We start from the raw sequence: 226,341 nt of genomic DNA, 5'->3' as shown, positions 1-226,341 counted from the left end.
TGGCGGCCCGGGCCGCGCTCGATATTGGCCAGCCAGCCGGAGGTGGACATCAGGTCGAGCAGGTCGATGATGTTGAGCGGCGTCGGCACCCAGAAGGCGGTGTGATGCAGGCGCGGGCCACGGCCGTTGGTGAAGGCGATGTCGTGGACACCGCCCTTGCGGTGCGTCCAGGCTGCCCAGAGACGCCCGGTTTTCTCGTCCTCGGTGTATTCCGTCACGCGGAAGCCGATCTCGTTGTAGAAGGCCACCGCCTCGTCCACGTTAGGCGAGAAGCAGTTGAAGTGATCGATGCGCAGCGGCTTCACGCCCTTGTAGAGGGCGTATTTCTGATGGATCGGCGGCAGGCGGTCCATCTTCGAATAGAATTCGAGCGGAATGCCCTGCGGATCGCGTGTGCGGAAAGTCCGCGACTGGTAGGGGCGCTCGATCCATTCGACCGGCAGGTCCCGCTGCTTGAAGAAGTGTGCCGCCTTGTCGAGGTCCTCCTCGCTGTAGACCTTGAAGCCGAGGTCACGCGCCTCTGCCCTGTCCGCCTTCTTCAGGATGATGCAGTGATGGCCGCGTTCTTCCATCGCGCGCAGATAGATCGTGTCGGCCGTCTCGTCGGTGACCTGAAGGCCGAGCACGTCGACGTAGAACGCGCGCGACTTGGCAAGATCGGTGACGGCGAGTTCGACATGGCTCAGGCGAACGATGTTGAAGGGCGGATGAAGGTTCGGTTTGGGCAATGGCATGGGTGTCTCCTCCACGAGCGTTGGCGCGCTTGTCGCGCGCTCAGGCGCCGAGCCTCTGAATGGCATGCGCCGAGCTGACGAATGCCACGTTTTTGGTTTCCATGTAGAAATCGAACGACCAGTCGCCGCCGTCGCGGCCGATGCCGGAGTTCTTGACGCCGCCGAACGGGGCCGGCAGGTGGCGCACATTCTCCGAATTCACCCAGATCATCCCCGCTTCGAGATGATCGGTGAAGCGGAAGGCGCGCGTGACGTCCGATGTCCAGAGATAGCCGGCAAGGCCGTAGCGTACATCATTGGCGAGCGCGAGCGCCTCTGCCTCGTCCTTGAAGGGGATGGCGGTCAGCACAGGGCCGAAGATCTCCTCCTGCGCGATGCGCATGCCGTTGTTCGCGCCGGTGAAGAGCGTGGGCGAAACGTAGCAGCCGCCGCCCGGACCGTCGAACTTCGTGCCGCCGGCGGCAAGGGTGGCGCCTTCCTGCTGGCCGATGCCGATATATTCGAGAACCTTCTTCTCATGTACCGGATGGATGAGCGGGCCGACGACCGTTTCGGGATCGAGCGGATGACCGATCTTGATGCGCTTGGCTCTCTCGGCGACCTTCGCGGTGAAGCTGTCGTAGATGCTTTCCTCGACGAGCAGTCGCGACGAGGAGGTGCAGCGCTCGCCATTGAGCGAGTAGATCATGAACACAGCCGCATCTGCCGCCCGCTCCAGATCGGCGTCGGCGAAGACGATGACCGGGTTCTTGCCGCCCAGTTCGAAATGAACGCGTTTCAGCGTCTCGGCACCCTGCTTCATGATCATCGAGCCCGTGCGGCTTTCGCCGACGAAGCCGATGGCCTTGATCGCGGGGTGCTCAGTCAAGGCCTTGCCCGCGTCCTCGCCAAAACCGTTGACGAGGTTCCACACGCCCTTGGGCAACCCAGCCTCCTCGGCGATTTCGATGAGCAGCCGGGCCGTGAGCGGCGAAAACTCGGCAGGCTTGTGGACGACCGTGCAGCCGGCCGCGAGCGCCGGGGCGATCTTCCACGTGGACAGCATGAAGGGCGTGTTCCACGGCGTGATGATGCCGACCGGGCCAATGGGCACGCGCGTGGTCATGTTGATCTGGTTGCCGCCGCGCAGCGTCTTGCCGTCACGCGCCTCGGGGGCGCGGTCGGCGAAGAAGCGGAAGTTCTCGGCGCCGCGCAGGGCGGCCTTGGACATGAATTTCAGCGACTGGCCGGTGTCCATGCACTCGACGAACGCGATTTCCTCGGCGCGCGCGACGATGGCGTCGGCGATCTTGTGCAGCAGCTTCTTGCGCGCGTCGCCGGGCATCGCCGCCCAGGCCGGGAAGGCTTCCTTGGCCGCCTTTGCGGCGAGATCGACGTCGGCGGCGCGGCCAAGCGCGACCTTGGCGATCGGCTTCAGGTCGATGGGCGATATCGTCTCGAATCTCTCGCCGCTGACCGCCGGGACCGATTCACCGTTGATGTGGTTGAGCACGTCATGCTCGCGGAAGCGGGCGAGGAAGTCTTCCGCCTTGGCGATGTTCTCATCGAGTTTGGACATTTCATTCTCCGATGGTGGCGCGTCGCCGTCGCGGGCCGCGCTGGAACGTGGGGGCGAAATGGAAGGATCTATCTCTCGGCGTTGCGGAGCCGGGGATGGATGGCGTTCTTCTTCCAGCTCAGCTGCGGGTCGATCTCGCGGATCTCAAGAGTGAGAGCGAAATGCGGCGTGGCGAACAGGTCCGCAAGCTCGCGCGTGACCGTGGCAAAGATCGCCTCTCCCGTCCGCTTCTTCTCGTCGTCGGAGCGGCCGACGCCAATGCGAAACGACATGTCGATGAAACCGTTTTCCGGCAAAAGGTCTGCAACCGCATAATGCTCGCTGCGGATCGTGCGCACGCGCACCGCACCGAGCTCGAACAGCCCGGTTTCCATGATGGTTTCGTGGACGGAACGGCAGAGACGCTCGAAGTCGACGTGCGCATCGAGATTGGCCGAGTACTCGATCGTGAAGTGCGGCATTTCTTGCCCGATCCCCTTCGCTTTATTATTTAACATGTTAAAAATAATCGACCCGCTGTCAAGCAGGATTTCAGCCTGGATCCCCGATGCGCCGGCAATTGCGGAAAGGTGAGAAATGCCGCATAGAGCACATATGAGCCGCCAGAAATCCTCAGCAGACCACGGGCAGGACGCCCTTCTTCCCCACAACACGCGCCGCTCGCTGCCGATTGCCCTCCTGAGGGCCCGCGAAGCGGTGATGGGGCATTTCCGGCCCATGCTGGCGCAGCACGAGATCACCGAGCAGCAATGGCGGGTGATCCGCATTCTCGCCGAATCCGGGCAGGTCGATGCCACCGAAATGGCCGACAAGGCATTCATCCTTGCGCCCAGCCTGACGCGCATCATCCGCTCGCTCGAGGAGCGCGGCCTGATCAGCAAGCACAAGGACGCCGAGGACGGCCGCAGGGTGTTGCTCGAAATCGCGCCCGCAGGCATGAAGGTGATCGCAGAGGTCGGCCCCGAGAGCCGTGCCATCTATGCGAGCCTCGAGGCGAAGTACGGCAAGGAGCGGGTCGAGAAGCTTCTCGACATGCTGGACGATCTCGCCACGCTCGGCGTCTGATTGGGCCCGTCCCACCGCCTGCCTCATTGCGGAAGCTCTTCGGCCAGCCGCAGCGCCTCGTCGGCGTAACGCGCGAGCCGCGCCGCCGCATTCGGAAACTCCGGCCTTGCGGCCAGCCAGCCGATATAGGTGACGCTTCTGAGCGTGAGAAACAGCGGCAGGGTCGCAAGCGCTGCGTCGCTCAAGGCACGCCTGCTGCGATACCCTGCAATCAGAGCGCTCTCCAGTTGCCTGTAGTGCGGTTCGATGCGGTTCTTGAGCAGGGCCGTGGCAATGTCGAACATGCGAAAGCCGAAGCCCGCATCGTCGAAGTCGATGAAGCCGACAGCGTTTCCGTCGATCAGCACATTCTCGCGCACGAGATCGGCGTGGATCAGGCCGTAGTCGAGGTTTTCGGCAGGAATTTTAGCGAGCAGGTCCTGAAGACGCGCCCGGAGATAGGTGAGGGCGGAGCGGTGATCGGCGGAAAGCCCGGCGCAATCCCAGAAGCGCCCCCAGAGCGGACTTTCTCCAAGAAGCCCGTTGGCGTCCCAGGCGGCGCGGGAGAAACCGTCGGGAAGGCGCCAGCCGTCGGTGAGATTGTGCATCTCGGCCATGGCCGCGCCGATCGCGAAGAAGATCGCGATCTGGACTTCCAACTCATGGGCAAGCGGCGTGCCGCTCTGCCCGAGAGGCGTGCCGTGCATCCAGGTCACGATGTCGGCGTGCTGCGCGTCGAACGCGTTGGCCGCAGGTAGGTGGACGAGCACCCGGTCGTCGGCTGTCGCCACTGACGAGGGCACCGTCAGCCCGCCGTCGCGCAGCGCCGTCATCCAGCGCAGTTCGGAAGCCAGCGCGCCTTCGTCATGATAGCCGGGGCGATGGATCCGCAGCGCCGCTGGCTCGCCATTTGCGAGCGCGATGCGGAACACTGCATTCTCGCGATATTTCAGCAGCTCGGGCCGCTGGCCGGCAAGGCCCCAATGCGTCAGGGCCTCGCAAGCGCGCGCGCTGAGCGCATCGACCAGTTCCTGCTGGAGATGTTCCGCCATCGTCGACTACAGGGCCGTAAGAACGTCGTCGAGCGTAGAAAGCATCAGGTCCGCATGCTCCCTGGAGAAGGGCATGGGCGGCCTGATCTTGGTGGAGCATTGATGGATGCCGAGCTTGCCCATCAGCACGCCGCGTTCGCGCATGTCGTTGATGACTTTCGTGGCGAGATCGGCGGCGGGCGTCTTTTCGTTCCGGTCGAGCACGAGTTCTGCGCCGAAGAACAGCCCGCTGCCCCGCACGTCGCCGATGATGCCGTGCTTCTCCTGCAAGCGCAGCAAGCCGGCGCGGGCATAGGTGCCCACCTCCCGGGCATTATCGATCAGCTTCTCGTCCTCGATCACGTCGAGAACCGCCATGGCCGCGGCGCAGGAGACGGGATTGCCGCCAAAAGTGTTGAAGTAGCGGAAGGCCTTGCGGAAGGCGTTGAGCGTATCAGCGCCGGCGACGACGCCGCCGATAGGATGGCCGTTGCCCATGGGTTTGCCGAGGGTGACGATGTCCGGCACGATGCCTGCGCGCTGATGGCCCCACATGTGCTCGCCGGTGCGGCCGAAGCCGGGCTGCACCTCGTCGGCGATCACAAGGCCACCGGCCTTGCGCACCGCCGCCACCGCCTTATCGAGAAAGCCCTGCGGCAGGTCGGGGAAGCCTTCATTGGCGAAGAACGGATCGATGATGAGCGCGGAGAAGCCGAAGGGGCTCTCCTCAAGCGAGGCGATGGCCCTTTCGACCTCGGCGGCAAAGGCCGTCGCAAAAGCCTCGCCCGGTTCGCCGCCGAGCGGGCGATAGCTGTCGGGCGCGGGGACATGGCGTACATGGCCGCCGAAGCCGCCGACCGGCGGCATGCGGGTCGACAGCTGCGAAACGGCGGCGGTGTTGCCGTGATAGGTGTGGTTCGTGGCGATCAAGCCCGTCTTGCCGGTGACGGCCTGGGCCATGCGCAGGGCGATGTCGTTGGCCTCGCTTCCGGTGCAGGTCAGGATCGAGGTGTCGAGGCTCTTGTCGAACGTCGCCGTCAGGCGCTCGACATAGTCGAGAATGCCTTCGTGCAGATAGCGCGTATGGGTGTTGAGCGTGCCCGCCTGCCTCGCGATCGCCTCGACCACGCGCGGGTGGCAGTGCCCCACATGGGGCACGTTGTTGTAGCAATCGAGATAGCGCCGCCCGTCCGCGTCCCACAGCCAGACGCCTTCGCCCCGCACGATGTGCACGGGGTCCTGGTAGAAGAGCGACATGTTGCGGCCAAGCAGCCGCTCGCGCCGAGCCAGAAGCGCGGAGTTGTCTGCCATCTCACTTGCCCCCGGCAGCGGAGAGACCGGCATCGAGCGCGGAGATGATGCGGGTGACATCTGCGGCGGTGATGACGAGCGGCGGCGAGATGATGACGTTCGCGCCCGAGGTGCGGACCATGACACCCGCCTCATAGGCGACCTCGTAGACCTTCTGGACCACGTCCTTCGCCGCGGCGGCCTTCTTCTCCCGGTCGGAAACGAGCTCGAGCGCGCACATCAGCCCCTTGCCGCGCACGTCGCCGACCAGCTCGTGACGCTGCTGCAGTTCGTTGAGGCCGGCTAGCAATTCCTCGCCGCGCGCTTTGGCATTGCGGGCGACATCGAGCCGCTTCGTTTCCTTCAGCGTGGCAAGCGCTGCCGCCGCGCCGACCGGGTGGCCGGAATAGGTGTAGCCGTGGCCTATGGAACCCATCGCGCACTTGTTGTTCTCGAAGACCTGCGCGACCTTTTCGGAGATCATCACCGCGCCGAACGGGAAGTAGCCGTTGGTGATTGCCTTGGCGGTGGACATCAGATCCGGCTTGACGCCCCAAAGGCGCGAGCCCGTCCAGGCGCCGGTGCGGCCGAAAGCGGTGATCACCTCGTCGGCGATGAGCAGGATGCCATGGCGTTCGCAGATCTCCCGCATCAGCGGCATGAAGGTCTCATGCGGCACGATCACCCCGCCCGCGCCGAGAACCGGCTCCATGATCAGCGCGGCGATCGTGTCCGCGCCCTGGAAGGCGATCTCGTCCTCGAAGAGGCGGGCAATGCCTTTGGCAATCTCTGCCCCGTCAGTCGTGCCGAACGGGTTGCGGTAGGTGAAGGGCGAGGGAAGATGGAAGACGCCGGGCAGCAGCGGCTCGTAGTTGCGGCGGAAGTTGGAATTGCCGTTGACGGACGCGCCGCCGAAATGCGTGCCGTGATAGCCTTTCTTCAGCGCAACGAACTTCGTCCGCTCGGGCTGGCCATTCAGCTTGTGGTACTGGCGCGCGAGACGCAGGCAGGTTTCCACGGAATCGGAGCCGCCGGAGGTGAAGAAGGAGCGGACGAGGCCGTCCTCCTTGAACCACTCAGCCAGTTCGTAGGACAGCTCGATGAGCGGTGAATTGGTGGTGCCGCGGAAGGTCGAATAATAGGGAAGCTGCTCGAGCTGCTGGCGGATGGCCTCCTTCACCGGCTCGCAGGAATAGCCGAGATTGACGTTCCAGAGCCCGCCGACAGCATCAAGCACGCGCTTGCCATGGATGTCGGTGATTTCGACGCCTTCGCCGGCATTGACGATCTTGGGCGGCGACGCCTGCATCTCGGCCGGATGGGCCATCGGATGCCACAGATGGCGGGCATTGTTCTCGATGAGGAAATTGGCTTCACGCATTTTTCGTTCCTGTCCGTTCAAAGGCCGAGCATCGTGAGGGCTGTCGCGTAGCCCTTGGCAGGCCGGGTGACATCGAAATGGACGCAAGGAAGTTTTACCGCTTCCGCCCCCTCGATATTCTTCTTCTGGTCGTCGACGAAGACGCAGTCCGCGCGCGGCAGGTCGAGTTCCGACAGAACAAGCTCGTAGGCGCGGGGATCGGGCTTCAATATCTTGGTGTAGGTGGCATCCACGATGATCTCGAAGAGATCAATCAACGGGAAGCGCTTGCGGAACTCGACCCCGTAAAACAGGTCGAGTTCGTTGGAGAGGATGGCGAGCCGGATGCCGGCCTCTTTCGCCTTGAGGATGGCGTCGCGGGCTTCCGGGCGCAGCACGAGTTCGGCATCGGCGCCGCGAGCGCGCTGCACGAAGGTCTTCATGTCGGTCCAGTCTTCGCCGACGAGACGGCCGACTTCCTCAGTGCGCGTCATCCAGTAATCGCGCTCGGTGATTTCGCGCTTCTGCATGGACACCCAGACCGGATCGGTCGCGGGGTCGAACGGCCCGCGCCATGTCAGGCTACCGGGCGCAAGTCCAAGCGCGCGTTCGGTCACGTCGTGGGTCTCGAAGAGCGTGCGCGTGACGACGCCGCCGAAATCGAGGATCAGTGCTCGTCCGGTCACGGCCGGCCCTCGGGCACGATGCCGCGTGCGATCCACTCGTCGAAGATGGCGAGCGCTTTTATCGAGAATTCCGGCTCGTTGATGTGGCCGTCCACCTCATGCAGGCTGACGGTGCCGGGAACCGCGCGCCGCATCTCGTCGATGAAGGCGTCGAGCGCTTCGGGCTCGTGCAGCGGCTCGTTTTCCTGGTCCCATTCCTGGATGCCTTTGAGCGGCAGGATGAAGGCGACCTCGGCGTTCGTCCCGGCCAGCTTGCCGCCGATGACGCGGGCGATCTCACGCCGCCCTTCCGGAGCAGTGGTGACCGACCCGATCAGGCGATTGTGGGCGTGATAGGGCCGGTCGGCCAGTTGAGCGGGCAGCTCCCGCCAGGCCTGCAGGTCGACCATGTCGACCGCGCCGGGCGCGACGAGCTGGGGTATGCCGACGCGGCCGGCATTTTCCATGCGGTCTGGGCCGGAGGTGACCACTGTTCCATGGTGATGGTTGCTCACCTCCTGGATGCAGAAATCGAAGACCGCCGCAAAGCCCTTCTGCGCGGCAATCGCCTCGAAGGCGCGGCCGCCCATGCCGGTCGCGTGGAAGACAGCCACGTCATAGCCGCGGCGTTCCAGTTCGGGCTTGAGGTATTTCATGTATTTGAGGCAGCTCGACCCCAGCGAGGTCATGCCGATGAGCGGACGCTCGCTGTTTGGTCTGATGCCGAAGCGGGCGGCGCCGACGACCGCGCCGCAGGCCTGCGACAGCACCGAACGGCAGATGCTGTTCAGTCCGTACAAGCCGCCGGCCCAGAGGATCATCATCAGGTCCGGCGCGATGCGTTCCGGCGGCAAGAGGTGCGAATAGGCGATGGTCGAAACCACGAATTTCGGCACGCCAAGCGGCAGGACGGCGGCGACGTCGAGTGCAAGGTCGGTGCCGAGCGAACCGCCAAGGACGATGACGCCATCCACCTGGCCGGCTTCATGGAGGTTGCGGACGAGGGTGGCAGCACCCGTCGCCATCAGTTCCATGGCGCTGTTTTCGTCGCCACTGGTGGCAATAGCCTCGATGGTCATGCCCACTGCGGCGGCAACGTCGTGCCGCGAATATTCAGGCTTATAGGGAGGGTCGCCGAGAATGCTGACGTCGACCATGACCGGCACGCCGCCTGCTTCCTGAATGACGGAAGCCATGAACTCGAGTTCCTCGCTCTTTGTGTCTCCCGTTCCCAGGACCAGTATGTTGGGTAGACGGTTCGCCCCATTCATCAGCCGGCCCTCCTCGCCAGCGGCTGAGCAGCATACTGCTCAAGTCCAAAGAATTTTTCTGAAATTCGTTTTGCGGTGGCCGCGGCGGCCGACCCGAGCCGGTGGATCGTCGCTTCGTCGGCGCGGACCAAGGGCGCGGCAACCGCGATGGTGCCGATCGGCATGCTGCCCGGCGCCTTTATCGGCGCGGCCGTGCTGATCACGCCGCTTTCGAGGCCTTGCAGGCAGATCGAATAGCCGCGCCTTGCCGTTTCGGCCAAAAGGCTCCGCAGGTCGTCTGCAGAGGTGACCGTATTCTCAGTGAAGGCTTCGAGTGGCGCGGACAGCACGTCCTCCACCTGCCTTGCAGGGCAGGAGGCGATGAAGGCCAGGCCCGAAGCAGTCGCGTGAAAGGGCAGGACGCTGCCGACATCGACGATGACGCGGTGGGCGCGCGGCGAGTCCTCCACAAGAACCGTCGCAAGCCTGCCGGCAGTATATTCCGACAGGTGCACGGTTTCGCCCGATGCTTCCGCGAGTTCCCGGACGAATGGGGCGGCGGTGCTGAGATAGGGAAAGCGAGCCTCCCGGATGCGCGCCAAGCGCACCGGCGCTCCGCCGATACGATAGCGCCGGGTTTCGGGGTCCTGCTCGACGAAGCCGTGCTTTTCCAGCTCGACGAGAAAGCGGCGAGCGGTGGCCTTGTCGAGCCCGCAGTGCCTTGCGATCTCGCTGAGGCCGACTTCCTTTTCCAGGCGCGATACCGCGTCCAGCAAGGTCAGCGCCTTCCCGATGGTGCTCATCATTTCCTCCGCTGCTGAGCGCCGCCTGAAGTCTCCCGAAGCCTGTCCCCCCTTGGGCGATTGCGAATGGCCGATTCCGTCAGCCGGGATACTTAACATGCGAAATAACTTGACAGGTCGATGCACCCTTTGCAAGTCTATATTTGAAGCGATGGTTCAAATAATGAACCAGTAATAGTGAGCGGCCAAGGAGGAAATTCGCTGTCTCAATTCGCTTCGACGGAGGAGGCCTTGGAAAACCGACCAGGGCAAATGGCACAAGCTGCCAAAAAGGGGAGCGAAAACATGGACGGTCAATCTTCACCCGCGAGCGGCGCGAACCAGTTGCGCAAGAACGCGCTTGGTGTCGGCGCGGTTACATTTCTCGTGGTTTCGGCAGCCGCACCGCTGACGGCGGTTGCAGGCGGCGTGCCGCTTTCGATGATGCTCGGCAACGGCGCCGGCATTCCGGCCGGCTTCCTGCTGGTCACCACCGTGCTCTTGCTGTTTGCGGTCGGCTACGTCGCAATGGCGCGGCATATCCGCAACGCCGGAGCTTTCTACGCATACACTGCGCAGGGGCTCGGCGGCATGATGGGCGGGTCCGCCGCGCTCATCGCCATCCTTGCTTATAACTGCATGCAGATCGGCATTTTCGGCCTGTTCGGCGCGGCCACGTCGGGCTTTTTCGCCAGTATGGGGCTGGAGCTGCCCTGGTGGGTCTGGACCTATATCGGCATTGCGCTAGTGGCGGTGTTTGGCTATCGCCGCGTCGATCTTTCGGCGAAGATCCTGACCATTCTGGTCCTTCTCGAATATGCGGTCGTGATGATCATCGACGTCGCGATCCTCGGCAAGGGCGGCGACAGCGGCATCACCTTCTCGTCCTTCACGCCCACCGCCTTCTTCAGCGGTTCGCCGTCGATCGGCATTCTGTTCTGCTTTGCCGCCTTCATCGGCTTCGAGGCGACCACGATCTACAGCGAAGAAGCCCGCGAGCCGCACAAGACCGTGCCGCGCGCGACCTATATCTCGGTGCTGATCATCGGCCTGTTCTACATGTTCACCTCGTGGCTGATGGTGAACGGCGCGGGCGCCGAGAAACTCGTGCCGGAACTGCAGGGACTTGCCGATCCGACAACCTTCCTCTTCGGCCTGGCCGAGCGCTATGTCGGCTCCTGGCTGCCTCCGATCATGAACCTCCTGTTCGTCACCAGCCTGTTCGCCAGTGTGCTTGCCTTCCATAACGGCGTTGCCCGCTACATGTATGTGGCCGGCCGCGAAAAGCTGCTGCCGGAATCGATCGGCGTCACCCATCCGGTCTACCAGAGCCCGCATGTGGCTTCGGTCATCCAGACGATCATCGCGGTTCTCGTCGTCGGGCTTTTCGCCTTCACCGGTCAGGACCCGGTTCTGGCGCTCTTCTCCTGGCTGACCAATGTCGGCACGCTCGCCATCATGGTGCTGATGGTGCTGACAGCCTTTGCCATCGTGGTCTTCTTCGGCCGCAATCCCGGCCTCGAACCTAGCCTGCTCGTGACCAGGATCATCCCGGTTATCGCTGGCCTGATCCTTCTGGCTCTGGTGATCTTCATCGCCGCCAATTTCGGCGACCTTGCCGGTGCGGGCGGCTTCCTTGCCGTCTTCCTGCCGGGGCTGGTGCTGATTGCCGGCGTCGTCGGCATGGCGCTAGCGGCATCGCTGAAATCCCGAAACAGCGTTTCCTTCGCCCGCCTCGGCGCCGGCCTGGAAGCCTGATAATCATGAACCGGCGGGGAAACTCCCCGCCGGTTCGACCATCCTTGAATTCGCCGACAGGAACCCGCCATGCAGGAAAAGATCGATCTGTTGCGTCTGAACAATGTTCCGGCGCAAAAGCTGTTTGTGGCGGGCAACTGGCGCGAAGCCCGGTCGGGCGCAACGCTCGACGTCATCTCTCCCATCGACGGAAGCCGGCTCACGACCATTGCCGACGCCGATGGCCATGATGTGGATGCGGCGGTTAGCGCCGCCCGCGCTGCCTTTGAAAAGGGTGTCTGGTCGAGGGCAGCCCCGGCAGAGCGGAAGAAGGTGCTGGGCCGGATCGCCGACCTGATCGAGAAACACGCGCTGGAACTTGCGGTTCTGGGCGTGCGCGACAACGGCACCGAAATCTCCATGGCGCTGAAGGCGGAGCCGGGGAGTGCGGCGGGCACTTTCCGCTACTATGCGGAGGCGCTCGACAAGGTTTACGGAGAGGTCGCGCCGACGGCCGGAAACGTTCTCGGCCTCATCCACTGCGAACCGGTGGGCGTGGTCGCGGCCATCGTGCCGTGGAATTTCCCGATGATGATCGGCGCCTGGAAGGTGGCGCCGGCGCTTGCCGCCGGAAACTCCGTCGTGCTGAAGCCTGCCGAAGGAGCGTCGCTGACCTTGCTGCGGCTTGCCGAGATCTGCGCCGAGGCCGGCCTGCCGGAAGGCGTTCTCAATGTCGTGACGGGCAGGGGCGCGGTAACCGGCGAAGCGATCGGCCTGCACCCGGACATAGACGTGCTCGCCTTCACCGGCTCGGGCAATGTTGGCCGCCGTCTCCTTGAATATTCGGCGCGCTCTAACCTCAAGCGCGTCTATCTGGAACTAGGCGGCAAGTCGCCCAATGTCGTCTTCGCCGACGCGCCCGATCTCGACCAGGCCGCAAAAGTTTCCGCCTACGGCATCTTCCGCAATTCCGGCCAGGTCTGCGTTGCCGGCTCGCGGCTGCTCGTCGAGCGCTCGATTTACGAGGCTTTTTCGGAAAGGGTCGCGGCCATTGCCGCCGAGATGAAGGTGGGCGATCCGCTATTGCTGACGACGCAGGCGGGCGCGATTTCGAGCGATGTGCAGCTCAGCAAGAATCTCGGCTTCGTGGAACAGGCGCTCGGCGAGAGCGCGCGCCTCAGAACCGGAGGCAAGCGGATACTGGAAGAAACCGGCGGCTTCTACATGGAGCCGACCGTGTTCGACGTTTCGCCGGAAATGACGCTCGCCAGGGAAGAGGCTTTTGGGCCGATCCTGTCCATCATTCCCTTCAACAACGAGGCGGATGCCCTGCGCATCGCCAACGCAACCGAATACGGCCTTGCCTCGGCGGTGTGGACGTCGAACCTTTCCCGCGCGCATCGCATGGTGCGCGGCATTCGCGCCGGCGTGGTGCATGTGAACACCTATGGCGGTGCCGACAACACGGTGCCGCTCGGCGGCGTGAAGCAGTCCGGCAACGGCTATGACAAGTCGCTGCATGCGCTGGACAAGTACACGGATTTGAAGACGGCCTGGATCCAACTTTAGCAAGGAATTCACGGCCAGCAGGAGGAGGAGACTGCCATGGCTTTCGTGGATGACATTACGGTTGAGGAACTTGAAGCCGACCCCTATCCGATCTATGCGCGGCTACGGAGGGAAATGCCGGTCGCTTATATTCCGGCCGTCAATCTCTGGTTTGTGACACGCTTCAAGGATGTCGAGTATCTCTCGAAAACCCCGGAACTGTTCGGCGCAGAGGTCGACAGCTCGCCGGTCGAAAGGAGTTGGGGCAAGCCGACGATCATCACCACGGACGGGCCGGTGCACCAATGCCTGAGAAGCGGCGTCGATCCGAAATACCATCCGAAACGCGTCACGACCTATTTGGACGATCTGGTCTTGCCGATTGCCCGGGAGTGCCTGTCCACCTTGCGGGCCAATGGCGGCGGCGATTTGATGTCAGGCTATTTCGAGCCGATCTCGATCCTCAGCCTCGCCCATTCGCTTGGTCTTGGCGAGGTCGACCTTAAAACGCTGCGCCGCTGGTTCTTCGGGCTGGCCCAAGGGGCGGTGAATTTCGAATGCGATCCCGAGCGGCAGAAAGTTGCCGATGAAATCAGCAGCGAAATCACGGAGACCGTCACGCCCGTGATGGAGCGGTTGAGCAAAGCGCCCGATGATTCCGCTCTCTCCCACATGCTGCACGATGGCATGCCGGAAGGCGAAAGCCGTCCTTTCTCGTTCCTGTTGCCGACGCTGAAAGTCATCCTGCTCGGCGGCATGCAGGAGCCGGGCCACGGCGCCGGCTCCATCATGACCGGACTTCTGCAAAATCCGGATCAGTTCGCCGAAGTGAAAGCCGACATGGACAGGCTGCTGCCGCGGGCCGTCGACGAAGGCTTGCGCTGGGTAACGCCGATCGGCACCCAGACGCGGCAGACGACCCGGGATGTGGAAATCGGCGGGACGACGATCCCTGGCGGCCAGCCCGTCGCCGCGATCCTGGCCTCGGCGTCGCATTGCGAGAGCCGGTTCAGCGAGCCGGGGCGTTTCAATATCCATCGCAACGAAGGCAATCATGCCGCTTTCGGCTTCGGTCATCATTTCTGTGCCGGCCGCTGGTTCGCCCGGCAACAGATCACCACAGCCCTCCGCTACCTGATCGACAACGCTCCTGACATTCAGTTGCAAGACCAAGCCCCAGTGCGCTTCAGGGGCTGGGAGTTTCGCGCGCCGGCAGCATTGGAGGTTGCTCTGTAGGCTTCGCTAACCGCCAAAACTGCCGAGCTGTGTCGGCACGTGAACGTAGTTGCGGTCGAAATAGAGAAGCGCATTACCGTCCGGCCGCGTGCGAATGGCGTCCACGCGGCCGATAAAGACATGGTGCGTGCCCACTAGCCGCGCGTCCGAAAGTTCGCAGTCGAGCGCGACGATGGCGTCGGCCAGCGCATAGTTGCCCGAGGCCATCTCGATCCAGTTTGCGGCCAAGTAGCGTTCGACCATGTCTGCCGTTGCCCCGGCGAAATGGGCCGCCAACTCCTTGTGGTCGTGGCTCAGCACATTCACGCAGAAGCGCCCGTTCTCGATGAAAAGTGGGCACTGCGCCGAGCGGCTGTTCATGCAGACCAGCACGCTGGGCGGATCGTCGGTCACCGAGCACATGGCGGTAGCGGTGAACCCGCCGCGCCCGGCGGGTCCGTTGGTGGTGATGACATTGACCGGCGCGCAGACCCGCGCCATCGCGTTCCTGAATTCGGTCCTGGAAACGGGCTCGCCGATCGCGTCCACCATCAGGACTGGGCAAGGGGCGGCAGCCAGGTGCCGTTCGTCCAGCCGTTCTCGTCGTAGTCGGCCATGCAGGTGTCGACCAGCGCTTCCATTTCCTTGAGGCGCCCGCCGCGCTCGGCGCCCTTCAGCACCTGCAGCCTCACCTCTTCCGGCGCACCGGCATAGTTGAGCTCGTAGAGGGCGTGGCGGCCGCCGAACTCGGTGCCCGTCGCATCCCACAACAGCTTCATGATCTTGATGCGCTCAATATGGCCCATGTCGTTGGAGCCGCGCACATATTGCGCCAGGTAGCGGTCGATCTCGCTATTGCCGAAATCCTTCGCCGACGAGGGCAGGTAGATGAGACCCGAGGCGATGACCTTGCGGATCGTCTCGATCACGCGCGGATAGGCTTCGGACATGAAGGTCCTGTAGGAGAGGGCTGCTTCCAGATTGGGAAGCACCGCACCATCCGCCCAAGGGATGGGGTTGTAGGCCATGGCGTTGGAAAAGCTCCAGAACATGTGCCTGAGCGCGATGACCTCGCCGAGTGCGGCCTGGTTGCCGCGGAACGCATCGCCGCCAGTCGCCCGCAACGCCTTGGCGAGAAGCCCGGCCAGGAAGTCGAGCTTGACTGCAAAGCGCGTGCAGCCCTGGAAGCAGTAGCCATGCATGAAGCCCGATGCCGGATGGAAGGACAGGATCTTGGCGGCGTCGCGCAGCACCAGAACGTCCTCCCAGGGGACGAACACATTGTCGAGCACGAGGATCGCGTCGTTCTCGTCGAAGCGGGAGGAGAGCGGATAGTCGAAGGGGTGGCCGACCGTGTTGGCCGTCTGCTCGTAAGAAACGCGGCAGAACATTTTTATCCCAGGCGCATTCATCGGCACGATGAACATGACCGACAGCGACGGATCCTCGGTGACAGTGGCCGAGCTCTGCGCCAGGAAATTGTAGTGGGTCAGCGCCGAGGAGGTCGCCACGACCTTGGCGCCCGAAACATAGATGCCCGCGTCCGTTTCCTTGGTGATGTGGACGAACACGTCTTTCACGGCATCGGCGGGCTTGTGGCGGTCGATCGGCGGGTTGACGATCGCGTGGTTCATGAACAGTGCTGCTTCCTGTGCACGCTTGTGCCAGGCCAGCGCGTTGTCCTTGAACGGGCCGTACCAGGCGGCGTTTGCGCCCAGCGTGTTCATCAGCGCGGCCTTGTAGTCGGCGGTGCGCCCCATCCAGCCGTAGGACATGCGCGCCCACTCGGCGATGGCGCCCTGCTGCGCGGCGAGATCGGCCGACGACCGCGCCACGCGGAAATATTTGTGCGTGTAGCCGCCCGAGCCGGTGTCGGTCGGCGAGGTCAGGACGTCCTTCTTCGCAGGATCGTGCAGCGCATCGTAGAGGCGGGCAAGCGACCTTACCGAATTGCGCATCGCCGGATGAGCCGTGACGTCCGCGACCCTTTCGCCGTTGATATAGACCTCGCGCCCGTCGCGCAGGCTTTCCAGATATTCGGCACCGGTGAACGGCCGCGCCGCGTCGGCGCGAAATTCTTCAGCTCTCATGTCACTCCTCCCGTGAGTTGCATCAAGACTAGGCATTGCGCGCGGCCGTCGCCATGGACAGAATGGCAAAATGACTTGCACTTTTTCTGGTGAAGCATGAGCCAGGCCATTCCCAGCTTCTTTGTCTATGGCGAACCTGAGCAGCCGCTCGAACCCGGCTTTTTCCATGTGGAAACGGTCATGGCGCGGCGAATCCTGCATCAGGGGCAGGTGAGCGCGCACAAACACGACCTGATGGGGCAGGTCACCTACTGGATGCGCGGTAGCGGCTCCTACTTCATCGAAGACAAAAGATTGGACTTTTCTGCGCCAGCCGTGAGCTTCGTGCCGAGTGGGATCGTCCATGGATTTTCCGTCGAGCCGACCGAAAGCGACGCCGTCGTCATCTCCATCGCGGACGGTGCCCTGCTGTCGATCCGGGAGCAGACGATCCTGCCCCTCGACGTGCCCGTGATGATCTGGGGCATTGGCGAGGACGGGCTGTGGGATCGCCTCGCGCGTCTGATCGACATCGCCGCCGGGGAGTATGCCGGCGCGGGAGCGGGAAGTCAGATGGTGATGGCGTCCCTCACAGCGGCGATCCTGACGCAGATCGCCCGCCTTGCTGCGGACCTGCCTTCGGTGGCTCATCCGCCGCATCTCGTGCTTGCGACCCAACTGCGCCGCATGATCGATGCGCATTTCCGTGAAAACTGGAGTGTCGAGCGCTACACGGCGGCGCTCGCAACGACGCCGCATCTGCTGGCCAAGGCCTGCAATGCCGCCTTCGGAATGCAGGTCAAAGAGCTCGTCAACGAGCGCCGTCTGCTGGAAGCAAAGCGGCTGCTGCTGTTCACCGTCCGCCCGCTTGAGGACATTGCCTACGAAATCGGTTTTCGGGACCCGGCCTATTTCTCCCGTTTCTTCCGCCTGCGCACCGGCATGGCGCCCAGCGAGTGGCGGCGTTCGAAGCTTTCTTCGTCAGCCGGCTAAGGCGGGCTGGGGAGGAGTGGCCGTTGTCGCTGAGTTCCTGCGACAACGGCCACGGGGGTAATTGCGAACGCCTACGCGTTCACCCGCCCATAGTGGCGCATGACGTCGAGAAGCGGCTCGTGCTTGATGGCCTCGACCTTCAGCCGATCGTGAGGCGTGCCGCCCATGTCTTCCGCCGCAAGCATGGCATTGACGACGGCCTCTTCCACGCTGTCGACCACGGCCATGTAGATGGGGTCCAGAAGTTCGTCGTTGACGATCTCGATCTGCATGCGCGGCGGCGCGCGGTGTTGCATGGGGCGTTGGTTGGCGGTGGAGAAGGCGAGGAAGATGTCGCCTGAATTGTTGCCGCCGGGCGTTCCGTTGCGGCCAATCCCGATCGAGGCGCGGCGTGCCACCCGCTGCAACTGGTGCGGCGCAAGCGGCAGGTCCGTGGCGATGACGACGATGATCGACCCACGCTCCTTGAGCTGGCTTTGCGGGGTGCCGTCGCGCATGTGCTGGCCCACCGGCACTCCGCAGATGGTCAGCCAGTCGCGCTGGCCGTGATTGGCCTGGACGAGCGTTCCGATCGTGTATTGCTTGCCGTCGAGTTCGACGACGCGCGACGAGGTGCCGGTGCCTCCCTTGAAGCCATAGGTGATCATACCGGTGCCGCCGCCGCAGTTGCCTTCCTGGACCGGGCCAGGTGCCGCGGCATCAAGAGCGGCCCTGACATCGGCCTCGCCGATATGCATGCCGTTGATGTCGTTGAGGGCGCCGTCATAGGTCTCGGCCACGACAGGCATGATCCAGAGGAAATCGTCGGTGTCATAGGTGGTAGGGTAGCGATCCAGCATCCATTTGATCGCACCATGGTGCGCCATGCCGATGCCATGGGTGTTGGTGATCAGCATCGGCCCGAGGAAGTAGCCGCCATCCTCGATCCAATGCGTGCCGGTCATCTCGCCATTGCCGTTGAAGCGGTGAACGCCGGCATAGACGGGAACCGGCGTCTCGGACCCGGCATGCGGGACGATGGCCGTAACCCCGGTCCGCATTGGCCGCTTGCGCCCGGCGCGCGGAGCATCTTCCCAGATGGTGCGAAAACCGACGGCGATGCCTTCGACATCGGTGATGGCGTTGAGCGGGCCGGTTTCCCCGCGGAAGGGCAAGCCGAGGTCGCGACCGCGCGGTTTCTGCGGTGAGTTTGTCGAATTCTTCATGATCACTTTTGTCTTGAGCGAAGATAGAGGCCGAAGGATGCGATGACGAAGGAGAACGTCAGCATCATCACGGCGATGGCGTTGATTTCCGGTTTGATGCCGCGTCTTAGCATGGAGAAGATGAACATCGGCAAGGTGGTCACGTCGACGCCGGCGATGAAATAGGTGATCACCAGGTCGTCCATCGAAATGATGAAGGCCAGCAGCGCGCCGCCCAGTATGCCCGGCATGAGCTGGGGCAGGACCACGCGCCTGAAGGTCGTCCACTCGTTGGCGCCGAGATCGGCGGACGCATTCTCGAGCGTACGGTCCATGCCGGCCAGCCGCGCCGACACGACGATGAAGACGTAGGAAATCAGGAAAGTGCACTGGCCGATGATGATGGTGGTGATGCCAAGGCTGATGCCCGCATTGACGAAAAAGATCAGCAGCGCGATGCCCAGCACGATGTCCGGCATCAGCATCGGCATGAACATCACAACTCGATAAAAGCCCTGCCCGACGAAATTGAAGCGGTGGAGGGCGAGCGCGATGGCCGTGCCGAAAACGGTCGCGATGATGGTCGTGGCGGTCGCGATCTTGAGGCTGTTCAGAACCGCCGCAACAAGCTGGTCGGTGGATTCGATGTAAAGCGCGTTCTCCGAGATCGTCGTCTTGAAGCCTAGGACCTGGGCATACCATTCGGTCGTGAAGCCGCTCCAGGTCATCATGTTGATCGGGTTCGCGTTGAACGAATAGACCACGATCAGCACGAGCGGAATGTAGATGAAGGCGAAGAAGAGCGCGGTGTAGGCGTAGAGACTGCCGCGGAACAGCGAAGCTGCGATCCTCATCGGTTTCTCCTCAGGACAGGGCGGCAGCCGCGTTGCGGCGTCCGCTGACAAGGACATAGGCGAGCAGGAGGACCAGCATCACCGCCATGACCATCATGGCCAGCGCCGAGCCGAAGGGCCAGTTGCGTGCTGCCAGGAACTGGGTCTCGATCAGGTTGCCGAGCATCATGACCTTCGCGCCACCAAGCACGGCAGGCACGATGAAGTTGCCGAGTGCAGGGATGAACACGATGACCGCGCCGCCGACAACACCCGGGGCCGTGAGCGGCAGCACGATGCGCAGGAAGGTGCGCACCGGCCCGGCGCCCAGGTCGAGGGAGGCCTGCACAAGCCGCCAGTCGAGCTTTTCGACGCTGGCGTAGATCGGCATGAACATGAAGGGAATGAAGATGTAGACCATGCCGAGGATGATCGCGCCATCCGTGTAGATCATGTTGAGCGGCTGGGCGATGATGCCGAGGGCAAGCAGCACTTCGTTGGCAAGGCCGGTCTGCCTCAGAATGAGCACCCAGACGAACAGCCGCACGATCAGGCTGCTGAAGAACGGCAGGGTGATGAGGAACAAGCAGAAGCTCTTCCAGCGGTCGGGCAGGAGCGACACGCAGAAGGCCGCCGGATAGCAGACCACCAGCGTGGCGATGACGGTGAGGGCCGCGATCCTGAGGGACCTGAAGAAGATCGCCATGTAGACCGGGTCGAATTCCTCGAAGGCCGGATCGGCGAAGCCGAGGATGCGCCCGAAATTGTGCGGGTAAAAACTCCACTCCACGCCGCCATAGAGGCCCGGCGTCAAAAAGCTCGTCACGATCATGATCGTGAGCGGAACGAGGAAGAACACGATCAGGAACAGCGAGACCGGGCCGAGGAGGGCGGCAAGCTGGATGCGGCGGAGAAGCCTTGCCGACATGTCAGGCCGCCTCCGCCCGGATGAGATGGACCGCGGAGGGATCGTAATACCACCGGGACTTCTGGCCTTGCTCCAGCGCGCCGACGGTTGCACGCCTTGCCGCCGGCACATGCGCTGAAAGGCGCCGACCCTGCTCGGTACGGCCGAATAGCTCGAAGCTCGATCCGACGAAGACGATCTGCTCCACCACCACATCGAGCGCCGGATAGCCTTCCGTCGCATCGAGGAAAAAATGCTCGGGCCGAATGAGCGCCGTCACGCGGCTGTTGGTTCCAGTGGAACCGTGGCGGATCGATGCCCCTTCCGCGGTGGTCACGACGTCGCCGTCGGCCTGCCCCTCGAAAAGGTTGCTGGCGCCGATGAAGCTCGCAACGAAGGTGTTGGCCGGGTGGTCATAGATGGCGCGCGGGGTGTCGACCTGCTGGATCCGCCCGTTAGACAGGACCGCGATGCGATCCGACATTGTGAGCGCTTCCTGCTGGTCGTGGGTGACGAAGACGAAGGAAATGCCGAGGTCATGCTGCAGCGTTTTGAGCTCGAGTTGCATCGTTTCGCGCAGGTTCTTGTCCAGCGCCGAGAGCGGCTCATCGAGAAGCAGGAGTTTTGGGCGTGCGATCAATGCGCGCGCCAGTGCCACGCGCTGCTGTTGCCCGCCGGAGAGCTGCCGCGGGCGTCGGTTCTCCATCCCTTCCAGGCCGACCATCCGCAATGCGGCCGCGACCCTCTCGGTCCGCTCCGCCTTCGTGACCCTGGCCACTTCCAGCGAATAGCCGACGTTTTCGCCCACGCTCATGTGGGGGAACAGGGCGTAGTTCTGGAAGACGGTGTTGACCGGGCGCCGGTAAGGCGGGCGGTCGCTCATCTCATGACCATCGATGATCACCCGCCCGGAGTCGAGCTCGACGAAGCCGCTGATCGCCTGAAGCAGCGTGGTCTTTCCGCAGCCGGACGGACCCAGAAGCGTGATGAATTCGTTGCGCCCCACATCGATGTCGATGCCGTCGAGCGCCCTCAGGCTTTGCCCTTCAGGAGTGGAAAAGATCTTTGTGGCCCCCTCCAGCCGGACCATCGAATCTCGCATCAGTCGTTCCCCAAAAATGTTATTAATATAACGCTTGTGCGTTTTGGATATGTGGATATCATTTCTGGGTCGAAGTCAACGCTCGACAGGCATCCGGAAGACCGGCACCGGCACGGAGCACAGTTCGGGCGGCAAAGAAGGGGAATACTCAATGCGCAATTCAAAATCGCGGCGGGGGGAGACCCGCCGGAAAAGCTCGCTGGCCCGCGCCGCCCGCGCCGCTCTCGCCACGATGGCGGCGCTTCTGTCCACGGCCAGCATGGCGTTTTCCGCCGAGCTCAACATCTATAACTGGGGTGAGTACATCAACCCCGAAGTCCTGAAGAAGTTCGAGGAGGAGACCAAGATCAAGGTCAACCTCTCCACCTATTCCTCCAACGAGGAAATGCTGGCCAAGATCCAGGGCGGAGCCACCGGCTACGACATCGTCTTCCCGTCCGTCCACATGCAGGACATCATGGCCAAGCTCGACCTGCTCGAGAAGACCGACATCAACCAGTATGAAGGCTTCAAGAACATCGACCCGCAGTTCCTGCGTGCCAAGAGCGACCCCAACGGAGAATACTGCCTTCCCTATGCATTCGGCACCGTCGGCATCCTCTACAACCGCACGGTTCTGGGCAAGGACATTACCGGCTGGCACGATCTCTTTGAAACCGCGAAGGCCAAGGGCGTCAAGTTCACGCTGCTCGACGATATGCGCGAGGTGATGGCGGTCGGCATGATGCTGAACGGCCATTCCGTCAACTCAACCAATCCAGCCGAATTGCAGCAGGCGGCCGACACCATCATCGCCATCAAGCCCGAGGTCGCGGCGTTCACTTATGATTCCCGGCCGATGGTGCAGTCGGGTGACGTGGCGGCTGCGCATTTCTTCGTCGGCGGTATGGTGGATGTCTTCGGCGACCCGAAAAACCTCGGCTACGTGATCCCCGAGGAAGGGGCGACCATGTACCAGGAAGACATCTGCGTGCTGAAGACCGCGCCTAACAAGGAAAACGCGATCAAGTTCATGCAGTTCTACACGCGTCCCGAGGTTGCAGCGCTCAACATCGCGCAGCAGACGAACGGAACGCCCAACGTTCCGGCACGCCAATTGACGCCGGAGAACATCAAGAATAGCAAGGAAATCAACCCGACCGACGAGACTATGAAGCGTCTTCAGATCTTCGAGGATCTGGGTTCCGGACTGCGCCAGCTCGACCGGGCATGGACGAAAGTCAAGACCGCCCAGTAGATCAATCGCTACCCGCCTGCCCAGGCGGGCGGGTATACAGGGGAAGCAGTGTCCAACCGTATATTGAAGCTTGTCCGAAGCGAGGAACTCAGGCGGTCCAAGACCGACCGCCTGATCGCCAACTACATCGAACGCAACATGGCGGAGCTGCCCTATGAGACAGCCCGCTCCATCGCGACCCATCTGCGCGTCTCGCCGATGACGGTGGGCCGCTATCTGCGTCGCCTGGGCTTCGATGGCCTCGACGACCTCAAGAATGAGCTGCGGCGGGGCCACTCCAACCCGGCCTGGGAGGTCAAGGGCCAGGTCGATCGCCTCCAGCAAGACATTCGCGATGGAAAGCTCATTGCCGGGCTCATCCAGGAGCAGGTCGACAATCTGGGGCAGATATACGGGCTCACGACCTCGCCCGAGTGGCAGCAGGCGATCGATCTTCTGGTTTCTGCAAGCGAGGTCTATGTCGCTGCCTACCAGAATGTGCGCGGAATCGCGCAGTATTTTGCCAGCCAACTTTCATACACCCGCCCCAGGGTGCAGTTCGTCGACGGGCTAAACGGCACCTATGCCGAGGTGCTCGACGGATCGGTCGAGGGCCGGGTCCTTTTCCTGCATGACGTGCGCCGCTTCGCGGCGAAAGCCCAGCCGCTTGCGCTCGAGGCGCGGCGAGCCGGGGTCAAGGTCATCCTGCTCACCGACGAGTTCTGCCTGTGGCCCAAGGAGGCTTCGGACGTGGCGCTGATCGTGCCCGGGTCGCACGGGCCCTTGTGGGACGGCGCCGCGACGATGATGGCGGTGATGGACCTGCTTTTGAGCAACATCATCGTGCTGCTTGGCGACCAGGTGAACGAACGCGTCGAGCTCCTGACCCGGCTTCAGGACACATTTGGCGACTTCGAAGCCTGAGAGGCTCGTTTCGGCCACTTCAGGCGAAGTCGTAGACCGTTTCCTCGCAGTCGACGAAACCCCGGCAGCAATAGGCGACCGGCCCGGACATGATCGCCATGTCGCCGACAAGCTCGATCGTCAGGGCGCCTGCCGGAAGATGCACGGTGAAACAGTTGCCTTCTGTCAGGCCTCTCATGCGCGCCGCGAAGGCGGCGACGCAGGCACCTGTTCCGCATGCCTGGGTGGCGATGCCGGGACGCTCCCATACCGCGAGCCGGATCGTTTCGTCGTCGACGAGTTCGGCCACGCCGACATTCACGCCTTCCGGGAATAGCGGATGGTTCTGGATGGGGGCTGCGGTGTTCGGAAGGTCGATCTCCGCAAGGCTGTCGACGAAATAGACCGCGTGCGGATTGCCGATCCAGAGGGCGACGCCGTCGCGGAGCGGGCCGTTCTCAACCGGCAGTCGCGTCGTGTCGACTTCCTCGGCGAGTGGAAAACTCTGCCAGTCGCCGCTGATCGGTCCCATCTCGACGCTGACCTGCATCGGGCCGGAGCGCCGGCATTTCAGCAGGCCGCCGCCGGTTTCGAGAAGAAGCTCGGTGCCGCCCGTTTCCTCAAGTAGCAAATGCGCCACGCAGCGTGTGGCGTTGCCGCAAGCCGAAACCTCGCGGCCGTCGATGTTGAAGATCCGCATGGCGGCATCGGCACCGGCTGCAGAGCCCATTTCCGAGGGGTGTTCGATTGTCAGCAACTGATCACCACCGACGCCGACTTGCGGGTCACAGATGCGCACGATGTCTTCGCGCCGGAAGGCGCGACGGTCGATCCGCCGATCGAAGATCACGAAGTGATTGCGCAGCCCGTGCATCTTGACGAAGGGCCGGCTGGTGTCGCTGGCCGCTTGTGGCCGGATTTTTTCAGGGCTCATTGCATTCAACCGATCAGTACCGATGGCGGCATCTGATCATCGCGCGCGTGGCCCGGCAAGCGGCTCTTTCGGCAAGCCACAACCGACTACGCGGCGTAGCGGTCAAAGCTTGATGGCGCCGCAAGCAGACGGCTCACGGCACCATTCATGTTTGAAGGCTGCGCGGACTATCTCCACCCGTAACCCCAGGGGCGCCCATAGAACCCGCCGAAGGGGCGCACACGATAGTAGCCGCCCCACGGACGTCCGTAGAACCCGCCGAAGGGGCGCACGCGATAGTAGCCGCCCCAGGGTCGTCTGTAGAACCCAAAGGGGTGCACTCGGTAGTAGCGCCTGTAGTATCCGCCAAACGGATGCACGCGGTAGAAGCGCCTGTAATACCCGCCAAACGGATGTACGCGGTAGAAGCGCCTATAGTACCCGCCAAACGGGTGCGCACGGTAAAAGCGCCCAAAGCGGCAACCGCCATACGGCCCACGCCAGCCGCCCGGCCCGCAGCCCTGTGCTATGGGCTGCACCATAGAAGATGCGCCAGTGTCGAGGGGAGCGACAGTAGGGAAAGCTGACGCTGAAAATGAAGAGGCGCACAAAAGGCCGATGCCGGCCAGAGCTCTAATCAGCTGACTCGTCATCTCTTTTCTCCAGAATCGAAAGACAAGCCCACAAAAATCGGATGGAAGCATATTGGGCTTCGGAAGCGTTCCACCCAATAGGAATTTCGGGCGCTACGGTTGGCGGACAACGGCTGCGGGCATCAACTTTTCTCGACCGGCGCTGTCGTCAATGCAGCACTTACACGCGACCGGCGGCGTCTCGGGCGAGGCCCGTCGGCACGCCTGCAGCCATGGTTTGCCGGCATGTTGCGGCCATGACGCTTTGTCTGCCACTCCGGGCATAAAGGAGTATAGTATCAAGCGGTTGGCGATCTTGCGTGGGAGGCTGGGATGTCACGCCTTACAATTTATCTGAGCCGCTTGCTCGGGCTGTTTTTCCTGATTTTCGCCGTTGCAATCTATGTGCAAAGGCCGGCGGCCATCGAGATCATCGGGCAACTCATGCACGACCGCTTGCTGATGCTGCTGATGGGCATGATCGCGCTTGCATGCGGCCTGGCCATCGTGCTTGCCCACAACGTCTGGTCGGGGGGCGTCCTGCCGGTCGTCGTCACCATTATCGGCTGGTTGTTCGTGATCCGTGGCGTGCTGCTGCTAGCGCTGCCACCGGAGGTGTCGGCCATATCCGACATGCTTCACTACACCAGATACTTCGATCTCTATGAGTTGGTCACGCTCGTCATCGGTGCCCTTCTGACCTATGGCGGATTCAGCGCGGCGTGGCCGCCATCGGGTACGCCTCAAGACAAGGTTAGCACTGGTTGATCGGGCTAGCGGGCTCTGCCCATCGGTTGCTTCGGCTGCCGGTGATCGAACGGCGGGCACTGGCCGACAAAGGTGGTCACGATCAGCGCGCCGACGAGCGCTTGCACGCACCGAGCATTACGGGGCGAGGCCGCCGAGATCGCCCACTCCTTGCAAGGCAAGCGCTCCCGGTCCTTGTCGACGGACCGGGCATTCAACCTTAGGATATACCGTGGCGGATTGACGCAGAAAACGTTCGCCCCTAAGAATAAATCAAATTGATTTATCTTATTCGCCGGCCAGAGCGGGGAGGTCAATTTACAACAAGGGGAACCACACCATGCTTGCTTCGCAGACAATGCCTGCTCTGCGGCCGTTGGGCCGTATTATTGCGTCTCGTCTTTCGCGGCGCGCCCTGCTTTCCGGCGCGGCTTTTGCCATGCTTTCGCTCGCCGCCGGGCTTTCGTTCGGCGCCAGCCCTGCCTCCGCGGAGGCCGTGCTTTCGATGCACATCGAGGAGCAGACCAGCTGGGTGCAGAACTTCAATCCGTTCGACCTTGGCGGGCGCCGCCAGAGCACGATGGATTTCATCTATGAGCCGCTGGTCATCTACAACGACTATGATGGCGGCAAGCCGGTCTACCGGCTGGCGACCGGCTACAAATTCTCCGGCGACCTCAAGTCGATTACCTACACGCTGCGCGACGGCGTGAAATGGTCGGACGGTGAGCCGCTCACCTCGGCGGATATGAAATATACGCTCGATTTGATGCTGAAGAACCCGGCGGTCGACATCGTCGGCGTCGGCGAGAGCGTCGCCTCCGTCGAGACGCCGTCGCCGACCGAGGTCAAGATCAACCTCAAGGACGTCGACACTCATTTCCCGGAATCGCTGGCCGACTTCCCGATCGTTCCCGAGCATATCTGGAAGGATGTCGAGGACCCGGTTGCCTTCAAGAACGAGAAGCCGGTCGGTTCCGGCCCGATGACCGAGATCCGCCGCTTCACGCCGCAGGTCTACGAGCAGTGCCGCAACCCCAACTATTGGGACGCCGCCTCGCTTAAGGTCGACTGCCTGAAGCTGCCGCAGATTTCCGGCAACGACCAGATGCTGGCGCTGCTGCCGGAAGGCTCGATGGACTGGATCGGCTCGTTCCTGCCGCAGATCGAAAAAACCTATGTCGCGCTCGATGCCGAGCATAACGGCTACTGGCAGCCGCCGGCAGAGACGGTCGCCATGCAGATGAACTTCAAGACGACCAATCCCGGCAATGCCGAGGCATTTGCGGACATCAATTTCCGCCATGCCTTTAGCCTCGCCATGGATCGTACGTCGATGGTCGACATTGCCGGCTTCGGTTATCCGGAGGTCAACCTGCACGCCTCGGGCCTGCCGCCGCGCTTCGACTCCTGGCGCAACAAGGCCGCCGAAGGCGACAAGGACGTGTGGATGGCCTACGACATCGACAAGGCCGACAAGGTGCTTGAGGATGCCGGCTACAAGAAGGGCGCCGACGGCTTCCGCACCACGCCGAGCGGCAAGCCGATCTCCTTCTCCATCATGGTGCCGAACGGCTGGACCGACTGGATCGATACCGTACAGATTGCGACCGAGGGCCTGCGCAAGATCGGCATCAACGCCTCGGTGGCGACGCCGGAATTCGAGCAGTGGCAGAAGCAGGTCCTTGATGGCTCCTTCGATGCCGTGATGTACTCGCGCGCCGACGGGCCGACGCCGTTCCGCGGCTATTACCAGTCGCTGTCGACGGCATTCGGCGGACGCCTGACCACCGCGCCATCGCGCTACTCCAACCCCGAACTGGACAAGGTCTTCGACGATTACCGCAAGGCGACCACAGACGAAGAGCGCAAGAAGCTGTTCGATCAGGTGCAGATGATCATCGCCACCGACTTCCCGGTGGTGCCGGTGTTCAACGGGCCGACCTGGTACCAGTACTCCACCAAGCGCTTCACCGGCTGGGTCACCAAGGACGACCAGGCGATGAACCCCGAAAATCACGACAACAACCGCGCGCGGCTGCTGCATCTGCTGCGCCTAAAGCCGGTGGAATAAGCGAAAGGAGAGCAGCAACGGGATTGCGGCGATGCGGATACCTCTTCGACGGCTCGGGGTCTACCTCGCTGCCTTCCTGTTTGCCATCGTGATGAACTTCACCGTTCCCCGGCTTATGCCGGGGAGCCCGGTGGACGGGATGATCGCCCAACTCGGGCCACGCGCGACGCCCGCCGCCATCGAAGCGATCAAGGCGCGCTTCGGTGCGGTGGGGCAGCCGATATGGCTGCAATTCGTCGACTATCTGAAGGGGCTCGCGACCTTCGATCTCGGCGTCTCGGTCAAGTACTACCCGCAGACCGTGACCGAGGTGCTGGGCCGCTCGGCCGGCTGGACCGCCTTCCTGGTGCTGACGGCGGTCCTGGTGTCCCTCTGCTTGGGGGTATCGCTCGGCGCAGTGGCAGCCTGGAGGCGCGGCGGACGTTTCGACGCTTTCGTCTCACCTTTCTCCGTCATCATGATCGCGGTGCCGCCGGTCATCATCGCGCTGGCGACGCTGTTCGTCTTCGGCGTGACGCTGCGCTGGTTCCCGGTCGGTTACGCCTATGACCCGTCGCTCGATCCGGGCTTCAACTTCACTTTCTTCGGCAGCGTGTTCTGGCATGCCATCATGCCCGTCCTGACCCTGTCGCCCTTCATGATCGGCGAGTTCCAGACGACGATGCGATCCTCGATGATCTCGGTGCTGGGCGAGGACTATGTCACCATGGGCCGCGCCAAGGGGCTGAGCGACACTGCCGTGATGTTTGGCTATGCGGCGCGCAACGCCATGCTGCCTGTGATGACCAACCTGGCGCTGATGCTGGGCGCGGTCTTCGGCGGTTCGATCGTCACCGAAATCGTCTTCAACTATCCGGGCCTCGGGCTCACCTTGTTCACGGCGAGCGTGGCGCGCGACTATCCGGTCATCCAGGGCCAGCTGCTTTTGATGACCATGGCGACGCTGGGCGCCAATCTCCTGGTCGATATCCTCTACGGCGTTGTCGATCCGCGACTGAAGGAGGGGCGGGCATGAACTCGAGCTTCAAGCTGTTCCTGCGCCAGAAGAAAGCCGTCGCCGGCTTTGTCATCGTCGCGGCGCTGTGCCTGATGGCGCTGTTTGCGCCGCTGCTTGCGCCCGGCGATCCGAGCGCGCGCGTCGGCCGCTCGCATCAGCCGCCGACCGTCGAGCACTATTTCGGCACGACCAAGATGGGCCGCGACGTCTATTCGCAGTTCGTCTGGGGCGCGCGTCCGTCGCTGACGGTCGGCTTCGTCACGGGGCTGGCGATCACCGCGCTGGGCACTGCGATCGGGCTCGTAGCCGGCTATTTCGGCGGCCGCACCGATGCCACGCTCGACCTCATCACCAATGCGGTGCTGGTGATCCCCAACATACCCTTGCTCATCCTGCTCGCCTCCTTTGCCGGCACAGTCGGGCCGGTGGCGATCATGGCCATCATCGCGCTGACATCCTGGCCGTGGGGCGCGCGCATGACGCGCTCGCAGACATTGGCGCTCAAGAACCGCGAGTTCGTGGTGGCCGCGCGCATGGTGGGCGAGCCGTCCTGGCGCGTCATCTTCGTGGAGATCCTGCCCAACCTCGTGCCGCTGATCGGCATCAACCTCGTCGGCTCGATCATCTACGCCATCGTTGCGCAGACCACGCTGGAATATCTCGGCTTCGGCGACCCGCTCAACGTCACCTGGGGCACCATGCTCTACAATGCGCAGAACTCCTCGGCGATCATCATCGGCGCGTGGTGGGACATCGGCACGCCGGCCATCGGCATCGCGCTGGTGGGACTGGGGCTGGCGCTGCTCAACTTCACCTTCGACGAGATCGCCAATCCGCAGCTGCGTTCGGGCCCGGCGCTGTCGCGCTGGCTGCGCCTCAACCGCCTGCGCGCCCGCGAACTGGAGGCTGCACGATGAGCGCTCCGCTGCTTCAGATCCGCGACCTCTGCGTCGACTACCTGCTCGACGACGGCGCCTTTCGCGCAGTCAAGAACGTGTCCTTCGACATAGGCCGCGGCGAGTTGTTCGGGCTCGCAGGCGAATCCGGTTGCGGAAAGAGTACGATCGCCTATGCGATCACGCGTCTGTCCAAACCGCCGGCCTGGGTGGCAGGCGGCGAGGTGCTGCTCGATGGGCAGGACCTTTTGAAGTTGCCGGAGGCGGCCTTGCAGAAGGTGCGCTGGCGGCGCATCGGCATGGTGTTCCAGAGCGCGATGAATTCGCTCAATCCCCTGATGCGGGTCGAGGCGCAGTTCCACGACGTTCTGTATCGCCATACCGGGGCCACCAGGGCGCAGTCGCGGGCGCGGGCCGAGGAGATGTTCAGGCTGGTCGGTATCCCGACCTCCAGGCTGGACAACTATCCCCATCAGTTCTCGGGCGGTATGCGGCAGCGCATCGTCATCGCCATCTGCCTGGCCTTGCAGCCGGAACTCATCATCATGGACGAGCCGACGACTGCGCTCGACGTGGTGGTGCAGCGCGAAATCCTCGAGCAGGTCATCGACCTGCAGCGCAGCCACGGCTTCTCGGTGCTGTTCATCACCCACGACCTGCATCTGATGGCGCAGCTCTGCCACCGCATCGGCGTGATGCTGAAGGGCGAGTTGGTCGAGGTGGGCGACGTGCGCCAGGTCAGCCGCGCGCCCTCACATGAATATACGCGCAAGCTTTGGGGTGCGATCCCGCAACTGCCCGGCCATGGGGCTGCCGCATGAACGCGCCGTCGGCACTCTTCTTGGAAAACGCGGCCGCGCTTGCCGAACCGGTGGTGCGCCTCGACGGCATCGAGCGCAGCTTCGGCGCGGTGCACGCGCTGCGCGGCATTTCGCTGGCGCTGAGACCGGGCCGCGCGCTTGCGCTTGTCGGCGAATCCGGCTGCGGCAAGACCACCTGCGCCCGCATCATCGCGCGCATGGACCAGCCGACCGCCGGCAGCATGCATTTCCGCGGTCGCGACATCACCCATCCGGGCGAAAAGGCAGCCGAGGCTGCCTACCGCCGCGCGGTGCAGATGGTGTTCCAGGACCCGTTCGCTTCGCTGAACCCGGTGTTCTCGATCCGGCACCATCTGGCGCGTCCGCTGAAGCTGCACGGCCACGCCGGAAACAAGACGGAGCAGGAGCGGGGCGTTGCCGACCTGCTCGGTTGGGTCGGGCTCGACCCGGCGGTAACGGCGCACAAGTTCCCGCACGAGCTGTCCGGCGGCCAGCGCCAGCGCGTCAACATCGCGCGCGCCCTGGCCGTGCGTCCGGATGTACTGGTGGCGGACGAGCCGACCTCGATGCTGGACGTGTCGATACGGCGGGGCATTCTGGAGCTGTTGTCGAGGATCAAGCGCGAGCGGCAGCTGGCGCTGCTCTATATCACCCACGACATCGCCACGGCGGCCCATGTGGCCGAGGAGGTGATCGTGATGTTCGCGGGCCAGATGGTGGAATGGGGCAGCACCGAAACTGTCATCCGCAACGCGCGGCACCCCTACACCAAGCTCCTGCTCTCGGCGGTGCCGGACCCCGACAGACCTTTCGTGCCGGGCGACAGCGCCCGCTTCCTGAACCACGCCGAGGAGGTTCGGCGCATCAGTCGTCCCGCCTCCGACAAGATCGAGCAGGTCGGTCCCAACCATTTCATCCGCGCCCTTGGCGCATCCTGAAAAGCAGCAAGGCCAGCATGGATTATCTCGTCAATCTTTCCCTTCTGAAGCCTGAACCCGAACTGGACGAGCGCATGCGCAAGGCCGGCGTGACGATCCGCCGGGCGCTGGCGCCTGAACTCGAACTGGTCACCGGCTGGGTACGAAAGACCTTCGGCTCTGGCTGGTCGAGCGAGACGGCGGTTTCCTTCATGCGCCAGCCGCCGACCTGCTTCCTCGCCACGCGCGACGAAAGGCTGGTCGGCTTTGCCTGCCATGAATCGATCGCACGCGGCTTCTTCGGCCCGACCGGCGTCGACAAGACCGTGCGGGGGCTTGGCATCGGGCATGCGCTGCTGCTTGCCTCGCTGCTCGATCTCAAAACCATGGGCTATGGCTACGCCATCATCGGCGATGTTGGCCCGTCCGCTTTCTACGAGCGCACCGTGGGCGCAACGCAGATCCCCAATTCCGAGCCCGGCATCTATGCCGGCCTGCTGAAGTTATCCTCGGCTGAAGAATAGCCAGTTCCTCGCCGGGCCGAAAATTCACGATCCGAACGCTTGTCTGACTGAAAGTTCGCCATGACCATCCAGACGAAATCCGCCTTGCGCTTGCAGACCCATTGGACGCCCGCCGCCGCTGGCGAAAGCCTTGCCTATTCGCTGACGCTGACCAACCACTCGTCCACGCCGCTTAAAGGGTTCAAGCTCTGCGTCAGCGGCCCCGCGCGCATCGACCCCGAAGCAGTGATGGAGGGCGGCAGCCTGACTGCGCGGCTTTCCAACCATTCCGAGCTTTCGCCGCCGGACGGTTTTGTGCTGGAACCCGGCGCCTCCTGGACGGTAACCGCGCATGGGCTTTCGTATCCGCTGCGCCATTGGACCGACGGCGCCAACACCGCCTATGTCGCTTTGGCCGACGGCACGACGCTGCCGGTGGCTGTGGCGGCGACCAAGGCCAAGGGCGATAATGCGCCGCTGAAGCGTGGGGCCGAAATCTATCCCGTGCCGGTGGCTGCTCCGGTGCCCGTTGCCATCGTGCCGTGGCCGAACAGCATCTCAGTCTCGGGCAGTGTCTCGGTGCCGGCAGGCCTCGCGCTCCGACCCGAAGGCGTCGAGGCCGAAGCTGCCGCAAAAGCTTTCGGCGAGTTGGTCGATGATCTGTTCCCCGTGGAAGGCATCGTGCGGCCGGAAGCCGAGGGCGGCCTGCCGGTTTCGCTGTCCATCGCCGAAGGCTTTGGGGCCGAGGCTTATGCCATCCGCTTCGCCGCCGACCGCGTGGCGGTGACTGCCGGCACCCGAACCGGCCTGCTCCACGGCCTGATCACGCTTGGCCAGATCCTACGCGGCGCGCGGCATCATCCCGAAACGTTCGTCTTCCCGGCCGAGGGCGAGATCAGGGATGAGCCGTCACTCGGCTGGCGTGGCACGCATCTCGACGTGGCGCGGCAGTTCTACGGCAACGCCGAGATCAGCCGCTTCCTGAAAATTCTCGCCTGGAACAAGCTCAACCGCTTCCATTGGCACCTGTCCGACGACGAGGCCTGGCGCATCGAGATCGACGCCTATCCGGAACTCACCCACATCGGCGCCTGGCGCGGCCACGGCCTGCCGCTGCCGCCGCTGCTCGGCTCGGGCCCGCAGCGCACCGGCGGCTACTACACCAAGGCCGCGATCCGCGAGATCGTTGCGCTGGCGGGCCGCCTCGGCATCGAGGTGATCCCGGAGATCGACGTGCCCGGCCATAGCTACGCCATGCTGCACGCGATGCCCGAGCTGCGCGATCCGGCCGAGCACGGCCTTTATTTCTCCGTGCAGGGTTTTCCCAACAACTGCCTCAACCCGGCGCGCGAGGTGACCTACCGCGTGCTCGAAACCATCCTTGACGAGGTGATCGAGCTGTTCCCGTTCAAGCGCATCCATGTCGGGGCCGACGAGGTGCCGCTGGGCGCCTGGTCCGGCTCGCCAGAAGCGTTGGCGAGACTTGGCGATATGGCCGGCGCGGAAGTCGCGACTGCGCATGCAAGACGCCTCAACGTGGTGACCAACCATCACGGGGCCGACGAGATCGAGGGCTCGGGTGCGGCGGTGCTGCAGGCTGAGTTCCTGAAGCGGATACAGACATTCCTCGCCTCGCGCGGCTGCATCACCGGTGGCTGGGAAGAGGCCGCGCATGGCAACGTCATCGACAAGGAAAGGTGCTACCTCAATGGCTGGCGCTCGGTGGAAGTGTCGGCAGCACTTGCCGGCCAGGGCTACGACATCGTCGTATGCCCCGGTCAGGTCTACTATCTCGACATGGCCAACAGCCCGGCCTGGTCCGAGCCGGGTGCTGCCTGGGCCGGCTGGTCCGAGCCGGAAACGCTCTATGAGTTCGACCCGGTCAAGGGCTGGACTGACGAGCAGAAGCGCCATTTCCTCGGCGTGCAGTGCTGCATCTGGTCGGAGCCGATGACCGATCGCGGCGTGTTCGACCGCCTGGTGTTCCCGCGCATCTCGGCGCTGGCCGAGACCGGGTGGACCAAGCCCGAGCGCAAGTCGTGGGAACGTTTTAGGGCTTTGGTCGGTCTGATGCCAATCCTCTACGGGATCACGGCAACGGCTTGAGGCCGCCTCCCGACGCTCCGGTTCGCACCTGCCCGAAAATGCCGGTGCGGGCTATATCCACTTTCGCTCTTCGCGCCCTAAGATGGATCGGTAACGAGTCGGCCGGACGGGAGGTCGCCATGCTGCAGCATCCATTCGGGCGTACCGGCCTGACCGTTTCGCGGATCGGCCAGGGTACCTGGTACATCGATGAGGGTGATCGCAAGGCGGCTGTCGCGGCGCTGCGCGGTGGGATCGATCTTGGCATGACCCATATCGACACGGCGGAAATGTATGGTGACGCCGAGCTGTTGGTTGGGGATGCGATTGCCGGCCGCCGCGAGGAGGTGTTCGTCGTCTCCAAGGTCCTGCCGGGCAACGCTTCCTATGCCGGCACGCTCGCGGCCTGCGAGCGCTCGCTGCTGCGGCTCGGCACCGACCGGCTGGATTGCTACCTGCTGCACTGGCGCGGCCGTTATCCCCTGGAAGAGACCTTTCGCGCATTCGAGGAACTGCGCCGAGCCGGCAAGATCCTGTCCTGGGGCGTCAGCAATTTCGACGTCGACGATCTCGACGAGGCACTTTCGGTTGCGGGGGAGGGCAGGATCGCCTGCAACCAGGTGCTCTATCATCTGCGCGAGCGCGTCATAGAGCATGGCGTATTGCCCTGGTGCGCCGCGCATGGCGTGACGGTGGTGGCCTACAGCCCCTTCGGCCATGGCGAATTTCCGGCCGACGCATCGGCAGGCGGGCAGATGCTTGCCGAGATCGGCCAGGCGCATGGCGCAACGCCGCGCCAGGTGGCGCTGGCATTCCTGACGCGCGAGGCGTCTGTCGTCGCCATCCCCAAAGCCTCGACCGTTGGTCATGCGATCGAGAACGCGGGCGCGGGCGACATCAAGCTGTGCGCTTCGGAAGTCGATCGCATCGACAAGGCGTTTCCGCGCGGCCGATGGCCCGGCAGCCTGCCGATGCTTTGATCGGGCAAAGGCCACCAATCACTCCGCCGCCCTTCAGGTCGGCTGCAGTCGCAAGGCACGCTGGCGCTGCCAGCGCATGAAGCCCACAAGGCCCGCAACGCAAAGCGTGCCGACGATCATCAGGAAGGCGGCGGCCGCCACCGCGGGACTGATATTTTCGCGGATACTGGCAAACATCTGCCGCGCCAGCGTGCGCTGGTTCGGCCCGGCCACGAACAGTGTCAGCACCACCTCGTCGAGCGAGGTGGCGAAGGCAAACACCGCACCCGTCAGCATGCCGGGCATGATGATCGGCAGCGTCACCCGCCGGAACACGTCGAGTGGGGTAGCGCCGAGGCTGCTCGCCGCGCGCTCCAGCCATGGATCCATGGCGTTCAACGAACCCGACACGCTGACGATGACGAAGGGGATGCACAGCACGGCATGGGCGACGATGACGCCGAGATAGGAGTTGGCAAGCCCGAGCCGGCCATAGAGCATCTGCATGCCGACGCCGAGTACCACGGCCGGCACCACCATTGGCATCAGGAATGTGGTGCGGATGGCATTGGCAAAAGGCAGATGGCTGCTGCGCAGGCCGAGTGCTGCGAGCGTGCCAAGCACCGTGGCGACGATGGTCGCGCCCGAGCCGATCATCAGGCTGTTGACGATCGAACGGCGCCACACCTCGTTGGTTTGCAGCTCGCCGAACCAGCGCGAGGAAAAGGTCTCGATCGGATAGTTCAGGAACACGCTCGAATTGAAGGCGAGCGGGAGGATCGCGATGATCGGCGCCAGGAGGAAGAACACCACGGCAAGCCCGAAGACGATCTGGGCGATGCGCAGTGCCGGGCTGGTCTTTCCGGCCATCGGTCAGGTCCCCACCATGGTCGGCGACCGCGACAGCCGCCCGTAGACGAGATAGAGCACAGTGGTGACGGCGAGCAGGATCAGGCCGAGCGCGCCCGCCATGCCCCAGTTCGCCGTTCCGGTGGCGAAGAAGGCAATGACCGAGCTGATCATCTGGTCGTTCGGGCCGCCGACGAGCGCGGGCGTGATGTAGTAGCCCAGCGCCACCATGAAGACGAGCAGCGAGCCCGACATCAGGCCGGGGAAGGCCAGCGGCAGTAGCACGTGCCGGAATGCCTTGAGCCGCGAGGCGCCGAGCGAGGCTGCCGCCGGCATCAGGTTGGCCGGTATGGTCAGGAGCCCGCTGTAGATCGGCAGCACCATGAAGGGCAGGAGCACATGCGTCATGGCGATGACGACGCCGGTGCGGTTGAAGATCAACGGCAGCGGTGCGCTGATCAGGCCAATGGCCTTGAGCGCCTCGTTGATGAGCCCCTCGTTCTGCAGCAGGATGAACCAGGCAGCGGTGCGCACCAGAAGCGACGTCCAGAGAGGCAGCAGCACCGCAATCAGCAGCGCCGCGCGCACCCAGCCCGTGGCGGAAGCCGCAATCAGCGCATAGGGAAGGCCGATCAGGGCGCACAGGACGGTCACGGTCGCTGCAATCAGGAAGGTGCGCAGCATGATCTGGCGGTTGGCCGAGGCGCCGGCATCGACGGCCGCGATATTGCCGGCGCCGTCGCGTTCGAGGTCGGCGGCGGCCAGCAGGTAGCGGTCGGTGTAGAGCGGCATGGCGTGCTTCATCGCCAGCCAATATTTTGGCTCGCCCCACCGCGGGTCGATCGTGGCGAGATCGAGCGCCTGGCCTTCTTGCGAATCCCTGACGGCGCTCGTCGTGTGCGACATCAGCGAGCGGAAGCCGGAAAGCTCGCTGTTCAGCCGTCGCACCGCGTCGCCAAAGGCAAGCTGGTCGACCGGCTTGCGCAAATCCGAGACCAGAGCCTGCTGCATTTCCGGGCTCGGCGGGCTGTTTCCATCCCAAGCGGACAAGGCGACGGCTGTCTCGGGCATTACGCCGCGCACCGTGCCGTCGGTCACCGAGGCCATCATCATTGTCGCCAACGGCCAGAAGAAGAACACGACCAGAAAGGCCACCAGCGGGGCGATCAGCCCCAGTGCCGCCAGTCGTGCGCGTAGGGCCGACGACATCATGGCCGGATCACCGTGCATTCGTCGGGCTCGAAGGTGGCGAAGGCATCGGCGCCCACTGGCCAGGGGCGCGCCTTGCGCTCCAGCTTGGCGACCAGGTCGATGCCGCTGCCGGCGAGGCGCACGCGCAGATGGTCGCCCTGGTAGACTGTGTCCAGAACCTTGACCTGGATAGCGTTGTCGGCGCCGGCCTGTTCGGCCAGCCTTACGCGCTCTGGCCGTACGCTGACGAGAGCGGCGTTTCCCGCGGCAAAATCGGTGGGGATGCTCGCTTCGACGATAGGTCCGTTCTCGAGCTTAATCCTGGCTTTCTGGCCTTCGCAGGCTTCCACCTTGCCGGCAAAGAGGTTTGTCTCGCCGATGAATTCGGCAACGAAGCGCGTATTGGGCCGATCATATATCGCCTCCGGCGAAGCCAGCTGCTCGATCCGGCCGGCATTGAACACGGCAATGCGGTTCGACATCGTCAACGCCTCGCCCTGGTCGTGGGTGACGAAAACGATGGTCAGTCCGAGACGGCGATGCAGCTCGCGCAACTCGAACTGCATATGCTCGCGCAACTGCTTGTCGAGCGCGCCAAGCGGCTCGTCCATCAGCACCACGCTCGGCTCGAACACCAGCGCGCGCGTCAGCGCCACGCGCTGCTGCTGGCCGCCTGAAAGCTGCGCTGGCTTGCGGTCCTTGATATGGCCGAGCTTGACCATGTCTATGGCGCGGCCGACACGCTCGGCGGCCTCGGCTTTGGAAACACCGCGCATCATCAGCGGGAAGGCGACGTTCTCGGCGACCGTCATATGCGGAAACAGCGCGTAGTTCTGGAACACCACGCCCATGTTGCGGCGATGGGCCGGCAGGTGGTCGATGCGCTTGCCTTCGAGCCTGATTTCGCCGCCCGTCGGTTCAATGAAGCCCGCGAGCATCATCAGGATCGTCGTCTTGCCCGAGCCGGAGGGCCCGAGCAGGCTTACGAATTCGCCCTTCTCGATTTCGAGGTCCAGTTCATCGACGACCTTGAGCTGACCGAAGGCCTTGGAGATGCGGTCGAGAGTAATGAAAGCCGACAAATTTCCCTCACTTCAGGCACTGCCTTTCCGGCGCAGACCGGAAAATACCCCAAGGAACCATCCCGCCGATCGAGCCGGAGATGATGGTCGGACAGCCCGCACTCGAGGCGCGGGCTGTCCGTCGTTCCGGCGCTTTACTGCGCCAGCCAGGCGTTGAAGCGGCTGGTCAGCTCCTCGATGTTGTCGACCCAGAAGGCACCGTCGAGCGCCACTGCATTCACCATGTTGGCTTCCGCCGTCGGCAGGTCGGCTGCCTCGGCGGCAGGCACGGCCGCGGCCGCTTGCTTCTGCGGCAGGCCGTAGGCGATGTAATCAGGCAGCTTGGACTGGTTTTCCGGGGCGCTGGCGAAGGCGATGAAGTCCATCGCGTCCTGCTTGTTGAGGCTGTTGCGCAGCACCACCCAGCTGTCGATGGCATAGATGCTGCCCGGCCAGACCACCTTGAAGTGCTTGCCTTCGGTCTTGTTGATGCCGGAGATGCGGCCGTTATAGGCGGTCGTCATCACCACTTCGCCCGAGGCGAGCAACTGCAGCGGCTGGGCGCCGGCCTCCCACCAGACGACATCCTTCTTGATCTCGTCGAGCTTCTTGAAGGCGCGGTCCACGCCCTCGGGCGTGCGCAGCACCTTGTAGACATCGGCCGGCTTCACGCCGTCGGCCATGAGCGCGAATTCGAGAGAATATTTCGGGCCACGGCGCAGACCGCGCTTGCCCGGGAACTTCTTGGTGTCCCAGAAATCGGCCCAGGAGGTCGGCACGTTGTCCTTCAGCTTGTCGCTGTCGTAGCTCAGCAAGGTCGACCAGACGATGGCGCCGACGCCGCAGTCATGCGCCGCCGCCGGCAGGAACTTGTCCTTGCCGCCGAGCTTCTCCCAGTCGATCTTTTCATAGAAGCCGTCGGTGCAGCCGAGTTCGAGTTCCTCGGTCTCGACCTGCACCACGTCCCAGTTCGGCTCGCCGGCTTTCACCTTGGCGGCGATCACGCCGACGCCGCCGTCCCAGCTTTCGTCGAGCACCGGCTTGCCGAGCTTCTTGGCGAAGGGTTCGAAATAGATCTTCTTCTGCGCGTCCTGGTAATTCCCGCCCCAGGAAACGATGGTCAGGTCACGCGCCGCCGCCGCGCCCGCTGCAAGGGAAAGCGCCAAAGCTGCCGCGCCGATCGTGCTGATTGTCCTCTTGAAAGCCATTTTATTATCCTTGTTCCACCTCTGGATAGAATAACAAAAGCACAACTCTGGTTGGTGCAACAGAGCTGATGCCGTTAGGTCAGCTGTTGGTTAAGATATCGACCAGTTTTGATGTGCCGAGCGCTGCTCAATATGTCGGCGGGGTCACCGCGCTGATGATTTGGCTTGGCTCGCCGCTGACATTGCGGAACCGGTGCGGCAAGCGGCTGTCGAAATAGTATCCGTCGCCCGGCTTGAGTACGCGGCGGTCGTTACCGACCGTGATCTCGACAGCGCCCGACATCACGAAGCCGGCCTCCTGCGCCTGGTGGCTGAAGGCCTCGCCGGTGTCCGCTCCGGGCGCATAGGTCTCGTGGAGCATCAGGATGGAGCGGTTGGGGAAGTTGACGCCCAGCATCCGGTAGGAAATCGAGTCGTTGTTGCCGATTTCGATGCAATCCCGCGCCGAATAGAATGGAGAGGACGGAACGGACGACTTGATGCCGGAAAAGAAGCCGGTCAGCGTCGTGCCCAGCGCGTCCAGTACGGCGCTCAAAGTATCCACTGACGGGCTGATGCGGTCGCGCTCGATGAGCGAGATCGTCGAATGCGAAATCCCCGACCGCACCGCCAACTCCCTGATGCCGAGATGTCGGCGCCGCCGCAGTTCGCGCAGGTGTGCTCCGATTTGCGACATGGCATCCCCCTGGATCGCTTGTGCCGATGGTAGCAGTGACTGGTCGGAATACTAGACACGTCTTTCCGGCCCAATTGTCTGGCTGGCACGCGTCCGTCACTCTCTGTGCGATCCCACTCATCCGGAACACCAAAATGTCGCTGCCTGCCGAACCTGCCGCCCGCACACGCTTCCTCAAGGCGCCCAGCCCTGCCGCCACTGCCGACACCGGCGAGATCGAAAAGACGGTCAAGGAAGTCCTTGCCGCAGTGCGCGAGCGCGGCGACGGGGCGTTGCGCCAATACAGCCGCACCTTCGACCGCGCCGAGGTCGAGCACTTCGAAGTAAGTATGGCCGAGCGTGAGGCGGCGGTGGCCGCCCTCGACCCGCAGACGGCTGCCGATACCCGTTTTGCCATCGAGCGCGTGCGCGCTTTTGCCGAGGCGCAGCTTGCCACCATGCTGCCGCTCGAGGTCGAGCCGCTGCCCGGGCTGCATCTCGGGCACCGCGTCATTCCGATCGCGCGCATCGGCGCCTATGTGCCGGGCGGCCGATACCCGCTGTTGTCGGCCCCGGTCATGACCATCGTGCCGGCCAAGGTCGCCGGCTGCGACGAGGTGATCGCTTGCCTGCCGCCCAATGCGCACCAGGCGATGATCGCGGGCTGCCACCTGTCGGGCGCCGATCGCATATTTCGCGTCGGTGGCGCGCAGGCCATCGCTGCCATGGCCTATGGCACCGAAACCATCCCCGCCGTCGACAAGATCGTCGGCCCGGGCAACGCCTATGTGAACGAGGCCAAGCGCCAGGTGTTCGGCCCAGTCGGCATCGACCAGCTGGCGGGGCCAAGCGAAATCTTCATCGTCGCCGACTCTTCCGGCGACGCAGCCATGATCGCCACCGATCTCCTGGCCCAGGCAGAGCATGATGTACGCACCCGCGTCGGCCTGATCACCACGGACGCCAAGCTGGCCGAAGCTACGTTGGCCGAAGTCGAGCGGCAGCTAGAGGGGTTACCCACGGCGGCGGTTGCCGCGCCTGCCTGGCGCGATTTCGGCCAGATCGTCGTCTGCGAGGATGAGGCGGCGATGATCGCCTATTCGGACTTCATCGCTGCCGAGCACTTGCAGGTCCACACCGTCGACCCGCAAGCGACCGCGAAAAAGCTGCGCAATTACGGCTCGCTCTTCATCGGCCCGATGGCGAGCGTGGTCTATTCGGACAAATGCTGCGGCACCAACCACACGCTGCCGACCATGGGGGCGGGGCGCTACACCGGCGGGCTCTGGGTCGGCTCATACGTCAAGGTCTGCACCCACCAGTGGCTCGAGCGCGCGGGTGTCGAGGCGGTCGCACCGCCCGCTATCCGCCAGAGCGCCAGCGAGGGTCTTGAAGGCCACCGCCGCGCCGCCGCCTTGCGCATGGAGCGGATGCAGCTTGGGTGAATAGTGCCGCGGCTGGCTTCGCACACCATAAGAGTCTCTCGACCTCTCGCCTTCATCGTTTCTGCCCGGCCGCTTCGAGGATGAGCTGCGTGACCTCGTCGGGATGAGAAATCAGCGAGAGATGGCTGGATTTCAGCTCGATAGTCTTGGCTTCCATCCGTTTTGCCATGAAGCGCTCGAGGTCCGGATTGATTGTCCGGTCCTCGGTGGAAACGGCATAGTAAGTCGGCTTCGATCGCCAGGCCGCGTGTGCCGTCTTGCCGGTGAGCAAAGCCTTGTGGAATGGCACCTGGACTGCATAGAGCACCTTCGCCTGCGCCTCAGGCAGATCTCCGGCGAAGTCGCGCAGAAAAGCCTCCTCGGTAAGACGTCCCTCGTCGCCGTCAAAGACGATCCCGGCACTTGCCGGCGGTGGCGGAAATCGCTTGGCAAGCGCCGTATAGTCTTCGTCCGCGTCCGGTGCGCGCGCCGCCACGTAGACCAGCGCGGTGACGTTCGGCTCCATACCGGCCTCGGTGACGATCATGCCGGAGAAGGAATGGCCGACAAGAACCGTCGGCCCGTCCTGCCGCGCCAGCACGCGTTGCGCGGATGAGACCGCTTCAGGCAAGGTCGTCAGCGGGTTCTGCACGGAGGTGGCATTGAGCCCGGCCGCCTGCAGGCGCGAGATCACCTCGGACCAGCAGGATCCATCGGCGAACAGGCCATGCACGAGCACGATGTTGCGTGCCTTCGTCGGATTTGCGGCAGGGGGCGCCGCTACGCTGGGCTTTGGGATCAATGGAGCGGCAGCGGCTGCGAGCAGTGCCGAGGAAAAGGTACGTCTGTTCATCAGCATGGCTTCTCTTCCTTCATCCATCATACCGGGGCAGGGGGGGAACTGGCGATCGCCAGAAAGCGAGGGCGGAAAGAGGATAGTTGCAGCGCTGTCCGGGTTCCCGTCGGCTTCACACCGGAAGGGATGTTGGCGAGCCCAAGGAGGCCGCTTCGACGGGTCCCGTTACTCATGGCGCGCTGCTCCAGCGCGCAGAACGGCCGCGAGACCCAATCCGTTCCCCGCTTGCGGCGAACCTGTGACAGTCATCCACATTTCAGTGTCTCTTCCGGGTATGGAACGGGGAAACGGTTGATCCGGTTGACGCAGGGACGTATTTCTCTTGTCGACAAGAGGGATGCCCGATGACTACTGCCGACACCAAATCCATTCCCGAACGCAAGCGAGGGTCGGGCGTGAAGATGGTCTACGACCTGCTGCGCGACGAGATCCTTGACCTGGTCCTGCCGCCGGGCAGCCCGATCGACGAGGTGCAACTGGCCGAGCGTTTCAAGATGTCGCGCACGCCCATTCGGGAGGCCTTGGTGCGGCTGGCAGGCGAGGGGCTGATCGCCACGCTGCCAAACCGGTCGACCATGGTGTCGAACATCGACTTCCTGAACATGCACACCTATTTCGACGCGCTGGTCCTGATGTACCGCGTCACGACGCGACTGGCGGCCGAGCATCATCGCGCAGAGGACCTCAAGGTGATCCGCGCCCGCCAGGCCGAATTCGCTGCTGCCGTGCAGGCGCAGGACGCGCTGGCGATGATCGCCACCAATGCGGCTCTCCATTCGGCGATCTCGGAAGCCGGGCGCAATCCGTATTTCACCAGCCTTTTCAACCGGCTCCTGGACGAGGGGCGGCGGATCCTGCGGCTCTATTACCAGTCCTACAATGACCGTCTGCCGCAGCGTTTCGTCGATGAGCATGAGGACATGATCGCCGTCATTGCTGCCCGCGATGTCGAGGCTGCCGACCGTCTCGCCAAGGCGCATGCCGAGCAGATCGTTCACCAGATCCAGCAGCTTTTTACCCGTAACGAGCGGCTGAACATGGCGTTGTGAATTTGCTGTCGATTTCTTGTCGACAAATAAAATGCAAAGCGTATAATCGACGGCGAGGGGCATGGATACGGCGTCGTTCCGGCGTGACGGTCGTGCCGATATGACAGGCCCAGAGGAGTTTGTGATGAAGGCCAAGATTTTTTCCGGCGTAATTCCCGCATTGATGACCCCGTGCAAGGAGGACCGCACCCCTGACTTCGACGCGCTTGTCCGCAAGGGCAAGGAGCTGATCGCGCAGGGCATGTCGGCGGTCGTTTACTGCGGCTCCATGGGTGACTGGCCGCTCCTGACCGACGCGCAGCGCCAGGAAGGCGTGGAGCGCCTGGTGAAGGCCGGCATTCCGGTCATCGTCGGCACGGGTGCCGTCAACACCGCTTCGGCCGTGTCGCATGCCGCACACGCCCAGAAGGTCGGCGCCCAGGGCCTGATGGTCATCCCGCGCGTGCTTTCGCGTGGTTCGGTCATCGCTGCCCAGAAGAACCACTTCAAGGCGATCCTGTCGGCCGCCCCGGATCTGCCGGCCGTCATTTACAACAGCCCCTATTACGGCTTCGCCACGCGCGCCGACTTGTTCTTCGCGCTGCGCGCCGAGCACTCGAACCTCATCGGCTTCAAGGAGTTCGGCGGCGCTGCCGACATGCGCTATGCAGCCGAGAACATCACCAGCCGCGACGATGAAGTCTCGCTGATGATCGGCGTCGACACCTGCGTCTTCCACGGCTTCGTCAATTGCGGCGCCACTGGCGCTATCACCGGCATCGGCTGCGTGCTGCCGAAGGAAGTCATCCACATGTGCAACCTGTCGAAGGCGGCTGCCGCCGGCGATGCGGATGCCCGCCAGCGCGCGCTGGAGCTGGAGCAGGCGCTCGCCGTCCTCTCCTCCTTCGACGAAGGCCCGGACCTCGTTCTCTACTTCAAGCACATGATGGTGCTGAAGGGCGACAAGGAATACACGCTGCACTTCAACGAAACCGATGCCCTGTCCGAGAGCCAGCGCGGCTATGTCGAAACCCAGCTGAAGCTGTTCGACACCTGGTATGCCGAGTGGAGCAAGCTCCCCGGCGCGGTGCAGAAGTACAAGGGCTGATCCCTAGCGATCTCCTGATATGACAAGGCCCTCCCGGCGGGAGGGCCTTTTCTTTTTGTCCAAGACGAATGCGAGAGCGATGGCCTTGGCCGTCTCCCAGAGCGAGATGACTTCCCTTTGGGTCGTCACCTCGCCCCAGGTTTTCGACTTTACGAAACGGCGTCGAGCCCGAGCGCGAGCAGGCGGTCGAGCTGTTCCATCTCGGCCGCGGTCAGGATGATGCCTTCGGCCTCGGATTTGGTGCGCGCGGCGTAGCGGCGCTGCGAGGGCAGGCGGGCGCCCTGGCCGGCGATCGCCTCAAACAGGATCTCCGCACGCGCGAAGGGATCGCCGGGGCGGCCGGCAGAGAAGGCTTCAGGGGAAAAGGCGAGGATGAGTTCGCCATGAGGCGGGGCCAGCGTCGTGGTGCCGAGATATTCGAGCACTTCGGGGCTGGTCAGATCGCCGATCATGATGCCGGCCAGGAGCTCGACCATCGTGCCGATGGCCGAACCCTTGTGTCCGCCGAAGGGCAGCATGGCGCCGGCCAGCGCGGCTTCCGGATCGGTGGTCGGATGACCTTCCGCGTCGATCGCCCAGCCTTCCGGCAACGGCTTACCCGCACGGCGATGCAGCTCGATCTCGCCGCGCGCGGCAACCGAAGTCGCAAAGTCGAAGACGTAGGGCGACTTGCCCGGGCGCGGCCAGCCGAAGGCGATTGGGTTGGTGCCGAGCAGCGGCTTGTTGCCGCCGGTGGGCGCGACGGTCGAGTAGCTGGGGCACATGACCAGTCCGGCCAGACCCTGTTCGGTCAGCGCTTCCACCTCCGGCCAGAGGGCGGAGAAATGCGTGCAGTCATTGATGACGAGGGCGGCGAGGCCGAAAGAGCGGGCGCGCTCGATGAGGGCCGGCACTCCAAGCTCGAAGGCCGGGTTGGCAAAGCCGCTCTTGGCATTCACCCTCACGATCGCCGAGCCTTCCTGAAGCACGAGTTCCGGCACCGCATCCGGCTTCACCTTGCCCGCCTTGACCGTGCGCAGCGTGCCTTCGATTCGGTAGATGCCATGCGATTTGCAGGCGTCGCGTTCTCCGGCCGTGATCACCCGGGCCAGCGCGCCCGACTGAATGGCGTTGAGACCCGCCTTGCGGAAGATTGCCTCGACGCGCTCGTGCAGCGCGCTGATCGGCAGGGCGGTGGTATTACTCATGTCGTCTCTCTCGTGGCTGAGCCCGACCGGAACGGGCAGTGCGGTTGATGTTTTGCATACATAGAGTATACAAATACTCGACAAGTGCAAATTCGACGGCAGGTCGTTCGTCACCGAACCCCGCGCCGGGTCATCGAGAAAGGAACCTCATATGGTCTTCACCCCAAAAGGAAAACACCTCGTCGCGGGCGAATGGCTCGATGGCGCGGGTACGTTCGCCAGCGCCCCGGCGCACGGCCCCGTGCATCACTTTGCCGCCGGTACCGTGGATCTGGTGAACCGCGCCTGCGAGGCCGCTGAGGATGCCTTCTGGAGCTATGGCAATTCCTCGCGCAAGGAGCGCGCGGCCTTCCTGCGCGCCATCGCCGACGAGATCGAAGCCCGTGCCGAGGCGATCACCGAGATCGGCAGCCAGGAAACCGGCCTGCCCGAAGCGCGACTGCAGGGTGAGCGGGGCCGCACGACCGGCCAGCTGAGGCTGTTCGCGGACCACATCGAGAAGGGCGACTATCTCGATCGCCGCTTCGACGCGGCAATGCCCGAGCGTCAGCCGGCGCCGCGCCCCGAGATCCGCCTGATCCAGCGGCCGATCGGGCCGGTGGCGGTATTCGGTGCCTCGAATTTCCCGCTCGCCTTCTCGACCGCAGGCGGCGACACCGCTGCCGCGCTCGCCGCTGGCTGCCCGGTGGTGGTGAAGGGCCATTCGGCGCATCCTGGCACCGGCGAGATCATTGCCCAGGCCGTCGAGGCGGCAATTGCCAAGACCGGCGTGCATCCCGGCGTGTTTTCGCTGATCCAGGGCGGCAGCCGCGAGGTCGGCCATGCGCTGGTGCAGCATCCGCGCATCAAGGCGGTGGGCTTCACCGGCTCGCTCGCCGGCGGCCGCGCGCTCTTCAATCTCTGCGCCGCACGGCCGGAGCCGATCCCGTTCTTCGGCGAACTCGGTTCGGTCAACCCGATGATGTTGCTGCCCGAGGCGCTGAAGGCGCGCGCCGAGTCGCTGGGCCAGGGTTGGGCGGGTTCGCTCACCATGGGCGCAGGTCAGTTCTGCACCAATCCCGGCATTGCCGTGGTGATCGATGGCGCCGATGCAGACCGCTTCATCGGCGCTGCGGTCGAGGCGCTGGGCAAAGTCGGCCCGCAGACCATGCTGACCGACGGTATCGCCAAGGCCTATCACGACGGGCAGGCACGCTTTGAGACGCGCAATACGCTGAAGCCGCTGCTCGTGACCGAGTCGGCAGGTCGGGCTGCCAAGCCCAATCTGTTCGAGACGACGGGCGAACAGTTCCTTTCCGACCACGCGCTGGGCGAGGAGGTCTTCGGACCGCTCGGCCTGGTGGTTCGGGTTGGCTCGCTCGATGAGATGGAGCAGATCGCACGCGGGTTCGAAGGCCAGCTGACCGCGACCATTCACATGGATGCGGGCGATCTGGACGCCGCACGCCGCCTGCGCCCGGTGCTTGAGCGCAAGGCGGGCCGCGTGCTGGTCAATGGCTTCCCGACGGGGGTCGAGGTGGTCGACACGATGGTGCATGGCGGGCCCTATCCGGCCTCGACCAATTTTGGGGCGACCAGCGTCGGGACCATGTCCATCCGCCGTTTCCTGCGGCCGGTCTCCTACCAGAACATGCCTGAAGGGCTGCTGCCCGAAGACTTCTTCGCCTGATCCCCTCAAGCGGGATGGCTTCTCTTCGATGAGCCATCTCGCTCACGGGTATGCGCTTTTGCCGCAGGACCCTGTCCAAAAGTCTCCAACTTTTTGGGATCAGCGATCGGCCGGACAGGGTGGGCCTTCCATTGCGGAAGGTCCACTTCCTGCGGCGCGACAAGGCGTCCTCTTCATATACTTTTTGTATACGCCTTGTATTTTTGGATTGATTTACGCTCTCCGACACGAAATAGTGCGCCCTCGTCAACCGACAGACCTACTCAGGGAGAGAGTATAAGAATGAGAACTTCGGTCCTCGCCTTCGGCCTCATGGCCGCTACCGCACTGGCTGGCCAGGCTCACGCCGACAAGCTGGACGACATCATCGCCTCGGGCACGCTTCGCTGCGCCGTTGTGCTCGACTTCCCTCCGATGGGTGCGCGCGATGAAAACAACAACCCGATCGGCTTCGACGTCGACTACTGCAACGATCTGGCCAAGGCGCTCGGCGTCACCGCCGAAATCGTCGAGACGCCGTTCCCCGAGCGCATCCCGGCGCTGATGTCGGGCCGCGTCGACGTGGGCGTTGCCTCGACCTCCGACACGCTTGAGCGCGCCAAGACGGTCGGCATGACCGTTCCCTACTTCGCCTTCCAGATGGCCGTCACGGCCAACGACAAGTCGGGCGTCAAGTCCTTCGAAGACATGAAGGGCAAGGTCGTCGGCGCCACCGCCGGCACGTTCGAAGCCATCGCGCTCGAAAAGTCGGTCAAGGAATGGGGCGTGGGCGAATTCCGTCCGTACCAGACCCAGGCCGACGTCTTCCTGGCGCTCAGCCAGGGCCAGATCGACGCCACGGTTTCGACCTCGACGGTTGCCCAGTCCAACGTCAAGAGCGGCAAGTTCGCCGGCATTTCTGTCGTCGGCAACGCGCCCTACGACATCGACTATGTCGCGCTCTTCACCAACCGCGAGGAATACGGCCTCATCAACTACCTGAACCTGTTCATCAACCAGCAGGTTCGCACTGGCCGCTACGCCGAACTCTACGAGAAGTGGGTTGGCGGCGAGGTGCCGTCGCTCGCGGTGAACGGCGTCTACCGCTGATCTGACCGTTTCTCTGGCGGCGCGAGGCAAAACACCTCGCGCCGTTTATCCTTTCCCAATGTGAGACGGTAATGTTCCACTACACCTTCCATTGGAACCAGGCTCTGAAGGCTTTGCCGCAGATGCTTGATGGCGCGTTGGTCACGCTGCAGATCGCGCTCCTGTCCATGATCATCGGCATGGCAATCGCCATTGTGCTGACACTGTTCCGGCTGTCCGGAAGCCGCCTGCTCGGCGGTTTCGCTACGGCCTGGGTCGAGGTGGCGCGCAACACGCCCGCTCTGTTCCAGATCTACATGGCCCATTTCGGCCTCGGCAATTTCGGCATCCACCTGAGCCCGTTCATTGCGCTCCTGGTCGGCATCGCCTTCAACAATGCAGGCTATCTGGCCGAAAACTTTCGTGGCGCGCTCAAGGCCATCCCCGAGACCCAGGCACGCGCCGGGCGTTCGCTGGGTATGACCTCGCTGCAAGCCTTCCGGATGATCGTGCTGCCGCAAATGCTGCGCGTCGCCTTCCTGCCGGTCACTAACCAGATGGTCTGGGCGATCCTGATGACTTCGCTTGGCGTCACCGTCGGCATGAACACCGACCTCACCGGGATCACGCAGGAGCTGAACGCTCGCTCCTTCCGCACCTTCGAGTTCTTCGCGATCGCCGCGGTGATCTACTACGTCATCGCCAAGGTCGTGACGCTGGCCGCCCGGGCCTTCGCCTCGCGCATGTTCCGCTACTGAGACAGGTGAGAGAGATGTTCAACACTGCCCTCTCCTGGAGTGATCTCGTCTTCCTTGCGCATGGCGCGGGGATGACGCTTACAGTCACCGCCGTTTCGGTCGCCGCCGGCACCGTGCTCGGCGTCCTGTTCGGGGTGATCCGCTTCCAGCTCGGACCTTACTGGGCGATTCCGCTCACCTTCGTGCTCGACATATTCCGCTCGGTGCCGCTCCTGATCCAGCTCGTGCTGGGCAACGCGCTGCAGTCCATCATGAAGCTCGGCTGGCCCCCTTTCACGACGTCCTGCGTGGTGCTGTCGCTCTATACGGCGGCCTATTGCACCGAGATCGTGCGCGGCGGCATCGACTCCGTGCCGATGAACACCCGTCGCGCGGCCCGCTCGCTCGGCATGACCTGGTTCCAGGACATGCGCTACATCGTGGCGCCGCTTGCCATCCGCGTCTCGTTGCCTTCGTGGATCGGCCTGACGCTCGGCGTCATGAAGGACTCCGCGCTCGTGCTCTGGCTCGGGTTGATCGAGCTCCTGCGTGCCTCGCAGATCCTCGTCACGCGCCTGCAGGAGCCTCTGTTCATCCTGCTGATCTGCGGCGCCATCTACTTCATCATCAGCCTTCCCATCGCCCGACTTGGCGGGTATCTCGAAAAACGGTGGTCCCCCAATGATTGAGATCGAAAACGTCCGCAAATCCTTCGGCCAGTTGGAGGTCCTGAAGGGCATCAACCTGACTGTCAAGAAAGGCGAGGTCGTCACCGTCATCGGCGGCTCCGGCTCGGGCAAGTCGACCCTGCTCACCTGCATCAACGGCCTGGAGTCGATCGCAGCGGGCAAGGTCGTGATCGACGGCACCGATGTCCATGCCAAGACCACCGACCTCAACAAGCTGCGCCAGAAGGTGGGCATCGTTTTCCAGCAGTGGAACGCCTTCCCGCATCTGACCGTGCTGGAGAATGTCATGCTCGCGCCCCGCAAGGTGCTCGGCATGTCCAAGCAGAAGGCCGAGGAGATGGCCGTCAAGCAACTGACCCATGTCGGTCTCGCCGAGAAGCTTTCGGTCTATCCGAACCGCATGTCGGGCGGCCAGCAGCAGCGCATGGCCATTGCGCGCGCGCTCGCAATGTCGCCAGAATACATGCTGTTCGACGAGGTGACTTCGGCGCTCGACCCCATGCTGGTGGGTGAGGTATTGGATACGCTTCGTATGCTCGCTTCCGAGGGCATGACCATGATTTGCGTTACCCATGAAATGAAGTTCGCCCGCGAGGTCTCCGACCGCGTGGCTTTCTTCCATCAGGGTATCATGGCCGAGATTGCCCAGCCGGAGCAGCTGTTCGACGCGCCGGAGCACGCCGAGACCAAGAAGTTCCTTGCCGCAACGCATTGAGGGCATGATGAAAGAGCAGGCTGAGGCCGACGTCATCGTTATCGGGGCAGGGGTCGTCGGGCTGTCGGCGGCGATTGCCGCGCAGGCGCGGGGATTTTCCGTCACCGTGCTGGATCGCGAAGGCCCGGCCGCCGGCGCATCGGCGGGCAATGCCGGAGCTTTTGCCTTCACCGATATCCTGCCGCTTGCCTCGCCGGGCATCCTGAAAAAGGCGCCCAAGTGGCTGCTCGATCCGCTCGGTCCGCTGGCGGTGCCGCCCGCCTATGCCGTGCAGATCGCACCGTGGATGTTCCGCTTCTGGCGCGCCTGCTCGCCCAAGCGTGTAGCCCATTCGACCACGGCTCAGACCGCGATGATGGATCTGTCCAAGGCAGAACTGGAACCCTTCCTGCAGCAGACTGGCACCATGCCCATGCTGCGCAAGGAGGGCAATCTTCAGGTCTATGAGGGCGAAGCCGAACTCAAGGCTTCGCTCCCCGGCTGGAAGGCGCGAGAGGAGCACGGGATCGAGTTCCGTCACCTCAACGCAGCCGAGATGGCAGTGATCCAGCCAGGCCTTTCGCCGCGCTTCACGCATGGCACCTTCACCCCCGGCTGGTACTCCATTGCCGACCCCAAGCTCTACACGATCGCCTTGGCCGACCACTTCCGTTCAAAGCAAGGCCCGGTCGAGCGTGCCGAGGTCATCGCGCTGCGCCCGGTCGACGGCGGCGTCGAGGTGCTGACCGCCGATGGCGGTGTGCGGCGCGCGGCAAAGGTCGTGCTCGCTGCTGGCGCCTTCTCGCACCGGATCGCGCGAACCATCGGCGAGAGCATCCCGCTTGAAACCGAGCGCGGCTACAACACCACGCTTCCCTCAGATGCCTTCGACCTGCGCACGCAGGTCACGTTCGGCGGTCATGGCTTCGTCGTCTCCCGCCTATCGACCGGCATCCGCGTCGGCGGCGCGGTGGAGCTCGGTGGGCTCAAGCTGCCGCCGAATTTCCGTCGCTCGGAAGCCATGCTGCGCAAGGCGCAGGCCTTCCTGCCCGGGCTGAAGCCGGAGCGCGGGGTGCAGTGGATGGGCTTCCGCCCGTCGCTGCCCGACAGCCTGCCCGCAATCGGCGCTGCCCGCGCCACGCAGCGCGTTATCTACGCATTCGGCCATGGCCATCTCGGCCTGACTCAATCGGCGGGCACTGCCCGGATCGTCGCCGATCTCTTGACCGGCAGGGCGCCCGCCATCGACATTGCATCTTTCTCGCCTCAAAGGTTCTGACAGGGGTCTCGGCCATGGCCAATCATACTTTCTCGTGCATTGACGGACATACTTGCGGCAATCCCGTTCGCCTCGTTTCGGGCGGCGGCCCGCGCCTCGAGGGCGCGAACATGCTGGAAAAGCGCGCGCATTTTCTGCGCGAGTTCGACTGGATCCGTACCGGCCTGATGTTCGAACCGCGCGGCCACGACATGATGTCGGGCTCGATCCTCTATCCGCCGACGCGGCCTGACTGCGACGTGGCGGTGCTGTTCATCGAGACCTCGGGCTGCCTGCCCATGTGCGGCCACGGCACCATCGGCACGATCACCATGGCGATCGAGAATGGCCTGATCACGCCGCGCGAGCCGGGCAAGCTGTCGCTCGACACGCCTGCCGGCAAGGTCGACATCACCTATCGCCAGGAAGGCCGTTTCGTTGAGGAAGTGCGCCTCACCAACGTGCCCGGCTTCCTCTATGCGGAAGGCCTGACCGCCGAGGTCGAGGGCCTGGGCGAGATCGTCGTTGACGTCGCCTATGGCGGCAACTTCTACGCCATTGTCGAGCCGCAGAAGAATTTCCGCGATATGGCCGACCACACCGCCGGCGAACTGGTAGGCTGGAGCCCGAAGCTGCGCGCGGCGCTCAACGCAAAGTACGAGTTCGTCCATCCCGAGCATCCGCAGATCCAGGGCCTCAGCCACATTGAGTGGACCGGCAAGCCGACGGTCGAGGGCGCGCATGCCCGCAACGCCGTGTTCTACGGCGAGAAGGCCATCGACCGTTCGCCGTGTGGCACCGGCACTTCGGCCCGCATGGCCCAGCTCGCCGCCAAGGGCAAGCTGAAGGTCGGCGACGAATTCGTCCATGAATCGATCATCGGCTCGTTGTTCAAGGGCCGGGTCGAGGCGGCGACGAAGGTTGCCGATCGCGATGCGATCATCCCCTCCATCGCGGGCTGGGCGCGGCAGACCGGCATCAACACGATCTTCATCGACGATCGCGATCCCTTCGCGCATGGCTTCGTGGTGAAATGAGCCACGCAGTGCCTGCTCGCAGTATCCTTGGGGGCACGGCCGAGGGCCCCGTCATCGTATCGGCGGAGGCATTGAGCTTCTGGGGCGGGGTCAATCCCGCCACCGGCAGCGTGATCGATGTGCATCACCCGCTGCATGGAACCTGCCTCACCGGCAGCATCCTGATGATGCCGTCGAGCCGTGGCTCCTGCACCGGTTCCGGCGTGCTCCTGGACTTGGTGCTGACCGGCCGCGCGCCGGCAGCGCTGGTGTTTTTGGAAGCCGAGGACGTGCTGACCCTCGGCGCGCTGATTGCATCCGAGCTGTTCGGCAAGCCGCTGCCCGTTCTGCGCCTCGCTCCCGAGGCCTTCGCTGCATTGTCGCGTGCGAAGTCGGCGCGGATCACTGATACGGCGATCGAGGCCGATGGCCTGACGCTGCCCGTCAGCCCGCCGGCGACCTCCGCACTTGAGCTGACCGAGGCCGATCGCGCCATGCTCGAAGGTCACGATGGAGTGGCCGTGCAGCAGGCCATGCGCATCATCTGCGCCATGGCCGCGCAGCAGGGGGCGCTGGGTCTCGTGGACGTGACCCAGGCTCATATCGACGGCTGCATCTATGCCAGCCCCGCGAACCTGACCTTTGCCGAAAAGATGGCCGAGATGGGCGCGCGCGTCCGCGTGCCGACCACCATGAATGCCATTTCGGTCGATCGTGCGAACTGGCAGGCGCAGGGCGTGCCCGACTCGTTCGGCGACCCGGCGGCGCGTCTCGCCGACGCCTATGTCCGCATGGGGTGCCGGCCGACATTCACCTGTTCACCCTATCTGCTCGACAGCGCGCCTCGCGCCGGCGAGCAGATCGCCTGGGCGGAATCCAACGCCGTGATCTTTGCCAACACCGTGCTCGGGGCGCGGACGGCGAAGCATCCCGATTTCCTCGATCTCTGCATCGCGCTGACGGGGCGTGCGCCCCTGTCGGGTGTCTATCTCGACATCCATCGCAAGGCCCGGCGCGTCATCGACGTGGAACTGCCCGAGGCCGTGGATGATGCCTTCTGGCCGCTGATCGGCTATCTCGCCGGCCGCGCGGCACCCGACCGCATTCCGCTCCTGCGCGGCCTCGCGTCGGCTCGGCCTTCGCGCGATGATCTCAAGGCGCTCTGCGCGGCATTCGGCACCACTTCAGCCGCGCCAATGCTGCATGTCGAAGGCGTGACGCCCGAAGCCGACGGCGCCGCGGCCGAAGGTGCCGACACCGTCGTCATCACCCACGCCGATATGGCAGCGGCATGGAAGGTCCTCAATGCCGGACCGGAGCAGGTGGAACTCGTCGCCATCGGCAGCCCGCATGCGTCGCTCGACGAATGCCGGATGCTGGCCGAGGCGCTGGGCGGCCGCAAGCGCAGCCCCGACGTGTCGGTCATCGTCACCGCCGGAAACCAGGTGATCGCCGAAGCGCGTAGCGATGGCACTTTGGCGCGGCTGCAGGAGAGCGGTGTGCAGGTGCTGCCCGATCTGTGCTGGTGTTCGATTTCCGAGCCGCTGTTCCCGACGCGGACCCGCGCGCTGATGACGAATTCCGGCAAATACGCCCACTACGGTCCCGGTCTTTCTGGTCGCGCGGTGCGCTTCGGCAACCTGGCTGATTGCGTGACCGCTGCGCTCACCGGGTATGTGCCCGAGCGCCTGCCGGACTGGCTTGCTTAGAGTGAGATAACCTCTCTTCGGGCCGCCACCCCCGCTCTAAGTTATTGTTTTGCCGCATGATCTTATCTGAAAAGTCTGATGGGATCATGCTCTAAGGAGGAACCATGCGCAGCACTAAAACCATTCATGTGATCTCCGCCCACGCCGAAGGCGAGGTGGGCGATGTGATCGTTGGTGGGGTCACGCCCCCGCCCGGCGATACGATCTGGGAACAGAGCCGCTGGATCGCCCGCGACAACACCCTGCGCAACTTCGTGCTGAACGAGCCGCGCGGCGGCGTGTTCCGCCATGTCAATCTCCTGGTGCCGCCGAAGCACCCGGAAGCCGATGCGGCCTTCATCATCATGGAACCGGAGGACACTCCGCCCATGTCGGGATCGAACTCGATCTGCGTGTCCACGGTGCTGCTGGACAGCGGCATCCTGCCGATGCAGGAGCCGGTCACGGAAATCACCCTCGAAGCCCCGGGCGGTCTCGTCCGCGTTCGGGCCGAATGCCGGAACGGCAAGGCCGAGCGCATCTTCGTGCGCAACCTGCCGAGCTTCGCCGAGCGGCTAGACGCCAAGCTCGAGGTCGAGGGGCTTGGCACCCTGACTGTCGACACCGCCTATGGTGGCGACAGCTTCGTCATCGTCGATGCCGCGGCGCTGGGTTTCAACCTCAAGGCCGATGAGGCGCATGACATTGCCAAGCTTGGCGTGAAGATCACCAATGCTGCCAATGCAGCACTTGGCTTCCATCATCCCGAAAACCCCGACTGGAAGCATTTCTCGTTCTGCCTCTTTGCCGGTCCCGTCGAGCGCACGGCGGAAGGCCTGCGCGCCGGCGCGGCCGTTGCTATCCAGCCCGGCAAGGTCGACCGCTCGCCCACCGGCACGGCGCTGTCGGCACGGATGGCGGTGTTGCACGCACGCGGCCAGATGGGACTGGAGGATAGTTTGACCGCCGTTTCGGTGATCGGCTCGACCTTCACGGGCCGCATCGCCGGCACCACCGAGGTCGGTGGCCGTCCCGCGATCCTGCCGGAGATTTCAGGTCGCGCCTGGATCACCGGCACGCATCAGCACATGCTCGACCCATCGGATCCGTGGCCCGAGGGCTACCGGCTGACCGACACCTGGGGCGCGCGCTAAGCCGTCAAGGAACGACAGAAGCACTGCATTGAACGGAGCGGCGATGGTCGCTCCGTTTTCATTTGCGCTCCTGGATTTGCCTCACCCCCGCCCGCGGTAGGGTGGGACGCCCTGCTCGGGGATCCAGACGTCGGCCGGGGCCGCCCCGGTCTGATAAAAGACGTCGATCGGAATGCCGCCGCGCGGATACCAGTAGCCGCCGATCCTGAGCCATTCGGGCTCCAGGCGTTCAATGAGCCGCGTCGCGATCGACACGGTGCAATCCTCGTGGAAGGCTCCGTGGTTGCGGAAGGACGTCAGGAACAGCTTTAGCGACTTGCTTTCGACCAGCCACTCGCCGGGAACATAGTCGATGACCATGTGCGCGAAATCGGGCTGGCCCGTCATCGGGCAGAGCGAGGTGAATTCGGGCGCCGTGAAGCGCACGCAATAGCGGACGCCCGCCTGCGGGTTGCGCACCCTCTCCAGCACAGCGGTTTCCGGGCCGGTGGGGATGGGCGTGTCTTTGCCGAGCTGAGTGAGTTCTGAGTAGATGTTGGATTGCGACAAGTGTGAGCGCCTTTCCTAAAAGGCCCCCTCCGCAGGTACATCGCCAAGTGCGGCGTACGATGACTATCTCGGTGTCCTTGTTTTGACCGGGTAGGCTGCGACCGGAGGCAGTGATGCCAGTGCCCGCCAGATACCAGTTCGCCCTACCGACGTAAAGATCGGTTCAAAAGCCGAACCGAGGTTGGCTCCCTGACATGGAACGGCTGCTGGCTTTCAATCCGTCCCGGCCTATGTTTTCGGGTCAAGCATGACCGTATGCGCTTTTGTGGAATTGAACCCCGCCATAGGAGGCAAGTCATGAATCCGAAGCAAATGGCAATCCTGGCTGCTCTTGCAGCAACAACGATCGTCATGCCTGTGGTGCCCGTAGAGGCGGCCCGAGCAGTCGTCACGGGGAGCGTCGATGTTCGCTCGGGACCTGGTCCCCACCATCGCGTCGTAGGCCGTCTACGCGCCGGGGAGAGGGTAAATGTCACCCGCTGTGCCTCTTCACGCCGCTGGTGTCATGTTCAGTCTCGACGCACGCGTGATGGCTGGGTCAATTCGCGGTTTTTGGACCGCGTGCGCGGTGGCCCCAAGCGTTCCGGCGGCATCTGCTTCTTCGGCGCACGTGGCCAAATTTGCCTAGGCCGCTAGCCACGCCTCGAACGCCAAAACGAATGGAAAACGCCTGCGGTGGCAGGTCGACCGGTCACCGCATTCCGTGCAGTGGTGGCACCCGCTGGCGCTGAGAAGAGCGCCTTGCCAGCCTGCTTCAGACCCGGCGGCCGATGGCCGCGCCTGGCGCTAACTGCTTGTTTTCTTTGGTGGATGGTGGGCGTGACAGGGATTGAACCTGTGACCCCTACGATGTCAACGTAGTGCTCTCCCGCTGAGCTACACGCCCATCCGATGTCGCGGCATAGACCACTTTTGGCCTGGGCCGTCAATAGCGGGAAAAGGGAAAAGTTGCAGATTTTTGACCAACCTTTCCCAAAGCCCGGAAATCCGCCTCAGGCGGCGTGCAACATTTTTTCGACCTCGGTGACGAGGTCGCGCAGATGGAAGGGTTTCGACAGCACCTTGGCGTCGCGCGGTGCTTTCGAATCGGGATTGAGGGCCACGGCGGCGAATCCTGTAATGAACATCACCTTGAGATCGGGGTCGATTTCGGTGGCGCGGCGGGCGAGCTCGATGCCGTCCATCTCCGGCATGACGATGTCGGTCAGCAGCAGCGAGAAGGGCTCTTCGCGCAGCCGTTCATAGGCGCTGGCGCCGTTGTCGAAATCGCTTACGTCATAGCCGGCGCGTTCTAGCGCCTTCACCAGAAATCGACGCATGTCGTCGTCGTCTTCCGCCAGAAGAATGCGTGTCATCGTATCCTGTCCGAATCTCTCCGCGGGACCCGCTGCGCTGGAGCCCCGTTAACCATCCCGTATATGAAGCGCGGAGGGTAAACATCAAGTGAATGCCGCCCGCAGCGTCATCCGGCGGAACCTCGCCGCCATCTTGCGAATTGCTGGACTCGCCGCCCGCCTGATGGCACTTTCGTGACATGAGACAGCGTGCTTGCCAGCCTGGATATGCGCCATGACGGCCAATGACGACTTTTCCGTGGTGGCGCCCTTCGAAGTTCGGGCGAGCGCGGAACAGCGGGTGCCCTTCGTCTTCAACTCGCCGCACAGCGGCCGGCACTATCCCGAGCGCTTCCTGGCCATGGCGCGGCTCGATCGCGACGCCATCCGCCGTTCGGAAGATTGCTATGTCGACGAGCTGTTCGGCGGTGTGGTGGTGCTCGGCGCGCCATTGCTGGCGGCGAATTTTCCGCGCGCCTATCTCGACGTCAATCGCGAACCGTGGGAGCTCGATCCACGCATGTTCATCGAGCCGGTGCCGCCCTTTGCCAATATCCGCTCGGCGCGGGTCGCCGGCGGGCTCGGCACGGTGCCGCGGCTGGTGGGCGATGGGCTCGACATCTATGCCGGCCGGCTGCCGCTGGCGGAGGCGATCAGCCGCATCGAAGCGATCTACAAGCCCTATCACGACACGCTGAAGCGGTTGCTCACGCGCACCCATGCGCGTTTCGGCTTTGGGGTGCTGATCGACTGCCACTCCATGCCCGCCAGCGTGCGTAGCGGCGAAAACGGCATCCGCCCGGATTTCATCGTCGGCGACCGGTTCGGCACGTCCGCGTCGCGCGCGCTCACCGAGGCGGCCATCGGCCTGCTGGTCTCGATGGGCTACACGGTCGCCCATAACAAGCCATATGCCGGCGGTTTCATCACCGAGCACTACGGCCGCCCGCCGCGCAATCTCCATGCGCTGCAGATCGAGATCAACCGTGGCCTCTACATGAACGAGCGGACTTTCCAGCGCTCGGCGGGCTTCGATGCGCTGGCCGACGATCTCAGCCGCTTCTGCGCCGACCTGATGTCCATTCCCGACGACGACATCCGCGACCTGCCGCTCGCCGCCGAATAACGGGTGCGAACGCCCAGCCGGCCAATTGGAGCCAGGACATCTTGGAAAAAAAACCGCGCCGTTCGCACAGCGCGGTCGAAGTCTAGGGAGGAAACGCCCAAGGAGGGCATCGGACAGCCAAACTGTCCGACTGAAAGGTTATTGTGCACTGCACAAAAGTCAAGCGACATTCACGCTTTTTTAAGCCGCGGCACTGTGGCAAAGCGTGTGTGGACAGGAAACGATGCTCGCGCAGGATCAGGAGGGGCGATTGCCAGTCACGGTGGATTTCATGCGGCGGATCGCCGAAGCTGCGGCGGCGGAGACCTTGCCGCGATTTCGTCAGCAGAACACGGTCTCCAACAAGGAGGCGGGCGGCTTCGATCCGGTGACGGAGGCCGACCGCGAGGCCGAGCGCGCCATCCGCGCATTGATCAACACAGAATATCCGACGCACGGCATCCTTGGCGAAGAGCACGGCAACGAGAATGTGTCGAGCAGCCATGTCTGGGTGATCGATCCGATCGACGGCACCCGCGCCTATATTTCCGGCCTGCCTGTGTGGGGCACGCTGGTGGGGCTCACGGTAGACGGCGATGCGGTCGCCGGCATGATGTCGCAACCCTTCACGGGCGAGCTGTTCTATGCCGATGCCAGCGGCTCCTACTATGAGGGCCCAGGCGGCAGCCGCAAGCTTGCGACGCGCAAGACGACCTCGCTTGCCGATGCCACGCTCTTCACCACCACGCCGGCGCTGTTCAAGGGCGAGAAGCGTGGGCTCTACGACCGGCTGGAAAAGCAGGTGCGTCTCGCTCGTTACGGCACCGATTGCTACGCTTTTGCGATGGTGGCCGCCGGCCATGCTGACATCGTTACCGATCCGGGCCTGCAGCCCTATGACATCGTGGCGCTGATCCCGATCATCGAGAAGGCGGGCGGTGTGGTCACCACCTTCAACGGTGAGCCGGCCGAGAAGGGCGGCGACATCCTTGCTGCCGCCACGCCGGAACTGCATGCCGCGGCGATGGAGTATTTGCGCGGCTAATCGAACGGACGCCAACTAGGCGCGCGGACGAACTGCCTCACATCACCGGCGCGTCGCTGCCCGGCACGAAGGCATCGAAGGCCGCGAGCAACTGCTCGCGGTAGAGGTCGGCTTCCTGCAGCAGTTCGTGGCGCGCGCCGCGTATGGTCAGCATGGAGCCGACGCGCAGCCGCGCGGCATAGGCCTCGATGGCATAGCTTGAAACCACTGAATCGGCACCGGCGGCGATCAGCAGCATCGGGATCTGCAGTCGCGCCATGAAATCGGGCTCCTGCACGCGGGCGATGGCCTCGCTGGCGGCGCGGATCCAGGCGAATGTCGGGGCGCTGATGGCCAGTTGCGGGTGGGTCTCGTAGAGAAGACTGTTGCGCTCGTAGCGCCTCTGGTCGCTGGTCAGCTTATTCTGGTCAAAAGGCTCCGCCTTGCGCGTGTCGCGCCCACCGGGCGCATAGAGCCGACCGAGCCCGGCCCCGCAACAGACGGAGGCAAGGCGCCCCAGAGCCTGCATCGATAAAGGTGACTTGGAGAGCGCCAGGAACGGCGCCATCAGGACCATGCGGCGGATGCGGTTCACCAGCGACGGCGCGGCAAGCAGCGCAACCAGCGCCCCGGTCGAATGCGCAAGCAGATAATAGGGGCCTCGGCAGTCAGGCAGCACGACCTCGGCAAAGAACTGCTCGAGATCATGCTCGTAGTCGTCAAAACTCTGCACATAGCCGCGCGCCCCGTCGCGCAACAGGCGGTCGGAAGCGCCCTGGCCACGCCAGTCGAAGGTGGCGACGCCGAAGCCACGCGCGGCAAGGTCTCGGATGGTCTCGAAATATTTCTCGATTGCTTCGTTGCGGCCGGCCAGCAGCACCACCGTGCCGTTCAGCGGCCGCGCCGTTGCGGGAAAATGCGCATAGCGAAACTTCTTGCCGTCACGTGCCGTGAGGAAGCCGCAAACGCCGCCTTCCGGCCTGGGATTTCCGGGGATGTCGTAAAACAGATCCGTCATCGCTTCGGCTGCGTGGAGGGAGGGGACGCCACTGATGCTATCTACGACCTAAAGCTGTAGCAGCGAAAAGCAAAGAAATTCCAACCGTCGCGCAGAAAGAAATAGAGGCCGGAAGCAGCAGACCTACTTCCGGCCTTAGTCGATCCGGGAGGAAGGGACGTGACACCCGGGTTCGGACCTCTTGACCGGGGCCCTTCAGAGCCGCAATCGCGATGTCGAAAACAAACTAGTGCGAGCGGCCTGAACGCAGCCCGAAGACGCGGTTCATGCCGCGTTCATCGAGGCGTCGGGTTGCTCGCCAGGGTGCGAAGCTGGCAATTTGCGGTGCCGCTTTTGCAGTGAAGACAAGCCCTTGAAACCTCGCGGGGCGCCACCCAAATGTCTGCTGTGGCCGCCGAGAACCGGGGCCGCTGACCGCTCCGAAACGCCATAACGGGTTTCATGCAGGTCAAACGCAAACCATGTTGCTCAACAGGAGAACAGAACCATGCGTCACGTTGATTTTTCGCCGCTTTATCGCTCGACCGTCGGTTTTGACCGACTTTTCACCATGCTCGATTCCGTTGGCCAGCCTGAAAGCGGCCAGACCACCTATCCGCCCTACAATATCGAGCGGACGGGTGAGGATTCCTATCGCATCAGCATGGCTGTAGCCGGCTTTTCGGAATCCGACATCGCCATCGAGGCCCATCGCAACGTGCTCAGCATCAAGGGCGAGCGCAAGGATGAGGGTTCTGGCGAGGGCTCCGAAATTCTCTATCGCGGCATCGCCTCGCGCGCTTTCGAGCGCCGCTTCCAGCTTGCCGACCATGTCGATGTCGTCGGCGCCCGGCTGAAGAACGGCCTGCTGCACATCGACCTCAGGCGGACGATCCCTGAGGAACTCAAGCCTCGCAAGATCGAGATCGGTACCCCGGACAAATCGGCCAAGCAGATCGAAGCCAAGGCCGCGCACTAAAAATCTGATACGCTCCTCCCGAGCAAGGCGGCGCCCACTGGGCGCCGCCTTTTTTCTGCCTGCCGGTTCCGGATCAGGCGATCAGCGCACCAAAGCGGTCCACTTCCTCGGCGGTCGTGGCGAAGCTGGTGACAAAGCGGCACATGGTCTCATCGGCGCCGATCGGGTCGGTGTAACCGCGCGGCGTGTTCCAGGGATAAAACACCGCGCCGGCGTCGGTGAATTCCTTCATGGCGGACTTGGGCATCACCGCGAAGACCTCGTTGGCCTGCGGCCGCCAGGCAAGGCGTATCCTGCTGGATGCCGCGATGGCGTCTGCAAGCTTTGCGGACATCGCGTTGGAGTGGCGCGCGTTTTCCAGCCACAGGCCGTCTGCCAGATAGGCGTCAAACTGCGCGGCAATGAAGCGCGATTTCGAGAAGAGCTGTGCTGCCCGCTTGCGCAGGAAGCTGAATTCGCGCGCCTTCGAGGTGTCGAACAGGACGACGGCCTCGGCGCACCAGCAGCCGTTCTTGGTGCCGCCGAAGGAGACGATGTCGACGCCGCGCTTCCAGGTCATCTCGGCGGGCGTCGTGTCCAGCGCTACCAGGGCGTTGGCAAAGCGCGCGCCGTCCATATGCAGCGGCAGGCCGCGCTTCTTGGCGATGGCCGAGATCGCGTCGAGATCGGCCAGGCTGTAGATAGTGCCGACCTCGGTGGCCTGCGTGACCGAAACCGCCATCGGCACGCCCGAATGAACGACTTCCGGTTCGAAATGGGCGATGGCGCGTTCGAGGTTTTCGGCCGTCATGCGGCCGAGCGGGCCGTCGACTGCGCGCAGCCGCGAGCCGCCGGTGAGGAATTCGGGCGCGCCGCACTCGTCCTCCAGCATATGCGCGTCGCGATGCATGAAGGAAACGCCGCCGATCTGGTTGTAGGCCGCCAGCGACAGCGAGTTCGCGGCCGTGCCGGTGCCGACGAAGAACACCGAAACCTCGCGCTCGAAGATCTCGTTGAAACGCTCGCCAACCTTCCGGTCGATGTCGCTGGTGCCATAGGCCGAGGCAAAGCCCGTGCCGTGGGCCGAAAGGCCGGCCGCGATCTTGGGGTGGGCGCCGGCCCAGTTGTCAGAGGCAAAAAACATGTTCTTGTTCCGGGGGATGCAAGTTGAAAACCGGGCCGACCTTGGCCGGTTTCGGGGCGATTTCGCAAGAGCCAGAGCATAAAATTCCGCGCGGCCGGCTGCGCCAGCCCGCAATGGCCTCAAAAATGGCCGGGTGGAAAGTTTCGCCCCACCTTCGTTGGAAGAAATTTTCTTTCGTGCTTCGCGCCGATTTTTTGTGAATCGGTCTTGTGTGACGGAAAGAATTCTGCGATAAGAAAAATAGGACAGCAGTGCTGTCTTATTTTCCGCGCAAACACCTGCCGGACTTGGGCTATAGTGCCTGGTCCGGCTGTCGCTGCGTCTGGTGTGTGGAACATCGGCCCGACTGGCCCGTTTCGCGCATCTGCTGGGGATGGCATGCGAGCACTCGACATGCCTTTACCGGGGAACGTCTAAAACGGCTGCTGCCGACCTTCGGATGAGACCGACAGCCTGGCAGCGTATGTGAAACGCCCGCGAGGGCAGGAGAGATCGAAAGAAGACGACGATGACGGACATGACGACATCTGTGACGACGCAGCCTTTGGCGCACGTGCAGACGAAAGCCATGGCCGCCAAACGTACTACCACCCAAACTACCCTGCGAACTCCCAACGGCCTCAATGCGCAAGGCCTTTATGATCCGCGCAACGAGCACGACGCCTGCGGCGTCGGCTTCATTGCCAACATGAAGGGCCGGAAGTCGCACAAGATCGTCGAGGACGGTCTTTTCATCCTCAACAATCTGACCCATCGCGGCGCGGTGGGCGCCGATCCGCTGGTGGGCGACGGTGCCGGCGTGCTGGTGCAGATTCCCGACCGCTTCTTTCGCGAGGAGATGGCCAGGCAGGGCGTTGAGCTGCCGCCGGTCGGCCACTATGGCGTCGGCCACTGGTTCATGCCGCACGATGCGGCCATGCGCGACCATCTCGACGACATCATCCGCGAGTCGGCGCAATCCGAAGGCTTGCCGGTGCTCGGTTTCCGGGACGTTCCGGTAGACAATTCGTCGCTGTCCAAGGCGCCGGATATCGTCGCCGCAGAACCCCATCATCGCCAGGTGTTCATCGGCCGCACGCCCGATATCGATGACGATGAGGAATACGAGGCGCGGCTCTATCTGCTGCGGAAGGTCATTTCGGGCCGCATCTATGCCGAGAACGATAACAAGGACGTCGGCGCCTATTGCGTGTCCCTATCGGCGCGCACCATCGTCTACAAGGGCATGTTCCTGGCCAACCAGGTCGGAGCCTACTACAAGGACCTGTCGGACCCGCGTTTCGAGACCGCGCTGATCCTGGTCCACCAGCGGTTTTCGACCAACACCTTTCCGTCGTGGAAGCTCGCACACCCCTATCGCATGGTCGCGCACAACGGCGAGATCAACACCGTGCGCGGCAACAACAACTGGATGGCGGCGCGCCAGGCCTCGGTCGACTCCGAGCTGTTCGGTAACAACATCTCCAAGCTCTGGCCGATCTCCTACGAGGGGCAGTCGGACACGGCCTGCTTCGACAACGCGCTCGAGTTCCTGTTCCAGGGCGGCTACAAGCTGGCGCATGCCATGATGATGCTGATCCCGGAAGCCTGGGCCGGCAACAAGCTGATGAGCGAGGACCGCAAGGCCTTCTACGAGTATCACGCGGCCCTGATGGAGCCGTGGGACGGCCCGGCGGCGGTTTGCTTCACCGACGGCCGCCAGATCGGCGCGACGCTCGACCGCAACGGTCTCAGGCCCGCGCGCTACATCGTCACCGACGACGACCGCGTCATCCTGGCCTCGGAGGCCGGCGTGCTGCCGGTCGAGGAAAAGCACATCGTCCAGAAGTGGCGCCTGCAGCCCGGCAAGATGCTGCTCATCGACCTCGATAAGGGCCGCATCATCTCCGATGAGGAGATCAAGTCGGAGATCGCGGCCAAGCACCCCTACAAGCAGTGGCTCGCCAACACCCAGCTCATCCTTGAGGAGCTGAAGCCGGTGGCGCCGCGCGAACTGCGCAAGGATGTCTCGCTGCTCGATCGCCAGCAGGCCTTCGGCTACACGCAGGAAGACCTCAAGCTCCTGATGTCGCCCATGGCCACCACCGCGCAGGAAGCTGTGGGCTCGATGGGCACCGACACGCCGATCTCGGCGATGTCGGATAAGGCGAAGCTGCTCTACACCTATTTCAAGCAGAACTTCGCGCAGGTGACCAACCCGCCGATCGACCCGATCCGCGAGGAGCTGGTGATGAGCCTGGTGTCCTTCATCGGACCGCGGCCGAACATCTTCGACCTTGTCGGTTCTTCGCGCCGCAAGCGGCTGGAGGTGCGCCAGCCGATCCTGACCAATGCCGACCTGGAGAAGATCCGTTCCATCGGCCACACCGAAGAGCGGTTCGACACCAAGACCATCGACATCACCTATTCGGCCACTGAAGGCATGGAAGGCATGCCGGCCGCCATCGAGCGGCTGTGCGAGCGCGCCGAGGCGGCGGTTGTCGGCGGCTACAACATCATCATCCTGTCGGACCGTCAGGTCGGCCCGGACCGCATCGACATCCCAACGCTGCTGGCCACGGCTGCCGTGCACCATCACCTCATCCGCAAGGGCCTGCGCACGGCAGTTGGCCTGGTGGTCGAGTCGGGTGAGCCGCGCGAGATCCATCACTTCTGCTGTCTCGCCGGCTATGGCGCCGAGGCGATCAACCCCTATCTCGCCTTCGATACACTGGTCGATATGCACCGGCGCGGCGACTTCCCGCCGGAGGTCGACGAGCAGGAAGTGTTGGGCCGCTACATCAAGTCGATCGGCAAGGGCATCCTCAAGGTCATGTCCAAGATGGGCATCTCGACCTACCAGTCCTATTGCGGCGCGCAGATCTTCGACGCCGTCGGCCTGAAGTCGGACTTCGTGGACAAGTATTTCACCGGCACCGCCACCCTGATCGAGGGCGTGGGGCTGGAGGAAATCGCCACCGAGACGGTGCGCCGTCACGCCGATGCCTTCGGCGACGACCCGATCCTGCGCAACTCGCTCGAAGTGGGCGGGGAATACATGTACCGCATGCGCGGCGAGGCACATATCTGGTCGCCGGATGCGGTGGCCTCGCTTCAGCACGCCGTTCGCAAGGGCTCGTGGGAAACCTTCAAGGAGTTCTCCGAACAGATAGACAGCGAGACCGCCCGGGCCCAGACCATCCGCGGCCTGTTCGACATCAAGCTCGCCGAGCAGTCCGGCCGCAAGCCGGTGTCGCTCGACGAAGTGATGCCGGCTGCCGAGATCGTCAAGCGCTTCTCCACGGGCGCGATGTCCTTCGGCTCGATCTCGCGTGAGGCGCACACTACGCTGGCGCGCGCCATGAACACGATCGGCGGCAAGTCGAACACCGGCGAGGGCGGCGAGGAACCGGACCGCTACCTGCCGCTGCCCGACGGCAAGCCCAATCCCGAGCGCTCGGCGATCAAGCAGGTGGCTTCCGGCCGCTTCGGCGTAACGGCGGAATATCTCGTCAATTCCGACATGATGCAGATCAAGGTCGCGCAGGGCGCCAAGCCCGGCGAGGGCGGCCAGCTGCCCGGCCACAAGGTCGACGCGACGATCGCCAAGACCCGACACTCCACGCCGGGTGTCGGCCTGATCTCGCCGCCGCCGCACCACGACATCTATTCGATCGAGGATCTGGCGCAGCTGATCTACGATCTGAAGAACGTCAATCCGGCGGCCGACGTGTCGGTCAAGCTGGTCTCCGAAGTCGGTGTCGGCACAGTCGCCGCCGGCGTTGCCAAGGCGCGCGCGGACCACATCACCATTGCCGGCTATGACGGCGGCACCGGCGCCTCGCCGCTGACCTCGCTCAAGCACGCCGGCTCTCCTTGGGAGATGGGCCTTGCCGAGACGCACCAGACCCTGGTGCTGAACGGTCTGCGTTCCAGAGTGGCGCTGCAGGTCGATGGTGGCCTGCGCACCGGCCGCGACGTCGTCATCGGCGCGCTGCTGGGAGCGGACGAGTTCGGCTTCTCAACCGCCCCGCTGATTGCAGCGGGCTGCATCATGATGCGTAAGTGCCATCTCAACACCTGCCCGGTTGGCGTCGCGACCCAGGACCCGGTGCTGCGCAAGCGTTTCAAGGGCACGCCCGAGCACATCATCAACTACTTCTTCTACGTTGCGGAAGAAGTGCGCGAGCTGCTCGCCAGCATGGGCTTCACCCATCTCGACCAGATCATCGGCAACACCGATCTTCTGGAGAAGCGCGCCGTCATCGAGCACTGGAAGGCACGCGGACTGGATTTCAGCCGCATCTTCTACAAGCCCGAGGCGACGCCCGAGCAGATGCACTGGACCGAACGGCAGAAGCACCCGATCGACGACGTGCTCGACCGCAAGCTGATCGAAATGGCCAAGCCCGCGCTCGACGCGCGCCAGCCGGTGACCATCGAGACGGAAATCCGCAACGTCGACCGTTCGACCGGCGCCATGCTGTCGGGCGAGGTGGTCAAGCGCTTCCGTCACAAGGGCCTGCGTGAGGACACCATTTCGGTGAAACTGACCGGCACTGCCGGGCAGTCCTTCGGTGCCTTCCTGGCACGCGGCATTTCGTTCGAGCTGATCGGTGACGGCAACGACTATGTCGGCAAGGGCCTGTCGGGCGGCCGCATCGTCGTCCGCCCGCCGGAAGACACCAAGATCGTGCCCGAGGAATCGATCATCGTGGGCAACACGGTGCTCTACGGCGCCATCGAGGGCGAGTGCTACTTCCGCGGCGTCGCCGGCGAGCGGTTCGCCGTGCGCAACTCCGGCGCGGTGACCGTCGTCGAAGGCGTGGGCGACCATGGCTGCGAATACATGACGGGTGGCGTAGTCGTCGTCATCGGCAAGACCGGCCGCAACTTCGCTGCCGGCATGTCGGGCGGCGTGGCCTATGTGCTGGACGAGGAAGGCGATTTCGCCGAGCGCTGCAACATGGCCATGGTCGAGCTCGAGCCGGTTCCGGAAGAGGACGACATGCTCGAGAAGCTGCATCATCATGGTGGCGACATCGCGCACAAGGGCCGCGTCGACGTATCCGGCGACATGTCCAGCCACGACGAGGAGCGCCTCTACCAGCTCATCTCGAACCACGTGCATTACACGGGTTCGACGCGTGGCAAGCAGATTCTCGACGATTGGACGACCTTCCGGCCGAAATTCCGGAAAGTGATGCCGGTCGAGTATCGCCGCGCCCTCATCGAGATGGAGCGCATGCGCATGGGCATGGCGGCCGAATAGCGCCAGCCTTCGCTGACGACGGCGGGCGGCAGAGGTGCCGCCCGATGCCGTCGCCTCCACCGAGATTGCGTTGATGCCGCGTCATTGCGGCCACCCACGAACAAGAGCTTTGAAATGGGTAAGGTTACAGGTTTCCTCGAGATCGACCGGCAGGTGCACAAGTACCAGCCCGCCTCCGATCGCATTCGCCACTATCGCGAATTCACGCTGCCGATGTCCGACAAGGAAGTCGAGAAGCAGGCGGCCCGCTGCATGGATTGCGGCATTCCGTTCTGCCACGGCCCGACCGGCTGTCCGATCCACAACCAGATTCCGGATTGGAACGACCTCGTCTACAGCGGCGATTGGGAGAATGCGATCCGCAACCTCCATTCGACCAACAACTTCCCCGAATTCACCGGCCGCATCTGCCCGGCTCCTTGCGAGGAGGCGTGCACGCTGAACCTCGAGGACATCCCGGTCGCGATCAAGACGATCGAGCAGGCGCTCGCCGACAAGGCGCACGAACTGGGCATGATCCGTCCGCAGCCGGCGGCGAAGAAGACGGGCAAGCGCGTCGCCATCATCGGCTCGGGCCCGGCCGGCATGGCCGCGGCCCAGCAGCTCGGCCGCACCGGCCATGAAGTTCATGTCTATGAGCGCGAAAGCCGCCCCGGCGGCCTGCTGCGCTACGGCATTCCGGACTTCAAGATGGAGAAGCACCACATCGACCGCCGCATCGAGCAGATGAAGGGCGAGGGCGTGACCTTCTTCTGCAACGTCAATGTCGGCGTCGACAAGAAGGTGTCGGAACTGCTTGCTGAGTATGACGCCGTGCTCTATTGCGGCGGTTCGGAAACGCCGCGCCCGGCCGGCATCCCCGGCGGCGAACTCGAAGGCGTGCACGACGCAATGCCTTACCTTGTCCAGCAGAACAAGCGCCTGGCGCAGGAGGACATCGGTTCGGTGGCCTGGAATGCCGAGCCGATCGTCGCCAGCGGCCAGCATGTGGTGGTGGTTGGCGGCGGCGACACCGCCTCCGACTGCATCGGCACGGCGTTCCGCCAGGGCGCGGTGCGCGTGACCCAGCTCGACATCCGCCCGCAGCCGCCCGAAAAGGAAAACAAGCTCGCCGTCTGGCCCTATTGGGCGACGAAGATGCGCACCTCCTCCAGCCAGGCCGAGGGTGCGGAGCGCGAATTCCAGGTCGCAACGCTCGAATTCATCGGCGAAGAAGGCCAGCTTACCGGCGTGAAGTGCTGCGAAGTGGACGACAAGCGCAAGCCGATCGCCGGCACCGAATTCGTCATCCGCGCCGATCTTGCCTTTATCGCCATCGGCTTTGCCGGTCCGATCTCGGGCGGGGTTACGGCCGAGCTGGGCGAGGCGCTGAAGACGCATGTCGACAGCCGCCGCTCGACCAATATCGAGGCAAATGACCGCGACTATCGCACCAGCGTCGATCGCCTCTATGTGGCGGGCGACGTGCGGCGCGGCCAGTCGCTGGTGGTGTGGGCCATCCGCGAGGGCCGTCAGGCAGCGCGTTCCATCGACGAAACGCTGATGGGCACGACCGTTCTGCCGCGCTGACGAGGCCGGCATGCAGAGACGAGAAAGGGCGCCATCGGCGCCCTTTTTGCTTTCAGGGTCTAGCCAGCGATCAGTGAGCGGCGGCTTTTCCCGCATCCGGCGCGGCAGGCGCAGCGACCTTGGGCGCGTCCGTCGGCCAGGAAAAATCGTCGGCGCGGCCGGGCGAGGGAGCGGGCGCAATGCCCTGGATCAGCAGCTTGTCGCTCGGCGTATCCGGGTCCGGCTGTCCGCGCTTGGGACCGATCTGTGCTCCGAGCAGGTCGCCGCCGCCGTCGAGCGCCGGATCGTTCAGCGAGATCGGCGGCGTGCGGTCGATCGGCGCGGCCTTCTTAGGGCCTTGGACCGGTGAGGGAACATTCGGCCCGCCGCTGTGTGGGCCGGGCATGTTGGTGACGCCGAGAATCTTGTTCAGCGGCTTCTCGGCATAGAAGGCGAGCTTGCGCTTGCCGGCCTTGGTGAAATTGATGCCATCGTCCGAGCGCAGGCGAACCGGCTGGCCGTCCACATCGGGGCCGGTCGCCACGAAGGTGCCGTTCTCGTCGACGAAGCCGTCCCATACATCGATGAATTCGGCACCTGCACCCTCGGCGGCGGCGCGGTAGACATCGTTGAAGGCCAGCATGTCGGTGGTCATCTTGGAGAATTTGAAAGCCGGCGTGCCCACCCAGATGAAGGGCACCTTCTTGTCGGCGATGGCCTTGGCCAGTGCCTTTGCGCGGCTATCATATTCCTTGTCCCAGTTTTCCGTCCGCGGCGCTTCGGAAGCATTGCCGACGCGCATCTGCTGGCGGTCGTTCGAGCCCAGCATGACCACTACCACCGCCGGCTTCTCTGTATCGATGAGCGTTCCGACTTGCTTGGGCCAGTCATAGTAATCGTCGCGCACGAAGCCGGACGAGCCCTTGGACCGGTCGACGACCTTCACCTTCGGGTTTGCGGCATAGACGGTAGTCAGGCCTTCGGCGATGCCGCTGCCCATGAAATCGCCGATGACCAGCACCTCCTTGGCGTCGGCCTGCTTTTCCACCACCGGGGTTGGCGGTTCGGCCGGAACAACGCGATGCTGCTTGGCGCCTGCCGCGCCATCGGGGGCTTTGTGCATCTTGGGCTTGATGCGCGCTTTTGGCCTGCCGGGCATTTCGCCCGGGGGCGGCTCGTAGTAGCGCGGTTCGCGACGCTGGAAGAACGGGGAGAAAAAGTTACGGAACGACCAGGGCCGATAGTAGGGATCCTGCGCATGCGCGGGAGGAACGGCTGCGGTCAGTCCGGTCGCCAGCACGGCCAGCGCCAGAAGCAGCGCAGGTACCCAGGCCGGTACGACAAACCGTTTCCTTGGCAGCAATGCCGGCTCCCTCGCGTTCGCAACCCACGGCGCTGTGCTTGATTGCTACAACGCCGTGAGATTCTGAATTTAGGCAAATTCCCTCGAAAATCGATGTCGATCTTCGAGAAACGCACCTACTGTTTACGCAGTAGCGACAGCACTTCCATGCTCGGATGGCCGTCCTGCTCCATGCCGGCCCTGGCCTGGAAGGACTTGATGGCGTTGCGCGAAGCCTCGCCAATCTTGCCGTCGGACTTGCCCTGGTAGTAGCCATGCGCGGAAAGGCGCTGCTGCAGTTCCTGCTTTTCCACGAAGCTCAGCTTGGTGAAGGGCCGGTTCCAGTCGCGCACCAGGCCGCCATAGCCGGCGATCTCGTCCGCAAGCAGGCCGACGGCCAGCGCATATTTGTCGGAACTGTTGTAGCGCTTAAGAACCGAGAAGTTCTTGGTCATCAGGAAGGCCGGCCCATCGCGCCCGTCGAGCACCTTGAGTTCGGCCATCTCCGAGCCATCGCGGAACGGCTTGCCGCGCGCACGGGTCACGCCCAGGCCCTGCCACTTGGCCAGCGGCAGCGCACGGTTCGGGAATTTTCCGGTCGCCGGCAGCTTGACCTCGTAGCCCCAGGTGCGCCCGCTCTGCCAGCCGTTCTTGGCAAGCAGGTTGGCGGCGGTGGCGAGAGCATCCGGCACCGAGTTCCAGATGTCGCGCTTGCCGCTGCCTTCGATGTCCACGGCGTAGCGCTGGTAGCTGGTCGGAATGAACTGGGTGTGGCCCATTGCCCCAGCCCACGAACCCATCAGATGGCTTTCGTCGATATCGCCGGTCTGCAGGATCTTCAGCGCAGCGATCAGCTGGGTACGGGCATATTTGGAGCGTTGCTGGTCGCCATAGGCGAGGGTCGCCAGCGAGCGCACCACATTGCGCATGACCTTCTCGTTCTTGAGCGTCTCGCCATAGTTCGATTCCATCGACCAGATGGCGAGCAGGATGTTGCGGTCGACGCCGAAACGCTGCTCGATGCGATCGAGCCAGGGCTTCCACTGACGCGCCATGGCGCGGCCTGTTGCCACGGCCTGCTCATGCACGCGGTTGTCGAAATAGTCCCAGACGGGTGCGGTGAATTCGGGCTGGTAGCGCGCCTTCTCCAGCACCTCAGGGTCGATGTCGCGCACGTTGCGGAAGGCGCGGTCGAAGGTTGCACCGGAAATGCCGCTTTCCATGGCGGTGCTGCGGAAGCCGGCGACCCACCGCTGGAAAGCGGCGTCGGCCGAGGCCGGGCTTGCCGAAAGGAACAGGCCAAGCGACAGGCCGAGAGCTGCTACGGCGCCTGCGTAGCGCTTTACGGTCTTGCGAACGAACATGTGTCCCTCCTTTAGGATTTCGGAAGACTCATTCATCGCCCAGTGCGGTTATCAATCCGTTTACCATGGCGATGATCATGGGATGAAGCCGTCCCCAAGCCTCGGTTGGTGTCGTCATCGACGACGGCGTGTTCAATATTCATCAATTTCGACATGAAAATGTCTTATCTCGTGATAGGAGACGACGGCGTACGACTCGGATGAGTGATGCTATGAAAAAAGTTCGCAAAGCAGTTTTCCCGGTTGCCGGCCTGGGCACCCGTTTTCTTCCTGCCACCAAGTCCATTCCCAAGGAGATGCTGACAGTCGTCGACCGCCCGGTGATCCAGTATGTGGTCGATGAGGCTCGCGAAGCCGGCATCGAGCACTTCATCTTCGTGACCGGCCGCAACAAGGCCGTCATCGAGGATCATTTCGACGTCCAGTTCGAGCTCTATGACACGCTGGCGCAGCGCGGCAAGGACGACCAACTCTCGCGCCTGCAGCGGCTGCAGCCGTCTCCGGGCCAGACCAGCTTCACGCGCCAGCAGGTGCCGCTGGGGCTCGGTCACGCGGTCTGGTGCGCGCGCGACCTGGTCGGCGACGAACCCTTCGCGCTGCTGCTGCCCGACATGATCATGCAGATCGACCAAAGCTGCCTGAAGCAGATGGTCGAGCTCTATGAGCAGACGGGCAACAACATCATCGCCGTGCAGGAATGCGACCCGGCCGAGACCCATAAATACGGCATCGTGGGGCGCGGCCGTGATGTGCATTCGGGCTTCGAGATCACCGGCATGGTGGAAAAGCCCACGCATGGCACCGCGCCTTCGAACCTTTACATCAATGGCCGCTACATCCTGCAGCCGGAGATCTTCAAGATCCTGGAAGGCCAGGAAAAGGGCGCCGGCAACGAAATCCAGCTTACCGATGCCATGCTGAAGCTGGAAAAGGAGCAGGCCTTCTACGGCTACCACTATCAGGGCCGCACCTTCGACTGCGGTTCGCCTGAAGGCTTCATCGAGGCCAATGTCGCCTTTTCGCTGTGGCGCGCCGACATGCACGACAACGTCGTCGACATGCTGGCTCGTTCGCTGCGCGACCTTCGTCCGATCGAGCGGCGCAAGATGCCGAGGTAAGGTCTTCACCCTCCCCGTCGAGGGAGGGGCTCCTACCGCTGAACCGTCACACCCATGAACACGCTGTTGGCGTCGTAATCGCGGTAGGGCAGGTTGCTGCGCAGCTGCTCGTGGCGCAGGCGTCCGGTCAGGCCGGCATAGCGGTTCATCCACCAGACCGCGCCGAGTTCGGCGCTAAAAATCCTGTCGTAGCCGTTCGAGCCGGAATAGTCGCGATAGCCGAAGCCGAGGGCTGCGTTAGCGGTCAGGTCGGCGCGGATCTCGCGCACGGCCGATAGTTGTGCCGCATGCAGGATCGAGCCACTTTCGCCGCCCGCGGTGGCGCCCTCGGCTGTGGTCGTGGCCGTGAGGTTCACCGTCGTGCCGCGTTCCGGCGACCAGGCGAGCGCGGCCGCGATCGCGGGGCCCGAAATCGGTGTCAGGCGGTCGTCGTCGAAGGTCTCGCGCAGCCAGCCGGCGGAAAATTCGCCGGAAAGTTTTTCGCCCATGTCGAAGGCCAGGCCGGCCCGCGCGCCGAGCAGCGTCGATGAGCGCTCATAGCCGCTCGCATCGATCTTCTGGTCGTAGAAGCGCCGGCCGATTTCGGCCTCAACAAAGGGTGTCAGTGCCGGCGCAATTTCGTAGCCGCCGCGCAGAACCAGCGCGGCGAGCGTCGAGTCGCGATCCTTCTGCGAAATGCTGCCGCCATCGGAAAGCTCGGCGTCGCCATACATGTCGTGCTCGAGCCGGCCGGTGATGCCGAAGCGGGCCCTGCCCACCGCCTTTTCGAGGCCGGCGCCGCCGGTCAGCGTCTGCCGGATCGGCTGGGAGAGCGTGCCGACCACGGCTGCGGGAGAGGAGGCAGATTCGGGGCGTCGCAGATAGCCGAGTGCGCCGAAGGCGCGCATTTCGTCGCCAAGGTCGAGGTCGAGCCGGCCGTCGACGCCGATCTGGCTGTCCTTCACCTGTTCGCCTGAAAGCGTGCGGCGCAGATTGCCATAGGCATTGACGACCGCCGCATGCCGGCTCCAGTCGGAAGCGGCGTTGAGGCGGAGCGTGGTTTCCGACAGGACGGCGCTGGAGCCGCCATAGCTGACGTCGGCATTGCTCGTAGCCGTCAGGCCCTGATCCAGCGAGGACCGCAGCACGAACGAACCGACGCGGATGCCGAGCGGGTCAAAGGGGCGGTCGTCGCGCGGCCGGCGTCGGCTTTCGATCGCCTGCACGCGTTGGGCGCGCTGCTCGCTGTCGTCATTTTCCGTCGTGTCGATGGTCGGCGCGCGCACCGCGGACGTATTGATGTCCTCGTCGACGGTTTCGACCCGCAGGTTCTCACGCACGGGCTGCTGCGGCTGGGTTTCCGCCGAGGCCCGTGCCTGAGTGAGCAAGCGGGTAGCCGAGGGCCTGCGAGTAGTCGTCGTCGGCGGAGATCCGTCCGAAAGTGCATCGTCGACATTTGCAGGCAGGGAATAGAGGTTCTGGTCAGTGACGTTCGGAACGGTCTGTTCCAAGGGAGCGATGGCGCCGGTGCTGGTGGGGTCGTATTGCGGCTGCAGATCCTGCTTAGCGTCGCCGGACTGGTCTCGCGCCGGTGGTTGCGCGGCACTCTCCGCCGGAGCCGCGTCACTGGCGCCGGCGGCGCTGAGGCTTCCCCGCAGGCCGGTGTCCTGTGCCTCGGCCGGAAGCGCGCAGAGCATCGCCGCCGTCGACATGCAGAGCATGGCCGGCAGCGCCCATCTTGCTGAGCCGCTTCTCTTTTCTGGGCGAACCCGGGGCATTCTCACCTGACTGCGTCTTCGGCGCGGTGCGCGCCATACTTACCGAACCGTAAATGCGCTTGGTTAATGGAGCGTTGAGGCAAGCAGGTGTATTAGCGCCGATAGTATGGACAGGCAGGCTTCGACAGGTTAATCGCTTCGTCCATGCACGCAGGATCCTTGAAGAGTCGTCCCGACAGGCAGGAATCCATCGCTTCGGCGATGCGAACCGTGAGCACCGAACGCGCCGGCATCGAGGCGCTGGTCGAGGCGCTGGAAAACGGTTTGGCCGAGCCTCTGGCGGAAGCCGTGGAAATTCTGGCCGGCATTAAGGGCCGTGTGATCGTCACCGGCGTCGGCAAGAGCGGCCATATCGGCGCGAAGATCGCTGCGACCCTTGCTTCGACCGGCACGCCCGCCTTCTTCGTTCATCCCGCCGAAGCCAATCACGGCGACCTTGGCATGATCGCGCGCGACGACGCCATCGTTGCCATGTCCTGGTCGGGCGAAACCGCCGAACTCAAGGGCATCATCGCCTATGCGCGGCGCTTTTCCATTCCGCTGATCGCGGTGACGTCGAGCGAGACCTCGGCGCTGGGTCGCGAAGCCAATGTGGTGCTGAAGCTGCCCAAGGCCGCCGAAGCCTGCCCGCACGGCCTTGCGCCCACCACCTCGACGCTTCTGCAACTCGTCATTGGCGATGCGCTTGCGGTTGCGCTGCTCGAGGCGCGCGGCTTCACGCCCGAGCATTTCCGCACCTTCCATCCCGGCGGCCAGCTCGGCGCGAATCTCATGCGTGTCGGCGAAATCATGCATTCAGGCGAGGCCATGCCGGTCGTCCCGCTCGGCACCGACCTGCCGGCGGCCATCACCGAACTGTCGCGCAAGCGGTTGGGCTGCGTCTGCGTAGTGGATGGGGATGGCCGGCTTGCCGGCATCGTCACCGAAGGCGACCTTGCCCGGAACCTGCACCGCAGTCTCGGCGAACTCGCCGTCGAGGACATCATGACGCGCAAGCCCAAGACTGTCGGCCCGCGCATGATGGCAAGTGCTGCCATCGGCATGTTGAACGACAACAACATCAACGCTCTGATCGTCGCCGAGGACGATCGCCCCCTCGGCGTTCTGCATTTCCACGACCTGCTCCGCATCGGCGTGGTCTGAGCAGGTCGCGTCTTTCGGTCAGGCGACCAGCTTGCGCGCCATGCGCGCGAGCGGCATGCGGCCCGAGAACTGCTGATCAGCCTCGCCTTCGACGCCTTCCACTCCGAAAATCTGCTCAATCGGCTTGGGGCGTCCCAGGAAGAAGCCCTGCGCTTCGTCGCAAAGCTCGGTCTGCAGGATCGTCAGCTGATCGTCGGTTTCGACGCCTTCGGCCAGCACCGGAATGTTGAGGCTCTTGCCGAGCGTCAGCACCGCACGCACGATCGCCTTGGCCTGCGGGTTTTCCTCCAGCTCGCTCATGAATGAGCGGTCGAGCTTGATCTTGTCGAAGGGGAAAGAGCGCAGCGTGTCGAGCGATGAGTAGCCGGTGCCGAAATCGTCGAGCGCGATGGTCACGCCGAGCTCGCGTATCCTGCGCAGGGTCTGCAGTGTGCGCACCTTGTCGGCGATGATGGTCGATTCAGTGATTTCTAGTTCGAGCCGCTGCGCGTCCAAGCCGGTCTCGACCAGGATGCTTCTAACGAGGCTTGCGAGGTCAGGATGCGCGAACTGCACCGGTGAAAGGTTGACCGCGATCTTGTAGGGCTTGTCCCAAGTTGCTGCCTGCCGGCAAGCAGTGCGCAGCACCCATTCGCCGATGGCCATGATCAGCCCGTTTTCCTCGGCGATCGGGATGAATTCGGAGGGCGGCACCTGGCCGCGCTCGGGATGGGTCCAGCGCAGCAGCACCTCGAAGCCGCGAATCTCACCAGTGCTGATCGAGGTCTGGACCTGATAATGCAGTTCGAGCTGGTCGAGCTCGATGGCTTGGCGCAAGTCGCGCGCCAGGGACTGCCGGGTGCGCGAGGCCTCGTCCATGCGAAGCTCGTAGAAGCAGATGGCGCGGGTCACGTCGGCCTTTGCGCGATACATGGCAAGGTCGGCATTGCTCACCAGCCGTTCCAGGTTCTCGCCGTCCTGCGGATAGACGGCGACGCCGATGCTCGCGCCGGTGGCGCAATCGAAGTCGTCGATACGCATTGGCTGGAAAAGGGTGTCCTTCAGCCGCGCCACGAAATCGAGTAGGTCTGCCTGCTCGGTGAAGCGCTTCATTGCCGCGAACTCGTCGCCGCCGACGCGGGCAACGAACTCACCGTCGCCGAGCAACCGGGTCAGCCTGCGTGCAACCTGCTTCAGCGCCTCGTCGCCGGCCTTGTGGCCGCGCAGGTCATTGATCTCCTTGAAGCGATCGAGGTCGATGCCGATGACGGCCAGCTTGCTGCCGTTCTCCTTTGCTCGCTCGATCTCGTTGTTGAGCTGGCTCCCGAAGCTGGTGCGGTTGGGAAGCCCGGTCAGCGCGTCATTCAGCGCCAGGTGCTGGAGCTGGCGATAGGATTCCTCGCTGGTCTGCGCATCGATGATGTAGCTGACCACGCCGGTGCCGACGATCATCATGCCGACGACTGCGACGGCCACTGCCATGGCCTGGAGGATGGCCGGCTCGGTGAAGCCCATGCCTGTCGACATCGGCGTTACCGACACGGCCGCCATTGCTGTGAAATGTAGTGACACGATTGCGAGGGTGAACAAGCCGAGCGCAGCCAAGGCGGAGAATTTTCGCGGGCGGCGTACTGCCTGGCCGATGGCTAGGGAAGAGAAGATCACCGACATGGCGACGGAGGCCACCACATAGCTAGTGTCCCAGTCGACGATGCCGTCGACATGATACGCTAGCATGCCCGTGTAGTGCATGGCTGCGATCGCAAGGCCAACCGCGCCACCGCCCAACAAGGGCGCCAGCTTGGTTTTGCGAGACAGCGCGGCGGCAAACCCATAGCCGCAGCCGCCAACGGCAATAACCAGCGAGATCATGGTCAGGATGGGATCGAAAGTTATCGGCGCGCCGGCATCGAAAGCGAGCATGGCGATGAAGTGCGTGCACCATATGGACGCGCCGGCCGCCACCGAGGTGAGGAACAGCCATCCGCCTTTCTTGACACCTCGGTTCTCTCCGGCCTTGCGCAGCAGGCGAAGCGCCACAGCAACGCCGCTCACGCAGACAAAGGCCGCCAGGAGAACCAGCCACAGATTGTGCTCTGTAGCGATGCAGGAAATCACGCGCATAGAAACCACCGCTTCGTTCAAAGGGCGGCCATGTCTTGAAGGTCGATCGCTGCACCCTGCTCAAACAGCTAAGGCTCAGGTCAAAACAAATCGTGAAATTCTAAAAGACGAACGTGGAACCGGTGCCGGGGCGGAAGCGGATCGGCGGTAATGGTTGCCAAAAGCTTACCGCCAGGCGTTTGCGACAGTGCGCCGCGGAGGTCAGACGGCCTCGACCACCAGTTCGGAATCTTCGGCCGCGACAACGCGGACGCGTGCGCCCACCGGCAGGTCCGGACCGGAGACCCGCCACATGGTGTCTCCAAGCTTTATGCGGCCGCGCCCTTCGCTGATCGGCTCGGTCAAGGTCGCGGTGCGGCCGATCATCTGTTCGCTGCGGCGGTTGAGCAGCGGCTGGTCGCTGTCGTCGCGCCTGGCGGCCATGATCCTGCTGCCGGCATAGGCCGACAAGAGCGACAGCACCAGGAAGATCAGAACCTGAAGCTGCCAGGTCCAGAAGCCCATGTTCCATAGCTGCAGCGATAGCGTGCCGACCAGTATGGCCGCGATCCCGATCCACAGCAGGAAGACGCCGGGCAGGAACAGCTCGAAAATCAGCAGCGCGGCACCCAGCGCCATCCAGTTCCATGGCCCCAGTTCTTGGATCAGGCTTGCGATCATGGCTGTGTTTCCGTGGCGGGATCAGTCCTGGCCGCGCGTGATCGGCGGCCGGCCGGAAGAACGCTGCGGCGCGGAAGCGGTCGCCTGTTCGCCGAAAACTTCCTTCGCAATGGAGCCGATGCCGCCCAGCGAACCGATCAGCGATGACGCCTCTATCGGCATCATCACGATCTTGCTGTTGCTGGCCGAGCCGATCTTGCCAAGCGCTTCGGTGTATTTCTGTGCGATGAAGTAGTTGATCGCCTGCACGTCACCCTTGGCGATGGCTTCCGACACGACCTGGGTGGCGCGCGCTTCCGCCTCTGCCGAACGCTCGCGTGCCTCGGCGTCGCGGAAGGCGGCCTCCTTGCGGCCTTCGGCTTCGAGCACCTGGGCGGCCTTCAGGCCCTCGGCCTCGAGGATCTGGGCGCGCTTGTTGCGCTCGGCCATCATCTGACGGGCCATCGACTCGACCAGATTGGCCGGCGGGTTGATGTCCTTGATCTCGACACGGGTCATCTTGATGCCCCAGGGATGGGCCGCCTCATCGACCACGCGCAGCAGCCGCTCATTGATGGCGTCGCGGTTGGAAAGCAACTCGTCCAGGTCCATCGAGCCCATGACCGTGCGGATGTTCGTCATGGTCAGGTTGAGGATGGCGTTTTCGAGCCCGGAAACCTGATAGGCGGCCTGCGGCGCGCTCAGCACCTGGAAGAAGGCGACGCCGTCGACGCCGACGATGGCGTTGTCACGGGTGATGACCTCTTGGGTCGGCACGTCGAGCACCTGCTCCATCATGTTCATCTTGGAACCGATGCGGTCGACGAAGGGGAGAATCAGGTTGAGCCCGGGAGAAAGCGTCTTGGTGTACCGGCCGAAGCGCTCGACCGTGTAGTTGAAGCCCTGCGGCACGGTCTTGATGCCGGCAAACAGGAACAACAGCACGAGAATGACGAGGATCGGAATCAGTATGTCGGGACCGGTAAACGGCATGCAGTTCTCCCTCTCAATCGGCATGCTTCGGGCAATCGCTCCCAGATGCACGAGAGATACTTAAGGGGCTTTCATGACGGTTACAATCATGCCGCGAGTGGCCGGCAAACATGCCGGGCACTCATGGGTTCGCGGCACGTGAGAGTGCCCGAACGTCCAACTTGCCGGGTTGCGTTCAGACCCAGCCCATCAGTTCGCGGCGCGTGATCGCCTCGATGACGGCCATGCCTTCGGCGCTGTCGTTCAGGCAGGGAATGTGGGAAAAGTTCTTGCCGCCGGCATGATGGAATATCTCGGCGTTCTCGCCGGCGATCTCCTCCAGCGTTTCGATGCAGTCGGACGAGAAGCCGGGATTGATGATGGCGATGGATTTCACGCCTTCCTTGGCCAGTCGCTCGACCGTCTTGTCGGTATAGGGCTGGAGCCATTCCTGCGCGCCGAAGCGGGACTGGAAGGTGGTCATGAGCTTCTTGTCGCTCATGCCCAGCCGCTCGCGCAGCAGGCGCGTCGTCTTCACGCAGTGGCAGTGATAGGGGTCGCCCTTCTCGAAATAGGGTTTTGGAATACCGTGGTAGGAGGCGAGGATGACCTCCGGCTCGAAGTCGAGCCCGGCGAGGTGCTGCTCGATGGAGCGCGCCAGCGCCTCGATATAGACCGACTCGTCGTAATAGGCAGGCACCGTGCGGATCGACGGCATGGCCCGGATCTTCATCAGGGCGCGGAACAGCTGGTCGCTAGCGGTCGCCGTGGTGGTGGCCGAGAACTGCGGATAGAGCGGGAACATGACGATGCGGTCGCAGCCCTGCGCTATCAGCTTCCCGACTGCGCTTTCGGTCGAGGGAGTGCCGTAGCGCATGCCCCATTCGACGATGACGTCGGGCAGGTCGCGCAGCGCTTCGGCGAGCTTTTCGCCCTGTGAACGCGTGTAGGTGCGCAACGGGGATTCGTCGCGCTCGGTGTTCCAGATCTTCTTGTAGTTATCGCCTGACTTCCTCGGGCGCGTATTGAGCACGATACCGTGAAGGATCGGGTACCACAGGATCTTCGGCATCTCGATGACGCGCGGATCGGACAGGAATTCCCGCAGGTAGCGACGCATCGACTTGGTGTCGGTGCCGTCGGGCGTGCCGAGATTCACCAGGAGCACGCCGACCTTGCCCTTGCGCACCGCCGGGTGGCCGGCGGGAAGGGGCCCAAGCGCCTTGCTGGTCTTGTCGTCGATCGGGGTGGTCATGTCCATTCGGTCTCTCCGCAATGCGCAATACGTAGTCGAATGGCGCAACCGTTCAATGTCGCGTCTGGCCGCACCGTAAAGCGAAAACCCGCCCGTGGGAAACGGGCGGGTTTTGCCTATAGACTGCGCCGGGCGCTTATTGGGCGGCCGGTATCTTCAGCGTTCCGCCGACAGGCAGGTTCCGCGCCGGATATTTGTTGGCCTTGGCGATAGCCCGCCACTTGCCGCCATTGCCATAGGCCGCCTTGGCAATGTCCCAATAGGTGTCGCCGACGGTGATTACGTGGCTGTCACCGGCCTTGGGTCCGGCCACCGTGGGCTTGATTACCGCCGCAGGCTGGAGTGCCTCGGCCGGCTTGGCGGCTTCGGTTGCCGGAGCCGTTTCCGCCGGCTTGGCGGCATCGGCGGGAGCAGCCTCGGTCTGTACCGCCTGCGCCACTTCCGTGATGCGGCCCTCGATCTTTGGCGTGTAGGGTCGGTGCGCGGTCAGATAATCGGCTACGACCTGCTCCAGGTTCGGGCCGTAGTCATAGGCGTTCTTGGCCTTCTCGGCGAAGATCTTGTAGCCGTCGCCGCCCTGGCGGACATAGTTGTTGGAGGCGACCAGATAGTCCTTGCTCGGGTCGATCGGCGCCCAGTTTCCGTTTTCCTGAACCTCGACGGATTTTATGCGGCTCTGAGGCGGGGCCGATCTGTCGAAGGAATATTTCAGGCCGGCGACCTGCGCGAAGCGACCGCCGCCTTCCTCAAGCTGGCTTGCACCATTCTCAAGCGCGGCGACCAGGTCCTTGCCCGATATCTGGAAGGTGGCGATGGTGTTCTGGAAGGGCAGAACGGTCAGCACCTCGCCCATGGTGACGGGGCCCTGGTCGATCGAGGCACGCAGGCCACCACCATTGATGAGGACCATGCTGACGCCCTGGCCCTTCACCCGTTCGAGCACGGCGTCGGTGACCAGGTTGCCCATGGCGCATTCGCGCGTGCGGCAGCTTTCGCGGCTGCCGTCGATAGGTGCGGTCGTCTCGCCGACCTCCTTGACCTTCAGCTCCTCGATTGGCGCGCCAAGCTCCTTGATGCGTTTCAGCACACCCTCGTCGGGCTTGATCTTGGCGTCGAGATAGATCGGGTCGCCGCTGGCTTCCTTGACAACGCCGTTGTCGTCGAACACCACCTTGAACTCGCCGAGATATTTCGAATAGGAGGCCGCCTGCGTGACCGGCACCTTGTAGCCGCCGGGATTGTCGACCATCGTCGGGTAGGGGCCCTCGGCCTTGGGATCGGTGTTCGACAGCAGCGAATGCGTATGACCGCCCACGACCACGTCGATGCCCGGGATCTTTGCGATCATTTCCTTGTCGCGCGGATAGCCGACATGGGTGAGCGCGATGATCTTGTTGACGCCCTGCGCCTTCAGCTTCTCGACCTCGGCGGTGATGGTCTTGATGTCGTCCTCGATGGTGATGTTGGGGCCGGGCGAAGAAATCTCCGGGGTTTCGGTGGTCACCGCGCCGATGATGCCGATCTTCTGGCCGCCGACCTCGAGCACCTCGGAGGGCTTGATGCGATCGCCCACCTTGGCCGCAGCACTTGCCTGCACATTGGCGCTCAGCACGGGAAACTGGATGACGTCCAGAAAGGGCGCCAGCGCGTCCTCGCCATCGTCGAACTCGTGGTTGCCCACGGTCATGGCGTCGAACTTCATCTGGTTCAGGAACTCGGCTTCGGCCTTGCCCTTGTATGTGCTGTAGAACAGCGAGCCCTGGAAATTGTCGCCGCCGTTCAGCAGCAGAACATTCTCGCCCTCCAGCTTCTTGCGCTCCTGGGCGATTGCGGTGACCAAGCGGGCCGCGCCGCCGATGCACTCGTCCTTGGCCTCTTCCTCGGCCGAACAGGTCGACTCGAATTTGTTGTTCGATTCGATGCGGCTGTGCCAGTCGTTGATATGCAGGATATGCAGAGTGTAGTCGGCAAAGGAGGCGCCGGTGGAAAGGGCGATTGCCGATGCGGACAAAGCCACGAGGGCCGCGAATCTTTTCATGATCTGTCTCCCCGGGTGATACTAGCGATATAAAACCCGCCCATGACCGTAATGCTACGGCAGACCGGCATGTTCACATCGGGGTCTGGCTGACGCAAGCGGATTTGCGCCAGTGTAAGGCGGCGGCCGGACAAGCTCGGGGGAAGATCAGCCTTCGAAAGGCCGCAGGCCGTACGGCCTCCCCACGATAGGGAGGCGCAAATATATGTGCCGCCGTTTCCGGCGCTTGGATCAGCCGGTGATCGGGCGCCGCGTCATCACGAACTGCTGGCCGCTGGAGCTGGTGCAGTTCAGCTGGTTGGCCGTCGCCAGTGCGCAGTTGACGTTGCTGGTGGTCTGGCGGATCAGCGAGCGCATGGTGATTTCCACGTTGCGGGCATCGACCATGCGGTAGCTGCCGTCGGCCAGCTTGTTGCCGGTGTCGAGAGCATTGGTCTCGAAGGCGCCGCCGGAGAAGCGCGAAACGGCAACGCCGTCCGTGCTCAGCCACTCGCCTTCAACGCCGCCACGCGGAGCCACGCCCACGGGGCCGCCGTTGATGACGTCCGGTCCCGCACCCACGCAGCCGGCGAGCGCCGCTGCTGCAGCCGCAATCGCGGCGACTGAAATCAGATTGCGCGCAATCGTCATGGTTAAAAAATCCTCTCCTCAGTCCGCATCGAGATGAGCAATCGCCCGATTTCCGGGCGATTGCAAGGCATAGCTGGTATGCCTGCTGCTTGGGTCCGGAATTAACGGACGAGTATGTTACGGAACTGCCACGGGTCCTGGGTGTCGATGTCTTCCGGGAACAGGCCGGGACGGCCCTCCAGCGGCGTCCAGTCGGTGTAGACCCCCGTCATGGTTCCCAGATAGGGGCGCTGTACCTCGAGGCAGCGGTGGTAGTCGATCTCGTCGGTCTCGACGATGCCGGCTTCCGGGTTCTCCAGCGCCCAGACCATGCCGGCCAGAACGGCCGAGGTCACCTGCAGGCCGGTGGCGTTCTGGTAGGGGGCAAGCTTGCGCGCCTCTTCGAGCGTCAGCTGCGAGCCATACCAATAGGCATTCTTGGCGTGGCCATAGAGCAGAACGCCGAGTTCATCCTTGCCTTCCACCAGCTCGTTCTCGTCGAGCACGTGCTGGACCGGCTGTGCATTTCCGGCAGCGCCGAACATCTCGTACATCGACAGGATCGCGTCGTTGCAGGGGTGGTAGGCGTAGTGGCAGGTCGGGCGATAGCTTGCCGTCCCGTCCGCTCCGCGCACGGTGAAGAAGTCGGAGATCGAGATTGCTTCGTTGTGGGTCACCAGAAGGCCGTATTGAGCGCCGGGGGTCGGGCACCAGGTGCGCACGCGGGTGTTCCCGCCGGGCTGCTCGAGGAAGATGGCGGCCTTGGGGCCGGTCTGGTGCTGCTTGGCGTTCGCAGGCATCCACTTCTCATGCGTGCCCCAGCCGAGTTCGGACGGCTGAAGCCCTTCGGAGATGAAGCCTTCCACCGACCAGGTGTTCCAGAAGACGTTGAGCGGCTTGGGGTCGCGGGTAAGCTGCGTGTCGCGCTCGGCGATGTGGATGCCCTTCACGCCGACCTTCTGCATGAGCTTGGCCCAGCCGTCACGGTCGCTTGCCGCCGGTTCGGTGAAGTCCAGTCCGATATCCTTGGCGAGATTCACCAGCGCCTGCTTGACGAACCACGACACCATGCCGGGATTGGCGCCGCAGCAGGAAACGGCGGTGGTGCCGCCAGGCTGCTCGCGCACTTCCTTACGAACGGTCTCACGCAGCGCATAGTTGGTGCGCGAGGCATTGTCTGCCTCGGTGTCGAAATAGAAGCCCAGCCAGGGCTCGACGACGGTGTCGATGTAGAGCACGCCGAGCTCGCGGCAGAGGCGCATCAGCTCGAGCGAGGAGGTGTCGACCGAGAGGTTGACGCAAAAACCCTGGCCCTCGCCCTTGGTGAGTAGCGGCGTCAGCAGTTCGCGATAGTTTTCCTTGGTCACGGCCTCCTTGAGGAAGGCAATGCCGCGCTCGTCGAGGAGATGGCGGTCGGTGTCGCGCGGATCGATGACCGTCATGCGCGACTTGTCGAATTTGAAATGGCGCTCGATGAGTGGAAGTGTTCCCCGGCCGATCGAGCCAAAGCCGATCATCACCACGGGACCGCTGATTTCACCGTAAACGGGCCATTTGTCATTCGCCATTCTTTATCCACTCCATTAGGGGTTGCGCAGCCGGCTCGCCTGTCTGGCCGACCGCCAATTGCCAGAACACAGAACGTCGTCACAATAAAGGGGAAATCGTTGACCCACTTATGACGACGCTGCGATTTTCCCCAGTACCGCAACCAGCCGGTCACGGTCGGCGGTCAGGCCCTTGTAGTCGAGCTGGGCTTCGTCGAGCGCTGCAAGCTGGCTGGCGAAAGACGCGGCAATGCTTGCCCGGTCCGGGTGGCGAGACAATACAGTCAGCGGATCGAGATAGATGCGGATGGTGAAGAGGATGTCGCCCGAATTCGGCAGCTTGCGCAGCGTCTGCCGCTCGACGCGCATGAAGGCCTGGGCGGCAAGCTCGTCGTCACTGAATTCCGACGGCCGGTTGGTGGCGCGGTAGATGCGTTGCGCATTGGAGAATGGCAGATAGAGGTCCTTGCTCGCCTGCAGCGACCAGTTGAAGCGCTGCACCGGCTGCTCGACCGCGAGATTGTCGAAGATGCGCTGGATGAGATCGGCCGTGCGGGTGCCGCGGCCGAAAGCGGGCACCGGCTCGTGGATGTCCTGCAGCGAGCGCCCGAATTTCTCGCCGAGCACCCATGCGGACGGGAAGCAGAGCGAGCCCGCCACGAGACGCCATCCGTCGTCACTCCGGCGCATCAGGATCAGGTCTTCAGGCACCAAAAGCGAAGCTGCGCGCAACGGCGACATGTCCGGCTGGGACGTCTCGACCTGGCGGCCGGTGCCGACGATCTCGATGCCGGAACCATTGCTGCGATAGGTTTCGGGAAAGCGCTCGACCAGATGGGGCACCAGCATATCCAGCACTTCGCGCTGAGCGTCGTGCGTGTCCGGCTCCTCGACGAAAACCTTTTCGGGCAGCGTCGCGTAAAGCCGGTCCTTCTCGGCCAGATAGGTCTCCAGGTGGGCGTCGAGCTCGATCCAGTCCGTCGGGTCGAGCGTCTTCAGTGCGATGGTGAAGGGCTTGGTTGACCCGTCATAAGGCGTATGTCTGGGCATTTCGTTCAAGGCTGTCTGTTCTCCCTCTCGGAGCGAAAGGACGCTCCAAATTTTGTTTTTGAAGCATGACCTTGTCCGAAAAGTCTGCAACTTTTCGGGATCATGCTTTGGCTGCGGGCGAGATAAGCAGCCCGGCAAAAAGGGCGCAAGCCGGAGACGACTAGGCCAGCCAGGCGGAGATCAGGCCACGCAGCGAGTTGCCGACATAGAGGGCGCGCGCCTTGCGCAGGTCATCCGGGGTCAGAACGGCTTCCGACGCCTTGCCGATGTCGAGCATTTCGGCGCGCAGGACGCCGGCGAGCAGGCCGCAGCCGAGCCGCGGTGTCTTGAAGGGGCCGTTGCCGGTATCGGCGAAGATCGAGGTGATCGTCCCTTCACAGACTTCGCCCGCTTCATTGAGCAGGATCACCTCGTCCGCCGCGTCGCGCGAAAACTCGGCGCTGGCGGCCTCGTAAGTCTCGCGCTTCGTCGTCTTGTGGCGCAGCAGGGCATCGGCGGAATCGAGGCGCGTGCTTGCGATCGCCAGCTTCCAGACCGTGTCCGCGGGCAGGGGGATGAAGGGCTGGATGGTGACGTTGGGCTGCCCCGTCCGGCCTAGCGTCAGCCTGACCCGCAGCGGCGCGTCGCCACCGACGCTGCGCACCAGCGCTTGCTCCACCTGCGGCCTTTCGAAAGCAAAGCCAAGCTCGCGTGCGGACGCTTCCAGCCGCGCCAGATGCCGGACGATGCGCACAAAACCTTCCGCCGGCTCCCAACGCAGCGTCTCGATCAGCTCGAAGCTGGCGGGGTTCCCGTCGCGAAGCGCGCTTTCAGAAGACATTCCGCATATTCCTCCTCAGCGGTGGAATCGAAGACCACGCCGCCGCCAACATTGTAGATGGCTTCGCCGTCCGGGTAGAGCGAGATGGTGCGAATGGCGACCGAAAAGCGCATGGTGCCGCCCGGAGCGATCCAGCCGATGGCGCCGCAATAGGCGTCGCGCGGGGTGCCCTCCAGTTCGCGAAGGATCTCCATCGCCCGGATCTTGGGCGCGCCGGTGATCGAGCCGCAGGGGAAAAGTGCAGCGAAGATGCGCGCGATCGGCAGGTCCGGAAGAAGCTTAGCGCGCACGCTGCTCACCATTGTGTGCAGCGTGGGATAGGTCTCGATCTTGAAGAGTTCCGGCACGTCGAGCGAGCCGACCTCGCTGACCAGCGAGATGTCGTTGCGTAGCAGGTCGACGATCATGCGGTTTTCGGCCTGGTTCTTCGGATCGTTGCGCAGGAACTCGCGCTGCGCCTCGTCCTCGGCCGGGGTCTTGCCGCGCGGGGCAGTGCCTTTCATGGGATGGGTTTCGATCCAGCCATCCGCATCGACCTGGAAGAACAGTTCCGGCGAACGCGACAGCACGACCGGATTTCCGAGCGAAACCAGCGCGCCGTATTTCACCGGCTGGCGCTCGGTCAGCGCATCGAAGGCGGCGAGCGGATCGCCGGACCACTGTGCGCGGATCGGAAAGGTCAAATTGCCCTGGTAGCAATCGCCAAGTCGCAGGTGCCGGTGCAGTTGCGCAAACCGGCTCTCATAGTCGGCGAGCGACCATGTCGCCCTCGCGTCGAAGATAGGGCCGTTGCTGGCGGACCCGCGCGAAGTGGCCAGGTCAGTTTCCGATGGGCCGTCGAACACGCCAAGGCAGATCAGCGGCGCGCGGCGCCCCTCGGGCAGGATCGGGCGCAGCTTGGGCTCGAGCAGATAGCCGGCCTCATAGGAAAAATAGCCGGCAAGCCATTTGCCCGCATCATGCGCGGCCTGCATCGCATCCAGCGCCGGAAAGAAGCTTTCCGGCGTGTCGGCGACGATGATCTCATGCGGCCGGTCGAACAGCAGTTCGTGGCCGGCGGAATCGTCTCGGAAAAGGACGAAGGGCGCTGCAGGCATTGGCTATTCCGTGAAGGCAGCCGGAAGCGGCCTTACTCCAGGGCTTCCAGCTCGTCGATGAGGTTGCTGATGACGCCAAGCCCGATCTGCCAGAAGCCGGGGTCGGAGGCATCCAGGCCGAACGGCTTCAGCAGTTCGGAATGATGCTTGGTGCCGCCGGCGCGCAGCATGTCGAAATACTTGTCCTGGAAGCCGCGCTCCGCATTCTGGTAGACCGCATAAAGCGAGTTCACCAGGCAGTCGCCGAACGCATAGGCGTAGACGTAGAACGGCGAGTGGATGAAGTGCGGGATATAGGTCCAGAAGGTCTCGTATCCGTCGCGCAGCTTGATTGCGGGCCCGAGGCTCTCGGACTGCACCTCCAGCCAGAACTGGCCGACGCGGTCCGAGGTCAGCTCGCCATTGCGGCGCTCGGTGTGCACCTTGCGCTCGAATTCGTAGAAGGCGATCTGGCGCACGACCGTGTTGATCATGTCCTCGACCTTCTGTGCGAGCATGGCCTTGCGCTCGCGCTTGTCGGTCGTCTGGTCCAGCAGCGAACGGAAAGTCAGCATCTCGCCGAACACCGAAGCGGTCTCGGCGAGCGTCAGCGGCGTTGATGCCATCAGCGCGCCCTGGCCGCCGGCCAGAACCTGGTGCACGCCGTGGCCAAGCTCGTGAGCGAGCGTCATCACGTCGCGCGGCTTGCCCATGTAGTTGAGCAGCACATAGGGGTGCGCCGAGGGCACGGTGGGATGCGCGAAGGCACCCGGCGCCTTGCCGGGACGCACCGGCGCATCGATCCAGCGGCGGTCGAAGAAGGTGCGTGCGATATTGGCCATGTCGGGCGAAAACCGTCCATAGGCCGACAATACCGTATCCTTCGCCTGGTCCCATCCAATCGTCGCCTGCGGTGTTTCGGGTAGCGGCGCGTTGCGGTCCCAGTGGTTCATGGTCTCCATGCCGAGCCAGCGCGCCTTCATCGCATAATAGCGATGCGACAGGCGCGGATAGGCTTCGCGAACGGCGGATGCCAGCGCATCCACGACGCTGCGCTCGACGCGGTTGGCAAGGTGGCGGGAGTCGGCGATGTCCTCGAAGCCGCGCCAGCGGTCGGAGATTTCCTTGTCCTTGGCAAGCGTATTGGTGATCAGCGTGAAGGTGCGGAGATTTTCCTTGAAGGTCTTGGCCAGGGCCTCGGCCGCCTTGCGCCGAACCTCGCCGTTGGGATCCTGCAGCCGGTTGAGCGTCGGCTCCAGCGACAGCTCCTCGCCGTCGATGTCGAAGCGCAGGTCGGTCATCGTCTCGTCGAAGAGACGGTTCCAGGCGCCGCGGCCAGTGATCGACTTTTCGTGGAACAGCTGCTCGATGCGGTCCTCGAGCTGGTAGGGCTTGTCCTTGCGCAGGTCCAGCACCCAGGGCCGGTAGTGGCCGAAGGCCGGGTCGGCGTCGAGCGCGGCAATCAGGTGAGCGTCTTCGATCAGGTTGAGCTCCAGCGCGAAGAACAGCAGATGCGCGCTGGCGTCCGTCATCTTTTCCTGGACGTCGCCATAGAGCTTGGCGCGCTGCGGATCGGCGGTGTTGCCGGCATAGACGAGCCCTGCATAGGAGGCGATGCGGCCGATCAGTTCCTCGATCGCCTCATAGGCGACTAGCGCCTCGCCCAGCTTGCCTTCGCTGCCCTTCTGGGCTTCGGCGGCCAGCTTGCCCTTCCACTGCGTCTCGAAGGCGATGGCGTCGTCGGCCGCCTTCTGCAGGTCGCGCTTCAGCTCAGGCGCGTCCATGCTCGCGTAGAGGTCGGTGAGATCCCATTCCGGCAGGTCACCCAGATCCGTTGCGCCGTGACCGGAGACCAGAGGAGCGGCGTTCCGCTCCGCAACTATGCGCATCGCATTACCTTCCAACTTCAAGACGGGGAAAAGACCGGCAAAATCATAAGGCTTCATTCACCGGCTTTTTTGAAACCTTATTTAGAACCCTGTGCCAGGATGATCCATACGGCAACAACGCTCTCTATCGCGATTCTCCGAATAATTCATGTCTGCTTGTATACTCATAGTCGATGACGATCCTGTGCAGCGGCGTTTGCTCGAAGCAGCCGTCACCAAGTTCGGCTATCGGGCCATCGTGACGGACGGCGGCGAGGCGGCGCTGAAAGTGCTCGATGGCGCCGATGCGGGCAACGTCTCGGTGGTCATCCTCGATCTTTCCATGCCCGGCATGGACGGGATCACCGTGCTCCAGACTATGCGCAAGCGCGGCATCCAGCTGCCGGTGATCGTGCAGACGGCGCAAGGCGGCATCGAGACGGTGGTTTCGGCCATGCGCAACGGAGCTTTCGACTTCGTCATCAAGCCGGCATCGCCGGAGCGGCTGAAGACGGCGGTCGCCAACGCGCTCAAGGTCGAGGCGCTCGGCGGCGAGGCACCGCGCTCGACGCGCAGCGGCGGCGTGCTGACCTTCAAGGACATGGTGACGGGAAGCCCGGCGATGGAGCGCGTGATCCGGCTGGGCCAGAAGGCCGCGGCCTCCAACATCCCGATCCTGATCGAGGGCGAATCCGGCGTCGGCAAGGAACTGGTCGCCCGGGCGATCCAGGGCTCCAGCGGGCGTCGGTCGAAGCCGTTCGTGACGGTCAATTGCGGCGCGATCCCGGACAATCTGGTCGAGAGCATCCTGTTCGGCCACGAAAAGGGCTCGTTCACGGGCGCGACCGAGAAGCACGCCGGAAAATTCGTCGAGGCGCATACGGGCACGCTGTTCCTGGACGAGATCGGCGACCTGCCACTGGACGTGCAGGTCAAGCTGCTGCGCGCGGTGCAGCAGGGCGAGGTCGATCCCGTGGGCGGCCGCTCGACGGTCAAGGTCGATATCCGGTTCATCTCCGCGACGCATCGCAACCTGCTGCAGCAGGTGAAGGACGGAAAGTTCCGCGAGGACCTGTTCTATCGGCTCAATGTCTACCCGATCTTCGTGCCACCGCTCCGCGAACGCCGCGAAGACATTGCGGCCCTGGTGCGGCATTTTCTCGCAAATGTCGCGCCATCGCAGCCGCGCGGGCGCATCATGGACATTTCCGCTCGCGCGCTTTCGATGCTCCAGGCCTATGACTGGCCGGGCAATATCCGCCAGCTCGAAAACGCCGTCTTCCGTGCTTCGGTGCTGTGCGAAGGCAATGTGCTGACCGAGGAGGAATTCCCCCAGATCAGGGCGCAGGTTGAAGGCGCGGTCGTGCTGAGCGAGCGGTCCGACGATGCCGCTCCGCAGCGGTCGGAACAGGTCCCGCTGTCGCAGCCTGTGGAGGCGAGCCGGGATGCACCGCAGCACGCGGAGCCCGCAGGCCGCAACGGTTTCGGGCTGCTGAAGGCGGTGGACGAGCGCGGCAATGTTCGCCCGCTTGCCGATGTGGAACTGGACATGATCAGGCTGGCCATCGACCATTATAATGGCCAGATGAGCGAGGTGGCCCGCAGGCTGGGCATCGGACGCTCGACTCTTTATCGCAAGCTTAAGGAATATGGCATCGACCCGGAGACCGGGCGAGCAGAAAGGCTGGCCTCGTAAATTCGATCTAGCTCTGTGAAGGGCACGCCTTTTAACTGGTCATTTACCGTGATTTCTACGGCTATGATTTGCCGGGATATCGCCATGGTGTCACCGCATTTGGACTTCAATAAGCAGTGATTAACCATTAGAATTGATATTCGGACGACAAAGCACTCGTCGTCCGGGGTTCAAATCCGGGGACAAACGGCACTCTATAGGGCCTTTTGATTTGATTAGTATCGAGCGACCCAAAAACAGGCGCGATCTCGAACCGTTCGGCTGGCGCAAGCTGCTGGCCTCTTCGTTGATCGCTTTCGGTTTCCTCACGATGGTGGCCTCGGCGGCCAGCGCCGAGACCAGAAGTCTGAAGCTCTATTTCGTTCATACCGGCGAGAAGAAGGAAATCACCTTCAAGCGCAATGGGCGGTTTGATCCGGCAGGCCTTGCCGATCTCAACCGGTTCCTGCGCGACTGGCGCCGCAATGAGCCGACCAAGATGGATCCCAGGCTGTTCGACCTGATCTGGGAAGCCTATCAGGCTTCGGGGTCCCACGAATATATCCACGTCGTTTCGGGCTATCGCTCGCCGGCCACCAACTCGATGCTGCGCAGCCGCAGCAAGATGGTCGCCGAAAAGAGCCAGCATATGCTCGGCAAGGCGATGGACTTCTATCTGCCTGATGTGCCGCTCAAGCGGATGCGCGAGATCGGCCTCAAGATGCAGGCCGGCGGCGTCGGCTACTATCCGACCTCCGGCTCGCCCTTCGTGCATTTTGACGTCGGCAATGTGCGCCACTGGCCGCGCATGAGCCGCCAGGAACTGGTCGCGGTGTTCCCGAACGGCAAGACCCTGCACGTACCGAGCGATGGCAAGCCGCTGCCCGGCTTCGAGGAAGCGCTGGCCGCCTATGAAGCCCGCAGGGGCAGTGGCGACCTCGCTGTTGCCTTGGCAAGCGGCAGTACCAAGAGCACGAAGCGCTCCCGCGGACTTCTGGCTGCCCTGTTCGGCGGCGGCGGATCGGACGACGAGGAAGACAGCTCTCCGGTCGTAGCCTCGGCAGCACCAGCTCCGAAGGCCAGCGTCAGGCAGGCGCCTACCGTTACCACGGTTGCGGCTCCGGCTCCGGCCAAGGGCGGTATCCAGATCCTGTCGCCTGACGAAGCGCAGCGCGCCGAGATTCCGGGCGTGGATGCGGCCGAACAGCAGCCGCAGCCTGCACAGGCGCCTGAAACCATAGTAGCCGCGCTGCCTGCGCGTGGGGTGCCGTTGCCGGCGCTCGCGCCGCGGCCGAAGGGTGAGGTGGGCGCCGAGGCGGTTGCCGCAGCGACCCCCGAAACCGTTCCCTTCGGCATGGCGCAGGACCCGCTCCAGGGATCGCCCGGCGCACAGGCGCAGGCCGTAGCCCTCAATATTCCGTTGCCGACGCACCGGCCCGACTACACGCCGCCGGCCGAGCCGGCGAAGCCGACGCAGGAAGCGATGCTTCTGGCTCTGGCCGAGACGGACAAGGGCAAGCTCGCCAACATTCCGCTGCCGATGAGCCGTCCGACGGCGGCCTCGGATAGCGCGGAGATGGTGGTGGCGGCTCTGCCGCAGGCTCGCCCGACCTTGCCGGAGCCGGCCAAGGTGGCTCAGCCTGAGGAGGCAGCCGCCGTCCAGGCCGAGATCAAGGCGAACAAGGAGCGCATGGCTGCCTTGGCCACCAGAGCCGCCGAGCCCGCCACGATGGTTCCCGATGTTCCGGCCGAACCTGTCGCGCCGACGTCCGGTGCCAAGACCACGCCCAAGACCGCCCGTGCCGCGGCCCAGGACGCCAAGCCTGACCGCAAGTCGGTCACCCTGGCCGCTGCTCCGGAAGCTGCGCGCTGGGTGCTGCACAAGGACTATGTCGCCAAGGCTTCGGAAGGCACCACGGCGCCGTCCTTCGCCTACAACATCGTCCGCACGGCTCCGCGCGAGGTCTATACGGCTGGTTTCCAGAAGAGCAGCCAGGTGGCGGATGCCAGCCGCTTCACGGGCAAGGCCGTGCAGTTCCTGTCAGTGGCTCGTTTCGAGACCAATTGACGGGCTTGGCCTGACACCAGAGCCAAAAAAAGCGCCGGCAAGTCCGGCGCTTTTTCGTTTGGGCGAAGTGTTTTTCCGATTGCGGAAAGCCGGCTCAGGCCTTCCGCAGGGTCGTGGCTTCGCGGGCGAGAGCTTCAATCGCGCCCCAGTCGCCGGCCTTCACCAGATTGTCCGGCGCCACCCACGAACCGCCCACGCAGATGACATTGGGCAAAGCGAGATAGCTGGCCGCATTGCCGGCCGATACGCCACCCGTCGGGCAGAAGCGGATGCCTGCGAAAGGCGAGGCAAGCGCCTTGAGGAAGGCCGCACCGCCCGCCTGCTCAGCCGGGAAGAACTTCAGGAAGTCCAGCCCGGCATCGCGCGCGGTCATGATCTCGCCTGGTGTGATGGCGCCCGGCAGCAGTGGGACCGGGCTGTCGTTGGCCGCACGGAGAAGCTCGCGCGTCACCCCCGGGCTGACGATGAACTTCGAGCCCGCCTCGGCGGCCTGCTCGAAGTGGCGCGGATCGAGGATGGTACCGGCGCCGACGATCGCGTTCTCGACCTCGCCGATCACGCGACGGATCGCCTCCAGCGCGTCAGCCGTCCTCAGCGTGATCTCAATGGCGCGCAGGCCGCCTTTTGCCAGTGCGCGGGCCAGCGGTACGGCATCGGCCACATTGTCGATCTTCAGCACCGGAATAACCGGCTGGCCGTCGAGGAGAGAAAGGAGCTTGTCGGTCTTGCTGGACATAAGGTTCTCTGAAGCGTGACAGGAATTTCAACCGATTTAGCAGAGGCAGTCCCGCAAGTCACGGAGACAAAGTGTGTCACCGCCGCAGAAGCATTGCCTTGAGCCCGTTCCACCAACCGCCGAGAGCGCTCTGAGGTTCCGACACCCGACCCGGCAGGGCCACGGATGGCGAGATGTTTTTGCCGACGTTGGAGGCGTCGCCGGGCGGCAGGCTGCCAGGCCGCGATTGGCTGGCGATTTCGCTGCTTGCCTTGTAGCGCCCATATGCGGCGGCGATTTTCGTGTGATAGCCGTTCTTGCGATAGTCCGGGCCGTTGTAGCCGCGGGCAAAGGCGGTCCAGTCCCGGTCCCGAAGCGCGGCGGTCAGCCCGGCCTTGTCGATGTAACCCGCCATCAGGCGTATCTGCCCGGCGATGCCGCTGCGCGCCTCGGCGACCAGCGCATCGACATTCGCATAGTCGAGCCACGCCCAGTGGGCACCCATGACCTGGCCCACGCCCCAGGAGACGGATTCATAGGCCGCCTTGCGATCGATTTCGGCCGCGCGGGCCAGAAGTCGCCACCGCGCCTCTTGTGTGCGTGGATTGGCAACCGCGCCGGCGGCCGGCGCGGAGAGGCCGAGTGCCCGCGCCTTGATCTGGTTGACGGTCGAAAGTCGCCGGTCGAAATAGTGGCCCTCGAAGCGGATCAGGGGCTCGTTGCGCCCATCCACACGGGCATAGGCCTGGCCGCCGCTTTCCACTTCGGCAATGGCCAGCAATGCTTCGGCCTCGATGCCGAGCGATCGGGCGGCGGCCCGGATTTCGTCGATGATTTCCTGTGTGAACATGATCTTGGCGTCTCCCTGTGGTGCGCCAATTCTGCTTCCGCTCCGTTGGCGGGGGATAAAACCCGGCGCAGGTGCGGGGCGTCGCCTGATTAGCCGCTTCGGCAAGCCGTTGCGGCAAAAGGCTTTCTCGAGGCGTCTTGAAACAAATCTCCGCAGGCGCTACTGCCCCATTCAATGAATTCATCCACGCCCCAGCAAGATTTCTGCGTCGCCGCGCTCTACCGGTTCTGCCGGCTCGAAGCATTCGAGGCTTTGCGCGAGCCGCTCGCCGCCTTCTGCTGCTCGCACGGCATCAAGGGCACGCTGCTCCTGGCCCGCGAAGGCATCAACGGCACGGTCGCCGGGACCGACGAGGCCATCGCCGGCCTGATCGCCTGGCTGGAGGCGGTTCCCGAATTCGCTGGGCTGGAGCTCAAATACAGCCGCGCAGACGAGATGCCGTTCCACCGCATGAAGGTGCGGCTGAAGCGCGAGATCGTGACCATGGGCGTCGAGGGCATCGACCCGCTGGACGGCACCGGCGCCTATGTCGAGGCGAAGGACTGGAATGCGCTGATCGCTGACCCAGACACGATCGTCATCGACACGCGCAACGACTACGAAGTCTCGATCGGCACGTTCCGCAACGCGGTCGATCCCAAGACCAGCAGTTTCCGCGAGTTTCCCGACTGGGTCGAGCAGCACCGTGGTGACCTTGAGGGCCGCAAGGTGGCCATGTTCTGCACCGGCGGCATTCGCTGCGAAAAGGCGACCGCCTATGTGAAGTCGCTCGGCATCGAGGACGTGTTCCACCTCAAGGGCGGCATCCTGAAATATCTGGAAGAAGTGCCGGCCGAGCAAAGCCTCTGGGACGGCGAGTGTTTCGTCTTCGACGAGCGCGTGGCCGTGTCGCATGGGCTGGAGCAGGGCGTTTCCGTGCTCTGCCGTGCCTGCCGCCATCCGCTTGCGCTTGAAGAGCAGGCCTCACCGCATTTTATCGAGGGCGTCTCCTGCCCGCATTGCCATGAAGTGCGCACCGACGAGGACCGCGCGCGCTATGCCGAACGGCACAAGCAAGTGGAACTCGCGGCCGATCGCGGCGTTCGGCATATCGGCAGCTGATCGGACCAATCCTCTTTCATAGGCAGCGCGCGGTCACAAATTGTCACCGCCGCATTGCAATGCCACTTTGCGCTGCCTACCTCACCGGCACCCGAAACAGTCCGCCAGCTGCGGACCCAAATTCCGGAGGCCCGAATGTTGGATCCCAAGAAGCTGCTTGACGATCTGCTTGGCTCGAAGGTGCCCGGCACCGAGTCGACCGTACGCGAAAAAGCCGACCAGGCAACACAGCTTGCAAAGGACAACCCGTTGGCGGCCGGTGCGCTGGTCGCGGTTCTGTTGGGGACCGGGCCCGGGCGCAAGGTTGCAAAATCGGCGTTGAAGCTCGGCGGCCTCGCCGCCGTGGCGGGCCTCGCCTACAAGGCCTACCAGAGCTACCAGAACGGCGGCAAGCCGGCGCCCGCAGGCGTGCATGAGCCGGAACTGCTGCCGGCCCCGGAAGATACCAGTTTCCATCCCTCGCAGGCGCCGCAAGGCGAAAGCGAGTTCGCGCTGGCGCTGGTGCGCACCATGATTGCCGCCGCCAAGGCCGACGGCCATGTCGATGACGAAGAGCGCCGCAAGATCGCCGACAAGATCGCCGGCTCCCACATCGGGCCCGATGCGGAGAGCTTCCTGCTAGGCGAGCTGGCCCGGCCGCTCGACATCGACTCGCTGGTCGCGGCCGCCCACACAGACGCCCAGAAGATCGAGCTCTACACCGCCGCCCGGATGACCATCGAGCCGCACACTCGCGCAGAGCGTGGCTTCCTCGACATGTTGGCAGGAAGGCTCAAGCTGCCGGATGCGCTGGTCGATCATATCGAGGCGACAGTTTCGGCCGCCAAGGTGCCCGGCGGGGTCGAAGAAAGCGCGGCGAGCGCCTGACTGCCGCGATTTGCGCATTAAGATTCCGTTAACCTTTCAAGCGCATCATTTTCATCATTCGGATCCGCTATCCTCCTCCCAAGCGGAATTCCCATCTTAGGGCGGTCGCCAATGACCGCCCTTTTTGTCTGCCGAAACCGCTTCAATCGCTTGCCTGACCGGCCCGCTTTTGCGATGCCTCGCTACCGAAAGGGAGGCTCGAAATGGCAAACAGCAAGATTGCAATCGTCACCGGTTCAGGCACCGGTATCGGCAAATCCGTCGCAACCGCACTTCTGAAGGCAGGCTGGAACACGGTTTTCGTCGGCCGTCGGAAATCCGTCCTCGACGACGCGATCGCAGCTGCCGGCCCCTGCGAGGCAAAGGCGCTGGCGGTGGCCTGCGACATTTCCAGGGCCGATCAGGTCGATGCGCTGTTTGCCGAAGTGATAAGCACGTTCGGCCGCGTGGACCTGCTCTTCAACAATGCCGGCATGGGTTACAAGTCGACCTTGATCGACGAAATCTCCGTCGATGTGTGGGAGGACGTGGTCGGCGTCAATCTCACCGGCTCGTTCCTGTGCGCGCGGGCAGCCTTCGGGGCCATGCGCCGGCAGAGCCCCCAGGGTGGCCGCATTATCAACAATGGGTCTGTCTCTGCGCACGCGCCGCGCCCGGGCTCGGTGCCCTACACCACGACCAAGCACGCCATCACCGGCCTCACCAAGACGCTCGCGCTCGACGGGCGACCCTTCGACATCGCCTGCGGCCAGATCGACATCGGCAACGCCCTGACCGAAATGGCCGTGCCGATGACCCAGGGCGTACCGCAGGCCAACGGAACGATTGCGCCGGAGGCGGTGATGGATGTGGAACGCGTGGCCGAAGCCGTTCTTTACATGGCCGGGCTGCCGCTCGACGCCAATGTGCTGTTCATGACGGTGATGGCAACCAATATGCCTTATGTTGGACGGGGCTGACCTAGATATTTTAATCATAAAATTTCATGCTTGAAATGTAATCCCGGGAGTGCGATCCTTCCCAAAAACAAGGGGAAGGCGGGCTCCGCCAACAAGGGACGAGTTGCATGACGCAAGCTGACAATCCTGCACAGGGCGCTCAGATGGAGTTCCGCGGGCGCATGTCGTATGGCGACTATCTTCAGCTGGACAAGGTGCTCACGGCGCAAGAGCCGCTCTCGACCGCGCATGACGAGCTCTTGTTCATCATCCAGCACCAGACCTCCGAACTCTGGATGAAGCTCGCCATCCACGAAATGCGTTCGGCCATCGTGGCGATCCGCGAGGACCGCCTGCAGCCGGCCTTCAAGATGCTGACCCGCGTGGCGCGGATCTTCGAGCAGCTGAACAGCGCCTGGGACGTGCTGCGCACGATGACGCCCAGCGAATACACGCAGTTCCGCGGCTCGCTCGGCCAGTCGTCGGGCTTCCAGTCCCATCAGTACCGGGCGATTGAGTTCCTGGCCGGCAACCGCAACCTGCCCATGCTGAAGCCGCATGAGCACAAGCCCGAGGTCCTCGCCGAGCTGGAAGAAATTCTCGCTGGCCCCAGCCTCTATGACGAAGCCTTGCGGCTTCTGGCGCGCCACGGCTTTGACATCGGTGCGGATGTGGACCGTTCCAACTTGCGCGAGACGCGCGCTGAGAACGACCAGGTGCTGAATGCCTGGAAGGAAGTGTACCAGGACCCGGCGCGCTACTGGATGCTCTATGAGCTTGCCGAGAAGCTGGTCGACTTCGAAGACTATTTCCGGCGCTGGCGCTTCAACCACGTCACCACTGTCGAGCGCATCATCGGCCTGAAGCGCGGCACCGGCGGCACCTCCGGCGTGTCCTATCTGCGCAAGATGCTGGAGGTCGAGCTGTTCCCGGAACTCTGGAAGGTGCGGACCGCGCTCTAGGGCAGGACTGGGGAGGAGGGCAGGGAGGCCCGGCGATCCAAAGCCATCAACAAAGACGAAGAACTGATATCGGAGACAATTCATGACCACCGCCACCATTCACGAAGTGCTGCATCCGGCAAACTGGAAGCCGGCCAAGGGCTATGCGAATGGCATCCTTGCGGATGGCCGCGTCGCCTATCTCGGCGGGCAGATCGGCTGGAACGCCGATCAGGTCTTCGAGGAAAAGGATCTGGTGGGCCAGACCCGGCAGACGCTGCAGAACATCGTAGATGTGCTGAAGGTAGCCGGCGGCCGGCCCGAGCACATCGTCAAGCTCACCTGGTACATCACCGACAAGAAGGAATACCTTGCGAACCTGCGCGAGATCGGCGCCGCCTATCGCGAGGTGCTGGGTAAGCATTTCCCGGCAATGGCCATGGTGCAGGTCGTGGCGCTGATGGAAGACGAGGCCAAGGTCGAGATCGAGGCGACGGCCGTGCTGCCGCGCTAAGCGGTTCACTCAGCCGATAGATAGAGGATTTGCGGCGGGCTGGTCCCGCCGCTTTCTTTTCAGCGTAGCCAGTCGGCCAGCGAGGGGCGGAAATTGCCCGCGCGGCCTTTCATGGCTTCGGCTGCGCACATCGAGTTCAGCACCGCTTCCTGCGTTGCCTCGGTGGCGGCGCGGAACAGCTTGTCGATGCGGTTCTCGTTCAGCGCGCGCATCGAGATGAGATCGCTCTTCTCGTCGTGGTCGATGGTGGTCGCGGTGGTGAAGCCGATGGCGATGTCGCCGCTGCCATGGCCCCAGAAAGCCCCGAGCCGCGCAAGACCCGCGCCGCAGCGACGCGTGACGCGCTTGAGCTGGCGGTGTTCCAGCGGCACATCGGTGGCAAGGATGATGATGACCGAGCCCTTCTCGGCCTCCTTTGCGGAGTTAGGCGAGGGGCGGCGGCCGTCCGGCAGCACCAAATCGCCGGCGCGGCCGAAATTGGAAAGCACCAGCGCGCCGAGATGGAAGGTCTGGCCGTCCAGTTCGAACCTGCGCGACGAGGTGCCGATGCCACCCTTGAAGCCGAAGCAGGTCATGCCTGTGCCGGCGCCAACATTGCCCTGCTCGACAGTGCCTTCATGTGCGTTCGCCAGCGCCAGCCGAGCATGTTCTTCGGTGACAGCCATCGCCTGGATGTCGTTCAGCGGCCCGTCATTGCATTCGCAAACCACGGGGTTCACCGTCGCCGTCTGGCGGCCGATGTCGGGATTGGCGGCGATCGCCTCGCGGATCAGCGCATTGGCGCATGTGCCGACGCCAAAGGTGTTGGTGAGCAGGATCGGCGTTTCGAGCGTGCCGAGTTCGTCAATCTGCACCAGCCCCGTGCTCTTGCCGAAGCCGTTGATGACGTCGCTCGCCGCCAACACCTTCTTGCGATAGAGATTGCCGGCATGCGGCAGCACTGCCGTCACGCCGGTGTTGATGTCGCCCTCGTGGATCGTGTGGTGGCCGACGCGCACGCCGGGCACATCGGTGATCGCGTTCTTTTCGCCCGTGGGAAGAATTCCGCAGACGATGCCAAAATCCCGTGCGTTCACCGATGTCACCTCGATCTTTCCAAATACCAGCCTTTACAGGCGGCCGGCTTCCACGATGCGCTTGAGGAAGGCTTGCGTACGCTCGCCCTGGGGGTTGCCGAAGATCTGCTCCGGCGGGCCTTCCTCATAGACCTTGCCGGCCTGCAGGAAACACACCTTGTCCGCGACTTCGCGGGCAAAGCCCATTTCGTGCGTGGCGAGCACCATGGTCATGCCGTTCTTGGCCAGATCGCGCACGATGTCCAGAACTTCCGAAACCAGTTCGGGGTCCAGCGCCGAGGTGATCTCGTCCAGAAGCAAGAGCGTGGGGTCCATCATCAGCGCGCGCACGATGGCGACGCGCTGCTGCTGGCCGCCGGAAAGACGGTCGGGATATTCGTCCGCCTTGTGTCCCAGCCCGATGCGGGCCAGCAGAGCCTTGCCCTTCTCGACCGCTTCCCCCCGCGACATGTTCAGCACCTTGGTCGGCGCCAGCGTGACGTTCTCGATCACGCTCATATGCGGGAAGAGGTTGTAGCCCTGGAAGACGATGCCGATCTCGCGGCGCAGGGCGTCGAGATCCACGCCGGGGCCGGTCACCCGGTCGCCGTGCAGGCGGATCTCGCCTTCGTTGATCGTCTCCAGACGGTTGATGCAGCGCAGCAGCGTGGACTTTCCGCAGCCCGAAGGGCCGATCAGGCAGACCACCTGATGCTCCTCGATGTCGAGCGAGATGCCGGAGAGAACCTCCACCGCGCCGTAGCGCTTGTATGCCTTGTCGATTTCGACCAGTGCCATCTTTTTCAATCCATCCGTTCGAGGGTCAGGAGCGCATCTTCTTGCGGTCGCGTTCGATCAGCTTGTCGACGAAGCGCGCCTGCGGGATCGTGATGACGATGAAGAGGATGGCGACGGTGGTGACGGCGGAGAGGTTGAAGTTGTTGCTGGCGATGATCTTCGACTGGTTGAAGGCGTCGATCGTGCCGATGATGGCAACCAGCGCGGTGTCCTTCTGCAGGCTGATGCAGTTGTTCATCAGCGGGGGAATGATGCCGCGCACGGCCAGCGGAACGACCACGTAGCGCATGGTCCTGAAGTAGGACAGGCCGAGTGAGCGGGCCGCCGCGATCTGGCTCGGATGCACGCTTTCGATGCCGGCGCGATAGACCTCGGAGGTGTAGGCGCCATAGGTCAGCGTCAGCGCGATGATCGCGTAGGCGTTGGAGGAAAGGTCCTTCAGGATCGGCAGGCCGGTAAGCGGCAGGCCGAAGCCGATGAGATAGATGGTGATGATCGCCGGCAGGCCGCGGAACAGATCGCCATAGATGATGGCGAGCGTGCGGATCGGCTTGCCTGCTTCGCCGGGGAGTGTGCGCGCAATGGCGACGACGAGTGCCCAGACAAGGATCAGGATGCCGGAAACCACGAAGATGAAGATGTTCGTGCCGAAGGCCTTGAGCACGGCGCCGGCGGATTTGACGATCAAGTTGACGTCGAAGAACGTCCGGCTCACGGCCGCGTCGTTGACGACAAAGAACCATGCGAGCGTACAGACGATGAGCAGCGCCGCGGCGTAGGCGAGCGCCTTCCAGGAAGCGTCCGAGGCCTTGGCCCCCAGTTCGCGTCCCAGGTAGATATCGGAAGCTTTTCCAGCCTGCGACGACCACGATACGGCGCGGGCGGCTTGCACCACGACAGCCAGCGGCAGGAGGCAGGCGAGGGCCGCCACCACGGTCACTGGAGTTGCCGACCAGGCTTCCGCGATCACGAAGGCGCGGATGTAGTAGGCCGTGTAGGCGAGAGCGGCGAGGGTGAGGAGCGTGAACAGCAGAACGCCGAAAGTGCGCTTGCTATAGGTTCGGACCTGGTTGCGAGCGCGCCATCTGCTGGCGCGCTCGTCCTTGGCTTCGAGAGCCGATGTGGACATGAAGTTTCTCTACCCTTGGCTCACGGCTTCCAGGTCGGGACGTCGTCGGGCGACACGCCGCCGTACGACTCAAGCAGATAGGCCGTCTCGAGCTTCTTGAGCGTGCCGTCTGCCTTCAGGTCCTCGATGATCTTGTTGATCGTCTCGCCGTTGGGCGAACCCTTCTGGTAGATGCCGGCGGTCTGGGTGTCGTCAAGATATTTGCCGACGACCTGCAGCTTGCCGCCCGAGTTGGCGACCTGGCCGAGAACGATGCCAAGATCGGTCATCACAGCGTCCACCTTGCCGGCTACAGCGGCCGTGAACATGGAAGCGGTGTCGTCGAACACGTCGACGTTGGAAACCCCCAGCGTATCCTGGGCGAAGGACACCAGGGTGGTGCCGGCCTGCGTGCCGACATGAGCCTGCTTGATCGTCTCTTCGGTCAGGGTCGAGCCGGCCTTGGCGGCAACGCCGTGGGCGGAGGCCAGGTACGGGGTCGAGAAGTCGACGACCTTCTTGCGCGGCTCGGTGACCGAGATTAGCGCCAGCGCGATGTCGAAGTCCTTGTTCTGGCCGGCGACGATGGAGTCGAAGGAGGCGTTGATCAGCTTGACCTTTTCGAGGCCCAGGCGGTGAGCGATGTTGACCGCCATGCAGAATTCATAGCCGTCCTTGATCGCATCGGGCGTGTCGCCGTTGAACTGGCCGACCGCCGGCAGGTTGATGATGACGGTGAACTGGCCCGGAACCGCCGGGGTGATGGAGGCCGAGCCCTTTTCACCGGTCAGCGGGCAGTCGCCGTAGCCTTCCGTCGCCATCGCTGCTCCTCCGGCAACGAAGGTCAGAGCCGTCGCGAGCAAAGCGCGTCGCGCGAGCTTTGCCGTCGTGTTCAAGATCGTCATAGTTCCTCCTCAAAAAATGTTGGGTGGCTTCTGTCCACTGGAGCAGGCTTAGTTGCGTGCCAGCTCCAGGTAGATGGTTTGCAGGCGCTTCGTCAGCGGGCCGGGCGTGCCGTCGCCGATGACATGGTCGCCGATACGAATGACGGGGGTGACGAGGCTCGATGCGCTGGTGAGGAAGGCTTCCTTGGCTTCTCGCGCTTCCTCGGCCGTGAACAACCGCTCCTCGACGCGGAGCTTCTGTTCCTCGGCGATCTTCATGACCGCGCGCTTGGTACAGCCAGGCAGCACCGCATGCGAGTTCGGCCGGGTGACGATCACATCGTCCTTGGTCAGGATGAAAGCGGTGGACGAGGCGCCTTCGGTGACGAAGCCGTCTTCCACCAGCCACGTCTCGTGAAAGCCCTTCGCCTTGGCGGCCTTCTTGGCCAGAACCTGCGCCAGCAGCATCACCGTCTTGATGTCGCGGCGCGCCCAGCGCGTGTCGGGCGCGATGTCGACGGCAACGCCGTTCTTGACTGAATTGGCGTTCACCAGGTTCTTTACCTGTGTAAAGGCGATGAAGGTCGGCTTCATGTCGTCGGCAAAGCCGAAATCGCGATCCGCCGCACCGCGGGTGACCTGCATGTAGACGACGCCTTCCTCAAGCGAATTGCGCGCGATCAGTTCGCGCTGGACCTTGAGAATCTCTTCCTTCGGCAGTGGAAGCGGAATTGAAATCTCGTTCAGCGAACGTTCGAGCCGGCTGAGGTGGAGATCATTGTCGACCAGCTTGCCGTCGATGACGGCCGATACTTCGTAGATTCCATCGCCAAAGAGGAAGCCACGGTCGAAAACCGAGATATTGGCTTCGTTTTCGGAGACATAGTCTCCGTTCATGTAAACTATTCTATTCAACTCAGGCCCCGAAAACTTCTGACAGATAACGCTAAAAAATCCCCCTTGCTTCGTCCAATGCATTGTTTTCTAATCGTTATGCAAATTTTGCATGAGCCACTTTTGGCGCCGAGGGTGGACGGTATCCGGCGTTGGGGGAGCTGCTGCAGGCAGGCTTGAGAGGAAGTTCTATGGAATTGAAATGGCTCGAGGATTTCACTTGCCTCGCCATCACGCTGAGCTTTTCCCGCGCGGCCGAGGAGCGGCGCATCACTCAGCCAGCCTTCAGCCGGCGCATCAAGCAGCTCGAAGCCTGGCTCGGGGTGACGCTGGTCAGCCGGGTCACGTTTCCCGCCGAGCTGACGAAGGAAGGCAAGGCATTTTTGCCGGTCGCGCAGGAAGCCATCAGGAATTTCTACAGCACGCGCGAGGCGTTGCAGCCGCCAAAGGCGCAGAAGGACCAGACGCTGACCTTTTCAGCCCTGCACACGCTGACGGTGGTCTTCTTCCCGCAATGGCTGCAGCAGATGCAGGCCCGATTCGGGGGCTTGCGCACGCGCATGAGCCCCGACAAGGGCGGCATCGAGGAGAATATCGGCACGCTGGTCGAGGGAGAGGCGGACTTTCTGCTGACCTACGCCCACGCCTCCGTCCCGTTCCTGATGGACAGCTCGCGGTTTCCCTATCTGGTTCTCGGCACCGAGCGGCTTCTTCCCGTCAGCAGTCCGGCACCTGAAGGCGCCCTTCTGGACCATGCCATCAACAATGGCATTCCGATTCCCTACCTGAGCTATGGCGACTTCTCCTTCTTCGGCGTCGCTTTGTCCAAGCTGTTTGCCAGCAAGCCGCGTTTCGAGCGCCGAGTGGTGCACCAGAACACGATATCGATCGGTCTCAAGACGATGGCGGTCGCCGGCTGGGGCGTCGCTTGGCTGCCTGAGGGACTGATCCGCGAAGAACTCGAAGCGGGCACGCTGGTGCGGGCAACCGAGGACCCGTCATGGGACATCGAGGTGGAGATTCGCATCTACCGTCACGCATCTTCCGCACGCGCAATCGTCGACGAGTTCTGGAGGGCCGTGGGTGAAAATCTGCGGTAGGCCGGCGCCAAGTAACGCTGTTTTCAAGCACGGCGGCTCGACGCAAGTGGATGGGCGGCTGCTTCGGTCTGCATCGTCATGAAGCCGTTATCAAAGGTTCGTATCGGCAGGCCATCGCGCTCGGTGGCGCGCGAAATGCAATTGGCTCGACCTATGAGCCGGCAAATCGTCCCTCTTGGTGAAGCTTGACCGATACTGGCATGAACGAAACGACCGCAGCCGACCGCTTCGAAATCGCTCGCGAGGCAACACTCGAAGCCGGCGCGCTGGCGCTGTCCTATTTCAACGACCTTGCGTCTCTCGACATCGAAACCAAGGCCAACGGGCAGGATGTCGTCAGCGTGGCCGACCGCGAGGTAGAAACGCTGCTGCGCGCCCGCATCGCCGAAGCATTCCCGGACGACGGTTTTTTGGGCGAGGAATTCGGACTGACTGAAGGCGCTTCGGGCTACACCTGGGTGATCGATCCGATCGACGGCACCAGCCCGTTCCTGCATAGCATGGCGAGCTGGTGCGTCTCGGTGGCCTTGATGCGCGGTCCGGAGACGCTGCTCGGCTTGGTCTACGCGCCACGCGTCGACGAACTGTTTTCCGCGCAAAAAGGCGAGGGGGCGTTCCTCAACGGCCGCCCAATCCGCGTCGAGCAGCACCGCAACATCCAGACCGGCCTGCTCGGCGTTGGGGCCAGCTTGCGCGTTCCTCCGCGCGTCGTCTCCGGCCTGGTCCACGGACTTCTGGAGCGCGGCGGCATGTTCATTCGCAACGGCTCGGGCGCGCTGGCGTTGGCCGACGTCGCCTGCGCCAGGTTGGCTGGCTACTACGAACCGCACATCAACGCCTGGGATTGCATGGCCGGGCTCTGCCTCGTGCGCGAGGCCGGCGGCTGGACCAGCGAGTTCGGCGCCGACGACCTGATCTCGGGCGGCCCTGTCGTCGCCTGCGCGCCTCAATTGCGCGCCGACCTTCTCGACCTCATCGATACCGTCGCCTCGGAGAACGAATAGCCATGAAGCTCATCCAAGTCACCGACCTGCATCTGGTCAATCCGGGCGAAATGCTCGTTGGCCTTGATCCGCTGGCGCGTCTCGACGCCTGTATCGCCGATATCAATCACAACCATGCCGACGCCGATCTGGTGGTCTTTTCGGGGGATCTCTCCGACCGCGGCGAGGCAATCGCCTATGAAACGCTCAAGCGGCGCCTCGCAACGCTCGTGCCGCCTCACCGGCTGATGATCGGCAATCACGACGACCGCGCGGTTTTCCTCGAAACCTTCCCCAAAGCAGCCGACGAGAACGGCTTCATCCAGACCCATCTCGATATGCCGCACGGCCGCGTGCTCCTGCTCGACACGGTAGAGCAAGGGCAGGTGGAAGGTCGCCTTTGCGCGACCAGACTGGAATGGCTGGACGAGCGGCTGGGCGAGGCGGAGGGCCGTCCGGCCTATGTGTTCACGCACCATCCACCCTTCGACATCCACATGCCGACGCTCGACGTCCTTAAGCTAATGGACCACGCTGCGCTCTACGATGTGCTGACGAGCCACGGCACGGTTCGTCACATCTTCTCCGGCCATGTTCACCGTCCGGTGGGCGGAAGCTGGCGCGGCATCCCCGTCAGCACGGTGCGCGGCACCAATCACCAATCCGCACTGGTGTTTTCAGGCGACTACCGTACCAGCATGGAGCCGCCGGCCTATGCGGTGATCATCGTGAGCGAAGATAGCGTGGTTGTTCATCATCATGATTTTCTTCAGGGCGCGATCGCCTAGTTCTTTCGCTCCGCAAATCGAATTGTTCGGCAAAGCGCGCGGGTAGAAGCCCGCGCGCCTTTGCTTTCTTGCCGCTTGACAGCTGCTGTCAGCATCCATAACGCTAACATGTCAGACCAATTTCGGTCGGCATGAAGTTGGGAGGCTTCATGGCGGGGATGATCGACAGGCCGCAGATATTGCCGCTTCCACCGGTCGATCGCGCGCGTCAGGTCACCGAAGCCCTAGCCACCTATATCGACCAGGCTAATCTCAAATCGGGTGATCGTCTTCCCGCCGAGCGGGAGCTTATGGCCGCGCTCGCGGTCGGCCGTTCGACCATCCGCGAGGCAATCCGGCATTTCCAGGCGCTCGGCGTCATGGAGACGCGCAAGGGCAGCGGCACCTATCTGCTCAAGCCTGTCTCGATTGCCACCATCCACATGCCGCTGTCGCTCGACCCCACGCATCTGCGCGATGCGCTGCTGCAGACGCTCGAGGTGCGGCGCGGGATCGAAGCCGAGGCCGGCATGGTTGCGGCGCGCAAGCGCACGGCCGAGGATATCGCCAATATCGAGGCCAAGCTGAACGAGATGGAGCGCGTTCATATCGCCAAGGGAAGCTCAGGTCCTGAAGACCTTGCATTCCATCTGGCGATCTATGACGCCACCCACAATCCGCTGTTTGGGCAGTTGCTGGAGCAGATGCGCGAGGCCTTCGAGAGTTTCTGGCACGAGCCTTTTAATCGCTCCGATTTCGCCCGCCGCTCGTTCCCGTTTCACCGCACACTGTTCAACGCCATCGTCGCGCAGGACGCCGAGGCGGCGCGCCGCGAGACGCTCAAGATTCTCGACGTGGTCGAGGAAGACATCAAGGAAATGTCCAAATGAACAATGGCGCCGAGCCGTTCGACCTCGCCTCTCTCATCGTCGCCCATGACGACGGCAACGCCTTCGATGCGGTCGTGCCTCCCATCGTTCAGACCTCGCTCTTCACTTTCCCGAACTATGACGAGATGGTCGCCTCCTATCGCGGCGAGAAGGTGCGGCCGATCTATACGCGCGGCCTGAACCCCACGGTGCGTGCCTTCGAGGAGATGCTCGCCAAGCTCGAAGGCGGCGAGGATGCGCTGGGTTTTGCCAGCGGCATGTCGGCGATTTCCTCGACTGTGCTGTCCTTCGTCGAGCCGGGCGACCGCATCGTGGCCGTTCGCCATGTCTACCCCGACGCTTACCGGCTGTTCGGCACGCTGCTGAAGCGCATGCGCGTCGAGGTCACCTATGTCGACGGCCGTGACGAGGAGCAGGTAGCCAAGGCACTGCCGGGCGCAAAGCTCTTTTACATGGAAAGCCCGACAAGCTGGGTAATGGACGCGCATGATGTCGGTGCGCTGGCTGCGCTGGCAAAGCGCCACGGCGTGGTCACCGTCATCGACAATAGCTGGGCAAGCCCGGTCTTCCAGCAGCCGCTGTCGCTCGGCGTCGACCTCGTGCTGCACTCGGCCTCGAAATATCTCGGCGGCCATTCGGACGTGGTGGCTGGCGTGGTGACAGGCTCGAAGGAAATCATCGGCCGCATCCGTGCCGAAGCCTATCCCTATCTCGGCGGCAAACTGTCGCCCTTCGATGCCTGGTTGCTGGTGCGCGGCATGCGCACGCTGCCGATCCGCATGAAGGCGCATGAGGCCTCCGCACTTGCCATCGCCAAGCGCCTGCAGGATCTCGACGTGGTGGAGAAGGTCTGCCATCCGGCGCTGGCCAACCGGCTGCCGGCCGGGCTCAACGGCACGTCGGGCCTGTTCTCCTTCGTCTTCCGCGAAGGCGTAGACGTCCGCCGCTTCACCGATCACCTAAAGCTCTTCAAGCTGGGCGTCAGCTGGGGCGGGCACGAAAGCCTGATCGTGCCGGCCGAAGTGGTGCTGCAGCAGAAGGCTCAACCGAATTCCGCGCATGCCTTCGGCATCGATGCGCGGTCCGTGCGTCTCCATGTCGGCCTCGAGGGAACCGGGGCCTTGTGGAACGATCTCGAGGCGGCAATCGCCGTCTCGCAATCCTGAAAGCAATGAAAAGAAACCCAACCAAAGGGGAACTGCAATGAGGAGACTTGTTACCGCCGCCATCCTCACCGCGATGATGGCCGGTACGGCGCTTGCCGACACCACGTTGAAGCTCGTGGAGGTGATCACCAGCCCCGAGCGCACCGAGACGTTGAAATCCATCGTCGGGAAATTCGAGGCCGCCAACCCGGGCACTCATGTAGAGATCATCTCGCTGCCCTGGGGCGAAGCCTTCCAGAAGTTCGCCACCATGGTTTCGGCCGGCGAAATCCCGGACGTCATGGAGATGCCCGACACCTGGCTGTCCCTCTATGCCAATAACGGCATGCTCGAAAGCCTCGAGCCCTATCTGGCTAAGTGGGAACACACGGCTGGCCTGACACCGCGCGCGCTCGAACTCGGCCGCGACGTCAAGAACACCGCCTATATGCTGCCCTACGGCTTCTATCTGCGGGCCATGTTCTACAACAAGAAGCTCATGCAGGAGGCTGGCGTCGCCGAGCCGCCGAAGACGCTGGAGGAGTTCACGGCCGCTTCCGAGAAGGTCTCCAAGCTTCCGGGCAAGTATGGCTACTGCATGCGTGGCGGCCCCGGCGGCCTCAACGGCTGGATGATCTTCGCCGCCTCGATGGCTGGCTCCAACAAGTATTTCAACGAAGACGGCACCTCCACGATGAACAGCTCCGGCTGGCAGAAGGGCATCGAGTGGATGGTCGACCTGTACAAGAAGGGCTATGCGCCCAAGGACAGCGTGAACTGGGGCTTCAACGAAGTCGTCGCCGGCTTCTACAGCGGCACCTGCGCCTTCCTCGACCAGGACCCGGATGCGCTGATCGCCATTGCCGAGCGCATGAACAAGGACGACTTCGGCGTCATGCCGCTGCCGAAGGGACCGGACGGCAAGTCCTTCCCGACGATCGGCTATGGCGGCTGGTCCATGTTCACCGCGAGCAAGGACAAGGACCTCGCCTGGAAGCTGATTGCCACGCTCGAAGGCCCGGAGGGCAATATCGAGTGGAACAAGCGCATCGGCGCACTGCCGGCCTATACCGCGGCTGAGAAGGATCCCTTCTACGCGGGCGACCAGTTCAAGGGCTGGTTCCAGGAACTGGCTGATCCGAACACGGTGCCTACTGTGATGCCGACCTACCTCGAGGAATTCGCCTTCTTCAAGGACTCGCTGGTGATCAAGACCTCGCAGGAAGCGCTGCTGGGCGACATCACGGCTGATGAACTGGCCAACCAGTGGGCGGACTACCTGACCAAGGCGCAGCAGAAGTACCTCGCAAAGAAATAGCGGGGCCATTCGCGGGAGGCGGGACTCGACCGCCTCCGGACAGCGCGGGATGAGGAGCCGGCGGCGGAACGTTTCGCCGCCGGCTCCGCACCCTCGCGCATCAAGCCGGCTGCCGGGGTTGGCACGCCGCGCTCGGGACCGTTTCGTCATGGACGCAACTGTAATTACCTATGACACGCGCCCGGACAGGCGCCCGCTGTTGCAGCGGATCGCGCACGCTTCCGAGCCGTACCTCTACAGCGCGCCGGCGCTGATCCTCATCGTTGCGGTCATGCTGGTGCCGCTGGTGCTCGGCATCTCCTATGCCTTTCGCGACATCCAGATCCTCAATCCGTTTTCGGGCGGCTTCATTGGGCTCGACCATTTCCGGGAGCTGTCGCAGGACCAGTCCTTCTACCGCGCGCTGAAGAACACGCTGTGGTGGACGGGCGGATCGGTCCTCCTGCAGTTCGTCTTCGGGCTGATCCTGGCGCTGCTGCTCGACAAGCCGTTCTATGGACGCGGGCTGGCGCAGGCGCTGGTGTTCCTGCCCTGGGCAGTGCCAACTTTCCTTGCCGGCCTTAATTGGGCCTGGCTGTTCAACCCGGTCATCGGGCCGCTGCCGCACTGGCTTTATGCGCTGGGCATCCTGAGCGAACCCAACAACATCCTGTCCGATCCGCAGCTTGCCATGTGGGGACCCATCGTTGCCAATGTCTGGTGGGGCATCCCCTTCTTCGCCATCACGCTTCTGGCGGCGCTGCAGGCGATCCCGCGCGACCTCTACGAGGCGGCGGCAATCGACGGCGCAGGACCCGCGCAGCGCTTCATGTCGATCACGCTGCCGTTCCTGGCGCCCACCATCGCCATCACGGTGCTTCTGCGCACGGTCTGGATCTCCAACTTCGCCGACCTCATCGTCGTCATGACCAATGGCGGGCCGGCTGATCGCACGCAGATTGTCGCCAGCTACATCTTCACGCAGGCCTTCAAGCGGCTGGACTTCGGCTATGCCTCGGCGATCGCGCTGGTGCTGTTGGTGCTGCTGCTCGTCTATTCGATGCTGATCGTGCTTCTGCGACAGACGCTGCTGAACAGGGGCTGAGACCATGCGGACCAAAAAGCTTCTTCTCACCGGCGCGCATCGGCTTGCGATCCTCACCTATATCGTCTTTGCGCTGTTCCCCCTGTTCTGGCTGCTGAAAGTCTCGGTCACGCCCAATGACCTTCTCTACACGGAAGGGGTGCGGCTCTGGCCCTCGCGCACGACCTTCGAGCATTTCGAATTCGTGCTGACGCACAGCGCCTTCCCGGTGTTCTTCCGCAACAGCCTTATCGTGTCGGGCGCCACGGCGGTGGTTGTGACCATCCTTGCCTCGCTGTCGGGCTATGCGCTGTCGCGCTTCACCTTCAAGGGAAAATACTGGATCGTGGCGCTAATGCTGGTCACCCAGATGTTCCCGCTGGTCATGCTGGTGGCGCCGATCTTCAAGATGCTGTCGCCGCTGGGGCTCACCAACAGCCTCACCGGCCTGGTCATCGTCTACACCGCCTTCAACATGCCTTTTGCCACCTTCCTGATGCAGTCCTTCTTCGATGGCATTCCGAAGGATCTCGAGGAGGCGGCGATGATCGACGGGGCAACGCAGTTCATGGCCTTCCGCCAGATCATCCTGCCGCTGACGCTGCCCGGCATTGCGGCCACGCTCGGCTTCGTCTTCACCGCCGCATGGAGCGAGCTTTTGTTCGCGCTGATGCTGATCTCGGGCAATGACGCGGCGACCTTCCCGGTCGGGCTGCTGACCTTCGTGTCGAAATTCGCGGTCGATTTCGGGCAGATGATGGCTGCGGGCGTGCTGGCGCTCATCCCGGCATGCCTCTTCTTCCTCCTCATTCAACGCTACCTCGTGCAGGGCCTGACGGCCGGCGCGGTCAAGGGTTAGGTGATCCCATGGCATCCATCGACATTCGCGACATCCGCAAAAGCTACGGCAGCTTTCCGGTGCTGCACGGCATCGACCTGACGATCGGCGACGGCGAATTCATCGTGCTCGTGGGCCCGTCCGGCTGCGGCAAGTCCACGCTTCTGCGTATGATCGCCGGACTGGAGGAGGTGACCGCGGGCGAGATTTCCATCGCCGGCAAGCGGGTCAACGAGCTTGCGCCCAAGGACCGCGACATCGCCATGGTGTTTCAGTCCTATGCGCTCTACCCGCACATGAATGTCGCCAACAACATGAGCTACAGCCTTCGCCTCCGCAAACAGGCGAAGGACAAGATCGCTTCAGCGGTTAACGGCGCGGCATCCAAGCTCGGGCTCGACCCGCTGCTGGACCGCCGCCCCAAGGCGCTGTCGGGTGGGCAGCGCCAGCGCGTCGCCATGGGCCGCGCCATCGTGCGCCAGCCCAAGGCCTTTTTGTTCGACGAACCGCTGTCTAATCTCGATGCGCGGCTGCGTGAGCAGATGCGCGCCGAGATCAAGAAGCTGCATGGCGACCTCAAGGCGACCTCGATCTATGTGACGCACGACCAGATCGAGGCGATGACGTTGGCCGACCGCATCGTCGCCATGCATGGCGGGGTGGTGCAGCAGGTGGGAACACCGCTGGAGCTCTACGACAAGCCGGCAAACCTGTTCGTTGCCGGCTTCATCGGCTCGCCGGGCATGAATTTCCTCGAAGGCACCCACCTGGCGAATGGCGGTGGCACCAGCGTCGGGCTTTCCGGCGATACGCTGGTGACGCTTAACGGGCGCGCCGCGCTGGAAAACGGCGTGGCGGTCACAGTCGGCATAAGGCCCGAGCATGTGGTGCTTTCGGAAACCGGCGGGATGGAGGCCACCGTCGATCTCGTCGAGCCAACCGGTTTCGGCATCATCCTGCATCTTTCCCTGCACGGACTGCCGTTCAAGGTCTTTACGCTCAACCGCGATGCGCTGAATGCTGGCCCGACCGTGCGAGTAGAGTTCCCCAGAAAGCACCTTCATCTGTTCGACAGCGCTGGGAACCGGGTCGAGGCTGGCTGAGCCGGCCCCGTCGGTCGGCGGCAGGAAACTGATCAGGGCGTGGCGCTGGCCACCAGCTTGGCCGGCGGCGGCGGGTCGTCCACCGGGAAGGTCAGCTCCCAGCCGCCGCCGAGCGCCTTGAACAGCTGCACCAGATAGAGCGAGACATTGGTGTTGCTCGTCGCCTGCTGCTGCGAGGCATCCAGCAGCGTCCGTTCCGCATCGAGCACGGTCAGGAAGTCTGACACGCCCTCGACATACCGTTCGCGCGCAAGGCCAAGTGCAGCGCGCGCATGTTGCAACTGCGCCGAAAGGCGGCCGCGCCGCTCCCGCTCCAGGCGATAGGAGACCATTGAGTTGACCACTTCGTGCCACGCCTGCAGCACCGTCTTGCGATAGGCGATGGCCGCTTCCACCTGCTGTGCCTTGCGCAGTTCCAGCGTGCTCTTCAACCGGCCGCCGGCGAAGATCGGCACCGAAATCGTCGGTCCCACCGTGTATTGCAGCGAGCCGGGGCTGAACAAATTGTTGAGGTGGAGTGAATCGTAGCCGATCGTGCCGTTGAGCTGGATCGACGGGTAGAAGGCACCGACTGCGACGCCGATGTCGGCCGTCGCGGCATGCAGCTGCGCTTCGGCCGCGCGGATATCCGGCCGCCGTCGTGCGAGTTCGGAGGGCACCCCCACCGGCACGCGTGCCGGTGCCGGCGGCACCGCCCTGGGGCGGCCAAGCTCCGCCTTCAGCGCTCCCGGTTCTCGGCCAAGCAGCAGGCTGAGCGCATTGATATTCTGCACCTCCTGCTGCTGCAGTGCCGGAATCTGTGCGCGAACGCTTTCGACCTGTGCGGCAGCACTTTCGACGTCGAGCCCGTTCTGGAGGCCCTTCTTGTGGCGCTCCTCGACCAGGTCGAGGATGTCCTTGGCGATCTTCAGATTGTCGTTGGCGATCCTGATCTGGGTCTGCACACCGCGCAGCTGGATATAGTCGCGCGCAAGTTCGGCAATGCTGGAGACCAACGCGTCGCGTTGCCGCTCGGCGGCCTGGTCGACCTGGGCGCTGGCGGACTCCACCTGCCGGCGGACGCTGCCCCACAGATCGAGCTGCCAGGAGGCGTCGAGAGTGACGGTGTATTCGTTGATCGGCTTGATCGTGAAGGGCGGGCTTCCCTCCGCGACCAGGAGGTTTTCGAGAAGGCTGGCGATGCCGTTATTGCTGTAGAGCTCACGCACATATTTGGCGTTGGCGTTCGCCGAGGGAAACTGGGCCGCGGCGGCGATGCCGCGCTGGAAGCGGCTTTCGGCGAGCCTGACGGTCGCGGTCTGCACGTCGAGATTGGCTCCAGCGATCTGGCTTGCGAGGCTGGTCAGGATCGGATCGCGAAATGTCGCCCACCACAACGGGTCCGTCGGCAACGGCAGCTGCCTGTCGCGGACGTCATCCGTATACGAGGTTTCGGGCAGTTGCGGGTTCGGCGGCACGAAGTTCGGGCCAACCATGCATCCGGCAAGCAGTGTAATTGCTGCCAGTGCCGTGGTTGTTCGCCACATTCCGCCCCCCGTCAGTGCATTCCGCCCGGGCCTCCTTCTCCAGGTTTGCCCGGTGACAGAAGAAAGCAGAATGGAATCGTGATGAACGCAACTATCGAGCAGTAAAAGAACACGTCGCAATAGGCCAATACCACCGCCTGCGTACGGAACTGTTGATAAACGTGCCCGATCGCCATGTCGTTGGCCACGGTGCCGACCTTGCCCACGGCCCGAAGCGCCTGCTCATATGTGTTGACCAGATCCTGGTACGGCTGGTGAGACGGTGTCGCCCATTGCGACAGATATGTCTGGTGTACCTGGGTTCGTTGAGTGACCTCGGCCGTTGCAAGCGAAATGCCGATTGAGCCGAACACGTTGCGGAACATGGAGAACAACGCCGCGCCATCGCCGCGAAGCTCCCGCGACAGCGTCTGGTAGGTGATGGTGCTGATCGGCACGAACAGGAAGGCGAGTGCTGCCGACTGGAACACCCGCATGATCACCAGCGTCCGGAAATCGATGTTGGGCGCGAGGCCGCTGGCATAGTAGAGCGCAAACCCCATCACCGTGAAGCCGATGGCGATGACGTAGCGGGTCTGGATCATGTTCATCAGCCGGCCGATCACCGGGATCAGCAATATGACGGCCACGCCTCCCGGTGAAAGCACGAGGCCGGCCCATGTCGCCGTGTAGTTGAGGGTCTGCTGGGCAAGCTGGGGTATCAGAACTGCGCTCGCATAGAGAAGCGCGCCCGTCGCTCCGATCATCACGCAGCCGGCGGCGAAGTTGCGATCCTTGAACACCGAGAGCCGGACGATGGGATGCGGGGCGATCAGCAGCCAGCCGATGGCACTCAAGATGCCTACGAATGCGAGCAAGGCCATCAGCTGGATGAATTTCGAGTCGAACCAGCCAGCGTCCTCGCCCCGGTCCATCATGATCTGCAGGCAGCCGAGACCGATGATGATGAGGATCAGGCCGATATAGTCGACGCGGCGCGGCTTCACATTGGCTACCCAGGGCGGATCCTGGACCAGAACCGAAACGAAGAACACCGCCACGAGACCGACCGGCACGTTGAGGAAGAATATCCAGCGCCATGACACCTGGTCGGTGATGTAGCCGCCAAGCGTCGGCCCCAGCACCGGGGCAACGACGATGGCAATCGCTGCGACGCCAAAAGCGGCCCCGCGCTTCTCGGGCGGAAACGTGTCGAGGATGATTGCCTGCTGGGTGGGCTGCAGGCCGCCGCCGAAGAAGCCTTGTGCCAGGCGGAAGACGATGAGTTGCGGCAGGCTGCCGGCGATGCCGCACAGAAACGAGGTGAAGGTGAACATCGCTATGCAGATCAGGAAGTAGCGCTTGCGGCCGAACAGGTCGCTCAGCCAGCCCGAGATCGTCAGCACGATGCCGTTGGCGACGAGATAGGAGGTCAGCGCCCAGGTCGCCTCGTCGCTGCTCGACGACAGGCTGCCGGCGATATGGGGCAGGGCGACATTGACGATCGTCGTGTCGAGCACTTCCATAAAGGCGGCGATGGTGACGACGATGGCGATCAGCCAGGGGTTGGAACGGGGTTTCCAAGCCGCGCCGGCCGCGGGCAGGGTGGCCTCGGCGCTGCTCATCTCACGGTCACCGTCGGCACGACCGAAATGCCGAGGGGCAGCGGCACCTTGGGGTCGAGACCGCTGTCGATGACGATCTTCACCGGCACACGCTGCACCACCTTGACGAAATTGCCCGTGGCGTTCTCCGGCGGGAAGGCGGTGAACTTCGAGCCGGAACCGAGCTGGATGCTGTCGACATGGCCGCGCAGGTCGAGCCGTGGGTAGCCGTCGACGCTGATCTGCACCTTTTGTCCCGGGCGCATGTCGGCCAGCTGCGATTCCTTGAAGTTGGCCGTGATCCAGACATCGGGCGTCACGATGGACATGATCTGCTGGCCGGCGGTGACGAAGTTGCCCTGTTCCACATTGCGCTTTGTCACCCAGCCGCTCTGCGGCGCATTGACCACCGTCCAGGACAGGTTGAGGTTCGCCTGATCGAGGCGCGCCTGCGCCTGCTCGACCTGCCCCTGAAGCTGCCCGACCTGCGCATCTGTCTCGCCGATGCGCTGCGGAACGGGCGAGTTCTGGGTGATCTGCGCATTGGCGAGGGCGACTTGCGCCTGCGCCTGCTTCAGCGCTGCCTTGGCCGCATCCACCTCCTGCTGGGAGGTGGCCTGCTTGGACAGGCTGGCCTGGCGGTTGAAATCGGCCTGCGCCTTGGCGAGTGCGGCATTGGCGCTTGCCAGTTGCGCCTTGGCCTGTTCGAGCAGGGCGGGAAAGTTCTTGCGGGCGATCTCGGCGCCGAACTGCTGGCCTTGATGCTGGGCCTTCGCAGTCGCCAGCGCGCCCTCGGCCAAATCGCGGTCGTTCTCATATTGGCGCGGATCGATGTGGATGAGCGGGTCGCCCTCATTCACGAACTGGTTGTCGTTGACGTCCAGCGACACGACCACGCCCGAGACCTGGGGCGCGATGGAAACGACGCGGCCGTCCGTATAGGCGTCGTCCGTGCTTTCGACGTTCCAGGTCGACAGGTAATAGTAGTAGCCACCGGCAGCCAGCAGAGCCAGGACGATCAGGCCTATGGTGAACACCCACGGACGACGCCGCTTGCGCCGAGCCACGCCCTCGGCATCCTCGCCGGTCGCTGCCCCGCTGTCGGCGGGTGTGTCGTCCGGCTTCGGCTGCTGGTTGCCTTGTTCGGCGTGCGGCCTGTCGGCAACCTCCTGGTCGATCGTGCTGTCGGACATGAGGCTTCCGCTCCGCAGCCGAGCCCAAACGCCAAACCACCGTTGCGCACTCGGAGTGCGACGAAGGTTCGGCATTCCCGTTCAATATGGATTTGAAGGGCAGTTTCGCAATAAATCGCACCCAGAGGATGCAGATATTGTGAGGCCGGCAAAAGTCTAGGCGCGCCCGGGTCACGTTGTCTTGTGTATTGCCTCGGCCACCTTCGCGCTGCGGGGCGCGACAAAGCGGCGCGAGGCCCGATGCAGGCGGAATTCTCGCTGCGCACTCCGCAGCCTTGACCTTTCCAATGGGTATTCCAGCTGTTAAAGCGAAGGTGAAGGGAGACGAGGTGCGTGTGCAACTTCCGGCATAAGGGTTGGAGCATTCTGGTTGCGCTTGTCGCCGCCTATCTGCTCGTCCTTCAGTCGGCCGTAGGTGCCCTCGCGCTCGGCGCAAGCACGAACGCCCTGCAGCTCGACGCCTTCGGCAATCCGATCTGTTCCACAAGCATGAACGGCAAGGGCGAAAGCCCGACGAGCCGGGACCATCAGAATATGACGGACTGCTGCACGATGGCGTGCAGCATGTTCGCACCGCTTGTCGCCATTGACCGCACTGCCGGTTTCGTGGCCAAGCCGCCGAGGTCCGTCTCCGTCAGCCTTCCGGTGCATTATGATGGCAGCCCCGCCTCCAGACTGGATCACGACCCGGGAAGTCCCCGCGCTCCTCCATTGATGGCCTGAAGCACGCCGCGCCATTTGCGGCGCCTGCTTTTGCACGTCCATCAATGCGCGCCTGATTTGCCGTCCTGCGGCAGCGGGCGCCAATCAGGAGCACTACAATGCATTCAAATTCACGCACCATCGCGCGCGCCGTCGCCTATCCGTTCAACCGTTCCCGTTCATTCGTAGAGCGACTGGGCATCCTTGCCTTCGCGCTCGCCTTGTTCTTTGCAATGTCGCATTCGCTGTGGGCACATGAGTTCAAGGCCGGCGACATCGAGGTCGTTCATCCCTGGTCGCGTGCCATCCCTGCGGGTGCCAAGGTGGCGGCAGGGTATCTGACGCTCAAGAACGAAGGCTCGGCGGCCGACCGGCTCGTCTCAATCACCAGCGAGATCGCCGGCAAGTCTGAGATCCACGAGATGGCCGTCGACGCCAATGGCGTCATGACCATGCGTCCGGTTCCGGCTGGCGTCGAGGTTCCGGCCGGCGGCAAGGTCGAGCTCAAGCCCGGCTCGTATCACATCATGTTCATGGACCTGAAGCACCCGCCCAAGAAGGGCGAGTCGTTCAAGGGCACGCTGACCTTTGAAAAGGCCGGCACCGTGGATGTGGAGTTTTCCGTCGACGACATGGGCGGCGAAAACGATCACAGCGGCCACGGGGGCTGACATGGCCGCAGCATCGGCGCGCACGGCGCTGGTGGCGATTGCCGCCGGCGCGGTGCTGCTGGGCGGGGGTGCAGTGTACCTGCTTGGCCCGAACAGCCCCTTGCGGGAGCAGCAGATGGCCCTTGTCGACATCGGCGGGCCGTTCAAGCTGACCACGCAGGACGGCAAGCCGCTGTCGAACGAGGATCTCAAGGGATCCCCCTTCGCCGTGTTCTTCGGCTTCACCCACTGTCCGGAAGTCTGCCCGACGACCCTTTGGGAAATGTCCGAAGCGCTGAAGGCATTGGGCGATAAGGCCGACAAGCTCAAGGTCCTGTTCGTCAGCGTCGATCCGGAGAGGGATACGCCCGAGTTCATGTCCAGCTACCTCAAGTCGTTCGATCCGCGCATCATCGGATTGACCGGCAGCCAGGAAGCGATCGCATCCGTCGGCAAGGCCTATCGCGCCTACTGGAAGAAGGTTCCGACCGACGGCGGCGACTACACGATGGACCATACGGCATCGGTCTATCTCATGGACGCAGAAGGCCGCTTCAGCGGGGTCATCTCCTATCAAGAGGACCCCAAGGTCCGGCTGGCGAAGCTCGAAAGGCTGGTCAACGGCTAACCGCCGGACACCAGCCTCGCATCCCGTCCCACGAAAATCTGATTGGCGGCAACGCCACTCGGCTGAACGCCCCATGCAGGGGCAAACCTAATACCTATGGAGAGATGAATATGTTCAAGAAACTCATTGCCGCGACCGCGCTGCTTACGCTCGGAAGCACGGCCGCCATGGCCCACGTTACGCTGGAGGGCAAGGAAGCGCCGGTCGGCTCGACCTACAAGGCGGTGTTCCGCGTACCGCATGGCTGCGACGGCAAGCCGACCAACGTCGTACGCGTGCAGGTCCCGGAAGGCGTCATTTCGGTCAAGCCGCAGCCGAAGGCCGGCTGGAAGCTCGAAAAGGTTCGCGGCCCCTACGCCAAGTCCTACGACTACTACGGCACCCCGACCAGCGAAGGCGTCAAGGAAATCATCTGGAGCGGCGGCAATCTGGGCGACGACGAATATGACGAGTTCGTCTTCCGCGCCTTCCTCACGCCTGACCTGAAGGCCGGCGAAACGCTCTACTTCCCGGTCGTGCAGGAATGCCCGGAAGGTGCGGTGGAACGCTGGATCGAGATTCCCGCGGAGGGCAAGACTTCGGACGATCTCGAACTGCCGGCTCCCGGGGTGAAGCTTCTGGAAAAGGCCGCAGGCCACTGACGACAATATGGCCGGCGCGTTCTGCGCCGGCCTTCCTTTTGGGGCAGGGGAGATCGGATCATGGCCGGGTTTCGCAATATTGGCTTCGACATGCGCAAGCTTGCGCTGGCCATGCTGCTATGGCTGGGCCTGGCTTCAGTGGCGGCCGCCCACGCTTCCCTGACCGCGACCGAACCGCAGGATGGGGCCGTGGTCGATGCACCGCCGGCCCGCTATGCGCTTTCTTACAACGAGCCGGTGTCGCCGATCTCGCTTCGATTGATCAAGCCTGACGGCACTTCGGTGTCGCTCGATAAATTCGTCCTGCGCGACCGCACCCTCGACATCGAGGCTCCGACTGATCTCAAGCATGGCACACATGTGCTGTCCTGGCGCGTGATCTCGGAGGATGGGCATCCGGTCGGCGGCTCCGTCGTTTTCTCGATCGGCGAGGCAAGTGCCGCGCCGCCGCCCGTGCCGGAGCTGGTGGATTGGCAGGTGCGCGCTGGCCTCTGGCTGAGCAAGCTTGCACTTTATATCGGCCTTTTCATCGGCATCGGCGGCGTCTTCGCGTTCAGCTGGCTCGCTTCGGGAGAACGGGCGGGCACGAGACTGGTGGGCGCAGCACTCGGCATCGGCCTTGTCGGAACCATAGCTTCGGCCGGCTTCCAGGGACTCGACGTGCTCGGCGCGCCTGTCTCCCGCTTCTTCGATCCAGCCATATGGTCGGCCGGCATGGGCACCAGTTTTGGCAGGACAGTGGCCGTCATGATCGGCGCGATCGTCCTGTCAGGCCTTGCGCTGCTTGCGCGCTCCGAGGCCCTCGCACGCTGGTTGTCGCTGGCGGGGCTTCTGACCGGGGCATTGGCACTCAGCCTCAGCGGTCATGCAAGTGCGGCCGAGCCGCAATGGCTGACGCGTCCGTCGGTGTTTCTCCACGCCTCTGCAATCGCCATCTGGACCGGCGCCCTGCTGCCGCTCGGCCTTGGCCTGCGCGCGGGCGATGCGGGCAGCGTGACGGCTCTGCGGCGCTTCTCCGCCTGCATTCCCTATGCAGTCGTAGTTCTCGTGGTCGCGGGCATCGCACTTGCCGTCATTCAGGTGCAGACGCCGCAGGCGCTTCTCGACACGGCCTATGGCAACGTCCTCCTCGTCAAGCTCGCGCTTCTTGCCGTGCTGTTCGGACTTGCCGCATTCAATCGCTGGCGGCTAACCAGGCCCTGTGAAGCGGGCGATGCCCAGGCCGTTCGCCGTCTCGTCCGCTCCATTGCCGCAGAGACCGCGATCGTGCTGATGGTTTTCGCGGTGGTTGCCTGCTGGCGCTTCACGCCTCCGCCGAGGGCGCTGGCGATCGCCGCCGCGCAGCCGGCCTCCACGCATATACATACGGAAAAGGCGATGGCCGATGTCACGGTGACGCCAGGTCGGGCAGGCCCCGTCACTGTCTCGGCGATCATTATGACGGGCGACTTCGGGGCGCTCGATGCCAAGGAAGTCAGCTTCGTCTTTTCCAACCCGGCGGCCGGCATCCAGCCGATCAAGCGCAAGGCGATGAAGCCCGGCGACGGATCCTGGCGAGCGTCCGACCTGGTGCTGCCGCTGCCGGGTACGTGGAATGTCCGCGTCGACATACTTATCAGCGACTTCGATATCGCGCGGATCGAAGGCAAGATCGACATCAGGCCCTGAAGGCGCAGCAAGCGACCTCAGTGCGCAGCCGTGGCGGCCTGCTTGGGAATGAGCACGCGGGCCGCCAGCACGCAGAGCAGCACGGTGAAGATGAGGATCAACGCCACCAGCGCGTTGATGTCGGGCGAGAAGCCCAGTCGCATCATCGCCCACAGCCTGACCGGCAGCGTGCTCTGGGTGCCGGTGACGAGGATAGTGATCATGGTCTCGTCGAAGGACAGGGCAAAGGCGAGGATCGCGCCGCCGGCCATGGCGCTCGACAGGTTCGGCAACAGCACGCGCCAGAAGGTCTGCCAGCTGGTGGCGCCAAGATCGTAGGAGGCCTCGACCAGCGAGCGGCTCAGCGATTGTAGCCGGGTCAGGACCGTGCGGTAGACAATGGCGAGAACGAAGACCGTATGGCCGATGACCACCGTCAGCAGCGAGCGTTCCAGCCCGACCTCGCGGAAGAAGATCAGCAGCGCCAGGCCGCTGATGATGGGCGGCATCAGGAACGGCAGAAAAATGATGAACTGCAGCGCGCCGCGGCCGCTGCGGCGGCCATGATAGTAGAGCGCCAGCAGCGTTCCGCTGCACACCGAAAGAAGCACCGTGCAGGCGCCGACGACCAGCGTGGCGCGCAAGGCGGCGAGGATTTCTCTGTTTCCGGCCAGCGACACATAGGCGGCAATGGTGGGAGACGACCAGAGGACTTCGCCATGCGCCACCGTGAAGAATGACGACACGATCGGCACGAACAGCGGACTGTAGAGCAGCACGGCGACCAGCGCAGTGACCGCAGCCAGAAATATGGTGGAGGGCCGGGCGATCATAGCGAAGCTCCCCGGTTGCGCCCAAAGCGTTCGCCGAGAAGGATTGCGGTGACCACCACGGCAGCCAGCGCCACTGATAGCGCGGCCCCGAACGGCCAGTTATAGGCGGTGCCGAACTGGCTGTAGAGCACGCGGCCGAAGGTGAAGCCGCTGACCCCGCCGACCATCTGCGGCGTCAGGAAATCGCCGATCGCCAGCACGAAGACGAAGCTCGCCGCCGAGGCCACGCCCGGCAGGCTGAGTGGCAAGGTCACGCGCAGGAAAGTCTGCGCAGCGCTTGCGCCGAGGTCGTCGGATGCCTGGCGCAGGATCGGCGGGATGCGCTCGAGCGTCAAAAAAATCGGCAGGATGGCGAAGGGGATGAGCAGCAGCGAAAGCGTGAGCAGGATGGCGTTCATGTTGAACACGAACAGCGAGGACGGCTCCTGCAGGATGCCAAGGCCCACCAACGCCTTGTTGAGAAACCCGTTGAGGCCGAGAATGCTGCGGATGGCATAGATCTTGATGACGTAGCTCATCAGCAGCGGCACCATGAGCAGCATCAGCAGCATGTAGCGCCAACGCCCCTTGAGCGTGGTGAGGAAATAGGCGGCCGGGTAGGCGAGCAGAACGCAGATGACCGCTACCGAAAGGCACAGCACGCAGGTGTTCCAGAACACCGGCAGAAAGATCGGGTCGCTCAGGAAACGCGCATAGTTCGCCAGCGTCAGCGTGTAGTTGATCTCGCCGTGGTCTACGCTAAAGAAGCTGTAGCCCAGGAAGATCGCCAGCGGCACCAGAATGAAGACCACAGGAGTGGCGAAGGCCAGCAGGGTCACCAGCCGCTGCGACCAACGGGTGGGGGTGCTCGCTGGGCCAGGGCCGGTCATGAAAGCACCAGATGCGCCTCGCGAGGCGCGAACGACAGTGCCACCGTCTCCGACGCGGTCAAGGCGCTGCCGCTGAAGCGGCTCGCGAGGCGCATGCGCAACCGTGTCGTCCTGCCGTCTCCCGCCGCGATGATGGCGACCGTCGATGAGCCGGCAAAGGCAATGTCGACCACCCTTCCGGAAAAGTGGTTCTTGCCCTCAGGCACATCCGCGACGTGGAGCGCCTCGGGGCGAAACATCGCAAAGGCACCGGCGCCATCCGGCGCGTTCTTCAAATGCGGCTGGCCGGCAATCGAACAGATCAGCCGCCCGAGGGCAGTGTCGATGGAGCGCAATTCACCGTGAACCTCGCCGAGCTTGCCGGGCACCAGGTTGTTCTCGCCGAAGAAGCGCGCCACGAATTCGCAGTTCGGCTTGTAGTAAAGCTCATGCGGCGTGCCGAGCTGGCGGATGCGGCCTGCCTGCATCACGCAGATGCGGTCCGACATGCCGATCGCTTCCTCCTGGTCGTGGGTCACGAACAGGAAGGTCGTCTTGATCTCGCGCTGGATGGATTTTAGGAACTCCTGCATCTGCCGACGCAGCTCGAGGTCGAGCGCTGCAAGCGGCTCGTCGAGCAAGATGAGGCGCGGCCGGCAGATCAGCGCGCGCGCCAGCGCCACGCGCTGACGCTGGCCGCCGGACAGCTGCGCCGGATAGCGCTTGGCAAAGCTCGCGAGTTGCACCAGTTCCAGCGCCTCGGCCACCCGCCGCGCAATCTCCTTGCGCGGGACATGGCGGACGGAAAGCCCGTAGCCGACATTGCCGGCAACCGTCAGATGCGGAAACAGCGCGTAGTCCTGGAACACCGTGTTGAACGGCCGCCGATTGATCGGCATGCGGCTGATGTTCTGGCCGTCCAGCCGGATTTCGCCCGAGCTCAGCGGTTCCAGTCCGCCGATGAGGCGCAGGACCGTGGTCTTGCCCGATCCGGACGGTCCGAGAACCGTCAGGAACTCACCGTCGCGGATTTCAAGGTTCACGTCGTGAAGCACCGGAACCGCGCCATAGGACTTCGACACGGAACGCAGCGTAAGCAGGTCTGAATTCTCTGTCATGCTAGGCCCTTGTCGGCGGCCGGAAGAGCCCGGACCGCCGCATTGCAAGAGAAGAAGTCCGGCCCGGCTATCAGGGGGCAGCCTTGACCTCGTTCCACAGATCCGAACGCTTCAGCGGATCTTCCACGAGCTGAAGCCAGACCAGCTTGTCGTTGGGGCTGGCGCTGCTGGTCTCCGTCACGGTGTTGCCGAAGCCGGTGCGCTCGGAAAGTTCGCCGCCGATCTTCTTGCTCAGCATGAAGTCGATCCACTTTTCAGCGGCCGCCTTGTCGCGCACGCCCTTGGAAATGACCCAGTTGTCCAGCCAGGCCAGCGCGCCTTCGCTCGGATTGACGTAGGCCACATGGGCGCCGACCTTCTGCAGCGCCTTGACCTGCTGCTGGCCGTAATTGGCCCAGATCAGCGCAACGTCATTGTTCTGGTAGATCTGCTGGGCCTCGTCGGCCGTGGTGTAGAAGGTCAGCACATTGCGCTTGAGGCCGACCAGCTTCTCCTTCACCGCGGCCATCTGCTCGTCGGTCAGGTGGAAGGGGTCCTTGTAGCCGAGCGTCAGCGCGGTGAAGGACACGTTGTGCTCGCCATTGTCATAGGCCAGCACCTTGCCCTGATAGGCCGGATCCCACAGCACCGACATGGATGTCGGCGCCGGCTTCACCTTGTCGGTGTCGTAGATCAGGCCGATCGAGTCGAAGCAGAACGGGATGCCATAGACCTTGCCGCCGCTCGTCACGCCGCCGACCGATTCCAGATCGTGAAAGCGCGGCAGCACATCCTTCTGGTTGGGCAGTTGGGCAACGTCGATCGGGCTGACCAGATCGGCCTGGATATAGCGCTGCAGCTGCGCCGTGTTGACGGCGAAGACGTCAAAATCCTTGCCGGCGCTGCCCTTGATCTTGGCCCAGATCTCGTCATCGCTGCCGATGAAGACGACATCCACGCCGATGCCGGTGGTGTCGGTGAACGCCTTAACCCAGTCCTGGTCGGCATAGCCGTCCCAGGCGAGAACGCGAAGGTTTTCGGCAAGGGCGGCCGATGTCATCAGGCCGACACCCAAACCGATCATGGCAATTTGCTGAAGTCGTCTAAGCAGTCCCATCACTAACCTCCCGTGATCACTCGTGTTGAGCCGCAATATTTCGGACTTGGGTCCTTGTCGCTGAAGTCAGCGGTCCCGCCTCCGCAACTGGCCCGGTTCATTTGTGCATGCTTGGTTCCAGCGAGGGGGCATATTCTTCGGCATGATCGTTGGCTGGGTGGAGCGATGCAGGCAGGACTCCGCGCCGCTCATTGCGGCCCGAAACGCGCAGTCCTGCGCGGCGGCATCGATAAAGTGCAGTCCCAGCGTCGCGCTTGCCATGTCTATTGACGCCTTCCCTCATCCCCTATAAAAATTATTATATGAATAATATGAAGAATACAACAGCCTCACAAAAGTCCTGGCCCTCTCTCGCTGCACAGGCGAGGGCGATGGCCTCTCGCCCGGCCGGATCAGCTTCGGGAAGCCTGCATGCGATGGTGCTGAACCAGATCGGCCTCGGCATTGTCCGGGGCGAGTTCGCGCCCGGCGATCCGCTGCCCAATGCCGATGACTGGAGCGCGGCGCATGGCGTCAGCCGCACCGTCTTGCGTGAGGTCATCAAGGTGCTTGCCGGTAAGGGCATGGTGGAATCGCGGCCCAAGACCGGAACGCGCGTGCGCCCGCGCTCGGACTGGAACTTTCTCGATCCGGACGTGCTGGCCTGGCGCTATTCGGGCACGATCAGCGGCGAGGACGTGCGCGAGCTGTTCGAGCTGCGCCGCGCGATCGAGCCGATGGCGGGCGCACTGGCCGCCGAGCGCGCGACACCTGAACAGGTCGCCGAGCTGGAAGCGGTGCTCGCCGAGATGGAAAAGGTCGTCGACGATGGCGAGCGCTTTGCCGAGCCCGATCTCGTCTTCCATCAGGCCATTCTGCGAATGACCGGCAACGAGCTGATCGGCTCGCTTGCGGCGCTGATCGAGACCGCGCTGCTGATGAGCTTTCGCCTGTCCAACGACAACCCGCAGGGCCAGCGGCACTCCATGCCGCTGCATCGCGAGGTCGCAAGCAACATAGCCAAGGGCAATGGGGAGGGCGCGCGCAAGGCGCTGCTCGCCCTGCTCGTTGACGCGGAAGAAGACGTTCGCCGGGCCATTGCGGCGCGGCGCGGCCAACACGAATAAAAACGGGAGCGGGGCATGTCGGGGCGAAAAAAGCTGCGGTCGGCCGCCTGGTTCGGCGGATCAGGCAAGAATGCCTTCATGTACCGCAGCTGGATGAAGAACCAGGGCCTGCCCGACGATCTGTTCGATGGCCGGCCGGTGATCGGCATCTGCAACACCTGGTCCGAGCTCACCCCGTGCAACGCCCACCTGCGCAACCTGGCCGAATATGTGAAGCGCGGCGTCTATGAGGCTGGCGGCATGCCGGTCGAGTTTCCGGTGATGTCGCTCGGCGAATCCAACATGCGGCCGACGGCCATGCTGTTCCGCAACCTCGCCAGCATGGATGTCGAGGAATCGATCCGCAGCAATCCGATCGACGGCGTCGTGCTGCTGGTCGGCTGCGACAAGACCACGCCGGCGCTGCTGATGGGCGCCGCAAGCTGCAACCTGCCCGCCATCGCGGTGTCCGGCGGGCCGATGCTGAACGGCAATTTCCGTGGCCAGACCATCGGCTCGGGCACGCATGTGTGGAAGTTCCACGAGGATGTGAAGGCGGGCCGCATGTCCATCGAGGACTTTCTTGCGGCCGAGCAGGGGCAGAGCCGTTCGGCCGGTAGCTGCATGACTATGGGCACCGCGTCGACCATGGCGAGCATGGTGGAGGCGCTCGGCATCGGGCTGCCTGACAATGCGGCGATCCCTGCGGTGGATTCCCGGCGCGGTGTGCTCGCGCAACTGGCCGGCCGGCGCATTGTCGAGCTGGTCAATGAGGACGTGACCATGTCGCGCATCCTGACGCGTGCGGCCTTCGAGAACGCCATCCGCGTCAACGGCGCCATCGGCGGCTCCACCAATGCCGTCATCCACCTGATCGCCATTGCGCGCCGCATCGGCGTCGAGCTCAGCATGGACGACTGGGACCGGCTCGGCCGCGACGTCCCGACCATCGTCGACCTGATGCCCTCGGGGCGCTTCCTGATGGAAGATTTTTATTACGCAGGCGGCCTGCGCACGGTCATGCGGATGCTCGACGAGGCGGGCTTGCTCAATCGCGATGCCGAAACGGTCGCCGGCGGCACCATCGGCGAGATCGTGAAGGACGCACCGAACTACAACACCGAGGTGATCCGCCCTCTCGATCGCCCGCTCACGGAAAATGGCGGCATCGCCGTGCTGCGCGGCAACCTCGCGCCCGACGGCGCCGTGATAAAACCTTCGGCCGCGACGCCGAAGCTGATGCAGCATCGCGGCCGTGCCGTGGTCTTCGAGAACATCGAGGACTACCACGCCCGCATCGACGACCCCGCACTCGACATCGACGCCGACTGCATCATGGTGCTCAAGAACTGCGGGCCGCGCGGCTATCCCGGCATGGCGGAGGTGGGCAACATGGCGCTGCCCGCCAAGCTGTTGAAGCAGGGCGTTTCCGACATGGTTCGGATATCCGACGCCCGCATGAGCGGCACCGCTTACGGCACCGTGGTTCTTCACACAGCGCCGGAGGCGGCGAGCGGCGGCACGCTGGCCCTGGTACGCGATGGCGATTTGATCGAGCTCGATGTCGCCGGGCGGCGGCTCGAACTGCTGGTCGATGACAGCGAGCTCGCCGCACGCCGGAAGGACTGGACACCTCCACCTGTGCCTTCCGGCGGCGGTTATCAGAGCCTGTTCGTAGAGCGCGTGCTGCAGGCCGACCAGGGTTGCGACTTCGACTTCCTCGTTGGCCGGCGCGATGCCGGCATTCCCCGCCACTCCCACTGAGATCGAACATGACGGGCGAAATCGAAAACGGCGCGATCTACCCGAGCCTGAAAGACCGCAGCGTGTTCATCACCGGCGGCGGTAGCGGCATCGGCGAAAGCCTGGTCGAGCATTTTTGCGCGCAGGGCAGCCGCGTCGCCTTCGTTGACATCGCGGAAGAGCCGTCACGGCGGCTGGTGGAACGCATCCGTGCCAAGGGCGATCCGGCGCCGCATTTCATCCCCTGCGACCTGCGCGACATCGAAAGCCTGCGCAAGGCCATCGCCGAGGCGGCCGAACGCAATGGCCCGATCCACGTGCTCTGCAACAATGCCGGCAATGACGACCGGCACCGCACTGAGGACGTAAGCGTCGACTATTGGGACGACCGCATGGCGGTGAATGTGCGGCACCAGTTCTTCGCCGCGCAGGCCGTCCGTCCGCAGATGAAGGCGGCTGGCGGCGGCTCGATCATCAATTTCGGCTCTATCACCTGGATGGTCGGCGATGGCGATTGTCCGGCCTATGTCACCTCCAAGGCCGCGATCACTGGCATGACGCGTGCGCTGGCGCGCGAATTCGGCCCCGAACGTATCCGCGTTAACTGCATGATCCCCGGCTGGGTGATGACCGAGCGCCAGGTCCGCCTCTGGCTCAATGCCGAGGGCGAACGCCAGATCGCGGAGCGCCAGTGCCTGCCCGATCGCCTGCATGCGCCCGACATTGCCCGCATGGCGCTGTTCCTGGCCGCCGACGACAGCCGCATGTGCTCGTCCCAGCAGTTCATCGTCGACGGGGGCTGGGTGTGACCGGCTCCGGACAAAAATCAACAAGGGGAATATGATGCGTCTCGTTCAATACACCGATGCTGCCGGCAACCGGGCGGTCGGCCTGGTCGCCGAGGATGGAAACCATCTCCACCCGCTGGCCGGTGTGTCGACGGTTTTGGACCTCGCCAATCGCGCCATCGCCACCGGCACCCCGCTTGCAGAGCTTGCGCGCGCGGCGGCGACCGACGAACGCGTCGACTACGATGCGCTTCTGAACGCCGGCCAGGTTCTGCCGCCGCTCGATCATCCCGAGCCCAGCCGCATGCTGGTAACGGGTACGGGTCTGACCCACATCGGCAGTGCCGCTGCCCGCAACAAGATGCATCAGCTGACCCACGGTGACGATGCCGACGAGTCCGACTCGATGAAGATCTTCAAGATGGGGATCGCCGGCGGCAAGCCCGCGGCCGGCGAGCTCGGCGTTCAGCCGGAATGGTTCTTCAAGGGCGTGGGCACCTGCGTCGTGCGACCGGGTGAGGCCCTGCCATTGCCCGCCTTCGCGCTCGCCGGCGCCGAGGAGGCCGAGATCGTGGGCCTCTATCTTGTCGGGCCGGACGGCGCGCCGTTCCGCATCGGCTATGCGCTCGGCAACGAGTATTCCGACCACGTGACCGAGGCCAAGAACTACCTCTACCTCGCGCACTCCAAGCTGCGGTCGTGCTCGTTCGGCCCCGAACTATTGATTGGCGAGCTGCCGGATGAAGTGCGCGGCACCTCGCGCATCCGCCGCGATGGCGCGGTGGTCTGGGAAGAAGAATTCCTCTCCGGCGAGAAGCACATGTCGCACTCGATCGGCAATCTCGAGCACTACCACTTCCGCTATCCGATGCATCGCCGGCCCGGCGACCTGCACGCCTATTTCTTCGGCGCGGCCGTCATGAGCTTTGCCTCGGGCGTGGCGACGCAGTCCGGTGACGAATTCGAGGTGCATGCCCCGGTGTTCGGCAAGCCGCTGCGCAACCGGATGGAGCAGGTGACCGACGAGGGGCTCGTCACCGTCCGCGCCCTCTGAAGGGCGCCGACGGGGAGGGTTGAGGCAGTGCCTCAGCCCTGTCGTTCGGGAATGCGTACCACGAGGCCGTCCAGCTCATCGCTCACCTTGAGCTGGCAGGACAGGCGCGAGGTCGGACCCGGCTCCCAGGCGAAGTCGAGCATGTCGGCTTCCATCGGCCCGGCCTCGCCGACGATCTCCGCAAAAGCCGGATCGACATGGACATGGCAGGTGGCGCAGGAGCAGGCGCCGCCGCATTCGGCTTCGATGCCCGGCACGGCGGCGCGGACAGCCGTTTCCATGACGGTCGCGCCATTGGCGGCTTCGATCTCGAAGCGTTGTTCGTCATGGGTGATGTAGATGATGCGCGGCATTGGCGGGCCTTTCGAATTCCAGTTTGTCATGTCGCGGCGGCAAGGCCGCATATGTTGAGGCGCCGGGTCGGAGACCGGGGGCGGTGTTCTATCGCTTGGGAAAAGCGGATTATTGAAGGCCGCAGGCGCGCAGGAAGAGGGCAGTCACCTCTTCCTCGACGCGCACCATGTCGAGCTCCTCGTTGTCGCTCAGCTGCATGAAGCTGCGGATCTGAACCTCGAAGTCGGCGTAGTGCTGGGTCACGGCCCAGATGTGCATCTGGAACAGCAGGGGATCGACTGGCCGGATAAGGCCCTGGTCGACCCATGACTGGATCAGCTTCACCGCCTGCTGCGTGGAGGCCTGATACTGCGCCCAATGACGGCCGAGGAACGGCGCGCCATTGGCGATTTCGGTGGTGAACAGGCGCGACGCCTTGGGATTCTTCTGCCCGTACTCCAATTTCTTATGGATGTAGGCGCGAATGATCTGAGCCGGGTCGTCGCCCGTCGAGGCGCTGATGAAAAGCTCCTGCCACTCGTCCAGAATGTAGACGAGGATATCCTCGTAAAGCTCTTCCTTGCTGGAAATGTAGTAGTGCAGCTGCGGCTTGGTCAGGCCGGCGCGCTGGGCGATGGCCTGCGTGGAGGCACCGACCAGTCCCTTGCTGGCGAACTCGTCGATCGCCGCATCCCTGATGGCGGCCAGAATGCGCCGGCGGCGATCGAGAACCTTCTCGCGCGCGCTCAGTTCGCCGTTGTCCGGAGTTTCAGCGTTGTCTTCACTCATCGCCAGATCGTTTCCGGCGAGGGGCCGGTGAGCCCCTCGCTTCCTTGTTGCGTCGATTACGGATTCAACTGCTTCTTGATGTCGAGGCCAACGCCCTTGTTGACGAAAGCGTCGGTTGCGACCTTCGAGATGTCGATCTTCTCGCCGGTCACGATGCCGGCCTTGACCGCGAGTTCGTAAAAGTCCTTGACCCGATCCATCGAGATGGCGCCGATGCCTTTTTCCAGAGTGTCCCCGCCGTCGATCAGCTCCAGCTTCTTGAGCATCGCCAACTCGCCGTCGAGCGTCTCTGCGCTCATGTCCGGGTTGTCCTTGAGGATCAGCTCATAGGCCTTGCTGTGATCGCCATAGAGGAAGTTATTCCAACCCACGATTGTCGCGTCAACAAAACGCTGCACCAGTTCCGGGTTCTTGTCGATCAGTTCCTGGCGGGTTTCGATGGTGTTGGCATAGGTGCTGTAGCCGTGGTCGGCGAGCAGATAGGTCGTAACCTTGGCACCCTGCTTCTCGGCATAGATCGGCTCGGCGGTGGCATAGGCCTGCTGCACCATCTTCTCGTCGCCGAGGAATTGGGCGAGGCTGTAGCCATAGGGGCGGATCTGCTCGTCCTTGAAGCCGAAGTCGTTCACCAGCCAAGGAAAGAAGCCATACTGGCTGTCCTTGGCGAGCAGGATGGTCGGCGCGTTGACGAGGTCGTTGAAGTCCTTGTAGGCGCCTTCATGCGCCATCAGCACCTGCGGGTCCTTCTGGTAGAAGGCCGCCACCACCGTGGTCGGGATGTTGTTGGCGACATTGTGGAAGGACAAGAGCAGGTTGCCGGTCAGCAGGAAGTCGAGGCGTCCCGCCGCGAGCATCGGCCGGTTGTTGACCTGCGGGCCGCCCATTTCGATGGTGACGTCGAGGCCGTACTTCTCATAGGTGCCATCGGCCACTGCCTGGTAGAAGCCGCCATGGCCGGCCTGCGCGAGCCAGTTGGTTCCCACGGTCACCTTGTCGCCCGCGTCAGCGAGCTGCGCCGACATGGCCAGCGAAAGAGCGGTGATCGCCGCTCCAAGCAAGTTCTTCATCTGAAATTTTCTCCCATTTGATTTCAGGTTCAGCCTTTGGCGGCCATCTCGGCCGTCCAGCCTCGCGTCTTCCCCGGATTGAGGAGGCCGAAAGGATCTGCTTTTTTCTTGAAGTCGATCTGCACGGTGTCGATCTGCTTCATGCCGCCGTCCTCGATGGTGTAGGCGTGCGGATCGTAGATGTCGCAGCCGTCCAGCTGCTCGAGTTCGCGGATGACCCGGTAGGTGTCTTCGCGGCTGTGGTAGCGCACCAGCGGCAGGCCGAAGATCTGCACCTCGCCCTCCAGCCGCGCCATCTCGTGGTGCATGTATTGCTCGTCGCCGTAGCGCTCCATCTGGCGCTTGACGACCTCGGGGTCGAAGGGGCGCGGATAGGCCACCTGCAGGTAGGTCCAGCCGGGCTCGGCCTTCAGCGCCTGCAGCGTGGTGTGGTTCCAGCCGCATTCGTAAGCCGGCTGCAGACCCTTGGCGTGCAGTTCCTCCTTGGTCATGGCGAAGGAAACGCGACCGCCGAATTCGGCGACAAGAGCCTCGAACTTGGCCATGTCGCTCGGTGCGATCATCGCGAAAACGGCATCGCGGTCGGAGGGGAAGAGCTCTCCGAACTTCGTGTAGAAGCGGGCGAAGCGCCGGTCGACCGTCGTCAGCAGGTAGCAGTCGAGGCTGTCTTCCAGCGCCTTGAGGCAGAAGCGCAGCGTGGCGTCATAGCTTTCGAAGAGTGCCGCGGTGTGGACCCAGTCGGTCGACTTGGTGAGCCCGATCTCGAGCTCCATCACGATGCCGTTGGTGCCGTAGGCGTGCTGGACCTTCTGGATGTCGCGGCCGTGCAGTTCGATGATCTGCGGCTCGACTTCCACGGTCATCACCTTGACCGAATAGATGTTGCCGTCGTCGCGCAGCATGCCGTGGCGCAGCGAGCCGATGCCGCCCGAGCCGCCGGTGAAGAAGCCGCCGATGGTGGCGATGCGACGCGTCGAGGGGTACATGAGCAGTTCCTGCCCGGTCTCGCGCACGGCGTCGTCGAGGCGCGCGATGCGGGCGCCGGCTTCCACGCGCACCCGTCCCGGCTCGATTGCCAGAACCCGGTCGATCTTGGTCATGTCGAGGATGATGCCGCCTTCGAGCGGCACGCACTGGCCGTAGTTGCCCGTGCCGCCGCCGCGCACGGTGACGGGGATGCGCAGCCGCGCGGCCGCGGCGACCACGCGACGCACTTCGTCCTGATCCTTCGGGATCACCACCAGATCGCCCACGCAGTGGCCGATGTCCTCGCTGAGGATGGGGCTGTACCAGAGATAGTCGCGCGAGCGCAGTTCCACCTGCTTGGGATCGTCATAGACGCGGATGCCGTCGATCTCGGCGCGGAAGGCCGCCCAGTCATAGGCGCGCGTTGGCTTGGTCGCCACGTTCATGCGTTTCTCCAGTCTTGAATGCTTGCCGGCAGCGGCTCGCCGCCCCGGTAGACGATGCGCTGTGCCTGAGGCCGGCTGATCAGGTCGCCTAGGTCGCTTGCGGCGTGCCAGACGAAGTTTGCCGGCATGCCCTTCGCCACGGGCGTCGCGATGCTGCTTGCGCACCAGCGCGCCGGCAGGGTGGTGATGCTGTCGAGCCAGTCTTCCGGCTCGAGATGGCCGGCGGGAGCCGCCAGCCGCAGGACGGAAAGCGGGTCGTAATCGCCATAGGGATAGAAGGCGTCGCGCACATTGTCGGAGGCGAGCATGACCGTCATGCCGGCCTTCCGCGCTTCCTTCAGCGGGGCGATGCCGCGCTGGCGAGGGGAGCGCCCGGTCGCGCGGTCCTGCAGATAGAGATTGGTCGTCGGCAGCGAAACCAGCGCCACGCCGGCTTTCGCACCCGCTGCAAGGATGCGCTCCAACTCGTCGGCGGAGCGCAAGGTCAGCGAGCAGGCATGGCCGCACAGCACGCGACCCGCCATTCGGTGGCGCTCTGCTGCGTCGATGATCAGCGACAGGCCGTCGGCCTCCGGATCGAGCCCTTCGTCGACATGGAAATCGAGATCGAGATCATGGGCCGCGGCCAACGCGAACATCGTCTCGACCTTGGTCGCAAGGTCGGCATTGCGATAGAAGAAGGCGCCGAAGACGGCTTTGTCCTCTTTCACCCGCGCGGCGATCGCTGCACCGGCGTCCGGCACGATGTCGCCATGGATGAGTGCGGCCAGCTGGAGATCGATGCGGCCCTTCCACTCCTGCCTGAGCTCGACGAGCACGGGCCAGGCTTCGGGCACTTCGTGCGATACCCAGTCGATATGCGTGCGCATGGCGCCCACGCCCTGCCGATAGGCGGCTTCCAGCGCAAGGCTTGCGCGGGCGCGGATATCGGCTGCCGTCCAGTTCGGGCGATCCTGCTCCATCAGCGCGATGGCGTCGAACAGGCACTCGACCCGGGCGTTTGCCTCCGCGCCAATGCGCGAGATGGTGTAGGTCTTGTCGAGATGCACATGCACGTCGGCGAAGAGCGGCGTGACGACGCCGCCCTTGGTTTCGAGGGAGGGAACAAGATCGGCGATCCGGCCGCCTGCGACGACAAGATCATAGCGGCCCGGCTGGCCGGGCAGGCTCACGCCGGACAGCCGCAAGGGCTGTCCCGATGCGGTCGCGTGGTCGCGGACCATCTCGTTCCCGTCCGTCACGATCAGGACTCCCGGCGGATTTCGCTCTCGTGCCAGCGGCCGAGAACGGCGCGTGACAGCCAGCTGGTCGCCAGGAAGATCACGATGCCCAGCACGGACACCAGGAACAGCGCGGCGAACATGCGCGGGATCTCGTTGCGGAAGCTTGATTCCAGGATGCGCGAGGCAAGGCCGGTGTTCTGGCCGGCGGTGCCGGCGACGAACTCGGCAACCACCGCGCCGATCAGCGACAGACCGCCGGCGATCTTCAGCGCCGCCATGAAATAGGGCAGGGCGCTCGGCGCCAGCAGATAGCGCAGGCGCTGCAGCGGCGTTGCCTGGTAGAGCTTGAACAGGTCACGCAGATTGTGGTCGGCGCTGCGCAGGCCGATCACCGTGTTCGACAGGATCGGGAAGAAGGCGACGATCCAGGCGCAGATCAAGAGAGCGGTGAAGGTGTCGCGCACATAGATGAGGATCAGCGGCGCGATCGCCACCACCGGCGTCACCTGCAGGATGACCGCGAACGGAAAGAAGCTCATCTCAACCGTGCGCGACAGCGCAAAGATCATGCCCAGGATCACGCCGCCGGCGATGGCGCACATGAGCGACAGCATGGTCAGCTTGATGGTGAAGAACATCGAGCTCATCAGCGACGGACCGTCCTTGATGAGCGTTTCGGCGACCAGCGACGGCGCCGGGATCAGGTAGTGCGGAACCTCGTAATAGCGAACCAGGCCTTCCCAGATGAGAAGCGCGATGGCGATCGCCAGGGTCGGCATGATGACGGCCTTGCGCCGCTCGATGCGGGCACGGCGGTTCTGCTCTGAATTGAGGATGGGGGTCTCGGTGCTCATGGCCAAGCCTTCAATGATCGATGTCGTCGGTGCCGAGCGTCTCGTTCAGCGCGTCGGACACGATTTGGCAGCTGTCGGTGTATTCCTTGGTGGTGCGGAAGTTCTCCGCACGCGGATAGGCACCGGGGATGGCGATGTCGGCGACGACGCGGCCCGGCCGGGCAGCCATCACCACCACGCGGTTCGACAGGTAGACGGACTCGTAGACGCTGTGGGTGACGAAGATCACCGTCAGCCCATGTTCCTGCCACAGCCGCAGCACGTCGTTGTTGAGCTTGAAGCGCGTCATCTCGTCGAGCGCCGCAAACGGCTCATCCATGAGCAGCAGGCGCGGGCGGGTCGCCAGCGCGCGGGCGATGGAAACGCGCATCTTCATGCCGCCCGACAGTTCGCGCGGATAGGCCTTGGCGAATTTGGTCAAGCCCACCTGCGCCAGCACCTCTTCGATTCGCGGCGTGGCGTCCTTGCGCGACATGCCGCTCAGGCGCAGCGGCAGATAGACGTTTTCGAACACGGTCGCCCAGGGCATCAGCGTCGGCTCCTGGAAGACGAAGCCGATGTCATGAGGGCCGCTGCCCTTGCCGGGCTCGTGGCCATTGACGCGGATCTTGCCGGCCGAAACCTCGGACAGGCCGGCGATCATGCGCAGCGCGGTGCTCTTGCCGCAGCCCGAGGGCCCGAGAAAGCTGACGAACTGACCCTGCTCGATGGTCAACGACATGTCGCGGACCGCAACGACGCCGGTGCCGTACTGCTTGTAGACGTTCTCGATCTGGATCAACGGCTGGGCCGACGGAGAAGGAGTGGCGACCATGTTCATTGCTTCACCTCACCAGGCGGGGCTGTTGTCGAGCCAGGAGAGCGGCGCGCGCTCGACCTCGGCCAGGAGTTCGACCAGCCGGTCGGCTGCGAAGTCGATGGTCTTGCGGCCCTTTTCGGCCGTTGCCGCCGCGGCGTTGCCGGCCGCGCCATAGGGGTTGATGTCCTGGATCTGCCAGCCGGGCTTGGCGCCCGAAAGGGAGATGTGCTGGAAGTCGCGGGCGAAGGTCTCGGTAAGCGTGGCGAAGTTCTGCGCCTTGCTCATGTTCACGAGGTCGGGATGCAGCTCGAGCATGACCGAGGTTTCCATGTCGCCGGCATGAATGCCGTGGCGCAGCTCATGGTCGGTGTAGACGCCTTCCGGCATGCCCTGGCCGAACCAGTTGACCGAGAACACCATCATGCCGTGCTTGATGCGCAGCTCACGCGCAACGATGTCCATGGTGCTGATCTGCCCGCCATGGCTGTTGAGAAGCACGAGCTTCTTCACGCCGCTGGCGGCCACGCAGTCGCCGATCTCGCACCACATTGCGATTAGGGTCTGCGCCGAAAAAGTCAGCGTGCCGGGATAGCGGCCGTGCTCGTTGCTCTTGCCGATGGGCTGGGTGGGAAGAAACAGTGCCTTGCTCGTTTCGGGCAGGCGCTCGACTGTTGCCGCGACAATGCCGCTGGCAATCGCCGCATCGACCGACAGCGGCAAGTGAGGCCCATGCTGCTCGGTGGCGCCGACGGGCAGAACCGCCACGATCTTTTCGCGGTCGAGCCGGGAAAATTCCTCGCTCGTGTAATCGGACCAGTATCTCTTCAAGTTTCCAATCCCTCCCTCTCGATCGGTGGCGCGTCGCTGCGTCAGTGCCCGCAAAGGCAACCGCCGAATGGACCTCCACGAGCCATCCGAAGCGCTGCCGGTTCGCCCTCAGCCGAGGGCGGCGAAAATTCTGGAAATCCGGAACAGTCCGGCGAGATGCGAGCCAGGGTGGCGCATGGTTGCGCGGCTTCCGCTCGACTCATCGTTGATCCCCTCCCGATTTCGTCCGGACCTGCCGGCGACATCGAGGTACTACTAACCGATCTGACCGATCGGTCAAACTAATTGTTTAAATCCCTGTGGAGATGTGCAACAAAATTACCTGCCGTTCGAGTCGGGGGAGTTTTTGCGCGCGTATTTTCGCGTGCGGGCCGGAGAGCGGAGTTGCCTTGCGGGAGGTTTTTGATCGCGCAAGGCGCGGCCGACTGGCGTCGGCCGGTGGAGTATGTGGAGGGGACATGGGCGATAGGTGCATCATCGTCGGCGCGGGGCACGCCGGCTCCCAGGCCGCGGTCAGCCTCCGACAGGAAGGCTACGCGGGGGATATCGTCCTGATCAACGACGAGACCGATCTTCCCTATCACAAGCCGCCACTTTCCAAATCCTACCTGAAATCCCCCGACTCGGCCGGCCTCGTCCTACGTCCCGAAGCCGTCTATCGCGACAATTCCATCGAGCTGATGCTCGGCGCTCGCGTCGAGAAGATTAGCCTCGACGCCCGCAAGCTCGTGCTTGCCGACGGGCGGGAACTGGACTGGACGCATCTCATTCTGGCGACCGGGGCCCGGGCGCGGATACCGAATCTGCCGGGCGTGGATCTCAATGGCGTCGTTACGCTGCGCAACATGGAGGATGCACGCCGCATCCGCGAAATGATGCCCGAGGTGCTGAACGTCGTCATCGTCGGCGGCGGCTTCATCGGCATGGAGATGGCGCATAGCTGCCTGGCAGCGCGCAAGGTAACGACGCTCATCGAAGCCGCGCCTCGCGTGCTGGCGCGATCGGTGGCGCCGATGGTCTCCGCCCATGTGGAAAAGAGGAGCCGGACCGCCGGCATCGACATCTTCACCGGCGTGCAGCTCGCCGTCATCGAAGGCGAGGGTGGACGTGTAAAGGCGGTTTCAACCGCTGATGGCCGCAGGTTCGAGGCCGACATGGTGGTTCTGGGCATCGGCGCGGTCCCCAATGTCGAGCTCGCCGTGGAAGCCGGTCTCCTCGTGGACAATGGTATCGTCGTCGACGGCCACATGCGCACCTCGGCGCCGCATGTCTATGCGGTCGGCGATTGCGTAAGCTACGAGCATCATCAGGTCGGCCGGCGCGTGCGGCTGGAATCGGTCCAGAACGCGACCGACCAGGCCAAGCATGTCGCGCGGTCCATCGTCGGGCGCTCCGACGCTTACGCCGAGGTCGCATGGTTCTGGTCCGATCAGAGCGACATGAAGCTGCAGACTGCAGGTCTGTCGCTTGACGCCAATCATTGCGTGGTCTCCGGCAATCCGGAGGAGAACGCTTTCTCGGTCTTTCATTTTCAGGGCGCGCGCCTTGTGGCCGTCGACTCCATCAACAAGCCGTCTGACCATATGATCGCGCGCCGGCTGCTGGCGGCCGGGCTGAGCCCGAGCGAGGCAGATATTGCAGCCGGAGCGCAGCATCTGAAGCAACTGGCGAGTGCGAAGGCGATGGTGCCGGCCTAGCGGCCGGGCTCCAACATCATTTCGGGCGAGGGCAGGCAGCGAACGGCAGCCCGCCTTCGGCCCTGCGGAAACTCAATTCGGGGATCAGGACAAAATGGTTCACTGTCTCATCATCGGCGCGGCTGGCATGCTCGGCGCGGGGCTGGCCAAGCGCCTCATCGAGGACGGCTCGATTGCCGGCAAGGCCGTTTCGCGGCTGACGCTTTTCGACATCGCGGTGCCGGGCACGTTGCCCGAAGGCGGCAAGGTCGTGGTCGAGTTCGAAACCGGCGACATCTCGTCCCCCGAGACGGCCGAGCGTCTTGTGGCGAGCCGGCCCGACGTGATCTTCCACCTCGCGGCCATCGTGTCGGGCGAGGCGGAGCGCGATTTCGACAAGGGTTACCGCATCAATCTCGACGGCACGCGGCACCTGTTCGACGCCGTGCGCAAGGCGCATGAGAAGGACGGCTACTATCCGCGTGTGGTCTTCACCTCGTCGCTGGCCGTCTTCGGCTCGCCGCTGCCCGATGTGATCGAGGACGACTACATCATCACGCCGCGCTCGAGCTACGGCACGCAGAAGGCGATCGGCGAACTGCTTCTGGCCGACTACAGCCGCCGCGGCTTCTTCGACGGCATCGGCATCCGCCTGCCCACCATCTGCATCCGCCCCGGCAAGCCCAATGCGGCGGCTTCGGGCTTCTTCTCCAACATCCTGCGCGAGCCGCTGGCGGGTCTGCCGGCGACGCTGCCGGTGGAGCCGTCCGTGCGCCACTGGTTCGCCAGCCCGCGCGCGGCCATCGGCTTTATCGCCCATGCGGCGGCTGTGGATGGCGCGCTGCTCAAGGAGCGCCGCAACATGACCATGCCCGGCGTTTCGGCGACCGTGGCCGACGAGATGGAGGCACTGCGCGCAATCGCGGGCGACGACGCGGTCAAGCTGATCAAGCATGAAATCGACCCCGCAATCGTCGCGATCATCTCGACCTGGCCGAAGGCCTTTGAGGCAAGCCAGGCCGAAAAGCTTGGTTTCAAGGCAGATGACTCCTTCGGAGCGATCATTCAGGCCTATCTCGAGGACTATGCCCCGAAGGCGGAGAAGCAGGCATGAGCGCTGGAGCCTCTGCGTTGCCGGGTCGGCAATTCCTGCTCATCGGCCTTGGGGCCATGGGCTACGGCATGGGCCAGTCGCTGCTGCGGTCCGGCCTTGCCGTCGATGGCTTCGACCTCAATCCCGACGCCCAGAAGCGTTTCCGCGCCGAGGCTGGCCTTGACCGCGATCTCGACCAGGCCAGCGCGGAAGCCGATGGCGCCATTCTGGTCGTTGTCAACGCGGCCCAGACGGAAGACGCGCTGTTTGGCGCACGCGGACTGGCCGAGAGGTTGAAGCCGGGCGCGGTCGTTATCAGCTGTGCCACCATCGACGCGCAGAAGGCGGTCGAGTTTGAGGCCCGCCTTGCCGAGAAGGGCATTCTCTATCTGGACGCGCCGATTTCCGGCGGCTCGGCGCGCGCCGCAAAGGGCCAGCTCAGCATCATGGCCTCCGGCACCCCCGACGCCTTTGCCCGCTCGGAAGCCGCGCTCGATGCCATGGCCCAGACCGTGTTCCGGCTGGGCGACCGTGCCGGGCCGGGCTCGGCGATGAAAAGCGTCAACCAGCTGCTCGCCGGCATCCACATCGCCGCCGCCGCAGAGGCCTTCGCATTCGGCTTGGCGCAGGGTGTGGACGCTGACCAGATCATGCAGGTCATCCCGCATTGCGCCGGCTCGTCCTGGATGTTCGAAAACCGTGGGCCCTACATCGCCGATGGCGACTACCGGCCGCATTCGGCCGTCGACATCTTCGTCAAGGACCTCGGCATCGTTACCGGCGCGGCGAAGGAAGCCTCGCTCGAGCTGCCGGTCGCGCAGGCGGCACTTGCCCGTTTCCGGGCCGCGTCCCAGGCCGGCCTCGGCCGCGAGGGTGACGTGGCTGTGGTCAAGCTCTATGCGGAGGAGAGCGGCATCAGCCTTCCCGCGAAACGTTACAAGGAGAGCTGATCATGCTGCTCGGCTGTATTGGTGACGACTTCACCGGCTCGTCGGACCTTGCCAACACGCTGGTCAAGGGCGGCATGGCAACGACGCAATATTGCGGCATCCCGCAGGGCAGGGCCGATGCGGATGTCGAGGCAGGCGTTGTCGCGCTGAAGACGCGCAGCGTGCTGGTGGAGGAAGCCGTCGCCCAATCGCTGCAGGCGCTGGAGTGGCTCAAGGAACAGGGCTGCCGCCAGTTCTTCTTCAAATATTGCTCGACCTTCGATTCCACCAAGACCGGCAATATCGGCCCCGTGGCCGAGGCGCTCAGCAAGGCGCTGGGCGCCAGCCAGGTCATCGTCTGTCCGGCTTTCCCAGGCGCGGGCCGCACGATCTATCAGGGCCATCTCTTCGTCGGTGACCGGATGCTGAACGAGTCGGGCATGGAGGCTCATCCGCTCACGCCGATGACCGACCCCGACATTCGCCGCTGGCTGCAATACCAGACCGCACTTTCCGTCGGGCTGGTGGCGTTTTCCGATGTGCGCCGGGGCGCGGCGGCAATCGCCGAGGCCATGCAGCGGCAGGACCAGGCGGGCCATAAGCTTCTCGTGCTCGACGCGCTGCAGAATGAGGATCTGTTCGCCATCGGCGAGGCGGCAGCCGACCTGCCGCTGATCACCGGCGGTTCGGGCGTGGCGCTCGGCCTGCCGGAAAACTTCCGCCGCAAGGGGCTGATCGGCAATCGCCAGGTGGCGTGGCAGGGCATCGACGGCCCGGGCGCCGTGCTTTCGGGCTCCTGCTCGCGCGCCACGCGCGGCCAGGTGACGCATTACCGTGTCAATCATCCGGCGCTTGAGATCGAGGCCGACGCGCTGATGGCCGGCGACATGACGGTGGCGAAGGCATCGGCCTGGCTGGCCGAAAACCTCGCCGCCGAGCCGCTGGTGTTCTCATCCGCCGAGCCGGAAGTGGTCGGCAAGGCGCAGCAGAAATACGGGCTTGGCGAACTCGCCCACCGCATCGAGACCTTCTTCTCCGAGCTTGCGGCCGAAGCGCGGCGGCACGGCGTCAGGCGCCTGGTGTCGGCCGGCGGCGAGACTTCGGGCGCGGTGGTGCAGGGGCTTGCTTGCGAGGCACTTCAGGTCGGCCCCGAGATCGATCCGGGGGTTCCCATGCTGCGCGTCAACGGGCAGGATTTCGGCCTGGCGCTGAAGTCGGGTAATTTCGGCGCTGAGGACTTTTTCACCAAGGCGCTGAGGATGCTCAAGGGAGCGGCAGTGTGAGCGAGGAAGCGAAGCTGCGCGAGACGATCTGCCGGATGGCGCGTTCGATCTTCGAGCGCGGGCTGACCGGCGGAGCGTCCGGCAACATCTCCGCTCGCCTGTCCGACGGGCGGCTCTTGGTGACGCCCACCGGCTCCTCCTTCGGCGATCTCGACCCGGCGCGCCTTTCGCTGATCGACGAGACCGGCCGGCTGATCGGCGGTGATGCGCCGACCAAGGAAATGCCGCTTCACTCTGCTTTCTATGAAACACGCGGCGCCAAGGCCGGCGCCATCGTCCATCTCCATTCCTGCCATTCGGTGGCGCTGTCCATGCTGCCGGAAACCGACCCGGACCATGTGCTGCCGCCGCTGACGCCCTATTCCATCATGCGGCTCGGCAAAGTGAAGCTGCTGCCTTATTTCCGGCCGGGCGATGCTGCCATTGGCGACGCGATCCGTGGCCTCGCCGGAAAGCGCAGCGCCGTGCTTCTGGCCAATCACGGGCCGGTGGTCGCCGCGAAGGATCTGGAAGCGGCGGTCTACGCCATGGAAGAGCTGGAAGAGACGGCGCGGCTTGCGCTGCTCACGCGCGGCATGAAACCCAAAATGCTGACGCCCGAACAGGTCCGCGATGTCGTGGATCATTTCAACATCGAGTGGGATTGAACATCATGGCCCTTCCGTATTCAGCCAATCTCGGCTTCCTGTGGACCGAGCTGGCGCTTCCCGACGCCGTGCGCGCGGCGGCCAAGGCCGGCTTCGACGCGGTCGAGCTGCACTGGCCCTATGCGGTGGATCCGTCCCTGCTCAAGCAGGCGCTGACCGAAAGCGGCCTGCCGGTTCTGGGCCTGAACACCTCGAAGGGCAATGTGGAAGCCGGCGAATTCGGGCTTTCCGCCTTGCCGGGGCGCGAGGAAGATGCACGCGCGGCGATCGATCAGGCGCTCGCTTATGCGACCGCGATCGGCGCAACCGCCATCCATGTCATGGCCGGCAAGACGAACGCGCCTGAGGCGCGCGACACCTTTGTCGCCAATCTGCGCTATGCGGCTGACCGGGCCGCGCCGGCCGGCATCACCATCCTGCTCGAGCCGCTCAACCTCCACGACGTACCGGGCTATTTCCTGCACGACAACGCCACCGCGTCATCGATCATCGAAGAGGCCGGCCGCAGCAACATCCGCATCATGTTCGATTGCTACCATGTGGGTCGTTCCGGCAAATCCATCCTGGAAGAGTTCGATGCGCATCGTCAGCTTGTCGGCCATGTCCAGTTCGCTGCTGTGCCGGATCGCGGCGAGCCCGACGCGGGCGAGGTGGATTTCGCCAGCCTGCTGCCCGAGCTTGCCGCCCGCGGCTATGCGGGCCACTTCGGCGCCGAATACAAGCCGCGCCGCACGACCGACGAAGGGCTGGGCTGGCTCGCCGCCTGGCGCTGATTCAATCCATTTCTTGGGAGGCATGCCATGACCGATCGCGCTTCGAACCTCGACCATCTCGTGCCGGAAACGATGCCGGCACCCTTCGCCGCCTACAGCCATGGCGTGCTGGTCCGCACCGGATCGGACATGGTTTATTGTTCCGGCCAGCTCGGCATCGGGCCCAATGCGCATGTGCCAGAGGACGCCACGGCGCAGGCCGAGCTCTGCTTCGAGAATGTGCGCTCGATCCTTACCGCCTGCGGCGTGGGCTTTGCCGACGTGGTGCGCATCAATGCCTACGTCACCGACCGGGTCCATATGCGGCCCTACATGGAGGTCCGCGACCGGCTGTTCCCGCAACCGGCACCGGCCTCGACGCTGATGATCGTGTCGGGCTTCACGCGCGAGGAATTCAAGGTCGAGGTGGAAGTCATCGCGGCACGGCCGGCCAGACTTTAGCCGACCCACTTTAGGCGGCTAATGCGGAAAAGTTGCTGTGCTTCTGGCGCAACACGCAGGCAAACTTGCAGTAGAGAACTCGCGCGGCTGTCCGGCATATGATAAGCGACAGCTCATATGGGATTTTTACTTGTGGCATAATGCATTCGGGCCAATCTCGCGAACCGGCAGGTCTTCATTCCTGCTTTGAGCTATTCAAACGCGAGAGGCTCGAGCGAGCCTGCGTCGGGCAATGAACGCGCGGCCGTCGCTGCCCAGCTCCGTTCTGGACACTTCGGGCCTGCCAACCAAGGCGGCGATCTCCGCATGGCAGGAAAGCATCGGCGTCATGTTCGATGTAAGACCGCGCCAGACGGCCGAAGAGACCTTCCATGCCCGCGTCGAGGCCTTCATGGTCGGCGAGCTCGCGCTCGGCGCCTGCAGTTCGGGCGCGCAATCCTTCGACCGCTCCCGGCGCCGGATCGAGCGCGATGATCTCGATCACATCGTGCTCCAGTTCTATACGCGGGGAAGCTGTGGCCATCGCGATGGCAGCGCCGACGAGAAGACGAGGCCGGGGGATCTCTGGGTTTCGGATCTGGCCATGCCGCTGTCCACGGGCGTGACCGATTTCGACAACATCAACCTGATCGTGCCCCGTCGCCTGCTGGCGCCGTATCTGAAGGTGCCGGAGGGACACCATATGAGCATCATTTCCGGCAGCAATCCGCTGGTCGGTCTGCTGCACAACCACCTTGAGGCGCTTTTCCGCAGTGCGTCGCGCATGACCCAGCAGGATGCCGAGGCCATCGTCCGCCCGACGATCGAGTTGGCTGCCGCGACCCTGAACGGAAGGCCGGCCGAGGAGAACGCCCAGGGCGTCGCCTCCTCGCTCTTCGGGGCGATACTTCGCCATGTCGATGCGCATCTGTCCGCGCCGGACATGTCGGCCGAAACCGTGGCCGCGGCCTTCGGAATCTCGCCGCGCAAGCTCTACTACCTGTTCGAACCGCGCGGCGGCTTTGCCTCCCATGTGCAGGACCAGCGCCTGCTCAGGTGCCACGATGCGCTTTCCGATCCCGCACAGCGGCATCGCGGCATCGCGGAGATCGCCGAATCCTACGGCTTCACCCATCCCAAGAGCTTTAGCCGCGCCTTCAGCCGCAAGATCGGCATGACCGCCCGCGAGGTGCGCGGCCTCGCCACGGAGCGTGAACGCAGCGCCTTCGGCCGCTCCGTGTCGGACGAGTGGTGGTCCTGGATCGAACGGATGCGCTGAACGGCGGATTTGAATTCGCCCTGCAATATTCTCGAAAGCCAACCGAAATACCTTACATCGGCACCGCTTTCCCTGACTTGTGCCCGATTGCCGGTCTGCCACGCTTCTCGCCCAAAGGAGGCTGAGAGCTATGGTCCCGAATATCGACGTCGTCGACGAACTTCTTGGCCTGGCAAGAGATCCGGAGCCATTCAGCAAGGACGATATGGCGGAAATCGCCCTGGTCGCTGCAACCGAGATCATGAAGCTTCGCCGCTATGAAACCCAGCTCAAGCGATCTCCGGGCAAACGTCAACGACGAGAGAGCTGGCGCCAACTCGGCTCGGCGTAAGACGACTGGTTTGCGTCTAATGGGCCGCCCGGGTCACGCCACGCGATCGCGCTTGATGGGCAGTTTGGCCACCCGGTTCTCGTCGCTGCCCTGTTCTGGAAGCTGGCCGGCATTGTGCATGGCCTCGTCGAAGATCCGGAACGTGTTGCGGCCGGCGGCCTTGGCTGCGTAGAGCGCCAAGTCGGCCTTGGCGAAAAGATCGCGCGGCGCCGGCCCGGCCGGAACGATGACCACCCCGATCGAAACGCCGATCTGCGCGACGCGCCCCGCCAGGAGGAAGGGGGCGCCGAGTTCGGCAACGATGCGGTTCGACAATGCGCCGACCTGATCGGCGGTTTGGACGCGCCGCAGGATGATGGCGAATTCGTCGCCACCCAGGCGCGCCACAGTGTCGGCGTCTTCGACCAGAGGCACGAGCCGGCGGCCGACCTCGCGCAGCAACTGGTCCCCGGCTTCGTGGCCGAGCGTATCGTTGACCTGCTTGAAGCGGTCGAGGTCCAGCGCCAGCAATGCCACGTTTGACTGGTTGTTTCGCCCGCCTGCCAGTTCCTCCAACTGCTTGTTGAAGTAGGCACGGTTGGCAAGTCCGGTCAGCGTGTCGTGATTGGCCTGGTATTCGGCGTCGGCCTTGCCCTGCTCGAGAGCTTTGGTGGTGCGGCGCAGCCCGCGCAGCAGGAGCACCAGCACGACGCCGGCAATGGCCAGCGCGCCGATCATGGCGGGCAGGGTTTCGGCCAGCATCCTCGCCCCCGGGCGATCGGGCTGCCAGCTGAACCAGCCGACGGTCTGGCCAGCTTCGTCTTTCAGGGCGAAATTGGCGACATCGCGCCCGGTCGCGGCAACCGCCGCAAAGGACGGGTTTTCGATATAATATTGCTCGGTAAGTTCGGTGGACATCACGCTGGCGAGATAGCGGATGCCAATTAGAAAGCTTTCCTTTCCGGGGATCTGCTCCGTGCCTTCGTCGCGGTTCTCCGACATGATGACGGTGACGCCGACATAGGCAGGACGGCCGTCGATCAACGCGATCTCCGCCACGCCCGGTACTCGGGTCGCGTTGCCGCTGTCATAGGCGGCGAGCGCGCCGGCGGCGTCGATGCCCTTCAGCTTCTCAACCAGCGGCGCGACCGCAGTGCGGTCGGCCTCGTAGTGCTCGGCGCCGGTCTTGCCGCCGGCATACATGGCGTAGAGCGGGCGTGCGCCGGGGTCGAGCACATAGATGCGGTCGAACGTGACATTGCTGTAGAGGCTGAAGGCGAGGTTGGAATCGATCCACTCGATGTCGCCTTCGGCAAGCGCAGTGATCGCTTCGTCCCAGCCGGAGTAGTAGGCCTGCTGCTCGCCAAGGGCCTTGACCCGCTGGCCGATGACGCGGCCGACCAGATGCGTCTCCCGCTGCAGGGCGCGTTCATCGCTCCTGGCGGTCGACCAGTAGACGAACCCCGCAACCGTCGCCATGGTGATGCCCACCGCCAGAACCACCGGCACGACGACGCGCATGGCAAACCGCCGCGCGCTGGCGCCTTTCTGCTCCCTGCCCATCCAAGCTCCCCATGGACATCTTTGGGACGGACGGTAGTGGCGGCGGGCTTAGAAAGAAGTTAGCGCGGGCGTTGGAGGCCGGGGAGCAACGCAGCTTTAGTCCGCGTGGTTAAGGGAGCATTGCCGATGATGGGGTGCTGTTGCTGCTGCTGTAGGTGGTGGGGCGCAGAGAGCCTGAGAAGCTGGCGCACCCGACAGGATTCGAACCTGTGACCTCTGCCTTCGGAGGGCAGCGCTCTATCCAGCTGAGCTACGGGTGCCTGGCCGAAGCTGAAGAATCGCCTCGACAAAAATCAGTCGCTGGCCGACCGATCCCGCGCTTCATAGCCGATGCGTTCGCCGGCATCAACGGGGAAATGAAGTCGCGCTGTTCGGTCCGGGTTCCTACGACCGCGCTTCCGCGAAAGAGACGAGGCGGCGGCGCCTTTCGTCCCACAGCGCGAGATTGACGCTGGCCAGGCTCTTGCCAAATGTGAGCTTGACGCGTTCGCTTGCCGCGCGGAGCTCGGCACTGTCATTGAAGCATGCCTGCAATCGATAGAACGGGACGCGGCTGCAGAGATGATGGATGTGGTGCAGGCCGATCGAGCCGGTGATCCACTGCGCGGCGCGCGGCAACACGTACCAGGAGCTGCCGCCAAACGCGGCGACATGCAAATCCCATGCCTCGCCCTTGTCCCAGCGCGTCTCCTCGAACTGGTGCTGTATGTAGAACAGCCAGCCGCCGACCCATGCGCCCATGACCACCACGGGCAACACCGCAAACATAGCAGCCCAGCCCGACAGCCAGACTAGCGCGCCGTAGAAAGCCACGAGCGCCAGGTTGAGCCCGCCCGCGCTGCGCCATGCATCCACGCGCGGTATTGCCTCATTGTATGGAAGCCGATGCACTATGAGAAAATAGAGTGGAACACCAAGGACGATGAGGACCGCCGGATGCCGGTAGATGCGATACATCAGCCTTTGGCGGGTGTTCATCGCTTCGTATTCGGCGACGGTCCTGGTGTTGATGTCGCCGATGCCGCGCTTGTCGAGATTCCCCGAAGAGCCGTGGTGGATGGCGTGCGCCTTCTGCCAAAGCGTGTAAGGGGTGAATGTAAGCACGCTGAGCGCGCGCCCGATCAGGCGATTTGCCAGGCGCGAACTGGTGAAGGAGCCATGACCGCAATCGTGCTGGATTGCGAAAAGCCGGACCAGAAATGCCGCGCAAGCCGGAGCCAGCAGCACCACCAGGGCCCATCGCCAGCCGCCGAGCAACGGCCCGGCATAGGCGGTCAGCCAGACCAGTGTCGCGCCGATCGCCAGGAAGGGGACGAGCGTGAGGGCCAGCTCGACTGTCGCGCGGCCGTTGTCGGGATCGCGAAAGCGCTGGCAATGTGACACGAGCCGACGAACGAGTGCCCTTTCAGCCGCATGATCGACTGTGGGGGAGACTCCGTCTGAAGGAATCCGGCCGTCCTCGTTGGACAGCATCAGCTGGTTCATTCGGGCTCCGAGCTTCTTGTTATCGATTGGCGCGCATGTCGCGCATCTGTCATTAAAGCGCGGCCGAAGCGATAGCTAGCAAAACCGCTGTGGCAAATTGGCTTTGATCTCGCGGTTGCTGATCTTGTTCGGTCCGGATGCGGATTGCCTCTTGCCGCCGGCCGCGTTACTCAATCGGCATGTCGCTCGAAACCGTCCGTGCCTTCTTCGCCGCCAATGCCCCGGACATTGCCGTGATCGTCACCGATGCGAGTTCGGCGACGGTCGCGCTGGCTGCCGAAGCGCATGGGGTTTCGCCGGAGCAGATCGCCAAGACGATCTGCCTGCGGGCGGGCGATACGACCATGCTGATCTTGGCGAGCGGAACCGCCCGGCTCGACAATCGCAAGTTCAAGGATCGTTTTGGCGCCAAGGCCCGCATGCTGGGGGCGGAGGAGGTGGTGGAAGCCACGAGCCATCCGGTCGGCGGCGTCTGTCCGTTCGGCCTGCCGCAGCCTTTGCCCGTCTATTGCGATGTCAGCTTGCAGGCTTTCGGCGAGGTCGTGCCGGCTGCCGGCGCCACCAATGCCGCGGTGCGTCTCACCCCGCAGCGCATGGCCGACCTCACCGCCGCCGAATGGGTGGATGTCTGCCAGTGACGCCTCCTGTCAGTGGGCGCCGGCATATTGCTCGGCCGGCGGCGTGGCGCTGACCAGGGCGTGGATCGCCATGCAGTGGTCGATAAGGTTGTCGCGCGCGGCCACGAACTGCCTGAGCGGCGTTTCGATCGGGAAGAAATAGATATTGGCGATGAAGCCGTAGATCGCGGCGTCCACGGTAGTGGGCGCAGGCCCATGCAGAAAGCGGTTCGACGGGATGATATCGGCCAGGACCTGCAGGTCGGCCAATCCCCGCGCATAGGCATCCGCCGGCGCATAGCGCCCGATGCCCTGATAGTAATATCGCATCGAATTGAACTCCTGCGCACTGCGCAGCGCATCTTCGCTGAGGCCCGGATGCTGCGCCAGCAGCGCATCGTGGAAGGCCGGCCAATAGTGCTCGTCCTGCCAGCGCGAATAGGACATGACCCAATAAAGGTCGTCCAGCATGCGCGTGATCAGGTGGTCGGTATGGTGCTGGGCCAGGGTCAGGCCGCTGTCGATGGCAAGGCCGTATCTTTGGATGAGATGGGCGATGATCGTTTCGCTGTCACCGATAGCCTCGCCGTCGTCGTCGATATAGGGCAACTGGCCGCGCGGCGCGCCCGATGCGTCGAAGATGTGCCGGTGGGTGAAAGGCACGCCGGTCAGCTTGAGGAAGGCAAAGACCTTGAGGCCATAGCCGTTGTTGTCGGCCACGCCGAAGAGCTCGGGATAGGAATAGAGCGTGATCATCGCATCCCTCCATGTTGCGGCCGGGTCGAAGCTGCCCCCCAAATGCGGATATTGCCGCGTCCGTTCGATCGACAAGAGGCGCTGGCGTCAGTGGTCCATATCGGCGGCAAATGCCAAATAGCGGTGGATGCGCCAGACGCCGTCTGCACCCCGCTGAAACACATCCATGCCTTCATCGGTGGTCATGGAAGCCTTGCCGCCCATTTCGGTCGTCAGGGTCCAGGTCAGCCGGACCACAGCGAGATCGCCGGAAACCAGTATCTCGTGAATATTGGTTGCATAGGCGAGCTTCCGGTCGGTTTTCGCCAGTGCGTTGCGCAGCCGCTTGCAGATCTCCCCCTTGCCGGCATTCGGCGTGGTGCGGACCGTTGCAATGACGTCGTCGGTGAAAAGATCACAGACCTCGTCCGCACGGCCCTCGTTGAAGGTCTTCGTCCAGTTATCCAATTGGTCACGTATCGCTTGTTCATCCGAGCCCGCAGCGGCAAAAGCCGGCGCGCTCAACAACTGCCACGAGAGCAGGGTGGTCACGAACGGCTTCATCCTCTTTGGCCTCCGGTCGCATGTTCGCTGTGAGATCATTTAGGGCTGCTGTGGCGTCCGGCACGTCACCGGCGTCGGCCTTATGGTCGCGCCCTCGCCATGTGCGTATCGGAGCGCTATGAGGGACGAATGAAACCAGCCGACCTCAATGCCTGCGGTGCCGATGTACACTCTTGAGCGTGTCGAGACCTTCGAACAGGAAATCAAGAAGAGCCGCTTTCTTGGCGTCGCCGGGCCGATTGCGAGCGAGGCGGCGGCGAAGGATTTCATTGCCGCCCATTCCGACCTGGCCGCCAACCACAATTGCTGGGCCTGGCGCATCGGACAGAGCTATCGCTTCAACGACGATGGCGAACCGAGTGGCACGGCCGGCAAGCCGATCCTGCAGGCGCTGGACGGGCAGTCGCTCGACAATGTCGCGGTGGTCGTCACGCGCTGGTTCGGCGGCATCCTGCTCGGCAGCGGCGGGCTGGTGCGCGCCTATGGCGGCACGGCGGCCTCCTGCCTGCGCGCGGCCGCGAAAGTGCCGATCGTCGCCGCGATAGAGGCGAGCATCACCTGCGGCTTCGGCGATCTCGCGCTGGTGCAGGCGCGGCTGGCTGCGCGGCCGAGTGTAAACATCATGGCCGAGACTTTTGGCGCGGACGGAGCCGAGCTTGCGGTGACGCTGCCTGAGGCGGACGTGCAGGACATCGTGCGCATGGTGACCGACATCACCAGTGGCCGGGCGGTAATCAAACTGCCGGACTGAGGGCGTCCTGCCTCTGATTGCCGTGATGGCGGGGCGTGACGAAAAAATCGTCTACGCGGCGGCCTGGCTCTCCAGGAATTTGCCGATCCGGTCCAGCGCGCGCAGGATGTTCTCCTCCGAATTGGCGTAGGAGAGGCGGATATAGCCTTCGCCGAGCACGCCGAAATCCGGCCCGCCGATCAGCGCCACGCCGGCATCCTCCAGAAGCGCGCTGGCGAGCTTCTTGGATTTCCAGCCCGTGCCGGCGATGTTCGGGAAGGCGTAGAAGGCGCCCTTGTGCGTGATGCAGGAAATGCCGGGCAGGGCGTTCAGCCCCTCGACCACGACTTTGCGGCGCCGGTCGAAGGCGCGCATCATCTTCTCCACTTCGTCTTGCGGCCCGTCGATGGCCGCGACGCCAGCCCACTGGCTCGGCGCGTTGACGCAGGACCAGCAGTTGACGGCCAGCTTGCGCACCTTGTCGTAGAGATGCGCGCCCTTCTCGCCGTTCGGCCAGATCGACCAGCCCATGCGCCAGCCGGTCATCGCCCAGGTCTTGGACCAGCCGTTCAGCACGATCAGCCGGTCGCGGATTTCGGGAAATTCCAGCAGCGAGCAGTGCTGCTCGCCGTCATAGGTCATGACGTCGTAGATCTCGTCGGAGAGGATCGCGACATGCGGATGCGCCTCCAGCCCCTTCACCAGCTTTTCGATCTCGGCGCGCGGGGTGACGCCGCCGGTCGGGTTGGCGGGCGAGTTGAGGATGAGAAGCCGCGTCTTCGGCGTGATCAGCGCCAGCGTTTCTTCGGCCGAGAAGGCAAAGCCGTTGGCTTCGCGCATCGGCACCGGGATTGGCGCAGCACCCGTGAACTCGATCATCGAGCGGTAGATGGGAAAACCCGGATCGGGGTAGAGGATTTCGGTGCCCGGCTCGCCGAACATAAGGATCGCCGCAAACATGGTGGGCTTGCCGCCGGGCATGATCATCACGCTCTCGGGCGACACTTCCACGCCGGTGGTGGCGAGCGTTCGCCGCACCACGGCTTCGCGGGTGGCAAGCAGGCCGTTAGCCGGCGTGTAGCCATGGTGGCCGTCGCGCAGCGCCTTGATCGCCGCTTCCACGATGTGGTCTGGCGTGCGGAAGTCCGGCTGGCCAATGCCGAGATTGACGATGTCGCGGCCTTCATGGGCAAGCTGGGTGGCGCGGGCCAGCACGGCAAAGGCGTTTTCCTCGCCGAGACGGTCGAAGGCGGCAATCGTTTGGAGCATGGTTCACGCCTGTGTGGTTCTTTTGTACGGACTCCGTTTTTGTGAGGCTTTCGGGCAACGAAAGTCAATCATAAGGGAACATCGAATGACGACCGATCTGACAAACTGGCAGCCGCGGCCGCGGCCCGAGCGGAAGGTGCTCGAGGGGCGCTATGTGCGGCTTGAGCCGCTCGACCCGGCAAAACATGGCGACGGGCTGTTTGCGGCGTCGTCGGTGCCGGATGCCGCTGATCGTTTCCGCTGGCTGCCGGAGTATTCGCCGGAAACCCGCGAAGGCTTCCAGCCTTGGCTCGACAAGGCGAAGGCCAGCGAGGACCCGCTCTATTTCACCGTCATCGACAAGGCGAGCGGAGAGATTGCCGGCCGCCAGACCTTGATGCGCATCGATCCGGCCAACGGCGTGATCGAGATCGGCAACATCTATTGGGGGCCGCTGATCTCGCGCAAGCCCGCCGCCACCGAGGCGCAGTTCCTGTTCATGCAATATGCCTTCGACGAGCTTGGCTATCGCCGCTACGAGTGGAAGTGCAACAACGCCAACCAGCCGTCGAAGCGGGCGGCCGAGCGTTTCGGTTTCAAATTCGAGGGAATTTTCCGCCAGCACCTTGTCGTGAAGGGCAAGAATCGCGATACGGCGTGGTATTCTGTCATCGACGGTGAATGGCCTGCGCTGAAACGCGCCTATGAGAACTGGCTCGATCCGGATAATTACGACGCCGACGGCCGGCAGAAGAAGCGGCTGGAAGATTTTCGCGCCGCAATAGACGCTTGATCACGGGCATGCCCGTGAACGGACAGGATTGGAATTGACGATGGATACAGGCAACCGCAACTCAATGATCGCCGCGCTGGTGATCATGCTCGGGTTCGGCCTGTTCGCCTATTTCCTGCCCACTATCATGCTCGCTGCCGCCGGCATTTCCCCGGTGGCGGGAGTTGCCGTCGTGGTGGCGTTCATCATGTGCTTCTTCATCGTCTTCTGGCTGCGGGCCCGCAGCCAGAACCGCAAGCAGGACTGACGCTTTCCTGAATATCAGCCGACCGCCTGCAGATCCCGGGCGCGCGGCAGCGTCAGTGTCACGCGCAGGCCGCCCTCGGGGCGGTTGCGAAGCGTCACCTCGCCGCCAAAGCTGCGCGCCGTGTTGCGGGCGATGGTCAGCCCAAGGCCAAAGCCGCCGGTCTGGCGGTTGCGTGAGCCCTCCACGCGCGTGAAGGGGCGGAACACCTTGTCCATATGGTCGGCGGGTATGCCCGGGCCGTCATCGTCGATGGTCAGCACGATGTTGCTGTCCGTCTGCGAAAGACCGAGGCGCGCGGTGCCGCCATATTTGATCGCATTCTCCACCAGATTGGTGACGCAGCGGCGCAAGGGCACGATGTGGCCCAGGCAAACCAGTCCGCGCGCGGGCTTGGGCTGGTCGAAGACGACATTGGGGTTGTCGTCGGTGATCGAGTCGACCAGCGACCAGAAGTCGATGCGTTCGAGCTCGCCTTCATGGCCGTTGGGCGTGGCGAAGTCGAGCACGGACGACGAGATGGCCTCGATGTCGGCGAGGTTGTTCATCAGCGCCGCCTTGAGCGGCGACTTGCGCAGAAGCTCGAGCCGCAGGCGGATGCGGGTCAGCGGGGTTCGCAGGTCATGCGCAAGTGCCGCGGCCAGAAGCTCACGATCCTCGACATATTCGCGCAGCTTGGCCTGCATGGTGTTCACGGCACGCGCCGCAGATTTGTATTCGCTGCTGCCTTCCTCGGGCAGCGGCTGGCTTTTCAGGTCCTCGCCGATGCGCTCGACCGCGCTTTCGAGCGTGCGATAGGGGGCCGTCAGCCGTCGCAGCAGCCAGATCGACAACAAGACCACCGCCGCCGCGGCTGACGCAAAGAGCGGCAGGTTCTGGATGGTCAGCACCGGACTGAGAGGGGTGGAGGGCATGATGAAGTTCAGCCACTGCCCATCGTTGAACTGAATAGAGGCGATCAGCGTGTCGCTTTTGGTGAAATCGGCGGCCAGATTGAGCAGTTCGCGCTCGATGCTGCCGACATCGTCCCTGTCCAATGGTTTGTGGGGGTGAGCGGGACCGTCTGGCTGTACCGGGGATTCGCGCCGCACCCGCGCTTCCTGCACGCCGTATTTCGTGAGCCGCCCGACGATGATGTCCTCCATCTCGGCCATCTCGTCGTCGTCGGGGATCGTGGTGGTTATGGCCGGCGTGTCCGACATCGTCAGCACGTAGGGCGGCACCGAAAGCCCGGCCGCCACCTTCTTGCGATCGTCCGGCGTCGCCGCATACATCAACTTGACCAGCGACTGCGCCCGGTCGTTCAGCCGAAACAGGTCGAGGATGTTGTTGGAAGCCACGCGCTCGCGGGCGACGATCGAAAGCGTCAACACCTGGATGGCCAACAGACCCGCAATGACGATCAGCAGGACCCAGGCAGGCAGCGAGCGGGGCAGCAGCCACTTCATTCGGCTAAAACCTCGGGCACGAACTGGTAGCCGCCGCCGCGCACGGTCAGGATCAGCTTGGGCGAGCGCGGATCGTCTTCCATCTTGCGGCGCAGGCGGCTGACCAGAATGTCGACGCTGCGGTCGTAGCTGTAATCGCCGTTCTGGTTCGACAGCTCGATCAGCTGTTCGCGGCTGAGCACGCGCTGCGCGCTCTTGGCCAGCGTCAGCAGCAGGTTGAACTCGGCCGTCGTCAGCTCGACCCGCACGGCATCCGGGTTGAGCAGTCGGCGGCGACCGGAATCCAGCGTCCAGCCGGCGAATTTGAAGATCTGCTGCATGGGCTTGTAGCTGGCGCCCGGCTCGGCGCGCCGGCGCAGCACTGCGCGCGACCGCGCCAGCAGTTCGCGCGGGTCGAAGGGTTTCGGCACATAGTCGTCGGCGCCCATTTCCAGCCCGAGCACGCGGTCAATCGTTTCGGTGACGGCGGTCAGCATGATGATCGGCACGGTCGAATGCGTGCGCAGCTCGCGGCAGATGTCCAGCCCGCTCTTGCCGGGCAGCATCACGTCCAGGATGATCAGGTCCACCGGCGCGCGGCGCAACGCTGCCTGCATTTCGTCCTCGTCGCGGGCTGCCGAGACGCGCATCCCGTGCTTCTGGAAATACTCCTGGAGCAGGTCGCGGATTTCCTTGTCGTCGTCGACGATCAGGATATGGGCATCGGTTTTCAAATTGGCATTCCGTCTTGGCGGGAAATTCCGGCGCCAGAATAGAGCCATTCACGGTCAGATTGAAACCGTTCTGTTGGGCCGTCAGCAGGGCAATCAGGTCAGCGAGCGGCTGTTACAATCCAGAAACAAAATGCTGCAGAGCAGAAAAACGCGGGACATGGCGACCCGTCATAAAGACCATGCTGCAACACACCGGTTCAAGGAACGTCATGCAAAAGCTAGGGACCAGTTCGATCGTCGTTCTGCTCGCCGCGCTTTCGCTTGGCGCTACGGCCGAACAACCCCTGGCGGGGACGACCTCCAGGATTGTTCAATGCAATCGGCTGCAGCAGCAATTCGCCCATGCGATTACCGAGCACGCGGAGGCAAAACGGGCCGCCGAAGCGAAAGCTCTTCAACGGAAGGCCGCCAAGTTCTGTGCCGGCAGACGCCAGGCACAGGGCATACGGGCCTACGCCAACGCTCTGAAGATGCTCGGTGTCCAACCGATCGAACCTTGATCGGCTGAGTACAACCCCCCAGGCCCCTGTCAAAAGGAAACTGCTATGACCCTCTCCAAGTCCCTGATTTCGGCTCTCGGCCTGACCGTTGCTCTGGCCTTCTCGGCTCCGATGTTTGCCGCCACCAGCGCCAACGCTGCCGGCACGACCGCCACCACGGACACCAATGCTCCTGCTCCGATGAAGGAAAAGAAGCATCACAAGAAGCCGGTCCACAAGCACCACAAGAAGAGCGAGGCCAAAAAGTCCGCTTACTAATCGGCAAAGCCGGTCAGCCGGTTAGCTGATAGGGCCGAAATGCCCAATTCGCTCTGGTCGCTGCCACGACCAGGGCGAATTTCTTTTGCCAGGTGCCATCATGAAGAAAGGCCGCGCGTTTCCGCGCGGCCTTTTGATTGATAGGGTCAGCGAACGGTTCGCTGTGCTCTAAGCGCTGAGGCTTGCCGTCAGCAGCAGCAGGCCAAGTACCAGGACCAGGCCGGCGCCGCCGATTTCGAAGGCTGCGTGTACCCGGTTGCCCATCCGCCCGTCGCCGGCAAAGGCGACTGCCCAGTTCTTGGCCGTGACGGCCAAGATGGCGAGGGCCGAGACCGTGATGGCGGTGCCGACAGCCATGGCGACCACCGACAGGACGCCGCCGGCCCAAAGGCCGTTGAGGAAGGCGAAGGTCAGCACGATCAGGGCGCCGGAGCAGGGGCGCAAGCCCACCGCGGTCACGGCCGACCAGGCGGTCTTCCAGTTGAAATTGTCGCCCGAGATCATTGCCGGGTCCGGCAGATGCGAGTGGCCGCAGCTGGAGCACACCATGCCAGCGCCATGGTCATGCGCATGGTGTGAATGATCGTGGTGCGAATGGTCGTGATGGTGGTGATCATGGTCGTGGTGATCGCAAGCGCCGTGATCGTGATGATGATGATCATGATCATGGCCATGCGCGGGGTGATCGTCATTGGCATGCACGAGCGCATGCGAATGCGAAGGATGGCTGCAGCTGTGGTCGTGGTGATCGTGCGAATGCGAATGCGCGTGGGCATGCGCCGCCGAGAGGCTGTGAGCCGGGTTGGCGCCGATCAGCCCGCGCACGCGCGGCCAGGCCTTCTGCCAAAGTAGCCATGCGCCGAACATGCTGATCATCACATAGCTTGCAATCTCAAGGAACCAGGTCGCGTTGGTCATCGAGATGGATGTGCCGCGCAGTACCAGGAACAGGAGCGCCATCATGACGATCGCCGTTCCTGCCTGCAGGAAGGCCGAGATGAAGGACAGCATGATGCCGCGCCGCAGCGCCACTTCGTTGGCCAGCAGATAGGAGGAGATGACCGCCTTGCCGTGACCCGGCCCGGCGGCATGGAAGATGCCGTAGGCAAACGACAGGCCGACCAGGATCCACACCTGGCTGCCGTCCTGGCGCATTGCCTTCAGCGAGTTGGTGAGCGAACGGTAGAACGTCTGCTGCTGTACATTGATCCAGTTCATCAGGTGGGCAAACAGGCCGGTCGAGGGGATGGTCGCCTCGTTGGCACCGATGCCGAGCGAACTTTGCGCATGCGCGTGGGGGGCAAGCTGGGTAAGCACGCAGACCGCGATGAGGGCGGCAAGCAGCACGCGTCCGGTCGTCTTGTTCACGGGCTTTATCCTTGGGCTGGGCAGTTGAGTTCCAGTCGGGTGGCGAAAATCTTGCTCATGTCCGTGCCCTGCGGATCGTTGAAGAACGCATCCGTCAGCTTGGACTGGTTCTGCTTGATCGCCTCATCCGGGTCGGGACGGACGACGGTGCGCGTGCATGTCGGGGGCAGATTTTCGACCGCCATCTTGTCGTCGTCGACAAAATCGATCGCGGTGTAGAAGGTTGGGTCGTAGACGCCGAAATCGACCTTGCCGGACAGCTTGAGCGGCTGCTTCGGCTCGGATTCGAACGCGATGATGAGTTGGTCGTGGTCGAAATTCGCGATCAGCTTGGCCGGCGGCTTCATCTCCACGTCCTTGTCGTTGAGCGTGACCATCTGGAAATAGCCGTATACCGCAAGCGACTTGTAGACCGTGTCCGCGACATCCTTCAGCTCGGCATCGTCGAGCTTGAGGTCGGAGTTCTTGTCGAACTCCATCAGCACGGTGGAGGAAAACAGCTCGTCGAAGCGCCAGACGTGACGCAGCGATTTCACGGTGTGGTCGGGATTGACGACAACGTCGAGGCGCGCCTCGGCAAAGACATGCGGATGAACACGTGCCGGCAGCGTCGAGGCGAGGAGGGTGGTGGTGGCCGTGGCCGTGGCCAGAATCGCCATTCTCATTCTGACGTTCATAGGCGGTAGCGTTCCTGTGGGGATTCGGATTACCGAGCGTTAACAGAATCCCGGCGAAATTGGGACCGGCCCGCCGCCAAACGCGTCGTCCCGAAGGCCGCAGCCGGCTTCGGGACGAAATTAAGCCTTGATTTCAGAATGTTACAATACGTGTTGGACTGAGCAGAAAAAGGTCGGCCAAGCTACTTCGGCTTGAACCACTGCACCAGATAGTCGACGAAGACGCGCACTTTGGCCGGCAAATAACGCCTGTGCGGGTAAACCGCGAAGATGCCGCCGCCGGACAAAATGCGGTCGTCCAGCACCGGAACCAGCCGTCCCGCCTCGATGTCGGGTGCAGCGATAAAGTCGGGCAGGATGGCATAGCCGAGGCCGGAAAGTGCTGCCGCGCGCGTGGCCAGCGGGCTGTTCACTTCCATCTGCCCGGCAACCGAGACGCTGACCGTCTCGCCGCCGTCGCCGAGGAATGGCCAGTTCGACAGCCAGCGGCCGTTGGTGTCGATGATGCAGGGCATGCCGGCAAGATCCTGCGGGCGCGTCGGGCGCCCATGCTTTTCGATCAGCTCGGGCGAGGCGCAGATCCTAACCGTGAAGGGCGCCAGCCTTCTTGCGATGAGGGATGAGTTTTCGAGCCGCGAGATGCGGATGGCGAGATCGAAGCCTTCCTCGACCAGATCGACGAAGCGGTCGTCGAGCTGGATTTCGAGTACGATGTCGGGGTGCGCCTTGGCGAAATCTATCAGCGATTGGCCGATCGGCGCATCGGCAAAGGTGCGCGGCGCCGAAAGCTTGATGCGGCCCTTCACGTCGCCGGAGGATTCGCGCACCGCATCGGCCAGGCTGTCGACCTCGCGGATGATTTCCGAAGCGCGCCTATAATAAGTGTGCCCGGCCTCGGTGAGCGAGAACTGGCGCGTGGTGCGGTTGAGCAGCAGGGCGCCCAGCTCGTCTTCCAGCTCGCGCACATATTTGGAAAGCAGCGCCTTCGAGCGGCCGATCTTGCGCGCGGCGGCCGAAAACCCCTCCGCCTCGACCACGTCGATGAAGGCCCGCATGCGGGTCAGCGTGTCCATTGGTTCAATCCTTGGTTTCGAGAATGCGCCGGCCCAGCGCAATGAGCTGACGGTCGCTGCTGGCGGGGCCCAGCAGCGACAGCCCGAACGGCGCGCCGTCGACCGTGCCGAGCGGCAGCGAGATCTGCGGGAAGCCGGAAAGGCCGGAGAGGCACAGAAGCCGCAAGGCACGCTCGCGATAGGCAAGCAGGCTGTCGGGCGCCTCGCTCTTGAGCGGCGCGGCGCCGGGGACGGTCGGCAGCACGAGGTAGCCGTCTTTGCCCAGCAGGGCGCCCAGCTCTTCGCGGAAGCCAGCGCGGTATTCCCGCGCTTGCGCCAGCGCGGCATCGTCCACCGTCTGGCCGAAGCGGAAGCGGTCCTCGACGCTTCTGTCGAGGCTGCCGGGATGCGTTTCGATCCAGCGGCCGCGGCTCTGCCACGCCTCGCGCGCCTGGATCTTTCGGAAGCACCAATAGAGGTCGTCGCCACTGTGGCTGAGCGGCGTAGCGGTCTCAACGTCGCCGAGCGCGGCGGTCACGATCGAGAGCATGCGGCGGTATTCGGCGGCTTCCGCCGGGCCGAAGACGAGCTCGTCCAGCGCGGCGAGGCGGAGCAGGCGAGGGCGTGCCCGGTCGCTCCGCTCGTCGTGCGACGAGGGGGCAAGCATCACCTCCGTCACCGCCTCATAGACATCCATATCCCGCGCGAACCAGCCGACGGTGTCGAGAGAGGGGGCCAGCGGCATCACCCCGTCGAGCGGAATGCGGCCATGCGTGATGCGGAGGCCGATCAGGCCGCAGAAGCTGGCAGGCGCGCGGATGGAGCCGCCGGTGTCCGATCCCAGGGCGATGTCGGCGAGCCCGCCCGCCACCGCCGCGGCTGAGCCGGACGACGAGCCGCCGGTCACGCGGTTGGGCGCGGCCGAATTCATCGGCTGAGGAAAATGCGCGTTCTGCCCCATCAGCGAGAAGGCGAATTCGTCGGTTTGGGTCTTGCCAAGGAAATGCGCGCCGGCGTCGAGAATCACTTGCACAGCCGGCGCGGACCGCGTGGCTGGCGAGCCTTGCGCATAGGTGTCGAGGTTGCCACAGCCGGTGCGATAGCCAGCCACGTCGTAAATGTCCTTCACACCCAGGCCCAGCCCCGCCAAGGGGCCGGATTGTGCATTGGAAACAGCCACTTGCGGGTAGTCCAGAAAAGCGTTCAGGCTGTCGCGCATCGGCCCCATCGTTCAACAAATCGTCGTCTTTGCGCCAGCTTCGTTCGACGCTCGGCATTTTACAAGCGGCCTTAATATTTTTGTTGATTGTGACAGACCCCGACCCTATATCCGCGCTTGCCCAAAGTCGCACGTGCCTGTGGGCGTCCCCCGACCCTCGAATGGCGAGGAAATCGGGACGGTACCCGGGAAGTAACGAGCCCGGTCGGTTAAGTGGCCAACCGCCTAGCCGAGGACGTCTTGAAGCAACGACGGTGCGGGCCTTTCTGGTGTCTGCCGATTGTCCATAAATCGGGGTTACTGAAGAGGCACACCTTCATTGCCGGCAGTGCGGAACGGGGTCTCCCAATCCAAGCCAAGGCAGACAAAGCGAGCAAATGCCGCAAGGCACGAAGCTCATCGCCGCGTGAAAGCGTTTTTGCGTTTCCGGGATCTCCACCGCCCGGTTCGTCGAATTGCATTCATGCCTTTGTCCGTAGCGGCAGAAGCGACCGAAGGGGATCGCGCCGCAGCTTCGTTTTAGCGTGGGGAAACCCGCGCCAAGGAGAGATTCATGGCAACCCAGCGCATCCTCGATTTCCTCGCAACCCGACGTCCCGAAGGCCCGTGCCTGGTTCTGGACCTCGACGTCGTGCGCGACAATTATCGTGCCTTCGAGAAGGCCCTGCCGAATTCCAAGATCTATTACGCGGTGAAGGCCAACCCCGCGCCGGAGATCCTGCGCCTGCTCGCCTCGCAGGGCTCGTGCTTCGACACCGCTTCGGTGGCCGAGATCGAGATGGCCATGAATGCCGGCGCCACGCCCGACCGCATCTCCTATGGCAACACCATCAAGAAGGAGCGCGATATCGCGCGCGCCTTTGAGCTCGGCATTCGCCTGTTTGCGGTGGATTGCGTCGAAGAGGTCGAGAAGATCGCCCGAGCCGCCCCCGGCGCGCGCGTTTTCTGCCGTGTGCTGACCGATGGCGAAGGCGCCGAATGGCCGCTGTCGCGCAAGTTCGGCTGCGTGCCGGCTATGGCCGTCACCGTGCTCCGCCATGCCAAGTCGCTGGAACTCGACGCCTATGGTGTGTCGTTCCATGTCGGCTCGCAGCAGACCGACCTCGTCGCCTGGGATCGCGCCCTGGCCGACGCAAAGGCCGTGTTCTCGGAGCTGGCGCAGGAAGGCATCACGCTTCGCATGGTCAATATGGGCGGCGGTTTCCCGACGCGCTACCTGAAGGACGTGCCGACCGCCCAGGCCTATGGCGAGGCGATCTTCGACGCGCTTTCGAAGCATTTTGGCAACTGCATCCCCGAAACGATCATCGAGCCGGGCCGCGGCATGGTGGGCAATGCCGGCGTCATCAAGTCGGAAGTCGTGCTGATCTCCAAGAAGGCCGACAACGACAATGTGCGCTGGGTCTATCTCGACATCGGCAAATTCGGCGGTCTCGCCGAGACGATGGACGAGGCGATCCGCTATCCGATCGTCACCCCGCGTGACGGCGATGCAGTGGAGCCATGCGTGCTCGCTGGCCCGACCTGTGACTCGGCCGACGTGCTCTACGAAAAGGCGCCTTATCCGCTGCCGCTGTCGCTGACCATCGGTGACGAGGTGCTGATCGAAGGGACCGGCGCCTACACGACGACCTACTCGGCCGTCGCCTTCAACGGCTTCGAGCCTCTCCGATCCTACGTGATCTGACGGCTCGTTACGGGCGCCTGTTCGCAGGTGCCCGGCAGCCGCCAGATCATCCTGCCCGCCAGCGAAGTTGTCGCGGGCGGCGGGTTCGCTCGTGGAAAAACCTCCGCTTGTGAAGGATCACGGAAATGGAACAAATCGTTGAGAAACTAGGTGCGGCCTTGCCGCTGATCTCCTCCACAACGGGGGAGATCGGCAGCTGCGCGGCCTTCACCATTGCCGCCGAGACCCCGGCCGATATCGTTCAGCGCGAGGCGCTGCTCGACCTCGCCATGGGCCTGCAGCGGCGGCGCAAGTCTTCGGAGAAGCTGCGCCGCGGCCGTCTGCCGTCGGCGGGGCTGGCTTTCGTCGCGCGCGATGCGGCCGGAGCCATCATTGGCACCGTGCGGCTTTGGGATGTCAGGCTCGGCGAGGGCGGCGCGCGGGCGCTGCTGCTCGGTCCGCTCGCAGTCGAGCCGTCCCTGAAGTGCGCCGGCGTCGGCTCGGCCCTGATGCGCCATGCGATTGCCAAGGCCGAAAATCTCGGCCATCGGGCGATCCTGCTGGTGGGTGACACGCCTTACTATGCGCGCTTCGGCTTCTCAGCAGACAAGACCGGCTCGCTCGCCATGCCGGGGCCCTATGAGCGGCACCGCTTCCTGGCGCTGGAGCTGGTCGAAGGCGCGCTCGACGGCGCCTGCGGCGTGCTGAAGGCAGCCGGGCGTCGCCAGCGTTCGACCGGCCTGGAGACAGCCGCCTGAAGCCCAAAAAGAAAAAGCCTGGCGCTGATGAAGCGCCGGGCTTTTTGCTGGCTAAATGCCTGTCCGGATCAGATGATCTGGCTGAGCGACATGGCGACCGACATGTCACCTTCGACCTTGATCTTGCCGGTCATGAACGCCATCGTCGGGTTCAGGTCGCCGCTGATCAGCGACTCCAGATCGTCGAGGCTGATCTTGATGGTGCAATCGGCCGGAGCGTCGGTGGTGGAAATGCTGGCGCCGTCGATGACGATCACGCCGTCACCACCGGTGTCGAACTTCACCGAACGGTCGAAACCGGAACTTTCAACGCGCGACCGGATCTTTTCGACAACCGCTTCAACGCCCATGACAACTCTCCCTGATCTCGTGAGGCGACGCGATCGCCCCGCTTGGAGCGACCTGTCTGGTTGCCACTCGTATAGCCTCTCGTTGACGTAAACGTCAATGGTGCTCGGCCGGCGCTGGCGCGGCTTCTGCCGCCGCGTCTGCCTGTTCGTTGCGACGGCGCGCCGAGCGGTCGCGGGTTTCCTCGCGGGTCAGGAAGTCGATCTGCTCGACAATCACGTCATGGATTATCTGCTCGCCGATCCGGCCGTTGATGCTGTCGCGGATGCCGTTCCTGAACGCCTCGAGATCGAGATCCTCGCGCTTGGAGAAGTCGATTTCTGGGTTCGCGTAGAGATAGGAATAGACTTGGTCGGTAATCAGGGATTCGGCCGGCACGGTAAGCTTCTTCAACTCCTTGGGGTCGGCCGTATAGACCAACCGGGCCAGGAAGTAGCCTTCGACGCTCGCCTTGTTGAAGACGGGAACGGAGATGACGTTCGCCTTCACATATTTCAGCCCGCCGAGAAGCGGCGGCGGAGACCCCGGGTCGGTGAGGGCGTGCGGCGTCTTGAACGAGTAGAACACCGCTCCAAGCGTGACCAGGCAGATCCAGACCGCCGCACCGATGAATTTTATCAACGGGCCCAACCGAATTCACCTTCGGAGTAGGTGCCGTCGGCTTCGGCACGCTGGATGACGGTCTGCATCAGCTTGGCCACCTCGCTGACGGCGCCCATATGCGCGCGGATCACGGATTCGTTGACCGTCAGGCGGTCGCGCAGCCTTTCCAGGCTCTCGCGGTGTTCGGCCAGCACCTCGCCGTCCTCGATGCCCTTGGTGGCGCGGGTGAGTTCATAGAGATAGCGGCTCTTGCGCGCATTGGCGGATTTGAGGTCGAAGCCGACGCCGGAGCGGATAGCCGCGGTTTCCTCGTCCACGGCTTCGATGATGCGGCCGATGATCGCCGACAGATTGCCTAACCGCGCAGCTTGCGCGGCTGTTGCCCGCGTGCTCTGTGCCGGCAGGTTCTCAGCGGTCGGCTTCGGTTCGGTCATGTCGATCTGTCCCTTGGTATTATCGTTTATCGGGTCTTAGATTTTGGTCTTGGCCGCCAGGGCGGCCTGGTCGCCGGTCATCTCGCGCGTCAGCTTCATCTCCATCTGCTGCACAAGTGCTGTCGAAAGCCGGCTGTTCTCATCGACCTCCGCCTTGCCGGGGCCGCCGGAAACGGGGCCCACGGCCACCTTTTCCTTGCCGTCCATATAGTGGGCGCCGAGCACCTTGTCGGCGATGCCGATGCCGCCGCGTTCGGCCATCACGTCGGCGATCTTGCCGGCGAGCATCGATTTCCACATGTCGCCGGCCATGCCCTTGCCGTAAACGTTCTCGGCTTCCTTGGGCATCATGTTCTGGATGAAGGTCTGGAGAACCATGGCCTCGAAGCGCTTGTAGCTGTCGGGCGCCTTGGCGTCAGCCGCCGCCACATGGGCGGTCTTGTCATACCTGCCCCCGACATCGCCGACCGAGAAGGTCGCCGACATGCCGGCCGCGGCGGCGCTGCCGCGCTTGGCAAGCTCGGCGCGCGCGGTTTCCATGCCCGACGGCTCGACGGCGCGGGCAACGTCCAGAACAATGTCGCTGGGTGGAGAAATCGCCAAGGAAAACGTTCCCTTATCCGGTTTTCATGGGTCACGATGACCAAGCCGGGATCATGAACCAGTAAGCTTGTGGCAACCTTACCGGGAGGCAGGGTCGGGATCGGAAGCGCTCTTGCGCTCGATCATCTCCAGCCTTTCGCGGTCGGCGGTAAGGCGATCGTCCCACTGGCGCGCCTCGCGATAAGCGCGTTCGACCATGTTGGTGCGGGCGGTGGCGACCGCCACCTTCTCGGCCTCATCGCGCGCAAGTTGGGCCTGCTCCTGCTTTCGCGCGATCGCCTTGCCGATGCGGCGGTGATAGATGTCGGGGAACATGCCCGACAATGTGCCCTCGGCGTCGAAGCGGTTCACCAGTTCGACAGCCTCGTTCTCGGCGGCCGCCGCTTCCGACAGGAAGCCTGCATGGCGCGTCTCGTGCAGCGCCTTCAGCTGCGCCTGCACCCTCACCAGCTTGGCCAGCCTTTCCTTGCGCGAGGTCATGCTCATCTCCCGATGGTGGTCGTGGCAAAGCCGTCGGCGAACAGGCTGACCATGGTGCCGACGCCGAAGTAGAAGATGAACATCCCGCCCGCGATGACGAAGGGCAGCGAGATGAAGTAGACGGGAATCTGCGGCACCAGCTTGTTCACGAAGCCGATGGTCAGGTTGACCAGTATGGCATAGGCGATGAACGGGCTGCCCAGGCGCAGCACGATCGAGAAGCTTTCCGACAGCGTGTCGGTGACGTCGACCAGCGCCTCGCGCGGGTTGAAGAAGACGTTCAGCGGGGCGACTTCGTAGGAGTTCACCAGCGCCTTGATGATCTCGTGATGGAAATCGAACACGAACATCAGCATCAGCGCCGAGAAGGAAACGATTGTTGCGAGTGCCGCCTGCGGCTCGGATTCTTCGATGGCCGTTCCGCCTGCGCCGCCGTAGCCGATCAGCATCGCCATGGCCGAGCCGATGAAATGCAGCGCCATGACGTAGAGACGCGCCAGCCCGCCGATCAGCCCGCCGATCATCAGCTCCGACACGATCATCGGCACCAGCACCTGCGGCCGGCGGTCGATATAGGGCACGATGTGGTCCCAAAGATGCACCAGCAGCGCCCCGGTCGCGGCGACCGCCACAAACAGCCTGATCTGGATCGGCACGCGCGCGCTCGAAAGCCCGGGCATGATCAGGAAGCAGCCGCCGATCCTGCAGAAGGCGACGAAGGCCGCCAGAATGACGGTTTCGGGGGCGACGTTCACGAAATGGTTCCGAGCACCTTGATCTCGACGCCCTTGGCGATCTCGACATGGCTGAGCACCGGCAGCGTGGTGAACAGCCGCTCGATGATCATGCGCACATAGGGGCGCGAATCCGGCGCGGTGACGATGACGAAGCGCTCGCCGGCCTCCAGATGCCCGCGGATGACCTTGGTGGCTTCCTGGCCGAATTCCTCGAGCTGGCGCGGGTCGATGTCGAACTCGCGCACCTCGCCCTTGGCGTCGCGCTTGAGCGCCTGGTGGAAGGCGAGGTCCCAGCGGTTGCCCAGCCGCAGCACCTTGAGCACGCCGCCCTCGGTCACGTCACCGCAGATCTGCTGGGCCATGCGCACGCGCACATGCTCGACGATCTGCTCGGTGCGGCGCACATGCGGCGCGATTTCGGCGATGGCCTCGATGATGAGGTGCAGGTTGCGGATCGAGACGCGCTCGGCAAGCAAGAGCTTCAGCACCGCCTGCAGGCCGGGGTAGGAGATGTGCTGGGTGCAGATCTCGTCGGCCAGCTTGCGGTATTCGGGGTCCTGCCGTTCCAGCAGCGCCTTCATGTCCTTGTAGGAGAGCAGCTGCGGCAGGTTGTTGCGGATCACTTCCGAAAGATGCGTCAGCAGCACTGACATGTTGTCGGCGAAGGTGAACTGCTCGCGCTTGAGGTCCTCGCTGAACATCTCCGGCACCGAGTAGGCGCGCATGCCGAAGGCAGGCTCGCGCACCTCCTCGCCCGGAACGTCGGGAATATCGCGCTGGCCGAGCAGCACCATCACCTCGCCGACGCGCATCTGGTGCTCGGCCACCACCGTGCCGTGAACCTTGATCTGGTAGGTCTTGCCGGGCAGGCTGAGATCGTCGGTCAGGCGAACCTCGGGCACCACGAAGCCATATTGCTGGGCAAACTTCTTGCGCATCTTGCTCATGCGGAAGGCCAGTTCCTGGTGCGAGACGAGCAGCTTGGTCGAAAGCTGCTTGCCGATCAGAAGCTCGATCTCGGCGGTCTTGAGCGAGGCCTTGACCGAGTTCTTCTCTTCTTCTTCCTTGGCCACCTGAACCTGCTGCTCGGCTGCCTTGGCCTCTTCGGCCATCGCCTGCTGGCGGCGGGGAATGACGTAGCCGATCGCGGCCATGGCGCAGGCCAGCACCATGAAGGGGAAGAGCGGAAGGCCCGGCATCAGCGCCAGCACCGTCAGCAGCACTGCCGCCACATAAAGCGCGCGCGGATGGGCGCCGAGCTGGCCGAACACGGCCTGGTTGGCCGAGCCGCGCACGCCGCCCTTGGAAACCAGCATGCCCGCTGCGAGCGAAACGATCAGCGCCGGGATCTGCGTCACCAGGCCGTCGCCGACCGACAGCTTGATGAAGACGTCGCCGGCCTTGCCGATGTCCATGCCATGGCGGAAATAGCCGATGGCGATGCCGCCCACGATGTTGATGGCGGTGATGATGAGGCCGGCGATGGCATCGCCGCGCACGAATTTCGAGGCACCGTCCATGGCGCCGAAGAAGGAGCTTTCCTCTTCCAGCTCGCGGCGGCGCAACTGCGCGGTCTTGTCGTCGATCACGCCGGCCGACAGATCGGCATCGATCGACATCTGCTTGCCGGGGATGGCGTCGAGGGTGAAGCGCGCGCCCACTTCCGCGATACGGGTGGCGCCCTTGGTGATGACGATGAAATTGACGACGATCAGGATCAGGAAGACGATCAGGCCGATGACGAAATCGCCGCTCATGACGAGCTGGGAGAAGCCACTGATGATGTAGCCGGCGGCGTGCGTGCCGACATTGCCTTCCGACAGGATCATGCGGGTGGTGGCGATGTTGAGCGACAGGCGCAGCATCGTGGCAATGAGCAGGATGGTCGGGAAGGACGAGAATTCGAGCGGCCGCTGGATCCACAGCGACACCATCAGGATCAGCACGGACAGCGCGATGGAGAAGGCAAGGCCAACGTCGATCATGAAGGCCGGGATCGGCAGGAACAGGACCGACAGGATGACGATGATGCCGAGGGCAAAAAAGATGTCGCGGCCGCTTTTGGCAGCACTGCCCGACGGCATTGTTTCTGCGATGGCCACTTGCTTCTCCATGCTCATTGCCCGCTGGCGCGAAGTGCGGGCGCTGCGACCTTAGGATTCCAAGCTTGCGCGAGCATGGGAGGGCGGAAACGCGGCGCTTCAGGACCTGGGTTCCTCGCCCCGCTTGCGGGGAGAGGTGGTGAGCGTAGCGAGCCGGAGAGGGGCATTGGGCAGCGCAGGCGAAGGTCCTGGCGTTCAAGATGTGGACGAATTCAGCGGTCGATGAATTCTAATCATTTGAAATCATTATCTACATCAGAAAATCACTGCCTCTTTCATCCCCCACTTTTTCGCTTCCCGCATAATCCGTGGCATCGGCCTCACCGGGAACACGGGTCATGAACCGGATGAGCGTGGAGGGCGACGATGGCCGGGCTGGTGGCGCTACGGTAGCGCTGCTGGGCGATGAGCCCCCAAGTCCGGGCCTAGGGAGCGGCTGGCCGCGCGAATGCGGAGGCGAACGAACCGGGCAAGAGCATCGAACGGGCGGTCGTGGAGACCGCAGATACTACTTAGATGAGCGCGTTACCCGACCGCCCGTCTTCCCAGTTCTCGAAAGAGAGCGTTCTTTGAAATGGCCAGACGGTGAAAACCGGGCGTGGCGATGAACAGGTGCGTCCTTCGAGGCTCGCCCTCCGGGCTCGCACCTCAGGATGAGGACGGTTGGCGCGGTGACACCCTCAACTTAGAAGGTGGTCGTCAGCGACAGCGATACCCTCAATTGAAGCGGTTGCGCGGAGATACCCCCCAACTCGAGAGGTCGGTGCAGCGACGCCGTCAACCCAGGAGAGGGGCGCAGACGGAAGCCCTCATGGTGAGGTGCGCAGCGCAGCGAAGCGGAACGGAGCCTCGAACCACGAGGGGGGATGAAGCGCGCCGAGTTCCGTCAGCGGATGACCGCATGAACAGAAACGGCCTTGAGCTTGATCGACGGCTTGGCGCCCGGCGTGTTGGGGAGCTCGCTGTCGATGGCCGAGGCGATGCCCTCGACCGAATAGCTGATCGGCGCGCCGCCAAAGTCCATCGCTGCGTTGATCGCCTTGCTGTCGATGCTGATGGTTTCGTTCTGGTCGATCCGCTTGTAGGCGAGGTCGGTGTCGACCGCCTGGCTCTTCATGCCGAGCTGGGTGATGTGCCCGTCGAGCTGCATCCGGATGGCGTTGGTGTCGGTGTTCACAGAGCCGAAATCGCCGTCGAGAGTTGCTTCGAGCGCGTTCTGCTTGATGTTGACGTTGCCCTTCGGTAGCACGTTGGCGTCGATCTTGAAGGAGCAGTTGGCAAGCTCGGAGGACGGCGCGGGCGCGATCGAGATGACCAGCGCCTTGCCTTCGACATTGGCCGAGACGAGCGCCATGCAGTCTTCGAAGTATTTGTCGGAAGGCGTGACGCCGGAACCAGGCTCGCGCACCTCGATGGTGGCGCGATTGGGCTCGCCGCTGGTCGTCGTCAGCTTGAGCTCGCCGGCCGGGCTGTCGATGCGGACGTCGGAAACGCTCGGCAGATCGAGCGTCTTTGGGGCGGGCTTGGCGTGAGCGGTGCCCGCTGCAAGGAGGGGTGCCACGAGCACGAGGGACAGAAGCGAAGCTTTCGACATGCAATGCCTCCCGCTCCGAATGCTTCATCCGGAGGATCGTTGGGAAGACAGCGGACCGCTATCCGTCGCCTTCGGGTTGCTTGAGCCCCCCTTACATGTGTCTGCAATGGCTACAGTCTACGCACAGTCCCGGCGAAATTGCGACAGGGATTTTTAGAATCCGTGTTCGATGCGCTCGAAGATGACGTTGGCGAAGGACGAGATCTGGGCGCCCATGAAGGGCCCGGTGAACGCCACCACCAGCATGATGGCGACGATCTTCGGCACGAAGGTGAGCGTGATTTCCTGGATCTGAGTCAATGCCTGGACCAGGGCGATGCCAACGCCGACCACCATCGCGACCGCCACGGCGGGGCCGCAGGCGGTCAGGACCGTCCAGATGGCATACTGGACGATATCGAGGGCATCTGCTTCGTTCATGCTTCCACGGGCGTCGGCTGGACGGTGATGCCGGGGCCGACGACGACCTGGGTGCCGTCCTTGAGGACCGCGACGATGCCGTCGGAGTAAAGCTTTACGGAAGCGACCTCGCCGGTCACCGTGCCGTCGGCCGAGGTGATCGTCCGTCCGATGAGGGCGTCGGCCTGCGATATGGTCTGGGACGTCAGAAGCTCGTTCAGCTTGTTGTTGATCTGCACCGACTGCTCGACCTGCGAGAAGGAAGCCAGCTGGGCGACGTACTGCGTCGAATCCATCGGCTTGGTCGGGTCCTGGTTCTTCATCTCGGCGACGAGGAGGCGCAGGAACGACTGGTAGTCGACGGCCGTCTTCGAGGTCGCATCGGTGGAATTGCCGGTGTTGGTCGTGCCGACGGGGGGTACAGTCATGGCCATTGCTATTCTCCTACGGCGAGAGGGCGCGGCTGCGGCGCCGGGGCAGCATCGTTCGAGAGGGCATTTTCCTCGAGGCGGTAGAGCGTACGCAGCGTCTTCAGCGCTTCGTAGATGCGGTCCTCGCCGACCATGCGGTCGATCTGCTTCAGGCCCGCACGAATCTCCTGATCCTCGAAGCTGGCCAGGGTCCGGGGCAGCGACTGGCGGAACAGCGTGCGCGCAGCGGATGCGCCGGCGGGGTCCATCAGCATGACCTGGAGCATGAAATAGAGCTGGCGCAGGGGCGTCGAGGCGTCCTCGGGCTGCAGCACATGGCTTTCAAGCAGGAACTGCACGTCGTTCAGCAGCTCCATCGTGACCTTGCGGTCGACCTTGATGACGGCGCCGTTGATGTAGATTTTCTCGTTGGGCTTCAACGAGATCTTCAGCGTGCTTTTCATTGAATGCCGTCGTGGATTATCTGCGAAACCTCGATCAGACCCTCGAAGTTGTCGGAGCGCCCCTGGCGCACTTCTTCGGCTTCACGAAGCAACCAAAGGCCGATCGAGATCAGATTGGCGCGCAGCTCGGGCGGCAGTCCATTCTCCGGGCTGCCGAGATCGTCGATGAAGGTGGTCCACAGGCGGTTGGTGAACTGCAGCGCCTCTATCGCTTCCATCGAGTTGGTGCCGACGGTGCGCGCCGCCATCAGCAGGTCGATCGACCGGCCGAGAAGCTGCTTCTCGCGATCCTTAGCGTCGGCTACCGAGTCGTGCTGAATGTCGGCGTAGGAGAATTGGTACATGATGCTCCCGATCAACTCAGATATTTGAGCAGGCTCAGCTGCTGCATGCGCGCAGTCAGCGCGTAAGCCGTTTCGATGTGCGACAGCAGGTCGGAGACGCGCGTCGCAGCTTCGTAGGGATCGACGCCCTCGGTCTTTAGGATATGCTTCTCAAGGAGCGTGCTCTGCTGATCCATGCGGTCGCTGGCATCTGATACGCGTTTTTCGGCAATGCCGGTCACCGAGCGCAGGTTGGCAAGGTCGCCCATGGCTTCGCCAACGACGGAGACGGTGCGCTTGATCAGCGACTGGCGGACGCCGGTGCTGAGGTTGGCCGACATCAGCTGTTCGATAACGACACCAGCCATTGCCAGTTTGCGAACGCCGGCATTGTTGGCGCTGACCGAGGTTTCCGTCGTTTCATTGAGCGCAATGCGACCGACAATCGGCTGGTCCGAGGCGCTCGACCAGTCGCTCCAGCCGGCCCCGAGGAACATTGGCTCGACGTTGTTGGTGATGAAGTCGTCCATGTCCGTCGCGGAGATCGAAGCGGCCTGCGGATCGGACATCGAGAAGCCAAACTTCGCGACGAAGGCGTTTTGGAAGGCGGTTACGCCAGCCGTGGACGGGTCCGAAAAGTCGCTGATCGGCTTCACGTCCGTATTGATGCCTGCAAACAGGTATTCGCCGTTGAGGCTGGAATTGAGCAGCGAGCTCATGCTTCCCAGCGTGTCCCTGGCTATGTTCTGGGTCATGGCCGACTGGGAGTCGCCGGAGACAGCCGTGCCCAGTGCCGACAGGAAGGTTTGCGCAGCGTTTTCGATCCCGCTCAATGCTTGTTGAGTGGCCGACAGCCGCGCTGTGGCCATCGAGTTGGAGTCGATGATGCCCTTTATCCGCTCCAGTTCGCGATTGAAGGTCACCGACTGGGAAGTGCGCGCACCGAGCGCCAGGCCCTTGTCGGCGTAGAAGCCGGTCGACTGCTCCTTCTGTGCCTTGACGAGAGATGCCTGCGTCTTCATCAGCGAGTAGCGCATGGCCTCCGATATGGCGGCGGTGGAAACGGAACTGGCTTTCATTGCATTACCTCACTGCATCCAGCAGAGCCGACAACATGTCGTCGACTGCCTTGATGAGACGCGCCGACGCTTGATACGAGTGCTCGAGATCGAGAAGGTTCGACATTTCCATGTCGACATTGACCCCGGTGTCGTTGGACAGGGCCTCGCCGGTGCGGACGGCAAGGGCTTCCTTGGCATCTGCCGCGGTCGACGCTTCCTTGCGCAAGGCCTGATACCAGCCCACCGAATTGGCCGAGTAGCCGCTCAGGCTCGCCTTGTCGCCATTGCCCGCTGCGGGATCGAACGTCATGGGTTGGTCGAGGCGCTCGCCGTAGGAAATCAGCAGGGCCGCATAGGAAGAGCCGCTGGAATTCTGCACGTAGGCTGCGCCATTGGCGCCGCCATCGCGCAGCAATTCGGGATTGCTGACGAAAGCGTTGTTGAGCGAGATCTGGCCGGCCAAACCATCGATCAGCGTGCCAGCCGCCGGCACGGCAGGTGCGCCAGGCCACGTGAATAGCCCCGCTGCATCGGGGTTGGCGCCGGAGGGATCTTTTTCGGCAAAGGCGGTGATCAGGCCGCGTGCGACTTCGTCAAGCTGACGCTGCATGGTGACGGCCACGCCGTCGCGCAGCTGCAGCAGGCTGCCTAGCTTGCCGCCCGCATTGGTGTTGCCGCCTACGCCCATCGCGACCGGCACGCGGTCGATGTAGATCTGATTGCCTGCAGCACCCGGCGCATAGGCTGGGGAGGGCTCGAAGGTAACGCTGCGAGGAACTGTCTCGAATAGCGTCATGCCGTCGGTGGTCGTGATGACCATGTCGTTGTCGCTGCGCGTGAAGGTGGAGATCGGAACATATTCCGAGATCTTCTTCAAAAGCGCGTCTCGCTGGTCGAGCGCGTCGTTTACGTCACGGCCCGTACGCGTGCCGGCGACGATCTCGTTGTTGGCATCCTTGAACTGAGACAGGAGCGAATTGAGGTCGTTGACGGAGGTGGCGATTTCCTGGTCGGCCTCGGCGCGGAACGTCTGAATGGCGGCCGCACCCGAGTTCAGGCTGGCGACGGCCTGCCGCGCAGCGTTGACCGCGTTGTCGGCCAGCGTGCGGTTGGAAGGCGTGGCCGAATAGATCTGCAACGCCTTATGCAGTTCAGTGATCGCAGACGCTGGCGTCAAGGCGCCGTCGACGCCATTCACGGACAGGTCGAGGCGGTCCAGCCCGCTGACGAGCGTGTTTTGGGCGCTCCAGGCGGACGTGGCCACGAGATTTTGACGGAAGAGCTGTTCGCTGGTGGCGCGCTGTATGACTACAACGCGCGCACCGGGAGCCAGGCTGGATAGCACCGCTGTGCGCCGTGCGTAGTCGCTGTTCTTCTCTTCCTGCACGTTGCGCGAGACAACCGTTGTCTGGCGGCTGGTGTTGAGAAGCGACGATTGCGCGATGTTGAGTGCGGTGGCTAGTGACATGCCTTATTCCTGTTCGGTCGCCTGGCTTACCTTTTCAGGTTGACCAGAATGTCCATGAGATCGGCGCCGGTCTGGAACACTTTCGAATTCGCAGTGTAGGTGCGCTGCGATTCGATCATGTCCGTGAGTTCCTGCGCGACATCGACGTTGGAGTTTTCGAGAGCGCCGGCGACGACCTTGCCTTTGCCGCCCTCATTCGGGAAACCCAACTGAACCGTGCCGGAGTCGCCGGTCGGAGCGAAGACGTTGCCGGGCAGCACCTGCATGAGGTCGGGGCTCGGCACGTCGGCGACGGGGATACGGAAGATCGGCTTCAATGCGCCGTTCTCGTATTGTGCGTATACGACGCCGTTTGCGGCGATCTGCACGCCTTTGATCCCGGCCGGAGCCGCGCCATCGACCTTTGCGTCGACGACGGTGTAGCTCTTGTCGAGCTGCGTCATCTTGGAGAGGTCGAGGTCGATCGACTGCGGAGGCGGTCCAGGGATGGTTGCAGTCGCAGTCAGCGGTGTCGTGGTGAGCTTGCCGTTGGACGGATCGAAGGTCAGGGTCTGCGTGCCGATCAGTCCGTCGCCGCCATATGGGAACGAAGTGTTCGCCGCCGCATCCGACTGCTTGAAGATCGCGACTTCCCAAGTGTTGGGGCCGGTCTTGGTGTAGTAGACGTCGAGGAGCTGCTCGCCGCCGAGATGGTCATAGGAGACCAGCGATGACTTGGCCGAGTAGGTTGCAGTGGTGGCGTTGGCCGAAGGCAGGTCGGCGGCCGGGACGACGTCCGCATTGGCGGGCAGGTTGGCGGTGAAGACGCCCTTGGCCGAAGGGATCGCGACCAGATCGGTCTGCGAGATCGTGACCGGGAGCAGGCCGCCGAGGCCGTTTGCCACGACGCTTGGGTCGCCGTTGGCGTAGCTGTAGCCCATGAGCTGGAAGCCGGCAGCGTTGACGAGGCGACCTTGTGCATCAGGCACGAAAGAGCCCGCGCGCGTCAGGACCGGCGCGCCGCCGCCCGTGTTCTGCACTACGAAGAAGCCTGAGCCGTTGATGGCGAGGTCACTGCCCGAGGTGGTGTATTTGAGATCGCCCTGCTGGCTGATCGAAGTGCGGATCGTCGTGGTCACGCCGCCGGACGTGTAGTTGCCGGTGACGGTCGGGATGATGAGAGAGGAGAATTCCGCGCTCGAACGCTTGTAGCCAGTCGTGCTCGAGTTGGCGATGTTGTCGGCAACGGCCGACAGGCGATTGGCCTGTGCGTTCATGCCGGACACGCCGGTGCGCATCATTCCATACAAGCTCATAGAAACGTCTCCTGATTTTCCGGGCTCTGGCCAGGCAGGGTAGATTTCCTGACTTGCGTGAAGCTGGCGCAGCCGCACTCGGCGTGGTCAAAACGTCCAGCGAAGTCGGTATGCGCCCAAACCATCAAACGACCAGGCGGTAGCCAAGGAAACGCTTGGAATCGATCGGATCGAAGCCCAGCTTCTCGCGCAGTTTCTTGCGCAGCTTGCTGATGTGGCTTTCGACGACGTTCTCCTCGACCTCGTCGTCGAAGATGCCGTAGATCGCGTTGAAGACCTGGGTCTTGGTGACGCGACGGCCGCTGTTGGTCGCTAGATATTCGAGGATGCGGCGCTCGCGCCGCGGCAGCGGCATCGGCTCGCCATTGATCTCGGGATCGCGGCCATCGAGGAAGATGCGCATCGGGCCAATCTCGGTGTAGTTGGCCTCTTCCTGGGTGCGACGGCGGATCGCCGTGATGCGAGCCAGGATCTCGCGAATGTGCACCGGCTTGTGAACCACATCGTCCACGCCGGATTCAAACAGCTTGAGGGTGTTTTCCAGCGAATGATGCTCGCTGAGCGCGATCACCGGCGCGCCGCTGCGGTCGCGAAGCCGGCGCGGGGAGATCTTATCTTCGCCGCAATCGCCGATAAGAAAAGCACTCACCGACTTAAGATCGGATTCGGCCGCGCTTTCGACCCATTCGCCGAATTCCTCCGAGCGAAAGCCTGCGCTCGCCACGCCTTCCCGGTCGAAAAGCGACGAAAAACCTTGTTTGACGAGCTCTCGCTCGTCCACGATCACGATCATCGGCCCGCCCTCCGAATCAGATGTAATGCCTGAACGGGTCAAGTCGTAAACGCTGCCGGGAATCCTGAAAAACCATCAATTCTTGTGGATGTTTTCTTGGGAGTCGGGAATCGCATGGGTTGCAATTCCCTAGAGTCAGCTTTGGGCTTACCCCGAATCGCCAAAACCAGTGTTCGCAACGGTTTCAGAGTCTGACGTCGAACATCAGCTGGTAAATGATGCCACTATTGATTGCAAAAGGAGCGGGCGTTGCTCGTCCACTTGCCAAAACCTGTGGCAACCATGTTGGCGATGACGCGGCAAACATATTGTTTTTGCGCCGGATCGTTGTTGGGACCCGCGTGATAACGCGCCACCGCCATCGACCAGGTCATATGTTGCGCATGCAAACTGACGAGGAAACGTGCGGCGTAATCGACATTGCGACGAGGGTCGAGCATCTCCTCGACGCTGCGGAAGTGATCGCCATGGTAGTGATGGTTGATCTGCATACAGCCGAGGTCGATGAGCTTGGCGCCGCTGCGGCGGGCGGCGTAGAAGGTCGTCAGCGCCTCTTCTGGCGAGCGCGAAAACACAGCCTTGCCTTCGATGTTCATGGCGTTCGGCTGCAAGCTTCCCTTGCGGCCGGTCTCGGTCAGGCCGACGGCGTAGAGAATTCCCACCGGCACGCCATACCGGTCGGCGGCGCGCAGGATCTCGGGTTCGCACGGATTGCCGGATGCGGCTGCGAAGCCGGCGCCGGCGCTAGATATAAACGCCGCCGTCAGCGCGGTTCGCAGAAGCCGGTGCAGCACCCTCGGACCCGTATGCGCCGTCATTCTCATTCCTTGCGAATTGCTGGCCGCCAGTATCGTTGCCATTGCCGCCCGATCCTGCGGAGCTGAAGGACTGCTGGTCGCGCGGGCCGAAGCCTGCGGAGGCGTTGTTGCCGTCGGCTCCGCCCTGTGCCGAGGAGGAGGACTGTGGCTGCTGGATGGTGACCTGGTCGATGCTCAGTCCCATGGAGCGCAGCGACTTGACGATGGTTTCGCTGTCGGCCGTCAGCCGGCGATAGGCCTCGGCGTTTTCCACGCGTAGCTCGACGGTCAGCTGGTCGCCGCTGAAACGCAGGTTGGCCGTGACCATGCCGAGCTCGGCCGGGTGCAGCTGGAGCTTCAGCGTGTGGGCAGAAGTCAGGCCGGGTTGTGCGCCCACCTGCTGGAACGGCTGCGCGGCGGCCGAGCGCCAGCTGGGATCAGCCGAGATGAGATTGGCTAGCGCCGTCGACGTGGATGCACTGGGTTGCGCCACGGGGGCGGGGATGTTCTGCTGGGCAACGACGGTGACGCGCTCGCTCTTTGCGTCGGTGCGGCGCCCGAAGCCGTCGACCTGTGACCGGCCACTGTTGCTGTTCGCTCCGAGCGTACGCAGGAAGTCGCGGTCGGGGGATAGTGTGGCGTCGGTCGGTGCGGCGATCGTTTCGCCTTCGCTGGCTGTCGGCGTCAGCGACAGGTTGAGAGCGGCTGCGCTCGACATGCGGCCGGCTCCGGTCCGAGCTTCGTTTCCGGTAGCGGTCGATCCATCGGTGCGCGCGTTGGCCGCGAGAACATTGCCGGTGGAGGCGGCGGCGCTCTTGCTGTTCGCACTTGCCGGGCGGCCAGCCTCGCTGCGGGCTGCGCGCTCGGCTGCCGCGACCGACGCGGGGTCGAGGTCGATCTTGATATCGGGCTCGCTGCCTGCCGTGTCGCCGCGCATGGTCGGGCGCGAGCCAGTGCCTTCGGCACGCCCGCCTGTTCCGGCTCGTTCCGTGCGCATATCCAGCTCTCGAGCGACCATCAGCGCCGAAAGCGGTGTGCCGGCAGTCTTTGCCTGCGCACTCACATCGCTGGCGTCGGACTCTTCGGTCGCCTCGGCGCCTTCTTTGCCGCGGGCGCCGTCTTGACCGCGCCCGGCGGTCTTTACGCCGAACCCACCGTGACGCGACCAGCGTCCGGGCTGGTGCTCGGTGCCCACGGCTCCCTCATTGCCTTCATTGTCGGCCTTGGGGTCGGCCTGATCGAGGGCGGCGGAGAAATCCGCATCATCGCCCTGCGTTTTCGCGCCGGATTTGTCCGTCTTGGCCGAGTTTGGCATCGGCACGGAGAATGCCTGATTGACGCCCATCGTCATTGAACATCTCCCAACAGTTTGTCGATCTCGTCGAGTTTGCGGCGCGTTTCCAGGACAATCTTGTCCGAATTGTCTGAGGCGGGCGCTCCGGCGCTTCCAGCGGCCGGCACCGCTTGCGGAGCGATTGCGGTCTTTTGCGTCGCTGGCGCCGCAGGTGCTGCCTTTGCTTTCGAGATCGGCTGTTCCTGCTCCGCCGTCACCACCTCGGGCTCGGTTTGTGTCGCTGCTTCGGGTATCAGTTCGGGCGGTGTGGCCGTCAGCTTGGCCGCGACGTCGCTGACCGCGTCGAGCAGTTCCTGGTCGCTTTGCGACAGCCGGCGCCGATCGATCTTCGCGAGCTTTGCGTTGATTTCGTCGGAGGTGCCCGAAGGCACGGCGGCCAGGCTGGAATAGAGCAGGGCACGCGGGTCTTCGGATTCGTTGCTGCGGCCGCGATCTTCGGCCTTGGCGGAAGCAAAGGCTGACAGTTCGGTCAGGCCCTCGATGCCGGCGCGCCGCGCGATGCGCAAATAGATGATGCGCTCCTGCTCGGGATTCATCATGGCGGTGATGGTGCCGACGGTGGCGAGATCGAGCGAGGCATGCAGGGTGACTACGCCCGCCACGAATGCGTCCGCGAACTGGGGAGCATAAGGCGAGCGCAGGTAGCGCGCAGCATATTGCGTCGAGGCGCGCGCGAAGCGATTGGCATCATCGACGGTGGAGGCCAGCGCGATGGAGCGGCGCAGCGCGCCTTCCTCGACGAGCGTACCAGGCCCGAGCAGCCGTGCCTGGTCGAGCAGCTTCAAGGCACCCTGCGGATCGCCGGAGGCGCCCACCGAACCTTTGACAAGGGCAACGAAAGCGCCGAGGTCGGGTGACAAGGTCATGGGATCGACCGACGCAAGTGCGGCGCGAGCCTCGGGGGCCTGGCCGTTCAGGTAATGCAGCAGGCCCTTGCCGATTTCGCTGTTGGTGCCGTCGAGATCGAGCCGCGAAAGCAGGACGCTTATCGTCGCGGGATTGCCACCGCTCATGGCATAGACGAGCAAGGCGTGCAGGTTCCGCTGGTCGGCGAAATCCGCCTTGCTTCCCTTGCGCAGCCGGCCATCCATGATCTCCAGCAGCTTGTGCTGCATAGGCATGACGGCAATGTCGCCTATGGCGATACGATCCTGCACCACCTGCAGCGAGCGCACGATCTGGTAGGGCTGCAGCAGCGTGGTGCCGCCTTCGGCGTGCGCCGGCGCCTGCAGGGCGCCCGTGAGCAGCGCCAGCCCGACAAACCCGCCAAGCCGCGTAGCCCTAATCATTGCGGCAGCTCCAGATGGATCTCGATGCGGCGGTTGACGGCCGACAGAGGTTGGCTCGTATCCTTGAGCTTGCGGTCGGCGTAGCCCGAGACTTCGGTTACGCGATGCTCGTCCAGGCCGCCGCGCACGAGCATGTAGTAAGCGGAGTGGGCGCGGGCGGTGGACAGCCGCCAGTTGTCGTAGCTCTGGCTGCGGAACGGGCGGGCATCGGTGTGACCGCTGATGGTGACCGAACCCGGCCGCTCGCTGAGTGCCTTGCCGATCTTCTCCATCGCCAGGACCAGTTCGCGCCTCGGGACGGCCGAGCCGATCTCGAACATGCCGAAATCGAGCTGGTCGGTGATCGAAATGGTGACACCGTCGGCGGTGGCCTTCACCGAAATGCCTTCGGACAGCTTGTCGCCGGGCGGGAAGGCGGCGTTGAGTTCCTTTGCCAGCTTTTGTGCCGTCTGCTCAGCAACGGGGGTCGGCTTGTCCTCCGCGGGTGCGGGTGCGGTTTCGTCAGCCTTGGCCTGTGCATCGAGCCTGGCCGCATTCTCGGCCTTGGCCAATTCCTGAAGCGGAGACGTGTCCTCTGGCGCCTTGAGTTCGCCGGACGGGGCCGGAGTGGCATCGCTGCTTTCGACCGGTTTGGTCTCGTTGTTCTCGATCGGCTTGGCGTCGGCCGCCTCGACCTTGGCCCGCTCAGCGCTTGCTTCAGCAAGCGGCGTTGCAACCTGCTGGGACCAAAAGTCGGGTGCGAAGGGGTCACGGTAGGATTCGCCGCCCGACGCGCCGGTGGCGGGGCCGGCTTCCTGCGCGCCGCCATCACCCTTGTCGCTCACGTTCTGGCGCACGCCGGAGTTTGCTGCGATTTCGGCGAGCACCGCGTAGGGATCGGCAAAGAGGTGTTCGTCGGAGCGTTTCACGGCGTCCTGCGACTCCGATGAATTTTGTTCCGTCGACGGGCCGGATGTGCCCTTGCCGTCGGAGCCGACCTCGGCATTGGCCGGCTGCGGCTTTTCGGCAGGGCGGCCGACGGCGTTGGTGCTGTCGCTGGCATCCTCGAGATTCTTGCGGCTCGAGTTCTTGTCGACCAGCTGAACCGGATTGAAGTAGTTCGCCACGGCTGCTTTCGTGTGCTCGTCGGCAACGCTGATTAGCCACATGACGAGGAAGAAGCACATCATTGCCGTCATGAAGTCGGCGAAGGCGATCTTCCAGACGCCGCCGTGATGGCCCTCCTCGCCGTCGCCGTGGCCGCGGCGGACGATGACGATCTCGTGCTTGACGTCGCCGATGTCGACAGTGTTCACGACAAAATCTCCGAAAGCGTAGCGGACCATTCCGAAAGGCGCGTTTCGAAAATGTCCTCGTCAATTGCGACTGTCAGGTCGAAGCCCGGAGCTTCGATGTGGTCGAGGCAGGCGGCCCGCTCGGGCAATGCCTCAGCCAGGGCTTCGAACAGCGAGCGCGGCGAGGTCACCTTGATGCGCACCGCTTCGCGGTCGGCCGTCGCTTCGCGGATCGAGTGGGCAAGGCTTTCCAGCGAGCGGCTCAGAACCGCATCGCTCAATATCCCGCTGACGATGCGGGCCGTAGCCGTCGTGGTCAGTTCGCTGATGCGCTCTTCCATCTCGGCCAAACGTGCGGACATGGTCGCTGCGGCCTCTTCGCCGAGGCGGCGGGCAAGTGCCTCCATCTCCGCAGCATGGCGCTCCCGTTCCGCCTCGAGCGCTTCGGCGTGCTCTTGTTCGAGGCGTTCGGTCAACGCCGCCTCGGCGCGCGCCACTTCTTCTGCGATGACATCGGCCTGGTCGGGGACGGGATCGGGCTCGATGAAGCTTTCGATGATGTTGTGGCGGAGGGCGCTTGCAGAGGTGGCTTCACCCGCGCGTGGCGGGTGCTTGCCGAAGTCCTGAAGCAGATCGGAAAGTGCCAATGCGGACATCTGACTGTCTTAACCTGCGGCTTCCTGATGGGCCCACTTGCGCAGGATGAGCGCAGTGCGTTCCTCGTTGAGATCGACCATGCGGGCCAGGCGTTCCTGCGGCGCCGGTTTGAGCTTCCAGCGCAGGTCGTCCATCGGGTTATCGTCGAGCGGAGGCAGCTGGAACGGCTGGCCACCACCCAAATTCGCGAGACCCGGCAGAGGCAGCGAACCAGGCATGTCGTCGAAGCCCGGGGACGGCAGTTCGAACGCCGAGCTGCTGCTGCTGCTGTTGCCGGTGAGGCTGGCAACCATCGGGCGCAGGCCGAAGAAGGCGACGAGGAACACCACGACGACGAAGGCGGCAGCGTTGATGATGGTGCCGATATGCTGGCCGAGCGCGTCGAGCATGCCCGGCTGCGGCACCTGCACGCCATCCAGACCGTCGATGAACTCGACCGCGGACACGTTGATCAGGTCGCCACGGCCCTGGTCGAAGCCGGTCGCGGAAGCCACGACCTTCTGGATGTCGGCGACACGCTGCGCGATCATCTCGGGGGTGGCGTCCTTGCCGAGGATCTCGGTCAGGCGCTGCTGGTTGACCACGACGGCGATCGACATCTTGGTGACAGTGTAGCCGTTGCTGACGGTGGCGATGCGCTTGGAGTTGATTTCGTAGTTGGTGGTTTCTTCCTTGCGCTCGTTCTGCTCGGTAGACTGCGGACCTTCAGCCGGGGTGAGGTTGGCTTCCGGCAGGTTCTGTTCGACCGTGGCCGGCGCTGCTGCGTCGCGGCGGTTCGAATTCTCATTGGAGCGTACCACCTGCACCGAACGCTCGACGCGCGACTCCGGATCGAAGATGGTTTCCTCGGTCTGCTTGGCGTCGGTGTTGATGTCGGCCTTGACGCTGGCGCGGAAATTGTCGGGCCCGAGATAGGGTGCAAGAGCGCGGCGGATGTTTTCCTCGATCTGCGTCTCGACCGTGTGCTCGACGCCGAGCGAGCGGCTGGCGCTGGAATTGACTGGGTCGTCGCCCGCGGCAAGCAGGTTGCCGCTCGAATCGAGCACCGTCACCTTGTCGGCGCTCAGGCCGGGAACGGCGGCGGCGACGAGCTGGCGGATCGACATTGCGCTCTTGACGGAATCGATATCGTTGGAAGCGCGAATGACGACCGAAGCTGAAGGCGGCTGCTCCTCGCGCCGGAAATTGGCGCGCTCGGGCAGCACGATGTGGACCCGCGCGGCGCGGATGCCGTTGATCGACTGGATGGTGCGGGCGATCTCGCCTTCCAATGCACGCACGCGGGTGATCTGCTGCATGAAGGAGGTCAGGCCGAGCGAGCCGACATTGTCGAACAGCTCATAGCCGGCATTGCTGCTGGTGGGCAGGCCCTTCTCTGCCAGCAGCATGCGGGCATTGGCGGTCTTGCCGACGGGAACCATCACCGAAGTGCCGTCCGATCCGATGTCGAAGGGAATGCCCGCTTCGCCGAGCACGACGCCGATCTGGTTCACGTCGGAGCGTTCGAGCCCGACATAGAGCGTTTCGTAGGTGGGGCGGTTGAGATAGGCCGCGCCGAGGCCGATGACGGCGAGCACGATGGCGGCCACCGCGGCCATCATCCCAAGCTTGCGCGGGCCGAAGCTCTGCAGATTCTCGATGATTGTCTGAAGTTGCTGCGGCACGGTCGGACGGCTCCTGCATGTCTATCCGCCGGGACAGTAGAGGCCGAAGCTTGTGCGAAAATGTATCAGGCCGCGCCCTGAAGAGCGCGGCCCAATGTCTGTCAGCGATGCTAGATCGATTAGCCGCGGAAGAGCGACAGGATCGACTGGCTGTTGCCGTTGGCGATCGACAGCGCCTGGATGCCAAGCTGCTGCTGGACCTGCAGGGCCTGCAGACGGGTCGATTCCTTGTTCATGTCAGCGTCGACGAGCTGGCCAACGCCGCGATCGATCGAGTCGGACAGCTTGGAAACGAAGTCCTTCTGCATGTCGATGCGCGACTTGGCAGCGCCGAGTTCGGCCGCGCCGGTGGACATCGACTTGAGGCCGGCTTCGATGCCGCCCAGCATTTCGTCGAAATCCTTGCCGTCCAGGCCAGTTGCCGAGACGTCCAGGGTGAGGATCGATGCCGTCTGGGCGCCACCACCCGTCGTGGTGAACTCCTTGTCGAGCATGCCGGCCTTGGCACCGCCCGCGTCGATGAGCTGGGTCTTCGAGTAGTCGACGTCGATCGTGCCGATCGAGACCTTGCCCGCGGAATCACGGTTGTAGGAGGTCATGACCGTCAGCTTGGTGTCGGTCGTGGAGGTCGAGTCGGTCTGCAGCAGGTTGGAGCCAGCATAGTTGGCGCCAGCGATGTTGTCCTTCAGCTGGGCCTGCAGCGTGGCGATTTCGGTCTGGATCTTTGCGCGGTCGTCGTCCGAAGAGGTCTTGGCCAGCAGCACCTTCTGCTTGATCTGGTCAACGACGTTGATGGACGAATTCATCGCCGTGTAGGCGGTGTCAACCTTGGCTGCACCGAGGCCGAGCGCGTCCTGGATGACCGAGTTGGCCTTGTTGTCCGAGCGCATGGTCGTGGCGATCGACCAGTAGGCAGCGTTGTCCGAAGCCTCGGCGACGCGCATGCCGGTCGAGATGCGGCCCTGCGTGACCGAGAGGTTCTTGTTGGTGGCGTTGAGGCTCTGGAGAGCGGTCAGAGCGGATGCGTTGGTGAGAATGCTGGACATAGGTCCTGCCCCTTTTTGTTACAAATGTTACTAGGGACATGCCGGAAGTTACCGGCTAGGACAGAGCGGCATCATGCCTATGATCCGTGTCGGACCAATCCGTCCTTTGTGTCTCACCTTATGAAGCCGATTTCCTACCAAAGAGATAATCGGAAGGGTAAATGTGTGAGCAAATTGAAAAAGATCTCGGAAATGAAAAAGGCCGCGCCCCAGAAGAGCGCGGCCTGGATGCCCTTAGCTGAATCTAGACGTCAGCCCTTGAACAGCGACAGGATCGACTGAGCGTTGCCGTTCGCGATCGACAGCGCCTGGATGCCGAGCTGCTGCTGGACCTGCAGGGCCTGCAGGCGCGTCGATTCCTTGTTCATGTCAGCGTCAACGAGCTGGCCGACGCCGCGATCGATCGAGTCGGACAGCTTGGATACGAAGTCCTTCTGCATGTCGATGCGCGACTTGGATGCACCAAGTTCGGCCGCGCCGGTGGCCATCTTCTTGAGAGCATCTTCGACGCCCTTCAGCATATCGTCGAAGTCGGTGCCGTCCAGGCCGGTCGCCTTCACGTCCAGGGTGAGGATCGATGCCGTTACGGCGCCAGCGCCCGCGGTGGTAAACTCGGTATCGAGCATGCCGGTGTTGGCACCGGCCGCGTCCGAGTCGATGAGACGCGTCTTCGAGAAGTCGATATCGATCGTGCCGATCGACACCTTGCCCGACGAATCACGAGTGTAGGAGGTCATCACCGTCAGCTTGGTGTTGGCCGTATCTGTCGAGTCGGTCTGCAGCAGGTTGGAGCCTGCATAGTTGGCGCCGGCGATGTTGTCCTTGAGCTGGGCCTGTAGCGTGGCGATCTCGGTCTGGATCTTTGCGCGATTGTCGTCAGAAGAGGTCTTGGCGAGTAGCACCTTCTGCTTGATCTGATCGACGACGTCGAGGGACGAATTCATCGCCGTGTAGGCGGTGTCCACCTTGGCTGCACCGAGGCCAAGTGCGTCCTGGATGACAGAATTAGCCTTGTTGTCGGAGCGCATGGTGGTGGCGATCGACCAGTAGGCGGCGTTGTCGGAAGCCTCGGCGACACGCATGCCGGTCGAGATGCGAGCCTGGGTGACGGAGAGGTTCTTGTTGGTGGCGCTGAGGCTCTGGAGAGCGGTCAGAGCGGACGCGTTGGTGAGAATGCTGGCCATGTTGTCGTTGTCCCTTACGGCGACGTGATTTGGGGGACATGCCGGAAGTTACCGGCCAGGACGGAGCGGCATCATGCCTATGATCCGCGTGGGACCACCCCGTCCTGTCTTGCGACCTTTATGCCAGGACATCCCTAACAAAAGGATAACGTAAAGGAAACGTTCACCATAAACGTTAAGAGAACGACCTCACCAGGCTGCCGACGAGCAGGTTCCAGCCGTCGATAAGCACGAAGAAGAGGATCTTGAAGGGCAGCGACACGACGGTCGGCGGCAGCATCATCATGCCCATGGCCATGGTGATGGTCGCAACGATCAGGTCGATGACCAGGAAGGGCAGCACGATCAGGAAGCCGATTTCGAAGCCGCGGCGGATTTCCGAGATCATGAAGGCCGGCACCAGCACGCGCAGGTCTACATTCTCGCGCGAAATCGTCTGACCCTTTTCGCGGGCGAGGTCGGCGAAAAGGTCGAAGTCCTTGTCGCGCACATGCTTGACCATGAACTGGCGGAACGGATCGGAGATGCGCTCCAACGCTTGCTGCTGGGTGATCTCGTTGTTCATCAGGGGCTTGACGCCGTTGTTCCACGCCTGGTCGAAGGTCGGCGCCATGACATAAAAGGTCATGAACAGCGAAAGGCTGATCAGGATCAGGTTGGCTGGCGTCGACTGCAGGCCCATGCCGGCGCGCAGGATCGAAAATGCGATGACGAAGCGCGTGAAGCTCGTCACCATGATGAGCAGGCCCGGCGCCACCGAAAGCACGGTGAGCAGGCCGAACATCTGGATGATGTAGCCGACGGTCGCGCCGTCAGCTTGGCCGATGGCTCCGAGGTTGATCTGCTGTGCGCTCGCAGCCGTTACGGTCGCGATCAGGGCAAGGGCGGTAAGGGAGAGCTTTTTCATTCGAACAGCAGTGTTTGGATGAGCACCTGCTTGACGTGACCGTCGCTGCGGATCCTGGCCCGATCTTCAAGATCGGCCTTCAGGTTGCGGAGGCCCGTGGCTCCTTCGATCTGATAGACGCGAAGGGTGCGCAGGTAGGCGAGAAAGTCCTGGTGGATGTCGTCGGCGAGCGTTTGCGGTGCAGGACCGTCAAGCACGATGGATGCTTCCATACGCAGCCACATGTCGTTCGGCACGGCGAGGTTGGTGGTCAATGGGGCGAGCTTGACCTCGACGCGGTGTGCTTCCGCTTCGGCTGGTTTCTCGGCCGCGCGGCCGTCATGCGAAGCAGCCTCTTCGGTCTTGGTGTCCTGGTCGCGGTACAGATACTGGCCGGAAACCCAGCCGAGCCCCACTGCGGCCAAGGTCATGACCAGCAGCACTGCGCCCTGGATGAGCAGGGAAGGCCCTTTGGCTTTGGGATCTGCTAGCTCGATCATCGACATGGCGTAAGGTTCCCAGGTCTAGAAGGGCAGCACATTGTCGAGGATCTGCTGGCCGTATGGCGGCTGCTGGACCTCGGTCAGGCGGCCGCGACCGCCATAGGAAATGCGCGCCTCGGCAATGCGGTCGTAGGGAATGGTGTTGTTCGGCCCGATGTCCTGGGGCCGAACGATGCCGGCGATGGTGAGCACACGCAGCTCCGCGTTCACGCGCACTTCCTGCGAGCCGCTGATGACCAGATTGCCATTTGGCAGCACGTCGCCGACGACCGCGGCAACCGACAGCTCGATGGTTTCCGAACGCTCGGTCCTGCCGGAACCCTTGGTCGATGTGTTGGAATTGACATTGGCGTCGAGGGAGCCGCCCTGCTTGGTACCATTCCAGCCAAAATTCATGCCGGCGCCGAGCTTTCGACCAACCGTGCGGTCGCGATCGGATTCGTTCTTGAAGCGGGCGCGGTCGTTGATCTCGATCTTGACGGTGAGGATGTCGCCGGGCGACAGCGCGCGCGCGTCGGTGAACAGCCGCTGCGCGCGGTCGTCCCAAAGCGAATAGCGCCTGCCCGGCGTGGCCGGCTGCTGGGGATAGCTGTAGAGTTCGGGCGGCCGTCCCAACCCCGTCCCAACGGGGGAGAGCGAGGGCTCCTTGCCGATCTCTTCGGGCCTGGTCGCGCAGCCCGACAGGGCCGTCACGGCCAGGGCAACAAGGGCGAGGCGTTTCATGAAGGGTCTTCCTTGCGCGTGGCGCTGGCCATGATGGCGGTCAGCGCGGCGGCGGCTTTGCTGTTCATTTCATTGAGGATCACGCCTGCCTTGCGGGCGTCGAGCTTCATCAGGATGCCTGCGGCGACGAGCACGTCCACCGCCGCCAACCGCTCGGCGGCGGCATCGGGCTTCATAGTCGAGTAGATCTTGACGACGCTGTCCTCGGTCTTCGACAGGAAATCATTGCGGCGCTTGAGCCAGCCTTCGTATTCGGCGCGCTTTTCCTCCAGCAGCTTCATGCGCTGATCGATGTCTTGCTGCAGCGTTTCCAGTTCCTGCCGCTGCAGCGCGTAGCGACGGTCGCGGGCGGCGTCGGTGATGTTGGAGCAGAAGCGCTCGATCTCGGTCTGCTGCGGTTCAGCGCCGGCAGGCGGGACGGCACCGGTCGTTTCGGCGCTTGCCGGCTGGGGCGCTTCCTCGTTGGAGGCCATTTCGGCGGCCGCCGGGCTGGCGCACAACAGCAGTGTTGCGGCAATGCCTGCCAGCAACCGGCTCCGGAGCGTGGAGGTCTGGGAAAGGGGAAGCGCGGTCATCGGCGGTCCACCTATTGCAGCACAAGGTCGGCCTGCAGGGCGCCGGCAGATTTGATGCCCTGAAGGATGGCGATGATGCCCGCCGGCTTCACGCCGAGACGGTTGAGACCGGCGACGAGCGTTTCAAGATTCGGTCCGTCGAGGATGGCGACCCTGGCGTTCGGCTGGGCCACGTCGATGGCCGTGGAAGGTTCGACGGCGGTGACGCCGCGCGAGAACGGCTCTGGCTGCACGATCTTGGGCATCTCGGTGACGCGCACCGTCAGCGTGCCGTGGCTGATGGCAACACGGGAGATCCGCACGTCCTGACCAATCACGATGGTGCCGGTGCGTTCGTCGACGACGACGCGAGCCGGGGCGTCGGTTTCGACCACCAGGTTCTCGAGCTCTGCGTAGAAGCGGGCCGTGGAGATGCCTTGCGGCCGGCGGATCATAACCGTCCGCGCATCCTGCTCCGCCGCAACACGCTTGCCGAAGCGCGCGGAGGAGTATTCGTTGATCACGTCCGCGACGCGCACCGCGGTCGAGTAGTCTGCATTGCGCAACTGCAGCGTCAGCACGGCCTGGTCGCCGAGTGCGGCCTGTACCTGGCGCTCGACGATCGCGCCATTGGGCACGCGGCCGGCAGTCGGCACGCCCTCGGTGACGCGTTGGGCCTGCCCCTGCGCGTCGAAGCCGGAAATGAAGACCGGTCCCTGGGCAACGGCATAGATTTCGCCGTCCGCCGCCTTCATCGGCGTCATGATCAGCGTGCCGCCCTGCAGCGAACTGGCGTCGCCCATTGATGAGACGGTGACGTCGATGCGGGCGCCGGACTGCACGAAGGGCGGCATGTTTGCGGTGACGATGACAGCGGCGACGTTCTTGGCGCGCGTGCGGCCACCTTCGCTGGCGATGCCGAGATTCTCCAGCATGGCGCGGATCGACTGCTCGGTGAAGGGCGCGTTGCGCAGGCTGTCGCCCGTGCCCTGCAGGCCGATCACGAGGCCGTAGCCGACCAACTGGTTGTCGCGCGAGCTCTGAAGCTGCGCAATGTCCTTGATGCGCGAGATCGGGCCGCCCGAGCCGGGGATGTGGCTGTTGGCATAGCGGCTGTCGGTGACAAAGCCACCGCCGTCGACACCGCCCGCGGCCAAGGGGGCACCCGCGACGGGACCTTTCAAGGTGCCGGGAAGCTGGCCCTCGGGGCCATCGGCGAGTGCGGGCTGCAATCCGAGGAGAACAGCCAGGGCAAGGGTGAATGCACGGATCATAGATCGCTGACCCGAATTGTGCCGTCGGCCATCACGGTGCCGCTGATGACCTTGCCGCTATCGACGTTGCGAACCTTCACGAGATCTCCGGCAGAACCTGGCTGCAGCGTGACTGCGGCTGCTGAAATGGTGAGCGGACCCGAGACGAAGACCAGCTGCACCGACGCTCCCTGTTCGACCAGCCAGGCGTCGCGCACGGCTGCCATCGGAATGTAGCGTCCGGGCAAAAGCGTGCGGCGGGCGACCTTGCCTTCGATGTCGTTCATCGACATGGCGACGGCGGAGGGCGGGACCTTGCCGTCGCGCAGCACCACTTCCCTCAGTGCATCGGCCGGAATGGCTTCGCCGGGGTAGATGACGCGACTGGTGACCGTCACCGTCTCTCCGGCCAATGCCGGCGCGGCGCCCGCAATCAGCGCCAGGCCGGCTGTGGCCGTAACGACGAGACGGTGAAAGGGGCGCGACGTCATGCTCTTACCTGATGTTCTTCGAAACGACCGCAGCCATCTCGTCGGCGGCCTGAATGACCTTCGAATTCATTTCATAGGCACGCTGGGCCGAGATCAGTTCGGTGATTTCCTTGACCGGATCGACGTTGGAGGCTTCCAGATAGCCCTGCTGCACCTGGGCGAAGCCGGGGTCGCCGGGAACGCCGACATTGGCGGGGCCGGAGGCGACGGTTTCCTGGAAAAGATTGTCACCTAGGGGAGCGAGACCTGCCTCGTTGACGAAATTGGCAAGCGTCAGCTGGCCGAGCAGCTGCAGGTCGGTCTGGCCGTCGATCTTCGCAAAGACCTGGCCGGACTTGTTGACGATGACGTCCACAGCATCCGTCGGAACCGTGATTGCAGGCAGGACGGTAAGGCCGTCAGCGGTGACCAGCTGGCCCGTACCGTTGATGTTGAAGGCGCCCGCGCGGGTGTAGAGTGTCTGGCCATCAGCGCCTTCGACCTGGAACCAGCCCTTGCCGGTCAGCGCGAGATCGTAGGAGTTGCCGGTGTTGGTGAGCGATCCCTGGATGTGGACGTTGCGCACCGCCGCGGTCCTGACGCCAAGACCGATCGAAGCACCCTCCGGCACGACATTGGCGTTGGCCCGGTTCGGCACACCCTGCAGCCTGTCGACCTGGTAGAGCAGATCCGAAAACTCGGCGCGGGCACGCTTGTAGCCCGTGGTGTTGATATTGGCGATGTTGTTGGCGATGACCTCGAGATTGGTCTGCTGGGCGTTCATGCCGGTGGCGGCGATGGCGAGCGCTTTCATGATGCCGGCTTTCCTCAGATGGCCATGCGGCTGACTTCGAGATAGGCGGTGACGATCTTGTCGCGGATCGCGACTGCCGCCTGCAGCGACTGCTCGGCGTTCATGACCGCGTCTGCGACCTGGCGCATGTCGGCGTCGCCTTGCAACGCCTTGACCGAGGTCTGCTCCGCAGTCTGGAGCGTCCCGATGGTACGTTCCGCTACGTCCGACACCATTTCGGCAAAGGACTGACCTGCATTGACGCCGGTGGGAGCGCCGGTCGGAGACATGCCGGTGACGCTGCCGGCATCCTTCGACAGGATCTGGTTTATTGCGCCGACGCCGCTGATCATGATTGGCCTTTCATAAGATCGATGGTCATGGAAATGAGGTCCCGCGCCTGTTTGACGACCTGCAAATTGGCTTCGTAGGAGCGGTTGGCCTCGGTCATGTCGGCCATTTCGACCAGCACGTTGACGTTGGGCATCTTCACGTAGCCCTTGTCGTCCGCGGCTTCGTGGCCGGGCAGATATTCGACTGGGTAAGCCGAGCGATCGCGGTCAACCGATGCGACATTGACCAGGGAGGCTCCGACCGCGCGGTCGAGCCCAGCGGAGAAGATGATGGTCTTGCGCTGATAGGGATCCGATCCCGGCGTGCTGCCGGTCGACTGGGCGTTGGCCAGGTTTTCCGAGACGATGCGCAGTCGTTCGGATTGGGCGGTCAGGCCCGAAGCGGCGACCTTGAGAGTTGCGGAAAGCGCGTCCATGCCAATCAGCCCTTCACGCTCAGCATCATCATGCGGTGAAACGATTTGACGATCGCAGTGTTGAGCTCGAAGGTGCGGCGCACGTCGCCGGCCTTCATCAATTCGTTCTCAAGGACGACCGAGTTTTTCGACGGAAGCACCGAGTTCGAGGTGTTTTCGTTGCGAACGTCAAAGGCCGCGTTGGTGACGCCAGCCGCGAAGTGGCCTTCCTGCGTGGCGGTGAGCCCGACGCGCGTGTTGTTGAGTACCTTCTCGAAAGGTTCGATCTCGGCAGTGCCGTAGCCGGGGGTATTCACGTTGGCTATGTTGCCGGCAATGGCCGACTGGCGAACGGCAAGCCACTGCGATTGCTTAGAGGCGAGGTTGAATAGATTGACAGGCTGCATAGAAATCTCCGGCAGATTTCCAGACTGTAGGCAGCCAGTCTTGCGCGGGCCTTACGCCGGACGCTCAAAATTCAGGAACTGTTAACACTTGGTCGAACTGGCGCGGCGAGGCGCAAAAAGTGAAACGGTACCGGACGTGGAAGTCCGATACCGCTTTTCAACCAGAATGATGGGCGCGCTCAGCGAGCGAGTTCCACGACCTTGTCGGCGCTGGTGACCATGACCCATTTGCCTGCGCGCTGCTCGATGCTGGCAACGCGGGTGCTGTCGGGCAGCAATGCGCCCGGCTGAACCACCCAAAGGCCGGCTTCGTCCTCGATCAGGCCTCGACCGTTGACGACATGGACCAAGCGGTACGGCATCTCCACGACTGGGAACGGCTGGTTGGGCTCCGCCATCCGCTCTTCCTTGTCGGGAAGCGTGCCGGTGGCGAAGAGGTCGACCTTGTCGAGCGATGCAATGTCGTCCGACGGAGCATCGCTCACGCCCAATTTGTGCGAGATCGAGGCAACCGGTCGGTGCCCGCCACTTCCGTCTCCCCCGAACTTCAACGCCTGGACGCCGAATTTGTCGGGGTTGAAGAAGATGTACCAGGGAAACAGCGCGCAAACGAGGCCGAGGGTGATGCCCAGGCCTGCGATGACCAGATCGCTGCGACGGTCCGCCTTGCGCGAACTTTCCGTCCAAACGGTCAAGCGCTCAAGCAGGTTCGACAGGCTGAGGGGCTTCCTGCGCGCCTGCTGCGCCTGCTGTTCGGCGGCCTGCTCCTTCTCGAGCATCTGTTGAAGGGTTTGCTCAATCTGGCTGAGCTGCATTGGGCTTGTCCTTCGCTCTGAGGTGGCGGGCCAGATCGGCCAAAGGGTCGGTCGAGGGCGGGTCGGCGGGCGTTTGCGTCAGCACTTCGTAGACCAGCGGCACCTGGCGCACGGCCATGTCGAGTTCGGCATCCATTCCGGGCTGATAGGCGCCCAACAGGCGGATGTCGCGGGTGTCCTCGAAGCGCGAAATCATGGCCTTGAGCCGAGTTACCAGCATCCGCTCGTCTTCGCTCCAAGCCTTGCCGGCAAGACGCGAGATGGAAGCCAGAGGATTGACCGCAGGGAAGCGGCCTTGCTCGGCGATGGCGCGGTCGAGCACGATGTGCCCGTCGAGAATGCCGCGCACCGAGTCCGCTACCGGGTCGTTATGATCGTCGCCGTCGACAAGCACCGAGATGATGGCGGTGATGGAGCCGGACCCTTCGACGCCAGGGCCGGCGCGTTCCAGCAGCTTCGGCAGATCGGTAAAGACAGACGCGGGATAGCCACGCGCGATCGGCGGTTCGCCCGTGCCGATGGCGACCTCGCGCAGGGCATGAGCAAAGCGGGTGATCGAATCGAGCACAAGCAGCACGCGGTCGCCGCGTTCGCGAAAACACTCGGCCACCCGCATGGCGGTGTCCGGTGCGCGGCGGCGCATCATCGCGCTCTCGTCGCTGGTGGCAACTACGGCCACAGTCTTGGCCATGCCGGCCTGGCCGATCGTGTCTTCCAGGAATTCGCGCACTTCGCGGCCGCGTTCGCCAACCAGGGCCACGACGACGGTGTCGAAGGCCTCGGCGCTGGCAAGCATGGCGAGCAGCGTCGACTTGCCAACGCCGGAGCCGGCAAAGATACCGAGGCGCTGGCCGAAGCAGATCGGGGTGAAGATATCGATGACGCGCACGCCGGTGAGGAAGGACGTGGCAACGCGCTGGCGGGCGAGGGCGGCCGGCGGCGTGGCATCGCCGGATTCGCGAAACTCGCCCTCGATAAGCGCCGGGCCGCCATCGATCGGGCGGGCAAGCGAGTCGATGACGCGGCCGCGCCATGAAGCATGCGGCGCAATGGCGAAGGGACCGCGATTGAAAACGAGGTCGCCGACGCCGGCGTCGGCAGTGCGCTCGAATGGTGCGATGAGCACTTCGTCGGCGCCGATCTGAATGATCTCACCGCGCCGCGTGCCAGTCTTGCCTCTATGCTCGACGATGTCGCCGAGCCGGGCCGTGCTCGAAAGGCCGCGAGCCCGATAATTGGTCGGCGATACTTCGATTACGCGTCCGCCGCGCTTGACGAGAGTGCGCTCCTCGGCAATGCGCCGGAAGCTTCGCTCAAGGATCGTCAGCCGGTTGTCCAGTTGGTGCTCGGACGGATCATTCGGAGTAGCCGGAACCGGCAAGACATTCGACATCTGTCGTGCTTACTTCGAGCCCAACGTGCGAACGGCTTCGCTGAAGGTCTGATCGTTGCTGCGCATCAGGGCGGCGGTGTTTTCAAACGCGCGCTGAACCGTGATCAGATGCGTCATCTCGAGAACCGGGTTCACGTTGGACTCTTCGACGAAGCCCTGGGCCACACCGACATCGATGCGGTCGACGACCGGTTCTGGCGGGTTGTTCGGAATAATGCCGGAATTGGCGTAGCGGGTGAAGTTGAGTCCTGGGTCGAAGCTATAGAGGCCGAGCGCGCCGACGGGCCGACCGTTCTGGAGCAACATGCCGTCTGCGCTCGCTTCAGGCACGCCTTCGCGCGGGTCGAGCTGGATGGGCGCGCCGCCGGCGTCGAGCACAGGATAGCCTTCGACGGTCACGAGTTCGCCGTTCTCCGTCATTGTGAAGCGGCCGTCACGGGTCATGACGGTCCCTGCGGGCGTCTGAATGCCGAACCAGGCGTCGCCCTTGATGGCAAAGTCGAGCGGGTTTCCGGTTTGGCGCAGTCCCCCGGATTGTGTCGACAGATAGGTGTCGCCAGTGGACACGAATGCCATCGACTTCTGGCCGACACCTGACACGATATCTTCGAACTTCACGCCGGTGGCGCGAAAGCCCACGGTGGACGCGTTCGCGACGTTGTCGGCGATCGTGTTCAGCCGGCGCTCCAGCGCGATCTGCGACGAAAGGGCGACGTAAAGACCATCCTGCACGTGCTTGTCCTCAGCTCTTCATTTTCTGGATTGCCAGCATCAGGTTCGTCGAGACACCGTATTCGACGGGCTGGCTGAACAGGACGCTCAAAGACGCCTGCACCGGGGACGACGGGTTGTCGATCTCCCAGAGGGTGGTGAAGCGGGTGAGCAGCTTGTCCAGCGCCTTCGGGTTGGAAAAGTCGGAGATCTTCAGCCGCTTCTCAAAGAGTTGCACCTGCTTGTCGATGTCGGCCTGGGCAAAGGATTCAGGCAGGCTGAGCAAGGTGCGAACCACCTTGGCCAGTGCCGGGTCCGAGAGCACCTGGTAGAAGGAGGTGATGGAAGGTGCCTTGCGCTGGAAATAGAGTGCCAGGCGCACGCCCTCGTTGTCCTTGCCGGCATCTTCTTCCAGGGTCTGCCGGAAGTATTTTGCCGTGGCCGGCTGCTGTGCTGGATTGTAGGTGGTGGCGCTTTCGCCCAGCGCCTCGAAATTGAAAGCCCCCACGAAGGCCTTGTAGCGCGTCTCGTCCGACTTGTTCGCAGGGCTGTTGGGATCGCGTACGCCTCCCTCCAGCATCTTCCGCATCAGTTCCTTGTTGTCGGTCTTCGGATCCATGCCGAAGGCCGTCATGGCGTAGTTGTAGAGCCTGTCGTTGGACAGGAACTCGTCGATGGACTTCACCTTGACGATATTGGTTAGGTAGTAGGCCGTTTCCTTCTTGACCGCGTCCGACTTCGGATCGAACCCGAGCAATTCCACCTGTGTGGCATAGTTCTGCGCGGTAAATTGCTGCGCCTTGTTGTAGACGGTCGCCTCGGAGCCGTAGGCGGCGAAGTTGAAGGCTTTGACGAACTCGGCGTAGCGCTTGTCGGAAAGCTTGTTGGCGAAGCTGTTGGGATCGGAAACGCCTTCCTTCAGGGCCTTCTTCATGAAGGCCTTGGCATAGGCCATGTCCTCGAGGCCGAAGGCCTTCATCGCGTATTTGAACAGCCGGTCGTTGTTGACGAACTCGTCGATCGACTTAACCTTGGTAATGTTATCAAGGTAGTACTTGGTCTCGCGGTCCACCAAGGGCTGCTTCTGGACGCGGCTCAGCGACTTGTCGATGTCTCTCGTGATCAGCTGATAGCTGGCATAGGTGTTGAGCACTTGGCAGTCTCCGCCCGAACTTATCCGACGAGGCTAGCCCAACTTCCTTGCGCGAAACTGAAGCTTGGTTGTCAAATTGCGCCTTGCGGCGGAGACACCACTGAACAGTGATTCAAGCCTCACACAAGGCACGGTCGCTATTGCTCGGATGGAAGTCGACTCGCGGAAGGACTGACGGTGGGCATTCTTATCGGTATCGTTGTGACCCTGGGCTGCGTGCTTGGTGGGTTCATGGCAATGGGCGGGCACGTCAACGTACTCGTGCAGCCCTGGGAAGCTGTCATCATCATGGGTGCTTCGATCGGCACGTTCCTGGTCGCCAATCCGATCTCGACGGTCAAGGACACCGCCAAGGGCTGCATGGAGGCCTTCAAGCAGGCCGTGCCGAAGGAGCAGGACTATCTCGAGACGCTCGGCGTCCTGCACAGCCTGATGCGCGAGTTGCGCTCCAAATCGCGCAGCGAGGTGGAAGCCCATATCGACAACCCCGACGATTCGGTCATCTTCCAGGCCTTCCCGAGCGTCCTGAAGAAGCACGATCTCACGCATTTCATATGCGACTATTGCCGCCTGATCATCATCGGTAGCGCGCGGCCGCATGAGATCGAAGCACTGATGGACGAGGAAATCCACACCATCCGCGCCGACAAGCTGAAGCCCTATCACGCACTGACGGCGATGGCCGACGGCCTGCCGGCTCTCGGCATCGTCGCTGCGGTGCTGGGCGTCGTGAAGGCGATGGGCGCACTGGACCAGTCTCCCGAAATCCTCGGCGCGCTTATCGGCGCCGCCCTGGTCGGTACGTTCCTCGGCATCTTCCTGTCCTACGCGGTGGTCGGTCCGATCGCTACCAAGATCAAGATCGTGCGCGAAAAGAACAACCGTCTCTATGTGATCGTGAAGCAGACGCTCCTGGCCTATCTGAATGGCTCGCTGCCGCAGGTGGCCATCGAATTCGGCCGCAAGACCATTTCCGCCTATGACCGCCCGTCGCTCGACGCGGTCGAGCAGAGCACGATGAACACCAGCTTCGATACGAAGAAGGCCGCGTGAGGACCGACGTGAACGACCGGAATAGGGGGCAGATATGGTGAGCCCTGCAAGTCCTGCAGAAACACGCGCCTTCATCATCGAGCGTCTTGTCGGTGAAACCGGCGAGCCCGATCGCGTCATCTCGTCTGCGAAGGCGCTTACCGAAAGGTCGCTGTCGGCCGTCATGCAGGGGCTGAACGGCAAGCTCGCTTCGCCGCTCGACATCGAGGTCCAGTCGGTCGAACTGGGGCGCTTCGCTCAGGCCCGCCCGTCGAACAGCCAGCATGCCATGACGGTGGCGGCATCGGCTTCCTCGCCTGATGCTCTGATCCTGTCGATGGATCCGGCAGCCGTCGCGCTTGTCGTCCATGCTCTTTTCGGCGGCGATATCGAAAGACCTGTCCAGCCGATCGATCGCGAATTGTCTCCGACCGAAGCCGAAGTCGCGACCATGGTGTTCGAGGAGATCGCCAAGGCCATGAACGGCACCGGTCCGCGGGCCTTCGAGTTCCGGTTGCCCTTGCCGGCCGCGATTACGGGCGCAGAGCTCAAGCGGCACATCCTGCGCGACGGGCCGGCCGTGCGCGTGGTTTTCTCGATATCGGCGGGCGTGAACGCGGGCTTGATTGTGCTGACCATGCCACAACGCGTGCTGCTCAAGCATCGCGGCGAAGCCGGCGCGCAGGCCGCGAATGCCGAGCCGGAGACCGAATGGCAGGAGCGCTTCGGCGAAGAGGTGAGGCGCTCGACCGTCACACTGGAAGCGACGCTTCCTATAGCCCACATGACGCTCGGCGAGATCGCCATGCTGCAGGAAGGCCAGATCATCGAGCTCGAAGAAAACGCCCAGTCGCAAGCACGTCTTTCTGCGCGCAACATGACGCTGTTTGTGTGCGAATTCGGTAAATTAGGGCAGAATTACACGGTCCGAATCAGGCATCCTTTCGATGCCGGCCAGGACCTGATGGATACTTTGTTGCCGGAATGACGCCCAGGCGTTGTTTCGAGGTGGCCTGAAGTGGAGAGGCAGATGAACGAGATCGGCGCAGAAGCGGAAGGCGATATCCCGGAGGAGCAGCTCAACCGGGCCATCGAGGAACTCCGTGGAGCTCTCCACGAAGAGGACCGGCGCCCGCAGGAGAAGGCGAAGCCTGAGCGTCAGGCGTCGAATGCCGCTGTGATCATGAACATCCCTGTGGAGGTGCAGACCGTGCTCGGTAGCGCCGACATGCAGGTGTCCGAGCTGATGGCCCTGCAGAAGGGCTCGACCGTGGCGCTCAACCGTCGCATCGGCGAACCGGTCGACGTAGTGGTGAACGGCCGCAAGATCGCCCGCGGCGAGATCACCGTCCTGGAAAACGACCCGTCGCGCTTTGGCATCAAGTTGACGGAAATCATCACGGCGGCGAAACCCGCATGATGCAGCATAGTGCCTCACTAGCCTTACCAGGAAGAATTTCAGCATGACGGTGCTGGCTAAGCTGACGCGCGCGCAGAAGGCCGCGGCCATTCTCGTCGCCATGGGCAAGCCGTCGGCGAGCCGCATGCTGAAGTTCTTCAAGCAGGAGGAACTGAAGGCGCTGATCGAGGCCGCGCGGCTTTTACGCACAATTCCGCAGGCCGATTTGGAGCAGATCGTGGCCGAGTTCGAGGCCGAGTTCATGGAAGGCGCAGGCCTGCTGGACTCTGCTGACGACATGAACGCGATCCTCACCGAGTCGCTTTCGCCCGAAGAGATGAACGCCATCATGGGACGCGGCTCGTCCGGCATGCAGGAGGTGCTGACGCCGGTCTGGCCCGAACTGCAGAGGGTCGATCCGGCCCGCGTCGCAGGTTTCCTGAACGTCGAGCATCCGCAGACGTCGGCAGTCATCATGTCGAAGCTCGCGCCGACGGCCGCAGCCAATGTGCTGCTGGCTCTCGAAAAGCCGCTTCGGGGCGAGATCCTGAAACGCATGATGTCGATGGGTGTCATTCCCGACACGGCGACGCAGATCGTCGAAAACCAGCTTCGCAACCGCGTTCTTTCGGAGCGGGCGACCAAGGATATTTCGGCCGGCCAGAGCCGGGTCGCCAGCCTGCTCAATGAAATGGAGAAGGATCAGGCTGACGAGGTCATGCGGGATCTGGAACTGGAAGGCACCAGCAATCTCGACGGCATCCGCGCCCGGATGTTCTCCTTCGAGGATGTCGTGTTCCTTCCGCAGAAGGCGCGCGTTCTGCTGTTCGACGGGCTGTCGACCGAAACGCTCACGCTTTGCCTGCGCGGCGCGCCGCCCGAACTAGCCGAGGCGGTGCTGTCGTCCATCAGCGCGCGCACGCGGCGCATGATCGAGTCCGAGCTCGGCCAGGGAGCGGACGAGGTGGCCATGTCCGACGTTCTCAGCTCAAGGCGGGCCATTGCTTCCACGGCGATCCGCATGTCGCTGGAAGGCGCCTTCGAACTGCCCAACACCCAGAGCGCCGCCTGAAACGCGACCTGAGGCTATCGCGCCATGTCCGAGAGCGCCGATAAAGAAAGCAAAACAGAAGACGCCACAGAGAAGAAGATTCGAGATACGATCGAGAAAGGCAAATTGCCGGTCTCGAAGGAAATCTCGATCTTCGCCTCTTTCGTCGCTATTCTGGTGTTTGCGACGTTTTTCGCCCAAAGCAACATCATCCAGCTCGGCTGGTTCCTCGGCATATTTCTGGAAAAGCCGGAGGCCTGGCCGCTGGCGAACGCGCAGGACGTCATCGAGCTTTATCGTGTTGTCTTCCTGGAGATCGCCAAGCTGCTCGGCACTATGATGGTGCTTCTGGTTGTCGCGGGCTTAGCCGCCTCGGTGTTCCAGAACATGCCGCAAATGGTTGCCGAGCGAATTCGCCCGCAGGCGTCGCGGATTTCACTCGCAAAGGGCTGGAGCCGCATGTTCGGCGCGCAGGGATTTGTTGAGTTCCTAAAGTCGCTGGGAAAGCTCGGCTTCGTCGTGCTTGTGCTGATCTTCACGCTGAAGAGCGAGTATCGTGATCTCCTGGCGGGGATGATAACCCATCCCACGGCATTCGTTCTGACGGTGCGTAGCATCCTCATTCATATTCTGGTGTCGATCGTGATCGTGATGGGCGTGATCGCGGTGGCCGACCTTGTGTGGTCGCGCTTCCACTGGCGCCAGGAACTCAAGATGACCAAGCAGGAGGTCAAGGACGAACTGAAGCAGTCCGAAGGCGATCCGATCATCAAGTCCCGCCTGCGTTCGCTCGGTCGCGACCGTGCGCGCCGGCGCATGATGGCGGCGGTGCCGCGCGCCACGCTGGTGATCGCCAACCCGACCCACTATTCGATCGCCCTGAAATATGTTCGCGACGAGGATCAGGCGCCCATCGTGCTGGCCAAGGGCCAGGATCTGGTCGCGCTGAAAATCCGGGAGATCGCCGAAGAACACAAAATTCCGATATTCGAGGACGTTGCGCTTGCTCGCTCCATGTACAAGCAAGTTTCGGTGGATAATGTCATCCCGACTAAGTTCTACCAGGCAGTGGCGGAATTAATCCGCATCGTCTACAGCAACAAGGCGCGCAAAGTCGTTTCATGATGAAACAACCGCATGCATCATCTCGCGAGATCATAGTCGCGAATGCAATCAAACAGGTAGTCAGCGAGCTAAGGCTCGTCGATGTTGCCGATTATATTTCATTTATACGGTTTGAGCAGTTTGGCTGCATTGCTGATATCGTGGATTCGGCGGCAGAACTGTATTTTATGCCAGGCGCTCTGAAGCTGGGGCATGGCGGGGAGGCGCATGTCAGCTGGCTCGACGCCCCCCGTATTGAACTCGACCTCGAGTTGAGGCCCGCCGGCGTCACCATCTATTTCACGCTGACGCTTACGGCCCTGCATGCTTCGGTGGAGATCAATTATGTCGCCTTCGACAAGCCCGACAGTGATCCCGAACGGAATACGGCCTTCCTTGAGGCTGCTGTTGAACATGCGCGAATCCGGCCCACGGTTCCGATGGTCTGACTTATTCTATCAGGCCGAGGCGCAGGCCCTTGGCGACCGCGTGCATTCGGTTGACCGCATTCAGCTTCTGCGTGGTGTTGGTGAGATATTGGTTGGCCGTATGGACCGAAAGCTTCAGGCGACAGGCGATCTCTTCGCTCGTCAGTCCGTTCGCGGTCAGTTTGAGGCACTCCAGTTCACGCTTGGAGATGGAGGGGTGTTTGCCGCTGTCTTCGGTCTGCATGCGTGCGACGGCCGAAAACAAGGCGAAGCAGCGCGCGTGGATGCCGGGGAGCTGTTCAGGCGAAAGCCTGATCTCGTTACCAGTGAAGATCACCAAGCCGCACTGGCCGCGCTCTGCATAGGCGGGGAAGGCGATGCCTGATCCTTCAGGGCCTACTGGCGCGATCCGGGTCGCCCAGCTGAGCGCCGAAAAGTTCGCGGCAGAGGCGGAGCCTTCGTCGCTGCTCCACCAGCAAGGCAGGGTGGAGACGCGGGCCCGGCGCGTCAGCTCCTCGCAGCTCTCGCCGGAGACGAACTTTGTAAAGTTTGTGATGCGCGGATAATCCGCGTCGAAGCACGGCACCGGGTGCGCCCGTTCCGCCGATGGATTGACGAAGAACAGGCCAAAACTGCCGGCGTTGAGGTCGACGGCGATCCAGCGGCAGCGGCGCATCGCATCGGGGATCGTCACGGCCGGATGCTGTTCGAGGCCAGGAGTGGCAAAACCGAACGGATTCCTTGGCTCGGAGGAGGCCGGAGTGGCGTTTTGTGCGGCTGCGCGTGTCAAATGATGCCGCTCCTGATTGCAGTCGCCACCGCCATGGCGCGATTGCTGGCCGAGAACTTGCGGATTGCGTGGGTGATGTAGCTATTGACCGTGTTCGAGGAGACGCCGAGGATGACCGCGACTTCGTCGGTGGTCTTGCCTTCGGAGACCCAGAACAGGCACTCGCGTTCGCGGTCCGAAAGCGGATCCTGCATGACGGCGGCGCCAAGCACCTCGGACATGCGCGATAGCCCGTAGCAGCACTGGAACTGTGCCTGGATCAACGCCGCAAGATCGATGCGCGCGATCGAAGCGGCGGAGAAAAGCAGAAACAGGCGCTGGCGACCGACAAAGAGTTTTAGCGCGTAGATTTCGCTATGGCCGAGCACGTCGAGCAGTTTGATGTCCTCGCCGCCTATGCCCTCGAGCGATGGGGCGGATGCCGTCACGATCGCGCGTGGCATGCCGCCCGGGGAGGCGGCAAAGGAACTCTGCGCCAGGGTTGCAATCAGCTTTTGGCCAGCGAGTTGGATCGCGTCGTAGATCCAGTTCGAGGCGATTATCCGAGCGTCCGAGTGGTCCTGGTCATGCACGACAGCCACGAGCATATAGGCGTCGGCGCCCACCGCGTCGGTCTGCTCCATGAGAAATGCTGTCAGGTCGCCGCGCGTCGCCGGTTTGGCGGCAGTCGTCTCGAATGAGCTATTTTCAACGGCGAGACTTGTCATTGCCATGCAATTCGGGGGCTCGGGATGGCCGGAATCAATCTCCATGCCCGAGCACTGACCTGGTCAGCAACCGAGCCTGAAAACGCCTTTACTTGTTACGAAAACACGCACCGGAACACGGCGGTGTCACCACCGGCTCTCTCGGTATGGGTAAGCTCCGATACTGCCCCGCAGATTGGGGGTCGTTTGGGCGCCAAACCATTCGCGGCCGGTTGATTCGTAGTCAATTTAACCCACGGGATTCCAACAGCAAACCTGTAAATTTAACATGTTGTTAACTTTTGCGAGGTGGTGCGAACGTGTCGCAGGTGGCAGTTGGGTGAGGGTGCGCGCGGCGCGTGTTTGAAGCTTGATTTTCCTCTGGCATCACACGGCCCTGGGTGAGTTTTTCAATCGCGACTTGTCGCAGTTCCCCGTCCGCCTGAACGGTTCCATTGTGCAGTGATTTCCCCAAAAATCGCCAATCGGAGTCCAATACCGCCTATTGAAATCGATTTCATTTCGGATAATCTCGCCTCGGTTCAGTTTTTTGGGAGGGAACTCATGAAAAAGTCCGCGATGTTTGCCTTGACCACCGTTGCCGCGATGGCGGTGTCGGTGTTTTCGACGCATGCAGAGGATTTCAAGATCGGCTTGAGCAATGGCTGGGTGGGCAGCGAATGGCGCACCCAGATGATCGACGAGGCCAAGGCTGCGGCCGAAGCCTGGAAGGCCAAGGGCGTCAATGTCGAGGTCGTGGTGCAGAGCGCCAATGTCGATGTGCCGGGCCAGATCGCCCATGTGCGCAATTTCATGAGCCAGGGCGTCAACGCCATCATCATCAATCCGAACAGCCCGACGGCCTTCGATCCGATCTTCAAGCAGGCCAAGCAGCAGGACATCCTCGTGATCGCCACCGACGCCGAAGTGTCGTCGAAGGATGCGACCTATGTCGGCATCGACCAGAAGGCCTGGGGCGCTGCCGGTGCCAAGTGGCTGGCCGAGACGCTGGGCGGCAAGGGCAATGTGGTCGCCATCAATGGCGTCGCCGGCCATCCGGCAAACGAGATGCGCGTAGCCGGCTACAAGGAAGTGTTCGGCCAGTACCCGGACATCAAGGTCGTCAACGAGGTGAACGCGAACTGGGATCAGGCGCAGGGCCAGCAGGCCATGCAGAACCTGCTTGCAACCTATCCGGACATCAGCGGCGTCTGGGTGCAGGACGGCATGGCCGCTGGCGCCTGGAAGTCGATCATTGATGCCAAGAAGCAGTCGTCGATCGCGGCCACCGGCGAAATCCGCAAGGACTTCATCGACATCTGGAAGTCCGACAAGCTGAACTCCGGCGCTTCGGTGAACCCGCCCGGCGTGATGGCCAGCGCGCTCAACGTCGCGGTGCTGATGCTGCAGGGCAAGGAACTGAAGGAGCCGGCGACGGCTGGCCAGTACGGCAACGCCATGTATCTGCCGATCCCCTTCATCGACAACAAGAACCTCGATGAAGCCGCCAACGCCGTCGACGGCAAGCCTGGCTACTATTCCTACACCAGCCAGCTTTCCATCGAAGACGCCGAGAAGCTGTTCAAGTAATTCCTCCCTGCGGGAGCGCGTTCCTCCGTGCATTGGAACGCGCTCCCGCGACCGCTGGGCGCTGATGGCGCCAGCTCATAGGCTCTATGCCCGCGCGGTCTTGCGCCCGATTGGATGCCAGGCGATGTTGCGAGGCCGCAAATAGGGTAGTGGGCATCCGGAACGGATGAATCCGCTCAATAGGAACCGAAACAATGTCCGAGCTGCTGATACGCGGCGCGCGCAAGGCATATGGCGGGACGCTTGCCTTGCGCCGTGGCGATCTTCATCTGCTTCCCGGGGAGGTCCACGTGCTGATCGGCTCGAACGGGTCGGGCAAGAGCACGCTGTGCAAGATCGTCGCCGGCAGCGTGAGGCCGGATGCGGGTGAGGTGCTGCTCGACGGCAGGCCGGTCACCATTGGCGGTCCGCAGGCGGCGCGGGCGCTGGGCATCGGCATATTCTATCAGGAGCTTTCGCTCGCGGCCCGGCGCACAGTGGCCGAGAACATCTGCATGCCGGCGCTGCCGGTGAAGGGCGGCGTGTTCGTCGACCGCGCGGCGTTGGAAGCAAAGGCCGCGCGCATCATCGAGGCGTTTGCCGATGTCGCTGGCGAAGGCTTTTCGGCCGACGCGCCGGTGAACACATTGCGCGCCGATCAGCGACAGCTGGTCGAGATCATGAAGGCGCTGGCCACCGAGGCATCCATCCTCATATTCGACGAGCCGACCTCGGCTCTCGACCGAGCGCAGGTCGATCGCTTCTTCGAGATATTGCGCCAGCTAAAGGCTGAGGGCCGCGCCATTGTCTTCATCTCGCACCGCATGGACGAGATTTTTGCCATCGGCGACCGTGTCACCGTGATCCGCGACGGCGAGACAGTCGGTACGTCAAGAATTTCCGAGACCGATCAGGCGTCGGTCATCCGCCAGATGGTGGGCGAGCGCGACGATTTGGCGACACCCGCCATTGTGCCGTCGACGCATGCAACCCAGCGGTCGGCGGTGCTTTCAGTGGCGGCCCTGAGCGGGCCCGGTTTTCGAAATGTCAGCTTCGATGTTGCCAAGGGCGAAATCCTCGGCTTCGGCGGTCTGCACGGGCAGGGCCAGTCGGCGGTCATGCGCTCGATTTTCGGCGCGGCGCCGCATCAGACAGGCACCATCGCACTCAACGGAAAACAAATTGCGATGAAATCGCCGCGCGAGGCGATTGGGCATGGCTGCGCCTATGTCTCGGGCGATCGCAGCCGCGACGGCATCCTGCAGGGACGGCCGATCCTCGAGAACGTCACGCCGATCCATTTCCTGCGCAACCGGCTGTCGCTGGCGCGTCCGGCCTCGCTGCGCGAGCGGGCCATGCGGCCGCTGCAGGCCTTGAAGACCAAGTTCCAAGCGCTTGAACAACCGATTACTTCGCTCTCCGGGGGCAACCAGCAGAAAAGCGTCATCGCGCGTTGGCTGATCGACAGGCCCGACGTGCTGCTGCTCGACGATCCGACGAAGGGCATCGACCTTGCGGCCAAGACCGATCTTTTCGCGCTGATCCGCAAGCTGGCCCAGGAGGGCATGGGCATCGTGCTTTATTCGTCCGAGGACGCCGAATTGCTCAACAATGCCGACCGCATCCTGGTCTTCAATAGCGGGTCGGTCACGCGCGAACTCACCGGCGCGGACCGTACGCGCTACAACCTCTATCACGCCGCCTACGAGGCCGCCTGATGCAACAGACACTCTCCACCTCAGTGGCGAATGCCAGCCCGCTGAAGAGCGTGCTGCAACGCTTTCCCTTCGTGCCGGCGCTCATCATTTTGATAGCACTGGTGGCGCTCAATGGCTTTTTCCAGCCACGCAGTCTCAGTTTCGGCTCCATCACCGGCCTGTTCAGCACCTATCTGGCGCTGATGCTGTTGGCGGTGGCGCAGACTTACGTCGTCTTTTCCAGTGACATCGATCTGTCGGCCGGCAGCATCGTCTCGCTGGTCAATGTCGTCATCATAGTGCTGATGGAAAAGTGGGGCGGCGGCGGGCTGACGGTGATCGCCGCCTGCCTGGTCGGCATCCTGACCGGCCTTGCCTGCGGCGTCGTCAACGGGATCATGATTGCGGGGCTCAGGCTGCAGGCCATCGTGGCCACCTTCGCGACCAGCATCTTCTTCACAGGCCTTGCGCTCTATGTGTTGCCGGTGGCTGGAACGCCGGCGCCGGAGGCCTATTGGCTGACCTATGGCGGCACCTATTTCGGCATTCCGTTCATCTTCTACGTGGTGGCGGCTGTCGCCATCATTCTGGGCGTTCTGGCGCGCATGCGGCTGACCACGCAGATGCTGGCGGTCGGCGACGACGCCATGGCCGCATTCCAGACCGGCCTTCCGGTCACAATGATCCGTATCAAGGGCTATGTGCTCTGCGGTCTGTTCTCGGCGCTTGCAGCGCTCTGCATCACCGGCGACACCGCAAGCGGCGATCCGCTGGTGGGCAGCAAGATGACGCTCTACAGCGTTGCGGCCGTGGTGCTTGGTGGCTCGGCGCTTTCGGGCGGGGCAGGGACGGTGACCGGCTCGCTGATCGGCGCCCTGATCATCGGCCTTATCAATTCGCTGGTCTTTTTCGTCGGCACGCCGTCGGAATGGCAGAACCTCGTGCAGGGCCTCGCCATCCTGATCGCACTGATGGCCGGTATCCTCGTCAGCCGGGGGGGACGCGCATGAGCACCGAGACAGCCGTTTCTATCACCGCCGCGCCGTCAAAGGCGGTCGAGTTCCTGAAGCGCCCGCTGGTCGTCGCGCTAACCCTGATCGTGGCGCTGCTGGCGCTCGGCGAAGCGCTGTCGCCGGGTTTTGCCTCGGCCGAACAGATCCTGCGCCTGCTGGTCGTCGCCTCCGTCATGGGTATCGTCGCTGCCGGTCAGAACCTCGTCATCATTGGCGGGCGTGAAGGCATCGACCTTTCGGTCGGCGGCATCGTTTCGCTGGCCGCCATCCTGGCCGGCAATGTCATGAACGGGGCCGATGGCGGTATCTTGCCGGCGGTGCTGGTCGCGGTCGGCGTCGGCGCATTGTTCGGCCTGTTCAATGGACTTGGCATCACGCTGCTGCGCATTCCGCCGCTGGTGATGACGCTCGGGATGCTGGGCGTGCTGCAGGGGCTTCTGGTCGTTATCCGTAACGGCATTCCCTCCGGCCGCGCCGCGCCCGGCCTGTCGCAGTTCGTGACGCAGCCTTTCCTCTTCGGCCTACCGGGCATCATCTGGCTTTGGGTCGCCATAGGCCTCTTCATGGCGTTCCTGCTCAAGCGCACCGTATTCGGCTATCGGATCTACGCCATCGGCTCCAACGAGCAGGCGGCCTTCATGGCCGGTGTGCCGGTGAAGACCATCCGCGTCGGACTGTTCGTGCTGTCGGGAGCTTTTGCGGCGCTCGCGGGCGTTTGCCTGCTCGGCTATTCCGGCTCGTCCTTCTCCAATGTCGGCGAGCAATACATGTTGCCTTCCATCATCGCCGTTGTACTGGGCGGCACGCCGCTGGCCGGCGGCAAGGGTGGCTACACCGGCACCATGGCTGGTGCGGTGCTGCTGGTCATCCTTCAGAGCATTTTGACCACCGTCCATATCGACGACTCCGGCCGCCAGATGGTGTTTGGCGCGACGCTGCTGGTGCTGATGCTGTTCTACGGCCGCGGCCGGGCCATGCGAGGCTGACATGGACAGGCGAGCCAAGATTAAGGACATAGCACTGCGTGCGGGCGTCTCGCCGGCGACGGTTTCGCGCGCTTTGTCGGATTCCGGCCTCGTCGCCGAGCCGACTTTGTCGCGCATCCGCGAAGCGGCGCAGTCGCTCGACTACCGGCCCAATGTGCGGGCCCGCAACCTGCGCACGCAGAAGTCGATGGCGGTTCTGCTGGTGGTGCGGGACGTCAGCAACCCGTTCTATCTCGAAATATTCAAGGGCGTGGAGGCGACGGCGCGCGAGGCTGGCTACTCCGTGCTGATGGGCAACACGGAAAACCATCCCGACCGCGAGCTCGAATATTTCGACATGCTGCGCGATGGTCACGCCGACGGCATGATCCTGATGAACGGCAAGCTGCCTTCCGGCCATACCCGCGATGCCGAGCAACTGGCGCGCCTGCCGATCGTGGTGGCGCTAGAAATCATCGAAGGCTGCCCGCTGCCGCATGTGCAGATCGACAACGTCGCGTCGGCCTGTGGAGCGGTGAAGCATCTGCAATCGCTCGGCCACCGGTGCATCGCCCACATCTGCGGCCCGGTTCCCGAAGTGATGAGTGTGTTGCGCCGCGAAGGCTATCGCAAGGCGATGGCCGAGGCCGGGCTTGCGGTGCCGGAAGGCTACGAGCCGATTGGCGACTACACTATTCCCTCGGGCGCCACGCTCTGCCGACAGCTGTTTTCGCGACCCGATAAGCCGACGGCGCTGTTCGTCGCCAATGACGAGATGGCCTTCGGCGCCATCAACGAACTCAGGAAGCTAGGCCTCGACGTGCCGGGCGATGTTTCGGTCGTCGGCTTCGACGACCTTTTCTTGAGCGAATGTTTCTATCCTCCACTGACTACGGTCAGCCAGCCGCGTGTCGACATCGGCAAGCAGGCGATGAAGCAACTGCTCAAAGTGATGAACGGCGACGACAGCGTCGAAGCGCTGGTCGAGATGCCGACGACGCTGAAAATCCGCGGGTCGACCGGCCCGGCCAAGACATCCGACAATTGAAAGGAAGGCATCCATGACCAATCTGCCGAAAGACAGGCTGCGCGTAGGCTTCGTGGGCACCGGCTTCATCGCCCAGTTCCACCTGAAGTCGATGGTCGGTGTGCGCAATATCGACGTTGTCGGCGTCTATAGCCGCAAGGCCGAAAACCGCGCTCACTTCTCGGCTTTGGTTTCGGAACTTGGCCTTGGCTCCTGCACGAGCCATGACAGCCTGGAAAGCCTGCTGCGCGACGAGAATGTCGACGCCATCTGGATCCTTTCGCCCAACTACACGCGCCTCGACGTCATGCGCACGCTGCACGACGAAGTGACCGCCGGCCGCAGCAAGGTCTTTGCCGTCGCCTGCGAAAAGCCATTGGCCCGCACCGTTGCCGAAGCACGCGAAATGCTGCGCCTTGCCACCAATGCCAAGCTCAACCACGGCTACCTTGAAAACCAGGTTTTCTGCACGCCGGTGCTTCGCGGCAAGGAGATCGTCTGGCGGCGTGCCGCTTCGACCACCGGCAGGCCCTATCTGGCGCGCGCGGCCGAAGAGCATTCCGGCCCGCACGAGGCCTGGTTCTGGAAAGGCGACAAGCAGGGCGGCGGCGTGCTGTCCGACATGATGTGCCATTCGGTGGAAGTGTCGCGTCACCTGTTGACCGAGCCGGGTGCGCCGCGCAAGTCGCTCAAGGTCAAGTCCGTCAACGGCACGGTCGCCAATCTGAAGTGGACGCGCCCGCATTATGCCGACCAGTTGAAGCAGCGCTATGGCAGCGGGGTCGATTATCGCAATCACCCTTCGGAAGATTTCGCACGCGCCACCGTGTCGCTCGAGGACGAGCAGGGCAACGATCTGATGATCGAGGCCACGACCTCCTGGGCCTATGTCGGCGCGGGCCTGCGCATCCAGCTCGAACTGCTCGGGCCCGAATATGCGATGGAGTTCAACTCGCTGAACACCGGCCTTAAGATCTTCATGTCGCGCGCGGTGACCGGTTCGGAAGGCGAGGATCTCGTCGAAAAGCAGAATGCCGAGCAGGGCCTGATGCCGGTGCTGGAAGACGAAGCCGGTGTCTACGGTTACACCGACGAGAACCGTCACATGACCGAGTGCTTCCGCAAGGGTGAGACGCCACTGGAGACTTTTGAGGACGGGCTTGCCGTGGTGGAAATCATGATGGGCCTTTACCGCTCGGCGGAAATAGGCGAGACCGTGCACTTCCCGGCACCGGAACTCGAAAACTATGTGCCGGTCGTCGCACGTCACATCAGTTAAGTAGTCATGTCCGTATCGCCGCTTCTCATCCTCGGAAACGTCAATGTCGACCTCGTCATGGGGGAGGTCGACGGCTGGCCTGCCATCGGCACCGAAGTCGTGGTGCCGCGCAGCGAGATGCGGCCGGGCGGTTCGGCCGGCAACACCGCGCTGGCGCTGAGCGGCATGGGCATCGCGCACCGGCTGCTCGCCAGCGTCGGCAACGACGCCATGGGCAGCTGGCTTGCCGGCTATTTCGACGAGGCCTGCTCGACCTGGGTGATCGACGATTCCGACACGACAATCAGTGTCGGCATCGTTCACAAGGGCGGCGATCGCGTGTTTTTCACCGCGCCGGGTCATCTGCATCACGCCCGGCTCGAAGACCTGCTCGCCCATATTCCGGCGGCGCCTACGGCGTCGAGCTTCGCCTGCATTTCCGGCGGCTTCCTCATGCCCTCGCTGATCGAGGGAACGAGCGAACTGCTCCGGCTTCTGAAACAGCGCGGCTGGCAGACGGCGATCGATCCGGGCTGGCCACCGGAGGGTTGGACCGAGGCCAACAAGAAGCGCTCGCTGGAATGGCTATCGCTGACCGACTACGCGCTGCTCAACGCCGAGGAGGTGAAGGGCCTGGGCGAGAATGAGAACCTCGATACGGCCGCCGTGACGCTTTCAGGCCGGCTCGGTGCCGGCCAGACGCTGGTGATCAAGAACGGCCCGGAGGGCGCAACCGCCATCCGTGACGGCAAATCGGTTTCGGCCAAGGCGCCGCCGGTCACGGTCATCGATACGGTCGGCGCCGGCGACACTTTCAACGCTGCTTTCCTCGCCGGATTGAGCTTGGGCGACAGTTTGCAGGGCGCGCTTGAACGCGGTGTCCGCGCGGCCTCTCTGGCGATCTCGACCTTCCCGCGCCGATACACGGCCTGACCTGTCCGCAGGTGTATTCGAGCCCGTGCGCGATTCGCCGCAGCGACCGTGCAGCGCGCGAGAATGCTTGAATTTCTCGCCGTTACCGCGTACGGAAAACAAAAAAATTTACTATCAGTAAAAATTTAACGGATAGTCCCAAAGATCGAAATCGATTTTTGGAAAGGATCATGCGTAGATTCAAGGGGTTACGGCGTCCTTTGCTCCCCGAATGGGCGAGCAGCGCTGTAACGTGGCGGGTGAGCGAAGTGGCGAAGACATCGACACAGGCGGCAGAGCCGCGCAAGCAGGGCAAACGCAGAAGTGAGGCCGTGCAGGCGATCAAGCCGCTGACAAAGGACCTCAATGCCTCCAAGAGCCTGAACCAGAATCCGCATGCGGTTCGCGATACCCGCGAAAACGTGCTGGAAGTCGCTATCGGGCGCGAAGTCCGCGCCTTCCGCAAGAAGCTTGGCATCACTGTGGCTGATCTGGCTGCGGCCACGAACATCTCGCTCGGCATGCTGTCCAAGATCGAGAACGGCAACACCTCGCCGTCGCTGACGACGCTGCAGTCCCTGTCGCGGGCACTGGGCGTGCCGCTGACGGCATTTCTCCGCCGCTTCGAAGAGGAGCGCAACGCGGTGTTCGTCAAGGCCGGGGAAGGAGTCGATGTCGAGCGGCGCGGAACGCGCGCCGGCCATCAGTACACGCTGCTCGGCCACATCGGATCGAACACCAGCGGCGTGACCGTCGAGCCGTATCTGATCACGCTGAGCGAGGATTCGGACGTGTTCCCGACCTTCCAGCATGACGGCATGGAGTTCCTCTACATGCTGGAAGGCGAGGTCGTGTACCGCCACGGCAGCAACCTCTATACGATGCTGCCGGGCGACAGCCTGTTCTTCGACGCCGATGCACCGCACGGACCGGAACAGCTGACCAAGCGGCCGATACGCTACCTGTCGATCATCTCCTACCCGCAGGGCAGCGGCAGCGACTGAGACAGACTCAGTCTTCCGAATGGGGCGATATTGCCGCCCCGCATTCGGATAGCGATGGCCTTTAGGCGGTGGTCTGGCGATCGCGCGTAGCCCTCTTCATTTGCACAACTCATCAGGCCGGTCCGCGCGTGCGATGGAAGCAGCGCGGCCTCTTCGGCATGGATTCTACCTGCCCGACACCGTCCCGGGCATAGCTCCACTACCCCAGATTGTCCTTGCCGTGGGACCTCACCCAACGTCACTGCGCGCTTGACAAGCCCCATGGCCGGTGTTTCTCATAAGGTAATTAATTTGCCTGGCAGTATATAAAAATAAACGGGGAACAGCGTCCCGCCAGGCTCCATGGACGCTCGAAAAGGGAAAGAAATGCCAAACCTCAATCGACGGATTGGGGTCATGGTCCATGCTGTCCTGCGTGGTCTGTGGCCGCCGACGGTGCACCCATTCGAATGGAGGAGATTCGATGGCTGAACGAAAACCCATCTCCGACACGGAAGGAATAGATCGCTTCATCGAGATCATCTCGGGGAGCCGGGCGGGCATGACACAGGAGGTCATCAAATGAGCCAGGCTGGATCAGAGGCATTGGACGTTCTTGACTACGAACACGGCAATCTACAGACCGGAACCAATTGGTGGGGAGCCTTTGTAATCGGTCTTGCCGGCACCATTCTCGTCACCGGGGCCGCGCCCGCATTCCTCACGGTTTTCGGTGCTTCCTACATTCCCTTCATAACTTTCTTCACTCTCACCGGCGTCGTTCTCTGCCTGCTTCTGGCTGAACTTTCGGCAATGATGCCGGGACGCACGGGCGGTTCTCCTTCCTACGCCTATCCCGCCTACAGGGAGCGCTGGCCGCGCCTTGCGCCGCATGTCAACGGCATTACCGCATGGATGTATTGGGTCGGCTGGATGCCGGTTGCGCCGCTCAACATGATCCTGGCGTCCTTCTACATCACGCATCTGTTCGGTCTTGACGCTACCCATGGCATCACGCCGGTCAGCACCTTCATTCCTTACTGGACACTTGCGATCACGGCAGTCGGCCTGATCGTTCTTTCCATTCCCGCCTATCTCGGCATCCGCTTCGGCACGTCCATGGCCACCGTGCTTGCCGTGCTCTCGATGATCCCGCTCACTTTCCTGTCGATCGGTTTCATCTTCAATCTCGACGCGGCGAACTGGAGCGAACTTGCCGGCTTCCGGCATCTCGACGGCTCCAGCTTCTTCGCCCCGGTCGGCGGCTATCCCGCGTGGATGATGTATGTGGCCTATGCGTTTCCGTTGCTTTGGACGGTGATCGCCTATGAAGCGGCCGCCTGCTACATCGGCGAATGCAAGCATCCGGGACGCGACGCCAAGATCGCGATGACTCTCGAAGGCGGCTACGGCGTGTTCGTCTACACCATGCTGCCGATCTCCTTCGTGGTCATACTGGGCGCCAAGGCCATCTCGGACCCGGCCCTGGTCGACCCCAAGACGATGTTCGTCACCTTCGCCAGCAACATCTTCCCCGGCGTGGCCGGAGCGGTGATGGAGTGGTTGATGGCGGCGATGCTGATCGTGGCGCTGGTGCTTTCGGCGCTGAATTCGCTGATGGGCTGCTCACGCTCGCTCTACCAGATGTCGCTCGACGGGCAGTTCCCGCGCTTCTACCAGCACCTCAATAAGCATCACGTGCCGGATCGGGCCATGATGACCAACGTGGTCGCCAGCCTGCTCATCGCCTTCATGGGCGGCGCGATCGAGATCTATTCCTTCTCCAATGTGGGATATCTCGGCTCGTTCGTTCCGGTGCTGATCGCTTACTATCTGCTGCGCAAGGACCGACCGAATGTTCATCGCCCGTTCCGCCTGCCTGAATACTTCAAGTATATCGCGCTCATGCTGGCTGCTTTGTATTTCTTCGTGTGGCTGGTCGGCGGTCTGATATACTCGTATATCGGCGGTCAGGCGATCTACTATTTCCTCGGCGTTGCCACCATCTTCATGTACCTTCCGCTCTATTGGTATCGCATGTGGGAAGACCGACGTGACGGCTTCGCACCTGCAATGGCAACCAGCGGCAACTGAGGAGTGTGGTCGAAATGATCCGGACTCTGTTCGGTCGCCCGCATGCAGCCGACAACCCGCTCGAGGTCAGCAATGTGCTGGTCGCGTCGGAGGGGCGGCGGTTCAGCCAGGAGGTGATCGATCTGGCCGTGCGCCTGGTGCGCGGCCAGGGAGGTCGCGCCCAGGTCCTGACCGTGGCCCGGCTTTGGGGAACGAGTTTCGGTCTCCCCAATCCGGGCCTGCGCCCGAGTCGGCGTGAAATGGCAGAGCAGGAAGAAAACATCATCTGGGCGATCGCCCAGCTGGAAAGTGCCGGCGTGGAGGCCGATGGCCACATCGTCACCACGCGCAATCCCTGCCGAAGCATATTGAGCGAGGCGAGGCGTAAGAAGTGCGATGCCATCGTCATGGGGGCGGACCCGCGCCGTAACTGGCTCGTCCGCAGCATGATGTGGAGCCAGGAACCCTATCGCGTTCGCGGCCGCACCGAGGTGCCTGTCCATCTCGTTTGCGCGGCTGGCCAACATTGAACTTCCGCTGCCGCCTGCCATCGGCGGGCGGCAGTCTCTGGCCCGATCGTGGTCAGCACAAATGAGCGACATGGACCAATCTTTTCTATAAGGAAAAAAACATTCATGTCAGTTGAATTCAAATATCGGACCTGCTAGCGTTTCACGCAGGCAGAAAACGAAAATGAGGTGAACGCCATGTGTGGCATTGTGGGGCTGTTTCTGAAGGACAAGTCGCTGGAGCCTCAATTGGGCGCCATGCTGTCGGAGATGCTGGTCTTGCTTACCGACCGTGGTCCCGACAGCGCCGGCATTGCGATCTACGGATCATCGGCCGAGGGCCAGGGCAAGCTCACCATCCAGTCTCCGTCGCCGAAGCGCGATTTCGCCGGGCTGGATGCGGAGCTCTCCAAGAAGATCGGTGCGCCGGTCGCCGTGACCGTGAAGTCGACGCATGCAGTGTTCGTCATGCCAGCAGACAAGCTGGAGGCCGCGCGCGAAGCTATCGTGGAATTGCGGCCGGCCGCGCGTGTCATGGGCATGGGCGAGACAATCGAAATCTACAAGGAAGTCGGCTTGCCGGTGAAAGTGGCCGAGCGCTTCGAGGTTTCGAAGATGAGCGGCACGCACGGCATCGGCCACACCCGCATGGCGACGGAGTCGGCTGTGACGACCATGGGCGCGCACCCGTTCTCCACGGGTCCAGACCAGTGCCTGGTGCACAACGGCTCGCTGTCCAACCACAACAATGTCCGCCGCGAGCTGCGCCGCGAGGGCATGACCTTCGAGACCGAGAACGACACGGAAGTGGCGGCAGCCTACCTGTCGCACAAGATCGCCGGCGGCATGGACCTTGGTCAGGCCCTGGAATCGAGCCTCGAAGATCTCGACGGCTTCTTCACTTTCGTCGTCGGAACCAAGAACGGCTTCGGTGTCGTGCGCGATCCGATCGCCTGCAAGCCGGCCGTCATGGCCGAGACCGACCGCTATGTCGCGTTCGGGTCCGAATATCGCGCGCTGGCCAATCTGCCGGGCATCGAACAGGCCAAGGTTTGGGAGCCCGAGCCCTCAACCGTCTATTTCTGGGAGCATTGAGACGATGGCTACATCCAATCTTGCCAAGGCGCCTGCGCCGGAGACGCAATATGAGGCGAGGGTATTCGACCTCGCCAAGGTCCCGCTGCGCGAGCTCAATCAGGCGCTGCATGATGTGGCCGACGGCTCGAACCAGACCGCCTGGGAAGTTCTGAATCCGAAGGGCAATCATGCCGTTGCCGTTGGCGTCGACGCGTCCATCAATGTCGATGTGCATGGTAGCGTGGGCTACTACTGCGCCGGCATGAACCAGAAGGCTACCATCACCGTGCACGGCTCGGCCGGACCGGGCGTGGCCGAAAACATGATGTCGGGCGCCGTCATCGTGAAGGGCGATGCCAGCCAGTATGCCGGCGCCACCGGCCGCGGCGGCCTGCTGGTTATCGAGGGCAATGCCTCATCGCGCTGCGGCATTTCGATGAAGGGCATCAACATCGTCGTGCGCGGCAATGTCGGCCACATGTCGGCCTTCATGGCGCAGTCGGGCAACCTCGTGGTCCTGGGCGATGCCGGCGATGCGCTTGGCGACTCCATCTACGAAGCTCGGCTTTTCGTGCGCGGCTCGGTCAAGAGCCTGGGTGCCGACTGCATCGAGAAAGAGATGCGGCCAGAGCACATCGAGATCCTCAAGGATCTGCTCGAACGGGCCGGAATGACTGATGCGAAGCCCGAAGAGTTCAAGCGCTACGGTTCGGCGCGCACGCTCTACAACTTCAACATCGACAACGCCGACGCGTACTGAGGTAAGACATGACCTATCACAATCCTCCGACCACGCCGCGCAGATCGGCAACGTTCGACGAATACACGATGTCGGAAATCCGGCGCGCCGCCGCGACCGGCATCTATGACATCCGCGGAGCCGGCGCCAAGCGCAAGGTGCCCCATTTCGACGACCTACTTTTCCTCGGCGCCTCGATCTCGCGCTATCCGCTCGAAGGCTATCGTGAGAAGTGCGACACGAAGGTCGTGCTCGGCTCGCGCTTCGCTACGAAGCCGATCGAACTGAAGATCCCGATCACCATCGCCGGCATGAGCTTCGGCTCGCTGTCCGGTCCGGCCAAGGAGGCGCTGGGCCGTGGCGCGACGATCGCCGGCACCTCAACCACCACAGGCGATGGTGGCATGACGGAAGAGGAGCGTGGCCATTCGCAGACACTGGTCTACCAGTATCTGCCGTCGCGCTATGGCATGAACCCGCGTGACCTGCGCCGCGCCGACGCGATTGAGATCGTGGTCGGGCAGGGCGCCAAGCCGGGCGGCGGCGGCATGCTGCTGGGCCAGAAGATTTCCGACCGCGTCGCCGAGATGCGCACCCTGCCCAAGGGCATCGACCAGCGCTCGGCCTGCCGCCATCCCGACTGGACCGGCCCGGACGATCTGGAAATCAAGATCCTCGAAATCCGCGAGATCACCGACTGGGAAAAGCCGATCTATGTGAAGGTCGGCGGCGCGCGGCCCTACTACGACACCGCATTGGCGGTGAAGGCCGGTGCCGACGTCGTGGTGCTCGACGGCATGCAGGGCGGCACTGCCGCCACGCAGGAAGTCTTCATCGAGAATGTCGGCCAGCCGACGCTCGCCTGCATTCGCCCCGCGGTTCAGGCGCTGCAGGATCTCGGGATGCACCGCAAGGTCCAACTCATCGTCTCGGGCGGCATCCGCAATGGCGCCGACGTCGCCAAGGCGCTGGCGCTTGGCGCCGACGCCGTGTCCATCGGCACGGCTGCGCTGGTTGCGCTCGGCGACAACGATCCGCGCTGGGAGGCCGAATACGAGAAGCTCGGTACCATCGCCGGCGCCTATGACGACTGGCATGAAGGAAAGGACCCTGCAGGCATCACGACGCAGGACCCTGAACTGATGAAACGTGTGGATCCGATCGCGGCGGGGCGTCGCCTGGCCAACTACCTGAAGGTCATGACGCTGGAAGCGCAGACCATCGCGCGCGCCTGCGGCAAGAACCATGTGCACCACCTCGAGCCGGAGGATCTGTGCGCACTCTCGATTGAAGCCGCTGCCATGGCAGGCGTGCCGCTGGCGGGCACCAACTGGATACCGGGGAAAAATAACTTCTAACAAAAATAAATAATCCAAGCCGAGAGGAACAAATAAAATGGGAACGGCTTTCGATACGAAACTAGAAAACAAAACGACGACCGACCTCGCAGAGTTCGCGAAGGCTCGCAACGTCAAGTATTTCATGGTTACCTATACCGACCTGTTTGGCAGCCAGAGGGCCAAACTCGTTCCGGCACGGGCCATTGCCGACATGCAAAAAGACGGAGCCGGCTTTGCCGGCTTCGCGACGTGGATGGACCTGACCCCGGCCCATCCCGACATGCTGGCGGTGCCGGATCCGAGCTCGGTGATCCAGCTGCCGTGGAAGCCGGAAGTTGCCTGGCTCGCTTCCGACTGCGTCATGGAAGGCAAAAGCGTCGAGCAGGCACCGCGCAACACGCTGAAACGTCTTATCGCTGAGGCGGCTAAGGAAGGCCTTCGCGTCAAGACCGGTATCGAGCCGGAATTCTTCCTGACTACGCCCGACGGCAAGATGATTGCCGACTCGTATGACACCGCGAACAAGCCCTGCTACGACCAGCAGGCGGTCATGCGCCGTTACGACATCATAGCCGAAGTCGCCGATGCCATGCTCGACCTCGGCTGGGAGCCGTATCAGAACGACCACGAGGACGCCAACGGGCAGTTCGAAATGAACTGGGCCTACGACGACACGCTGGCGACCGCCGACAAGTACTCCTTCTTCAAGTTCATGATGAAAACCGTTGCCGAGAAGCACGGTCTGCGCGCCACTTTCATGCCGAAGCCATTCCCGACGCGTACCGGTAACGGCTGCCACGCGCATATCTCGGTCTGGGACCTCGACGGCCAAGTCAACATGTTCGCCGACCGAAATTCTTCGGACGGCCTGTCGGAGAAGGGCATGCACTTCCTGGGAGGTATCATCAAGCACGCCCCGGCGCTCACCGCGATCACCAACCCGACCGTGAATTCCTACAAGCGCATCAACGCGCCGCGTACGACTTCGGGGGCGACCTGGGCCCCCAACACGGTGACCTGGACCGGCAACAACCGCACGCACATGGTGCGGGTGCCCGGCCCCGGCCGTTTCGAGCTTCGCCTGCCCGACGGTGCGGCCAATCCCTATCTGATGCAGGCTGTCATCATCGCGGCCGGCCTCAGCGGTATCCGCGCCAAGGCAGATCCCGGCCCGCGCAGCGACATCGACATGTACAAGGACGGCCACACCGTGACGCACGGCTCGAAGCTGCCCTTGAACCTGCTCGACGCCTTGCGCGAGCTCGACAACGACACCGAGCTGAAGGGGCTGATGGGTGAGGAGTTCACGCGTGGCTTCATCAAGCTGAAGACGCAGGAGTGGAACTCCTACGCAAGCCAGCTAACCCAGTGGGAACTCGACAATACCCTCGACTGCTAACTTGCTTTGGGAAACGGAAGTCGCAGGCCTTTTCGCGGAAAACATGGTGATGAAGTACTCAATTTTTTCGCTCGCCAAGGCGGCGCTTACCGGACACAAGGGCTGGGGCCGCGCTTGGCGCGATGCCGCACCCAAGGCACATTATGACGTCGTGATCATCGGCGGTGGCGGCCATGGCCTCGCCACCGCCTACTACCTGGCGGAGCGCTACGGCATCCGCAACGTGGCGGTGCTGGAGAAAGGGTGGATCGGCTCGGGCAATGCCGGCCGCAACACCACGATCATCCGGTCCAACTACGGGCTTCCCGGCAACACCGGCTTCTATGAGCTTTCGATGAAGCTCTGGGAGCGGATGGAGCAGGATCTCAACTACAACACGATGGTGAGCCAGCGCGGCATCATCAATCTCTACCATTCCGACGCGCAGCGCGATGCCTTTGCCCGCCGCGGCAACACCATGCGCATCAATGGCATCGATGCCGAATTGCTCGACAAGGCAGCAGTGCGCAAGATGCTGCCATTCCTCAACCACGACAACGCCCGCTTCCCGATCATGGGCGGCCTGGTGCAGCGGCGCGGCGGCACGGCGCGCCACGATGCGGTGGTGTGGGGCTATGCGCGCGCCGCCGACGGGCTCGGCGTCGACATCATCCAGAACTGCGAGGTCACCGGCTTCGTGCGCGATCACAACGGCCGGATCACTAGCGTGGAAACCTCGCGCGGCAGGATCGGCGCCGGCAAGGTTGGCATGGCGGTTGCGGGCAATTCGTCCCGGGTTGCGGCGATGGCCGGTCTTAGGCTGCCGATCGAGAGCCATGTGCTGCAGGCCTTCGTGTCGGAGGCGATCAAGCCGCTGATCCCTGGCGTCATCACTTTCGGCGCCGGGCACTTCTATGTCAGCCAGTCCGATAAGGGTGGCCTGGTCTTTGGCGGAGACATCGACGGTTACAATTCCTACGCCCAGCGCGGCAACATGCCGGTGATCGAGGATGTCTGCGAGGGCGGCATGGCGCTGATGCCGATGATCAGCCGCGTGCGCATGCTGCGAAACTGGGGCGGCATCATGGACATGTCGATGGACGGCACGCCGATCATCGACAAGTCGCCGGTCGACGGGCTCTACCTCAATGCCGGCTGGTGCTACGGCGGCTTCAAGGCAACGCCTGCCTCCGGCCTGGTCTTTGCCCATCTGATGGCGACCGATGCGCCGCACGAGGAAGCCTGGCGCTTCCGGCTCGACCGCTTCGAGCGCGGCGCGATGATCGACGAGAAGGGCCAGGGCGCCCAACCCAATCTGCACTGAAAGCGAGGCAGGCGAAAATGCGTATTGCATGCCCCTTCTGCGGCGAACGCGAGAATGGCGAATTCACCTATCTCGGCGACGCCAAGCCGAAGCGTCCGTTCGTCGCCGTCATCGAAGACGGCAAGGGAGACGAAGGCGAGCAGGATGCCTTCTATGATTACGTCTACCTGCGCGACAACGTCGCCGGCGAGATGAGCGAATACTGGTATCACGGCGGGGGGTGTCGCTCGTGGCTCGTCGTCCGGCGCAACACACTCACCCATGAAATCCTCTCCGTCGCAGCAGCGCCCGGAACCGGCGCAGCCGTGGTGGATGTCGCAATGGCCAAGGCAGGTGCGGAATAATGGCATCGCAGCAAATGAACCGGCTTGCCGCTGGCGGCCTGATCGACCGCACGACCCCGCTGAGCTTCACCTTCGACGGCAAGGCCATGACCGGCTATGCCGGCGATACGCTGGCTTCGGCGCTGGTGGCGAACGGCGTGAAACTGGTCGGCCGTTCCTTCAAGTATCATCGTCCGCGCGGCATTCTCACCGCGAGCTCTGAAGAACCCAATGCGCTGGTCGAGCTACGCTCCGGCGCGCGGCGCGAGGCCAACACGCGCGCCACCACGACCGAGCTCTATGACGGGCTCGATGCGCTGAGCCAGAATCGCTGGCCCTCGCTCGGCTTCGACGTCATGGCGGTCAACTCGCTGCTGTCGCCGATCTTCGTCGCCGGCTTCTACTACAAGACATTCATGTGGCCGGCGAAGTTCTGGGAGAAGATTTACGAGCCCGCCATTCGCCGCGCTGCCGGCCTTGGCCGCACCAGCGGCGTGGCCGATCCCGACCACTACGACAAGGCCTGGGCGCATTGCGACGTGCTGATCGTCGGCAGCGGTCCGGCCGGGCTGGCGGCCGCACTCGCAGCCGGAGGCGCCGGCGCGCGCGTGATCCTCACCGAAGAGGATCCGCTGGTTGGTGGCCGCTTGAACAGCGACGGCGGCGAGATCGACACCATTCCCGCAGCCGAATGGGCGGATGCCGCGCTCGGCGAGCTTCGATCGATGCGCAATGTCCGTGTCATCACGCGCACCGCCGTTTTCGGCGTCTATGACGGCGGTACCTACGGCGCGCTGGAGCGCATCAACGACCATGTGCCGGTGCCGGCCAAGCACCAGGTGCGCCAGCGCCTCTGGCGCATCGTGGCGAAGCGCTGCATCCTCGCTGCAGGCGCGACCGAGCGGCCGATCGTCTTCCCCGGCAACGACGTGCCCGGCGTGATGATGGCCTCGGCCGTGCGGACCTATATCGAGCGTTTCGCGGCCGTGCCCGGTAAGCGGCTCGCGCTCTTCACCAACAATGACGATGGCTGGAAAACGGCCGAGACCGCTTTGCGGGCGGGCGTGGAAATCACCGCTGTCATCGATGCGCGCAAGAATGTGCCGGCGCATTGCCGGGCGCTGGCGGAGAATGGCGATTTTGCCCTCTATAGCGGCAACGTTGCCGGCGTGCGTGGCGGCAAAGCCGGCATCAGCCAGGTCGAGATTGCGATGGCCGATGGCCGCCGCGCGACCGTCTCCGCCGACACGCTTGCCATGTCGGGCGGCTGGAATCCTTCCGTGGGGCTTGCCTCGCATCATCGCGGTCGTCCGAAGTGGCAGGCCGAGATCGCCGCTTTCGTGCCGGATGGCTGCCCGCCGGGCATGACGGTCGCGGGCGCGGCCAATGGCGAGCTGTCGCTTGGCGCATGCTTGCGCAGCGGCCATGAGGCCGGCGCCAGCGCTGCTATGGATTGCGGCCATGCCGCCGCAAGGTACACCGCCCCGGCAGCGACGGATGAAAGCGTCGCCATTGCCCCGCTCTGGCACGTCGAGGGCAAGCAGAAGGCTTTCGTAGACTTCCAGCACGACGTGACCGCATCGGACGTGGCGCTTGCGCAGCGCGAAGGCTTCGAGTCGGTCGAGCACCTGAAGCGCTACACCACGCTCGGCATGGCCACCGACCAAGGCAAGACCTCGAACGTCACCGGCCTGGCGATCATGGCGCAGCTCAGCGGCCGGTCCATCCCGCAGACGGGCACCACGATCTATCGCCCGCCGCAGGTTCCGGTGGCGATCGGTGCATTTGCCGGACACCATCGCGACGAGAATTTCCATGCTACACGCCTGACGCCCTCGCACCATTGGGCGACCGAGCGCGGCGCCGTGTTCGTTGACACGGGCCTGTGGAAGCGCGCGCAGTGGTATCCGCTGCCCGGCGAAAAGGACTGGCTGGAATCCGTCACTCGCGAGGTGCTGGCGGTGCGCAACGGCGTCGGCTTCTGCGACGTTTCCACGCTCGGCAAGATCGATGTGATGGGCAAGGACGCCGGCGTCTTCCTCGACCGCGTCTACATCAACGCCTTTTCCTCACTCGGGGTCGGCAAGGCCCGCTACGGCCTGATGCTGCGCGAAGACGGCATCGTCATGGACGACGGCACCACGTCGCGGCTGGCGGAGGACCACTACTATCTCACCACCACCACGGCCAAGGCCGGGCCGGTGATGCAGCATCTCGAATTCTGCCGGCAGGTGCTTTGGCCGGAGCTCGACGTGCAACTCACTTCCTGCACCGACCAGTGGGCGACCTTCTCCATCGCCGGGCCGAACACGCGCGACCTGCTGCGCGAGATCGTCGATCCGGCGGAGGACCTGTCCAACGAAGACTTCCCCTTCATGGGCGTGCGCGAGGTGCAGCTTCGTGGCGGCATGGTGGCGCGGCTGTTCCGCATCTCCTTCTCGGGCGAGATGGCCTTCGAGATTTCCGTGCTCGCCCGCTATGGCGACGCGCTGGCGCGCAATCTGATGATTGCCGGAAAGCCATTCGGCGTCACGCCCTACGGCACTGAGGCGCTCGGTGTCATGCGCATCGAGAAGGGCCATGTCGCCGGACCGGAGCTCAATGGCACGACGACGGCCGGCGATCTCGGCCTCGACAAGATGATGTCCAAGAAGAAGGACTTTGTTGGACGCGTCATGGCCGGGCGAGAAGCGCTTGTCGCGCCGAACCGTCAGGTGGTCGTCGGTTTCAAGCCGCTGGACAAGGCAAGGCGGTTGCGTTCGGGCGCTCATGTCATTCCGAGGGGTGCGCCCATCGGACCGGAGACGGACCACGGCTATGTCACCTCCGTCTGCTACTCGCCGATCGTTGGCCAATGGATCGGGCTCGGCCTGGTCGAGCGCGGACGCGAGCGCATGGGCGAAATCGTGCGGGCGCACGACCCGCTGCGCGACGAGGACTATGAAGTCGAAATCTGCAATCCGTGCTTCTACGATCCCGAAGGAGGGCGTCAGCGTGGTTGATTTTGTCTGGAACGTCCGTTCACCGCTGCAACAGGCCGTCGTGCCGGGCAGGGCAGGGGCAATCGTTGCATTCTCTGGCGTGAAACTCGCCGAGATCCGCGACTTCGATCTGGTCCAGATATTTGCCCGGCGCGGGCAGCGGGAAGCGACCGCGAAGGCGGTGAAAAAGCACTATGGCGTCGAAGCGCCGGCACCGCGGCAGGCTGTATTCGGTAAGGGCGCGACACTGATCTGGTCCGGACCGGACCAGGTCATGGCATTGTCGGCGCGCAAGCCTGGCACGTTCCGGCCGCTGGATGCGATGCGTGAAAGCTTCGAGAGCATCGCCTCGCTTTCCGATCAGTCGGACGGGCGTTGCCTGATCCGCATGAGTGGCCCCCAGGTTCGTTCGATGATGGCGAAGCTGACTTCGGTCGATCTGCACGACAGCGTTTTTCCCGTCGGCGCGGCGGCCACGACGTCGATCGATCATGCGGCGGTCAATCTCTGGCGTTCGGAAAATTCCGAGGACGGATCGCCGGTGTTCAACGTTCTGGTTTTCTCCAGCTTCGCCGACAGCATCTGGCACACGATCGTCGACGCCGCCGCCGAATACGGCATCGAGATCGAAACCCGGCCTGCCGCATCGAGCTGACGCGCTAAACATCCTCCCAAATGACAAGCCGGCATCGGTTGCTGCCGATGCCGGCAATTTCTATGCAGCGGGCGTTCTATGCAGCGGGCGGCCCATCACGTTGCCAATGAGCTGATCAAGAACGCGCCGGCAAACCGACCGGCAGATGCCGTCCCAATCTTCGCAGTAAAACGCCGCGCGGATGTCTCCGCGCGGCGTTGATGATTGCGGTGGCTGCGGGCAGGCGGCCCGCGGCGCACTCGGATGCGGCTTAGAACAGGCCTTCGATCTGGCCGTGCTCGTTGAGGAAGATCTTCTCCGACGACGGCACCTTGGGCAGGCCGGGCATGGTCATGACCTCGCCGCAGATGGCGACGACGAAGCCGGCGCCCGCCGACAGCCTGACCTCGCGCACCGGCACGGTGTGGCCGGTCGGCGCGCCGCGCAGATTGGGGTCGGTCGAGAACGAGTACTGGGTCTTGGCCATGCACACCGGCAGGTGGCCGTAGCCCTGCTGCTCCCAGGCGTGCAACTGGTCGCGCACGCTCTTGTCGGCGATCGCCTCCGAGCCGCGGTAGATGCGCTGCACGATGGTGTTGATCTTGTCGAACAGGCCGAGCTCGTCGGCATAGAGCGGCGCGAACTGCGCCGCGCCGCTCTCGGCGAGCTGCACCACCTTGTGCGCCAGGTCCTCGATGCCGGCCGAGCCCTCGGCCCAGTGCCGGCACAGGATCGCCTCCTCGCCCATCGAGGCGACGAAGTCCTTCACCGCCTGGATCTCGGCCTGGGTGTCGGAGTGGAAGTGGTTGATCGCCACCACCGCCGGCACGCCGAACTGCTTGACGTTTTCGATGTGGCGGCCAAGGTTGGCGCAGCCCTTCTTCACCGCCTCGATGTTTTCTTGGCCGAGGTCTTCCTTCTTGACGCCGCCGTTCATCTTGAGCGCGCGCACCGTGGCGACGATGACCGCTGCCGCCGGCTTCAGCCCCGCCTTGCGGCACTTGATGTCGAAGAACTTCTCGGCGCCGAGATCGGCGCCGAA

General features: G+C 63.5%; 218 protein-coding genes and 2 tRNA genes (1 of these 220 only partly in view). 102 read left to right on the top strand and 118 right to left on the bottom strand.

The genetic code is table 11. The features are described 5' to 3' along the window. From hpaD to M2281_RS20640, 3 genes are all read right to left on the bottom strand, one after another. A protein-coding gene (hpaD, locus tag M2281_RS20650) for a 3,4-dihydroxyphenylacetate 2,3-dioxygenase (protein WP_280823063.1) crosses the window boundary here: on the bottom strand, window positions 1–734 show its 5' portion. It extends 247 nt beyond the left edge of the window; the window shows 734 of its 981 coding nt (coding positions 1–734); it begins with the start codon at window positions 732–734; its stop codon lies off the left edge, out of view. A 40-nt stretch (window positions 735–774) separates the two neighbouring features. Beyond that, on the bottom strand, window positions 775–2,292 hold the full coding sequence (gene hpaE / locus M2281_RS20645) for a 5-carboxymethyl-2-hydroxymuconate semialdehyde dehydrogenase (RefSeq protein ID WP_280823062.1): 1,518 nt from the start codon (window positions 2,290–2,292) through the stop codon (window positions 775–777). A gap of 68 nt (window positions 2,293–2,360) precedes the next feature. Further along, complete coding sequence (locus tag M2281_RS20640) at window positions 2,361–2,753, bottom strand: 5-carboxymethyl-2-hydroxymuconate Delta-isomerase (RefSeq protein ID WP_280823061.1); 393 nt, start codon at window positions 2,751–2,753, stop codon at window positions 2,361–2,363. Window positions 2,754–2,868: 115 nt separating this feature from the next. On the opposite strand from M2281_RS20640, the gene hpaR reads away from it, so the two are divergent. Beyond that, on the top strand, window positions 2,869–3,357 hold the full coding sequence (gene hpaR / locus M2281_RS20635) for a homoprotocatechuate degradation operon regulator HpaR (RefSeq protein WP_425537768.1): 489 nt from the start codon (window positions 2,869–2,871) through the stop codon (window positions 3,355–3,357). 23 nt (window positions 3,358–3,380) lie between these two features. On the opposite strand, the gene M2281_RS20630 is transcribed toward hpaR, so the two are convergent. The 6 genes from M2281_RS20630 to M2281_RS20605 are packed head-to-tail and all read right to left on the bottom strand — an operon-like array spanning window position 3,381 to window position 9,735. Further along, window positions 3,381–4,388, bottom strand: coding sequence for a phosphotransferase (locus M2281_RS20630; protein ID WP_280823060.1), 1,008 nt, complete (start codon window positions 4,386–4,388; stop codon window positions 3,381–3,383). 6 nt (window positions 4,389–4,394) lie between these two features. Beyond that, window positions 4,395–5,678 carry an aspartate aminotransferase family protein gene (locus M2281_RS20625; RefSeq protein WP_280823059.1) on the bottom strand — a complete coding sequence of 428 codons (1,284 nt, stop codon included), beginning with the start codon at window positions 5,676–5,678 and terminating at the stop codon, window positions 4,395–4,397. Between the two features lies 1 nt (window position 5,679). Then, window positions 5,680–7,038: an aspartate aminotransferase family protein gene (locus M2281_RS20620; protein WP_280823058.1), complete on the bottom strand. Its 1,359-nt coding sequence runs from the start codon at window positions 7,036–7,038 to the stop codon at window positions 5,680–5,682. Window positions 7,039–7,055: 17 nt separating this feature from the next. Next, complete coding sequence (locus M2281_RS20615) at window positions 7,056–7,703, bottom strand: HAD family hydrolase (protein ID WP_280823057.1); 648 nt, start codon at window positions 7,701–7,703, stop codon at window positions 7,056–7,058. Then, window positions 7,700–8,953, bottom strand: coding sequence for a Tm-1-like ATP-binding domain-containing protein (locus tag M2281_RS20610; protein ID WP_280823056.1), 1,254 nt, complete (start codon window positions 8,951–8,953; stop codon window positions 7,700–7,702). Before M2281_RS20610 ends, M2281_RS20615 begins: the two co-directional genes overlap by 4 nt. Continuing rightward, entirely contained in the window at window positions 8,953–9,735 is a 783-nt protein-coding gene (locus M2281_RS20605) for an IclR family transcriptional regulator (RefSeq protein WP_280823055.1), read from the bottom strand. Before M2281_RS20605 ends, M2281_RS20610 begins: the two co-directional genes overlap by 1 nt. A gap of 285 nt (window positions 9,736–10,020) precedes the next feature. Here M2281_RS20605 and M2281_RS20600 point away from each other — a divergent pair, with 285 nt between their 5' ends. From M2281_RS20600 to M2281_RS20590, 3 genes are all read left to right on the top strand, one after another. Next, window positions 10,021–11,472, top strand: coding sequence for an APC family permease (locus tag M2281_RS20600; RefSeq protein ID WP_280823054.1), 1,452 nt, complete (start codon window positions 10,021–10,023; stop codon window positions 11,470–11,472). A 69-nt stretch (window positions 11,473–11,541) separates the two neighbouring features. After that, window positions 11,542–13,020 (top strand): aldehyde dehydrogenase, encoded by a 1,479-nt coding sequence (locus tag M2281_RS20595; RefSeq protein ID WP_280823053.1) that lies wholly within the window; start codon window positions 11,542–11,544, stop codon window positions 13,018–13,020. A 276-nt stretch (window positions 13,021–13,296) separates the two neighbouring features. After that, the gene (locus M2281_RS20590) at window positions 13,297–14,235 is read left to right on the top strand and encodes a cytochrome P450 (RefSeq protein WP_280823052.1); all 939 of its coding nucleotides are present in this window, start codon (window positions 13,297–13,299) and stop codon (window positions 14,233–14,235) included. Window positions 14,236–14,241: 6 nt separating this feature from the next. Here M2281_RS20590 and M2281_RS20585 read toward each other — a convergent pair whose 3' ends face one another. Then, entirely contained in the window at window positions 14,242–14,766 is a 525-nt protein-coding gene (locus M2281_RS20585; protein WP_425537767.1) for a flavin reductase, read from the bottom strand. Then, entirely contained in the window at window positions 14,766–16,304 is a 1,539-nt protein-coding gene (locus M2281_RS20580; protein ID WP_280823051.1) for a 4-hydroxyphenylacetate 3-hydroxylase N-terminal domain-containing protein, read from the bottom strand. The genes M2281_RS20585 and M2281_RS20580 overlap by 1 nt, the downstream gene beginning before the upstream one ends. Before the next feature lie 96 nt (window positions 16,305–16,400). Here M2281_RS20580 and M2281_RS20575 point away from each other — a divergent pair, with 96 nt between their 5' ends. Beyond that, window positions 16,401–17,276 carry a helix-turn-helix domain-containing protein gene (locus tag M2281_RS20575; protein WP_280823050.1) on the top strand — a complete coding sequence of 292 codons (876 nt, stop codon included), beginning with the start codon at window positions 16,401–16,403 and terminating at the stop codon, window positions 17,274–17,276. A 71-nt stretch (window positions 17,277–17,347) separates the two neighbouring features. Here M2281_RS20575 and M2281_RS20570 read toward each other — a convergent pair whose 3' ends face one another. From M2281_RS20570 to M2281_RS20555, 4 genes are read right to left on the bottom strand one after another with little or no spacing between them, the layout of a single operon-like run. Continuing rightward, a complete protein-coding gene (locus M2281_RS20570; RefSeq protein WP_280823049.1) occupies window positions 17,348–18,481 on the bottom strand; it encodes a P1 family peptidase in 1,134 nt (377 codons plus the stop codon). Between the two features lie 2 nt (window positions 18,482–18,483). Beyond that, complete coding sequence (locus M2281_RS20565) at window positions 18,484–19,314, bottom strand: ABC transporter permease (protein ID WP_280823048.1); 831 nt, start codon at window positions 19,312–19,314, stop codon at window positions 18,484–18,486. Between the two features lie 10 nt (window positions 19,315–19,324). Beyond that, a complete protein-coding gene (locus M2281_RS20560; RefSeq protein WP_280823047.1) occupies window positions 19,325–20,221 on the bottom strand; it encodes an ABC transporter permease in 897 nt (298 codons plus the stop codon). A gap of 1 nt (window position 20,222) precedes the next feature. Then, window positions 20,223–21,302 (bottom strand): ABC transporter ATP-binding protein, encoded by a 1,080-nt coding sequence (locus M2281_RS20555; protein WP_280823046.1) that lies wholly within the window; start codon window positions 21,300–21,302, stop codon window positions 20,223–20,225. Window positions 21,303–21,534: 232 nt separating this feature from the next. Between M2281_RS20555 and M2281_RS20550 the strand changes: the two genes are divergently transcribed. Both M2281_RS20550 and M2281_RS20545 read left to right on the top strand, forming a co-directional pair. Beyond that, window positions 21,535–22,539, top strand: coding sequence for a polyamine ABC transporter substrate-binding protein (locus M2281_RS20550; protein ID WP_425537775.1), 1,005 nt, complete (start codon window positions 21,535–21,537; stop codon window positions 22,537–22,539). A 48-nt stretch (window positions 22,540–22,587) separates the two neighbouring features. After that, window positions 22,588–23,442 carry a MurR/RpiR family transcriptional regulator gene (locus tag M2281_RS20545; RefSeq protein ID WP_280823044.1) on the top strand — a complete coding sequence of 285 codons (855 nt, stop codon included), beginning with the start codon at window positions 22,588–22,590 and terminating at the stop codon, window positions 23,440–23,442. Window positions 23,443–23,461: 19 nt separating this feature from the next. Here M2281_RS20545 and dapF read toward each other — a convergent pair whose 3' ends face one another. After that, complete coding sequence (dapF, locus tag M2281_RS20540) at window positions 23,462–24,355, bottom strand: diaminopimelate epimerase (protein ID WP_280823043.1); 894 nt, start codon at window positions 24,353–24,355, stop codon at window positions 23,462–23,464. Window positions 24,356–24,522: 167 nt separating this feature from the next. Then, window positions 24,523–24,876, bottom strand: a complete 354-nt coding sequence (locus M2281_RS29255; protein WP_425537774.1) for a GCG_CRPN prefix-to-repeats domain-containing protein — start codon at window positions 24,874–24,876, stop codon at window positions 24,523–24,525. A 423-nt stretch (window positions 24,877–25,299) separates the two neighbouring features. Between M2281_RS29255 and M2281_RS20535 the strand changes: the two genes are divergently transcribed. From M2281_RS20535 to M2281_RS20495, 9 genes are all read left to right on the top strand, one after another. Beyond that, window positions 25,300–25,734 (top strand): hypothetical protein, encoded by a 435-nt coding sequence (locus M2281_RS20535; protein WP_280823042.1) that lies wholly within the window; start codon window positions 25,300–25,302, stop codon window positions 25,732–25,734. Between the two features lie 418 nt (window positions 25,735–26,152). Beyond that, complete coding sequence (locus M2281_RS20530; protein ID WP_280823219.1) at window positions 26,153–27,787, top strand: ABC transporter substrate-binding protein; 1,635 nt, start codon at window positions 26,153–26,155, stop codon at window positions 27,785–27,787. 31 nt (window positions 27,788–27,818) lie between these two features. Then, window positions 27,819–28,802, top strand: a complete 984-nt coding sequence (locus M2281_RS20525; RefSeq protein ID WP_280823041.1) for an ABC transporter permease — start codon at window positions 27,819–27,821, stop codon at window positions 28,800–28,802. Further along, complete coding sequence (locus M2281_RS20520) at window positions 28,799–29,701, top strand: ABC transporter permease (RefSeq protein WP_280823040.1); 903 nt, start codon at window positions 28,799–28,801, stop codon at window positions 29,699–29,701. Before M2281_RS20525 ends, M2281_RS20520 begins: the two co-directional genes overlap by 4 nt. Next, complete coding sequence (locus M2281_RS20515; protein ID WP_280823039.1) at window positions 29,698–30,501, top strand: ABC transporter ATP-binding protein; 804 nt, start codon at window positions 29,698–29,700, stop codon at window positions 30,499–30,501. Before M2281_RS20520 ends, M2281_RS20515 begins: the two co-directional genes overlap by 4 nt. Continuing rightward, window positions 30,498–31,439: an ABC transporter ATP-binding protein gene (locus M2281_RS20510; RefSeq protein WP_280823038.1), complete on the top strand. Its 942-nt coding sequence runs from the start codon at window positions 30,498–30,500 to the stop codon at window positions 31,437–31,439. Before M2281_RS20515 ends, M2281_RS20510 begins: the two co-directional genes overlap by 4 nt. Window positions 31,440–31,456: 17 nt before the next feature. Further along, window positions 31,457–31,942 (top strand): GNAT family N-acetyltransferase, encoded by a 486-nt coding sequence (locus tag M2281_RS20505; RefSeq protein ID WP_280823037.1) that lies wholly within the window; start codon window positions 31,457–31,459, stop codon window positions 31,940–31,942. A 60-nt stretch (window positions 31,943–32,002) separates the two neighbouring features. Next, entirely contained in the window at window positions 32,003–34,027 is a 2,025-nt protein-coding gene (locus M2281_RS20500) for a beta-N-acetylhexosaminidase (protein WP_280823036.1), read from the top strand. 119 nt (window positions 34,028–34,146) lie between these two features. Beyond that, window positions 34,147–34,986, top strand: coding sequence for an aldo/keto reductase (locus M2281_RS20495; RefSeq protein ID WP_280823035.1), 840 nt, complete (start codon window positions 34,147–34,149; stop codon window positions 34,984–34,986). A 33-nt stretch (window positions 34,987–35,019) separates the two neighbouring features. Here M2281_RS20495 and M2281_RS20490 read toward each other — a convergent pair whose 3' ends face one another. The 5 genes from M2281_RS20490 to M2281_RS20470 form a co-directional block, all read right to left on the bottom strand. Beyond that, window positions 35,020–35,835 (bottom strand): ABC transporter permease, encoded by an 816-nt coding sequence (locus M2281_RS20490; RefSeq protein WP_280823034.1) that lies wholly within the window; start codon window positions 35,833–35,835, stop codon window positions 35,020–35,022. Window positions 35,836–35,838: 3 nt separating this feature from the next. After that, a complete protein-coding gene (locus M2281_RS20485) occupies window positions 35,839–37,026 on the bottom strand; it encodes an ABC transporter permease (protein ID WP_280823033.1) in 1,188 nt (395 codons plus the stop codon). Beyond that, window positions 37,023–38,087, bottom strand: coding sequence for an ABC transporter ATP-binding protein (locus tag M2281_RS20480; RefSeq protein ID WP_280823032.1), 1,065 nt, complete (start codon window positions 38,085–38,087; stop codon window positions 37,023–37,025). The genes M2281_RS20485 and M2281_RS20480 overlap by 4 nt, the downstream gene beginning before the upstream one ends. A 134-nt stretch (window positions 38,088–38,221) precedes the next feature. Next, a complete protein-coding gene (locus tag M2281_RS20475; protein WP_280823031.1) occupies window positions 38,222–39,274 on the bottom strand; it encodes an ABC transporter substrate-binding protein in 1,053 nt (350 codons plus the stop codon). 127 nt (window positions 39,275–39,401) lie between these two features. Continuing rightward, the gene (locus M2281_RS20470) at window positions 39,402–39,950 is read right to left on the bottom strand and encodes a cupin domain-containing protein (protein ID WP_280823030.1); all 549 of its coding nucleotides are present in this window, start codon (window positions 39,948–39,950) and stop codon (window positions 39,402–39,404) included. Between the two features lie 134 nt (window positions 39,951–40,084). On the opposite strand from M2281_RS20470, the gene hisD reads away from it, so the two are divergent. Then, window positions 40,085–41,374: a histidinol dehydrogenase gene (gene hisD, locus M2281_RS20465; RefSeq protein WP_280823029.1), complete on the top strand. Its 1,290-nt coding sequence runs from the start codon at window positions 40,085–40,087 to the stop codon at window positions 41,372–41,374. A gap of 52 nt (window positions 41,375–41,426) precedes the next feature. On the opposite strand, the gene M2281_RS20460 is transcribed toward hisD, so the two are convergent. Beyond that, window positions 41,427–42,212, bottom strand: a complete 786-nt coding sequence (locus tag M2281_RS20460) for an alpha/beta fold hydrolase (protein WP_280823028.1) — start codon at window positions 42,210–42,212, stop codon at window positions 41,427–41,429. Window positions 42,213–42,553: 341 nt separating this feature from the next. Between M2281_RS20460 and M2281_RS20455 the strand changes: the two genes are divergently transcribed. Then, a complete protein-coding gene (locus M2281_RS20455; RefSeq protein ID WP_280823027.1) occupies window positions 42,554–43,258 on the top strand; it encodes a GntR family transcriptional regulator in 705 nt (234 codons plus the stop codon). Window positions 43,259–43,382: 124 nt separating this feature from the next. Then, entirely contained in the window at window positions 43,383–44,345 is a 963-nt protein-coding gene (locus tag M2281_RS20450; RefSeq protein ID WP_280823026.1) for a dihydrodipicolinate synthase family protein, read from the top strand. A 149-nt stretch (window positions 44,346–44,494) separates the two neighbouring features. Here the strand turns inward: M2281_RS20450 and M2281_RS20445 are convergent, their stop codons facing one another. Beyond that, window positions 44,495–45,532, bottom strand: coding sequence for an Ldh family oxidoreductase (locus M2281_RS20445; protein ID WP_280823025.1), 1,038 nt, complete (start codon window positions 45,530–45,532; stop codon window positions 44,495–44,497). A 151-nt stretch (window positions 45,533–45,683) separates the two neighbouring features. Here M2281_RS20445 and M2281_RS20440 point away from each other — a divergent pair, with 151 nt between their 5' ends. The 9 genes from M2281_RS20440 (at window position 45,684) to M2281_RS20400 (ending at window position 55,505) form a co-directional block, all read left to right on the top strand. Next, window positions 45,684–47,201 carry an aldehyde dehydrogenase (NADP(+)) gene (locus M2281_RS20440; protein ID WP_280823024.1) on the top strand — a complete coding sequence of 506 codons (1,518 nt, stop codon included), beginning with the start codon at window positions 45,684–45,686 and terminating at the stop codon, window positions 47,199–47,201. Window positions 47,202–47,483: 282 nt separating this feature from the next. Continuing rightward, the gene (locus M2281_RS20435; RefSeq protein WP_280823023.1) at window positions 47,484–48,290 is read left to right on the top strand and encodes a transporter substrate-binding domain-containing protein; all 807 of its coding nucleotides are present in this window, start codon (window positions 47,484–47,486) and stop codon (window positions 48,288–48,290) included. 71 nt (window positions 48,291–48,361) lie between these two features. Then, window positions 48,362–49,027 carry an amino acid ABC transporter permease gene (locus M2281_RS20430; RefSeq protein ID WP_280823022.1) on the top strand — a complete coding sequence of 222 codons (666 nt, stop codon included), beginning with the start codon at window positions 48,362–48,364 and terminating at the stop codon, window positions 49,025–49,027. Window positions 49,028–49,041: 14 nt separating this feature from the next. Continuing rightward, entirely contained in the window at window positions 49,042–49,695 is a 654-nt protein-coding gene (locus M2281_RS20425) for an amino acid ABC transporter permease (RefSeq protein ID WP_280823021.1), read from the top strand. Further along, the gene (locus tag M2281_RS20420; protein WP_280823020.1) at window positions 49,688–50,410 is read left to right on the top strand and encodes an amino acid ABC transporter ATP-binding protein; all 723 of its coding nucleotides are present in this window, start codon (window positions 49,688–49,690) and stop codon (window positions 50,408–50,410) included. Before M2281_RS20425 ends, M2281_RS20420 begins: the two co-directional genes overlap by 8 nt. Window positions 50,411–50,414: 4 nt before the next feature. After that, window positions 50,415–51,668, top strand: coding sequence for an NAD(P)/FAD-dependent oxidoreductase (locus M2281_RS20415; protein ID WP_425537773.1), 1,254 nt, complete (start codon window positions 50,415–50,417; stop codon window positions 51,666–51,668). A 14-nt stretch (window positions 51,669–51,682) separates the two neighbouring features. Next, the gene (locus M2281_RS20410; RefSeq protein WP_280823019.1) at window positions 51,683–52,684 is read left to right on the top strand and encodes a 4-hydroxyproline epimerase; all 1,002 of its coding nucleotides are present in this window, start codon (window positions 51,683–51,685) and stop codon (window positions 52,682–52,684) included. Then, complete coding sequence (locus M2281_RS20405) at window positions 52,681–54,372, top strand: aconitase X (protein WP_280823018.1); 1,692 nt, start codon at window positions 52,681–52,683, stop codon at window positions 54,370–54,372. The genes M2281_RS20410 and M2281_RS20405 overlap by 4 nt, the downstream gene beginning before the upstream one ends. Window positions 54,373–54,476: 104 nt before the next feature. After that, window positions 54,477–55,505: a trans-3-hydroxy-L-proline dehydratase gene (locus M2281_RS20400; protein WP_280823017.1), complete on the top strand. Its 1,029-nt coding sequence runs from the start codon at window positions 54,477–54,479 to the stop codon at window positions 55,503–55,505. A gap of 81 nt (window positions 55,506–55,586) precedes the next feature. On the opposite strand, the gene queF is transcribed toward M2281_RS20400, so the two are convergent. After that, entirely contained in the window at window positions 55,587–56,054 is a 468-nt protein-coding gene (gene queF, locus M2281_RS20395) for a preQ(1) synthase (RefSeq protein WP_280823016.1), read from the bottom strand. 255 nt (window positions 56,055–56,309) lie between these two features. On the opposite strand from queF, the gene M2281_RS29250 reads away from it, so the two are divergent. Further along, window positions 56,310–56,690 (top strand): SH3 domain-containing protein, encoded by a 381-nt coding sequence (locus tag M2281_RS29250; RefSeq protein WP_425537766.1) that lies wholly within the window; start codon window positions 56,310–56,312, stop codon window positions 56,688–56,690. A gap of 175 nt (window positions 56,691–56,865) precedes the next feature. Here M2281_RS29250 and M2281_RS20390 read toward each other — a convergent pair. Together M2281_RS20390 and cpdR are read right to left on the bottom strand one after the other, a co-directional pair. Beyond that, window positions 56,866–56,940: transfer RNA gene (locus M2281_RS20390), tRNA-Val, on the bottom strand. Window positions 56,941–57,046: 106 nt separating this feature from the next. Then, window positions 57,047–57,409, bottom strand: a complete 363-nt coding sequence (cpdR, locus tag M2281_RS20385; RefSeq protein ID WP_280823015.1) for a cell cycle two-component system response regulator CpdR — start codon at window positions 57,407–57,409, stop codon at window positions 57,047–57,049. Between the two features lie 214 nt (window positions 57,410–57,623). Between cpdR and M2281_RS20380 the strand changes: the two genes are divergently transcribed. Beyond that, window positions 57,624–58,514 (top strand): N-formylglutamate amidohydrolase, encoded by an 891-nt coding sequence (locus tag M2281_RS20380; protein WP_280823014.1) that lies wholly within the window; start codon window positions 57,624–57,626, stop codon window positions 58,512–58,514. Between the two features lie 223 nt (window positions 58,515–58,737). Next, window positions 58,738–59,538, top strand: a complete 801-nt coding sequence (gene hisN, locus M2281_RS20375) for a histidinol-phosphatase (protein ID WP_425537765.1) — start codon at window positions 58,738–58,740, stop codon at window positions 59,536–59,538. Window positions 59,539–59,575: 37 nt separating this feature from the next. Here hisN and M2281_RS20370 read toward each other — a convergent pair whose 3' ends face one another. Then, the gene (locus M2281_RS20370) at window positions 59,576–60,535 is read right to left on the bottom strand and encodes an alpha/beta hydrolase (RefSeq protein WP_280823013.1); all 960 of its coding nucleotides are present in this window, start codon (window positions 60,533–60,535) and stop codon (window positions 59,576–59,578) included. Between the two features lie 487 nt (window positions 60,536–61,022). Between M2281_RS20370 and M2281_RS20365 the strand changes: the two genes are divergently transcribed. After that, the gene (locus tag M2281_RS20365) at window positions 61,023–61,493 is read left to right on the top strand and encodes an Hsp20 family protein (RefSeq protein ID WP_280823012.1); all 471 of its coding nucleotides are present in this window, start codon (window positions 61,023–61,025) and stop codon (window positions 61,491–61,493) included. Between the two features lie 73 nt (window positions 61,494–61,566). Here M2281_RS20365 and M2281_RS20360 read toward each other — a convergent pair whose 3' ends face one another. Beyond that, window positions 61,567–62,616: a threonine aldolase family protein gene (locus M2281_RS20360; protein ID WP_280823011.1), complete on the bottom strand. Its 1,050-nt coding sequence runs from the start codon at window positions 62,614–62,616 to the stop codon at window positions 61,567–61,569. A gap of 508 nt (window positions 62,617–63,124) precedes the next feature. Between M2281_RS20360 and gltB the strand changes: the two genes are divergently transcribed. After that, a complete protein-coding gene (gltB, locus tag M2281_RS20355) occupies window positions 63,125–67,867 on the top strand; it encodes a glutamate synthase large subunit (RefSeq protein WP_425537764.1) in 4,743 nt (1,580 codons plus the stop codon). Between the two features lie 114 nt (window positions 67,868–67,981). Continuing rightward, the gene (locus M2281_RS20350; RefSeq protein WP_280823010.1) at window positions 67,982–69,436 is read left to right on the top strand and encodes a glutamate synthase subunit beta; all 1,455 of its coding nucleotides are present in this window, start codon (window positions 67,982–67,984) and stop codon (window positions 69,434–69,436) included. 70 nt (window positions 69,437–69,506) lie between these two features. On the opposite strand, the gene M2281_RS20345 is transcribed toward M2281_RS20350, so the two are convergent. After that, a complete protein-coding gene (locus M2281_RS20345) occupies window positions 69,507–70,778 on the bottom strand; it encodes an SGNH/GDSL hydrolase family protein (protein WP_280823009.1) in 1,272 nt (423 codons plus the stop codon). Window positions 70,779–70,894: 116 nt separating this feature from the next. Beyond that, window positions 70,895–72,121 (bottom strand): lytic murein transglycosylase, encoded by a 1,227-nt coding sequence (locus M2281_RS20340; protein WP_280823008.1) that lies wholly within the window; start codon window positions 72,119–72,121, stop codon window positions 70,895–70,897. A gap of 212 nt (window positions 72,122–72,333) precedes the next feature. On the opposite strand from M2281_RS20340, the gene galU reads away from it, so the two are divergent. Next, entirely contained in the window at window positions 72,334–73,239 is a 906-nt protein-coding gene (galU, locus tag M2281_RS20335) for a UTP--glucose-1-phosphate uridylyltransferase GalU (protein WP_280823007.1), read from the top strand. A gap of 32 nt (window positions 73,240–73,271) precedes the next feature. Here galU and M2281_RS20330 read toward each other — a convergent pair whose 3' ends face one another. After that, on the bottom strand, window positions 73,272–74,939 hold the full coding sequence (locus M2281_RS20330; RefSeq protein ID WP_280823006.1) for an outer membrane beta-barrel protein: 1,668 nt from the start codon (window positions 74,937–74,939) through the stop codon (window positions 73,272–73,274). Between the two features lie 201 nt (window positions 74,940–75,140). Between M2281_RS20330 and M2281_RS20325 the strand changes: the two genes are divergently transcribed. Next, window positions 75,141–76,139: a KpsF/GutQ family sugar-phosphate isomerase gene (locus M2281_RS20325; RefSeq protein WP_280823005.1), complete on the top strand. Its 999-nt coding sequence runs from the start codon at window positions 75,141–75,143 to the stop codon at window positions 76,137–76,139. An 18-nt stretch (window positions 76,140–76,157) separates the two neighbouring features. On the opposite strand, the gene M2281_RS20320 is transcribed toward M2281_RS20325, so the two are convergent. The 11 genes from M2281_RS20320 to M2281_RS20270 form a co-directional block, all read right to left on the bottom strand. Beyond that, window positions 76,158–78,242 (bottom strand): putative bifunctional diguanylate cyclase/phosphodiesterase, encoded by a 2,085-nt coding sequence (locus M2281_RS20320; RefSeq protein ID WP_280823004.1) that lies wholly within the window; start codon window positions 78,240–78,242, stop codon window positions 76,158–76,160. A 201-nt stretch (window positions 78,243–78,443) separates the two neighbouring features. Next, on the bottom strand, window positions 78,444–78,902 hold the full coding sequence (locus M2281_RS20315; protein ID WP_280823003.1) for an NfeD family protein: 459 nt from the start codon (window positions 78,900–78,902) through the stop codon (window positions 78,444–78,446). Between the two features lie 21 nt (window positions 78,903–78,923). Beyond that, window positions 78,924–79,874: an SPFH domain-containing protein gene (locus M2281_RS20310; protein WP_280823002.1), complete on the bottom strand. Its 951-nt coding sequence runs from the start codon at window positions 79,872–79,874 to the stop codon at window positions 78,924–78,926. Between the two features lie 175 nt (window positions 79,875–80,049). After that, window positions 80,050–81,114: a ferrochelatase gene (hemH, locus tag M2281_RS20305; protein ID WP_280823001.1), complete on the bottom strand. Its 1,065-nt coding sequence runs from the start codon at window positions 81,112–81,114 to the stop codon at window positions 80,050–80,052. Between the two features lie 130 nt (window positions 81,115–81,244). Then, window positions 81,245–83,146, bottom strand: coding sequence for a bifunctional metallophosphatase/5'-nucleotidase (locus M2281_RS20300; RefSeq protein WP_280823000.1), 1,902 nt, complete (start codon window positions 83,144–83,146; stop codon window positions 81,245–81,247). 231 nt (window positions 83,147–83,377) lie between these two features. Then, the gene (locus M2281_RS20295) at window positions 83,378–83,776 is read right to left on the bottom strand and encodes a hypothetical protein (RefSeq protein WP_280822999.1); all 399 of its coding nucleotides are present in this window, start codon (window positions 83,774–83,776) and stop codon (window positions 83,378–83,380) included. Between the two features lie 101 nt (window positions 83,777–83,877). Then, a complete protein-coding gene (locus M2281_RS20290; RefSeq protein WP_280822998.1) occupies window positions 83,878–85,323 on the bottom strand; it encodes a homospermidine synthase in 1,446 nt (481 codons plus the stop codon). A gap of 108 nt (window positions 85,324–85,431) precedes the next feature. Further along, window positions 85,432–86,352, bottom strand: a complete 921-nt coding sequence (locus M2281_RS20285) for a heme-dependent oxidative N-demethylase family protein (RefSeq protein ID WP_280823215.1) — start codon at window positions 86,350–86,352, stop codon at window positions 85,432–85,434. A gap of 160 nt (window positions 86,353–86,512) precedes the next feature. After that, entirely contained in the window at window positions 86,513–87,172 is a 660-nt protein-coding gene (locus M2281_RS20280; protein WP_280822997.1) for an aminotransferase class IV family protein, read from the bottom strand. Continuing rightward, window positions 87,121–88,269 (bottom strand): aminodeoxychorismate synthase component I, encoded by a 1,149-nt coding sequence (locus M2281_RS20275; RefSeq protein ID WP_280822996.1) that lies wholly within the window; start codon window positions 88,267–88,269, stop codon window positions 87,121–87,123. Before M2281_RS20275 ends, M2281_RS20280 begins: the two co-directional genes overlap by 52 nt. Window positions 88,270–88,301: 32 nt before the next feature. After that, window positions 88,302–90,137 (bottom strand): M3 family oligoendopeptidase, encoded by a 1,836-nt coding sequence (locus tag M2281_RS20270; RefSeq protein ID WP_280822995.1) that lies wholly within the window; start codon window positions 90,135–90,137, stop codon window positions 88,302–88,304. A gap of 148 nt (window positions 90,138–90,285) precedes the next feature. On the opposite strand from M2281_RS20270, the gene M2281_RS20265 reads away from it, so the two are divergent. Next, window positions 90,286–91,812 (top strand): sigma-54-dependent transcriptional regulator, encoded by a 1,527-nt coding sequence (locus M2281_RS20265; RefSeq protein WP_280822994.1) that lies wholly within the window; start codon window positions 90,286–90,288, stop codon window positions 91,810–91,812. A gap of 310 nt (window positions 91,813–92,122) precedes the next feature. Next, entirely contained in the window at window positions 92,123–93,859 is a 1,737-nt protein-coding gene (locus M2281_RS20260) for a DUF882 domain-containing protein (RefSeq protein ID WP_280823214.1), read from the top strand. Between the two features lie 94 nt (window positions 93,860–93,953). Here M2281_RS20260 and M2281_RS20255 read toward each other — a convergent pair whose 3' ends face one another. Then, window positions 93,954–94,595 (bottom strand): 2-dehydro-3-deoxy-phosphogluconate aldolase, encoded by a 642-nt coding sequence (locus M2281_RS20255; protein ID WP_280822993.1) that lies wholly within the window; start codon window positions 94,593–94,595, stop codon window positions 93,954–93,956. Window positions 94,596–94,671: 76 nt separating this feature from the next. Beyond that, window positions 94,672–95,424, bottom strand: coding sequence for an N-acetylmuramidase family protein (locus tag M2281_RS20250; RefSeq protein ID WP_280822992.1), 753 nt, complete (start codon window positions 95,422–95,424; stop codon window positions 94,672–94,674). 174 nt (window positions 95,425–95,598) lie between these two features. On the opposite strand from M2281_RS20250, the gene M2281_RS20245 reads away from it, so the two are divergent. The 5 genes from M2281_RS20245 (at window position 95,599) to M2281_RS20225 (ending at window position 99,785) form a co-directional block, all read left to right on the top strand. After that, window positions 95,599–96,525 (top strand): rhodanese-related sulfurtransferase, encoded by a 927-nt coding sequence (locus M2281_RS20245; protein ID WP_280822991.1) that lies wholly within the window; start codon window positions 95,599–95,601, stop codon window positions 96,523–96,525. A 135-nt stretch (window positions 96,526–96,660) separates the two neighbouring features. Next, window positions 96,661–97,392: a tellurite resistance TerB family protein gene (locus M2281_RS20240; RefSeq protein WP_280822990.1), complete on the top strand. Its 732-nt coding sequence runs from the start codon at window positions 96,661–96,663 to the stop codon at window positions 97,390–97,392. A 203-nt stretch (window positions 97,393–97,595) separates the two neighbouring features. Then, complete coding sequence (locus M2281_RS20235) at window positions 97,596–98,351, top strand: SDR family oxidoreductase (RefSeq protein ID WP_280822989.1); 756 nt, start codon at window positions 97,596–97,598, stop codon at window positions 98,349–98,351. A 107-nt stretch (window positions 98,352–98,458) separates the two neighbouring features. Then, window positions 98,459–99,292 carry a tryptophan 2,3-dioxygenase gene (gene kynA, locus M2281_RS20230; RefSeq protein WP_280822988.1) on the top strand — a complete coding sequence of 278 codons (834 nt, stop codon included), beginning with the start codon at window positions 98,459–98,461 and terminating at the stop codon, window positions 99,290–99,292. Between the two features lie 82 nt (window positions 99,293–99,374). Then, complete coding sequence (locus M2281_RS20225) at window positions 99,375–99,785, top strand: RidA family protein (RefSeq protein ID WP_280822987.1); 411 nt, start codon at window positions 99,375–99,377, stop codon at window positions 99,783–99,785. A 59-nt stretch (window positions 99,786–99,844) separates the two neighbouring features. On the opposite strand, the gene M2281_RS20220 is transcribed toward M2281_RS20225, so the two are convergent. Genes M2281_RS20220 through M2281_RS20200 form a run of 5 tightly spaced genes read right to left on the bottom strand, consistent with a single transcriptional unit; the run spans window position 99,845 to window position 104,527 of the window. Further along, window positions 99,845–100,861 carry a P1 family peptidase gene (locus tag M2281_RS20220; RefSeq protein ID WP_280823213.1) on the bottom strand — a complete coding sequence of 339 codons (1,017 nt, stop codon included), beginning with the start codon at window positions 100,859–100,861 and terminating at the stop codon, window positions 99,845–99,847. 33 nt (window positions 100,862–100,894) lie between these two features. Then, on the bottom strand, window positions 100,895–101,638 hold the full coding sequence (locus M2281_RS20215) for an amino acid ABC transporter ATP-binding protein (protein ID WP_280822986.1): 744 nt from the start codon (window positions 101,636–101,638) through the stop codon (window positions 100,895–100,897). A 25-nt stretch (window positions 101,639–101,663) separates the two neighbouring features. After that, the gene (locus M2281_RS20210; protein WP_280822985.1) at window positions 101,664–102,767 is read right to left on the bottom strand and encodes an amino acid ABC transporter permease; all 1,104 of its coding nucleotides are present in this window, start codon (window positions 102,765–102,767) and stop codon (window positions 101,664–101,666) included. A gap of 20 nt (window positions 102,768–102,787) precedes the next feature. After that, window positions 102,788–103,651 carry an ABC transporter substrate-binding protein gene (locus M2281_RS20205; protein ID WP_280822984.1) on the bottom strand — a complete coding sequence of 288 codons (864 nt, stop codon included), beginning with the start codon at window positions 103,649–103,651 and terminating at the stop codon, window positions 102,788–102,790. Between the two features lie 48 nt (window positions 103,652–103,699). Next, window positions 103,700–104,527, bottom strand: a complete 828-nt coding sequence (locus M2281_RS20200) for a D-amino-acid transaminase (RefSeq protein ID WP_425537763.1) — start codon at window positions 104,525–104,527, stop codon at window positions 103,700–103,702. 188 nt (window positions 104,528–104,715) lie between these two features. Here M2281_RS20200 and M2281_RS20195 point away from each other — a divergent pair, with 188 nt between their 5' ends. The 9 genes from M2281_RS20195 to M2281_RS20155 all read left to right on the top strand — a co-directional run bounded on the left by M2281_RS20195 (window position 104,716) and on the right by M2281_RS20155 (window position 113,731). Then, entirely contained in the window at window positions 104,716–105,624 is a 909-nt protein-coding gene (locus M2281_RS20195; protein ID WP_280822982.1) for a LysR family transcriptional regulator, read from the top strand. A 200-nt stretch (window positions 105,625–105,824) separates the two neighbouring features. Next, window positions 105,825–106,628, top strand: coding sequence for an inositol monophosphatase family protein (locus M2281_RS20190; RefSeq protein ID WP_280822981.1), 804 nt, complete (start codon window positions 105,825–105,827; stop codon window positions 106,626–106,628). A 2-nt stretch (window positions 106,629–106,630) separates the two neighbouring features. Then, on the top strand, window positions 106,631–107,395 hold the full coding sequence (locus tag M2281_RS20185) for a phosphodiesterase (protein ID WP_280822980.1): 765 nt from the start codon (window positions 106,631–106,633) through the stop codon (window positions 107,393–107,395). Between the two features lie 149 nt (window positions 107,396–107,544). Beyond that, a complete protein-coding gene (locus tag M2281_RS20180) occupies window positions 107,545–108,264 on the top strand; it encodes a FadR/GntR family transcriptional regulator (RefSeq protein ID WP_425537762.1) in 720 nt (239 codons plus the stop codon). After that, window positions 108,261–109,430 carry a PLP-dependent transferase gene (locus M2281_RS20175; protein WP_280822979.1) on the top strand — a complete coding sequence of 390 codons (1,170 nt, stop codon included), beginning with the start codon at window positions 108,261–108,263 and terminating at the stop codon, window positions 109,428–109,430. Before M2281_RS20180 ends, M2281_RS20175 begins: the two co-directional genes overlap by 4 nt. 37 nt (window positions 109,431–109,467) lie before the next feature. Then, window positions 109,468–110,727, top strand: coding sequence for an ABC transporter substrate-binding protein (locus tag M2281_RS20170; protein ID WP_280822978.1), 1,260 nt, complete (start codon window positions 109,468–109,470; stop codon window positions 110,725–110,727). 148 nt (window positions 110,728–110,875) lie between these two features. Then, window positions 110,876–111,811 carry a carbohydrate ABC transporter permease gene (locus tag M2281_RS20165; protein WP_280822977.1) on the top strand — a complete coding sequence of 312 codons (936 nt, stop codon included), beginning with the start codon at window positions 110,876–110,878 and terminating at the stop codon, window positions 111,809–111,811. Window positions 111,812–111,815: 4 nt separating this feature from the next. After that, window positions 111,816–112,649, top strand: coding sequence for a carbohydrate ABC transporter permease (locus M2281_RS20160; RefSeq protein ID WP_280822976.1), 834 nt, complete (start codon window positions 111,816–111,818; stop codon window positions 112,647–112,649). A gap of 8 nt (window positions 112,650–112,657) precedes the next feature. Next, window positions 112,658–113,731 carry an ABC transporter ATP-binding protein gene (locus M2281_RS20155; RefSeq protein ID WP_280822975.1) on the top strand — a complete coding sequence of 358 codons (1,074 nt, stop codon included), beginning with the start codon at window positions 112,658–112,660 and terminating at the stop codon, window positions 113,729–113,731. A gap of 32 nt (window positions 113,732–113,763) precedes the next feature. Here M2281_RS20155 and M2281_RS20150 read toward each other — a convergent pair whose 3' ends face one another. Genes M2281_RS20150 through M2281_RS20140 form a run of 3 tightly spaced genes read right to left on the bottom strand, consistent with a single transcriptional unit; the run spans window position 113,764 to window position 118,033 of the window. Continuing rightward, a complete protein-coding gene (locus M2281_RS20150) occupies window positions 113,764–115,257 on the bottom strand; it encodes an efflux transporter outer membrane subunit (protein WP_280822974.1) in 1,494 nt (497 codons plus the stop codon). An 11-nt stretch (window positions 115,258–115,268) separates the two neighbouring features. Beyond that, window positions 115,269–116,861, bottom strand: a complete 1,593-nt coding sequence (locus M2281_RS20145) for a DHA2 family efflux MFS transporter permease subunit (protein WP_280822973.1) — start codon at window positions 116,859–116,861, stop codon at window positions 115,269–115,271. After that, a complete protein-coding gene (locus tag M2281_RS20140; protein ID WP_280822972.1) occupies window positions 116,858–118,033 on the bottom strand; it encodes an HlyD family secretion protein in 1,176 nt (391 codons plus the stop codon). The genes M2281_RS20145 and M2281_RS20140 overlap by 4 nt, the downstream gene beginning before the upstream one ends. Before the next feature lie 333 nt (window positions 118,034–118,366). On the opposite strand from M2281_RS20140, the gene M2281_RS20135 reads away from it, so the two are divergent. From M2281_RS20135 to M2281_RS20115, 5 genes are all read left to right on the top strand, one after another. Beyond that, window positions 118,367–118,756, top strand: coding sequence for a DUF2946 family protein (locus M2281_RS20135; RefSeq protein WP_280822971.1), 390 nt, complete (start codon window positions 118,367–118,369; stop codon window positions 118,754–118,756). 98 nt (window positions 118,757–118,854) lie between these two features. Next, window positions 118,855–119,406 carry a copper chaperone PCu(A)C gene (locus tag M2281_RS20130; RefSeq protein ID WP_280822970.1) on the top strand — a complete coding sequence of 184 codons (552 nt, stop codon included), beginning with the start codon at window positions 118,855–118,857 and terminating at the stop codon, window positions 119,404–119,406. A 1-nt stretch (window position 119,407) separates the two neighbouring features. Beyond that, window positions 119,408–120,013 carry an SCO family protein gene (locus M2281_RS20125; RefSeq protein ID WP_280822969.1) on the top strand — a complete coding sequence of 202 codons (606 nt, stop codon included), beginning with the start codon at window positions 119,408–119,410 and terminating at the stop codon, window positions 120,011–120,013. A 110-nt stretch (window positions 120,014–120,123) separates the two neighbouring features. Continuing rightward, a complete protein-coding gene (locus M2281_RS20120) occupies window positions 120,124–120,654 on the top strand; it encodes a YcnI family protein (RefSeq protein WP_280822968.1) in 531 nt (176 codons plus the stop codon). A gap of 60 nt (window positions 120,655–120,714) precedes the next feature. Continuing rightward, window positions 120,715–122,322 carry a copper resistance CopC/CopD family protein gene (locus M2281_RS20115; RefSeq protein WP_280822967.1) on the top strand — a complete coding sequence of 536 codons (1,608 nt, stop codon included), beginning with the start codon at window positions 120,715–120,717 and terminating at the stop codon, window positions 122,320–122,322. A 17-nt stretch (window positions 122,323–122,339) separates the two neighbouring features. Here M2281_RS20115 and M2281_RS20110 read toward each other — a convergent pair whose 3' ends face one another. The 4 genes from M2281_RS20110 to M2281_RS20095 all read right to left on the bottom strand — a co-directional run bounded on the left by M2281_RS20110 (window position 122,340) and on the right by M2281_RS20095 (window position 126,163). Continuing rightward, the gene (locus M2281_RS20110) at window positions 122,340–123,134 is read right to left on the bottom strand and encodes an ABC transporter permease (RefSeq protein WP_280822966.1); all 795 of its coding nucleotides are present in this window, start codon (window positions 123,132–123,134) and stop codon (window positions 122,340–122,342) included. Then, window positions 123,131–124,003 (bottom strand): ABC transporter permease, encoded by an 873-nt coding sequence (locus tag M2281_RS20105; protein WP_280822965.1) that lies wholly within the window; start codon window positions 124,001–124,003, stop codon window positions 123,131–123,133. Before M2281_RS20105 ends, M2281_RS20110 begins: the two co-directional genes overlap by 4 nt. Beyond that, entirely contained in the window at window positions 124,000–125,100 is a 1,101-nt protein-coding gene (locus M2281_RS20100; protein WP_280822964.1) for an ABC transporter ATP-binding protein, read from the bottom strand. Before M2281_RS20100 ends, M2281_RS20105 begins: the two co-directional genes overlap by 4 nt. Before the next feature lie 70 nt (window positions 125,101–125,170). Continuing rightward, window positions 125,171–126,163, bottom strand: coding sequence for an ABC transporter substrate-binding protein (locus tag M2281_RS20095; protein ID WP_280822963.1), 993 nt, complete (start codon window positions 126,161–126,163; stop codon window positions 125,171–125,173). 404 nt (window positions 126,164–126,567) lie between these two features. Between M2281_RS20095 and M2281_RS20090 the strand changes: the two genes are divergently transcribed. The 4 genes from M2281_RS20090 to araD1 are packed head-to-tail and all read left to right on the top strand — an operon-like array spanning window position 126,568 to window position 130,866. Continuing rightward, window positions 126,568–127,302: a FadR/GntR family transcriptional regulator gene (locus tag M2281_RS20090; RefSeq protein WP_280822962.1), complete on the top strand. Its 735-nt coding sequence runs from the start codon at window positions 126,568–126,570 to the stop codon at window positions 127,300–127,302. A 15-nt stretch (window positions 127,303–127,317) separates the two neighbouring features. Further along, the gene (locus M2281_RS20085) at window positions 127,318–129,045 is read left to right on the top strand and encodes an IlvD/Edd family dehydratase (RefSeq protein WP_280822961.1); all 1,728 of its coding nucleotides are present in this window, start codon (window positions 127,318–127,320) and stop codon (window positions 129,043–129,045) included. An 8-nt stretch (window positions 129,046–129,053) separates the two neighbouring features. Then, window positions 129,054–129,833: an SDR family NAD(P)-dependent oxidoreductase gene (locus tag M2281_RS20080; protein ID WP_280822960.1), complete on the top strand. Its 780-nt coding sequence runs from the start codon at window positions 129,054–129,056 to the stop codon at window positions 129,831–129,833. A gap of 34 nt (window positions 129,834–129,867) precedes the next feature. Continuing rightward, the gene (gene araD1, locus M2281_RS20075) at window positions 129,868–130,866 is read left to right on the top strand and encodes an AraD1 family protein (RefSeq protein ID WP_280822959.1); all 999 of its coding nucleotides are present in this window, start codon (window positions 129,868–129,870) and stop codon (window positions 130,864–130,866) included. Between the two features lie 32 nt (window positions 130,867–130,898). On the opposite strand, the gene M2281_RS20070 is transcribed toward araD1, so the two are convergent. The 8 genes from M2281_RS20070 to M2281_RS20035 form a co-directional block, all read right to left on the bottom strand. Further along, window positions 130,899–131,219 (bottom strand): 2Fe-2S iron-sulfur cluster-binding protein, encoded by a 321-nt coding sequence (locus tag M2281_RS20070; RefSeq protein ID WP_280822958.1) that lies wholly within the window; start codon window positions 131,217–131,219, stop codon window positions 130,899–130,901. A gap of 109 nt (window positions 131,220–131,328) precedes the next feature. Next, a complete protein-coding gene (locus M2281_RS20065) occupies window positions 131,329–131,988 on the bottom strand; it encodes a TetR family transcriptional regulator C-terminal domain-containing protein (RefSeq protein ID WP_280822957.1) in 660 nt (219 codons plus the stop codon). Between the two features lie 56 nt (window positions 131,989–132,044). After that, window positions 132,045–133,055, bottom strand: a complete 1,011-nt coding sequence (locus tag M2281_RS20060) for an ABC transporter substrate-binding protein (RefSeq protein ID WP_280822956.1) — start codon at window positions 133,053–133,055, stop codon at window positions 132,045–132,047. Between the two features lie 29 nt (window positions 133,056–133,084). Continuing rightward, window positions 133,085–134,467: an FAD-binding oxidoreductase gene (locus tag M2281_RS20055; protein ID WP_280822955.1), complete on the bottom strand. Its 1,383-nt coding sequence runs from the start codon at window positions 134,465–134,467 to the stop codon at window positions 133,085–133,087. Then, window positions 134,464–135,708 carry an amidohydrolase family protein gene (locus M2281_RS20050; RefSeq protein WP_280822954.1) on the bottom strand — a complete coding sequence of 415 codons (1,245 nt, stop codon included), beginning with the start codon at window positions 135,706–135,708 and terminating at the stop codon, window positions 134,464–134,466. Before M2281_RS20050 ends, M2281_RS20055 begins: the two co-directional genes overlap by 4 nt. Window positions 135,709–135,710: 2 nt before the next feature. Continuing rightward, complete coding sequence (locus tag M2281_RS20045; RefSeq protein ID WP_280822953.1) at window positions 135,711–136,544, bottom strand: ABC transporter permease; 834 nt, start codon at window positions 136,542–136,544, stop codon at window positions 135,711–135,713. Window positions 136,545–136,554: 10 nt separating this feature from the next. Beyond that, window positions 136,555–137,364 carry an ABC transporter ATP-binding protein gene (locus M2281_RS20040; protein WP_280822952.1) on the bottom strand — a complete coding sequence of 270 codons (810 nt, stop codon included), beginning with the start codon at window positions 137,362–137,364 and terminating at the stop codon, window positions 136,555–136,557. A gap of 9 nt (window positions 137,365–137,373) precedes the next feature. Beyond that, on the bottom strand, window positions 137,374–138,171 hold the full coding sequence (locus M2281_RS20035) for a creatininase family protein (RefSeq protein ID WP_280822951.1): 798 nt from the start codon (window positions 138,169–138,171) through the stop codon (window positions 137,374–137,376). Window positions 138,172–138,629: 458 nt separating this feature from the next. Between M2281_RS20035 and M2281_RS20030 the strand changes: the two genes are divergently transcribed. From M2281_RS20030 to M2281_RS19990, 9 genes are all read left to right on the top strand, one after another. Beyond that, the gene (locus tag M2281_RS20030) at window positions 138,630–139,868 is read left to right on the top strand and encodes an NAD(P)/FAD-dependent oxidoreductase (RefSeq protein WP_280822950.1); all 1,239 of its coding nucleotides are present in this window, start codon (window positions 138,630–138,632) and stop codon (window positions 139,866–139,868) included. Window positions 139,869–139,962: 94 nt separating this feature from the next. Then, on the top strand, window positions 139,963–140,961 hold the full coding sequence (gene denD, locus M2281_RS20025; RefSeq protein ID WP_280822949.1) for a D-erythronate dehydrogenase: 999 nt from the start codon (window positions 139,963–139,965) through the stop codon (window positions 140,959–140,961). Then, a complete protein-coding gene (gene ltnD / locus M2281_RS20020) occupies window positions 140,958–141,890 on the top strand; it encodes an L-threonate dehydrogenase (RefSeq protein ID WP_280822948.1) in 933 nt (310 codons plus the stop codon). Before denD ends, ltnD begins: the two co-directional genes overlap by 4 nt. 2 nt (window positions 141,891–141,892) lie before the next feature. Further along, entirely contained in the window at window positions 141,893–143,152 is a 1,260-nt protein-coding gene (otnK, locus tag M2281_RS20015) for a 3-oxo-tetronate kinase (RefSeq protein ID WP_280822947.1), read from the top strand. Beyond that, window positions 143,149–143,799: an aldolase gene (locus M2281_RS20010; RefSeq protein ID WP_280822946.1), complete on the top strand. Its 651-nt coding sequence runs from the start codon at window positions 143,149–143,151 to the stop codon at window positions 143,797–143,799. Before otnK ends, M2281_RS20010 begins: the two co-directional genes overlap by 4 nt. Window positions 143,800–143,804: 5 nt before the next feature. Then, window positions 143,805–144,572, top strand: coding sequence for a hydroxypyruvate isomerase family protein (locus M2281_RS20005; protein WP_280822945.1), 768 nt, complete (start codon window positions 143,805–143,807; stop codon window positions 144,570–144,572). Between the two features lie 27 nt (window positions 144,573–144,599). After that, a complete protein-coding gene (locus M2281_RS20000) occupies window positions 144,600–145,013 on the top strand; it encodes a RidA family protein (protein WP_280822944.1) in 414 nt (137 codons plus the stop codon). 232 nt (window positions 145,014–145,245) lie between these two features. Beyond that, on the top strand, window positions 145,246–146,271 hold the full coding sequence (locus M2281_RS19995) for a helix-turn-helix domain-containing protein (RefSeq protein ID WP_280822943.1): 1,026 nt from the start codon (window positions 145,246–145,248) through the stop codon (window positions 146,269–146,271). Between the two features lie 130 nt (window positions 146,272–146,401). Beyond that, window positions 146,402–146,602 (top strand): hypothetical protein, encoded by a 201-nt coding sequence (locus M2281_RS19990; RefSeq protein ID WP_280822942.1) that lies wholly within the window; start codon window positions 146,402–146,404, stop codon window positions 146,600–146,602. A gap of 33 nt (window positions 146,603–146,635) precedes the next feature. Here the strand turns inward: M2281_RS19990 and M2281_RS19985 are convergent, their stop codons facing one another. The 3 genes from M2281_RS19985 to M2281_RS19975 form a co-directional block, all read right to left on the bottom strand. Beyond that, a complete protein-coding gene (locus tag M2281_RS19985) occupies window positions 146,636–148,144 on the bottom strand; it encodes a sensor domain-containing diguanylate cyclase (protein ID WP_280822941.1) in 1,509 nt (502 codons plus the stop codon). A 183-nt stretch (window positions 148,145–148,327) separates the two neighbouring features. Next, window positions 148,328–148,404: transfer RNA gene (locus M2281_RS19980), tRNA-Arg, on the bottom strand. Window positions 148,405–148,528: 124 nt separating this feature from the next. Beyond that, window positions 148,529–149,629 (bottom strand): fatty acid desaturase, encoded by a 1,101-nt coding sequence (locus M2281_RS19975; protein ID WP_280822940.1) that lies wholly within the window; start codon window positions 149,627–149,629, stop codon window positions 148,529–148,531. Between the two features lie 179 nt (window positions 149,630–149,808). Between M2281_RS19975 and M2281_RS19970 the strand changes: the two genes are divergently transcribed. After that, window positions 149,809–150,267 carry a YbaK/EbsC family protein gene (locus tag M2281_RS19970; RefSeq protein ID WP_280822939.1) on the top strand — a complete coding sequence of 153 codons (459 nt, stop codon included), beginning with the start codon at window positions 149,809–149,811 and terminating at the stop codon, window positions 150,265–150,267. A gap of 9 nt (window positions 150,268–150,276) precedes the next feature. Here M2281_RS19970 and M2281_RS19965 read toward each other — a convergent pair whose 3' ends face one another. Then, entirely contained in the window at window positions 150,277–151,002 is a 726-nt protein-coding gene (locus M2281_RS19965) for a glutathione S-transferase family protein (RefSeq protein WP_280822938.1), read from the bottom strand. 87 nt (window positions 151,003–151,089) lie between these two features. Then, window positions 151,090–151,533 (bottom strand): YybH family protein, encoded by a 444-nt coding sequence (locus M2281_RS19960; protein WP_280822937.1) that lies wholly within the window; start codon window positions 151,531–151,533, stop codon window positions 151,090–151,092. A gap of 175 nt (window positions 151,534–151,708) precedes the next feature. Here M2281_RS19960 and M2281_RS19955 point away from each other — a divergent pair, with 175 nt between their 5' ends. After that, window positions 151,709–152,296: an IMPACT family protein gene (locus M2281_RS19955; RefSeq protein WP_280822936.1), complete on the top strand. Its 588-nt coding sequence runs from the start codon at window positions 151,709–151,711 to the stop codon at window positions 152,294–152,296. Between the two features lie 51 nt (window positions 152,297–152,347). Here M2281_RS19955 and M2281_RS19950 read toward each other — a convergent pair whose 3' ends face one another. Next, window positions 152,348–153,544 carry a pyridoxal phosphate-dependent aminotransferase gene (locus M2281_RS19950; protein WP_280822935.1) on the bottom strand — a complete coding sequence of 399 codons (1,197 nt, stop codon included), beginning with the start codon at window positions 153,542–153,544 and terminating at the stop codon, window positions 152,348–152,350. 85 nt (window positions 153,545–153,629) lie between these two features. On the opposite strand from M2281_RS19950, the gene M2281_RS19945 reads away from it, so the two are divergent. Both M2281_RS19945 and M2281_RS19940 read left to right on the top strand, forming a co-directional pair. Then, a complete protein-coding gene (locus M2281_RS19945; RefSeq protein WP_280822934.1) occupies window positions 153,630–154,316 on the top strand; it encodes a GNAT family N-acetyltransferase in 687 nt (228 codons plus the stop codon). A gap of 40 nt (window positions 154,317–154,356) precedes the next feature. Next, complete coding sequence (locus M2281_RS19940; protein ID WP_280822933.1) at window positions 154,357–154,563, top strand: hypothetical protein; 207 nt, start codon at window positions 154,357–154,359, stop codon at window positions 154,561–154,563. A gap of 14 nt (window positions 154,564–154,577) precedes the next feature. On the opposite strand, the gene M2281_RS19935 is transcribed toward M2281_RS19940, so the two are convergent. After that, window positions 154,578–156,008 (bottom strand): ATP-binding protein, encoded by a 1,431-nt coding sequence (locus M2281_RS19935; RefSeq protein ID WP_280822932.1) that lies wholly within the window; start codon window positions 156,006–156,008, stop codon window positions 154,578–154,580. Further along, on the bottom strand, window positions 156,005–156,721 hold the full coding sequence (locus M2281_RS19930) for a response regulator transcription factor (RefSeq protein WP_280822931.1): 717 nt from the start codon (window positions 156,719–156,721) through the stop codon (window positions 156,005–156,007). Before M2281_RS19930 ends, M2281_RS19935 begins: the two co-directional genes overlap by 4 nt. 179 nt (window positions 156,722–156,900) lie before the next feature. On the opposite strand from M2281_RS19930, the gene M2281_RS19925 reads away from it, so the two are divergent. After that, a complete protein-coding gene (locus M2281_RS19925) occupies window positions 156,901–157,221 on the top strand; it encodes a hypothetical protein (protein ID WP_280822930.1) in 321 nt (106 codons plus the stop codon). Between the two features lie 45 nt (window positions 157,222–157,266). Beyond that, window positions 157,267–157,479 (top strand): hypothetical protein, encoded by a 213-nt coding sequence (locus M2281_RS19920; protein ID WP_280822929.1) that lies wholly within the window; start codon window positions 157,267–157,269, stop codon window positions 157,477–157,479. Between the two features lie 168 nt (window positions 157,480–157,647). Here the strand turns inward: M2281_RS19920 and M2281_RS19915 are convergent, their stop codons facing one another. The 4 genes from M2281_RS19915 to M2281_RS19900 all read right to left on the bottom strand — a co-directional run bounded on the left by M2281_RS19915 (window position 157,648) and on the right by M2281_RS19900 (window position 161,804). After that, window positions 157,648–158,856 (bottom strand): nickel/cobalt transporter, encoded by a 1,209-nt coding sequence (locus M2281_RS19915; protein ID WP_425537772.1) that lies wholly within the window; start codon window positions 158,854–158,856, stop codon window positions 157,648–157,650. Beyond that, the gene (locus M2281_RS19910) at window positions 158,853–159,506 is read right to left on the bottom strand and encodes a DUF1007 family protein (RefSeq protein WP_425537771.1); all 654 of its coding nucleotides are present in this window, start codon (window positions 159,504–159,506) and stop codon (window positions 158,853–158,855) included. Before M2281_RS19910 ends, M2281_RS19915 begins: the two co-directional genes overlap by 4 nt. Window positions 159,507–159,706: 200 nt before the next feature. Then, window positions 159,707–160,597, bottom strand: a complete 891-nt coding sequence (locus M2281_RS19905; protein ID WP_280822927.1) for a LysR family transcriptional regulator — start codon at window positions 160,595–160,597, stop codon at window positions 159,707–159,709. A gap of 4 nt (window positions 160,598–160,601) precedes the next feature. Further along, window positions 160,602–161,804 carry an amidase gene (locus M2281_RS19900; protein WP_280822926.1) on the bottom strand — a complete coding sequence of 401 codons (1,203 nt, stop codon included), beginning with the start codon at window positions 161,802–161,804 and terminating at the stop codon, window positions 160,602–160,604. Window positions 161,805–162,348: 544 nt separating this feature from the next. Between M2281_RS19900 and odc2 the strand changes: the two genes are divergently transcribed. Beyond that, a complete protein-coding gene (gene odc2, locus M2281_RS19895; protein WP_280822925.1) occupies window positions 162,349–163,482 on the top strand; it encodes an ornithine/lysine decarboxylase in 1,134 nt (377 codons plus the stop codon). A gap of 125 nt (window positions 163,483–163,607) precedes the next feature. Further along, entirely contained in the window at window positions 163,608–164,219 is a 612-nt protein-coding gene (locus M2281_RS19890) for a GNAT family N-acetyltransferase (RefSeq protein ID WP_280822924.1), read from the top strand. Between the two features lie 68 nt (window positions 164,220–164,287). On the opposite strand, the gene M2281_RS19885 is transcribed toward M2281_RS19890, so the two are convergent. The 38 genes from M2281_RS19885 to M2281_RS19700 all read right to left on the bottom strand — a co-directional run bounded on the left by M2281_RS19885 (window position 164,288) and on the right by M2281_RS19700 (window position 197,007). Beyond that, window positions 164,288–164,569: an SCP2 sterol-binding domain-containing protein gene (locus M2281_RS19885; RefSeq protein WP_280822923.1), complete on the bottom strand. Its 282-nt coding sequence runs from the start codon at window positions 164,567–164,569 to the stop codon at window positions 164,288–164,290. 94 nt (window positions 164,570–164,663) lie between these two features. Then, entirely contained in the window at window positions 164,664–165,188 is a 525-nt protein-coding gene (locus M2281_RS19880) for a hypothetical protein (RefSeq protein ID WP_280822922.1), read from the bottom strand. Next, window positions 165,185–165,604 (bottom strand): hypothetical protein, encoded by a 420-nt coding sequence (locus M2281_RS19875; RefSeq protein ID WP_280822921.1) that lies wholly within the window; start codon window positions 165,602–165,604, stop codon window positions 165,185–165,187. Before M2281_RS19875 ends, M2281_RS19880 begins: the two co-directional genes overlap by 4 nt. Window positions 165,605–165,640: 36 nt before the next feature. Beyond that, entirely contained in the window at window positions 165,641–166,207 is a 567-nt protein-coding gene (locus M2281_RS19870; protein WP_280822920.1) for a rod-binding protein, read from the bottom strand. A gap of 78 nt (window positions 166,208–166,285) precedes the next feature. Next, complete coding sequence (locus M2281_RS19865; RefSeq protein ID WP_280822919.1) at window positions 166,286–166,687, bottom strand: hypothetical protein; 402 nt, start codon at window positions 166,685–166,687, stop codon at window positions 166,286–166,288. Between the two features lie 2 nt (window positions 166,688–166,689). Continuing rightward, window positions 166,690–167,442, bottom strand: coding sequence for a flagellar biosynthetic protein FliR (fliR, locus tag M2281_RS19860; RefSeq protein WP_280822918.1), 753 nt, complete (start codon window positions 167,440–167,442; stop codon window positions 166,690–166,692). Then, the gene (gene flhA, locus M2281_RS19855) at window positions 167,439–169,544 is read right to left on the bottom strand and encodes a flagellar biosynthesis protein FlhA (protein ID WP_425537761.1); all 2,106 of its coding nucleotides are present in this window, start codon (window positions 169,542–169,544) and stop codon (window positions 167,439–167,441) included. Before flhA ends, fliR begins: the two co-directional genes overlap by 4 nt. Window positions 169,545–170,412: 868 nt before the next feature. Continuing rightward, entirely contained in the window at window positions 170,413–171,120 is a 708-nt protein-coding gene (locus M2281_RS19850; RefSeq protein ID WP_280822917.1) for a hypothetical protein, read from the bottom strand. A 153-nt stretch (window positions 171,121–171,273) separates the two neighbouring features. Then, window positions 171,274–171,540, bottom strand: a complete 267-nt coding sequence (gene fliQ / locus M2281_RS19845) for a flagellar biosynthesis protein FliQ (protein WP_280822916.1) — start codon at window positions 171,538–171,540, stop codon at window positions 171,274–171,276. Further along, window positions 171,537–171,947 carry a flagellar hook assembly protein FlgD gene (gene flgD, locus M2281_RS19840; protein WP_425537760.1) on the bottom strand — a complete coding sequence of 137 codons (411 nt, stop codon included), beginning with the start codon at window positions 171,945–171,947 and terminating at the stop codon, window positions 171,537–171,539. The genes fliQ and flgD overlap by 4 nt, the downstream gene beginning before the upstream one ends. Window positions 171,948–171,955: 8 nt before the next feature. Then, entirely contained in the window at window positions 171,956–172,393 is a 438-nt protein-coding gene (gene flbT / locus M2281_RS19835) for a flagellar biosynthesis repressor FlbT (RefSeq protein WP_280822914.1), read from the bottom strand. Continuing rightward, entirely contained in the window at window positions 172,390–172,737 is a 348-nt protein-coding gene (gene flaF / locus M2281_RS19830; protein ID WP_280822913.1) for a flagellar biosynthesis regulator FlaF, read from the bottom strand. The genes flbT and flaF overlap by 4 nt, the downstream gene beginning before the upstream one ends. A gap of 11 nt (window positions 172,738–172,748) precedes the next feature. Beyond that, complete coding sequence (locus M2281_RS19825) at window positions 172,749–173,795, bottom strand: flagellar hook-associated family protein (protein WP_280822912.1); 1,047 nt, start codon at window positions 173,793–173,795, stop codon at window positions 172,749–172,751. A 4-nt stretch (window positions 173,796–173,799) separates the two neighbouring features. Beyond that, window positions 173,800–175,245: a flagellar hook-associated protein FlgK gene (gene flgK, locus M2281_RS19820; protein WP_280822911.1), complete on the bottom strand. Its 1,446-nt coding sequence runs from the start codon at window positions 175,243–175,245 to the stop codon at window positions 173,800–173,802. A gap of 26 nt (window positions 175,246–175,271) precedes the next feature. Then, window positions 175,272–176,540 (bottom strand): flagellar hook protein FlgE, encoded by a 1,269-nt coding sequence (locus M2281_RS19815; protein ID WP_280822910.1) that lies wholly within the window; start codon window positions 176,538–176,540, stop codon window positions 175,272–175,274. Window positions 176,541–176,664: 124 nt separating this feature from the next. Continuing rightward, window positions 176,665–177,333 carry a response regulator transcription factor gene (locus M2281_RS19810; protein ID WP_280822909.1) on the bottom strand — a complete coding sequence of 223 codons (669 nt, stop codon included), beginning with the start codon at window positions 177,331–177,333 and terminating at the stop codon, window positions 176,665–176,667. Window positions 177,334–177,557: 224 nt separating this feature from the next. After that, entirely contained in the window at window positions 177,558–178,112 is a 555-nt protein-coding gene (locus M2281_RS19805) for a transglycosylase SLT domain-containing protein (protein ID WP_425537770.1), read from the bottom strand. Further along, complete coding sequence (locus M2281_RS19800) at window positions 178,078–179,481, bottom strand: flagellar hook-length control protein FliK (RefSeq protein ID WP_280822908.1); 1,404 nt, start codon at window positions 179,479–179,481, stop codon at window positions 178,078–178,080. The genes M2281_RS19805 and M2281_RS19800 overlap by 35 nt, the downstream gene beginning before the upstream one ends. After that, window positions 179,478–180,773 (bottom strand): chemotaxis protein MotC, encoded by a 1,296-nt coding sequence (locus tag M2281_RS19795; protein WP_280822907.1) that lies wholly within the window; start codon window positions 180,771–180,773, stop codon window positions 179,478–179,480. The genes M2281_RS19800 and M2281_RS19795 overlap by 4 nt, the downstream gene beginning before the upstream one ends. Next, window positions 180,770–182,068: a MotB family protein gene (locus M2281_RS19790; protein WP_280822906.1), complete on the bottom strand. Its 1,299-nt coding sequence runs from the start codon at window positions 182,066–182,068 to the stop codon at window positions 180,770–180,772. Before M2281_RS19790 ends, M2281_RS19795 begins: the two co-directional genes overlap by 4 nt. Beyond that, on the bottom strand, window positions 182,065–182,703 hold the full coding sequence (locus tag M2281_RS19785; RefSeq protein WP_280822905.1) for a hypothetical protein: 639 nt from the start codon (window positions 182,701–182,703) through the stop codon (window positions 182,065–182,067). The genes M2281_RS19790 and M2281_RS19785 overlap by 4 nt, the downstream gene beginning before the upstream one ends. A 9-nt stretch (window positions 182,704–182,712) precedes the next feature. Next, window positions 182,713–184,368, bottom strand: a complete 1,656-nt coding sequence (gene fliF, locus M2281_RS19780; protein ID WP_280822904.1) for a flagellar basal-body MS-ring/collar protein FliF — start codon at window positions 184,366–184,368, stop codon at window positions 182,713–182,715. A gap of 119 nt (window positions 184,369–184,487) precedes the next feature. Beyond that, window positions 184,488–185,414 (bottom strand): flagellin, encoded by a 927-nt coding sequence (locus M2281_RS19775; RefSeq protein WP_280822903.1) that lies wholly within the window; start codon window positions 185,412–185,414, stop codon window positions 184,488–184,490. 251 nt (window positions 185,415–185,665) lie between these two features. Next, complete coding sequence (locus M2281_RS19770; RefSeq protein ID WP_280822902.1) at window positions 185,666–186,598, bottom strand: flagellin; 933 nt, start codon at window positions 186,596–186,598, stop codon at window positions 185,666–185,668. A gap of 175 nt (window positions 186,599–186,773) precedes the next feature. After that, the gene (gene fliP / locus M2281_RS19765; RefSeq protein ID WP_280822901.1) at window positions 186,774–187,505 is read right to left on the bottom strand and encodes a flagellar type III secretion system pore protein FliP; all 732 of its coding nucleotides are present in this window, start codon (window positions 187,503–187,505) and stop codon (window positions 186,774–186,776) included. Continuing rightward, window positions 187,502–187,990, bottom strand: coding sequence for a flagellar basal body-associated FliL family protein (locus M2281_RS19760; RefSeq protein ID WP_280822900.1), 489 nt, complete (start codon window positions 187,988–187,990; stop codon window positions 187,502–187,504). The genes fliP and M2281_RS19760 overlap by 4 nt, the downstream gene beginning before the upstream one ends. Window positions 187,991–188,008: 18 nt before the next feature. Beyond that, a complete protein-coding gene (gene flgH / locus M2281_RS19755; protein ID WP_280822899.1) occupies window positions 188,009–188,710 on the bottom strand; it encodes a flagellar basal body L-ring protein FlgH in 702 nt (233 codons plus the stop codon). After that, the gene (locus M2281_RS19750; protein WP_280822898.1) at window positions 188,707–189,285 is read right to left on the bottom strand and encodes a MotE family protein; all 579 of its coding nucleotides are present in this window, start codon (window positions 189,283–189,285) and stop codon (window positions 188,707–188,709) included. The genes flgH and M2281_RS19750 overlap by 4 nt, the downstream gene beginning before the upstream one ends. An 11-nt stretch (window positions 189,286–189,296) precedes the next feature. Then, window positions 189,297–190,538 carry a flagellar basal body P-ring protein FlgI gene (locus M2281_RS19745; protein WP_280822897.1) on the bottom strand — a complete coding sequence of 414 codons (1,242 nt, stop codon included), beginning with the start codon at window positions 190,536–190,538 and terminating at the stop codon, window positions 189,297–189,299. Continuing rightward, window positions 190,535–191,008 carry a flagellar basal body P-ring formation chaperone FlgA gene (gene flgA, locus M2281_RS19740; protein WP_280822896.1) on the bottom strand — a complete coding sequence of 158 codons (474 nt, stop codon included), beginning with the start codon at window positions 191,006–191,008 and terminating at the stop codon, window positions 190,535–190,537. The genes M2281_RS19745 and flgA overlap by 4 nt, the downstream gene beginning before the upstream one ends. A 4-nt stretch (window positions 191,009–191,012) precedes the next feature. Continuing rightward, entirely contained in the window at window positions 191,013–191,801 is a 789-nt protein-coding gene (gene flgG / locus M2281_RS19735; RefSeq protein ID WP_280822895.1) for a flagellar basal-body rod protein FlgG, read from the bottom strand. Window positions 191,802–191,815: 14 nt separating this feature from the next. Then, window positions 191,816–192,133, bottom strand: coding sequence for a flagellar hook-basal body complex protein FliE (locus tag M2281_RS19730; RefSeq protein ID WP_280822894.1), 318 nt, complete (start codon window positions 192,131–192,133; stop codon window positions 191,816–191,818). Then, a complete protein-coding gene (flgC, locus tag M2281_RS19725; RefSeq protein WP_280822893.1) occupies window positions 192,130–192,549 on the bottom strand; it encodes a flagellar basal body rod protein FlgC in 420 nt (139 codons plus the stop codon). The genes M2281_RS19730 and flgC overlap by 4 nt, the downstream gene beginning before the upstream one ends. A gap of 5 nt (window positions 192,550–192,554) precedes the next feature. Next, window positions 192,555–192,935, bottom strand: coding sequence for a flagellar basal body rod protein FlgB (gene flgB, locus M2281_RS19720; RefSeq protein ID WP_280822892.1), 381 nt, complete (start codon window positions 192,933–192,935; stop codon window positions 192,555–192,557). 179 nt (window positions 192,936–193,114) lie between these two features. Beyond that, entirely contained in the window at window positions 193,115–193,750 is a 636-nt protein-coding gene (locus M2281_RS19715; RefSeq protein WP_280822891.1) for a hypothetical protein, read from the bottom strand. Further along, the gene (fliI, locus tag M2281_RS19710; RefSeq protein WP_280822890.1) at window positions 193,731–195,143 is read right to left on the bottom strand and encodes a flagellar protein export ATPase FliI; all 1,413 of its coding nucleotides are present in this window, start codon (window positions 195,141–195,143) and stop codon (window positions 193,731–193,733) included. The genes M2281_RS19715 and fliI overlap by 20 nt, the downstream gene beginning before the upstream one ends. Before the next feature lie 9 nt (window positions 195,144–195,152). Beyond that, complete coding sequence (flgF, locus tag M2281_RS19705; RefSeq protein WP_280822889.1) at window positions 195,153–195,875, bottom strand: flagellar basal-body rod protein FlgF; 723 nt, start codon at window positions 195,873–195,875, stop codon at window positions 195,153–195,155. A 10-nt stretch (window positions 195,876–195,885) separates the two neighbouring features. Next, on the bottom strand, window positions 195,886–197,007 hold the full coding sequence (locus tag M2281_RS19700) for a DUF1217 domain-containing protein (protein ID WP_280822888.1): 1,122 nt from the start codon (window positions 197,005–197,007) through the stop codon (window positions 195,886–195,888). A gap of 177 nt (window positions 197,008–197,184) precedes the next feature. Between M2281_RS19700 and motA the strand changes: the two genes are divergently transcribed. Genes motA through M2281_RS19670 form a run of 6 tightly spaced genes read left to right on the top strand, consistent with a single transcriptional unit; the run spans window position 197,185 to window position 202,042 of the window. After that, a complete protein-coding gene (motA, locus tag M2281_RS19695) occupies window positions 197,185–198,060 on the top strand; it encodes a flagellar motor stator protein MotA (protein WP_280822887.1) in 876 nt (291 codons plus the stop codon). Between the two features lie 34 nt (window positions 198,061–198,094). Beyond that, a complete protein-coding gene (locus M2281_RS19690; protein ID WP_280822886.1) occupies window positions 198,095–199,027 on the top strand; it encodes a FliM/FliN family flagellar motor switch protein in 933 nt (310 codons plus the stop codon). Window positions 199,028–199,069: 42 nt separating this feature from the next. Beyond that, window positions 199,070–199,459, top strand: a complete 390-nt coding sequence (gene fliN, locus M2281_RS19685; protein ID WP_280822884.1) for a flagellar motor switch protein FliN — start codon at window positions 199,070–199,072, stop codon at window positions 199,457–199,459. A 43-nt stretch (window positions 199,460–199,502) separates the two neighbouring features. Continuing rightward, window positions 199,503–200,510, top strand: coding sequence for a flagellar motor switch protein FliG (locus tag M2281_RS19680; protein WP_280822883.1), 1,008 nt, complete (start codon window positions 199,503–199,505; stop codon window positions 200,508–200,510). 24 nt (window positions 200,511–200,534) lie between these two features. Further along, window positions 200,535–201,614, top strand: a complete 1,080-nt coding sequence (gene flhB / locus M2281_RS19675; RefSeq protein WP_280822882.1) for a flagellar biosynthesis protein FlhB — start codon at window positions 200,535–200,537, stop codon at window positions 201,612–201,614. Continuing rightward, the gene (locus M2281_RS19670) at window positions 201,611–202,042 is read left to right on the top strand and encodes a hypothetical protein (RefSeq protein WP_280822881.1); all 432 of its coding nucleotides are present in this window, start codon (window positions 201,611–201,613) and stop codon (window positions 202,040–202,042) included. Before flhB ends, M2281_RS19670 begins: the two co-directional genes overlap by 4 nt. Before the next feature lies 1 nt (window position 202,043). On the opposite strand, the gene M2281_RS19665 is transcribed toward M2281_RS19670, so the two are convergent. After that, window positions 202,044–202,811 carry a helix-turn-helix transcriptional regulator gene (locus M2281_RS19665; protein WP_280822880.1) on the bottom strand — a complete coding sequence of 256 codons (768 nt, stop codon included), beginning with the start codon at window positions 202,809–202,811 and terminating at the stop codon, window positions 202,044–202,046. Next, window positions 202,808–203,518 (bottom strand): helix-turn-helix transcriptional regulator, encoded by a 711-nt coding sequence (locus M2281_RS19660; protein ID WP_280822879.1) that lies wholly within the window; start codon window positions 203,516–203,518, stop codon window positions 202,808–202,810. Before M2281_RS19660 ends, M2281_RS19665 begins: the two co-directional genes overlap by 4 nt. 543 nt (window positions 203,519–204,061) lie before the next feature. Here M2281_RS19660 and M2281_RS19655 point away from each other — a divergent pair. The 18 genes from M2281_RS19655 (at window position 204,062) to M2281_RS19570 (ending at window position 225,320) form a co-directional block, all read left to right on the top strand. Next, window positions 204,062–205,087 (top strand): substrate-binding domain-containing protein, encoded by a 1,026-nt coding sequence (locus M2281_RS19655; protein WP_280822878.1) that lies wholly within the window; start codon window positions 204,062–204,064, stop codon window positions 205,085–205,087. A gap of 194 nt (window positions 205,088–205,281) precedes the next feature. Next, window positions 205,282–206,784: a sugar ABC transporter ATP-binding protein gene (locus tag M2281_RS19650; RefSeq protein ID WP_280822877.1), complete on the top strand. Its 1,503-nt coding sequence runs from the start codon at window positions 205,282–205,284 to the stop codon at window positions 206,782–206,784. Further along, entirely contained in the window at window positions 206,784–207,773 is a 990-nt protein-coding gene (locus tag M2281_RS19645) for an ABC transporter permease (protein ID WP_280822876.1), read from the top strand. Before M2281_RS19650 ends, M2281_RS19645 begins: the two co-directional genes overlap by 1 nt. Beyond that, window positions 207,770–208,762, top strand: coding sequence for an ABC transporter permease (locus M2281_RS19640; protein ID WP_280822875.1), 993 nt, complete (start codon window positions 207,770–207,772; stop codon window positions 208,760–208,762). Before M2281_RS19645 ends, M2281_RS19640 begins: the two co-directional genes overlap by 4 nt. A gap of 1 nt (window position 208,763) precedes the next feature. Next, window positions 208,764–209,789: a LacI family DNA-binding transcriptional regulator gene (locus M2281_RS19635; RefSeq protein WP_280822874.1), complete on the top strand. Its 1,026-nt coding sequence runs from the start codon at window positions 208,764–208,766 to the stop codon at window positions 209,787–209,789. Window positions 209,790–209,802: 13 nt separating this feature from the next. Further along, complete coding sequence (locus M2281_RS19630; protein WP_280822873.1) at window positions 209,803–211,047, top strand: Gfo/Idh/MocA family protein; 1,245 nt, start codon at window positions 209,803–209,805, stop codon at window positions 211,045–211,047. A gap of 6 nt (window positions 211,048–211,053) precedes the next feature. Beyond that, the gene (locus M2281_RS19625) at window positions 211,054–211,959 is read left to right on the top strand and encodes a carbohydrate kinase family protein (RefSeq protein ID WP_280822872.1); all 906 of its coding nucleotides are present in this window, start codon (window positions 211,054–211,056) and stop codon (window positions 211,957–211,959) included. Between the two features lie 170 nt (window positions 211,960–212,129). After that, complete coding sequence (locus M2281_RS19620; protein ID WP_280822871.1) at window positions 212,130–212,942, top strand: helix-turn-helix domain-containing protein; 813 nt, start codon at window positions 212,130–212,132, stop codon at window positions 212,940–212,942. A 561-nt stretch (window positions 212,943–213,503) separates the two neighbouring features. Beyond that, window positions 213,504–215,015 carry an APC family permease gene (locus M2281_RS19615; RefSeq protein WP_280822870.1) on the top strand — a complete coding sequence of 504 codons (1,512 nt, stop codon included), beginning with the start codon at window positions 213,504–213,506 and terminating at the stop codon, window positions 215,013–215,015. Window positions 215,016–215,029: 14 nt separating this feature from the next. Then, window positions 215,030–215,524, top strand: a complete 495-nt coding sequence (locus M2281_RS19610) for a universal stress protein (RefSeq protein WP_280822869.1) — start codon at window positions 215,030–215,032, stop codon at window positions 215,522–215,524. Window positions 215,525–215,701: 177 nt separating this feature from the next. Further along, a complete protein-coding gene (locus tag M2281_RS19605) occupies window positions 215,702–216,598 on the top strand; it encodes a class II glutamine amidotransferase (protein ID WP_280822868.1) in 897 nt (298 codons plus the stop codon). Between the two features lie 4 nt (window positions 216,599–216,602). After that, the gene (locus M2281_RS19600) at window positions 216,603–217,340 is read left to right on the top strand and encodes a GXGXG domain-containing protein (protein ID WP_280822867.1); all 738 of its coding nucleotides are present in this window, start codon (window positions 216,603–216,605) and stop codon (window positions 217,338–217,340) included. A gap of 8 nt (window positions 217,341–217,348) precedes the next feature. Then, window positions 217,349–218,677 (top strand): FMN-binding glutamate synthase family protein, encoded by a 1,329-nt coding sequence (locus tag M2281_RS19595; protein WP_280822866.1) that lies wholly within the window; start codon window positions 217,349–217,351, stop codon window positions 218,675–218,677. A 37-nt stretch (window positions 218,678–218,714) separates the two neighbouring features. After that, on the top strand, window positions 218,715–220,058 hold the full coding sequence (gene glnT / locus M2281_RS19590) for a type III glutamate--ammonia ligase (RefSeq protein WP_280822865.1): 1,344 nt from the start codon (window positions 218,715–218,717) through the stop codon (window positions 220,056–220,058). A gap of 49 nt (window positions 220,059–220,107) precedes the next feature. Further along, window positions 220,108–221,361, top strand: coding sequence for a sarcosine oxidase subunit beta family protein (locus M2281_RS19585; protein ID WP_280822864.1), 1,254 nt, complete (start codon window positions 220,108–220,110; stop codon window positions 221,359–221,361). A 17-nt stretch (window positions 221,362–221,378) separates the two neighbouring features. Then, window positions 221,379–221,705, top strand: coding sequence for a sarcosine oxidase subunit delta (locus tag M2281_RS19580; protein WP_280822863.1), 327 nt, complete (start codon window positions 221,379–221,381; stop codon window positions 221,703–221,705). Continuing rightward, the gene (locus M2281_RS19575) at window positions 221,705–224,686 is read left to right on the top strand and encodes a sarcosine oxidase subunit alpha family protein (protein WP_280822862.1); all 2,982 of its coding nucleotides are present in this window, start codon (window positions 221,705–221,707) and stop codon (window positions 224,684–224,686) included. Before M2281_RS19580 ends, M2281_RS19575 begins: the two co-directional genes overlap by 1 nt. Next, the gene (locus tag M2281_RS19570) at window positions 224,679–225,320 is read left to right on the top strand and encodes a sarcosine oxidase subunit gamma (protein ID WP_280822861.1); all 642 of its coding nucleotides are present in this window, start codon (window positions 224,679–224,681) and stop codon (window positions 225,318–225,320) included. The genes M2281_RS19575 and M2281_RS19570 overlap by 8 nt, the downstream gene beginning before the upstream one ends. Before the next feature lie 250 nt (window positions 225,321–225,570). On the opposite strand, the gene M2281_RS19565 is transcribed toward M2281_RS19570, so the two are convergent. Further along, the coding region (locus M2281_RS19565; protein ID WP_280822860.1) for a formate--tetrahydrofolate ligase at window positions 225,571–226,341 on the bottom strand (771 nt) is incomplete at its 5' end.

Source organism: Pseudaminobacter soli (ex Li et al. 2025) (assembly GCF_029892515.1).
Taxonomy (GTDB): domain Bacteria; phylum Pseudomonadota; class Alphaproteobacteria; order Rhizobiales; family Rhizobiaceae; genus Pseudaminobacter; species Pseudaminobacter soli_A.
This window is presented reverse-complemented; position numbering and strand designations above follow the sequence as displayed.

Bases quoted from the DNA above. Each gene is read 5' to 3' on its own strand.
- hpaE (WP_280823062.1), bottom strand. From the start codon at position 2,292: ATGTCCAAACTCGATGAGAACATCGCCAAGGCGGAAGACTTCCTCGCC.
- M2281_RS20640 (WP_280823061.1), bottom strand. From the start codon at position 2,753: ATGCCGCACTTCACGATCGAGTACTCGGCCAATCTCGATGCGCACGTC.
- hpaR (WP_425537768.1), top strand. From the start codon at position 2,869: ATGCCGCATAGAGCACATATGAGCCGCCAGAAATCCTCAGCAGACCAC.
- M2281_RS20630 (WP_280823060.1), bottom strand. From the start codon at position 4,388: ATGGCGGAACATCTCCAGCAGGAACTGGTCGATGCGCTCAGCGCGCGC.
- M2281_RS20625 (WP_280823059.1), bottom strand. From the start codon at position 5,678: ATGGCAGACAACTCCGCGCTTCTGGCTCGGCGCGAGCGGCTGCTTGGC.
- M2281_RS20620 (WP_280823058.1), bottom strand. From the start codon at position 7,038: ATGCGTGAAGCCAATTTCCTCATCGAGAACAATGCCCGCCATCTGTGG.
- M2281_RS20610 (WP_280823056.1), bottom strand. From the start codon at position 8,953: ATGAATGGGGCGAACCGTCTACCCAACATACTGGTCCTGGGAACGGGA.
- M2281_RS20605 (WP_280823055.1), bottom strand. From the start codon at position 9,735: ATGAGCACCATCGGGAAGGCGCTGACCTTGCTGGACGCGGTATCGCGC.
- M2281_RS20600 (WP_280823054.1), top strand. From the start codon at position 10,021: ATGGACGGTCAATCTTCACCCGCGAGCGGCGCGAACCAGTTGCGCAAG.
- M2281_RS20595 (WP_280823053.1), top strand. From the start codon at position 11,542: ATGCAGGAAAAGATCGATCTGTTGCGTCTGAACAATGTTCCGGCGCAA.
- M2281_RS20585 (WP_425537767.1), bottom strand. From the start codon at position 14,766: ATGGTGGACGCGATCGGCGAGCCCGTTTCCAGGACCGAATTCAGGAAC.
- M2281_RS20580 (WP_280823051.1), bottom strand. From the start codon at position 16,304: ATGAGAGCTGAAGAATTTCGCGCCGACGCGGCGCGGCCGTTCACCGGT.
- M2281_RS20575 (WP_280823050.1), top strand. From the start codon at position 16,401: ATGAGCCAGGCCATTCCCAGCTTCTTTGTCTATGGCGAACCTGAGCAG.
- M2281_RS20570 (WP_280823049.1), bottom strand. From the start codon at position 18,481: ATGAAGAATTCGACAAACTCACCGCAGAAACCGCGCGGTCGCGACCTC.
- M2281_RS20565 (WP_280823048.1), bottom strand. From the start codon at position 19,314: ATGAGGATCGCAGCTTCGCTGTTCCGCGGCAGTCTCTACGCCTACACC.
- M2281_RS20560 (WP_280823047.1), bottom strand. From the start codon at position 20,221: ATGTCGGCAAGGCTTCTCCGCCGCATCCAGCTTGCCGCCCTCCTCGGC.
- M2281_RS20555 (WP_280823046.1), bottom strand. From the start codon at position 21,302: ATGCGAGATTCGATGGTCCGGCTGGAGGGGGCCACAAAGATCTTTTCC.
- M2281_RS20550 (WP_425537775.1), top strand. From the start codon at position 21,535: ATGGCGGCGCTTCTGTCCACGGCCAGCATGGCGTTTTCCGCCGAGCTC.
- dapF (WP_280823043.1), bottom strand. From the start codon at position 24,355: ATGAGCCCTGAAAAAATCCGGCCACAAGCGGCCAGCGACACCAGCCGG.
- M2281_RS29255 (WP_425537774.1), bottom strand. From the start codon at position 24,876: ATGGTGCAGCCCATAGCACAGGGCTGCGGGCCGGGCGGCTGGCGTGGG.
- M2281_RS20535 (WP_280823042.1), top strand. From the start codon at position 25,300: ATGTCACGCCTTACAATTTATCTGAGCCGCTTGCTCGGGCTGTTTTTC.
- M2281_RS20530 (WP_280823219.1), top strand. From the start codon at position 26,153: ATGCTTTCGCTCGCCGCCGGGCTTTCGTTCGGCGCCAGCCCTGCCTCC.
- M2281_RS20525 (WP_280823041.1), top strand. From the start codon at position 27,819: ATGCGGATACCTCTTCGACGGCTCGGGGTCTACCTCGCTGCCTTCCTG.
- M2281_RS20520 (WP_280823040.1), top strand. From the start codon at position 28,799: ATGAACTCGAGCTTCAAGCTGTTCCTGCGCCAGAAGAAAGCCGTCGCC.
- M2281_RS20515 (WP_280823039.1), top strand. From the start codon at position 29,698: ATGAGCGCTCCGCTGCTTCAGATCCGCGACCTCTGCGTCGACTACCTG.
- M2281_RS20510 (WP_280823038.1), top strand. From the start codon at position 30,498: ATGAACGCGCCGTCGGCACTCTTCTTGGAAAACGCGGCCGCGCTTGCC.
- M2281_RS20505 (WP_280823037.1), top strand. From the start codon at position 31,457: ATGGATTATCTCGTCAATCTTTCCCTTCTGAAGCCTGAACCCGAACTG.
- M2281_RS20500 (WP_280823036.1), top strand. From the start codon at position 32,003: ATGACCATCCAGACGAAATCCGCCTTGCGCTTGCAGACCCATTGGACG.
- M2281_RS20495 (WP_280823035.1), top strand. From the start codon at position 34,147: ATGCTGCAGCATCCATTCGGGCGTACCGGCCTGACCGTTTCGCGGATC.
- M2281_RS20490 (WP_280823034.1), bottom strand. From the start codon at position 35,835: ATGGCCGGAAAGACCAGCCCGGCACTGCGCATCGCCCAGATCGTCTTC.
- M2281_RS20485 (WP_280823033.1), bottom strand. From the start codon at position 37,026: ATGATGTCGTCGGCCCTACGCGCACGACTGGCGGCACTGGGGCTGATC.
- M2281_RS20475 (WP_280823031.1), bottom strand. From the start codon at position 39,274: ATGGCTTTCAAGAGGACAATCAGCACGATCGGCGCGGCAGCTTTGGCG.
- M2281_RS20470 (WP_280823030.1), bottom strand. From the start codon at position 39,950: ATGTCGCAAATCGGAGCACACCTGCGCGAACTGCGGCGGCGCCGACAT.
- hisD (WP_280823029.1), top strand. From the start codon at position 40,085: ATGTCGCTGCCTGCCGAACCTGCCGCCCGCACACGCTTCCTCAAGGCG.
- M2281_RS20460 (WP_280823028.1), bottom strand. From the start codon at position 42,212: ATGCTGATGAACAGACGTACCTTTTCCTCGGCACTGCTCGCAGCCGCT.
- M2281_RS20455 (WP_280823027.1), top strand. From the start codon at position 42,554: ATGACTACTGCCGACACCAAATCCATTCCCGAACGCAAGCGAGGGTCG.
- M2281_RS20450 (WP_280823026.1), top strand. From the start codon at position 43,383: ATGAAGGCCAAGATTTTTTCCGGCGTAATTCCCGCATTGATGACCCCG.
- M2281_RS20445 (WP_280823025.1), bottom strand. From the start codon at position 45,532: ATGAGTAATACCACCGCCCTGCCGATCAGCGCGCTGCACGAGCGCGTC.
- M2281_RS20440 (WP_280823024.1), top strand. From the start codon at position 45,684: ATGGTCTTCACCCCAAAAGGAAAACACCTCGTCGCGGGCGAATGGCTC.
- M2281_RS20435 (WP_280823023.1), top strand. From the start codon at position 47,484: ATGAGAACTTCGGTCCTCGCCTTCGGCCTCATGGCCGCTACCGCACTG.
- M2281_RS20430 (WP_280823022.1), top strand. From the start codon at position 48,362: ATGTTCCACTACACCTTCCATTGGAACCAGGCTCTGAAGGCTTTGCCG.
- M2281_RS20425 (WP_280823021.1), top strand. From the start codon at position 49,042: ATGTTCAACACTGCCCTCTCCTGGAGTGATCTCGTCTTCCTTGCGCAT.
- M2281_RS20420 (WP_280823020.1), top strand. From the start codon at position 49,688: ATGATTGAGATCGAAAACGTCCGCAAATCCTTCGGCCAGTTGGAGGTC.
- M2281_RS20415 (WP_425537773.1), top strand. From the start codon at position 50,415: ATGATGAAAGAGCAGGCTGAGGCCGACGTCATCGTTATCGGGGCAGGG.
- M2281_RS20410 (WP_280823019.1), top strand. From the start codon at position 51,683: ATGGCCAATCATACTTTCTCGTGCATTGACGGACATACTTGCGGCAAT.
- M2281_RS20405 (WP_280823018.1), top strand. From the start codon at position 52,681: ATGAGCCACGCAGTGCCTGCTCGCAGTATCCTTGGGGGCACGGCCGAG.
- M2281_RS20400 (WP_280823017.1), top strand. From the start codon at position 54,477: ATGCGCAGCACTAAAACCATTCATGTGATCTCCGCCCACGCCGAAGGC.
- M2281_RS29250 (WP_425537766.1), top strand. From the start codon at position 56,310: ATGCGCTTTTGTGGAATTGAACCCCGCCATAGGAGGCAAGTCATGAAT.
- cpdR (WP_280823015.1), bottom strand. From the start codon at position 57,409: ATGACACGCATTCTTCTGGCGGAAGACGACGACGACATGCGTCGATTT.
- M2281_RS20380 (WP_280823014.1), top strand. From the start codon at position 57,624: ATGACGGCCAATGACGACTTTTCCGTGGTGGCGCCCTTCGAAGTTCGG.
- hisN (WP_425537765.1), top strand. From the start codon at position 58,738: ATGCTCGCGCAGGATCAGGAGGGGCGATTGCCAGTCACGGTGGATTTC.
- M2281_RS20370 (WP_280823013.1), bottom strand. From the start codon at position 60,535: ATGACGGATCTGTTTTACGACATCCCCGGAAATCCCAGGCCGGAAGGC.
- M2281_RS20365 (WP_280823012.1), top strand. From the start codon at position 61,023: ATGCGTCACGTTGATTTTTCGCCGCTTTATCGCTCGACCGTCGGTTTT.
- M2281_RS20360 (WP_280823011.1), bottom strand. From the start codon at position 62,616: ATGTTTTTTGCCTCTGACAACTGGGCCGGCGCCCACCCCAAGATCGCG.
- gltB (WP_425537764.1), top strand. From the start codon at position 63,125: ATGACGGACATGACGACATCTGTGACGACGCAGCCTTTGGCGCACGTG.
- M2281_RS20350 (WP_280823010.1), top strand. From the start codon at position 67,982: ATGGGTAAGGTTACAGGTTTCCTCGAGATCGACCGGCAGGTGCACAAG.
- M2281_RS20340 (WP_280823008.1), bottom strand. From the start codon at position 72,121: ATGTTCGTTCGCAAGACCGTAAAGCGCTACGCAGGCGCCGTAGCAGCT.
- galU (WP_280823007.1), top strand. From the start codon at position 72,334: ATGAAAAAAGTTCGCAAAGCAGTTTTCCCGGTTGCCGGCCTGGGCACC.
- M2281_RS20330 (WP_280823006.1), bottom strand. From the start codon at position 74,939: ATGCTCTGCATGTCGACGGCGGCGATGCTCTGCGCGCTTCCGGCCGAG.
- M2281_RS20325 (WP_280823005.1), top strand. From the start codon at position 75,141: ATGCACGCAGGATCCTTGAAGAGTCGTCCCGACAGGCAGGAATCCATC.
- M2281_RS20320 (WP_280823004.1), bottom strand. From the start codon at position 78,242: ATGCGCGTGATTTCCTGCATCGCTACAGAGCACAATCTGTGGCTGGTT.
- M2281_RS20315 (WP_280823003.1), bottom strand. From the start codon at position 78,902: ATGATCGCAAGCCTGATCCAAGAACTGGGGCCATGGAACTGGATGGCG.
- M2281_RS20310 (WP_280823002.1), bottom strand. From the start codon at position 79,874: ATGCCGTTTACCGGTCCCGACATACTGATTCCGATCCTCGTCATTCTC.
- hemH (WP_280823001.1), bottom strand. From the start codon at position 81,114: ATGGACATGACCACCCCGATCGACGACAAGACCAGCAAGGCGCTTGGG.
- M2281_RS20300 (WP_280823000.1), bottom strand. From the start codon at position 83,146: ATGAAAAGATTCGCGGCCCTCGTGGCTTTGTCCGCATCGGCAATCGCC.
- M2281_RS20295 (WP_280822999.1), bottom strand. From the start codon at position 83,776: ATGACGATTGCGCGCAATCTGATTTCAGTCGCCGCGATTGCGGCTGCA.
- M2281_RS20290 (WP_280822998.1), bottom strand. From the start codon at position 85,323: ATGGCGAATGACAAATGGCCCGTTTACGGTGAAATCAGCGGTCCCGTG.
- M2281_RS20285 (WP_280823215.1), bottom strand. From the start codon at position 86,352: ATGCCCAGACATACGCCTTATGACGGGTCAACCAAGCCCTTCACCATC.
- M2281_RS20280 (WP_280822997.1), bottom strand. From the start codon at position 87,172: ATGTCTTCTGAAAGCGCGCTTCGCGACGGGAACCCCGCCAGCTTCGAG.
- M2281_RS20275 (WP_280822996.1), bottom strand. From the start codon at position 88,269: ATGCCTGCAGCGCCCTTCGTCCTTTTCCGAGACGATTCCGCCGGCCAC.
- M2281_RS20270 (WP_280822995.1), bottom strand. From the start codon at position 90,137: ATGCGCATAGTTGCGGAGCGGAACGCCGCTCCTCTGGTCTCCGGTCAC.
- M2281_RS20265 (WP_280822994.1), top strand. From the start codon at position 90,286: ATGTCTGCTTGTATACTCATAGTCGATGACGATCCTGTGCAGCGGCGT.
- M2281_RS20260 (WP_280823214.1), top strand. From the start codon at position 92,123: ATGGTGGCCTCGGCGGCCAGCGCCGAGACCAGAAGTCTGAAGCTCTAT.
- M2281_RS20255 (WP_280822993.1), bottom strand. From the start codon at position 94,595: ATGTCCAGCAAGACCGACAAGCTCCTTTCTCTCCTCGACGGCCAGCCG.
- M2281_RS20250 (WP_280822992.1), bottom strand. From the start codon at position 95,424: ATGTTCACACAGGAAATCATCGACGAAATCCGGGCCGCCGCCCGATCG.
- M2281_RS20245 (WP_280822991.1), top strand. From the start codon at position 95,599: ATGAATTCATCCACGCCCCAGCAAGATTTCTGCGTCGCCGCGCTCTAC.
- M2281_RS20240 (WP_280822990.1), top strand. From the start codon at position 96,661: ATGTTGGATCCCAAGAAGCTGCTTGACGATCTGCTTGGCTCGAAGGTG.
- M2281_RS20235 (WP_280822989.1), top strand. From the start codon at position 97,596: ATGGCAAACAGCAAGATTGCAATCGTCACCGGTTCAGGCACCGGTATC.
- kynA (WP_280822988.1), top strand. From the start codon at position 98,459: ATGACGCAAGCTGACAATCCTGCACAGGGCGCTCAGATGGAGTTCCGC.
- M2281_RS20225 (WP_280822987.1), top strand. From the start codon at position 99,375: ATGACCACCGCCACCATTCACGAAGTGCTGCATCCGGCAAACTGGAAG.
- M2281_RS20215 (WP_280822986.1), bottom strand. From the start codon at position 101,638: ATGGCACTGGTCGAAATCGACAAGGCATACAAGCGCTACGGCGCGGTG.
- M2281_RS20210 (WP_280822985.1), bottom strand. From the start codon at position 102,767: ATGTCCACATCGGCTCTCGAAGCCAAGGACGAGCGCGCCAGCAGATGG.
- M2281_RS20205 (WP_280822984.1), bottom strand. From the start codon at position 103,651: ATGACGATCTTGAACACGACGGCAAAGCTCGCGCGACGCGCTTTGCTC.
- M2281_RS20200 (WP_425537763.1), bottom strand. From the start codon at position 104,527: ATGAACGGAGACTATGTCTCCGAAAACGAAGCCAATATCTCGGTTTTC.
- M2281_RS20195 (WP_280822982.1), top strand. From the start codon at position 104,716: ATGGAATTGAAATGGCTCGAGGATTTCACTTGCCTCGCCATCACGCTG.
- M2281_RS20190 (WP_280822981.1), top strand. From the start codon at position 105,825: ATGAACGAAACGACCGCAGCCGACCGCTTCGAAATCGCTCGCGAGGCA.
- M2281_RS20185 (WP_280822980.1), top strand. From the start codon at position 106,631: ATGAAGCTCATCCAAGTCACCGACCTGCATCTGGTCAATCCGGGCGAA.
- M2281_RS20180 (WP_425537762.1), top strand. From the start codon at position 107,545: ATGGCGGGGATGATCGACAGGCCGCAGATATTGCCGCTTCCACCGGTC.
- M2281_RS20175 (WP_280822979.1), top strand. From the start codon at position 108,261: ATGAACAATGGCGCCGAGCCGTTCGACCTCGCCTCTCTCATCGTCGCC.
- M2281_RS20170 (WP_280822978.1), top strand. From the start codon at position 109,468: ATGAGGAGACTTGTTACCGCCGCCATCCTCACCGCGATGATGGCCGGT.
- M2281_RS20165 (WP_280822977.1), top strand. From the start codon at position 110,876: ATGGACGCAACTGTAATTACCTATGACACGCGCCCGGACAGGCGCCCG.
- M2281_RS20160 (WP_280822976.1), top strand. From the start codon at position 111,816: ATGCGGACCAAAAAGCTTCTTCTCACCGGCGCGCATCGGCTTGCGATC.
- M2281_RS20155 (WP_280822975.1), top strand. From the start codon at position 112,658: ATGGCATCCATCGACATTCGCGACATCCGCAAAAGCTACGGCAGCTTT.
- M2281_RS20150 (WP_280822974.1), bottom strand. From the start codon at position 115,257: ATGTGGCGAACAACCACGGCACTGGCAGCAATTACACTGCTTGCCGGA.
- M2281_RS20145 (WP_280822973.1), bottom strand. From the start codon at position 116,861: ATGAGCAGCGCCGAGGCCACCCTGCCCGCGGCCGGCGCGGCTTGGAAA.
- M2281_RS20140 (WP_280822972.1), bottom strand. From the start codon at position 118,033: ATGTCCGACAGCACGATCGACCAGGAGGTTGCCGACAGGCCGCACGCC.
- M2281_RS20130 (WP_280822970.1), top strand. From the start codon at position 118,855: ATGCATTCAAATTCACGCACCATCGCGCGCGCCGTCGCCTATCCGTTC.
- M2281_RS20125 (WP_280822969.1), top strand. From the start codon at position 119,408: ATGGCCGCAGCATCGGCGCGCACGGCGCTGGTGGCGATTGCCGCCGGC.
- M2281_RS20120 (WP_280822968.1), top strand. From the start codon at position 120,124: ATGTTCAAGAAACTCATTGCCGCGACCGCGCTGCTTACGCTCGGAAGC.
- M2281_RS20115 (WP_280822967.1), top strand. From the start codon at position 120,715: ATGGCCGGGTTTCGCAATATTGGCTTCGACATGCGCAAGCTTGCGCTG.
- M2281_RS20110 (WP_280822966.1), bottom strand. From the start codon at position 123,134: ATGATCGCCCGGCCCTCCACCATATTTCTGGCTGCGGTCACTGCGCTG.
- M2281_RS20105 (WP_280822965.1), bottom strand. From the start codon at position 124,003: ATGACCGGCCCTGGCCCAGCGAGCACCCCCACCCGTTGGTCGCAGCGG.
- M2281_RS20100 (WP_280822964.1), bottom strand. From the start codon at position 125,100: ATGACAGAGAATTCAGACCTGCTTACGCTGCGTTCCGTGTCGAAGTCC.
- M2281_RS20095 (WP_280822963.1), bottom strand. From the start codon at position 126,163: ATGATCGGTTTGGGTGTCGGCCTGATGACATCGGCCGCCCTTGCCGAA.
- M2281_RS20090 (WP_280822962.1), top strand. From the start codon at position 126,568: ATGGCCTCTCGCCCGGCCGGATCAGCTTCGGGAAGCCTGCATGCGATG.
- M2281_RS20085 (WP_280822961.1), top strand. From the start codon at position 127,318: ATGTCGGGGCGAAAAAAGCTGCGGTCGGCCGCCTGGTTCGGCGGATCA.
- M2281_RS20080 (WP_280822960.1), top strand. From the start codon at position 129,054: ATGACGGGCGAAATCGAAAACGGCGCGATCTACCCGAGCCTGAAAGAC.
- araD1 (WP_280822959.1), top strand. From the start codon at position 129,868: ATGCGTCTCGTTCAATACACCGATGCTGCCGGCAACCGGGCGGTCGGC.
- M2281_RS20070 (WP_280822958.1), bottom strand. From the start codon at position 131,219: ATGCCGCGCATCATCTACATCACCCATGACGAACAACGCTTCGAGATC.
- M2281_RS20065 (WP_280822957.1), bottom strand. From the start codon at position 131,988: ATGAGTGAAGACAACGCTGAAACTCCGGACAACGGCGAACTGAGCGCG.
- M2281_RS20060 (WP_280822956.1), bottom strand. From the start codon at position 133,055: ATGAAGAACTTGCTTGGAGCGGCGATCACCGCTCTTTCGCTGGCCATG.
- M2281_RS20055 (WP_280822955.1), bottom strand. From the start codon at position 134,467: ATGAACGTGGCGACCAAGCCAACGCGCGCCTATGACTGGGCGGCCTTC.
- M2281_RS20045 (WP_280822953.1), bottom strand. From the start codon at position 136,544: ATGAGCACCGAGACCCCCATCCTCAATTCAGAGCAGAACCGCCGTGCC.
- M2281_RS20040 (WP_280822952.1), bottom strand. From the start codon at position 137,364: ATGAACATGGTCGCCACTCCTTCTCCGTCGGCCCAGCCGTTGATCCAG.
- M2281_RS20030 (WP_280822950.1), top strand. From the start codon at position 138,630: ATGGGCGATAGGTGCATCATCGTCGGCGCGGGGCACGCCGGCTCCCAG.
- denD (WP_280822949.1), top strand. From the start codon at position 139,963: ATGGTTCACTGTCTCATCATCGGCGCGGCTGGCATGCTCGGCGCGGGG.
- ltnD (WP_280822948.1), top strand. From the start codon at position 140,958: ATGAGCGCTGGAGCCTCTGCGTTGCCGGGTCGGCAATTCCTGCTCATC.
- otnK (WP_280822947.1), top strand. From the start codon at position 141,893: ATGCTGCTCGGCTGTATTGGTGACGACTTCACCGGCTCGTCGGACCTT.
- M2281_RS20005 (WP_280822945.1), top strand. From the start codon at position 143,805: ATGGCCCTTCCGTATTCAGCCAATCTCGGCTTCCTGTGGACCGAGCTG.
- M2281_RS20000 (WP_280822944.1), top strand. From the start codon at position 144,600: ATGACCGATCGCGCTTCGAACCTCGACCATCTCGTGCCGGAAACGATG.
- M2281_RS19995 (WP_280822943.1), top strand. From the start codon at position 145,246: ATGAACGCGCGGCCGTCGCTGCCCAGCTCCGTTCTGGACACTTCGGGC.
- M2281_RS19990 (WP_280822942.1), top strand. From the start codon at position 146,402: ATGGTCCCGAATATCGACGTCGTCGACGAACTTCTTGGCCTGGCAAGA.
- M2281_RS19985 (WP_280822941.1), bottom strand. From the start codon at position 148,144: ATGGGCAGGGAGCAGAAAGGCGCCAGCGCGCGGCGGTTTGCCATGCGC.
- M2281_RS19975 (WP_280822940.1), bottom strand. From the start codon at position 149,629: ATGAACCAGCTGATGCTGTCCAACGAGGACGGCCGGATTCCTTCAGAC.
- M2281_RS19970 (WP_280822939.1), top strand. From the start codon at position 149,809: ATGTCGCTCGAAACCGTCCGTGCCTTCTTCGCCGCCAATGCCCCGGAC.
- M2281_RS19965 (WP_280822938.1), bottom strand. From the start codon at position 151,002: ATGATCACGCTCTATTCCTATCCCGAGCTCTTCGGCGTGGCCGACAAC.
- M2281_RS19955 (WP_280822936.1), top strand. From the start codon at position 151,709: ATGTACACTCTTGAGCGTGTCGAGACCTTCGAACAGGAAATCAAGAAG.
- M2281_RS19950 (WP_280822935.1), bottom strand. From the start codon at position 153,544: ATGCTCCAAACGATTGCCGCCTTCGACCGTCTCGGCGAGGAAAACGCC.
- M2281_RS19945 (WP_280822934.1), top strand. From the start codon at position 153,630: ATGACGACCGATCTGACAAACTGGCAGCCGCGGCCGCGGCCCGAGCGG.
- M2281_RS19940 (WP_280822933.1), top strand. From the start codon at position 154,357: ATGGATACAGGCAACCGCAACTCAATGATCGCCGCGCTGGTGATCATG.
- M2281_RS19935 (WP_280822932.1), bottom strand. From the start codon at position 156,008: ATGAAGTGGCTGCTGCCCCGCTCGCTGCCTGCCTGGGTCCTGCTGATC.
- M2281_RS19925 (WP_280822930.1), top strand. From the start codon at position 156,901: ATGCTGCAACACACCGGTTCAAGGAACGTCATGCAAAAGCTAGGGACC.
- M2281_RS19920 (WP_280822929.1), top strand. From the start codon at position 157,267: ATGACCCTCTCCAAGTCCCTGATTTCGGCTCTCGGCCTGACCGTTGCT.
- M2281_RS19910 (WP_425537771.1), bottom strand. From the start codon at position 159,506: ATGGCGATTCTGGCCACGGCCACGGCCACCACCACCCTCCTCGCCTCG.
- M2281_RS19905 (WP_280822927.1), bottom strand. From the start codon at position 160,597: ATGGACACGCTGACCCGCATGCGGGCCTTCATCGACGTGGTCGAGGCG.
- M2281_RS19900 (WP_280822926.1), bottom strand. From the start codon at position 161,804: ATGGGGCCGATGCGCGACAGCCTGAACGCTTTTCTGGACTACCCGCAA.
- odc2 (WP_280822925.1), top strand. From the start codon at position 162,349: ATGGCAACCCAGCGCATCCTCGATTTCCTCGCAACCCGACGTCCCGAA.
- M2281_RS19890 (WP_280822924.1), top strand. From the start codon at position 163,608: ATGGAACAAATCGTTGAGAAACTAGGTGCGGCCTTGCCGCTGATCTCC.
- M2281_RS19885 (WP_280822923.1), bottom strand. From the start codon at position 164,569: ATGGGCGTTGAAGCGGTTGTCGAAAAGATCCGGTCGCGCGTTGAAAGT.
- M2281_RS19875 (WP_280822921.1), bottom strand. From the start codon at position 165,604: ATGACCGAACCGAAGCCGACCGCTGAGAACCTGCCGGCACAGAGCACG.
- M2281_RS19865 (WP_280822919.1), bottom strand. From the start codon at position 166,687: ATGACCTCGCGCAAGGAAAGGCTGGCCAAGCTGGTGAGGGTGCAGGCG.
- flhA (WP_425537761.1), bottom strand. From the start codon at position 169,544: ATGAGCATGGAGAAGCAAGTGGCCATCGCAGAAACAATGCCGTCGGGC.
- M2281_RS19850 (WP_280822917.1), bottom strand. From the start codon at position 171,120: ATGTCGAAAGCTTCGCTTCTGTCCCTCGTGCTCGTGGCACCCCTCCTT.
- fliQ (WP_280822916.1), bottom strand. From the start codon at position 171,540: ATGAACGAAGCAGATGCCCTCGATATCGTCCAGTATGCCATCTGGACG.
- flgD (WP_425537760.1), bottom strand. From the start codon at position 171,947: ATGACTGTACCCCCCGTCGGCACGACCAACACCGGCAATTCCACCGAT.
- flbT (WP_280822914.1), bottom strand. From the start codon at position 172,393: ATGAAAAGCACGCTGAAGATCTCGTTGAAGCCCAACGAGAAAATCTAC.
- flaF (WP_280822913.1), bottom strand. From the start codon at position 172,737: ATGTACCAATTCTCCTACGCCGACATTCAGCACGACTCGGTAGCCGAC.
- M2281_RS19825 (WP_280822912.1), bottom strand. From the start codon at position 173,795: ATGAAAGCCAGTTCCGTTTCCACCGCCGCCATATCGGAGGCCATGCGC.
- flgK (WP_280822911.1), bottom strand. From the start codon at position 175,245: ATGTCACTAGCCACCGCACTCAACATCGCGCAATCGTCGCTTCTCAAC.
- M2281_RS19815 (WP_280822910.1), bottom strand. From the start codon at position 176,540: ATGAGCTTGTATGGAATGATGCGCACCGGCGTGTCCGGCATGAACGCA.
- M2281_RS19810 (WP_280822909.1), bottom strand. From the start codon at position 177,333: ATGATCGTGATCGTGGACGAGCGAGAGCTCGTCAAACAAGGTTTTTCG.
- M2281_RS19800 (WP_280822908.1), bottom strand. From the start codon at position 179,481: ATGACGATGGGCGTCAATCAGGCATTCTCCGTGCCGATGCCAAACTCG.
- M2281_RS19795 (WP_280822907.1), bottom strand. From the start codon at position 180,773: ATGATTAGGGCTACGCGGCTTGGCGGGTTTGTCGGGCTGGCGCTGCTC.
- M2281_RS19785 (WP_280822905.1), bottom strand. From the start codon at position 182,703: ATGTCCGCATTGGCACTTTCCGATCTGCTTCAGGACTTCGGCAAGCAC.
- M2281_RS19775 (WP_280822903.1), bottom strand. From the start codon at position 185,414: ATGTCCAGCATTCTCACCAACGCATCCGCTCTGACCGCTCTCCAGAGC.
- M2281_RS19770 (WP_280822902.1), bottom strand. From the start codon at position 186,598: ATGGCCAGCATTCTCACCAACGCGTCCGCTCTGACCGCTCTCCAGAGC.
- fliP (WP_280822901.1), bottom strand. From the start codon at position 187,505: ATGAAAAAGCTCTCCCTTACCGCCCTTGCCCTGATCGCGACCGTAACG.
- M2281_RS19760 (WP_280822900.1), bottom strand. From the start codon at position 187,990: ATGTCGATGATCGAGCTAGCAGATCCCAAAGCCAAAGGGCCTTCCCTG.
- flgH (WP_280822899.1), bottom strand. From the start codon at position 188,710: ATGAAACGCCTCGCCCTTGTTGCCCTGGCCGTGACGGCCCTGTCGGGC.
- M2281_RS19750 (WP_280822898.1), bottom strand. From the start codon at position 189,285: ATGACCGCGCTTCCCCTTTCCCAGACCTCCACGCTCCGGAGCCGGTTG.
- M2281_RS19745 (WP_280822897.1), bottom strand. From the start codon at position 190,538: ATGATCCGTGCATTCACCCTTGCCCTGGCTGTTCTCCTCGGATTGCAG.
- flgA (WP_280822896.1), bottom strand. From the start codon at position 191,008: ATGACGTCGCGCCCCTTTCACCGTCTCGTCGTTACGGCCACAGCCGGC.
- flgG (WP_280822895.1), bottom strand. From the start codon at position 191,801: ATGAAAGCGCTCGCCATCGCCGCCACCGGCATGAACGCCCAGCAGACC.
- M2281_RS19730 (WP_280822894.1), bottom strand. From the start codon at position 192,133: ATGATCAGCGGCGTCGGCGCAATAAACCAGATCCTGTCGAAGGATGCC.
- flgC (WP_280822893.1), bottom strand. From the start codon at position 192,549: ATGGACGCGCTTTCCGCAACTCTCAAGGTCGCCGCTTCGGGCCTGACC.
- flgB (WP_280822892.1), bottom strand. From the start codon at position 192,935: ATGCAGCCTGTCAATCTATTCAACCTCGCCTCTAAGCAATCGCAGTGG.
- M2281_RS19715 (WP_280822891.1), bottom strand. From the start codon at position 193,750: ATGCAGCTCAGCCAGATTGAGCAAACCCTTCAACAGATGCTCGAGAAG.
- fliI (WP_280822890.1), bottom strand. From the start codon at position 195,143: ATGTCGAATGTCTTGCCGGTTCCGGCTACTCCGAATGATCCGTCCGAG.
- M2281_RS19690 (WP_280822886.1), top strand. From the start codon at position 198,095: ATGGTGAGCCCTGCAAGTCCTGCAGAAACACGCGCCTTCATCATCGAG.
- fliN (WP_280822884.1), top strand. From the start codon at position 199,070: ATGAACGAGATCGGCGCAGAAGCGGAAGGCGATATCCCGGAGGAGCAG.
- M2281_RS19680 (WP_280822883.1), top strand. From the start codon at position 199,503: ATGACGGTGCTGGCTAAGCTGACGCGCGCGCAGAAGGCCGCGGCCATT.
- flhB (WP_280822882.1), top strand. From the start codon at position 200,535: ATGTCCGAGAGCGCCGATAAAGAAAGCAAAACAGAAGACGCCACAGAG.
- M2281_RS19670 (WP_280822881.1), top strand. From the start codon at position 201,611: ATGATGAAACAACCGCATGCATCATCTCGCGAGATCATAGTCGCGAAT.
- M2281_RS19660 (WP_280822879.1), bottom strand. From the start codon at position 203,518: ATGACAAGTCTCGCCGTTGAAAATAGCTCATTCGAGACGACTGCCGCC.
- M2281_RS19655 (WP_280822878.1), top strand. From the start codon at position 204,062: ATGAAAAAGTCCGCGATGTTTGCCTTGACCACCGTTGCCGCGATGGCG.
- M2281_RS19650 (WP_280822877.1), top strand. From the start codon at position 205,282: ATGTCCGAGCTGCTGATACGCGGCGCGCGCAAGGCATATGGCGGGACG.
- M2281_RS19645 (WP_280822876.1), top strand. From the start codon at position 206,784: ATGCAACAGACACTCTCCACCTCAGTGGCGAATGCCAGCCCGCTGAAG.
- M2281_RS19640 (WP_280822875.1), top strand. From the start codon at position 207,770: ATGAGCACCGAGACAGCCGTTTCTATCACCGCCGCGCCGTCAAAGGCG.
- M2281_RS19635 (WP_280822874.1), top strand. From the start codon at position 208,764: ATGGACAGGCGAGCCAAGATTAAGGACATAGCACTGCGTGCGGGCGTC.
- M2281_RS19630 (WP_280822873.1), top strand. From the start codon at position 209,803: ATGACCAATCTGCCGAAAGACAGGCTGCGCGTAGGCTTCGTGGGCACC.
- M2281_RS19625 (WP_280822872.1), top strand. From the start codon at position 211,054: ATGTCCGTATCGCCGCTTCTCATCCTCGGAAACGTCAATGTCGACCTC.
- M2281_RS19620 (WP_280822871.1), top strand. From the start codon at position 212,130: ATGCGTAGATTCAAGGGGTTACGGCGTCCTTTGCTCCCCGAATGGGCG.
- M2281_RS19615 (WP_280822870.1), top strand. From the start codon at position 213,504: ATGAGCCAGGCTGGATCAGAGGCATTGGACGTTCTTGACTACGAACAC.
- M2281_RS19610 (WP_280822869.1), top strand. From the start codon at position 215,030: ATGATCCGGACTCTGTTCGGTCGCCCGCATGCAGCCGACAACCCGCTC.
- M2281_RS19605 (WP_280822868.1), top strand. From the start codon at position 215,702: ATGTGTGGCATTGTGGGGCTGTTTCTGAAGGACAAGTCGCTGGAGCCT.
- M2281_RS19600 (WP_280822867.1), top strand. From the start codon at position 216,603: ATGGCTACATCCAATCTTGCCAAGGCGCCTGCGCCGGAGACGCAATAT.
- M2281_RS19595 (WP_280822866.1), top strand. From the start codon at position 217,349: ATGACCTATCACAATCCTCCGACCACGCCGCGCAGATCGGCAACGTTC.
- glnT (WP_280822865.1), top strand. From the start codon at position 218,715: ATGGGAACGGCTTTCGATACGAAACTAGAAAACAAAACGACGACCGAC.
- M2281_RS19585 (WP_280822864.1), top strand. From the start codon at position 220,108: ATGAAGTACTCAATTTTTTCGCTCGCCAAGGCGGCGCTTACCGGACAC.
- M2281_RS19580 (WP_280822863.1), top strand. From the start codon at position 221,379: ATGCGTATTGCATGCCCCTTCTGCGGCGAACGCGAGAATGGCGAATTC.
- M2281_RS19575 (WP_280822862.1), top strand. From the start codon at position 221,705: ATGGCATCGCAGCAAATGAACCGGCTTGCCGCTGGCGGCCTGATCGAC.